Below are 230,686 nucleotides of genomic sequence, written 5' to 3'. Positions count from 1 at the left end.
TTATAAAAGCGAATATAAAAGAGTAAGTTCGACATTTAAATATAAACCTGTAAAGGAGAAGTGTTATGAAAAAGTTAATTCTTGTTACATCACCACCAGCTTGTGGAAAAACTTATGTTTCTAAACAATTAGCAAAGGCTTTAACTAATTGCGTTTATTTGGACAAGGATACTCTAATAGTTTTATCAAAGAAGATTTTTGAAGTTGCTAACCAAGAGTATAATAGAAGTTCAGATTTCTTTGAAGAAAATATCAGAAATCCTGAGTATGATGCTATTGTTGATCTAGCATTAGAAGCATTAGATTATAACGATACTGTTTTAATTAATGCTCCATTTACTAGAGAAATTAGAGACGAAGAGTATCTAAAAAATTTAAGAGAAAAATTAGCTGAAAAAGGTGCTGAACTTGCAGTTGTTTGGGTACATACTGATGTTGAAGTATGTCACCAAAGAATGATTGAAAGAAATTCAGACAGAGATACTTGGAAGCTTGAACACTGGGATGAATATGTGGCAACACAAAACTATAATCCACCAACAAATATTAAAGAATTAATAATATTTAACAATTCTTCACAAGAAGAGTTTGAAGCTTCAATTAAGAAGATGGTAGCAATTTTCAGAGATGAAAGTATAGCTTAATTTTTATAGCCAGAAAAGATTCTGGCTATTTTTTTATTTTGCAAATATTGACTAATTATTTTAATAGTAGTATATTAAGGTAAAACGCATAGGGGGCATCATTTATGGAACAATCATACGTATTTTATAATGGAGATATTATTGAAGAAGAGAAGGTAAGCATCGATATCAGAAGTAAGGCCTTTAATTATGGATTAGCCTGCTTTGAGGGGATAAGAGCTTATTGGGATGAAGAAAATCAACAATTAAGTCTTTTTAGAGTAAGAGAACACTATGAAAGACTCCTACAATCTTGCAGAGCGTTATATATTAAATTACCATATACAGTTGATGATTTAGTTAATGCTACAATAGAATTGTTGAAAAAAAATAATTTTAAGACAACAACTTATATAAGACCAATTGCTTATAAGGGGTCAACAAATATAGGACCTACATTATTAGATGACGACGATAGAATTCTTATATATTGTTCACCACTTGGAAGTTACACTGGAAAAGATGAATTAAAAGTAAAAGTTACTTCTTGGACAAGACTTTCTGATAATATGTTACCTCCAAGAACTAAGGCTTCAGCTGCTTACTTAAATTCAGCATTAGCATCTTTAGATGTTAAGATTAATGGATATGATGAAGCTATTTTCTTAACTGACACTGGCTCAGTTTGTGAAGGACCTGGAGAAAATATATTTATTGTTAGAAAAGGAAAACTTATAACTCCACCACCAAGTGATAATATTCTAGAGGGAATTACTAGAGAAACTGTTATGGAATTAGCAAGAGATGTCCTTGGTATGGAAGTAGTTGAAAGAAGTGTTAAGAGAACAGAACTATATGCTTGCGATGAAGCATTCTTCTCAGGAACAGCTATGGAAATTACACCAATTTGTGAAATTGACGATAGACCAGTTCCAGGTGGAATTAATGGTGAAGTTTATAAGAAAATAAAAGCTTTATTTGATAAGATTACATTAGGAAAATTGGAAGGATATGAACATTATTCTACACCAGTGTATGACAAATAGGTTATGAATACAGAGATTACTAACTAGTTTTAGTTTGTAATCTCTTTTTATTTTTTATTAATAAGTGGGAGTATATATGTATTAGCACATATACTAAGCTGTTATACTTAAGTGTTGTTTGTATATATTATACAAATAATATAAGGTATATATTTAAAAATATTAACTTCATATGCATTATACTGTAATAAAATTCAATATAATTCAATAAAATGGAATGGGGTGTATAATAATATTATATATAACCGATAATACTCTTGATAAATTGAAACAATTGGAATACAATTTTCTTATACAGAGTTAAGTTAGGAGTGAAAAGTATATGTCTTTAAAATTAGACTTAAGCAAAACTCTTCCATATTTAAAAGAGGAAGAAGTATTGAGTATGCAACCAATGGTTGACGTTGCTCATAAAATGTTACATGAAAAAAGTGGTTTAGGAAGTGACTTCTTAGGATGGGTTGACCTACCAACAAACTATGATAAGGATGAGTTTGCTAGAATTAAAGCTGCGGCTAAAAAAATTCAAGATACTTGTGATGTTCTTATTGTAATTGGAATTGGTGGATCATATTTAGGAGCAAGAGCTGCTATTGAAATGCTTTCTCATACTTTCCACAATAGTTTAAGCAAAGAAAAAAGAAAATTACCAGAAGTTTATTTTGTAGGTAATAACATTTCATCTACATATATGGCTGATCTTTTAGATTTAGTTGAAGGAAAAGATATTTGTGTAAATGTAATTTCAAAATCTGGAACAACTACAGAACCTGCAATTGCATTTAGAATATTCAAAGACTTACTAGAAAAGAAATATGGTAAGGATGAAGCTAAGAATAGAATTTTTGCTACTACAGATAAAGCAAAGGGTGCATTAAAGACTTTAAGTGATAACGAAGGTTATGAAACTTTTGTAGTACCTGATGATGTTGGAGGAAGATTCTCAGTATTAACAGCAGTTGGATTACTTCCAATAGCAGCAGTTGGTATTGACATAGACGAAATGATGAAGGGTGCAAAAGATGCACAAGATGCGTATGCAAACCCTTGCATCAAAGAAAATGATGCTTATAAGTATGCAGCAGCTAGAAATGCTTTATACAGAAAAGGTAAGACTATTGAAATGGTAGTTAACTACGAACCATCTCTTCATTATTTTGGTGAATGGTGGAAGCAATTATACGGAGAAAGTGAAGGAAAAGATAACAAAGGTATCTTCCCAGCAGCAGCAGATTTTTCTACTGACCTTCACTCAATGGGACAATATATCCAAGAAGGTCTTAGAGGATTATTTGAAACATTAATTTCTGTTGAAAAGCCAAGACATTCTATCTTAATCAATGAAGATAAAGAAGATTTAGATGGATTAAACTTCTTAGCAGGAAAAGAAATGGATTATGTAAATAAAATGGCTTCTCAAGGAACTGTTTTAGCTCATAATGATGGTGGAGTTCCAAATATGGTTGTTACAGTACCAGAATTATCAGCATATTATTTCGGATACATGGTATACTTCTTTGAAAAAGCTTGTGGTATCAGTGGTTACTTATTAGGAGTTAATCCATTTGATCAACCAGGTGTTGAAGCTTACAAGAAAAACATGTTTGCATTACTTGGTAAGCCAGGTTATGAAGATATGAGAGAAGAATTATTAAAGAGATTATAATTTAAATTAGGGTTGTAGCATTTATATGCACAACCCTATTGTATTTTTTATGGTAATTGAATTATATTGATTCTATAAAAACAACACTTAAGTATAACAGCTCCCTATATATAAAATATCTATACTACAAACTATGGACTACTTAGTAAATCGACAAATACTGCAACTTTTATTTATAAAGAAGGACAAAAGAAAATTTATCTATTTCAATCACATTATTTATAGCTTTTGTAGATTTTTCATCTACAAAATTTTTATTTGCAACTAAAATCCAGGGACCAGAAGAGATAGGTAGTCTTATTGTGGTATCATTACTATTGAAGATAGCTAGTATCTCAGACCAAGTATCACCGTTGCCATTACCATAGATTTTATATCCTATAACGTTATGTGGAAGATTTTTTAAAATGTATAGATGGTTTCTTAAATTTTCGAATGAAGAAAATCTGAAGGCTTTGTGATTACGTCTAAGTCTTATTAAATTTCTAGTGTATAAATATATATTATAGTATTTATACTTTCTATCCCAATCTATCCAATTTATATAGTCAGGAGAATTATAAGTATTTCCTAGTGAATCTTTAGTTCTTAGAAATTCAAGACCACTTTGAATAAAGGGGATACCTTGAGATAGTAGTAATATTCCTATTCCTAATTTAAACATATCTATTCGTGTTTCCTCATCAACAAACTTAGCAGATAAAGAAAGCTTATCCCAGAAAGTATGATTATCATGACAGCACAAATAATTTATATTTTGACAGGGGGAAGAAAAAATGTGATCAGATCCTGTTATAGCTTTTATAGCTAAATGATCTATATGATTTTTTCCAGCAATAAATCCTATATCATCGCTAAAAAATACGTTACCTCTAAAAGTATCTCTAAAGAAGTCATTAAAATAACTAATAGATGGCGTTTTATAATTGTTTCTAAGAATAGTTTTGTTATCTTCAGATAAATTGGTGGATAAGTTCCATCCTTCACCATAAATAAATACATTTTCATTTAATTCTTTCAGGTTTTTATATATTTCATTCATTGTGGCTACATCAATTAATCCCATTAAGTCAAATCTGAAGCCATCAATATGATATTCATTAACCCAATATTTTAATGAATCTATTATAAATTTTCTTACCATAGGTTTTTCTGTAGCCAGGTCATTACCACATCCCGATCCATTACAAATAAAACCATTATCGTATCTTCTAAAATAAAACCCTGGAAAGGATAATTCTAAGTTGGAGGTCTCATAGTTAGAAATATGGTTATAAACGACGTCCATAATTACATATAAATTGTGATTGTGTAATGTTTGAATAAGAGTTTTTAATTCTTTTATTCTACAAAGTGGATCTTTAGGATTAGTAGCATAACTTCCTTCAGGAACATTGTAATTTTGAGGATCATAACCCCAATTATATTTTTTTCTTGGCATTAGCTCATCTACACTTGAAAATGAAAAATCAAATATGGGCATCAGTTGAACATGAGTTACCCCTAAATTTATTATATGGGATATGCCACAATCTAGATCATATCCGTGACTATCTTTGAGTTGGCATAAACCTAAATATTTACCTTTGTTAATGATATCTGTTTTAGGATAAATAGTCATATCTCGGATGCTAATTTCGTATATTATGGCATCAGTAGGATTATAATGTTCTTTGATAGGGGAATCATCTAAAAAATCTGTAGGATTAGAGTCTTTGATATCAACTATTGCGCCATAATGGCCATTGACAGAGACAGCTTTTGCATAAGGGTCAACTATTTCATTACATCTATCAGCGTGAGTTACTTCATAAGTATATAGATAGCCTTTTAGATCTCCATAATATTTAATATACCAAATATTATCATTTTCTTCTAAGTCATTAGATGATAATATTATAGGTACATTGTTAGATGTTTCTTTATAAATTTTTAATGACACTTTTAACGCTGATGGAGACCAAAAAGTGAATTCGGAATAAGTAGTTTCATAGTGTACACCTAAGTCGCCAGTATAATAATATTTTTTATTAAAATCTTCAGTTGTATAAAGTGAATAGTATGGAACATCGATATTTATATTATTAGTATTTAGATAAAGGGGATATTTTATATTTATTTCATTATCAAAATATATTAATACACGATTTTCTTCATATGTAATATTGATTATTTTTAGTTTTATTTTATTATTGATAAAATAAATATTGGAAATATCTATATTTTCTTCAAAGTAAGATATTTCTAATTTTTTAAAAGAATAAAATTTAAAATTCATACTAGAAAAAATAACCTCCGATGTATAATTTTTACTTTTATTATATCTTATCATATTATACGGAGAAAGTTAAAAAAATATGAAATTATCTTGTAGTAAATTTTTCCATATACTATAATATTAATAATAATATGTCAGTAAGGATGAAGTGGAATATGAATAAAATAGAAGTAATTTTAGAAAAGGATAATATTGATTACGAAAATAGTCCAGTAAATATTATTGTTAAAAATAATGAAGATGAAGAGTTGTTATATAAATTTCTTTGTGGCCATGGAGGAAAGTGGACAACAATAAAAGAATATGGAAAAGAAAGTTGTTGTATATGGTCTCCTAAGGTTAGCGGAGAATACACTATAATGGTCTATGGAAAGTCACCATCTTCATCAAAAAGTTTTGATTATTGTTGCCGAGCTGAGTATATAACAAAGGATCTTAGTAAAGTAGTAAGGATAAAAGATATATCATTAAATAGAGATAAGGTTATAATAGATGAACCTTTGGCTATAACCGTAGATTGTACAGGTGAAGAAATATTATATAGATTTTTAAAAGTAAAAGATGGGGAAGAAACTTTACTTAAAGATTATTCAAGTGAAAATTATTTGAATTTGATACCTAAAGATGTTGGGGATATTAAGATAGTTGTACAAGTAAAAAATAAAGGTTCTATTAGTATGTATGATTCTGAGGAATCAATAGAATTCTATGTCTGGAGAAGAGAGGCAGTAAAAATACAAAATCTTATGTTTATCACAAAAGATTTAATAGTAGATGAAGAAATGATTATCGATGTAGATGTTCAATATTCAGAGAAGAAGAATGTTTTATACAAATGTATAAAGATAGATGAAGAAAATAAACTAGAAGTTATTCAAGAATTTTCATCTAAGAATGTAATATCATTTAAGGAAAGTAAGGCAGGAAAATATAAGTTATTAGTGGCTGTAAAAGATATGTATTCAGGAAATGAATATGATGATAGAGCAATAATAAATTATGAAGTAAAAAATTATAAAACTGTTAGGATAGAAAGTTTTATAGCTGATGTTATTTCTCCTAAGGCGGTAGAATCAGATATAAACTTTAGAGTTATATGTGAAGGTGGAAAATCTCTTACATATAATTATAAAATTTTCAAAGATGGATATGAATACGAAACAGGATTCATAAAAGAAGATACATATCGTTGGAAGCCTACAGAGATAGGTGAATATAAGATAAGAGTATATGTTAAAGATCAATCATATTCAGGAGAATATGAAGATTATAAGGAAATGGAATTTGTCATTGAAGAACATGAGAAAAGAGAAGCTAAAATATTAGATATACTTAAAACCGGTGGTAAAGAAATAAAAGTTGGAAACTATATACAATACAAAGTTATGTCTGATAATAATAAAGGAAATTTATTTGCTTATAGAGTATTATGTAACAATGAAGTGATTTTTGAAAAGCCTTATAGAAATGATACTATTTTTAGGTATTCACCAGAGAAGGTAGGAAGATATTCTGTTGAAATAATGGTTAAAAATAAATTTTCAGATAATGAATATGATGCTCATGATTTTTGCTATTTTGATGCGTATTTATTTGTTCCATGTAAAATAGATAAAATTATAAGTTATTGTAATGAAACTCCTGTGCCGGGAGATAAAATAGTTTTTGAAACTATTGTTTTTAATTCTAAAGAAGCGGTAATAAAATATGATATAAGAATAAATGGATTTTTAGTAGAGGAGTCAGAATATACTTCAAATAAAAAATTCTCTATAACTCCAAAGTGTGGAGGAATATACAATATAGATGTATATAGTAAAAATGAAAATAGTAATGAACGATTTGAAAGTAAAAAAAGCGTTTATTTTAAGGTAAGAGATGTTTCACCGGTGTATAATGTAGAGGTACAGTGTGATGTAGAAGAAAAAAGAGTTAACTGTCCAATAACATTTAATGCAAGTTGTGAAGGTGGTAAATCTGTTAATTATCAATTTTATATTGATGAGGGTGGAGAATGGAAGTTAGTACAAGAATATTGTAGAAAGAGTTACTATACTTTTATTCCATTTAAGAGGGGACAATATAGACTTATGGTATTATGTAGAAGTGCCAATGAGGTTAAAGCATATGAGGATTACAGGATAATTGAATTCGAGGTGAAATAAAAATGGATGTAAGTTCAATACTTAATTCCTATAGTACAGAATTACAAAAGACACAATTAGAACAATTAAGTAGTTTAAGCAGTAGTAGCAGTAGCGAAGAAACCACAGAAAATGCATTTAAAATGCAATTGATGTTATCAATGATACAACAAATGTTTAAAGATTCTGATGCATATTCTATAGTTATGGAGGCATTTACTAGTGCGATGAAGTCATCAAATTTTTCTTTTGATGGATTATTTAATACAAGTACATCAACAACAACATCATCATATAATAATGTTGCAAGTTCATCATTAACATCTAGTAGTGATTCTATAACTTCTAATAGTATTTATGAAGGTGTAGATGAAAAAGTAGCTAATGCTATAGACAAGGCTTGTAAAAAGTATAATATGGATCCAAGTTTTATAATGGCTGTTATAAAACAAGAGTCTAATTTTGATAGCAATGCTGTATCAAGTGCTGGGGCTACTGGAATAATGCAAATTATGCCATTTAATTTTGCGGGACTAGGGATAACAGATCCTTATGATGTTGAACAAAATATCGATGGTGGTACTAAGATGCTTAGTAATTTACTAGATGTTTATCAAGATAAGAAAATGGCATTAGCGGCATATAATGCAGGATCAGGAACATTGGCTAATAGAAATATTAATGGTGAAGAAGATTTTGATAGATTGCCTTCAGAAACACAAAATTACATAAAAAAAGTAAGTGCATATGAAGAAATGTACAATAATAAATATGTATAAATGTCTAATAGAAAAGAATTTCGTTCTAAAGCGGAATTCTTTTTTGTTAGTTTATAAAAGAATATAATAGTAATTGTATGGTTAGGAAATATGGATTTTATTTCAGTGGGATATATATGTTTTATTCATATATGAAGCTGTTATACTTAAGTGTTGTTTTTATAAAATCTATTGAAAATTTATTTAAATTATTTATTAAACAGCCTCAAAAATAATTGTAAATTAACAATAGTATGATATAGTAAAGATTATTGCATGGGAAAGTTCAAAAGGTTATAATTTTCCTGTGCCCTGTGCCCTGTGCCCTGTGCCCTGTGCCCTGTGCCCTGTGCCCTGTGCCCTGTGCCCTGATTTACATGAAAAGGAGATTAATAATGGCTATAGAAAGATTAGATAAAGTTTTAGCTAATTTAGGTTATGGAACAAGAAAAGAAGTTAAAGCATTAGTGAAATCAAAGGTAGTAGAAGTTGATGGTGTTGTTGCAAAAAGTTCAGATATGAAGTTAGATCCTGAAGTTTCAGTTATAACAGTTGATGGTGAAGAGGTAAGATATAGAAAGTACATATATCTTATGATGAATAAACCAGATGGAGTTGTTTCTGCAACTTATGATAAGTTTGATGAGACAGTTGTAGATTTACTTTATGATGAAGATGCAGTTTTTTCACCATTTCCAGTAGGAAGATTAGATAAGGATACTGTAGGATTATTACTATTAACTAATGATGGAGATTTAAATCATAGATTAATATCTCCAAAGTATAAAGTTGATAAGGTTTATTATGCTGAAATAGATAAGCCTGTTGATGAAAAAGATGTTGCTGCTTTTGAAAGAGGGATAACACTTCAAGACGATGGATATAAGTGTTTGCCTGCAAAGCTTGAAATTTTAAAAGCTACAGAAGATGGTTCCGAAGTAAAAGTTACTATAGTAGAAGGAAAGTTCCATCAAGTAAAGAGAATGTTTGAAGCAAGGGGAAAGAAAGTAGTTTATTTAAGAAGAATTGAGTTTGGTGGATTACATTTAGATGAAGAATTGGAAGAGGGCGAATATAGAGAATTAACAGATGAAGAATTGAAAGTTTTAAGAGGTGAAAAGTTACAAAATGAAAGTTTATAGGTAAAAAAACTTTTAATTTATAATAAAATGAAATATTTCCATTAAAAAAATAAAATAATGACAGAAAAATTTTCAAAAAACATTGAAATTTATCAAGTTATATCATATAATCAATATTGCAAGATAAATAAAAAGAATGAATAGCCCCCTTTTTATTTATTATTTTTTAAGACAGCTCAACCCCAAGAGCTGTCTTTTGCTATTTTATAAAGCATAAAGGCTACAATATAGGTAGCTTTTATGCTTTATCTTTTTAAAGTGTGAAATTAAAACCATTGATTAATGGTTCCAACTAAAATATAATTTTAATTATAACTAAAGGTTAAGGGGGAAGAATAGTGGAAGAGTATCATTCAATTTTAGAAAGTAAAGAGATGGATTTTCTATGTGATATGATTTTGACACTTAAAGATAGAGAAGATTGTTATAGATTTTTTGAAGATATATTCACTATAACAGAGATAAAATCTGCAGAGCAAAGATTACATGTGGCAAAAATGTTATATGAAAAGAAAACTTATCAAGAGATTGCTCATGAGACAGGTGCTAGTACAGCAACTATAAGTAGAGTGAATAGATGTTTGAATTATGGTAGTGATGGATATAGAAGAGTGTTAGAGAGATCAAAAAAATGAAGGGAGGAACCTAGTTATACTAGGAAATAATAGATGGATTTAAAAAAGTTACTTAATGAAAAACAATATGAGGCTGTTGAGACCATTAATGGACCAGTTTTAGTTCTAGCGGGTGCAGGATCTGGAAAGACTAGAGTTTTAACATATAGAATTGCAAATATGATTCAAAATTACAACATATATCCTTCTAATATATTAGCAATTACTTTTACTAATAAAGCAGCACAAGAAATGAGGGAGAGAGTAAAAAATCTTATAGGTGATGAGATTGAAGTTGGTTCTATGTGGATTTCTACATTCCATTCAACTTGTGTAAGAATTTTAAGAAGAGAAATAGATAAGCTTGGATATAATAAAAACTTTACTATTTATGATAGTTACGATTCTAAAACATTAATTAAGCAATGTATGAAAGAATTAAATATAAATGATAAGGATATAACTGATAGGGAAATAGCGTCTAAGATAGGAAGTTGTAAAGATGCTTTTATTTCAGCTAGACAATATAAGTTAGAAAATGAAAAGAACTTTAGAGAAAATAAAATTGCTGATGTTTATGAATTATATCAAAGAAAGTTAAAAGAAAATAATGCTTTAGATTTTGATGATCTTATATATAAAACTGTAGAGCTATTTAAGAAAAATGAAGATGTTCTTGGTTTTTATCAAAGAAAATTTAAGTACATAATGGTGGATGAGTATCAAGATACTAATGGATCACAATATTTACTTACAAAATTATTAGCTAGTGAACATAAAAATTTATTTGTAGTTGGAGATGATGATCAATCCATATATGGTTGGAGAGGTGCTGATATCAAAAATATTCTTGATTTTGAAAAGGATTATGAGGATGCGAAGATAATAAAATTAGAAGAAAATTATCGTTCAAAAGCAAATATATTAGATGCGGCTAATTCAGTTATTGGAAATAATCCACACAAACATTTAAAGACTCTTAGGACTAATAATGAGTCTGGTGAAAAGATAAAAATTTATAGAGCTCATTCTGATAAAGATGAGGCTGATTTTGTATGTAATGAAATGGATAATATTATAAAAGATAAGAATAAAAAATATAATGATTTTGCTATACTGTATAGAACTAATGCACAATCACGTTTATTTGAAGAAAAATTCTTATCAAGAGGGATTCCGTATAGATTAATTGGTGGATTAAAGTTCTACGATAGAAAAGAAATAAAAGATATAATGAGTTATTTAAAGGTTATTAATAATTCATTAGACTCTGTTGCATTAGAGAGAATTATAAATGTTCCGAAGAGAAATATAGGTGATACTACTGTAAATAAGCTTAAGGAATATGCTGAATACACGGAATTACCGTTATTTAGTGCTGTTCTAGATTGTGAAACGATACCTACTTTGACACCTAGGGCTACAACATCAATAAATAAGTTTGCTTCACTTATGAGTTCGTTTATGAGAAAGAAAGATGAAATTAAGGTATCAGAACTTATTGATGAAGTAATAAAAGAGACAGGATATGTTGAAGAGCTTAAGAAGTCTAATGCACCTGAGGATGTAAGTAGAATAGAGAACCTTAAGGAATTAGTTTCTGCTGCCGTTGAATTTGAAAAAAATAATGAAGATAAATCTTTAGCGGCATTTTTAGAATTAAATACATTAAATAGTGATGTAGATAATTATGATGAGGATGCAGATGCAGTAGTTCTTATGACAGTTCATTCAGCTAAAGGTCTTGAGTTCCCTGTAGTTTATATGGTAGGGATGGAAAATGGAATATTCCCAGGAACAGCTTCTTTTGATTCTCAAACAGAAATGGAAGAGTCAAGAAGATTATGTTATGTCGGTATAACAAGAGCTAAGGAAATGTTATATATGACTCATGCTGATTATAGAATGGTATATGGTAAAACAGTATCTTATGCTCCATCAGATTTTATATCAGAAATTAATAAAGACTTAAAAGAATATATAGGTGTTGAAAAGAAAAAATTTGTTGGTGAAACTGGGAATAGTAAATTTAAAGGCTTTTCTGGATTTAACACTAGAAGTAATGGATCTTTTGGTATAGCAAGTAGTAAACCTAAAGCAAATAGCGGCGAAAAGTCTGTATTAGATCCAGATACAGCTACTATAGGACTTAAAGTTAGACATCAAAAATTTGGAGAAGGAACAATAGTTTCTTTATCTAAAAAAGAGGAAGGAACATATGCAACTATTGCATTTATGTCAAATGGAGTAAAAGTTTTGAGATTAGATATAGCACCACTTCAATTAGCGTAAAAGGAAGGTTATTATGGATATAAAAGAGAGAATATCAGAATTAGTAGAAACATTAAATAAACATTCACATAATTACTATGTTTTAGATAATCCAACTATATCAGATAAGGAATATGATAAGCTTTATGATGAACTTAGAGAATTAGAAAAGTCTAGCGGTATAGTATTGCCTTATTCACCTACATTAAGAGTAGGTGATGGGGTACTTCCTGGTTTTAATAAGTATACCCATAAAGGCAAGTTGTGGAGTTTAGATAAGGCACAAACATCAGAAGAACTTATTGAATGGGATAAGAAAAATAGAAAGCTTATAAGTGAGTATAATAGCACTCATGAAGATAAGTTACCAGAGATATCTTATATTGTTACTAAAAAATTTGATGGCTTAACAGTGAATTTAACATATGATAATAATGGAATATTATCTGTAGCAGCTACAAGAGGAACTGGAGAAGTAGGAGAAGAGGTTACTGGTAATGTAAAAACTATTAAGTCAATTCCTCTTAAAATTGATACTAATGATGTTTTCGAAATTCATGGTGAAGCAATTATGACTAAGGAAGCTTTTGAAAACTATAATAAAGATGCTGACGTGCCATTAAAAAATCTTAGAAATGGTGCTGCTGGTGCTTTAAGAAATTTAAATTTAAGAGAAACTGCTAAAAGAAATTTATCAGCATTTTTTTATGATATCGGATATAATGAGGGAACTCCATTTAAAAGTTATATGGAGATGATGGATTTCATCAAAGAAAAAGGTTTTCCAGTAGATGATTATATCGTTAAGTGTAATACTATAGAAGAAGTTATAGAACAAGGTAAATATATTAGTGATATAAGAAGTGATCTAAATTACGATATAGATGGAATTGTTATAGCTATAGATGATATACAAACTAGAGAGGTTTTTGGGTATACAGTAAAGTTTCCTAAATGGGCTATAGCTTTAAAATTTGAAGCTGAAGAAGCTACTACAGAAGTTTTAGATGTAGAGTGGAATGTAGGAAGAAGTGGAAGAGTGGCACCAACAGCCATATTATCACCAGTAGAATTAGCAGGTGTTACAGTAAAACGTGCAACTCTAAATAATATGGATGATATTATGAGAAAAGGTGTAAAAATAGGTTCAAGAGTTTTTGTTAGAAGATCTAATGATGTTATTCCTGAAATTATGGGAGTAGCAGAAGAAGGAGAAAACGCTAAAGAAATTACACCACCAGAAAAGTGTCCATATTGTGGTAGTGATATTGTTTTAGAAGGAGCACATTATTTCTGTGAAAACTCATTATCTTGTAAGCCTCAATTAGTAAAGAGTATAGTTCATTATGGTAGTAGGGAAGCAATGAATATACCTGGATTTAGTGAAAAAACAGCAGAGGCATTATTTGAAAAGTTAGATATAAAAGCTTTAAGTGACCTGTACTCCATAAAGAAAGAGGAATTATTAACTTTAGATAAGTTTGGAGAGAAAAAAGCAGACAACTTATTAAATGCCATAGAAGGAAGTAAAAAGGCTCCATTATATTCTTTTATATATGCTTTAGGAATACCTAATGTAGGTCTTAAGACATCAAAAGATTTATGTAAGAGATTTAAATCACTAGACAACATAATGAATGCTACAGCAGAAGAGCTTATTTCAGTAGAAGATGTTGGAGATATTGTAGCAGAGTCAATATTAGAATTCTTTAGTGATGAAAATATAAAAAAATCTATTAATGATCTTTTAGAGGCCGGAGTATCACCTATATATGAAGAAAGTAATACTGAAGAAAGTGTATTTACAGGAAAATCTGTAGTGGTAACAGGATCGTTAGAGAATTTTACTAGAACTACAATTAAAGAAAAGTTAGAAGAGTTAGGAGCTAAGGTTGCTTCTTCTGTATCTAAGAAGACTGATTATGTTTTAGCTGGAGAAAAAGCTGGATCAAAATATGATAAAGCTATTGCTTTAGGAGTTAAGATTTTAACTGAGGAAGAATTCTTAGAAATGATAAAGTAAATAGGGGGAAGAGTTAGCTTTGGACGAAAATAAAAATGAAAAGTTTAATTATACTTCTAGACAAAAAAAGATTCATAAAATTATAGATGTTTTATCATGGATATTAATTTGTATTACGATATTTATACTTATAGTTACGATGTTATTAAGTTATGATTATATAAGTATGAAATATGAAATAGGATATGAAGTATTTCAAATTATGTTAGCTATAACAATGATAGTTGGAAGTGTATCATTATATGATTTTAAGAGTAAAAATAAGATGCCTATCGAATCTATTGGGTGCGTTATTATAGCATTTATATCGTTAGTATTTATGTTTTTAAATGTTAATTAAATATATAAAAAAGGATGTTGTAACTTATATCTACTATACAACATCCTTTTTATTATTGGTCTTCATCTTTTTTGTTTTTAATTAGTAATGAAATATTTTGATTCAATTTTTCTAGAAGATAATTTTTGTATTTAATTTGATTGTAGAATTTATTAAAAAGTACAAAACTCCAAATTGATATTATGCAAAATGTCAATAGTGAAATTACTATTAAAATGTAAAACAATACTGTTAACATAAATCGAATCTCCTTTATAATTTATAAAATATATTATATCATATCAACAAATATTATAAAGAAGACGTTACTAATTAATCATCATTATTATCAAAAATTGGAGGCATATATTTTAATATTAAATAGAATATAAACATGTTTCTACTAGAGTAAAAATTATCTTTAGATATCTTAATTTTATTTTTCTTTCTGCTAAGTTCTAAACGCTTTAAAAATATAGGGGCATATCCTTTAGTTATATAAGATGAATCATGGGAAGGAGAGAAATTGTTTTCTTCTAATAAATCTTCAGATTTTAGAGTTTGGTTTCTATATCTCTCCTCATTATCCATTTCAGGTGCATCTATAAAAGATAAAATAAGACCATTGTCACAAAGAGCGGTTTTATAAACTTTTGATATTATATCAGATGAATCTTCTATATCTCTTTCTAATAGGTTTATTATATAAAGTATAATATCTTCTGAATATACTTTGTCTTCAGAATCATCTCTGAAAATAAGGTATGTTTCATCGTCAAAATATCTTATAAGAGTTTCTTTTATTATTTCTTCTTTTTCTTTAAACTTATCAAGATTAAATAAATCAAACATTAATTTATTACATAATGACATTAACAATTCTGTTGTAAATGAAGTTTTATGTGCTCCACAGGTGTTTTCGGTATAATAATCTTCTAAATCAAGTATAAGAGACATTGCATCTACATTTTTTGATGTTTCATAGAAAATACATAATTGAAATAAAAATTCTACATATTCGTCATTATTCATTGAATATAAGTTATCTCTATCTACTATAAAAGCATTTAATATATCTAGAGAAAATGTCTTATATGCATCGCTAGATTCTGTATCATCGATTAAAGAATATAAATAAAAACAATTCATCATTAAAGCTTGATTACAAAATGATATTTTTTGTGATTTATCTAAAAATTTCACTTCGCTTAATATATTGTCAGAAAGATCTTTTTTATCAACAAAAAAACCTTGGGCATTTCTAAGATGAGCTACACAAAAATCTAGCTGAGATTTAGCAACTCCTTTAAATAATATACAATATTCCTTAGAATAATCCGTAGTAAAGTTTTTATAATACTTATATAGATTTAATAAAGATAGTATCATATAACCATTAGAACGTATTTCTACTTCTTTTTTTAAAGAATGAGATGGAAAAGTGAAATTTTTATTTTTTAAAGATATTTTTGAATCAGCTTTTTTATATATGCATAATAGTGGAGAAATATTTTTGACTATGTTAATATCATTGTTAGGGAGAGTTTTTTCTAATGAAGAACCTTTTAATGTTATTCCACATTTGGAATATAAAACTATTTGTTTCAAAGATTCTTTTGCAAAGTAAAATAATTGATTATTAACTTTTGATTGATTAAGAGAGTTCATTCTTAAAAATGGACCTATATATTTCAAAATAGTCACCACCTAAATAGTAATTCATTTATTTATATGATATGGATATAATTAATATGAATTTGGTAAAATATCATTTTTATAGGAGGAGAAACAGTGAAAAAAATAATTGTGGCAAGTAATAATAAGCATAAAATACAAGAAATAAAAGAGATATTAAAAGAGTATAATGTTGTATCTCTTAAAGAAGAAGGTATTAATATAGATCCAGAAGAAAATGGGACAACTTTTATAGAAAACTCTTATATAAAAGCAAAGGCTATATTAGATTTTATAGAAAATAAAGAAAATGTATTAGTTTTAGCAGATGATTCAGGACTAGCTGTAGATTATCTTAATGGAGCGCCGGGAGTTTATTCAGCAAGATATGCTGGAGAACATGGAAATGATAAAAAAAATAATGAGAAGTTACTTAAAGAATTATTATCGGTTCCTATGGAAAGTAGGGGAGCTGCATTTAAATGTGCTTTAGTTTTATTAGGACAAGATGTAGATATTAGAGTTGAAGGTGAAGTAAGAGGATATATATTAGAGGAAGAAAAAGGAGAAAGTGGATTTGGATATGATCCTTTATTTTTCTATCCACCATTTAATAAAACATTTGGACAAACTACAGAGGATGAAAAAAATAGCGTTAGTCACAGAGGTGAGGCGTTAAAAAAACTAAGAGGAAAATTGAACAATATATAGATATATAGGAGAGAAAAGTATGAAGATAGTAGCATTAAGTGATACTCATGGAGATAACTATTGTATATACAAGTCTTTAGAATATATAAAAACTATAAATCCTGATATTGGTTTACATTTAGGAGATAATACTAAGGATGTAGAAATCTACAAAAGAAATTTAGATATACCAATAGAGTGTGTTAGAGGAAATTGTGATTTTTCATCTTCAGCAGAAGATGAAAAGATAATAGAACTTTGTGGTAAGAAGATTTTTATTACTCATGGACATTTTTATGGTGTTAAAGAAGGAATGCAGAGACTTCTTTACAGAGGATTAGAGTTAAAAGTTGATATAGTATTATATGGACATACTCATATCTCAAATATATTATTTGAAGAAGGGTTATGGATCATTAACCCTGGTTCTGTATCATTGCCGCGTAAGGGTCAAAACTCCCTTGCAATCATTGATATAGAAGGGAGTAAGGTGACTCCAAGTATAATGTTAATAGATTAATTTATAAAAAAACAAAAAAAGTGTTGACTATATTATATCTTTAGTGTAGAATAATTTTTGTCGCCGAAAGAAAGCGACAAACAATCGGGGTGTGGCTCAGATGGTAGAGTGCGTGGTTTGGGACCATGAGGTCGCAGGTTCGAGACCTGTCACCCCGACCATTTAATAACATTGTTGAAAAGTAGTAAGAGTATCTATTTTCGAGAAACCAGTAGTACGAGGAAATGATGACTGAGGAAGTGAATAATACTATGGTATATGAACGACCGAAGGAAGAAATTGACGAAGTAATGCGAGGTTTATGGGAAATAGCCTTATGGATGAAACAAGGTTAAAGAATGATATGCGGGCATTGCATAGTGGTAGTGCTTCAGCCTTCCAAGCTGATAGTGCGGGTTCGATTCCCGCTGCCCGCTCCATAACATCTTTTTATTGAAAGATTCAAAGGAAGAAAATTCCTAAAAAAGAATTTAAAAAAAGATGTTGACAAGCTCAAAAGTATTTAGTAAAATACAAAACGTGCTGTGAGAGAAACACAAAACAAACTAAATAAAAAAGTAATAATACAAAGCTTAAAGTAAACAAAGGTATTCACTAAAAACAAATAGTTTATAGTAGAATAGCAAGGTATTCGCTAGAAACGAGTAGTACGAGGAAACAAGGAACGAACAAGCGAGAAATACTCCATGTATTCGAGTGAAGTGAGTGACGCAGTTGACGAAGTAATACGAAGCTTATAGTAGAATAGAATATGCGTCTTTAGCTCAGCTGGATAGAGCAACGCCCTTCTAAGGCGTGGGCCTGGGGTTCGAATCCCTAAAGACGCACCATATGTGTATTATTACACTAACTGGTAGAACACCAGTTATCGGGGTGTGGCTCAGATGGTAGAGTGCGTGGTTTGGGACCATGAGGTCGCAGGTTCGAGACCTGTCACCCCGACCATTAAAAAATAAAAACTGTAGAACATCTATTTTCAAGAAACGAGCAGTACGAGGAAATGATGACTGAGGAAGTTAATAGGAAATAGACTGATGAATAGCAATTAAGCTTTGAAAATATTATGCGGGCATTGCATAGTGGTAGTGCTTCAGCCTTCCAAGCTGATAGTGCGGGTTCGATTCCCGCTGCCCGCTCCACAACATCTTTTAAGATGTATTAAAAGCTATATTAAATATATTCACTAGAAGTATATAAAGCTTATAGTAGAATAAGAATATGCGTCTTTAGCTCAGCTGGATAGAGCAACGCCCTTCTAAGGCGTGGGCCTGGGGTTCGAATCCCTAAAGACGCACCATATGTGTCATTAGCTCAGCTGGTAGAGCACCTGACTCTTAATCAGGGTGTCCAGGGTTCGACTCCCTGATGACGCACCAATTTAAGGTGGCCGTAGTTCAGTTGGTAGAGCGCCAGATTGTGATTCTGGTTGTCGTGGGTTCAAGTCCCATCGGTCACCCCATTGTAATGGGATATCGCCAAGCGGTAAGGCATCGCACTTTGACTGCGACACTCGTAGGTTCGAATCCTGCTATCCCAGCCATAAGGTTCACTAGCTCAGTTGGTAGAGCACATGACTTTTAATCATGTTGTCCGGGGTTCGATTCCCCGGTGAGCCACCATATAAGCAGGTGTGGCGGAACTGGCAGACGCACTAGACTTAGGATCTAGCGCCTTTGGCGTGGGGGTTCGACTCCCTTCACCTGCACCATTTATGGTATAGAAGAAATAAAAATACATTATGCGGGCATTGCATAGTGGTAGTGCTTCAGCCTTCCAAGCTGATAGTGCGGGTTCGATTCCCGCTGCCCGCTCCATTTTAAGTTATTTATTTCTTTAGCACATTAATAAAAAATACTATGCGGGCATTGCATAGTGGTAGTGCTTCAGCCTTCCAAGCTGATAGTGCGGGTTCGATTCCCGCTGCCCGCTCCAATTTTAAGTTATAATAAAAATCAATTAATTATGGGCAGTTAGCGCTCATAGCTCAGTTGGATAGAGCGTCAGACTCCGGATCTGAAGGCCGTGGGTTCAACTCCCGCTGGGCGCACCAAATAAGGCATTACGTAAAATTAACATAAATCACTAACTTTAGACCTTGAGTTCCCCTCAAGGTTTTTTTTATGCATTTATTGTAATTGTTTTCAAGCGTAGGAATATAAATATAATAATTAATAAAAAAAGTCACCTTTAAGAGAGTGGTACATATTATATTAGTAAAACAATAATGGGGGGACTCGTATGCTTGAACTTTTTGATAAAACTGACACATATATTATAGAAGGAGTAAGATTTAAAAGTTATCAATTATATAAGATGGTTTTAAAATCAATGAAAGAAAGTAATCAGAGTTTAAATAGATTAGAAAAGCTATATTTATATAATGCAAAAATAGAAGATTTTTATGAAGTATTGAAAATCCCAAATTTAAAAGCTTTGAGAATGAGAAAATGTAATATAGATAATATAGAATTCTTGGGATTAATGACAAAGTTAACTTATTTAGATTTGGGGGAAAATAACATTTCTGATTTAAAACCAATAGAGAAGTTATCAAAATTAGAAAGATTATTTTTAGATGATAATAATATAAAAGATATTACTCCATTGAGATCATTAACAGAATTATATGACTTAGATTTATCAATGAATTTTCTTAAAGGTGAAATCGATTTAAAAATGTTTACTAATATTGAATTTTTAAATCTTGGTGATAATCAAATATCTAAGTTATCAGGATTTGATAAGTTAGATTATATAGATGAGCTTGATATATCTAACAATTTTCTAGAAGAAATATTGTTTTTAAAAGATATACCGTCAATTACTTACTTATGTCTTTGTGGTAATCCTATTAAAGATTATTCTACTTTAGAGAATCTAGAAGTATATGATTTAGAAGTTTAATCTGTGAGATGTGTTATGTTTACTAATTAGCCTTTTATGATTTTCAAATATAGTTAAATATAATTAATTTATACATTATTGACAAAGCAACTTCAGTGTGTTAGTATTTTTTTAATAAACAGAATAACCTTTAAAGCTAGTCCAGAGAGGCTAGAAAGGGTAGGTAAATTGCAATAGGTATGCAGTGGTGCATACAATTTTAACAGGATAACTATGCCTTCCCTTAGGGAAGGCTTTTTTATTACACAATATTATAATTAAAATAATTACTTTTATTGATAAAAGGTGTCTCAAAAGGAGGAACATTATGTTAAAAGGTAAAGATTTAATTGACCCAAAAGATCTTTCACTAGAAGAATATGAAGAGATATTCAAATTAGCGGAAGATATGATGGAGAATCGTGAAAAGTATTCAGAGATAGCAAAAGGAAAAATTCTAGCGACGTTATTCTTTGAGCCAAGTACTAGAACGAGATTATCTTTTGAAAGTGCCATGCTTAGATTAGGGGGAGGCGTTTTAGGATTTTCAGAAGCAGCTTCATCATCAGCGGCAAAGGGAGAAAGCCTTGGGGATACTATAAAAGTAGTATCTGCTTATGGGGATATTATAGCAATGAGACATCCTAAAGAAGGATCTGCATATTTAGCATCAAAATTTTCAAAATATCCAGTTATTAATGCTGGTGATGGAGGACATCAACATCCAACTCAGACATTAACAGATTTACTTACAATAAAAAGAAAACTAGGAAGGCTTACAAATTTGAGAATAGGCATCTGTGGTGATCTTAAATTTGGAAGAACAGTACATTCATTAATAAAAGCGTTGGCAAGATATGAAGGTAATTCATTTGTAATGATATCGCCAAAAGAACTAGATATTCCAATGTATATAAAAGAAGAGTTAGATAGAATAGGTAATGTAGAATACATAGAAACAACATCATTAGAAGAACATATAGAGGATTTAGATATTCTTTATATGACTAGAATTCAAAGAGAGCGTTTTGCAGATAAAGAAGAATACGAAAGATTAAAAGATAGTTATATATTGACTGTAGATAAGTTAGAAAATGCAAAAGAAGATATGATAATACTGCATCCTCTTCCAAGAGTAAATGAAATAGATTATCATGTTGATGAGGATAAAAGAGCAGCATATTTTGATCAAGCAGAGTACGGAATATATGCTAGAATGGCATTAATTGCACTTATATTAGGATTAGTTTCAGATAATGGAGCAAAGTGTGAGAAAAGTAATAAGGAAGTAATAGTTAATAAAGAAGTAAAGTGCAACAATAAGAATTGTATAACTAATGCAGAGACACAACCATTCAAGAGAATCTATAAAATTGAGGGTGAAGAATTTTATAGATGTGGATATTGTGATAAGGCAATACTATAACAGTGCACAGTGAAGGGAGAAATTCCTGTGGAATTTCTTTAAAATAGGTTTTTCCGTGGGAAAAACTACAATAACTGTGCACTGAAGAAGGAGGATTTATGGATTTATTAATTAAGAATGTAAAGATAGTGGATTATAGTGGAGAATTCCATGGGGATGTTTATATAAAAGAAGGAAAAATAAGTGATGTAGGTTTAGGTTTAGAGAAGTCTTGTGATGTTATAGATGGGGAAGGAAAGACGTTGATGCCTGCTTTTGTAGATTTACATTGTCATTTTAGGGATCCTGGTCTTACTCATAAGGAAGATATTGAAACAGGTAGTAGAGCTGCGGTTAAGGGGGGATATACTACTGTAAATTTAATGGGTAATACTAAGCCGACTGCTTCTAGTATGGATGTTTATGATTATGTAGTTAATAAGGGAAAAGAAGTTGGTTTTTGTGATTTAAATCAATGTATAACAGTTACAGAAAATTTAGATGGAAAGACATTAAGCCACTTAGATAATGTAGATTCAAAGGTTAAATTCTTAACTGATGATGGTAGAGGGGTTCAAAATAATAAAGTAATGTATGAAGCTATGGTAAAGGCAAAGGAAATGGGAGTTGGAATTATGTCTCATGCTGAGGATGATGAGATATTACCAATAAGTCATACTTTAGCAGAAAATCTTATGACTATAAGAGATATAGAACTTGCTAAATATACTGGAGCACATTTGCATTTAAGTCATGTATCTACAAAGGAAGCATTAGATTATATAATGAATGCAAAAGATGAGGGGTATGAAAATATTACTTGTGAAGTTACACCTCATCATATAGCTTTAAATGATGAAATAAAATATAGAGTAAATCCTCCACTTAGAAGTGAGGAAGATAGAATGATGGTCATTGAAGCTATTAAAATGGGATATGTAGATGGAATAGGAACAGACCATGCACCTCATACAGCAGAAGATAAGGCTAATGGTGCACCAGGGATTTCATGTATAGAAGTAGCTTTTTCAATGTGTTATAGCGCTTTAGTAAAAGAAGGGCACATAACTCTTAGTGAGCTTTCAAATCTTATGTCAAAGAGACCTGCAGAGCTTATGAAAATCAATAAAGGAGCTATAAAACCAGGCATTGAAGGAGATTTAGTTCTTGTTGATGAGGATACAGAAATTATTATAGATAGTTCAAAATTTGAATCAAAAGGTAAAAATACGCCTCTTAATGGAAGCAAATATTTTGGTGAAGTATTAATGACAGTAAAAGGCGGAAAGATAGTATATAAAAAATAGACTAGTGAGGTGTTTAGTATGATAATTGATAAATTATATAAGAGAGTTGAAAAGCTAGGACATGTATGTTTAGGGTTAGATACAGATTTAAGCTATATACCAGAAGAAATTATAAAAGAATCTTCAAGTAATAGGGAAGCCATTGTTAAGTTTAATAAAGGAATAATTGATGCGACATTAGATGTAGTGTCAACATATAAGGTTCAAATAGCTTATTATGAAGCATTAGGAATAGAAGGCCTGTTAGCTTATAAGGAGACTTTAGAATACTTAAGAGAAAAAGATGCAATAATCATAGCGGACATAAAAAGAGGAGATATAGCTAAAACTGCAGAAATGTATGCTAAAGCACACTTCACAGGGGATTTTGAAGCGGATTTTATCACATTAAATCCATATATGGGAATGGATACAATAGAACCATTTATGGAATATCTAGAAAAGTATGATAAAGGTATATTTACATTAGTGAGAACATCAAACCCAGGGGCTAAAGATGTTGAGTATATAGAAACAGTAAAAGGCGAAAAGGTATATGAAGAAGTGGGAGAAATGGTTCAAGAGTTAGGTAAGAAGGTAACAGGAACTTGTGGATATTCTTCAATAGGAGCAGTTATGGGATGTACTCATGTTGATGAAGCTGTAAAAATGAGAGAAGCATTAGGAAACACCTTCTTTTTAATACCAGGATATGGAGCGCAAGGTGGAACTGCTAAAGAAGTTGCATTATACTTAAAGAATGGAAATGGTGGTGTAGTAAATTCATCAAGAGGAATTTTACTAGCATATAAAAAAGATAAATATAAAGGAATGTCATATGCAGAAGCTGCAAGAGCAGAATCAATTTCAATGAGAGATGATATTCTAGGGTGGTGTAAATAATGGATACGGGTTATTATGAAATATTAGAAAATAGTAAAGTAGCTGAAGGAATATTTAAGATGGTGGTTAAGGGGGACTTTAACTGCAAAGCAGGACAATTTTATATGTTAAAGAAAGATAACTCTTCAGTGTTATTACCGAGAGCTATATCAATTAATGATGTTACAGAAGAAGGTATAACATTTCTTTATCATGTAGCAGGAAAAGGAACAGAAGAGTTTTCTTACATGAGACCAAAAGAAAGAATACAACTAACAGGACCTCTTGGAAATGGATTTAACTTAGAAGAGTTAAAAGGTAAAAAAGTAGGAATTGTTACAGGTGGTATAGGTATAGCACCTATGTTATATGTATCAAAAAAAATAGAAGGTGCATCTAAAGTAGATTTCTTTGCTGGATTTAGAGATGAAGTTTATTATATAGATGAAATTAAAAAGTATGTTAATGAAGTTAAAGTATCTACAGAATCAGGATCACAAGGACATAAAGGTTTTGTAACAGAGATATTTAATCCAGAAGACTATGATGTTATCCTTTGCTGTGGACCAGAAGTAATGATGAGAGCTGTAATGGCTATTTGTAAAGAGAAGAATACAAAAATATACGTGTCATTAGAGAACAAGATGGCTTGTGGCGTTGGTGGATGCTTAGTATGTACTTGCAAGACTAAAGAAGGAAATAAGAGAACTTGTAAAGATGGTCCAGTATTCCTTGGGGAGGAGCTAGTGTAGTATGATGAATGTTAACATAAATGGAGTAGAATTTAAAAATCCTATAATAGCTGCATCAGGTACTTTTGGATTTGGAGAAGAATTTAGTAATTTCTATGATGTAGGAAAATTAGGTGGGATTTCTTCAAAAGGTTTAACTATAAATCCTAAAGAAGGAAATGACGGATTAAGAATGTGGGAAACACCAAGTGGTATGATGAATTCAGTAGGACTTCAAAACCCAGGGGTAGAAGCTTTTATAGAAAAAGAATTACCACATATGAAAAGTTACGGTAATGTAGTTATCGCTAATCTTGGTGGTGGAACTATTGATGATTATTTAAGAGGAACAGAGTTATTAACGAAAACAGATGTTGATATGATAGAATTAAATATATCATGTCCAAACGTAAAGCATGGAGGCATGGCATTTGGTACTAAATGCGAGGTAGCTTATGAAGTAGTTAAAGCTGTTAAAGAGGTATGCACAAAGCCATTAATGGTTAAGCTATCACCAAATGCTGAAAATATTCAAGATATGGCTATAAAGTGTGTAGAAGCAGGAGCTGACTCATTATCCTTAGTAAATACATTTAAAGCAATGGCTATAGATATATATAAAAGAAAGCCAGTATTCAATAATGTAACAGCAGGACTTTCAGGCCCAGCAATAAAGCCTATAGCACTTAGAATGGTTCATGAAGTATGCCAAGTTGTTGATGTACCAGTGGTAGGACTTGGTGGAATAAGTAATTGGATGGATGTTATAGAATTTATAATGGCAGGAGCTACTGCTGTTCAAATAGGTACAGCTAATTTCCTTAAGCCTGATATTGGTTTAGATATAATTGAAGGTGTAGAAAAATACATGAAAAATCAAGGAATTAAGGATTTAAATGAAATTAGAGGAATAATTAAATAACTCATATAAACTGTGCATAGAAGTTGAGATCTATGATAAAGATTAGTGTCTGCTTTGTAAAGCCAGGTAGTAGAAATATTAAATAAAATTAACAAAAATTAGATTGACACAAGCGCTCTAAGGTGATAAGATATAGTAAAAATTGCTTACCTTTAAGTACAGTCCAGAGAGGCTGAGAAGGTATTTGGGAAATACGGTAAACAATATAGACCTTCTGCGCCGGCAGAAGGTCTTTTTATAAGCTGTATGAATATTCCAAATACTCTAAAAATTCGATTTAAGAGGTGGATTAAATGAATGGAATATTATATTTAGAAGACGGAAGAAAATATGAAGGAACTGCATTTGGAGCAGTAGGTACTTTCGTAGGAGAAATAGTCTTTAACACATCCATGACTGGATATCAGGAAATTCTTACAGACCCTTCATATGCGGGACAAATAATAACAATGACCTATCCATTGATAGGAAACTACGGGGTTTCATCATTATTTCAAGAAAGTAGAGGAATCTTTGCAAAAGGATTCGTAGTAAAAAGTCTTTGCATGGAACCATCAAATTGGACTAATGAAAAAGATTTAGACCAATATTTAAAAGAGCAAGGAGTAATAGGGCTTTCTGGAATTGATACAAGAAGTATAACAAGAGAAATAAGAGATAAGGGTGCGATGAAAGCACTTATTACTTCAGAAAATTTAACTGATGAAGAGCTTAAAGATATATTAGAGAATACAGAAGTAGATACTAAAGTTGTAAAAGCAGTATCTAGAAAAGAAATTGAATATATTTATGGACCAGGAAAAACTGTTGCAGTTTTAGATTATGGTATAAAAAATAATATATTAGAAAACCTTAAAGCAAGAGGTTGTAACTTAAAAGTATATCCTTATAATACAACGGCAGAAGAAATATTAAAAGATAATCCAGACGGAATATTCTTATCAAATGGACCAGGGGACCCAGAGGAAGTTCCAGAAGCTATAGAGACAGTTAGAGAGCTTATTGGGAAAAAACCTATCTTTGGTATATGTTTAGGACATCAAATAATAGCATTAGCTATAGGAGCAAAGACATATAAGTTAAAGTATGGTCATAGGGGTGGTAACCATGGTGTATATGACATAGATAGAGATAGAGCTTATATAACTTCACAAAATCATGGTTATGCAGTACAGGATGAATCTCTTGAAGGTAAGGGTATGGTAATTACTCACAGAAATCTAAATGATAATACTGTAGAAGGAATGAGACACGAGACACTTCCATTATTCTCAGTACAATTCCATCCAGAAGGTGCTCCAGGACCAGAAGACTCAGAGTATCTTTTCGATAAATTTATAGCACTTATGAATGAATAGTTAGGTAGGGAGGATTATTATGCCAAGAAATCAAGAACTAAAAAAGGTTTTAATTTTAGGATCAGGACCAATAATTATAGGGCAAGCGGCTGAGTTTGATTACTCAGGTACTCAAGCTTGTAAAGCAATAAAAGAAGAGGGAATTGAAACAATTTTAGTAAATTCAAATCCCGCTACAATAATGACAGATTCAAACACTGCAGATAAAGTTTATATAGAGCCATTAAAAGAAGATGTAATAGAAGAGATTATAAAGAAGGAAAAACCTGATGGCATATTAGCAGGTTTTGGAGGCCAAACAGCATTAAACCTAGCTATGAATTTAAGAGATGATGGAATCCTAGATAAGTATGGTGTTAAACTTTTAGGTACAAATGCAGATGCCATAAAGAAAGCAGAAGATAGAGAAGCTTTCAAGGATCTAATGCTTGAAATTAATGAGCCGATTCCAGCAAGTATAATAGCTACTCACCTAAAAGAGTGTGAAGAATTTGTTGAAAATACAGGATTTCCAGTTATTATAAGACCGGCTTATACACTAGGAGGAACTGGTGGAGGTATAGCTAACAATAGTGCTGAACTTAAGGAAATATGTACTAGAGGACTAAAAATGAGTCCTATAGGGCAAATACTTTTAGAACAATCTGTAGCAGGTTGGAAAGAAGTTGAGTATGAAGTTATAAGAGATGGTAAGGATAACTGTATAATAGTATGTAACATGGAAAATTTTGATCCAGTAGGAGTTCATACAGGAGATTCTATAGTTGTAGCACCTTCTCAAACATTAACAGATAAAGAATATCATATGCTTAGAAGTGCCGCTACTAAGATTATAAGAAATTTAAAAATCGAAGGTGGATGTAATATTCAATATGCATTAAATCCTGAAAGTCAAGAATATGTTGTAATTGAAGTTAATCCAAGAGTTTCACGTTCATCTGCTCTTGCATCTAAAGCAGCGGGATATCCAATAGCAAAAATAGCTGCTAAGATAGCAATAGGGTATTCATTAGATGAGCTTAGAAACTATGTAACTAAAAATTCATCAGCTTGTTTTGAGCCAGCTCTTGATTATGTGGTAGTGAAAATACCAAAATGGCCTTTTGACAAGTTTGTTACAGCGGAAAGAAAGCTTGGAACACAAATGAAAGCTACAGGAGAAGTAATGAGTATTGATAGAAGCTTTGAAGCTGCACTATTAAAGGGAATTACATCTCTTGAAGGTGGTCTTACAGCGATAAGACTTGAAAAGTTTATTTATATGAGAAAAGATGAACTTATAGAAAAAATAAAAATGCAAGATGACGAAAGAATTTTTGCTATAGCTCAGGCGATGAGACAAGGAGCTACTGTAGACGAAATTCATGAAGTTACAAAGATAGATAAGTGGTTCTTAAATGGTCTTAAAAAGATAATTAAGATGGAAATGTCACTAAAAAATAATAACTTAGTAAAGAAACCTATAAGAGAAGCAAAAGAAATGGGCTTTACAAATAAAGAAATTGCTGCATTAACAGAGAAATCAGAAAAAGAAATTGAAAGAATTTTAGAAGAAGATAATGTTAAACCTGTATATAAGATAGTTGATACTTGTGCAGGAGAATTTGAAGCAGCTACACCTTACTATTATTCTTGCTATGATTCAGAAGATGAAAATAAAATTTCTGATAATAAAAAGATTATTGTTATTGGATCAGGACCAATAAGAATAGGTCAAGGAATTGAATTCGATTATTGTTGTGTTCATGGTGTTTGGGGAATAAGAGAGGCTGGATATAAATCCATAATTATCAATAACAACCCAGAGACAGTAAGTACAGATTTTGATACTTCAGATAAATTATATTTTGAATCTCTATATATAGATAGTGTTCTAGATATAATCAATAAAGAAAAACCATATGGAGTTGTAGTACAATTTGGTGGTCAAACAGCAATAAATCTTGCAGAAAAATTAGATGCTAAAGGTATAAATATATTGGGAACAGGATTTAATGCTATCGATCTTGCTGAAGATAGAGAAAAATTTGATGAATTTTTAGCTGGTATAGGAATAGAATCACCAAAGGGATATGCGGCAACATCTGTAGGAGAAGCTTACGATGCTGTTGATAAATTAGGATATCCGGTAGTAGTAAGACCATCATATGTTATCGGTGGTAGAGCAATGCAAGTTGTTTATGATAGACCTACACTTCAAAGATATATGAGTGAAGCTGTAACATTATCAACAGAACATCCAGTATTGATAGATAAGTATATTCAAGGAATAGAAATAGAAGTTGATGCACTTTGTGATGGAGATAATATATTAATTCCTGGAATAATGCAACATGTTGAAAGAACAGGTATACACTCAGGAGATTCAATAACTGTTTATCCAGAATATAGTCTTCCAGAAAATATTGTTGAAGATTTAATTAACTATACAGAGAAGATAGCAAAAGGATTAGATATTAAAGGGTTAGTAAATATTCAATATGTATATGATGGGGAAAAAGTTTTAGTTATTGAAGTTAATCCAAGAGCATCAAGAACGGTACCAATATTATCAAAGGTTACTAATATTCCAATGGTTAAAATAGCTGTTCAAATAATGCTTGGTAAGAAGCTTGCTAATATGGAATATGGTGTAGGATTAAATAGAGAAGCTAAATTACATGCTGTGAAAGTTCCAGTATTCTCTAATGAAAAATTAGTTAACGTTGATACTTATTTAGGACCTGAAATGAAATCTACTGGAGAGGTTTTAGGTGTTGATGAAGAATTAGACGTAGCTCTATATAAAGGTTTCGTTGCAAGTAATGTAAATATATGCACAGAAGGAAATTTATTTGTTTCTTTAAGAGACGTAGATAAAGAAGAAGGCATAGATCTTGTAAAAAAATATATGGAATTAGGATTTAAAGTTTATTCTAACGATGAAACATTAAATCATCTAAGAAATAAAGGTATTGAAGCAACTGAAATGTCATTAGATAAAATTATTGATACAATGCCTGAAGGAAAGATAAATATAATAATAAATACTCCAACTAAAGGGAATAATGTTGGAACAAAAGGATTTAAGATAAGAAGAAGAGCAGCAGAATATAAGATACCTCTATTCACTTGTATTGATACCGCTGAAAGCTATTTAAAAGCTATAAAGGTTAAGAAAGTAGGAAAAAAAGTAGAATATAGGGCGATGAATGAGTATTTTGCTAAATAAATTGCTTAAAGAAAATCCAGCTGTAGCTGGATTTTCTTTAACTTTTATTAAAAAATATTGTATAATCATAAAAGATAGTATCATTTATAACGATTTATAGTATAATTAATATAATTAACAATAATACTGGGGGAGGAAATCCGATGGCGAAACCAAGTATATTTAGTAGCAATTACAGACAAGAGGTAAAAAGAAAAAGAAATAGGAGAATTGCCTTAATTATAATTATTATTTTAATAGTTACTGGTGGGGGATTGTTCATTATTAAGAAATCTGATATAAAATCTATGATACAATCTTTCAAATCACATAAGAGTGAAGTGAAAGAAAGTAATGAGTCACCAAAAGAGGCTTCAAAAGATGAAAAATCAGAAGAAAAAGAAGAAGTTGCAGATGAAAAGGAAGAAAATAAAAAAGTAGATGTAACACTTCCAAGTAATGAACAAATAACATTAGAAATAGATAAAGATAATAAAATATTATCAATAGAAAGTAATAATTCTAATTTAGAAAGTATACTTAATAACAGTAGTGACAAAGCAGTTTTATATGATACAAATGAACAAACAATGGCTTTAGTTGACAATACAGGAAATGTTACAGATATAACATATAAACAATATAAATCAACTAAGGGAAGTATTACTACTAGAGAAGGAATGCTTTCTAGCGATAGTGATTTTAACTGGACTAGAGATCCTAAATTTGCAGGTGATAATATAATAATATATACTAGTTCAGTGCCTTGGTTTAAAGATGAATTATATTTATGGAAATATGATATAGCTACAGGAGAACATAATACATTAAGTGTTCAAGGCTCTTCTTTATTTGGAGGTAAAAATGTATCTATTGATGAATATGTAGAAGGAAAAGGCTTAAAAGTTACAGTTAACAATGTTACTTATTATGTAGATGATACAGGAAAAGTTAGTGGAGAATAAAGTTATGAAAATAGGTATGTCTAGTGCATGTTTTTATCCAAATCTGTTGCTAGAAGATCAGATAAAAAAAATATCTAATTTGTCTTTTGATATATGTGAAGTATTTATAAACACTTTATCTGAGACTAAAGAGGATTTTGTAAAAAGACTAAATGAAATAGCAATAGAAAACAATTTAAAAGTTAATTCTATTCATGGGTTTTCTTCATGGTTTGAACCATATCTTTTTGATCCTTATAAAAGAAGGAGAGAAGATATGCTAGACTACTTTAAAAGTTTATGCAAAGCAAGTAAAATATTAGGTAGCAATATATATACATTTCATGGTATGAGATTAACTGAGTTTGAAAATCTTAACATTAATCTTGTTATGGATGTTATGGAAGAGATGTACTATATAGCAGGAGAAAATGATGTTAAAATTGCTATGGAAAATGTATCATGGGCAATGAGTAGCAAAATTTCATATTTAGAGTATTTACTAGAAAATTCTAAAGTTCCGCTGTATTTTACTTTAGATGTAAAGCAGGCTTATAGAGCTAATGTAAATCCACTAGATTATATATCTATAATGAAAGATAGAATAATAAATCTTCATCTTAATGATAGAGATGATGAAAATTCATGTCTTTTACCTGGTGTAGGAAAGGTAGACTTTCATGAGATACTTAAGGAATTGAAGAAAGTTGGATATAAAGGTAATGGGATTATAGAGGTCTATAATGATAATTTTAAAACTGATGAAGAAGTGATAATAAGTAAAAAATATATGGAGTCAATTGTTAAGATGGTTAATAGACGAGTTATAGAATAACTACGTTGTAATAGATAAAAAAACTATGTTATAATAATATGGTTAATAGGTAATTAGGTTTAGGAGGAAGAAAATAATGAAAACAACTTTGGAAAAGATAGAAAATAATATAGTAAAGGTAACGGTAACTGTAGAAGCAGAACAATTAACTACAGCTGTTAACGAAGCTTACAAAAAAAATGTTAAGCAATTTAATATACCAGGATTCAGAAAAGGAAAAGCTCCATTAATGATAATAAAGAAGATGTATGGAGAAGATATCTTCAATGGAGAAGCTGGAGAAATCGTTGTTAACAAGACTTTACATAACGCTGTAATAGAAAATAATTTAAAAGTTGTAGAAATTACAAATGTTAACATAGAGCAATGCGAAACTGGAAAAGAGTTTATATATACTGCAGAAATAGTTACTCTACCAGAAGTAACTCTTGGTGAATACAAAGGTGTAGAAGTAGAAAAAGCTGTAGTAGAAGTTACAGATGAAGAAGTAGAAGCTGATATAAATGCAATGAGAGAACAAAATGCTAGAATAGAAGTTAAAGAAGGAGAAATTGCTGATGGCGATATCGCTGTAATTGACTTCGAAGGATTTGTTGATGGTGTTGCTTTTGAAGGTGGAAAAGGAGAAGACTATTCATTAACAATTGGATCACATACTTTCATTGACACTTTTGAAGAACAATTAATAGGATTAAAAGCTGGAGATTCAAAAGATGTTGTAGTTACATTCCCAGAACAATATGGAAAAGAAGAATTAAATGGAAAAGAAGCAACTTTCAAAGTTGTTGTTAAGGAAGTTAAAGTTAAAGAATTACCAGAAATCGACGATGAATTTGTAAAAGAAGTTTCTGAATTCAATACAGTTGCAGAATTAAAAGAAGATACAAAGAAGAAAATGTTAGAATATAAAGAACATACTGCTAAACATGAATTTGAAGAAAAAGTTTTATCAGCAGTAACTGAAAATGCAACAATTGATATTCCAGAAGTTATGATAAATAAAGAAATTGAAGCTATGATTAGAGATTTAGAACAAAGATTAAAGTATCAAGGATTAGATATGGAAGGATACTTAAAATACACTAATTCAACAATGGATAAAGTTAAGGATTACATGAAAGAAAGTGCTGAAAAGAGAGTAAGAACTGACTTAGTTATTGGTGAAATAGCAAAAGTAGAAGAGATTAAAGTAACTGATGAAGAATTAAAAGAAAAAGCTACAGAACTTGCAAAGCAATGGGGTGCAGGTGAAGTTGAAAAGAATGCTGAAATGCTAATGAATATGCAAAAAGAATACTTAACAGTTGATATCATCAACAAAAAGGTAATTGAATTATTAGTATCAAATGCAAAAGCTGTTTAATTTTTTAGTAAGTGATTAAAATACTACATTTTGTATAAAATATATAGTAGAGTTAAAATTGCTAGAGTTAATCTGGCAATTTTATTACCTATTTAAAAAATATATAGATTATTTTGACAATGTTGTTTAAAATATATATTAAGGAGGAGGGAAATATTATGAGTTTAGTTCCTATGGTAGTTGAACAAACAAGTAGAGGCGAAAGATCTTATGATATATATTCTAGATTATTAAAAGATAGAATTATTTTCTTAGGTGAAGAGGTAAATGACGTATCTGCAAACTTAGTAATTGCTCAATTATTATTTTTAGAAGCAGAAGATCCAGATAAGGATATATGTTTATATATTAATAGTCCCGGAGGATCAATAACAGCCGGTATGGGGATATATGACACTATGAATTATATAAAACCAGATGTATCAACAATTTGTGTTGGTATGGCTGCATCTATGGGTGCATTTTTATTAGCAGCTGGTGCTAAAGGAAAAAGATTTGCTTTGCCAAATAGTGAAATAATGATTCACCAACCATTAGGTGGTTTCCAAGGTCAGGCTACAGATATAGGTATTCACGCTGACAGAATACTAACAATAAAGAAAAATCTTAATAAAATATTAAGTGAAAGAACTGGTCAAAGTTTAGAAACAATAGAAAAAGATACAGAAAGAGATAACTTTATGAGTGCAATAGCGGCAAAGGAATATGGCCTTGTTGACGAAGTAATCTCAAGGTAATAACCTAGCGAGGTGTAAATATGGCTAAAGTTGACGAAAAGAAAAATTTAAAATGTTCCTTTTGTGGCAAAAATCAAGAGGCAGTAAGAAGATTAATCGCTGGACCGGGAGTTTATATTTGCGATGAGTGTATAGAGCTATGTTCAGAGATAATAAGTGATGAGTTAGAAGATGCAACTACTTCAGCAGACTTATCTTCTCTTCCAAAGCCTGTAGAAATAAAAAGCTATTTAGATCAATATGTGATTGGTCAAGAAGACGCTAAAAGATCTCTTGCTGTTGCAGTATATAATCACTATAAAAGAGTAAATTCAAATTTATCTACAGATGATGTTGAATTACAAAAAAGTAACATACTATTTTTAGGACCTACTGGAAGTGGTAAAACATATATGGCACAAACTCTTGCAAAGTTCCTAAATGTACCTTTTGCTATAGCTGATGCTACTACTCTTACTGAAGCAGGATATGTTGGAGAAGATGTAGAAAATATTCTTCTAAAACTTATTCAAAATGCTGATTATGATATAGAAAAAGCTGAAAAAGGTATCATATATATTGATGAAATAGATAAGATTGCTAGAAAATCTGAGAACCCTTCAATAACACGTGATGTATCTGGAGAAGGTGTTCAACAAGCATTACTTAAGATATTAGAAGGAACTACAGCATCAGTACCACCACAAGGAGGAAGAAAGCATCCTCATCAAGAATTCATACAAATAAATACTACTAATATATTATTTATTTGTAGTGGTGCTTTTGATGGTATAGAAAAGATAATAGAAAAGAGAAACAGTAAAAGCTCTTTAGGATTTGGTGCTGAAATAGCATCAAAAAAAGAGAAGGCTGTAGGAGAGATTTTAAAAGATGTTATGCCAGGTGATTTGCTTAAATTTGGTTTGATTCCAGAGTTTGTTGGAAGATTACCAATAGTAGTTACATTGGAATCATTAGATGAAAGTGCTCTAGTTAAAATACTTCATGAACCTAAAAACGCTTTGGTTAAGCAGTATAAGAAGCTACTTAAAATGGATGATGTTGAATTAGAATTTAAAGAAGATGCATTATATGATATAGCTAAAGAGGCAATTAGTAGAAATACTGGAGCTAGAGGTTTAAGAGCTATTATTGAAGATGTAATGAAGGAAATAATGTATGACATACCTTCTAGAGGAGATATAGCAAAGGTAGTTATTACAAAAGAAACAATTAAAAATAAAACACCAGAGCTTATTTTTAAGGATGGTACAGTTAAACTTAAAGAAGGCAATGACGATGGTACAGAGACAGCATAATAAGTATGATAAATGATATAAATTTTGTTAACACTGTGTATATAAATAAATACACAGTGTTATTTTGTTAAGTAAGATTTGAAATATTTTATATTTATATGTATAATTAATAACACTAATAATTATTAAAAATTTATTTAATTGTAAATTATTTATTGAGCATAAGATTAATAAAGACAGGAGTGAGATTATGGAAAGAGAAAAGAGGGTTCTCCCTTTAATCCCACTAAGAGGTTTAACTATTTTTCCTAATATGGTTATTCACTTTGATGTAGGTAGAGAGAAATCAATTGCAGCACTAGAAGAAGCGATGGTGAATGGACAATACATAGCTTTGTGCACACAAAAGGATGTTAGAACAGAAGATCCTAAAGATGATGAAATTTATGAAGTAGGAACTCTTGCATCAATTAAACAAATTCTAAAACTACCAGGTGAATCTGTTAGAGTTTTAGTTGAGGGTGAAAAGAGAGTTAAGATTTTAGAATATAAACAATATGATCCTTATATAACAGTTGAAGTAGAGATTGTGGAAGATGATGAATGTGAAATAACTGATGAACATGAAGCATTAATGAGAATGGCTAAAGATCTTTTCTCACAATATGTTAAAGTAAGCGGTGTACTGCCACCAGAGGTTATTGCAAATGTTGAAGATATAATAGAACCGGGTAGATTAGGAGATGTTATCTCTTCTTATATATCTCTAAATGGAGAAAAGAAACAAGAAATTTTGGAAAGTCTTGATGAAAAAGTAAGATTAGAAAATATAATTGAGATATTAAAAAAAGAAATAGATATAATAAGACTTGAAAAAAAGTTAAATCAAAAAGTTAAGAAAAATATAGATAAAGTTCAAAAAGAGTATTATTTAAAAGAACAATTAAAAGTAATACAAGAAGAATTAGGCGAAGACGATGAAGATAAAAAGGCTATAAAGTCATATAAAGCTAAAATTACTAAAGCAAAGATGCCTAAAGAAGTAAGAGAAAAAGCTTTAAGCGAGGTAAATAGGTTAAAAACTGTTGGTGGATATTCATCTGAAGGTGGAGTTATAAAGTCTTATTTAGACTGGCTAGTAGAATTACCATGGTCTAAAGAAACAAAGGATATTTTAGATGTAGAAAAAGCCAAAAAAGTTTTAGATGATGAACATTATGGATTAAAAGATGTAAAAGAAAGAATCCTAGAATATATAGCAGTAAAGAGTGTGTCTAAATCTCCAAAAGGACCTATTCTTTGTTTAGTTGGACCTCCAGGGGTTGGTAAGACATCTATTGCACGTTCTATTGCAAAAGCTGTTAATAGAAATTTTGTAAGAATGTCTTTAGGTGGAATTAATGATGAAGCAGATATAAGAGGACATAGAAAAACTTATATAGGAGCTATACCAGGAAGAATTATATATGGATTGAAACAAGCTGGAAGTAAAAATCCATTATTCTTATTAGATGAAATAGATAAGATTAGTAATAGCTATAAAGGAAATCCAGCAGATGCATTACTAGAAGTATTAGATTCAGAGCAAAATTCAACTTTCAGAGATCACTATTTAGAAGTAGACTTCGATTTATCAAAAATTATGTTTATAATAACAGCAAATACTTTAGAAACAATTCCAAGACCATTGTTAGATAGAATGGAAGTAATAGAGGTATCAGGATATACTACAGAGGAAAAATTTAATATAGCTAAAAAATATTTAGTTCCAAAAGAGTTAAAAGAGCATGATGTTGAAGAAAAGATACTATTTAGTGATAAAGCTTTATATAGCATAATTGAGAATTATACTAGAGAATCTGGTGTAAGAAATTTAGAAAGAAAAATTGCTAGAGTAATAAGAAGAGCTATTAAGGAAATTGTTGAAGGAAAGAAGAAAAAGATAAATATAACTGTAAATCATATAAAGAAATATTTAGGTGAAGAAGTTTATAGAATAGATGAAATTGAAAACAAAGATAAGGTTGGAGTAGTTAATGGAATGGCTTGGACTGCATATGGTGGAGATACTTTACCAGTAGAAGCTGTAGCTATGCCAGGGAATGGTAAGTTAATTCTTACTGGACAATTAGGAGATGTTATGCAAGAATCAGCTAAGGCAGCATTCTCATATGTGAGAGCAAATTGTGAGAAGTATGGAATAGATGTAGATTTCTATAAAAATAAAGATATACACATTCATGCACCGGAAGGGGCAGTTCCAAAAGATGGACCATCAGCAGGTGTGGCAATGATAACGTCGATGGTATCAGCTCTTAGTGGAAGACCAGTAAGACATAATGTTGCTATGACTGGAGAAATAACACTTACAGGAAAAGTTTTACCTATAGGTGGATTGAAAGAAAAAACATTAGCTTCATATAGAGCTGGAATAGATACAATCATTATTCCTAAAAAGAATAAAAAAGATTTAGATAAAGTACCGAAAAATGTATTAAATAATATTAAGGTAATAGCAGCGGAAGAAATAAGCACAGTGCTGGAAAATGCAATTATTGGAGGAAAATAAATATGGAGATAAAAAAAGCTGAATTTGTTATTTCAGCAGTAAAACCAACAGGGTATCCAGATACAGATATGAAAGAAGTAGCTTTTGTTGGAAGATCAAATGTAGGAAAATCATCACTTATAAATACTATTACCAATAGAAGAAAATTAGTAAAAGTATCACAAACACCAGGGAAAACTAAGCTTGTGAACTTCTTTATAATAAATGATGCAATGCATTTTGTGGATTTGCCAGGATATGGTTATGCTAAAGTATCTAAAAAGGAAAGAGAAAGTTGGGGTAAGACTATAGAAATGTATCTTCATAATAGACCTCAATTAAGTAAAGTAGTTCTTTTATTAGATTGCAGAAGAGTACCAAATGAAGATGATAAGTTAATGTATAAATGGATAAGACATTATAATTATGAGCCAGTTATAGTAATGACTAAAATAGATAAATTAAATAGATCAGAAATAGTTAAAGCAGAAAAAACAATAAGAACTACATTAAATATTCCTAAGGAAGTAAAGATATATAACTTTTCATCTCTTAAAAAATTAGGAAAAGAAGAGCTTACAGATAAATTATTAGAAGATATAGCAGAACCGCTAAATGATTAAAATTTTATAGAGACTTATCAAAAGGGAGCTGTTGCACGAGAGTGTGGCAGCTCCCTTTTGATAAGTGCACAGGTAAATTTATTTAAAAACACTTAACTATAATAGTTTTATATATGTATTTGATGTATAAATACATAGTCTATATAATAAAATTCCTCTCAAAGAGGAATTTTCACCTTAATTGTGAATTGCGCTTTGTGAATTATGAATTAGTATAAGCGCTATGTCACAATCTTTGAGATTATGACACGTTCTATGCAGGATTATAATGTTTTTCACCAAGAAAAATCGCCATAATTATTAAATGTGTATTAAGAAATTAAAAATCTAAATCTATTTTGTGTGTCAAAGTGAACTGCCAATCATACTATATACTATAGATTTAAATAAAACAAAGTATCTTAGGGAGGTTAAATAACATGAATGGATTTGGAAATTGTGGCGGTAACTGTGGAGGTAACATGAACAATTCTTGGTGGTGGATCATTTGGATCATATTAATATTTAGCTGTGGCGGATGTGGCAATGGCTTCGGAGGCTTCGGCGGAGGAGGATATAACAATATGGGATGCTGTGATTGTTGTTGCAGAAAGAAGAAAAACCGTGATTGCTGCTGTTGTTGCAACAACATGGGATATGGATCAGGATTTGGAAACGGATGTGGAGGCTTCGGCGGTAATGGCAGCTGGTGGTGGATCTGGATCTTATTAATATTCTTCTGTGGTTTTGGCAATAATTGTGGAAACAACTGTGGAAATAATTGCGCTCCTGTAGCTTATTATCCAGTATCTCCAGTATCAGATGATTGCTGCTGTTAAGATTAAATAGGAGGGATATCCCTCCTATTGAACATAAAAGTGTTATCACTTTATGTAAACATTAAGAAGTAATGTAAAGAACTTGGAGGTGACTTGTAATGGGTCTAGGATGCACAAATCAATGTTTTAGCAGTAATATAGTATGCTTAAATGGACAAAAGTACTATATAAATCCTTCATATCCTGTATATGTAGCTGCAAATAATAATTGTGGAGGAAATTGTGGTTGTTGTGGACAAAACAATGGTAATTTTGACTTATTTGCTTTATTACTATTGGGATTCCCTTTCTTTTTCTAATAAAAAATATGGGGGCTATGCCCCCAGAATTATAGAGGTGTGATATGGGAAGGCATAGAAGTAGACATAGTAGGCCTGGAAATGGACCTAATTTTATGGATTTTTTAGCTGGATTAACTGGAAATGGTGGAAACTCAAATGGTAATAATATGGGAGATATCATGAATATGATGCAGGGAAACAATGGTGGAAATGGTGGAAACGGTGGAAACAATGATATGATGAATATGCTATCAAGTATGATGGGGTCACAAGGGAATAACGGTGGAGGATCAGGTGATTTAATGAGTATGTTTTCTAACGTAATGAATCAAAATCCTATGCAAAATTTATCTGGAGGAGGCAATCCACTAGCATCAATGATGGGAGGAGGCAATCCATTAGCATCAATGATGGGAGGAGGCAATCCACTAGCATCAATGATGGGAGGAGGTAATCCGCTAGCATCAATGATGGGAGGAGGTAATCCATTGGCATCAATGATGGGAGGATTATTTAACAACAATTCATCACCGATGATGGGCCAAGGACCGATGCAACCACCAATGCAAGGATCAATGCAACCACCACCAATGGGTCAGCCACCAATGGGACAACCAATGTACAGACAACATATGCCCAATTATAGACAAAAGCCAACAAACAATAATACAAGAAAACCGGCACAATCTATGGCTGAGAATAAACAACCTAATAATAATGTTGCTGGGGAAGCTGTAGTAGAGAAATTTGAAGATGTAGAGATAAAAAATGTGAATAAGGGAGAAGATATCATATATTTATTAAAGATACTTTCCAGATTTGTTACTCCTGATAGAGGGAAGATTTTAAAAGAAATGATTTCATATTATGAAGAAAGTAAAAGATAATGTATAAAAACTTAAATAGTTGGCAATATTATAAATACATTGAAGTTTTATCAATGTGTAAGTAATAAATTACTTACTAAACCCCCCATCCCCCTTGGGACCATAATGGTCCCATTTTTATTTTTTGAGGTCAAATTTAGCTAAGAGATATAAGTTTAATTTTATAGCAATAAGGTGAAGTAAGTTTATCATCTAAGTCTAGAATTATATTAAAATTATATAAGGTATCATTAGTAGTATCTTCTTTAGTATGAAAAGATAAGCACCATTTTATAGACGATAATTGGCCATCCTTATTATACTTTAAATCAGAGAAAGAACCTTTATCAAATATAAGATGAGTATTACTGTCTAAAGATTCAAAGGCATTATAACTTTCACCTCTAAAATCATGAGATATAAGAGATAAATCCATAGGAGTATTCTCGTAATACATATTTTCTATGTAAGATATAAGAGCAGATATTGTGTCCTTTCCAAAAATGTAATCGGAATTTATATTTAATTTTTTTTCTTCTCCGTTAATTAATAAATATGTAGATAATATAAGATCATTTTCTTTTTTTTCACCGATAGTTAAAAGAGGAGTTCTATTATTAGTTGAATTTGATATACCAACGATAGTACCCTCTTTAGAAAATATTTTATTCATTTTTCCTTCTGAAGATGAAAAAATCTCTATTTTTGAATTTGATTTATTATGTACATTTACAATAACTTCTGGAATAGAATTTCTTGTTAAGTCACAAAAAAATAGATCCATAGACTTGAAATAAGAAGTTTTAGAAAGTTTGTTTAAACATTCTTCTTTGTTATCATATTTTATTAAGATTCCCACATCATCGCCATCATTTACCCTAGATAATTCTTCTTTTTTACCATCTCCATTTATATCTATAGTTGTAGAAGTAATTAAATTATCTACATAAGTAGAAGATTCTTCAGTTGGTTTGGTTATTATGTATATAGAGAATAAAATTGAAATAAGTATAGCAAAGGTGATTATAAATAATGTTTCTTTTTTTATAAATAAAATTCTAAATTTCATATGTATACCTCCTCGTATAATAAAGTTTATGAAGGAGACATAAAAAAAATAACCTCATTATTTAAATGAGGTTATTTACAGTCCTTACAAATTCCAAACATATATATTTTACTTCCTAAAATTTCATAGTCCGTATATTCATTTGCTTTAATCATTATATCATCAAGTGGCATTCCACAGATATCATCTACTTTACCACAGGTTAAACATTGAATATGTGGATGAGCATTTATAGTAGCATCATATCTAAAACTACCTTCTCCTACATTTAGTTCTTGGATAAGATTAACTTCAGTAAGAGTTTTTAAAGCTTTATATACAGTAGCAAGGCTCATAGTAGGATAATCTGGTTGTAGTGCTTTATAAATAGTTTCAGCTGATGGATGTTCGTTAGTAGAACATAAATATTTATATACGGCTATTCTTTGAGGAGTAAGTTTAAGTTTCTTTTCTTTAAATACGGCAGATATATTCTCCATAGTTAACACTCCTATTATCTAATTAATAATATTATACAATAATTATTATTATTCTATTTAATTAATAATATTATACAATAATAATTATCACTTGTAAACTTATTTAAAATCATATCTACACTAATATAACAAATTTACCTAAAAATATCTATAAAAAAATAGTAATCTACAAAGAGAAATGGTATATTTAAATTTATTCTTGAAATGGAATAAGATGTCTTATAAAATAAAATATAGTATATAAAATTATGGAAGAATATTTGGATATTTTTTTACGGGAAATATGGAGGGAAACATATGTATGAAATAGTTAAGAAAATAGAATTAGCACCAAAAATTTTTTTAATGGATGTAAAAGCTCCAAAGGTAGCAAAAGCTGCAAAGCCGGGGCAATTTATTATTCTTATTGTTGATGAGAAAGGTGAAAGAATACCGCTTACAATATGTGATTATGATTTAGATAAAGGTACAGTTACTATAGTTATTCAAGCTGTAGGATACTCAACTAATAAGATAGTATCTTTAAAAGAAGGGGATTTCATTAATGACTTTGCAGGTCCTTTGGGAAGACCATCTGAATTTATAAATGAAGAAATAAATAAGTTAAAAGATAAAAAGATTTTATTTGTAGCTGGTGGAGTTGGGGCTGCACCAGTATATCCTCAAGTAAAATGGTTAAGTGAAAGAGGCATAAAAACAGATGTAATAATTGGGGGTAGAAGTAAGGAGTTTGTAATACTAGAAGATGAAATGAAGAAGTTAGGTGCAAATGTATATCCTTGTACTGATGACGGAAGTTATGGCTTTAATGGAAGAGTTACAGATAAAATAAAAGATCTAGTGGATAATGGGAATAACTATGATGAAGTTATAGCTATTGGACCAATGATAATGATGAAATTTGTATGTAGCTTAACAAAAGAATTAGGTATATCAACTATAGTATCTTTAAATACTCTTATGGTAGATGGAACAGGAATGTGTGGTGCTTGTAGGGTAACTGTAGGAAATGAAACAAAATTTGCTTGTGTTGATGGTCCTGAATTTGATGGACATCTTGTGGATTTTGATGAAGCTATGAAAAGACAAGCTATATATAAAACAGAAGAAGGACAAAAATTAGCTAAGGCAGAAAAAGATCATACTTGTACTTGTAAGAAAAACATTTAGGGGGTATTTATATGAAGTTAAATAGGGTGCCAGTAAGAGAACAAGATCCAAAAGAAAGATCAACTAATTTTGAAGAAGTTTGCTTGGGATATAATGAAGAAGAGGCTATTGAAGAAGCAAATAGATGTTTAGGGTGTAAGAAACCTATGTGCGTAACAAAGTGTCCAGTATCAGTAGGAATTCCAGAATTTATTGCGCAAGTAAAAGAAGGAAAATTTGAAGAAGCATCTAAAATTTTAAATAAATACACTGCACTACCATCTGTATGTGGGAGAGTATGTCCACAAGAAGTTCAATGTGAATCTAAGTGTGTATTAGGAATTAAAGGTGAGGCAGTATCTATAGGTAAACTAGAAAGATTTGTTGGAGATTGGGCAAGAGAACATAGTGTAGAATTATCATCTAAGAAAGAATCTAACGGGAAAAAAGTAGCAATAATAGGTTCAGGGCCATCTGGATTAACATGTGCTGGGGATTTAGCAAAAGAAGGCTTTGATGTTACTATATTTGAAGCTCTTCATGAACCAGGAGGAGTTTTAGTATATGGTATTCCTGAATTTAGATTACCAAAAGATACAGTAGTAAAAAATGAAATTGAAAATTTAAAGAAAATTGGAGTAAAAATTGAGACTAATGTTTTAGTTGGAAGAACTATAACAATAGACGAGCTTATAGATCAAGGATTTGAAGCGGTATTTATAGGATCAGGAGCTGGACTACCAAGATTTATGGGGATACCAGGAGAAAATGCCAATGGTGTATTCTCAGCTAATGAATTTTTAACAAGAAATAATTTGATGAAAGCATTTAAAGAGGATTATGATACCCCGATAGTTAAAGGTGGAGTTGTAGCAGTTGTTGGTGGCGGAAATGTTGCAATGGATGCAGCGAGAACTGCTAAAAGACTTGGTGCTGAAGTTCATATTATATATAGAAGAGGTGAAGAAGAACTTCCAGCTAGAAAAGAAGAAGTTCATCATGCTAAAGAAGAAGGAATAATTTTTGATGTTTTAACAAACCCTGTAGAGATAATTCAAAATGAACAAGGTTGGGTTTCAGGGATAAAATGTGTAAAGATGGAATTGGGAGAACCAGATGAATCTGGAAGAAGATCACCAAAGCCAATTGAAGGATCAGAATTTGTAATGGATGTTAATACTGTAATAATGAGTTTAGGAACACTTCCAAGTTCATTAATTCCAAGTACTACAGAAGGTTTAGAAGTAAACAAGAGAAAATGTATAGTAGTCCATGAAGAAACAGGAGAAACAACAAGAGAAAATGTATATGCTGGAGGAGATGCTGTAACAGGAGCAGCAACTGTAATATTAGCAATGGGAGCAGGAAAAACTGCAGCAAAAGCAATAATAGAAAAACTAGGATAATAGTTCACAGTTGGGTAGGAAATTCCTACGGAATTTCTGAGATAATAGTTTTTATAATGAAAATGAAATCTAATAAAAAATGCTCATGATTATAAAGTAGTATGATCATGAGCATTTTTCATATACAATTTTAAATTTTCCTGCAAGGAAAATTCACAAAAGCTGTGCACTGTCTTATCTTATTAATGAAAACTTAGGCATTCCAAGCTCAGTATAAATACTTGGCTCTCCTTGAACTAAAGGTCTAACATATTCAATAGCATCTTCAGTAACATGATTATGAGCTTCATTTATCCAGTTAGTTGGGAAATATTTAATTTTATTAGCTATTTCGCATACTGGAACTGCAGATGTTGTGGAAACATAAGGAGCATTATTCACTCTTTTTATTGCTACCATTATTCCAGTTTCACCATCTATAGAATAATTAATGGCATCTCTTCCGACCATATGAGCTTCTTCTATATCTCTATCAGATGCACAGTGCATAGCACATCTTTGTATAACTCCAAGTTCTAAGGTTTTAACTCTAGATGTTATACCTGCATTTATGATTAGTTCTTTAAGGGTATTACATACACCACCTAATTGAGCATGGCCAAAATTATCATGAGATGAAGTTGGTTGTGTATCAGCTATAAATACTCCTTCAGAATTTTTAATACCTTCAGATGCAACAATATATACTTGATTTTGTTCTTCAAATTTAGCTCTAACGTCTTCTAGAAATTTATCAACGTCAAAAGCTACTTCTGGAAGATATATAAAGTCAGCTACAGGTTTACCTCCTATTTGAGCTAGAGCAGCAGAAGCAGCAAGCCAACCAGTATCTCTTCCCATAGTTTCTAAGATGAATATACCATTATTAGTATATACAGATGAGTCAAGATAAGTTTCAAGAGTAGTTGTTGCAATTATTTTTGCTGCAGATCCAAAACCAGGAGTATGATCAGTTATGTAAAGATCATTATCAATAGTTTTAGGAACACCAATAAATTTTATATCAGAATTAATAATTTCTGCATATTTAGAAAGCTTATCTACAGTGTCCATGGAGTCATTACCACCAACATAGAAAAATGTAGTAATATTCATAGAAGTTAATAAGTCAAATAATTTATTATATTCAGTAGGATTTTCTTCTGGGCTCTTTAGTTTATATCTACAAGACCCAAGTCCAGATGAAGGCGTATACTTTAGGTTATGTAATGTAGCATAATCCATCTCTGATAGATTCCTAATATCACCTCTTAAAATACCTTCAATACCATTTAAGCCGCAATAAACATTATTGTAATATTGAGTTTTTAAATTTTCGTCAAATATCCCGATAACTGAAGAATTAATAACAGCAGTTGGGCCACCTGATTGGGCAACGATGCAGTTTCTCATAGGAACACTTCTCCTTCTAACTATTTTATTCTTGAAATTTCGTGAAAAATCATATTAATTATACTATAATGCAATATTATATTAAAGGCTTTTGAAGATAGAATGATAAAGTATATTTATGTGAAATAAAAATATACTTGAAAATAGTTGTGTATTTTGTAATAATAAAAGAACTGATTTTGTAATAAATAAATCGTCGTAGTAGGGGAGCAAAATTATGAGATATAAAGAATATTTAAAAAAGATAGAGGGAAAGGAATCTTGGCCAATGATAGTAGTAGATGGAGTAGTTGGTGTTGGTAAAACTACACTTATGAATATTTTAGTAGAGGAACTGGGATATACAGCATTTTTGGAACCAGTGGTGGACAACCCTATATTAGATAAATTTTATTATGATAGAAAAAGATATTCATTTCCACTTCAAATATTTTTTCTAAATAATAGATTTAGAGCTATAAAAGAAGCTTCTTTAATAGATAAGGCGGTATTAGATAGAAGTATCTATGGAGATTTAATTTTTGCAAAGTTATTAATGGAAAATAATGAAATGGATGAAGAAGAATATAATATCTATACGGATTTATTTGAAAATATGGCAGAACATTTATGTCCTCCTAAACTTATGATTTATTTAGAAACTAGTGTTGATGATGCTATAAAAAAAATTAATAAAAGAGGTAGAGAGTACGAAAAGGTAGTAGAAAAAGATTATTGGTTAAGATTAAATGAGCAATATGCAGAATATTTTAGGGATTATAATATATCGCCTCTTTTAAAAATTAATGTAGATAATTTAGATTTTGAGAATAATCCTAAAGATAGAGAATATGTATTAAATTTAATAAGAGAAGCTTTAAAGTAATCATAGGATATGTAGAACTTTCTACATATCTTTTTTTATATCTTAGCTTAGAGAAGAAAGTTAAAATTAAGAGGAATTAGTTCACAAGAATTTATTCAAAATACTACCATATATGTATAAATAAAGGTAGAATATAATATAAAGGAGTGGAGTGAAATGAAAATAGAAATGTTTGATTTTGGTAAGTTAATGTTATTTATAGTATTAACTATATATTTCGGTTATAGGTTCAAAAAAGAAAGATTGGTATCAGATTTAATTTTGTCATTGATATTTCTATTAGGGGTAACAGCAGCTAAATTCATATTTCCAGAATATAGAACGGTTTTTCAAAGTAATATAATATATATTGTAGTTAATAACACTATATTAGTAATTGTAGTAGCATTAATAATTTATTATGGATATGTTAAGATAAAAAGCAGAAAGAATATGGGTTAAAAAAACAGAAACTTTTATGTTTCTGCTTTTTTAATATTATATTTAGGACAGTATAGTAAAGTAAAAGTAAATAGGCAACTATAATATTGATATGTAAATTAGCTAAGGTTTACTTTGTATTGTATTAGTCTATAATAGATATATAAATAGATTGTTTGGAGGATATAAATATGGAGGGAAAATGGAGTTTAAAAGAAATATATAATGGATTTGATGATGATAAATTTAAAGAAGATATAAATAAAGGGAAAACAATAATAGAAGAATTTAAGGTATTAGCTAATAGTTCTGAAACATTAAATGATAGGGAATTGTTAGAAAAATATATTAAGTTAACATTAAAGTGTAATGATGTTATAGGAAAAGCATATGAGTTTTGTAATTTAACTTATGCAGTGGATACAAAAGACATTAATGCTCAAAGATATATGGATGTTTTAGAAAATCAATTATCGAGCATTACTGAATATGATTCAAAGATAAAACTACAGGTAGGAAAAGTTAAAAATCTCGAGGCATTAGTAAAAGAAAGTGAAATTATTAAAGAACATAAATTTTTTATAGAAGAAATAATAAATGATGTAAAATACATACTATCACCTGAAGTTGAAAATGTTATTGCAAAAATGAAAAATACAGGTTCAGTGGCTTGGGCAAAACTTAGAGATGGAGAAACTTCTGTAGTAAAGGTTAAAGTAAATAAGAACGGAAAAGAAGAAGAAATACCTCTTACAGTAGCGAGAAATTTAGCTTATGATAAAAGTGAAGAAATTAGAAAAAAAGCTTATGAAGCTGAACTTCAAGCATATAAATCTATTGATGAATCTGTAGCGGCAGCATTAAATGGAATAAAAGGTGAAGTTATAACTGTAACAAGTCTTAGGGGATATGAATCTCCGCTTCAAGAAGCATTATTTTCATCAAGAATGAGTGAAAAAACATTAGATGCGCTTATATCTGCTATAGAAGAGTATTATCCTGTTTTTAGAAAATACTTAAAACGTAAAGGTGAGATTTTAGGACATAAAAATGGACTTCCTTTTTATGATTTATTTGCACCTATAGGAGAATTAACTAGGGAAATTCCTTTTGAGGAAGGAAAAAAGATTGTTTTAGATAATTTTTATAATTTCTCAACAAAGCTAGGTGATTTTGCAAAAAATGCTATGGAGAATCAGTGGATAGACGTTTATCCAAGAGATGGAAAGGTAGGAGGAGCATTCTGTTCTACTATAACATCTATAAAAGAAAGTAGAGTAATGTTAAATTACGGTGGGAATTTTACTGACGTAGTAACAATGGCCCATGAATTAGGTCATGGATACCATGGCTCAGTATTAAAAGATGAGACAGCTATAAATAATGAATATCCAATGCCATTGGCAGAAACAGCATCTACTTTTTGTGAGACGCTTTTAAAAACGAATATGATTAATACACTTCCAAAGGAAGAGGCATTAACAGTATTAGAAGGTGAAATTAGTGATGCTACACAAGTAATTCTTGATATAATGAGTAGGTTTATATTTGAAAAAGAAGTATTTGAGAAAAGAAAAGAGGCGGCTTTATCTGTGGAAGAATTGTGCAACATTATGATAGAGGCACAAAAAGCTACATATGGTGATGGACTAGATGAAAATTATCTTCATCCATATATGTGGATTTGTAAGCCACATTATTATGATGGAGACTATAATTTTTATAATTATCCTTATGCTTTTGGACAATTATTTGCAAAAGGACTTTATAAATTATATGAAGAAAAAGGTGAAGAGTTTATAGAAGAATATGATAAACTTTTAAAATCTACAGGTAAGATGAATATAGTAGATGTAGGGAAAACTATAGGAATAGATTTTGAAGATAAAAGTTTCTGGATAACTTCATTGAAGGCTATGGAAAAAGATATAGATAAATTCTTAGAGTTAACAGAGGATCTTATTAAGTAGATTTATATAACATATTATGTTAAAATTGAATAACTTTATTGGATAGGAGGGGTAAAATGAATTTTGATATTATAAAGTGTCATGGTGCATGTAATGACTTTGCACTTATTGATGAAATAAATAATAATTATAATTTTACTGAAGAGGATAGAAGAAAACTAGCTATTTTACTTTGTGACAGAAATGGTGCTGTTGGTGGCGATGGTATTGTATTCATGAGCAAAAGTCAAAACTGTGATGGTAAGATGAGAATATTTAATGCTGATGGTACAGAACCAGAAATGTGTGGAAATGTTCTAAGAAATGTTGGAAGATTTGTTATGGAAAACTTCAAAAAAGATGAAGTTACTATAGAAACAATGAAAGCTAATTATAAAGTTAGAAAGGTAAAGGATATTTTTAATGGAGTATATACTGATGAGATAGAACTTAAAGCTATTTCATTTAATCCAACTGATTTACCATTAATATCTGAAAAGGACAAAGTAATATTTCAACCTATACCAGAATTATCAGTTAAAGAAAAATTTACAGCAATAGCATGTCCAAATCCACACTTAGTAGTATTAACTGATGAAATTAAAGCAGATGAAATAGAAGAAGTAGGTATAAAAGCTAACTCTACAAAATCAGTATTACCACAAGGCTCTAACGTAAATTATTTAAAAGTATTAGATGAAAATACGGTATATGTAAAAACATATGAAAGAGGAGTAGGATTTACAAAAGCTTGTGGTACAGGAATGACGGCCTCTATAGTTGCTTGTACTATAGCACACCCTGAAATGAAAAATAAACCTATAAAAATATATAATGATGGTGGAATGATCATTAATACTGTAGTAGAAAATGAAGAAGAACTAAAAGTAATAATGGTAGGAAATGCAACATTTGTTTATACAGCTACAGTAAAATATGAAGATAATACTATATCAGTATCAAATAAAAAAGAATTTGTAGAAGAAAATGAAAGCTACGATAAATTTTTAGAGTTTACTAACGCTGTTGAGAAATAGATAAAAAAATATGATTTTAAGATATTAGTGCATTGAAAGGGACTATCGCATTGACAAATAAAAATTTGTGAGCGATAGTTCCTTTTATTATGGCACAGGTCAGAAGGCACAGGGCATAGGTAAGGTAAAAATTCCTATTTAGGAGGAATTTTATTATAGTCCTGTGGACAGCTAGTGTATTTTATGGGAGAGATACAGTTTTACCACTACTTAACTAGAACAGGTACTAATATAAACTTAACTCTCTATATATAATCCCATGCAAATATATATTCAAAGCTTCATGAAAGTGCAACTTTCATGAGCCTTCTGCATTTGCTTGTATATCAACTATAATCTAAATAAGAAACATAGTCTAACTTATAATATTTAGCTCAACACTCACAATCTAAGAAATTCCGCAGGAATTTCATCTATACTTGTGCTTTGTGCCATCATACTTGTGCCATGCATCTGTGCCCTGCTTTTGCGTTATTAAACTTACTCCAAGGGCTTTGTTTTTAGCTAGATAAAATTACTTTCTCTAGAAAGTCTAATTCTTTTCTTGGATAAATACTGCTAATGCTCCTTCACCTATGTGACATCCAACGGCTATTCCAACTTCTGATGTTATTATTTCAACATCAGGGAATTGTTCTTTAAGTGTTTCAAGTATTAAGTTACAGTGAGAAGTATTATTTGCATGAGCAATAATTATAGAATATTCTTTATTTATATTTGAAGTATTAATAGTTTTACAAATATTTTTTATAAGGGATTTCATACCACGAACTTTGGATACTGCTTCTAGATGGCCATCTTTTAAAGTTAATAGTGGTTTAATGTCTAAAAGGGTGCTAATAGTTGCTAGAGATTTAGGAATTCTTCCACCTCGTTTTAGCATTTCTATTGAATCAACGCCGATAATAGACTTTTGATTATTTATCAATTTATTTGAGTATTCTAATAACTCTTCTATATTTTTAGCTTTATTAATATACTTAGCTAACTCTACTACAATAAGTCCTTGTCCAACTGTAGCTGATAAAGAATCTATTATAAATATATCATCGCTTTCTAGATTGTTTTTAGCTATATGCGCAGAATTGTAAGTTCCACTTAAGTAAGAAGATACAGTTACGCAAATAACTTTATTACCTTTATTTAATTCATTAGAAAAAACCTCTTCAAATTCAGATGGAGATATTTGAGAAGTTTTAGGAAAAATATTTTTTTCTCTGATTATTTTATAAAACTCTTCATTAGAGATATCAATTTTATCTCTATATAAAGTTCCATCTATATCAATTTTAATTGGTAAAGAAATAATATTGTATTCATTTAAAATAGAAAAATTTAAGTCAGATATAGAATCTGTTATTATAGTAACATTATTCATAAGTCTTCCTCCAATAAGTTGTTTGAGTCATATTATATATAAAAATATTTTGATAGTCAAAGTATTTTTGTGATTTGACAGTAGTTAGCAAATTATTTTGCAAATTGATACCATAATAAGGCTAAAAATGGTATAATGGAAATGATGTGAAATTTACAGTTAATATTTTCAGAAAAACCCTTTAAATATATATAAAGTTATATTATAATTGAATTAACGAAGTATATATACGCGTCAATGGGGAATGTTCGTATATATACGTATGAAAGGGGAAAAATAAATGTCTTATATACGTACTGTGTATGTTGAAAAAAAGGAAGGATTCAATTCTGAAAATGAGCATTTATTAAAAGATTTCAAGATAAATCTTAATCTTGCAAATCTAGAAAAAGTTAGAATGGTTAACAGATATGACTTAGCAGGACTTTCAGATGATGCTTATTATAGGGCTAAGAAATTAATATTATCAGAAGTCAATGTTGATAATGTATATGATGAAGAGTTTCCATTAAATGAAGGGGAAAATTATTTTCTTGTACAATACCTACCAGGTCAATTCGATCAAAGAGCAGATTCAGCTCGCCAATGTATTCAAATTATCACTGAGGATGATAGTTGTGAAATTACTTCTTCAAAGGTTGTAATTTTAAAAGGAAGATTATCTATAGATGAAATAGAAAAAGTTAAAAACTATTTTATTAACTCAGTAGATTCTAGAGAAATTTCAATAGAAAAACCAGAAACATTAATGCCAAAGGTAGAAAAGCCAAGTGCAGTTAAAATAGTAGATGGATTTATAGATTTAGATAGAAGTGGCTTAGAAAATTTCTTAAATGAAAATGGACTAGCTATGACAATAGATGACTTAGCTTTCTGTCAACAGTACTTTAGAGATACAGAAAAAAGAAATCCAACTATAACAGAAATTAAAGTTATAGATACTTATTGGTCAGATCATTGTAGACATACTACTTTTGAAACAATAATTGATGAGGTTTCTTTTGAAGAAGGGAAGTATGCAAGTTTAGTTAAAGCTTCATATGAAAATTATTTAGCAGGAAGAGAATTTGCATACAAAGATAGAAAGAAAAAGAATATTTGTTTAATGGATCTTGCAACTATAGCTGTTAGGGAACTTAAGAAAAAAGGTGTATTAACAGATTTAGATGAAAGTGAAGAAATTAATGCTTGTTCAATAAATGTTAAAGTTGATGTAGATGGAAAAGATGAAGATTATTTATTAATGTTTAAAAATGAAACACATAACCATCCAACAGAAATTGAACCATTTGGTGGAGCAGCTACTTGTATTGGTGGAGCTATAAGAGATCCACTTTCAGGAAGAACATATGTATACCAAGCAATGAGAGTTTCAGGAGCAGCAGATCCAACAGTACCTGTAGAAGAAACTCTTCCAGGTAAGTTACCACAAAGAAAAATAACTCAAGGAGCAGCTCATGGATATTCTTCATATGGTAACCAAATTGGACTTGCAACAGGACAAGTTGCAGAAATATATCATCCAGGTTATGTAGCTAAGAGATTAGAACTTGGAGCGGTTGTTGCAGCAGCACCAAAAGATAATGTAGTTAGAAGAAGACCAGTGCCAGGAGATATCATTGTATTAATCGGTGGTAGAACAGGTAGAGATGGATGTGGTGGAGCAACAGGTTCTTCAAAGGAACACACAGAAACTTCTATTGATACATGTTCATCAGAAGTACAAAAAGGTAATGCACCAACAGAAAGAAAGATACAAAGATTATTTAGAAATCCAGAGGTATCAAGAAAAATTGTTAGATGTAACGACTTCGGAGCAGGGGGAGTATCAGTAGCAATTGGTGAGCTTGCAGATGGGTTAGACATAGATTTAGATTTAGTACCAAAGAAGTACGAAGGATTAGATGGTACAGAGCTTGCTATTTCTGAATCACAAGAAAGAATGGCAGTAGTTATAGAAGAAAAAGATAGAGAAGAATTCTTAAGATTATGTAATGAAGAAAACTTAGAAGCTGTAGTAGTTGCTAAAGTTACAGATGAAAACATAATGAGATTAAAATGGAGAGGCGACACAATTGTAGAGTTAAGTAGAGACTTTTTAAATACAAATGGTGTAACTTCTCATACAAAAGCAAAGGTTCTAGAACCTAAAGAAGAAAATTATTTTGAAACTTCTGTTAATAAGTATCAAGGAAAAGACTTTAAAACTGTAGCTGAAGAAATATTAACAGATTTAAACGTATGTTCTCAAAGAGGTTTAGTTGAAATGTTCGACTCTTCTATTGGAAGTAATACAGTACTTATGCCTTATGGAGGTAAGACACAAGGAACACCACAGGAAGGTATGGTAGGGAAAATTCCAGTTCTTGAAGGAGAGACAAATACAGTTTCATTAATGACTTTTGGCTATAATCCTTATCTTACAACATTCAGTCCATTCCATGGTGGTATGTACTCAGTAATTGAAGCATTAGCTAAGATTACAGCTCTTGGAGGGGACGCTAGTAAAGTAAGACTTTCAATGCAAGAATACTTTGAAAGAATGAATAGTGAAGAAGCATTTGGTAAACCACTAGCAGCATTACTTGGAGCATATGAAGTACAAAGAGCTTTTGAGATACCAGCTATCGGCGGTAAGGACTCAATGTCAGGAACATTTAAAGATTTAAAAGTTCCTCCAACAATAGTAACTTTTGCAGTAGTTGCAGATAAAGTACAAAATATTGTATCTTCTGAATTTAAGAAAGTAGGAAGTAAGTTAGTAGAAATTCTTCATAATAGAAAAGATGGAGATATGCCAAACTTAGAAGAACTTAAAACTAATTTCGCTAAAGTTAAAGAATTAATAAATAAAGGCTTAGTATTATCATCATCATCAGTAAGATTTGGTGGTGTAATAGAAAACTTAGCTAAAGGATCTTTTGGTAATGAAATTGGAGTTAAGATAAATAGCGAATTATCAATAAAAGATTTAGTAGAACCAAGCTATGGATCAATAGTTCTTGAAGTTGAAGAAGATACTATAAAAGAATTAGAAGGAGTTTCATATAGAGTAATTGGTGAAACTACAGAAGAATATTCATTAGTTTACGGTGATGAAAAAATCGATGTTAATGAATTAAGAAAATCATGGGATTCTAAACTTGAATCAGTATTTAGAACAGAAGCAAAAATAGAAGAAACTAAGATAGATATGCCATTATATGAAGCAAAAGAAAAAGTTTCTCCAGTTATTAAAATTGCAAAACCAAAAGTATTTATACCAGTGTTCCCAGGAACAAACTGTGAATACGATACTTCAAGGGAATTCAAGAAAGCAGGAGCAGAAACAGATGTATTTGTATTCAGAAATGGAAATGCTCATGAAGTAGAAGAATCAATTGAAGAAATGGTTAAGAGAATAAATACTTCACAAATGATTATGTTATCAGGTGGATTCTCAGCAGGGGATGAGCCAGATGGATCAGGTAAGTTTATATCAGCAGTATTTAGAAATGAAAAGATAAAAGAAGCTGTTCATGAAATGCTTAAGAATAGAGATGGTTTAATGTTAGGTATCTGTAACGGATTCCAAGCACTTATCAAATTAGGATTAGTTCCATACGGTGAAATAAGAGATTTAGATGAAAACTCACCAACACTTACATTTAATAAGATTGGTAGACACGTTTCAAGAATGGTTACAACTAAAGTTGTTTCAAATAAATCACCTTGGATATCTAATGATGATTTAGGAAAACTTCATAGCATAGCAGTTTCTCACGGAGAAGGAAGATTTGTAGCTAATGATGAAGTTATGAAGAAACTAATAGAAAACGGACAAATAGCAACACAATACGTTAACTTTGAAGGACAAGGAACTTACGATATAGAATTCAATCCAAACGGTTCTGTATGTGCAGTAGAAGGAATAACAAGTCCAGACGGAAGAGTCTTTGGTAAAATGGGACACTCTGAAAGAATCGGAAATGGTGTAGCTAAGAATATTTTAGGTGAGAAAGATCAACAATTATTTAAAAATGGGGTAAATTACTTTAGATAGGGTACAGATGTCATGGCACAGTGCACAGGCAGGGTTGTAATTCCTCCTCCGGTGGAGGAATTACATTGTAGTCCTGCGGACGGCTTTGATTGTTTACAGCTGTGCTGTAAAAGTGCTAAGTGTGTATAGGATATTTGTAATTGTGACACAAGTTGATTTAATATAAGAAGTTTTAAATAATTTATAATTACTGAATAAATGTTCGTATCTTTGGTAATTAATTACTCAGGGGTGTGATACTAAAATGACTAATAGTGTGATAGTTAATAAGTCTTTTAATTTTGCTTTAGATATTATAAGAACATATCACTTTATTAGATGTAAAAAGAGAGAGTTTATATTATCTAAACAATTGCTAAGAGCTGGTACTAGTATTAGGGCCAATGTTCGAGAGGATTTTGGTGGGGAGTTTAGGAAAGATTTTGGTCATAAAATGAATATAGCTTTGAAAGAGGCTAATGAAACTGAGTACTGGATAGAATTATTGATAGCTTCATCATACTTAGAAGATGAAGTAGCTAATGAAATGCTTAATAAATGTAAAGAGTTATGCAAAATATTGAATTCAATTGTAAGGAAGGTGCGAGAAACACAAGAAGTTCAGGACGCATAAATACTTGTGCCCTGTGCCTTGTGCCTTGTGCCATAAAAAACGGAGGTTTTTTTATGAAGGTAGCAATCATATTTGGAAGTAAATCCGATACAGAAGTGATGAGGGGGGCTGCAAATGCTTTAAGAGAATTTGATATTCCATTTGAAGCACATGTATTATCAGCTCATAGAGTACCGGAAAAGTTATCAGAGGTTATAAAAAATTTAGAGGAAACTGGATGTGAAGCAATTATTGCTGGTGCTGGGCTTGCAGCTCATCTTCCAGGTGTAATAGCATCTCAAACAACATTACCTGTAATAGGTGTTCCTATAAAGGGTGCAGTAGAAGGGATGGATGCATTATTCTCAATAGTTCAAATGCCAAAGGGTATTCCAGTTTCTACTGTAGGTATTAACAATTCTTATAATGCTGGTATGATAGCAGCTCAAATTTTAGGAGTTAAGTATCCGGAAATTAAGGACAAGTTAGAAAAGTATAGAAAAGATATGAAAGTTAATTTTATTAGGGATAATGAAGAAGGAGTGGAACTATAATGGAAAAGTTAGAAATGATGTATGAAGGTAAGGCAAAACAAATATTTAGAACTAATGATGATGATAAGGTAATAGTTCATTATAAAGATGATGCTACTGCTTTTAACGGAGAAAAGAAGGGACAAATTGATTCTAAGGGTGAATTGAACAATGCAATAACTTCAATGTTATTTGAGCTTTTAGCAAAGAAGGGTGTTAAAACTCACTTTATTGAAAAATTAAATGAAAGAGATCAACTTTGTAAGAAGGTAACAATAATACCTTTAGAAGTTATAGTAAGAAATGTTGCTGCTGGGTCAATGGCAAAGAGATTAGGTCTTGAAGAGGGAACTGAATTAAAAACTACAGTATTTGAACTTTCTTATAAAAATGATGATTTAGGAGATCCACTAATAAATGATTATCACGCTGTAGCAATTGGCGCTACTACTTTTGAAGAATTAAAAGTAATTTATGATATGACAGCAGTTATAAACGATACACTAAAAGAATTTTTCTTAAAACAAAATATAAATCTTATTGATTTCAAAATAGAGTTTGGTAAGACAGCTGACGGAGAGATTTTACTAGCTGATGAAATTTCACCAGATACATGCAGATTCTGGGATGCTACAACTGGTGAAAAACTTGATAAAGATAGATTTAGAAGAGACATGGGAAATGTTAAAGAAGCTTATGTAGAAATATTAAAGAGAATAAGTGAGGAAATCTAATATGACAATTAGAGAGTGTGATAAGTTCAAAGACGAGTGTGGTGTTTTCGGTATATACTCAAACAAAAAAACAACAATTGCCCATTATGTTTATTATGGATTATATGCACTTCAGCATAGAGGACAAGAAAGTTCAGGAATATGCGTTAATCAAGATGGAAATCTAATTCTTGAAAAAGGTATGGGGATTGTTCCAGATGTATTTGATGATGAAACATTAAATAATATGACCGGTAAAGCAGCTATAGGTCACGTAAGATATTCTACAACAGGTGATACTAGACTTATAAATGCACAACCATTACTTTCAAAATTCAAATTAGGACAAATGGCTATAGCTCATAACGGAAATTTAGTTAACACTGATGTTTTAAGAGAATTATTAGAAGAGTCAGGTTATAATTTCCAAACAACAATTGATACAGAAGTTATTTTAAATATGATAGCACGCAAAGCTTCTAAGGGGATAGAAAAAGCTTTAGTGGATACAGTTCAAGCGGTTAAGGGGTCATACGCTATAGTAATATTAACAGAGGACAAACTTATTGGGGTAAGAGATCCTCATGGAATAAGACCATTATGTATAGGTAAGATAGACGATGGTTATGTATTATCATCTGAAAGCTGTGCTCTTGATGTTATAGGAGCTGAACTTGTTAGAGATGTAGAGCCAGGTGAAATAGTAATTATAGATGATGAAGGATTAAGAAGTATAAAATTAAATGAAAAAGCAATAACTAAGGCTTGTGCTTTTGAATATATTTATTTTGCAAGACCAGATTCTATAATGAATGGAATAAATGTATATGAAGCAAGAGTAAAAGCAGGAGAGCTACTATACAAAGACGCTCCAGCAGATGCAGATTTAGTAATAGGTGTACCAGATTCCGGTATACCATCAGCAGTAGGATATTCAAAAGCTTCAGGAATACCTTATGCAATGGGTATTGTAAAAAATAAATATGTTGCAAGAACATTTATTGCACCAACACAAGAATTAAGAGAAAAGGCAGTATCAATAAAACTTAATGCACTTAGATGTTTAGTTGAAGGAAAGAGAGTAGTTCTTATTGACGATTCTATTGTAAGGGGAACAACTTCTAAGAAGTTAGTAGATATTATGAGAAGAGCTGGCGCAAAAGAAGTTCACTTTAGATCAGCTGCTCCAGCAGTTAAATATCCATGCTATTTTGGTATAGACACTCCATATAGAAGTGAACTTATTGCTGCTCAAAGAAGCTTAGATGAAATTAGTGATTTTATAGGAAGTGATTCTGTAGGATATTTATCAATTCCTTCATTAGTAGAAGCTTTAGGTGGAAAAAATGATTTTTGTTTAGGCTGTTTTGCTGGTGAATATCCAGTATCAGCACCAATGGAAATGAGCAAGGTTCGTTTAGAAGATTAAAATTATGAAAGCGGGGAAACTTAGATGAGTTTATATAAAGAAAGTGGCGTAAATATAGAAGAAGGCTACAAAAGTGTACAACTAATGAGACAATATACAGAAAAAACTTTCATACCAGGAGTTTTAAATGGTCTTGGATCATTTGCAGGAATGTTCGAACTTGGACAAGGATATAAAAATCCAGTTTTAGTTTCAGGAACAGACGGAGTTGGAACAAAGCTTGAAATAGCATTTAAGATGAATACTTATGATACAGTTGGAATAGATTGTACAGCAATGTGTGTAAATGACATACTTTGTCATGGAGCAAAACCAGTAGTATTTTTAGATTATATGGCTTGCGGTAAATTAGAAGCAGAAAAAGCAGCTGACATAGTTAAAGGTGTATCAGAAGGATGTCAACAAGCTGGATGTGCATTAATTGGCGGAGAAACTGCAGAAATGCCTGGTTTCTATAAAGAAGGTGAATATGATATAGCCGGTTTTGCTATTGGTGTTGTAGAGAAAGATGAAATTATTGATGGAAGTAATATAAAGTCTGGTGATGTTCTAATAGGATTAGAATCTTCAGGGATTCACTCAAATGGATATTCATTAGTAAGAAAACTTATTACTGATTTAGATGAAGAGTTTGAGGGAAAGAAAATGGGAGAAGTTTTATTAACTCCTACAAGAATATATGTTAAGCCAGTACTTGATTTATTATCAAAAGTAAATATCAATGGTATGGCTCATATAACTGGTGGTGGATTTATAGAAAATATTCCAAGAATGTTTAAGAATAAAAACCATAGAGCTGTAATAAACAAAAATTCTTATGAAATCCCATCAATATTTAAAGAACTTATGAGACGTGGTGTTAAAGAAGAAGAAATGTATAATACATTTAATATGGGTATAGGATTTGTTATTTGCGTTGCTAGGGAAGATGTAAACAAAATAATGGAAATTTTAGTTGGCCATGGAATAGTTGCCCATGAAATTGGATATGTTGATGAAAATGAAGGGGAAAATATATGCTTAAAATAGCAGTGTTAGTATCTGGTGGTGGAAGTAATCTTCAAACCATTATAGATAGAGTTAGTGATGGTTATTTAGACAAAGTGTCTATAGAATACGTAATTAGTGATACGAAAGGTGCATATGCTTTAGAAAGAGCAAAAAAAGCAGGCATAAGAACTTTAACATATGATAAAAAAGAATATGGAGATTCCTTAAGTGGAAAGATTCTTGAAACATTAAAAGGTAATGTAGATGTAATAGTTTTAGCAGGATTCTTTTCTATTATAAAAAAAGAATTAATAGATGAATTTAGAAATAGAATTATTAATATTCATCCATCTCTTATACCAAGCTTTTGTGGAAAAGGTGCTTACGGAATTCATGTCCACGAAAAAGCTATTGAATATGGTGTAAAGATATCAGGATGTACAGTACATTTTGTAGACGAAGGAACAGATACGGGGGCTATCATTCTTCAAAAATCAGTACCGGTATATGGAGAGGACACTCCAAAACAATTACAAGAAAGAATACTTGTGGAAGAACATAAAGCATTACCTGAAGCACTAAAGTTAATAAGTGAAGGAAAAGTGAGAGTAGAAGGAAGAAAAACCTACATCAGTGCACAGTAGGGCAGTGAACAGTATTGGTGCAAATGTTAGAGAAGCACTTAGGGGAGAGTCTAAAAGGGACTTTGGACATAAAATGAATATAGCATTAAAAGAAGCCGAGGAGACAGAGTACTGGATTGAATTACTTTTGGAATCGGGATATTTAAGTTTAAGTGATACTAAAGGTATACTTCAGGAGTGTAAGGAATTATGCAAAATGTTACATTCTATAGTAAGAAGTGTACGATTTAAAGAATAATTAATAAATAATTGCACAATTGCTAAGGTGTCAGTCACGGTATTAACTGTGCACTGTGCACTGTGCACTGTGCACTGGAGGGTGTAACATGAGAGCTTTAATTAGCGTTTTTTATAAAGATGGAATTTTAGAAATGGCACAATTTCTTGAAAATAGAGGCGTTGAAATAGTATCAACTGGTGGTACTTATAAATACTTAAAAGAAAATGGAGTTAAGGTAATAGATATTACTGAAGTAACTGGGTTCCCAGAGATTTTAGATGGAAGAGTTAAGACATTAAACCCATATATCCATGGTGGTATTTTAGCTATAAGAGATAACAAAGAACACATGGCTAAAATAGCTGAGAAAAATATTACACCAATAGATATAGTTATTGTAAATCTATATCCTTTCTTTGATAAAGTTAATGAAGATTTATCATTTGAAGAAAAGGTTGAGTTTATAGATATCGGTGGACCTACAATGCTTAGAGCAGCAGCTAAGAATTTCCAAGATGTTATCGTAATTTCAGATACTAAAGATTATGATGAAGTTAAGAGACAAATGGAGGCTGGAGAAGTATCATTAGCATTTAAGAAGAAGTTGGCTGGTAAGGTGTTTAACTTAATGAGTGCTTATGATGGTGCTATTGCAAACTTCTTATTAGAAGATGAATACAATGAGTATTACAATATTTCATATAAGAAGTCTATGGATTTAAGATATGGTGAAAATGGACATCAAACTGCAGCTTATTATGTTTCTACAACAGAAAAAGGTGCGATGAAAGATATAGAGCAATTAAATGGGAAGGAACTTTCATATAATAACTTCAAGGATATGGATATAGCTTGGAAGGTAGTTTGTGAATTTGAAGAAACTGCTTGTTGTGCATTAAAGCATAATACTCCATGTGGTGTTGCAGTTTCAGATACAACTTTAGATGCTTACAATAAAGCTTTTGAATGTGATCCAACTTCAATTTTTGGTGGTATTGTTGCTTTTAATAAGGAAGTAGATGCTGTTACAGCAGAAAAACTTGTAGAGATATTCCTTGAAATAGTTATTGCTCCAGGATTTACTGCAGAGGCTCTTGAAGTATTAAAGAAAAAGAAGAATTTAAGAGTTATTAAGTGTGAAACTAAAGCTTGTGATACTCATGAATTAGTTAAAGTTGATGGTGGACTTCTTGTTCAACAATCAGATAGAAAATTAGTTGATGAATACAAGGTTGTAACAGAAAAAGCTCCAACAGAAGCTCAACTTAAAGATATGGAATTTGGAATGAAGGTAGTTAAATATGTTAAGTCTAATGCTATCGTTGTAGTTAAGGATGGTAAGACTTTAGGAATAGGTGGAGGACAAGTTAATAGAATTTGGCCTGCAAAAGATGCTTTAGAGAGAGCAAACACAGAAGGAGCAATTCTTGCTTCAGATGCATTCTTCCCATTTGGAGATATTGTTGATGAATGTGCTAAATATAAAGTAGGTGCAATTGTACAACCAGGTGGATCTGTTAATGATAAATTATCGGTTGAAAATTGTAACAAGTATGGAATACCAATGGTCTTCACAGGAATAAGACACTTCAAACACTAATATAATAAGGAGCGTATTATTATGAAAGTTTTAGTTTTAGGTAGCGGTGGAAGAGAACATGCTATAGCATATAAATGTGCAGAAAGTTCAAAAGTGGAAAAGGTATATGTGGCACCAGGGAACGGTGGTACAGCTATAGAAAACAAATGTGAAAATGTTAATATATCTAAGATAGATGAATTTGTTGCTTTTGCTAAAAAAGAAGCTATTGATTTAACAATAGTAGGACCAGAAGTATATCTTGTAGAAGGTGTTGTAGATACATTTAAAAAAGAAGGTTTAAAGATTTTTGGACCAGGTAAAATTGGAGCACAGCTAGAAGGAAGTAAGTCTTTTTCAAAGGACTTCATGAAGAAATATAATGTTAAAACTGCTGCATATGAGGTATTTACAGAAGTTGAACCGGCTATAGAATATTTAAAGACTGTAGATTATCCAATAGTAATAAAAGCAGATGGACTAGCTGCAGGAAAAGGTGTTGTAATAAGTGAAACTTATGAAGATGCTGTTTCTACTGTAAAATCATTTATCGTTGATGATGTATTTAAAGGTGCGGGGCAAAAGATAGTAATAGAAGAATTTTTAACAGGACCTGAAGCATCAATTCTTGCCATTACTGATGGTAAGACTATGTTGCCATTTATATCTTCAAAAGATCATAAGAAAATTCATGAAGGTGAAACTGGACCAAATACAGGGGGAATGGGAGTTATAGCTCCAAATCCATACTTTACAAAAGAAGTAGAAGAAGATTTTATAAAGAACATAATGAATCCAACATTAGAAGGTATAAGAGAAGAAGGATTTGACTTTACAGGAATAGTATTCTTTGGTGTAATGATAACTCAAAAAGGTGTTTATGCTTTAGAGTATAATGTAAGAATGGGAGATCCTGAAACACAAGCAGTACTTCCACTTATGGATAGTGATCTTGTAGAAGTTATTGAAAAAGCTTTAGATGGTAAGTTATCAGAAGTAACATTAGAGTGGAAAAATGGACATTCTTGTTGTATAACAGGAGCATCAAAAGGATATCCAGCAAGTTATCCTACTGGTTTTAAAATTACTGTTAATGATAAATTTGCTTCAAAATTATTTATAGCAGGAGCAAAAGAAGAGGATGGAGAGCTTCTTACTACAGGAGGAAGAGTTCTAAATGTAGTAGCTATAGATAGTACATTAGAAGATGCTAGAGCTAAAGCTTATAATGATATGAAAAACGTAGATTTTGAAGGACTTTATTATAGAAAAGATATTGGTGAAATAAAATAAATATTATTAAAATGTAAAATACTGTTGCATAAAAACTTAACTTTATGCAACAGTATTTTTTTATATTAGAATCTGTTCTAGATAAGTAGTGGTGAATTATAATAAATTACTGTTAATAATTTCAAATAAAATGTTTACATATGGTAATGATAGATTTTTCTTGAATTTCCTATTAAAAAATAGTGATAAAATTATAAATTTTAATGAAAAAACTCCGATATAAAAAAATAGAAAAATAAAAAGGGGAGATTTTCATGAATGATAGTACTGCATCTATAATAAATTTTGCAAATAGAAAATCTATATTTATCAGTTGGATTATATGTATATTTATGGATATATCTTTGATTAGCAATTCTTTTGAAGAAGGATCACGCTGGTGGGTAAATGCCATTTATATTATCTTAATACAAATTCCTATAATATTGGCCACAATAGCTTATAAGAAGAATAATAAAAATTATTTTTCAGGTATATTAACTTTTTTATCATCATATTTAGCTTGGGGAATAATATTTTATAGAACAGAAAATATAGAAATATATGTTTTCGTATTAGTGATATCCGCAATATACTGTACTTATTCAGATAGGAGACTAGTAGTTATCCTTGGGGTGATGGCATTAGTTTTAGAAGTTGCAAAAAGTATATATGATTATAATAGATTAGATAATTTCAATTTTTCATTATATACTACTATGATTATAGCTTCAGTATCATTTTATATTATTATGTATATCGTAACTAATGTAATTGACAGTAATATTAGTAATTCTATAGAGAATTTAAGAAGAGTTGAAGAAGCGAAACAAAAACAAGATGAAATTGCAGCAGAAATAAAGAAGACTATAAAAGTTGTATCAGAAAATTCTAATGAGATAGATAGAATTGTTGAAGAGATATCTACTTCATCTGAATCAGTAGCTTTTGCAATAGAAGAAATATCAAAAGGGGCTACTACTACAGCGGAAGATATACAAATGCAATCTAGTCATTTAGATAAAATAAATTCAGATATAGAAGAATCATCAAAGGCATGTGATTTGATGGAAAAATCTTCAGAAAATGCTTACACAGTAATAAAGCAAGGAGAAGATATTTTAAAAGAGCTTATTGAAGAATCTAATATAGTTACTGATAATACAAAAGAAGTATATGGTATTATGAAGGAACTTTTAGAAGAATCAAAAGAAATAGCAGATATTACTGGTGTTATATCTGGAATAGCAGGTCAAACTAATCTTTTAGCATTAAATGCATCTATAGAAGCAGCTAGAGCTGGAGAAGCAGGAAAAGGATTTAGTGTCGTTGCAAATGAGGTAGGTTTACTTGCAGATCAATGTAAGGAAGCAACTAAGAATATTGATAGTATTGTAGTAAAGCTTCAAAACAAGTGTAATAAATCTAGTGAAGTAGTTGAAAGACTTACTATAAGTAATGGAAAACAAAATAGTTTAGTAGAAGAGACTGATACTGTTTTTGGTAAAATAAATAATGAAATTAGTGAAATAATGAACAAGAATAATTTAGTTAAAAACAGTATAGATGAGGTTGTGAAATCAAGTGATATAATCACTGCATCAATAACAAGTATATCTGCTGTATCAGAGGAAACTATGTCTAATTCAGAAGAAACTGCAGCAATGTCTAGTGAATATATAATTCATTCTAATCATGCAAGAAAATTAGTTGGAGAATTAGTGAAGGTTATAGAACAATTAGAAAAAATAAGCAATTAATATATAAGCACAAAAGAAGAGGAGAAAAATTAAGATGGATAATCAGAAAAAGTTTAATATGTATGCTAATAAGATGAATTTAATTGTTTCATGGATATTAGCAATTATAACAGACTTAGGCTTATTATTGTCTGTTTATATGGGGAGAATCAATCCAATAGTTGTTGTAGGAATACTTTCATATTTGCAGATAATGCTAATTGTAGCTACTGTTACTTACAGAAAAGATAAATCAGATAGTAAAGTAGGAATGCTTTCATTTTTTTCTCTATATATACCATGGGTACTAACTATATTTGCTAGTAAAGAACTAATAATGTACACATTTGCATTTCCGTTATTAACAATATCTGCTTTATATGCAAAAAAGAATAGAACTATTTTTTTCATCTCTCTAACTTCAGTTATAGAAGTTATTAAGATAATATTAGATGGTATTGTGAATATAAGGGAGAATTTGATAGCTTATATAATTATGTTAGCAGCTTCAGCAGCATTTTTTATAACTCTATATATAGTTGTTACAGTTATTGAAAAATATATGAGGGTATCTGGTGAAAACCTACATGAAATTATGAAAGCAAAAGCTAAACAAGAAGCTGATTTTGAAAGAAATATAAGAATAGCTCAATCTGTAAGTGAAAATTCCAATATAGTAAGTAATTTAGTAGAAGAAATAAAGAGTTCTACAGAGGCGGTTACTTGTGCTATAGAAGAAATAGCGCAAGGAGCTAGTACAACTGCTGAAGATATACAAAGTCAATCTGAAAGTGTAGAAGAGATACAATCAAAAATAGAAGGGGCAGTTGAAGAATGTAATATTATGGATGAAACTTCAAATAACGCTTCTGAAGTAATAAATGAAGGTACGGATATAGTTCAAAAACTTACATTAGAATCAAATATTGTTACAAGAAATACAGAAGAAGTAGCTAAGTTAATGGGTGAATTACAAGACGAGTGTGAAGAAATAGCTAGTATTATATCAGTGATTCAAGGTATAGCAAAACAAACTAATCTTTTAGCATTAAATGCATCGATAGAAGCAGCTAGAGCAGGAGAAATGGGGAAAGGTTTTAGTGTAGTAGCTAATGAAGTTGGAACTTTAGCTGGACAATGTAGTGAAGCAACAAAAAATATAAGTGACATTATTAATAATCTTCAACAAAAAGCTAACAAATCTACAGATGTAGTAAGTAAGTTAACTATTAGCAATAATGTACAAAATGAATTAGTTAATAGAACAGAAGAAGTATTTAATAAGATTGACAAGGATGTAGAAAGTATAATATTAGGAAATGAAAAAGTAAAAAGTAGAATTATAGATATATTAAAATCTAATGATGTTATTGTAAAATCTATAACAAATATATCAGCTATTTCTGAAGAAACTATGTCCAATACAGAAGAAACTTTAGCGATGTCAAATGAAAATATTACTCAAGCTAATGAGACAAATAGATTAATAAAAGAGTTAGTTTCTATCGTTAATGAGTTGATAAAATAATAATAAAGAAGCTATTATAAATTCAAATGAATTTTATAATAGCTTCTTTATTAAGAAATTTATATTAAATACGATAATAATAATGATAACTATATTCATCTAGGGGGGACATAAATTGGGAAATAACGAAAATAGAATAACCAGATTTGCCAATAGATTATCAATAACAGTAACTTGGATTATGGTGGTATTAATATCAATATTAATGACAATGTCATTTATGATGGGGAGACTTGGTAAAGGTATTTCTATATCAATTATAGTAGTAATTATATTAATGCATATTTGTTCTACAATAATTTATATTAGAGATAAAAGTAGTAATTATATAAAATATACTACTTTTGCTACTGTATTTTTACCTGTATGTGGGGCTTTAATGGGGACTGATGAACTTGTAGTCATTACTTGTTTATTTTGTGCAATAATTACATATGTTAGTTATGCTGATAGAAAATTAGTATTTTCCTTTATGACAATAGGAGCTATATTAGAAATTATTAAGATAATATATGATATATATACTGGGAATTTAGCAGAATTTATGTCATATATAATAATGGTAGCTACAACAATTGTTTTTTATATTGTAGTTTATTTTATAGTAACCTTAAACTGTTTATATATAAAAAAAGTGGATGATAATTTAAGCGAGATTTTAGCTGCTAAAGAAAAACAAGAAAAAACAACAAATAAGATTTTAGAGAGTAGCAATGTAGTTGTAGAAAATTCAAGTAAAATTAATAATATTATAAATGAAATAGCACAGTCTTCTAGATTAGTATCTACAGCTATTGAAGAGATAGCACAGGGGACCAGTGGATTAGCAGAAGATATTGAAAGTCAATCTGAAAATATAATTAAGATACAAAGGGAAATAGAGGAATCGGTAAAAGCTTGTGAAGATATGAATAATGCATCGATTACCACCTCTAATGTTGTAGATAAGGGATCAGATATAGTAAACAAGCTATTTGATGAATCAAGAGTCGTTACAGAAAATACAAATGAGGTATATAAATTAGTTAATGAATTTAGAGAGGAATCTAATGAAATAGCTAATATAACGTCAACTATTACAGCAATAGCTAATCAAACTAACCTTTTAGCATTAAATGCATCAATAGAAGCTGCAAGAGCAGGTGAACTTGGAAAAGGATTCAGTGTTGTTGCTGAAGAAGTTGGAAGTTTGGCATATCAATCTAAAGAAGCTACAAAGAATATTAATATGATAATAAAAAGATTACAAGATAAAAGCAATAAATCTAATAAGATGGTAGAAGTGCTAAGGGAAAGTAATGGTGTTCAAAATTTATTAGTTGAAGAGACTAAAATAATTTTTGAAGATATAAATGCTAACGTTAATTCTATAATTGAAAAAAATGATTTTGTAAAAGATAGTGTCAATGAAGTTATGAATTCTAATGAAGCAATAAGTAAAGCAATCGCTAATATATCAACAGTTTCAGAGGAAACTATGGCAAACACAGAACAAACTTTTGCTATGTCTAATGAACATATAGAGCAAGCTAAAAAAGGGGAATCAATTATATCAGAATTAGTAGGAGCAATTAACGAATTGAAAGATATAGATAAAGAATAATGGATAATTAAATTCTATGCACTTGAATAAATTAACTTGTTATGAAAGAATAATATATATGAAGTTAATTATATGAGGAGTGTAGCTATGGTTGAATTTAATAATAAATGGGATGATATATTATCAGGGGAATTTTCTAAGGATTATTATATAAATCTTAGAAAATTTCTTATTGATGAATATAAAAATAAAAAGATATATCCTAGTATGTATGATATATTTAATGCTTTAAAATTAACATCATATGAAGATGTTAAAATAGTTATATTAGGTCAAGATCCTTATCATGGAGAGAATCAAGCTCATGGCTTAGCTTTTTCTGTAAATAAAGGAATTAAGATTCCACCATCTTTATTAAATATGTATAAGGAATTGCAAAATGATTTAGGATGTTTCATCCCTAATAATGGATATCTAGTACCTTGGGCAGAACAAGGAGTTTTGCTTTTAAATACAGTATTAACAGTTAGAGAAGGGGAACCAAATTCTCATAAAAACAAAGGTTGGGAGATATTTACTGATAAAGTTATCTCAAAATTAAACGAAAGAGAAGATCCTATAATATTTATATTATGGGGAAATAATGCTAAAGAAAAACTAAAACTTATAACAAATAAGAGCCATTTTATTTTAACAGCACCACATCCTAGTCCGTTATCAGCTTCAAGAGGATTTTTTGGATGTAAACATTTTTCAAAAGCAAATGATATTTTAAAATCACTACATAAAAAAGAAATAGACTGGCAAATAAATAATATATAAATAAGAATAAAAAAGTAGTATTAAGAATATAATAACATTATACGTAAGGTTTTTTTTAAGTGTTGTAAGATATATAATTATTTTGCAACACTTTTTTTTAGAAAGATAAATAAAAAAAGAGGTGCCTAAGGCACCTATTTGGAAATTCGTGGGGTAGAAATTAACTAAAGCTAGAATTTTCATTACATAGAATTTTGTTTTTAAGATGATTAATGGCATCTTCTCTTCTTGCTTGAATATCCTTAGCTTCTGCTATTTTATTAGGAGAAGAAATATTACTATGGGTTTCAAGGTGTTTAGCTGTTCGAGTATAATTTTCTACCAAATTAATTATTTCATTCAATCGTAATTCTTGATTATTTAATTTAGTATTTTTATTATTCAATTTAAACACCTCCCTAGTACAATAATATTATTTGAGAGTGGAGAATAAATAATACTATAATAATAATGGTATATTAACCAAAATTAAAAATTTATTATATACAAAATAAGGAGTATGATAAAATTATATAGATATTAATTTTATTAAATGGGGGCTATAATGATAAAAGATTATTTAAAAGATAAAATATTAGTAACTGATGGAGCTATGGGGACTTATTATATGAGGGACAAGGTAAATGCTGTGCCTTGTTGTGAGTTAGCTAATATACTTAATCCAGAAGAAATAAAGAAAATTCATATGGAATACATAGAAGCAGGAGCAAAACTTATAAGAACAAATACTTTTGCTGCTAATAGAGAAGCTTTAGATGTTACCGATGAGGAATTGAAAAAGATAATAGTTAATGGATATAAAATAGCAAAAGATGCTGCAAAAGGAAAAGAAGTATTTGTAGCAGCTTCTATAGGTCCAATTAGAACAAATGTTGAAAAAGATGTGGATATATTTTCCGAATACAAATATATTGTGGATAATTTTCTAGAAGTTGGAGCTGATATATTTGTTTTTGAAACATTTAGTAAATTAGATTACTTAGATAAAATATCTACGTATATAAAAGGTAAAAATAAAGATGCTTTTATAATAACTAATTTTGCAATCATGGGTGATGGCTTCACTAGAGATGGAGTTAGCTTAAACAAAATTATAAGTGAAATAAAAACATATAAATCTGTAGATATATATGGATTCAATTGTGGATCTGGTCCAACACATTTATATAAATTGTTAAAAGAGATAGATATAAAAGATGATATAGTAGCAGTATTACCGAATACTGGATATCCTGAAGTTATAAATGAAAGAACTATATATCCTAATAATCCAGAGTATTTCGGATATAAGATGATGGATTTTAAGAGATTAGGATTTAGAATTCTTGGTGGGTGTTGTGGTACAAGCCCAGAACATATTAAGAAAATAGTTGAAGCATTAAATAGAAATGATAAATTAGAAATAAAAAGATATAAACAAGAAGAAGGTAATAACAATATCACTTTAAAGAAAGAAAATAAATTTTTAGGAAAGTTAAAAGAAAATAAATTTGTTTTAGCTGTTGAATTGGCACCTCCTTTTGATACGTCTATAGATAAGATGATGCATTGTGCCAAGGTATGCAAAGATAATAATATTGATTTAGTTACAATACCAGACTCGCCAATGTCTAAAGTAAGAGTTGATTCAATTATCCTAGCTACAAAGATAAAAAGAGAAATTGGTATAGATGCAATGCCTCATATATGTTGTAGAGATAAAAATACTAATGCAATAAGATCTGGTCTTATGGGAGCTCATATTGAGGATATAAGAAATGTATTAGCACTTACAGGAGATCCAATGTCTGATATTAATAAGTTAGAAACAAAGAGTGTATTTAATCTTAATTCATTTAAACTTATTAATTTAATTTCTGAGATGAATGAAGAAGTTTTCACTGATGATAATATAGCTATTGGTGGTGCATTAAATTTAAATGTTAGAAACAAAGATATTGAAGTTTCAAGAATGAAGAAAAAGATAGAAAGAGGAGCAAACTTTTTTTTAACACAACCTATTTATGATGATGAAACTTTTGAATATCTTAAGAAGGTGAAAGAGGAAAATAACGTAAAAATATTAGGAGGCATCTTACCAATAGTAAGTTATAAAAATGCTCAATTCTTAAATAATGAATTGCCAGGAGTGCATATACCTGAGAAATATCTAAATAGATTTACACTAGATATGGACAAAGAGGAAGCGGAAAAAGTAGGAATAGAGATTGCGGTAGAGTTAGGCAATAAGATGAAAGATATTGTAGATGGATTTTATTTTATAACACCATTTAAAAGAGTGGAAATGATAATAAAAATCATAGATAGAATTATATAAATAATGTACGCCACAAAAAAAGTCCACAACTTCAACATGAAGTCGTGGACTTTTTTAGTTATTAGATAATTTAATTTCACTAATTTTATCAGAGGTATCTAAATTAAAACTTTGAATTCCTTCGCCTAATGAAACAATATATAATGTATTTCCTATATATAATCCTCTAGTATCATTATTAGACTCTAGATTCAAATCTGTACTTATTTTACTAATAAATCCTTTTTCTTTATCATAGGAGTAAGTTAAATATTTATGAAATGAATTGTTATAATTAGAATATCCAGTAGCCTCAAAGCCAAATATATTTTTAGTTGTATCTATGAAAACAGTCTTATGATTATAAAGGGCATCAGAGTAGCAAAATTTATCTAATACTAATTTATTTACTTCTTTAACATTGCTAGGATCTGATATATCAAACATTGATAATTTTATGCCTATCTCTTCATTAGTATTCTCGTCAATTTCCATACCAATACCTAATAGTAAGTTATTATCGTAAGGATGAAGATATGATGAGAATCCTGGTATTTTTAGTTCACCTAAAATTTTAGGTTCTTTTGGATTAGACAAATCTACAGAAAATAGAGGGTCCGTTTCTCTAAAGGTAACAAAATATCCTGTATCCCCTAAAAATCTTGCAGAATAAATACGTTCATTAGGGGCTAAGTCCTCTATAGAACCTATAAGTTCTAAATTTTCATCTAATATATATAATGAATTTTTCCTAGAAAAATTTGAAGATGAAGTAGCGAAAGATTCAATTGTAGATACTAATCTTAAATTATCATTATATTCATCCATAGAGAAGGAATTATTTAATATTCCCTTTATGATATTAGAAGCTTTAGCAGTTATAATACCATTATCATAACTAAATTTAATAATCTCTGTTTCCGTTGAAAAATTTTCTTTTCTGTTCCATAGGCTAGAATAAATATAAATATTTTTTTCACTAACATAAAAGTCATTACCAGAAGCGACTATTGCTTTTTTATCAGTAAAATCTTTTGGATCAGATATTTTTAAAGATGTAATTACAACATAAGATGCATTGTCAGGTGATGATGGTATTAGTATGCAATCAGAAGGCATAGCTTTATTATTTAAGTAAGGAATATAATCTTCTGTAGTATCTTTGTCTTCTATATCATTAATATAGAAATTTGAAAACATATATAAATAGTCATCAACTAACCTTGAACTACTATAATTACCAGTAGAAGTTACAGTGTTTATTAAAGAAATTTTATTTTTATTAGATATATCATATATAGATGTGGAAATAACGGTATTACAATGAAGACCACATATAGCTTTTTTATTAGAGGTAGTGCTTTTTGAAGTATTAGATTTATTACCTATTACTACAAGAATATTTCCACTAATATATATTTCATCTATATAGTTATTATCTGTACTAATTGTAGAAATTAACTTCATGTTGCCGTTATTTGTTTCTACTATATTTATCTTATTTCCATTAGTAGAATAGATGTATTTTTCATCATTTTTAATAATATCCCCTTCGTCGACGCCATCAACTTGTGTATTGGTTGTGGAAAAATCTTCAGTTTTTGATGTATCACAACTTCCCATAGAGGTATCATCAGATTCTTTTATACTATCATAAGTATCAGTGGAGCTTTTTATACCTGGAATTTTAGAGTTGTTACGTTTCTCTATAGCTTTAAAAAGGGAAAAAATTTCGTTGTAATTCTCTGATGAGTTAATAATATCAGAAGTGGTTTTTATTTCATTATTGTTAGCTTTTATGATAAAACTGCAAATAACAATAAATGCTAATGTAGCAGCTATAGTAGCGAATTTTAAGTAATTATTCTTATTGAAGCTTTTTTTAGATTTAAGTTTTTTTTCAATTATATCTGGTGATAATGTGTCAGGAATTTTTAAATTATCAGATTCTTTTTTTATTTTATCTATAATTTCCTTATCATTCATAAAGTATTACCTCCATAATTATTTTAAAAGTGGTTCCATTTTCTTAAGACCACGACTTATTTTAGATCTTACAGTGTTAGCATTAACTTTTAATAGTTTTGAAATTTCTATGCTAGTGTATCCAGCAAAAATAGAAAGTGAAATCATTAGACGTTCCTCAGAAGATAGGGTAGAAAAAGCATTTTTTAGATCGTTGCTTTCAGATAAATCCTTATGTAAAAATTCAATATTATTATCTAAAGGCAATAATTTTTCCTTGCTATATTCTTTAAGCTTTGATTTGCATTTGTTTGTTAATATTTTAAAAATCCAATACTTAAATGAAGAATTCTTTCTCAGTTTATTTATATTATTAAATGCAGAAAGAACAGTATCGCTAACTATATCTTCAGCATCCTCTTTACTCTTTAGTGTATAAAAAGCAAATTTATATAAATCCATATAAACTAATTTATATAATTTTGAAAAAGCAGTAGTATCTTTTTTCTTAGCAGCTGCCACTAATATATCATACTGATCAGTATTCATTGCGCCCCTCCTTACAATAAATTGTTTCATATATATAGTGTATTAAATGATATGAAGTGTTGCAAAAAAGTTTTATATTTATGATGAGATTTATGGTGTGTTGTATCAAAATGTATACTAATATATAATATTGGTAATGATTATACTAAAGATAAAGTTATAATGTGGAGGAAAAATGGGTAATAACAACTTTTATATGAAACCTAAAAATGATTATGTATTTAAGAAGATTTTTGGGGATGAAAGAAATTCGGATATTTTAAAGTCACTTTTAGAATCCATATTAGATAAAAACATACAGTCTGTAGAAGTAATTAATGGAGAAATACCAAAGGGAAATATAGAAGATAAAAAGAGTATTTTAGATATTAGAGCTACTATAGATGATAATATTCAGGTAGATATAGAGATGCAAGTTTCAAGAACTATTTATATGCCAGCTAGAAGTTTATATTATTGGGCAAAGATGTATTCAGAGCAACTAAATATAGGCGAAAAATATAATGGATTAAAAAAGACTATATGTATTAACTTCGTGGATTTTGAAGCAACAAAAAGTAAAAACTATCATAGTGTGTATAAGATAATAGAAAAAGATCAGGGATATATTTTAACGGATGTCATGGAATTGCATTTTATTGAAATGAATAAATTAGATAATGATTATGATGATGACAAATTATCTCAGTGGGTGAGATTTATAAAAGGTGACTCAAGAGAGGAGATGGAGAAGATGGCTATTGCAAATAAAGATATTGATAGAGCTTTAGAAGTATTAAACACTATGACTATGAGCAAAAAGGAAAGAGCAGCATACTTATCAAGAGAAATGGCTCTTCATGATGAAGCTACTAGAATTGCAGAAGCTACTGAAGAGGGAATGAAGATAGGCATAGAAAAGGGAATAGAGAAAGGTATAGAACAAGGTATAGAACAAGGTATAGAACAAGGTATCGAGAAGGGCGAAAGATTAGCGCAAGTAAGAACTGCAAAAAACTTAAGAAGTTTAGGTGTTGATGTAGAAGTTATTGCAAAGAGTACAGGATTATCTGTAGAAGAGGTAGAAAAACTATAATAATTAACATATAATAAAGGACTGTTGAATTAATAAGTAGAAACTTGTTAGCAACAGTTCATTTTATTGTGTCGCAAAAAAGAGTACAAATATTTTAGTGTTGTTTTTAGATAACATAATATAAAAATACTTGTCCTATGCAATTAAATAATTTAAATTACCACCACTTAACTATAACAGGTACTAATATCAACATAACTATGTATATCTCAAATATTAATTTATAAAGCTATATGAAGGTGAAACCTTCATTAGCACCTGTAATTACTTCCATATCAAATGTAACTAACTTAAGAAAACCAGTCTACTCTATACCCCAAAACTCAAACACTTATATTCTAAGAAATTCTGCAGGAATTTCATCCATACCTGTGCCTTGTACCCTCATACTTGTGCCTTGATAAAAAAAGCTGCCACACTTTTCTTCGTGTAACAGCTTCTTATAAATTTAATAACTATATTTAATTTAACTATTTAAAACATCATCCATATTATAAAGTCCAGTTTCTTTACCAGCCATAAATAAAACAGCTTTCATTGTACCTACAGCAAAAACTTCTCTTGAAGTAGCTGTATGTTTAAGTTCAATTGTTTCACTAGCACCGGCAAAGATAACTTCATGTTCACCAACGATAGATCCGCCTCTTATAGCGTGAACACCGATTTCTTTCTTTTGTCTCTTACAGTCGTTACCACTTCTTCCGAATACATATTCAGTTTCACCTTTTATTGCTTCTCTTATTGTATCACCAAGAAGAAGAGCAGTACCACTTGGAGCATCAACCTTTTGATTGTGGTGCTTTTCTATTATTTCTATATCATAATTTTCAAATAATGTATTTGAAATTTGTTTTAATATGTTGTTTAAAACATTTATACCTATAGACATGTTACCAGATCTAAATAATGCTACAGTTTTTGAAGCTTCTTTAATTTGTGCTACTTGATCATCAGAAAAACCAGTAGTACAAATTATTGCAGGAACTTTTTTGCTAGTAGAAAAATCTAATAAGTCACTTAAAGTTTCAGGTCTAGAATAGTCTACTATTACATCAACATCAACATTAACATCTTTTAAAGAATCGAAAAGTGGATATGTGATTTCAGGGTCCTTATATTTATCTACACCACCTACAACTTCGATGTTGTCATATTTTTTTGATTCTGCATAAACAGCTTTACCCATTTTGCCGCTAGCACCAATTATTAATAATTTTATCATATATATACCCCCTTAAATTAATCCATAAGATTTTAATGAAGCTTCAAGTGATCTTAAATTACTTTCTTCCATATCAACAAGAGGAAGTCTTAATGGACCTACGTTGAAATTCATTAAATTTAATGCAGTTTTCACTGGAATTGGATTCGTTTCAATAAATAAATTTTTACATAAATCTAAAGTATCTATTTGAATTTGTAATGCTTCTTTAGTTTTGCCTTCCATATAAAGAGCACACATATTATGAACTTCTTTTGGTACTATATTAGCAAGAACAGATATAACACCAGCACCACCTAAAGAAAGTATAGGAATTATTTGATCATCATTTCCACTATATATTAAGAAATCTTCTCCACATAAAGCTCTGATTTCAAGTACTTGAGATAAATCCCCAGATGCTTCTTTAACACCTACTATATTAGGAAGCTTTGATAATTCTTTTACTATAGAAGGTTTAAGATTTAGACCAGTTCTACTAGGAACGTTATATAGTATTATTGGAATATTAATATTAGAACTTATAGCTTTAAAATGTTCTATAACACCTTTATCAGAGGATTTATTATAGTAAGGAGTTATTACAAGTACTCCATCTACCCCTATTTCTTCACACCAAACACTCATAGATATCGCTGCTGATGTATTATTACTACCGCTACCAGCAATTACAGGAATTCTACCATTAACTTTTTCTACTGTAAATTTAATAGTAGATTTTTTTTCTTCTTCTGTCATGGTAGTTGCTTCACCAGTTGTTCCACATATTATTATGGCATCAGTATCATTTTTTATATGATATTCGATTAATTCTTCTAATTTTTCAAAATCAACACCATTATCATTAAAAGGGGTTACTAGTGCAACTCCACTACCTTTAAATAATTTCATATATCATTCTCCTTTGAGATAAAATACTTAATTCAACTATTATATTATATAACGTTATTAAAAAGAATTGTAGGACTTTTTAATAAAGAGATAATTAAAAAGTAATAATTAAAAAGTAATAATTAACAGATGAAATATATTATTACTGGTTAATGTCAATAATATTATAAAAATAGATATATTATAGCAATTAATATTTTATTAATAAAAATCCTTCATAATTATATATTTTTTAAATATAAACATGCAATATTGAGATTATTAGTTGACAAATTGCTAAAATTTAATATAATAATTCATATACCAAAAAAAGATAAAAACACTTGTTTTTTTACGTAAAACAAATAGAACGTGGGGGAAAGGATATGGCAAAATATATTTTAAAAAGATTTTTTAGTAGTATTTTCACTATATTTGTAGTAATTACTCTAACATTTTTCTTGATGAGACTAATGCCTGGTGGACCATTTGATGGTGAAAAGATGACACCAGAGATAAAAGCAAACTTAGAAGCTAAGTATGGATTGGACAAGCCACTTGGTGAACAATATCTGATGTATATGAAAGACTTGGCAAAAGGTGACCTTGGAGAATCAATGACATTTAAAGGAAGAAAAGTTACCGACACAATTACTAATTCTTTCCCAAATTCAGCAAAAGTAGGATTAGTTGCAGTTGTATTTTCAGTAACGATGGGAATATGTCTTGGAATTATAGCGGCACTTAATAAAGGGAAATGGCCTGATTCATTATGTATGGTTATTGCAACTTTAGGTATAACAATACCAAGTTTCGTAATAGGTACAGGTATGATATATATATTTGGGGTTCAATTAAAGTTGCTACCTCCAACAGGATTTAGTTCTTGGAAACATTATATAATGCCAGTTATTGCACTTGCAGGAAGCTCAATGGCATTTATAACAAGACTTACAAGAAGTAGATTATTAGATGTTATGAAATCTGATTATATAAGAACAGCAAAAGCAAAAGGTCTTGGACAAGGGAAAATTATTTTTAAACATGCATTAAGAAATTCATTAATACCAATAATTACTTATTTAGGACCATTAGTAGCAAGTATTCTTACAGGAAGTTTCGTAGTAGAAAAGATATTTGCTATTCCAGGGCTTGGAAATGAATTTGTTCAATCAGTTACAAATAGAGATTACTCAATGTTATTAGGGGTTACAGTATTCTTCTGTACACTAATTATAGTATTTAACTTTATAGTAGATGTTCTTTATGTGGTAATTGATCCAAGAATCAAATTAGAAAATACTGAAGGATAGTTAGGAGAAAAATAATGGAAGAAAATATTAAAATTGATAAAGAATTATTTACTCCGCTCACAGCAGAAGAAAAGAAAGTTGATTCTGTAGTAAGACCTAGTGTGGGATATTGGAAAGATGCATGGAGTAGATTAATAAGTAATAGAATGGCATTAGTATCATTAATAATAATAATTGTTATTATGTTAGCAGCATTTATTCTACCGTATTTTTTACCATTTACTTATGATGGTACAGATCTAGCAATAGCAAACCAAACACCATCAAAAACACATTGGTTTGGTACAGATCAATTAGGAAGAGATATTTTTGTAAGAGTATTATTTGGAGCAAAATATTCATTAATTATAGGTATAGCAGCAGCAATAATAAATTTATTTATTGGTGTACTATATGGAGGAATAGCAGGGTTTATAGGTGGAAAAGTAGATAGTATCATGATGAGAATAGTAGATATTTTATATTCAATTCCACTTACTATATATGTAATAATTCTTATGGCGATATTATATGATCCAAATTCAGGGAATAGTGGACTTGGAACAATAATTTTAGCACTTTCAATATCTTATTGGATAGGAATGGCTAGAATTGTAAGAGGGGAAGTCCTTCAATTGAAACAACAAGAATTTGTACTGGCAGCTAGAGCTCTTGGAGCATCAAAGGCTAGAATTCTTTTGAGACATTTAATACCAAACTGTATTGGTTCAATTATAGTAACTATGACGTTACTTATACCAGAAGCTATATTTACTGAAGCATTTTTAGGATTTATAGGTATAGGTCTTGTACCACCATTAGCATCATTAGGAACATTAGCTAATGAAGCACAAAAAACAATTTACACTTATCCATATCAATTATTATTCCCATCAATTATGATTTGTTTAATAATTTTAGCATTTAACTTATTTGGTGATGGATTAAGTGAAGCACTAGATCCTAAAAATAAGAAGTAGGAGGAAATAATAATGGAAAGATTATTAGAAGTTAAAGATTTAAAAACCTCCTTTAGCACAAAGTTTGGAGATGTACAATCTGTAAGGGGAGTATCTTTTCACTTAGATAAAGGGGAAGCACTTGGAATAGTTGGAGAATCTGGCTGTGGTAAAAGTGTAACTATGATGACACTGATGAGATTACTTGCCGACAATGGAAAAGTTGAAGGGGGAGAAATACTTTTCAATGGCAAGAATTTAACTAAGATACCGGAAAAAGAAATGCAAAAAGTTAGAGGAAATGAAATTGGAATGATATTTCAAGATCCGATGACTTCATTAAATCCTTTATATACAATAGGAAATCAGCTTATAGAACCTTTAATGACACATAAGGATATGTCTAAAAAGGAAGCTAAAGAAGCTGCTATTAAAATGCTAGAAATGGTTGGAATTCCTAGTCCAGAGAGCAGAATGAAACAATATCCACATGAATTTTCAGGTGGTATGAGACAAAGAGCTATGATTGCTATGAGTCTTATTTGTCAGCCAACTATGATAATAGCTGATGAGCCTACAACTGCTCTAGATGTTACAATACAAGCTCAAATCCTTGATTTAATGAAGGATTTAAGAGAAAAATTAGGGACAGCTATAATTCTAATTACTCATGATCTTGGAGTTGTGGCAGATGTTTGCTCTAGAATAAATGTTATGTATGGTGGAAAAATAGTAGAAACAGGAACAACAGAAGATATATTTTATAGAGCAAAACACCCATACACTTGGGGACTTTTAAATAGTATTCCAAATCCAAAGAGTGAAGTAAGAGAAAAATTAAGACCTATTGAAGGTCAACCGCCAGATTTACTTAAGCCACCAACAGGATGTGCTTTCGCTGCAAGATGTGATTATGCTATGAAGGTATGTTTAGAAAAACAACCACCTGAATTCAATGTAGGTGAAGGTCATAAGTCAGCTTGTTGGTTATGTCATGAAAATGCACCAAAGGTAGAAAGTCCTATAAAGAGATATGACTTCAGTAGAGAAAAAGCTACCGATATAAGGAGTGAAAAATAATGGCGAAGATGGATAAAGAAAATAAGAACGATATAGTATTAGAGATACAAGACTTATGCAAATACTTTCCTGTAAAGAAGGGGATATTTGAAAAGAAAAGTTATGTAAAAGCAGTAGATAAAGTTTCATTTACTCTTAAAAGAGGAGAAACTTTAGGATTAGTTGGAGAATCAGGTTGTGGAAAAACTACAACGGGAAGAACAATATTGAAATTATATAACCCAACATCAGGAAAGATAATTTTTAATGGACAAGATATAACAAATTTAAGTGAAAAACAAATGGTACCACTTAGAAGAAAAATGCAAATGATATTCCAAGATCCATATGCATCTCTTGATCCGAGAATGACAGTAGGAGATATTATTGGAGAAGCTATTGATATTCATGGACTTTATAAAGGTGAAGAGAGAACAAAAAGAATAAGAGAACTTTTAGAAAGAGTTGGTCTTGTAGGAGATCATATCAATAGATATGCCCATGAATTTTCAGGTGGACAAAGACAAAGAATAGGTATTGCAAGAGCTCTAGCAGTAGAACCAGACTTTATAGTTTGTGATGAACCAATATCAGCATTAGATGTGTCAATACAAGCGCAAGTTATAAATATGTTAGAAGAACTACAAGAGGAATTAGGATTGACATATCTATTTATAGCTCACGATTTATCAATGGTAAAACATATTTCTACTCATATTGGAGTAATGTATTTAGGAAGATTAGTTGAAAAAGGAACTAGTGAAGAAGTGTATTCGAAACCACTACATCCATATACTAAGGCTCTTTTATCAGCAGTTCCGGTACCAGATCCTGAGCAAGCTAAGGCTAACAAGAGAATTGTCTTAGAAGGAGATATACCATCACCAATAGATCCACCACCAGGATGTAGATTTAAAGGTAGATGTAAATTTGCAAAACCAGAATGCGGAAAAGTAGATCCAGAATTAAAAGAAGTAGAACCAGGACACTTTGTTGCCTGTCATCTATACTAAAATCAGTGCACATATATCATGGCACAAGGCACAGGTATGGATGAAATTCCTGGGGAATTTCTGAAATTTTAAGTGCTTAGTTGAATAATATAAGTTAGGCTATGTCTCTTGCTTATATCACAGTTGATATAAAAGTTATTATAGGAGGTTAGTGAAGGGTTTAACTTCATATAGCTTGGTGAATCGTTAGATTTATAGTAAAGATGCGAACACCTTGCTGTCCGCAGGACTATGATATTTTCCCCACAGGGGAAAATTAACCTTACTTGTGCCTTCTAACCTGTGCCATAATAAATAAAGTTATCGCTAATAAATTTTTATTTATTAATGCGACATCTCGCACATTCACTGTGCACTGAAATTTTACATAAGAGGAGAAGGGAAAATGAAGATGAGTAAACTAAAGAAAGCGCTTGCTTTAGTTGTTGCAGCTACTATTAGTGCTACATTATTAGTAGGTTGTGGCGATGATAGCAAGTCAGGGAGTAATGAACAAGTATTAACTTATAATTTAGGAGCAGATTCAAAGACTTTAGATCCAGCATTAAATACAGCTGTAGATGGCGGTATTGTAATAGTTAATGCTTTTGAAGGATTATGTAGAACTGATGAAAAGGATAAAGCCATTGAAGGTGGAGCTAAATCATGGACTATATCAGATGACGGATTAACATATACTTTTAATCTAAGAGAAGATGCTAAATGGTCAAATGGTGATGCAGTAACAGCTCATGATTATGAATATGCTTGGAAAAGAGTATTAAATCCAGAAACAGGTGCAGAATATGCATATCAAATGTATTATATAGAAGGTGCAGAAGCATACAACACTGGTGAAGGATCAGTTGATGCTGTAGGAGTAAAAGCTATTGATGATTATACTTTAGAAGTAAAATTACATTCACCAACTAGTTATTTCTTAGAATTAACAGCATTCCCATGCTATTTCCCAGTAAACAAGAAAGTTGTTGAAGCAGATTCAGAATGGGCAACTAAAGTTGATACATATGTATCTAATGGTCCATTCAAGATGAGTGAATGGAATATGAAAGATTCTTTAGTGTTTGTTAAAAATGATAATTATTATAACAAAGAAGAAGTTAAGTTAGATAAGTTAGTTATGAAAATGGTTCTTGATGAAACATCAGCATATGCATCATTCCAATCTGGGGATTTTGACATGATAGAATCAGTACCATCATCTCAAATTGAAGCAGGTTTAGCAGATGGAACTTTTGTTAAGTATCCTAATTTAGGAACTTACTTTTTAGTAGTTAATGTAAATGGTGATAATGCTAGTGATGATGTAAAGAAAGTACTGTCAGATAGTAAAGTTAGAAAAGCGTTAAATTTAGCTATAGATAGAGAATCTATTGTTAAGAACATAACTAAAGGTGGCCAAATTCCGGCTCATAGCTATGTACCAGAAGGAATTCCATCTAATGATGGTGAAGATTTTGCATCAAAAGAATACTTTAATCCATCTGGTGATGTGAAAGAAGCACAAGCTCTTTTAGCTGAAGCAGGATATGAAAACGGTCAAGGATTCCCAACAATTACTTTACTTTATAATCAAGAAGGGGATCATGGAAGTGTAATGCAAGCCATCGCAGATATGTGGAAGAAGAATTTAGGAATTAATGTTTCTTTATCACAACAAGAATGGAAAGTATTCCAAACTACGAGAACTCAAAAGAAATATCAAATTGCAAGACATGGATGGTCTGGAGACTATGTAGATCCAATGACATTCTTAGAAATGTGGACTTCATCTTCAGCATTGAATGATGCTGGATTCTCTAATGCGGAGTATGATGAGCTAATCAGTGAAGCAATATCAGAAATGGATGCTACAAAGAGAGAAGAACTTTTACACAAGGCAGAAGATATTTTAATGGATGAGATGCCAGCAATTCCACTTTATTATTATACTAAGGTAAAAGGAATTAAGCCTTATGTTAAGGATGTTCAAGTATCACAACTTGGTTTTGTTTATTTTGATAAAGCATATATAGATGGCAAATAATCTATTGAGGGTATCGTATTAATTGCGATATCCTTAACTTTAAGTCGATATAAATAGAAAAATGATAAATTAATGCAAAAATAATGACGAATTTTCCAAATGCGTCTTGCAAAAGATAGTAATTTGCATTAATATATTCATATAAAGTATAAATTTGCAATTTAATGTGTTAAATTGCAAAAACTAATACAAGTATAATTTTTTTAGTTAAGCTTATGGGGAGCTTATTGGTATTAGTAATCCGATTCACTTGGTGAATTAGATATAAAAAATAAATAGGGGGATAAAATATGAAACAAAACAAACTGAAGAGAATTTTTGCTTTAGTAGTTGCAGCCACTATTAGTGCTACAGTTTTAGTTGGATGTGGCGATGATAGCAAAAAGTCAGAAACTGATGAACAAGTATTAACTTACAATTTGGGAGCTGATTCAAAAACTTTAGACCCAGCTTTAAATGCTGCCGTTGATGGTGGTATAGTTCTATCAAATGCTTTTGAAGGATTATGTAGAACTGATGAAAATGATAAAGCTATTGCAGGTGGAGCTGAATCATGGACAATCTCTGATGATCAATTGACTTATACTTTTAAATTAAGAGAAGATGCTAAATGGTCAAATGGTGATGCAGTAACAGCTCATGACTATGAATATGCTTGGAAAAGAGTATTAAATCCAGCTACAGGTGCAGAATATGCATATCAAATGTATTATATAGAAGGTGCAGAAGCTTACAACACTGGATCAGGTTCAGAAGATGCAGTAGGAGTTAAAGCGCTTGATGATTATACTTTAGAAGTTAAATTACATGCTCCAACTAGTTATTTCTTAGAACTAACAGCATTCCCATGTTATTTCCCAGTAAATAAGAAAGTTGTCGAAGCAGATTCAGAATGGGCAACTAAAGTAGATACATATGTATCAAATGGTCCTTTCAAGATGACTGAATGGAATTTAAAAGATTCCTTAGTATTTGTTAGAAATGATAATTATTATAATAAAGACGAAGTTAAATTAGATAAGTTAGTAATGAAGATGGTTACAGATGAAACATCAGCTTTTGCAACATTCAAAGCTGGAGATTTCGATATGATAGATGTGGTTCCAACTTCTGAAATAGAAGCAGGATTAAAAGATGGTACTTTTGTTACATATCCTAACTTAGGAACATATTTCTTAGTAGTAAATACAACTGGTGAAAATGCTAGTGATGATGTGAAGAAAGCACTTTCAGATAAGAAAGTAAGACAAGCATTAAATTTAGCTATAGATAGAGATTCTATCGTTAAAAATGTTACTAAAGGTGGACAAATTCCAGCATACAGCTATGTTCCAGAAGGAATTCCAGGAGCAGATGATAAAGATTTTGCATCAAAAGAATACTTTAAATCATCAGGTGATGTAGATGCAGCTAAAAAGCTTTTAGAAGAAGCTGGTTATAAAGATGGAGAAGGATTCCCTACAATCACTTTACTTTATAATCAAGAAGGTGCACATGGAGATGTAATGCAAGCTATCGCAGATATGTGGAAGAAAAACTTAGGAATTAACGTATCATTATCACAACAAGAATGGAAAGTATTCCAACAAACAAGAGAAGATAAGAATTACCAAATTGCTAGACATGGATGGGTTGGAGATTATGTAGATCCAATGACATTCTTAGATATGTGGACTTCAACATCTTCATTAAACTATTCAGGATTTGCTAGTGAAGAATATGATAACTTAATTGAATCTGCTATTAAAGAAACTGATGCAACTAAGAGAGATGAATTAATGCATCAAGCAGAAGATATTTTAATGGATGAAATGCCAGCAATTCCAATTTACTACTACACTCAAACTAAAGGAATTCAACCATATGTTAAAGATGTTAGAGTTTCACCATTAGGATTTATCTATTTTGATAAAGCTTATATTGATGGTAAATAAAATATAATTTTTAATTTCATGTACAAATTACTCAAGACATAAAATAAGAACGTAGGCTGTTGCATAATTAAATGCACAGTTAAAGGAGCTGTTACAGAAGAGTTATCTAAAATCTTTTGTTATGGCTCCTTTATATTTTTATTGTATTAAATATACAATACTATCATAATTATTATTAACTATTTATAAATTGAAGAAAAACGTAGAAAATTAAAGTGTAAACCTATAAAAATACATCAAATTATAAAAAAGACTATATTTTGAGAATTGAATTAAAGCAAAATTTGAAGTAATATATTCACATAAATTAGAAGGTGAAGGAAAAATTCTTAAATTATAAAAATTATTCTAAATTATAGAGACAATGGAGTCTATAACTTACTAAGTTTTTAGTAGGTTATAGGCTCCTTTTTTTCTTATCCAGTCTCAGCTAAGATAGGAATTCATATTGGTGTAAAGTTATTATCAAATCTATAAAGGTTGATTATATATATTTTTATAATGAAAAGGGGGAAAATTATGAAAAGAAAAAGATTAAAAAAGATTATTTCTTTAGTTATTGTAGCAACGTTAAGTGCAATGATTTTTGTTGGTTGTGGTGATAGCAAAAAGGAATCTGGGGAGGATGAGCAAGTACTTACTTACAATTTAGGAGCAGATTCAAAAACATTAGATCCAGCTTTAAATTCTTCTGTTGATGGAGGAATAGTGCTTTCAAATGCTTTTGAAGGATTATGTAGAACTGATGAAAATGATAAAGCTATTGAAGGTGGAGCTGAATCATGGACAATCTCTGATGACCAATTGACTTATACTTTTAAGCTAAGAGAAGATGCTAAATGGTCAAATGGAGATTCTGTAACTGCCGAAGATTATGAATATGCATGGAAGAGGGTATTAAATCCTGAAACTGCAGCTGAATATGCATATCAAATGTATTATATTAAAGGAGCAGAGGCATATAATACTGGTTCAGGTAGTGTTGATGATGTTGGAGTTAAAGCTATTGATGATTATACTCTAGAAGTTCAATTAGAATCACCAACTACCTATTTCTTAGAATTAACAGCATTTCCGTGCTATTTTCCTGTAAACAAGAAGGTCGTTGAAGCTGATCCAGATTGGGCCACAAAAGTTGATACATATGTATCAAATGGACCTTTTGAATTAACAGATTGGAAATTAAAAGATTCTTTAGTGTTCGAAAAAAATCAAGATTATTATGATAAGGATAAAGTTAAGCTAGATAAATTAATAATGAAGATGGTAACAGATGAAACATCAGCATCAGCAAGTTATAAATCTGGAGATTTTGATATGATAGACGTAGTTCCAATTTCAGAGATAGAAACTGGATTAGCAGATGGAAGTTATACGAAGTTTCCTAATCTTGGAACCTATTATTTATCTATTAATGTAACTGGTGAAAATGAAAGTGATGATGTTAATAAAGCACTTCAAAATGAAAAGGTAAGAAAAGCATTAAGTTTAGCTATTGATAGAGATTCTATCGTTAAAAATATTACTAAAGGTGGGGAGATTCCGGCATATAGTTTTGTGCCAGAAGGAATTCCTGGAGCTGATGGAAATGATTTTGCAAGTAAGGAATACTTTAAAACATCTGGTAATATAGATGAAGCTAAAAAGCTTCTAGAAGAAGCTGGTTATAAAGATGGAGAAGGATTTCCTACGATTACCTTACTTTATAATCAAGAAGGTGCACATGGAGATATAATGCAAGCTATTGCAGATATGTGGAAGAAAAATTTAGGAATTAATGTTTCTTTAGCGCAACAAGAATGGAAAGTATTCCAAACAACAAGAACAGATAAAAATTATAATATTGCTAGAGATGGATGGTTAGGTGATTATGTTGATCCTATGACATTTTTAGATTTATTTACATCTACTTCATCATTAAATAACTCAGGTTTTAGTAATAGTGAATATGATTCATTAATATCAGAAGCAAAGGCTGAAACAGATTCTGCAAAGAGAGATGAGATACTTCATAAGGCAGAAGATATATTAATGGATGATATGTCTATAATTCCGATTTACTATTATAGCCAAGTTAAAGGAATTAAATCATATGTTAAAGATGTAAGAGTTTCAGCACTTGGATTTGTTTATTTCGATAGAGCTTATATTGATGGTAAATAACTAATAAATATAAGAAAAAGCTACTCAATTATTCCTTATACAGTTATTGGGTAGCTTTTTTTTATTTAAAAATTAGGAATAATTATTCAAGAATATACTAATAAATCTATAAAAATTGATATATAAATAATATATGATGAATAAATATGCATATCTGTTTTTTATTACATAAATTCAAGAAAAACGTAGCAAATCAAAGTGTAAACCTATTAAAATACATTATCTGATAAAAAATTCTATTTTTTAGGTGTTGAATTACAAAAAAATCTGAAGTAATATATTCACATAAATTGAAAGATGAAGGAGAAATGATTAAATAACAAAAAATTACAATATATCGTGAAGACAATGAAGTCTATAATTTACTAGTTATTTAGAAATTATTGACCTTTTTTTGTGTCTTTAAATTCTTTGTATCGTTACATAAAGATATGTTTTTTATTAAAAAAATTGATGATTTGGTTCACTTAAATTAAAGGTAAATGCTTAAAATTAAAGTGACTGAATATATATACTAAAAAGGGGGAAAAAATATGAAAAGTAAATTTATCAAAGCATTATCTGCATTAACTACAGTAGCATTACTTAGTTCTTGTGGTGGAGGAAGTGGAACAGAAACTTCTAGTGAAAAGAAGGAATTAACAGGAACAAAGAATACAATATATGAAGCAAAGGATATGAGCAAAAATCCAGAAGTAGCTACAAAGAGAAAAGACACATTAATTATTGGTACTGAAGCTCCAGATGGTGTTTTTAATCCAGTACTTATGGAAAGTGCTTATGATGCGTATATAACAGAAGCTATGTTTGATTATTTATTAAAGAATAATGCAGAGGGTGAAATAGTTGAAGGATTAGCAAAAATGCCAGAAGCCTCTGATGATGGATTAACATATACAATAAAATTACAAGATAATTTAAAATGGTCAGATGGATCAAAATTAACTACAAAAGATGTAGCATTTACTATAAAACTTATTTGTGATGGTGGATATGATGGACCTTTAGATTTGGTTAATGGTAAAACTAAGATAAAAGGTGCTAAGGAATATCAAGAAGGAACAGCAACTGATATTTCAGGAATAGAAATTGTAGATGATCAAACTATGAAAATTACTCTTTTAGAAAAAACATCATCAGCAATTTATGATTTTGCAACTATTATGCCAATGCCAGAAAGTTATTACGGTAAAGATTACAAACAAGGAAGTATAGATTCTATTAAGACATTAAATGAAAAACCAGAAGTTAGCTCTGGAGCTTATAAGTTTGTAAGTTATGCTGCTGGTGAAGAAGTTAAATTAGTAGCTAATGAAAATTATTATGATGGAAAAGCTAAAATTAAAAATATTATTTATAAAGTTACTACTGAAGATACAAGACTTCAAATGTTACAAACAGGGGAAATCGATATGGACGAGCTTACTATCGGTCAAGATAATGTAGAATCTACAGAAGCAGCTGGATTCTTAAGTTATCAATATTTCCCAACAAATGGATATGGATATATGGCATTCAATCATGCAAAGCCAGCTCTTAGTGATAAAGTTGTAAGACAAGCTTTAGCTACTGCATTAAATAGAGAAAAAATTGTTGACTCTGTATATGATCATTATGCATCTGTTGTTAATGTAAATCAATCTAAAGTATCATGGGCATTTTATGAAGGTAAAAATAAATATGAATATGACTTAGAAAAAGCTAAAAAAATGTTAGACGATGCTGGATGGAAAGAAGGCAGTGATGGTATAAGAGAAAAAGATGGTGTAAAACTTTCTATTCATTTTGTAGGTACTTCAAATAACCCAGTAGTAGATTCTATTCTTTCAGTAGCTACAGATGATTGGAAAGAATTGGGTGTAGATTTTACTTCTGAAAAAGTTGACTTTAACCAAATGCTAGCTAAACAAAAAGCTGGAGAATTTGATATGTTATTTATGGCTTGGGGATTAACTGCAAATCCTAATGATGCTGATATATATACTAGCAATGGTTCATATAATCGAATTAATTACTCTAATTCAAAAGTTGATGAGTTATATAGTAAGATAAATTCAGAATTAGACCAAGAAAAACAAAAAGAATTATACAAAGAATTATATACAGAAATTAATGAAGACCTACCTTGTATCTTTATGTATCAAAGAAGTGATATGTGGGTAATGAACGGAAGAGTAAAAGGTTTTGATATCTCTCCATATGTTCACTATACTCAAATGTTAAATAAGATAACTTTAGAAAATTAGTTTTATAGAAGGCAATATAAAACGTCCTTGGGAAACTCTAAGGACGTTTTTTAGAAAGGAGTATATAAAAATGAGACAGTTTATTACTCGAAGATTACTTCAAATGATACCGATGGTTATAGGAATATCTATAATATTGTTTACGCTTATAGCATTTATTCCTGGTGACTTTGTTGATGCTAAGGCTAATCCTAATATGTCAGAAGAAAAGGTTCAACAATTAAAAGAAATATATGGACTTGATAAATCTATACCTGAGAGATATATTACTTGGGCAAAGCACGCAGTAGTAGGAGATTTTGGAGATTCTCTTAGATTTAAAAAACCAGTATCAGAAGTTATAAATACTTATGTATGGAATTCTTTTAAACTTGCATTGACATCTTTTATATTAAGTCTTCTGATAGCGGTACCTATAGGAATTATATCTGCCACAAGGCAATATTCATTTTTTGATAAGTTCTTTACAGTGTTTGCACTAATTGGATTATCAATACCATCATTTTTCTTTGCATTATTACTTATAAAATTTTTCTCTATAGATTTAGGAATACTGCCAGTATCCGGGATGACTACTGCAGGAGCTGACCATACTGGTTTTAAACATATATTAGATGTGGTGAAACATGGAATACTTCCAGTAGCAGTATTAACCCTTATGCAAGTAGGAAGTTTAATGAGATATACAAGAACTGCCATGCTTGAAGTTATAAATCAAGATTATATAAGAACAGCTAGAGCAAAAGGGTTAAAAGAAAAAGTTGTTATATATAAACATGCATTAAGAAATGGACTTATACCAATTGTAACTTTACTTGGAATGTCACTTCCAGATTTATTTGCAGGAGCTATTATAACAGAAAGTGTTTTCGGATGGCCGGGAATAGGAAAAATTGCTTTAGAATCTGTTAATTTGAGAGATTATACATTCCTTATGGGATTCAATATGCTAATTGTGGTATTAGTTTTAATCGGAAATTTAATTTCAGATATATCATATGCACTTGTTGATCCAAGAGTTAGACTAAAGTAAGGAGGAAAACTTTATGGCAGATAAAAAAGAAAAATTAGAGTCACCATGGAGAATAGTATTTAGAAGATTAAAGAAAAATAAGTTAGCTTTATTTGGACTAGGACTTATAGTTCTTATGTTTTTATTTTCTTTTATAGGACCGTTATTTTCTCCTTATGGATACAATACACAGGATGCAGCTAAAAAACTTGCACCAAGTTTTGCACATTGGTTAGGTACAGATAATTTAGGAAGAGATGTACTTACTAGACTTATGTATGCTGGTAGAATTTCTCTTATAGTTGGACTAGTAGCTATGATTATACAAGTAGTATTAGGAGCATCTATAGGAGCTATTGCAGGATATTATGGAGGATGGATAGATACAGTAATAATGAGAATTATCGATATATTTATGTCATTACCATTTTTACCTGTAGTTATTATGGTTGGGGCAATATTGTCAGATTTAAAAGTACCGTCTACCCTTAGAATATTTGCCGTTATGTTTGTATTAGGATTTTTATCATGGCCTTATCTTGCAAGACTTGTTCGTGGGGAGATTTTATCATTAAGAGAACAAGAATTTATGCAAGCTACAGAGGCATTAGGTCTTACAGATATGAGAAAAATATTTGCACATTTATTGCCAAACACTGTGCCTATAATTATAGTTAATGCTACATTAGCAATAGGTAATGCAATTCTTACAGAATCAACATTAAGTTATTTAGGAATAGGTGTTACACCACCAACTCCATCATGGGGAAATATGATTACAGCAGCTAGTAATCTTTTTGATTTCCAAAATAGACCATGGCTTTGGATACCACCTGGATTATGCATTTTTGTAACAGTTATGGCTATAAACCTATTAGGTGATGGTTTAAGAGATGCATTAGATCCTAAGATGAAGAAGTAAGGGAGGAAATATTATGGCAAAGACATTAGTTGAATTTAAGAATTTAAAGACATATTTCCACACAGAAGCTGGAGTAGTTAAAGCTGTAAATGATGTATCTTTTAAGATAAAAGAAGGAGAAACAGTTTGCGTTGTTGGAGAATCAGGTTGTGGTAAGTCTGTAACTTCAATGAGTTTAATGAGACTTGTACAAGGTCCTATAGGAAAAATTGAAGGTGGAGAAATTCTTTATAAAGGTAAAGACATATTAAAGTTTACTGATGAAGAGATGAGAAAAATCAGAGGTAACGAAATCGCTATGATATTTCAAGAGCCTATGTCTTCATTAAACCCAGTGTTTACAGTAGGATCACAAATCATGGAAGCTATTATGTTACATCAACAATGTGATAAAAAAATAGCTAGAGAAAGAGCTATTGAAATGATTAAATTAGTAGGAATTCCTAGAGCTGATGAAATTGTAGATTCTTATCCTCATGAGTTATCAGGAGGAATGAGACAAAGAATAATGATAGCTATGGCATTATCTTGTAATCCTAATGTTTTGATAGCAGATGAACCTACTACTGCTTTAGATGTAACAATACAAGCACAAATACTAGACCTTATGAGAAAAATAAAAAAAGAGTTAAATACAGCAATATTATTAATAACTCATGATTTAGGTGTAGTAGCAGAAATGGCAGACTATGTTGTTGTTATGTATGCCGGCAAAGTTATTGAAGAGGGACCAGTATTAGATATATTTAAAAATCCAACTCATCCATATACTAAGGGTCTTCTAAAATCTAAACCTGTACTAGGTAGTGGTGAAGAAAGATTATACTCAATACCTGGACAAGTTCCAAATCCAATAGGAATGAAGGATTCGTGTTATTTTAATGATAGATGTGAATATTGTATGGAAAAATGTAAAAGTGAAATACCACACTTAAGAAAGATAAGTGAAAACCATAAGGTAGCATGTTGGTTACATAATGATGAAGGGGAGGCGAAGTAGATGGCTGAAGAAGTATTATTAAAAGTAGAAAATGTTAAAAAATATTTCCCTATTAAAGGGGGAGTAATGCAAAGAACTGTTGGATATGTAAAAGCTGTAGACGGAGTTTCCTTTGAAATAAAGAAAGGTGAGACATTAGGACTTGTAGGAGAATCAGGGTGTGGAAAATCAACTACTGGTAGAACAATACTAAATTTATTAGAAAAGACAGAGGGGAAAATTTATTTTAAGGGACAAGACCTTGATGAATTAAGTAAAAGTCAATTAAGAAAAATGAGACCTAAAATGCAATTAATATTTCAGGACCCATATTCATCATTAAATCCAAGAATGACAGTTGGGAAAATTATTGGAGAAGCACTTTTAAATCACAAAATGGTTTCAAAAGAAGATTTAAGAGAAAAAGTTCTTGAAACAATGAAAATTTGTGGACTTGCACCTTATCAAATAGATAGATATCCACATGAATTCTCTGGTGGGCAAAGACAAAGAATCGGGATAGCAAGAGCACTTATATTAAATCCAGATTTTATAGTGGCAGATGAACCAGTATCTGCATTAGATGTTTCAATACAAGCACAAATAATTAATCTATTGCAAGATTTGCAAAGAGAAAAGAATTTTTCGTACCTTTTTATTTCTCATGATCTTTCAGTTGTTGAACATATATGTGATAAGGTAGGAGTAATGTATTTAGGATCACTAGTAGAACTTGCATCATCAGATGAGATATTTAAAAATCCACTTCATCCATATACAAAAGCATTAATGTCAGCTATTCCTATACCTGATCCAACAGTAAAAAGAGAAAGAATAATTCTTACTGGGGATATACCATCACCGGCAAATCCACCAAAAGGATGTAAATTCCATACTAGATGCCCATATGCCACAGATAAATGTAAGGAAGTAAATCCAGAATACAGAGAGGTTACTAAGGATCATTTTGTAGCTTGTCATATGGTTTAGGAGGATTTGAAAATGTTCGGAAGAAATAAACTAAAGGAAAAAAGATTAGATAAAGAAACAGAAGAAAGATTATTGAAAGAACTAAGAGCAGAGAATTTATCAAAGAATGATATATTAGCAATAATTATTGCAACATTTCAGGTATTAATGCCGTTTATTTTAGTATTAATAGCGGCGCTATTTTTAGTGATTTTTTTATTTAGTAGATAATTAATAGAGAGGTTTCACCTTAGGGTGGAATCTTTTTTTGTTGCACTTTCATGTAGAGGGTAAGAGGTAAGAGAAAATAGTTTTGATGGTGGAGTGGGATGTTGTAAAAGTTCATATTAGTATCTGTTCTAGTTAAGTGGTGGTGGAATTCAAAGCACAAGTATGATGGCCCATGGCACAGGTATAGATGAAATTCTTGCAGAATTTCTTAAATTTTAATAACAACACTTAAGTATAATAGTTTTGTATATAAAAATACTCAATATATAATAAAGTACTATATTATACAAAGAATTTTATACAACATATTTTCACCATAGGTGAAAATTAACCTTACCTGTGCCTTGTGCCTTATTATAACAACCTTCATCTAAATTGTTTATTGTGAATAAACTTTAACTTTTAATTGTGTATAAGAGGGTATTTATGTGGGCAACCTATAACTGCATAAATAATTTTGCTTGAGGAGGAGAATGATATGAGCAAAACTCCCTTAAAAAAGATTATTAAATCAAAGATAAAATCTAATAGAGAGTTAACAGACCTTGAAAAAATAAGAGAAAATTTAAAATATGAAATAGCTTCAGAATTGGGGCTTAGCGATAAGGTAGATAAGTTAGGATGGGGTGGACTTACAGCAGAAGAGACAGGTAGAATTGGTGGAATAATGACAAAAAGAAAAAAAGAGTTAAAAATACCTAAAAATGCAGAGATAATTAGCAGAGAAAAAGGGGAATAGTTGAATTAACTTCTCAATTGTTTATAATTATATATAGTATGAAAATTGAGGAGAAAAATGATGGAAGCTTATGGAGATTTTGCATTAATTTATGATCAGCTTATAAATGAAGATATAGATTACAAAGAATATGCTAAGTTTATTTTAGAGAAATGTAAAAACTATAATATAAACTTTAATAATTATTTAGATTTAGCTTGCGGTAGTGGAAATTTAACCTTTGAAATTTATAAAAATTTTAAACATAGTTATGGTATTGATTTATCAGAGGAAATGCTTTGTATCGCACAAGATAAAATAGTAAATATGAACTTTAGGCCTAAGTTTTTAAATCAAGATATAACTGAGTTTAAAGTAAATGAAACTTTCGATCTTATAACTTGTTGTTTAGATTCTATTAACTATATAATTGAAGAAGACGGATTAAGATCTATGTTTAGAAGGGTTTACGAATCATTAAATGATAATGGGATATTTATATTTGATATAAACTCTTATTACAAAATAACAGAGATTTTAGGTAATAATATATATAGTTTTGATAATGATGACGTATTTTACTGTTGGAATAATACACTAAATGATGATATAGTAACTATGGAACTAACTTTTTTTATTAAAGAAGAAGAGGATATCTATACAAGAGTAGATGAAGTGCATATGGAAAGAGGATATTCTGAAGAAAAAATCGAATCTTTAATAAAAGAATGTAATTTTAGCATCATGGGAAAAAGTGAAAATTATACAGATAATGATGTTACTGAAAAAAGTGAAAGAATTGTATACATCATAAAAAAAATACAACAGGGATAAGGAGAGAAATACATGGAAGATAGAATCATAAGGGCAACAGCGAAAGATGGAGCTATTAGAATCATTGGAGCTACTACTACAAATTTATTAAATGAAGCTATTAGAATACATAAAACAACACCAACAGCATCTTGTGCCATGGGAAGAATGCTTACAGCAGGAGTTCTTATGGGTGCTATGCTAAAAAATGATAAAGATGTTTTAACATTAAAAATAGATGGTGGTGGACCTATAAAAGGTATCACTGTTACAGCATATGCTGATGGAAGAATAAAAGGAATTGTTGGAAATCCTAATGTACAGTTGCCACCAAGACAAAATGGTACAATAGATGTATCAGGAGCTATTGGAAAGAATGGTATGCTTACTGTAATCAAGGATCTTGGATTAAAGAATCCATATGTAGGTCAAGTTAAAATCTATACAGGGGAAGTTGGAGAAGATGTAGCTTATTATTATACAACTTCAGAACAAACACCTTCAGCAGTAGCTGTTGGAGTAATGTTTAATAAAGATTTAGAAGCTAGTGCCGCTGGTGGATTTATTATTCAAATGATGCCAGATGCAGATCCACTTCTAGCAGATTTAGTTCAATATAGATTAGAAGAAATGCCATCAACAACAGAAATGATAAATAATGGTAAAACTATTGACGAAATAATATCAAACATTTTTGAAGATATGGATTTAAAAATTCATGATGATGGTAAACCTTACTATGGATGTGACTGTTCAAGAGAAAAGATTGAAACAGCATTAATTTCATTAGGTAAAAAAGAATTATCTAATATAATAGCAGATAGAAAAGATGAAGAAATAGGATGTTCATTCTGTGGAAGTAGATATATATTTACTCCAGAAGAAATGGAACAATTAATGGAAAAAGCAAAATAAAGTATAATTATAAGAGCTGTTGTAAGACTAATTTCTTAGTTAGGTTTGCAATAGCTCTATTTATTATTTATAAAAGATTTTCTCATAAAGTATATAAGTTTTCTTAACAAAAAAAGTAAATAGCTATAATTTTATAAGTTATAAATTATAGAAATATAGAAATATAGAAATGATAATAATATATCGAAAGTAAAAAGTTAAGGAGTGATATAAATGAGAAAATTAATAGTATATATATTATCTTTAATAATTGTCTTTACAGGATATTTTTCGCAAGTTACTAAAAATTCAGATGAGAATGATACAAAAGTAGTTGAAACATATATAGAAGTGTATAGTAATGATTCAAAAGATATTGAAGCAAGAGTTAAAAACTACATTATTAATTCTCAAGGAAATAAATCAGAAGCAGAAAAAATAAAATGGAGTAAAACATTTTTAGATAAAGTGGATATTGAAAGTTTGTATAATCAATATATATCAAATGGAGGAGAGGCTGATGATTTAAATAAATTTGCTAATTATATAACTTTAAATGCACCAATTCGTGATGATTGGGAAGATTTATTTAAAAAGGAAGTATACGATACATATGGAGAAAAGATAACTAAATTAGAGTATTTAGGTAAAGATTTATATCAAGCATATATCAAAAAAAATAATGTAGAGATTCCCTATGTAGTAGTTTCATCAAGAACAGGTTATTTCCATGGTTGATATTTCTTAATATATTTAAAAAAGTGAAGGTTCCTTGTATAAAGAACCTTCACTTTTTATATAATTTTATTTTATAATAACATTTATTAGTATTTATTAGCATTTAATTATAAGAACTTGACCAATATTAATGACATTAGCATTTCTAATATCATTCCAAGTTTGAATATTTGCTACAGTAACATTAAATTTCTTAGCAATTGCACTTAAAGTATCACCGGATTTAACAGTATATGTTGTGTATCCTTTTATAATAAGAGATTGTCCAACTGTAATTAAATTAGGATTACTTATATTATTCCAACTTTGAATATTTGCTATAGTAACATCAAACTTTTTAGCAATAGAAGTTAGAGTGTCACCAGATTTAACAGTGTATGTTGCACTTTTTGTATTATTAGATAATCCTTTAGCAAGAGTATCATACCATTTTTCAGCATAAGCCCATCTTTTAGGTTGATTATAATTAGCAGGTCTTTCATAATTTGCAAGAAATGCTTTAGCTAAGTAAGTTGGTGATTTTGTACTTTGAGTAAAAGCTTTGAAGGTAAGAGGATAATCGCTTGTTTTAATATATTGTTTATTATTTTCAAGTTCCCATTGGATTCTTCTACATTGTGTATCAACAGTTTTATAATTTAAGCTTTTTTCTTTTGCCCAAGAAGTAAGTTTAGATTTAGGTGTCCATTGAACTAAACCATATCCGCCACCACCGCTTATTTCATCTATATCTGCAATTATACCAGACTCAACTTGCATGTTACCTAACATTCCACAAATAGAGTTACTTGTCCAACCTTTCTTTATAAAATAAGAATATATATATTTTGCATTTTCATTCATATTTTCTGACATTTTAAATACCTCCAATTTCCAAAATGTTAATAAAATAATTCAATTTAATCAAGCTTGATTTTGATTTTCACTTATTATAAAGTAAATAAATGATACTTTGTAAACTGGTAAGCAGAAATTTTTATTTGAACTGTTGTAAACAATCTCTTTTAGCATTTTTAAGTTATGAATTATATTGCATTTCATTTTAAATTATTTTATAATAAAAAAGTACTAAAATTAGAAAAACGACATATACTATTAAAGTAATATGAAATTTAATATGGCGCTATAGCCAAGCGGTAAGGCCAAGGTCTGCAAAACCTTTATTCCCCGGTTCAAATCCGGGTGGCGCCTCCATAAAAGCAAGTAATTAAAAAATAATTACTTGCTTTTTTATTTTTTAGAAAAGAATAAATGAAAATTTTGAATATGAAATATCATAGCGTTTTGAAAAATAATCAAGATACCATTGTTTAAAATGCACAAAAATATGATGTATAGTACAGGGATTTTCAACAAATTAAACAAAAAGTATATTTTTTTTACTTACGAAGAAAAAAAAGAATATGATAAAATAATAATGTAATATTTGTAAACTATAAAACATGTAAGAAAAGGATGGTAAATAATGAAAAGGATTAAAGCAGCATGTATTAAGCAAACATTACATTTTATGCTAAAAGAAGACTTAGGGCATGATTATGCAGTGAAAATGGTAGATGAAGAGGTGAAGAAATATAAGTCTCAACTTGATAGAAGCAAGACACAGTATAAAATAATTGCTGAAGAAAGACAGGCTGATGGTTCAGTTATCATTGAGATTATTAAGCAATATAACACATCTCCAGTAGGTGATTATTTAAAATAACAAATTAAAATAATATAAGTCCATATAAATGTAAGTTTAGCAAAATTAATATGCGTGTAATCTATATAGGTTACATGCATATTTTTTTTAAAAAGAATAGATTTTATTCAGTGATAAGTTATCTTTTTAAAGAAAAAGGTAGAAGGTAATTAAAAAAAAAGAATAAAAGTATTCAGAAGTATTTTATCTATGACAGAAAAATGTCTTTTTAATACAAAATTTAAATTGTAACAAAAACTACTTTAATATATTAAGTAAAACTGATAAGAAAAACGTTTAATCTAATAAAAAAGTTTTACAAAAATAATAAAATTAAAAGAATAGTTGTAATATATTTACACTAAGTAAAATAAAAATTAAAATTAGCAACAAATATGAAATAAATCAAAAGGAAGGTGACTTAATGAAAAAATTAAAATCAAAAAAAGCTATATCACTTTTAACTACAATTACGTTGTTTGTCACTATGGTAGTTGGAAGTGATATATATGAAGTAAAAGGGGAGGAAATATCAAAAGATGCTTTAAAGAATCTTATAAGTGAAAAGTCTTTAGAGTATTCTAAGGAAAGTTCTAATTACATAAAAGGAAATGAACTTTTAAAAGAAAATTTATCAGAAAATAAAAGCAGTGAAAATCTTGAGGAAGAGATTAGAGTAATAGTTCAACTTAAAGAATCACCAGCTATAAAAAGTGAAAAGGATAAGTATACATCATCAGTTAAAAAGAAAGAGGATAAATTAATAAAGTCTCAAGAGAATATTATAGATGAAGTTGAAAAAATTACTGGAACAAAGGTAAAAAGAACTTTTGGATATCTAGTTAATGGATTTTCTATAAATACTAAAAGAAAAAATATCGATAAGATTAGATCTATAGAAGGTGTAAAATCTGTATCAGAGGTAAGAGTATCATATCCAGATATGGAGTTTGCAAAGAAAATAACTGATACTGCAAGTGTATGGAATGACTTAGGCTATAAAGGTGAAGGAATGGTAGTGTCTATTATAGATACTGGTATTGATTACACTCATAAGGACTTAAAAATTACAGATGAAAGTAAAGTAAAATTAGATAAGGATGAAATAAAAAAAGATGTAGAGGATCTTTCATATGGAAAGTACTTTACAAGCAAGGTTCCATATGGATATAACTATGCTGATGACAATGAAAATATAATTGATGATGGAAGTCAACATGGTATGCATGTAGCTGGTATAGTAGCAGCTAATGGATTAGAAGAAGAATGTAGTACTCTAGAAGCTGTTAGAGGTGTAGCACCAGAAGCTCAATTATTAGCAATGAAGGTATTCTCTAACAATACTAATGTTTCTGGGGCTTATGATGATGACATAATTAAGGCTATAGAAGATTCCGTTAAGTTAGGCGCCGATGTTATAAATATGAGTCTTGGCTCAGATTCAGGCTTTAGTAATCCTGATGATCCTCAACAAGTTGCTATAAAGAATGCTACTGATGCAGGAACAATTTGTGTAATATCAGCAGGAAATTCACAAACTTGTACAACAACTAGTGGATGGAATCAACCTGAGAATATATTAGGATTAAAAGATACTGCTACTATAGGGGCTCCATCAACAGCAGAATATTCTTTATCTGTAGCTTCTATGGAGAATACAACTTTAACAGAAAAGAACTTGAACTTTGAAACTGAAAAAGGAGAAAAGGGAGAATGTGCTTTTTCTTTAGTGTCAGGTAGCGATTTATCATCTTTAAAGGAATACCACGGTATTGTAGATTGTGGCTTAGGAGATATAAGTGATTTTGAAGGTAAAGATGTAGAGGGGAAAATAGCATTAATAAAGAGAGGTAATATTACATTCAATGAGAAATATGTTAATGCTGTAGCAAATAAGGCAGCAGCAGTTATTATATATAACCATGAAGCTGGCGGAGATGAGCTTATTTCGATGTCTATAACTTCAGAGATAACTATACCAGTATTTTCTGTAGGATGTACATCAGGAAAAACTTTAATAGAGAAAACTACCAATGGCGCTGATAAAATTAAGTTTGATGGGACAAGCATTTCTACAGCTGAAAATAATGATGAATATGATATGTCACAATACTCATCATGGGGTGCAACACCAAGTCTAGAGTTTAAGCCAGAAATAACAGCACCAGGTGGAGATATATATTCTTTAGCTAATGAAAATTCATACCAAACTATGAGTGGTACCTCTATGTCATCTCCTTTTGTAGCAGGTTCTGAGGCTCTTATAATTCAAGGGATTAAAGAAAAGAATTGGAATGTAAAAGAGAAAGACCTTGTATTACTTGCTAAAAATTCTGCAATGAATACAGCGACAGAGCTTATAGATAAGTATGATGAAAGTGGAAAAATACCATATTCACCAAGAAGACAAGGTGCAGGGCTTATAAATCCTAAGAATGCTATAAATAATAATGTTATTATAACTGGAGAAGATGGAAAAGCTTCATTAGCATTAAAAGAAGTTGATAATAGCAGTAAATTCTCATTAACATTAAAAAATTATGGTGATGAAGATGTAACTTATAATTTATCAGAAGAAAAAGTATATAGTGAAGTAACTGATGACAATGGCAATGTTCACGAAATTATTTTAGATGATTCAGTAGTTACTTTTGATAAGGAATCAGTAACAGTAAAGGCAAATAGTACAGCTAAAGTAACAGGAACATTAAAAATATCAAAAGATGCTGATAAAGATAATTTTGTAGAAGGATATATACATTTCACTTCTAGTGATGAAAATGTGCCATCACTTTCAGTACCATTTATGGGATTCTACGGTGATTGGTCTGCAGAGTCAATAGTAGATGCCCCAGATTATACAGATACTACAGATAGCCTTTTAGGTACAACAGGACTTGGAGGAATAACTTCAGAAGGATTCATTTACTATGGAACTACTATAGAAAATGGATATATGCGTTTAGATGAAGAAAAAACTGCATTCTCACCAAACGGTGATGACTCTAAAGATACTGTAACACCATATTTATATATGCTAAGAAATTCAAAAGAAAGAAAAGTAGAAGTAGTCGATGAAAATAATAATGTTATTAGAGATCTATCAAAAGATCCTTATGTAAGAAAAAATACTATTGAAGATTATATATCAGGTATCTCAGGAACATTAGTTTACAGTGCGACTTGGGATGGAACAGTGTATAACAAGTCAACAGGAAAATATGAAAAAGTTAAAGATGGTAAATATTATATAAGAGTTACAAATTCAGTAGAATTAGAAAATGCTAAGGAGCAAACTTTAGATATGCCTATTAAAGTTGATACTGTAGCTCCAACAGTTAAAATCCAAGGAATAGAACAATATAAGGACAGTGAAGGTAATAATCATTATAGACTTAGCTGGACAGAAGAAGATAAAAATGGTTCAGGGGTTATGCCTATAGCTGTAGTAATAGCAGGAGATAAAACTACTTCAATTAATGAAAGTGATATAACAAAAGTTAATGGACAATGTTATGCAGACATAGATATCACAGAAGGTGAAGTAAATGATGTATCAATGGCTATTATCGATAATGCAGGAAATATAGGTATAGATAGTGGAAAGTTTAAAGCTGGAGAGCTTAAGACAATTGCATTATCAAGTTTAAAAGAAGATACAACAATAGTAGGACAAGACTCTTTAACTGATGGTAAGTTTGTAGTAAAAGGAACTGCATCAGATAATGTGGCAAAAATTCTTATTAATGAAGAAAAAGTTTCAGTAAAAGATAATTATTTTAGTTACCCAGTTTCAGTTAATGAAGGAGAAAATTCTATAAAGGTTTATGCAGAAGATAAAAATGGTGATGTTATTTTAGATAAAACTTATAAAGTTATTTTAGATACAAAGTCACCAGTAATAACTACTACACCTGAAGTAGGAAGCGATACACCTTATTACACTACAGATAAAGAAAAACTAAGCCTTAAAGTGAAAATATCTGATGATACTAATATTAAAGCAATGATATCTAATTCAGAAGAATCAAAATTATTAAATTTAGATAAAAATGGCGAAGCGGATATAGACTTAGATTTGACTAATGGAATGAATGTATTTAACATAGTGGCAGTAGATGCAGGTAATAACTCTACAGTTAAAGAAATAGTTATTGTAAAAACTGGAGATGAGTCTAAGTTAAAAGTAGAAGTTGATAATCTAGACTCAGTTTCTATTCTTAATGGTGACTATACAGAAAATGATGTTTATACAATAGAAGGACATGTTAATAAGAAGGCAAAAGAATTTAAAATCAATGGACAAGATGTAAAAATAAATGACGATTTAACTTTCAATTATGATGTAACTTTCAATCAAGGAACTAACAGAATTAAATTCTATGCTGTAGATGATGATGATACTGTAGTTATGAATTATGCATATAGAGTTTTATATGATTCAAAAGCACCTAATGTAACTTTGGATTTACCATTAGCAAAAGAAGATGACAATATTTATACAAATAATAAAGATTTTAATGTAAGTGGTAAAGTAAATGATAATTTATATGGATATTCTTTATCTATAAATGGAGACACAATTGTAACTATAGATAAATTCCCATTACAAGATTCATCATTATTAGAAAAAGAGTTTTCAAAGGTTATTAGCTTAGAGGAAGGTAAAAACTCTATTATTATAGAAGCTGTGGATCAATTTAGTAATAAAGTTTCTGATACAATATCAGTAGTACTTGATACAGTGGCCCCAGAAAAACCATCTATCAATGTTAAAGAAAATAAGAAATCATCAAGTGTAACAATAGATACTAATGAAAAACAAGTAGAAAAGATAGAATATAGTTTTGATGGTGTAAATTACTACGAATATAATGGAGAATTCTCAGTAGAAAAAACTAGCGACATATATGCTAGAGTTACAGATTATGCAGGTAATGTCAGTGAAGTGTCAAAAACACATGTGGACATTGATACAACAGCACCAGTAGTTACAGTAGCTGGAGTTTGCGATGGAGAAATATATTATTCATCAGTACAACCTAAGGTTAATGTAGATGATAAAGATGCAGAACTTCATGTTACATTAAACGGAAAAGAATATAAAGGCGAAAAAATAGATGTAGCTGGTAACTATACATTAGAAGCATATGCTGTAGATAATGCTGATAATAAATCAGAAGTAGCAAAAGTTCAGTTTACATTAGTTCAAAAATCAACAGAATCAAAAGATGGAGACAAAACTATTGTTAACGGAAATGGTGTAAAACAACCTGAACCATATGTTATATTTAACGCTAGTTCTGGAGAAAATCTAGAAGCTAATTTATATACTGCTGTTTTAACTGATAATAATGAAGGTATATTTATAGATTCTAACGATACTAGAATAACTATTCCAAAGAAAATACTACAAGACAATGACGCAGAAGAATTAATCTTTAAACAAAAGATTTATGAAGATAAAGATCTTTTAGCTAATATAAAATCTATAGGAAAAATCTTTGACTTATCTTTAGTATCAAAAGACGGAAAAACTATCACTGATTTTGGAGATAGTAAAGTAAAAGTGTCAATAACACTTACAGAAGATCAATTAAAGAATTTAAATACAAACAAACTAGCAGCTTATTATTATAATGAAAATAAAAATACTTGGGAGAAAATTGATGGTGGAATATTTAATAATGGATCATCAAGATTCGAATTTGAAACAAATCATTTTACTAAATTCACAATACTAGATGAAAGCAAAGATGAAGATAAGCTTGTTAACACAAATAATAGTAATAAAGGTACAACTTCTAGTAAGACTATTATAGGCAAAATTTTAACTAAAACAGGAACTGCAGCATCAAAAGAAGTTATGTTGACATTATCAACAATACTAGCAACAGTAGGAATAGTTTTAATGAGAAAAAATAAATAGAAAATAAGAAAAGGGGGAGCTGTTGCACGAATAGTGTGGCAGCTTTTTAAATCAGTGCACAGTTGTCAGTTCACAGTGATGGAGGAAATTCCTGCGGAATTTCTTAAATTATAAGTATTGAGTTGAATGTTATAAGTTAGACTATATTTCTTATTTAGATTATAGTTGATATACAAGTCATTACAGAAGGCTCATGAAAGTTGCACTTTCATGAAGCTATGGTTACAAATTATATTTTATATTAAACATGAAAATACTTTTGTTAATGTGACAGTCATTATTTCAATTATTTACTAGATTCTTGATGACGTGGAGTTGTTTTTATTTTCAATATGCATCTGTTGCAGTTAAGTGGTGGTAATGGTTATTTATTTTCTATTTTATCTATAAATATACATTTACCACTACTTATCTTGAACAGTTTATTATGTTGATTCAATATATATAAGAACTAATTGATATAGCTTGTCGCCACCACTTAAGTAGAACAGGTGCTAATATCAATTTTAAGTATATAGATATATCAATAAAGGCTTGTCACCACTACTTAATTAGAACAGATACATATATGAGAAAAAACATATAACACACCTCTATTAATGATTGTCATCACAGTGGTGAATTGACTCGGTATCAATAACTAAAATACTACCTCTATCAACAAGCTTTCCATTACTTAAATAAACTGGTTTAACATTATGTTTTTTTAAGAAATCTATAACATCATTACCGTATTTATACTTTTCTAAATTTCCATAGAAGCACATGGTTTTATCATCTATAAGTCCACAAGTACCACCAATGAAACCATAATCTAACCCAGGAAGAAGAATATCCCCCGGAGGTAACAACAAAACGTCCATTCCTAATTTTTTCATAGAATCTGCGATGATAGTGTCAGAAGTCATTATAGCTTTATTAGAAACTACAGCAGTAGAACATTTTGTATATCCTTGAGGTACATTAACAATTTGCTTATTACCTATTAATGTTAATAACTTTTCATCAGTGTATTTAGCATTGTGGATAAAAAATTCAGAGGTAGAAACACAATTTAAGATTATATTATTAGGATATTTGTATCCTATTGATTTTTTTGATAATAGTACATTTAAATTGAGAGATTTTAAATATTGTAGAAAAGTTTTATCAATATCTTTATGAAGTATTACTTTGTCATCACATATATGAATAAGGATATCAGGATGACCAGATACAGCTTCATAAGTGAGATTTGTTTTAGGAACTTTAATTACTTTAATAGTAAACTGTTGCAAATTTTCCATTTCTTCCATTTCAATTCGTTCGTCAACAAATGCTACTTTCATATTATATCTCCTTTTAAAATCCTAAAATTTAATGAATATATAATTAGTATAAGATACATACTAACTTTGATAAAGCTATAATTTTATAAAGATTATAGTGAAATTTGCTATAAGGTGGGAGATATATGTTGCTATTAACATTATCATGTAGGGAAAATAAAGAGAAAATTTTCAGGAGAATGGTAGATGTAAAAGATAAAACTTACAATAGTAGTGGAGTAAATATAGGAATATATGAGCATATTTATGATGGGGAAGATTATTTATCATTATATTGCAATGATGAATATGTTGATGAAAAGTTTATGAATAAGATTTATTATGAAATCGGGGAATGTATTTACGATATAATGTCTCAGGAGTATTGTAAAAATAAAATAAGTAAATACTTAAATAAAAATTATTCTTATGTTGATAAAGAAGAAAACGATATCATATCAAAGAAGACTTTAGAGATATTATTGAAAAAAGAATATAAAGAAGGAGAAAATGGTAGAGTACTATTTTTAAATAGAAAAAATATAGCAATAAAGAATATAGTAAATATTTTAAGAGAAAATAAAGAAGTTAGTTTAGAAGGAATATTAACATTTAGAATAAATGAATTTGCAAATATAATAGAACCTATAGTAGATAAAGTATTTGAAATTCATGCTATCGAGAAGGAATATGATGAATTTATAGGATTGTTAAAACATTTTATAAAAGGTGTAGATAGCAAAGTATATATGATAAATATAGAAATTGATGAAAATGGTAAGTATAAGGTTCTAGATGAAAATGGCATTGATTTGTTATGTGAAGTTGAAGGTAGCGTAATGGCAGATCTTTTAGTCGGTGTATGTAATATAGAAGATGTAATTTTATCAGTACTAATAAGTAATGTACCTAAAAGAGTTATGATTACTGGAGAAGAAAATTCAAAGAATAAAGAATTTATAAGGACGATAAAGACAGTATTTGAAGGTAGAGTAATTTCTTTAGGAGAAATCAAAGTAAATATTGACAGCTTAAATTGATAGCATTATAATAGCGATATAATAAAAAACTATGATAAGGAAGAGTAAGTAAAAAACTGTTTATAAGAGATGAAAGTCCAATTAGGCTGCAAGACTTTCTTAAATAAGATTTGCTGAAAACCACCTTTGAGTTGCATGGGAAATAACCATTGCCGTTGGCTGCGTTAAGGCTTTCGAGTGAATAGTATTAAAAGTATTATATTTTAGTACTATTAATTTGGGTGGAATCGCGATATCCTCGTCCCATATAGGGGCGAGTTTTTTATTTTTTGTAGTTTAAAATAGAAATAGGAGGAAAGATAATGGAAAACATTAAAATTACTTTAAAAGATGGCAGTGTTAAAGAAGCACCAAAAGGAAGCACTGTTTTAGAAGTAGCTAAATTAATTTCAATGGGATTAGCTAAAAAAGCATTAGGAGCAACAGTAAATGGCGAAGAGGCAGAACTTATGACAGTATTAAATGATGACTGCACTCTTGAAATCTTAACTTTTGATGATGAAGGTGGACGTCACACATTAAGACATACTGCTTCTCATATATTAGCACAAGCAGTAAAGAGATTATATCCAGATGTAAAACTTGCTATAGGGCCATCAATAGACACAGGATTCTATTATGATTTTGATGCAGATTTTCCAATAACTCCAGAAGTTCTAGTTAAAATAGAAAAGGAAATGGAAAAGATAATAAAAGAAGACTTAAAGCTTGAAAAATTCACACTTCCAAGAGAAGAAGCTATAAAATATATGGAAGAAAAAAATGAGCCATACAAAGTAGAACTTATAAAGGATCTTCCAGAAGGAGAAACAATTTCTTTCTATACTCAAGGAGAATTTACTGATCTTTGTGCAGGACCTCACGTGCCAAGTACTAAAAATGTAAAGGCTATAAAGCTTTTATCAACAGCTGGTGCTTATTGGAGAGGAAATGAAAAAAATAAGATGCTTCAAAGAATTTACGGAACTGCATTCTTAAAGAAATCAGAAGTAGAAGCATATATAAATATGCTTGAAGAAGCAAAGAAAAGAGACCATAGAAAATTAGGAAAAGAATTAGAATTATTTGCTTTATTAGAAGAAGGTCCAGGATTCCCATTCTTCTTACCAAAAGGTATGGTAGTTAGAAATGAACTTGAAAACTATTGGAGAGAAGTTCACTCAAAAGCTGGATACCAAGAAATAAAAACTCCAATAATATTAAACGAAGAGTTATGGCATAGAAGTGGTCACTGGGATCATTATAAAGAAAATATGTACTTCACAACTATAGATGAAGGTGCATATGCTATTAAGCCAATGAACTGTCCAGGATCATTACTTGCTTATAAAACTGCATTACATTCATATAAAGAACTTCCACTTAGATTTGGTGAACTAGGATTAGTTCATAGACATGAATTATCAGGAGCATTACATGGTTTAATGAGAGTTAGATGCTTTACTCAAGATGATGCTCATATATTTATGACAAGAGATCAAATAAAAGATGAAATATTAAATGTAATTAAGCTTATTGATTCATTCTATAAAGTTTTTGGTTTTGAATATTTTGTAGAGTTATCTACTAGACCAGAAGATTCTATGGGATCAGATGAAGATTGGGAAGCAGCTACAAATGGATTAAGAGATGCATTAGAAGAAAGAGGATTAGCATACAAAGTTAATGAAGGTGATGGTGCATTCTACGGACCTAAGATTGACTTCCATTTAAGAGATTGTATCGGAAGAACATGGCAATGTGGAACTATTCAATTAGATTTCCAATTACCAGAAAGATTTGATATAAGCTACATTGGACCAGATGGAGAAAAACATAGACCAGTAATGATCCATAGAGTTGTATTTGGTTCTATTGAAAGATTTATAGGAATATTAATAGAACAGTATGCAGGAGCATTCCCAACATGGCTTGCACCAGTACAAGTAAGAATAATGAATATAACAGACTCTTCAGCAGAATATGTTAAATCATTAGAAGAAAAATTAAAAGATGCAAATATAAGAGTTGAAACTGATTTAAGAAATGAAAAAATAGGTTATAAAATCAGAGAAGCACAACTTCAAAAGGTTCCTTATATGATAGTAATTGGTGAAAAGGAAATGAATGAAGGTAAGATTGCTGTTAGAAGCAGAATTGATGGAGATCTAGGTGTTATGGATTTAGAAGACTTCATAGGAAAAATTAAAGAAGAAATTAATACAAAGAAAAATAATTTAAAATAAAAGTTGACAACAAGGTACAAATGATATATAATCTATCTTGTTTGAAGTAGAAACGAGGCCGTTTCTCACCTTATGATACTGTCAATAAGGTAATCTGGATGTATTTAAAAGTGTTAACTTTGGTATATTAAGAGGGAACGGCTATTAGTCGTTCCCTTTGTTTTTAATTATTACCGGAGGTGAATTAATATTAAAAATAAATATGCAATTAATGAAGAAATCAAGGCAAAAGAATTAAGAGTTGTTGACGCAAATGGTGAGGCATTAGGTATCATAACCTTAAACGAAGCGCTAAAAAAGGCGGAAGAGGAAGAGTTAGATTTAGTACTTATAGCTCCAAATGGAAATCCACCAGTTGCTAGAGTAATGGACTACAACAAGTTCTTATATGAGCAATCAAGAAAAGAAAAGCTAGCTAAGAAAAATCAAAAGACTTTTGATATTAAAGAAGTTAGACTTAGCGCAACAATTGAAGAACATGATATAACTATCAAAGCAAAGAGAGCTGAAAAGTTCTTAAATGCTGGTGATAAAGTAAAAGTTACCATAAGATTTAGAGGTAGAGAAGCAGACTATGCTTTCAAAGGCAATAAGGTCCTAGACCTATTTGTTTCTAAAATCAACGAAGAAGTTTTTATCGTTGAAAAGAAGGCCAAATTAGAAGGAAGAAACATGACAATGGTTCTAGCTCCTAAGAAGGCATAATTGAGAGGAGGAAGTCAACATGCCAAAAATGAAGACGCACAGAGGTGCAGCAAAGAGATTTAGAAAAACAGGAACAGGAAAGTTAAAGAGAGCAAAGGCTTTCAAGAGCCATATCTTAACTAAAAAGAGCGCTAAGAGAAAGAGAAATCTTAGAAAAGCTGGATATGTTTCAGTTGCACAAGAAAAAGTAATGAAGAAGTTATTACCATACTTATAATAGGTAGTTAAGAAGGAGGTTTACTAAATGGCTAGAGTTAAGAGAGCTATGAACGCTCGTAAAAAGCATAAAAAAGTATTAAAACTTGCTAAAGGTTACTACGGTGGTAAGAGCAAGTTATATAGAACAGCTAATGAAACAGTTATCAGAGCATTAAGAAATGCTTACGTTGGAAGAAAGTTAAAGAAGAGAGATTTCAGAAAACTATGGATAGCTAGAATTAATGCAGCTGCAAGAATGAATGATATGTCATATTCAAAATTCATGAATGGATTAAAGAAAGCTGGTATCGAAATTAACAGAAAGATGTTATCAGAAATCGCTATCCACGATCCAAAAGCATTTGCTGAATTAGTAGAAACTGCTAAGAAGAGCTTAGCTTAATATATCAAGCCCACGAAAGTGGGTTTTTTTATTATATATACACTACCATATTTTGAAAGATATACATATGCAACTATATTAATAAAATAGGGAACTATAATATATTGGGAAGTGTTTGTGTTAGGAGTTGGACATATGTCAAAGCATATCTTAGGTCGTATAAAAATAAAACCAGTTCAGGTGTTAGCATTAGGTTTTATGGCAGTTTTACTTATTGGAGCGGGAATACTTATGCTACCGATATCAACAGCTACTGGAGAAAAAACATCTTTTATAGATGCGTTGTTTACATCAACTTCAGCAGTATGTGTTACAGGACTTGTAACAGTTGATACAGCTAGTCATTGGAGTTACTTCGGAAAAACAGTAATTATATTTTTAATACAGATAGGTGGATTAGGATTTATGTCCTTTGCAACTTTATTTGCATTAATATTAGGAAAAAGGGTTTCTCTTAAAGAAAGATTAATACTTCAAGAAGCAGTAAACGCTACATATATATCAGGGATTGTTAAGTTAGTAAAATACATATTATCCTTCACATTTGCAATAGAAGGAATAGGTGCAGCAATATTGGCCACACAGTTTATTCCTGAACATGGATTATTAAAAGGAATATATTTTTCTATATTCCATGCCATTTCAGCTTTTTGTAATGCAGGGTTTGATTTAATTGGCGATTCTCTATTTCCATATCAAAACAATGCAGTGGTAATATTGACTATATCCGCATTAATTATAATAGGTGGTATTGGATTTGCAGTATTATTAGATTTATTTAATGCTAGTCAGTCTACAAGGTTATATACTCATACGAAGTTTGTATTAGTTCTTACAGCAATATTATTAGTTACAGGTACAGTTTTTATTTTTATAATGGAATATAATAATCCAGAAACAATAGGTAACATGGGCTTTGGAGGAAAACTATTAAATTCTTTCTTTGCTTCAGTTTCATCTAGAACAGCAGGATTTTATTCAATACCGTTAGAATATTTAACAACGGGGTCGATTTTTTTATACTTCATTTTGATGTTTATTGGTGGGTCACCAGGATCTACTGCCGGGGGAGTAAAAACTACGACTATAGGACTTATATGTCTTACAGTTGTATCTGGACTTAGAGGTAAAGAAGATACTGAATTATTTAAAAGAAGGATATCTAAGGATGTTATCTATAAAGCATTTTCTATACTGTTTTTATCATTAATGATAGTAGTTGCAATAACTATGTTATTAAGTAATACGGAAGCAGATACATTGGTAAATGGTGAATTAGTTCCACTAGAAGGAATAATTTTTGAAGCAATATCAGCTTTTGGAACTGTAGGGGTAACATTAGGTATAACACCGTATCTTTCATTTGTTGGAAAATTATTAATAATTTTAACTATGTATATTGGTAGAGTAGGACCTATCACCCTTGTTATGGCAATAACAAGACAGAAAAAGAAAAATGCAGGTAATATAAAATATCCAGAAGCTAAGATATTAATAGGGTAGGTGTAAATATGAGAAAAAAGGTTAAAGAAAAACAATATATTGTTATAGGTATGGGTAGATTTGGAACATCTGTAGCTTTAACATTGGCAGAGTTAGGGCGTGAAGTTTTAGCTATAGATAAAGATGTAGATAGAATACAAGATATATCAGATAAAGTTACACATGCCGTTACATTAGATTCTACTGATGAAAATGATCTAAAAGCTGTAGGAATAGGAAATTTTGATGTTGCTATTGTAGCTATTGGTAAGGATATTCAAGCATCTATTATGACTACATTATTGTTAAAGGAACTAGGGGTAAAATATATTGCTGTAAAAGCTAATAATGATTTACAAGAAAAAGTTCTTATAAAAATTGGTGCTGATAAGGTAATATCTCCTGAAAAAGAAATGGGAATTAGAGTAGCTAATAATTTAGTATCATCTAACATATTAGATTATATAGAAGTATCACCAGATTATTCTTTAACAGAATTTCTTGTTCCGAAGAGTTGGGTAAACAAAACAATAAAAGAATTAAACTTAAGAGTAGAGTATGGAATAAATGTAATGGCAATAAAAAGAGATGGTGTAATAGAAGTAAGTCCATCTCCAGATTTAGCGTTACTATCAGGAGATATAATTGTAGCTATTGGTAGTAATGATATTGAAGAATTAAGAGATTTTGTAGCAACAGAAGAGGAATAATATGAACGTTATTACTAGTAAAGATAATAATATAATAAAAGAAATAAAAAAATTAAAGGATAGAAAAACAAGATCTGCAAAAGGTGAATTTTTAGTAGAAGGTTTTAGGTTTGTAGAGGAAGCTCTAAAATCTGATTTTGAAATAAAAACTCTTATAATAGAAGAATCCGTAGAAGACAAATTATCTAATTATAATATTGATAAATATTTAGATAAAGTGGAAACAATCTATGTTACAAAATCTATTATGAAGATATTGGCTTCCACAGAAACACCGCAAGGAATATTGGCAGTGGTAAAAAATAAAGATATAAAATTAAAAGATAATGAAGGGTTTTATATCTTTTGTGACAAAGTTCAAGATCCCGGAAATCTAGGGACTATAATAAGAACTGCCCATGCCAGTGGTGCTTTAGGGGTAATTTTAAGAAAAGGAACCGTAGACTTATATAATGATAAAACATTAAGAAGTACAATGGGTTCAGTTTTTAATGTTCCTGTAGTTTATGATAATGATGATTTAGATATAATTATGTCATTAAAAAATAAAGGATTTAAGGTAGTTTCTTCATCATTAGACACAGATTATAATTTTTATGATATAGACTTAACAGGAAAATGTATTATAGTAGTAGGTAATGAGGGAAACGGTATTTCCTCGGAAATATTTGCGATTTCAGATGAAAAATTTAAAATTCCTATGCCAGGCGGAGCAGAGTCACTGAATGTTGGTATTGCAACATCAGTAATAGCTTTTGAGGCAGTAAGACAAAGAAATTTTAAAATAAAATGTTGAAATTTATAACAGTTATATATATAATAGAAAAAGAATTTAAAATAATAAGCTATGAAAAAGAAAGTAGATTTAAGGAATAAAGTAGGGAGAAAAAGCCAAAGACTGAAAGCTTTTTTATTAGGAATTAAATCGAAGTTCACTTTGGAGCTCTCTAGGGGAAGTTATAGTAGTCTAGAGCGGTATTATAAAAGCCGATATTTTTTAATGAAGTGGATAAGGGTATGGATTATGCTCTTATCAACTAGGGTGGTAACGCGGATATACTCCGTCCCTTTTTATAGGGACGGAGTTTTTATTTTCCCTAAATATAAAAAGTCTCAAATAACAACAATAATAACTGTGCACTGAAAGCTGTGCTCTTAAAAGAAGGAGGATATTTAATATGCAAGAAAAATTAAAGCTTATTGAAACAACTGCAATAGATGAGTTAAATAAAGCTGTTACTAAAGAAGATATTGAAGCTGTTAGAGTTAAGTATCTTGGTAAAAAAGGTGAAGTAACATTAATTCTTAGAGGAATGGGTGGATTATCACCAGAGGAAAGACCTATAGTTGGTAAGTTAGTAAATGACGTTAGAGGAAATCTTGAAGGAAGAATAGAAAACGCATTAACTGATATTAAGAAGAAGGAAAAAGAAGAAAGATTAAAAAATGAAGTAATTGATATTTCTATGCCAGGGGATAAGAGTCCACTTGGAGGAAAGAATCCATTAACAATTACAATGGAAGAAATTCAAGATATCTTCTTATCAATGGGATTCTCAATAGAAGAAGGGCCAGAGGTAGAGCTTGATTACTATAACTTCGAGGCATTAAATATTCCAAAGAATCACCCAGCTAGAGGAGAACAAGATACATTCTATATTAATGATAATGTTGTTCTTAGAACACAAACATCTCCTGTACAAATAAGAGTAATGGAAAATCAAAAACCTCCAATAAAGATGATATCTCCAGGTAAGGTTTATCGTTCAGATGCAGTAGATGCTACACATTCACCAATATTCTACCAAGTAGAAGGATTAGTTATCGATAAGGGAATAACTTTTGCAGACCTTAAAGGAATGCTTGAAACTTTTGTTAAGAAGATGTTTGGAGATAAGATGGTAACAAAGTTCAGACCACATCATTTCCCATTCACTGAACCATCTGCTGAAATGGATGCAACTTGTTTCGTTTGTGGTGGAGAAGGTTGTAAGGTATGTAAAGGTGAAGGATTCATCGAAATATTAGGATGTGGTATGGTTCATCCTAAAGTATTAGAAAACTGTGGAATAGATCCAAATGAATATAGCGGATTTGCTTTTGGATTTGGTCTTGATAGAATGGTAATGCAAAAGTTCGGAATAGATGATATCAGATTATTATATGAAGCTGATATGAGATTCTTAAAACAATTCAAATAATAGGTAGGAGGTATAAGGAATGTTAGTACCAATAGATTGGCTTAAAGATTATGTTGAGATAAAAGAAGATGCAAAAGATTTAGGTGATGCTTTAACTTTATCAGGATCAAAGGTAGAAAAAGTTGAAGTGTATGGTGAAGAAATACAAAATGTTGTAACAGGTAAAATTGTTAAAATAACAAAGCATCCAGAAGCAGATAAGCTTTCTATCTGCCAAGTTGATATTGGAGCAGAAGAACCAATACAAATTGTTACAGCAGCTACAAATATGAAGGAACAAGATGTAGTGCCAGTTGCACTTCATGGATCAACACTTCATGGTGGATTAAAGATTAAAAAAGGTAAACTAAGAGGAGAAGTTTCTAACGGAATGTTCTGTTCTTTAGAAGAATTAGGATTAGCTGAAGAAGGAACTTGTCATGGACTACACATCATGGATACTAATACTCCATTAGGTGTAGACATTAAAGAAGCAGTAGACTTTGGTGGTGGTGTAATCGAGTTTGAAATTACATCAAATAGACAAGATTGCTTCAGTGTATATGGAATAGCTAGAGAAGTAGCTGCAACTTATGGAAGAGAACTTAAGGGATTAAATACTTCATATAAAACTAGTGGTGGTAATGTTAATGATATCGTAAAAGCAGAAATTAAAGATAGCTTATGTAGAAGATATATGGCTAGAGCTATTAAGAATGTTAAAATAGGACCATCACCATCATGGATGCAAAATAGATTAAATGAAGCTGGTATTAGACCAATAAACAATATCGTTGATATTACAAACTACGTAATGGTAGAATTAGGTCAACCAATGCATGCTTACGATAGAAGAGATATTGCAGAAGGCACTATTATTGTAGAAAGAGCTAAGGATAATGAAAAGTTCACTACATTAGATGAAGTGGAAAGAACATTAACATCAGAAATGCTTACAATAAGAGATGGAAAAGGTACTATCGGTCTTGCTGGAATCATGGGTGGATTAAACTCAGAAGTTAAAGAGGATACTACTGAAATTATCTTCGAAGCTGCAAATTTCGAAGGTGTTAATATAAGATTAACATCAAAGGAATTAAATCTTAGAACAGATGCTTCTGGTAAATTTGAAAAAGATCTTGATCCAAACTTACCTGCATTAGCATTAGATAGAGCTTGTGCATTAGTTGAAGAACTTGGCTGTGGAGAAATTGTTAATGGTACTATCGATATCTACAATGAGAAGAAAGAAGAAGGTCACTTAACAGTTTCAATAAGTTGGATTAATAAATTCTTAGGAACTGAAATTCATGGAATCGAGATGAAGAGAATTTTAGAATCATTAGGAATGGCAACTGAAATTAATGGAGACAATTTAGAAATAACAACTCCAACATTTAGAAGTGATATGAATATAAGAGAAGATGTAGCAGAGGAAGTTGTAAGAATTTATGGTTACAATAAAGTTGAAGCTACAATGCCTTCAATTCATGCAACTAAGAGTGGTAAGAGTGAAAAAATGCAATTAAATGATGAATTAGCAAAGGTATTAATAGGTTCAGGATTATATGAATCAATTGCATATTCATTTGTTAGTCCAAAGGTATTTGATAAAATATTATTACCAGCGGATTCAGAGCTACGTAATGTTGTAGAAATCAAAAATCCATTAGGTGAAGATTACTCAATAATGAGAACAACAACAATCCCATCAATGATGGAATCACTTGCTAGAAACTACTCAAGAAATAATAAGGAATGTAGATTATTCGAAAACGGAAAAATCTATATTAAAGAAGAAGGTAAAGAATTACCAAACGAAATAAATATATTAACAATAGGTTTATATGGTGGAGTAGACTACCTAAACTTAAAGGGTGTAGTTGAAAATATACTAGATCACTTCAAAGTTAAGAGTGCTAAATTTGAAAGAGAATCTGAAAATCCATCATTCCACCCAGGAAAAACTGCTAAGGTTGTAATTGGAAGAGAAGTTATTGCAACTGTAGGTGAAGTTCATCCTGATGTTGCTGAAAATTACGGAATTGACGAAAGAGCATTTATTGCAGTAATTAATTTAGATAAATTATATAGCTTCATTAAGAAAAACAATAAATATACTCCACTTCCAAAGTTCCCATCAGTAACAAGAGATTTAGCTGTATTAATAGATGACGAAGTATTAGTAGCTGATATTGAAGAAGTTATCAAAAAACAAGGTGGAAACTTAGTAGAAGAATACAGCTTATTTGATGTATACAAGGGAGCTCAAGTTCCAGAAGGAAAGAAATCTGTAGCTTATTCAATAGTATACAGAGATCCTAATAAGACATTAAAAGACAGTGATGTAAATAAAGTTCATGACAAGATTGTTAGGACATTAGAGCACAAGCTAGGTGCAACATTAAGATAATAAAAAAGCCGCAAAGGTAGATATACCTTTGTGGCTTTCTTTTATATAGTGCATATCTCATGATGGACGAGCACTAGAAGTGGTATTATATGTTGTTAATCTGGATATATGAATCTGTTCTAAGTAAGTAGTGTTTTGGATATATATGTTTTAGAGTTAATATTGATATCTGTTCTAATTAAGTAGTGGTAAATGCCTATATGTGTATTAAATAGTAAATGGATAATCATTACCACTACTTAACTGCAACAGATATTCCTATAATAAAAAACATATAAAGTGTAATCATACATTGTCAACTGTAATGAAAATTGAGTTGACAATACAAATGCATTTGGTATAATAAAATAAAAAATACAAAAAAAGGAGGGGTATTTAATGAAGATTAAGGATATTACATTAATAGCGTTGTTTACAGCATTAATTTCTGTATGTGCGCAAATCACTATACCTATACAACCAGTTCCAATTACCGGTGCAATTATAGGAATTTTTATAACAGGGGCTGTATTAGAAAAGAAGCAAGGACTTATAGTTGGAATAGTTTATCTTTTATTGGGAGCAGTTGGAATACCTGTGTTTACTGGATTTGGTGCTGGAATATCATCAATAATAGGACCTACAGGAGGATATCTTATTACATATCCTATAATGATATATTTAATAGCTTGGTGTATTGAGAAATTTAAAAAAGAGAATATCGTATTTTTATCAATATATATGATATTCTCTTTAGTACCTTGCTATTTAGTAGGAACAATATGGCTTGCAATTTCATGTAAATTAGGTATTTATGAAGCAATACTTTCTGGAGTTGCACCGTTTGTAATTTTTGATGTTATGAAGGGGATTCTTGGAGCTGTTGTAGCAGTAGCCATTAATAGGGCATTAGTGAAAGGGCATATATATGAAAGAAATTAAGTTAAGATATCATCATATTATGTGTATTCATACTTATTCTGGGCATGGTTATGATGAAAAATTTGCTGAAAATATTGAAAAAATTATTAAGATTTTCAAAGAGGAACCGAATATTAATATTAGATTTATAGATAATTGTGATGATGTATGCAAATCGTGTCCTAATAGAAATGGAGAATATTGTTTAGGTGAGGATTCTATTAGGGAAAAAGATAATAGAGTAAAAAAGTATTTTGAGTTGGATAGAAAATCTATAGATACATATAAGGATTTAGTGGGAGAGATAAAGCCCACATTCAGTGAATTACAGGATATTTCAGAAGTTTGTGGACGATGCGATTTTAAAAAACTTTGCAATAAAGTATTACCTAAAAATATTTAAAGTGGAGTATATTGGATATTATTACTAAATTTTTAATTAATATCTAATATACTTCTTTGTTTTTACTTATATTGTAAAAATATTTATAAAAATATTTATAAGTTAGGTCTAGATAATTGTGGTTTAGCTATATAATATGATAGAATATAAGCATAAACAATACTTAAGAGGTGTTTTGAGATGAATAAGGTAGTTGTAAAAGTAAATGGGGTAGAATATACATTAAAAGGTGAAGAAAAAGAAGAATATTTACAAAGTGTAGCTGCATATGTGGACAAGAAAGTACAGATGATCTTAGACAAAAATTCTAAACTTTCATCTACCGATGCATCTGTATTAGCTTCTATGAATATAGCTGATGAATTATTTAAATGGGACAAGTACATAGCGGAGTTAGAGGATAAGAACTCTATTTTAAAATCTTCACAAAAAAGCTATAATGATAAGATAAATGAGTTACAATCAAAAATAAATGAATTAGAAGAAAATGCTAAAAAAGCAGCTTCAGAAGATACTGAAGAAATAAAAAAAGAATTAGATGATTTAAGAAATAATTACATAGAATTAGATAAAAAATATGCTACACTAAAAGAAAAATATAATGGCGTAAAAAATTACAATAATAAAGTAAAAGAAGAAAAAACAAATGTAATAAAAGAAAAAGAAGCAAAAATTAAGGAATTAGAAGTAGCAAATAAGGAAATAGTAGAATTAAAGAAAGTAAATACAGAATTAGAATCTTCACAAAAAGATTTTGAAAAAATAAGAAACAGATCTTCAGAGATAGAAAATGAATTAAAAACTTGTATGGGGCAATTAGAAGATACAAAGAGCAAGTTAGAGGAAACAACTAGACAGCTTGAAGCAGCTGATAGAAAAGTTCAATATTCAAACCAAACTGTTGAAGATACAAGTAAAAACCTAAGAGAATGTAATAAGAAGCTTAATGAAACTAAGGAAAAGCTAAGAGAAGCAGAGGTTAAGATAGAGAACGATACTAAGATGATAAATAATTTAAATATGAAAATTTCTAGAATGGAAAAGGATTCAAAACAAGAACCTTCAGATCAAGCTAATGCATTAAGAGAAGCAGTAGAAAAGGAAGCAGCTAATGTAAAGGCTCAGTTTGAAATCTTAGAAGAAGAAAGTAAAAAGCTAAAAGGTGAAAATGAAAAATTACTTTCTAGAAATAAAGAATTGAAATTTTCATTACAATCTGCAAAATATAAAGTTATGGATCTAGAAAAAAAATTTTTAGATTCTCAAATAACTATTGCAACTTTGAAGAAAAATAGCAATAAGATGTTTAAATAATAAAAAGAAACGTAGCAATTTATTGCTACGTTTTTAAATAGGAGAAAGAAAGATGGAAAAGATAGAATTATTAGCACCAGCAGGAAGTTTAGAAAGTCTTTATGCAGCAGTTAACAGTGGATGTGATGCTGTTTATTTAGGAGGAAGTAAATTTTCAGCTAGAGCGTATGCTTCAAATTTTGGAGAAGAAGAGATGAAAGAGGCAGTTTTATATTGCCATTTGAATAGTGTAAAAATATATGTAACAATAAATACTTTAATTAAAGATAAAGAAGTGAGAGAAGCTATAGAATATGTTAATTTTCTTCAATCTATAGGTGTTGATGGTGTTATAGTACAAGATTTAGGATTAGCTTATTTAATAAGAAAAAACTTTAAAGATATCGAATTACATGGATCAACACAAATATCAATCCATAATGGAGAAGGGGCCAAAGCATTAAATGACTTGGGATTTAAGAGAATAGTTCTTGCAAGAGAATGTACCTTAAAGGAGATAGAGTACATATCTAAGGATCTTGGCATAGAAACTGAAATATTTGTTCATGGCGCTTTATGTGTATCATATTCAGGACAATGCCTTATGAGTTCAATGATTGGAGGCCGCTCTGGTAATAGAGGGAAATGTGCTCAAAGCTGCAGACAGAATTATAAGCTTATAAACGAAAAAACTGGTGAGGAGACAGAAGGATATTTATTGTCACCAAAAGATCTAGCTTTTATTGAAAATATAGGTGAAATTATTGAAAGTGGTACTGCATCTTTAAAAATAGAAGGTAGAATGAAAAGACCAGAGTATGTTGCTGGTGTAGTATCTATGTATAGAAAAGCTATTGATGCTTACTATGCAGGTGAGCCTTTTGATTATGATACTGCTATGAAGAATTTAGCTAAACTTTTCAATAGAGAAGGTTTCTCTAAGGGATATTTATTTAAAAATACAGGATCAGATATGATGAGTTTTAAGTTCCCTCGTAATACTGGTGTTGTAATAGGAGAAGCAGTAAGTAGTAATGAAGTATTACTAAAAGAGAATATAGTAATTGGTGATGGAATACGTTTTGGTGAAGAAGGTTTCACTATTTCATCTATAAGTGTAAAAGGTAAGTCAGTAGAAGAAGCATATATGGGAGATGTGGCTAAATTAAAAGAAGGTAAATTTAAAGAAGGTGAAAAAATTTACAAAACTTCAGATGTTAAGCTATTAAAATCTTATGAAAATACTTTCAAGACGCAATACTTAAAAAAGAACCCATTAGATATAGAAGTTTATTTTAAAATTGGCGATAAAATGAAGCTAACTACTTCATTTAAGGGCAAAGTTTTTGAAGTTTATGGTGAAGAAGTGCAAACACCATTAAAAAGACCGCTATTCAAAGAAAATATAGAAGAAAATTTAAAGAAAACAGGAAATACTCCATTTGAAGTGAATTCTATAACTTTTTCAGAATATGAAGAAGGTTTTATGGCAATATCAGCATTAAATAATTTAAGAAGAACATTAATAGAAAAAATAATAAATTGGGTTAAGATAGATAGAGGATTAGTAGAAAAGTTAGACTTAAATAGAGAAACTAAAAATATTAAAGAATTACCATCATTATTAGTAATAGTTCAAAATCTTAAGCAACTTAAAGGTGCCTACGAAGGTGGTGCGAGAGATATTGCTATTAATCCTTTTATGAGAGGAACAAATATTGACTTTTCTCAAATTCCAGAAGACTTAAATTTATATTTAAGACTTCCTACTATAATAAAGGAAGAATACAGAATGGTATCAGCATATATTGAGCAAAATATTGATAAAATTAAAGGATTAATAACATCAAACTTTGGAATTACTAGTGAGTTTCATAACAGGACATCTATAATTTTTGACTATAAGGGTAATTTGTTTAATAAATATTCTATAGACTTTTTAGAATCTATGGTTGATGGTGTAACATTATCATTAGAATTAAATAAAAGTGAATTAAAAGATGTATCAAAAGGCACACCATTAACACCATACGTGTATATATATGGTAAAGTTGAAAGTATGATCTCGGAATATTGTCCAATTGGAGCTACTTTCGGTGGAAAATGTGAAGTTAAAGGATGTAATATAGCCTGTGAAAAAGGTGATTTTGTTCTAAGAGATAGATTGAAAGAAGACTTTAGAGTTAAAACAGATAAGTTCTGTAGAAGTCATATATACAACAGTCATCCATTGAATTTAATTGATAATATTAAAGAGCTTAAAGGAATTAATATTTCTAATTTCAGAGTAGACTTTGTTGATGAAGATGAAGATAGAGTTCATCATATAGTAGAGGCAATATTATCAGGAGATAATATTGAAGGTGAAGGAAAGTTTACAAAAGGACAGTACAAAAGAGGGGTTGAGTAGTATTAGTGCACAATATTAGTGCACTGTGGGGGCTTGTCGCCACTACTTAACTAGAACAGGTGTTAATATGACAATTAGACATATATAGATGCAGTGGAGGCTTGTCACCACTACTTAACTACAACAGGTTCTAATATGAGTTTTACACATAGTAAGGTACATTTAATAATTTTAATCATGAGATTGATAAAATATTACTTGTACCATCGCACCTGTTGTTTACAAAACTAAATATTTACAAGATGCAAACTAATAATGTATTGTATTTATAGGGAGTTGATGCAAAAATGGAAGAAAGAACCTTTAAAATACTTGAAGTTCAGAAAGTGCTAGATAAATTAGTATCATATTCAAATACTGAAAAGGGTAAGGAAATGTCAGCTACATTAATGCCTTTTAATAATGAATATGAAGTTAATAGAGCATTAAAAGAAACAAAGGAAGCATATACATATGTTATAAAAAAAGGTAGAGCTCCAATATATTCAGATAAAGGGCTAAAAGAAGTATTAAGCAGAGCGGAAAAAGGTGGAGAGCTTAATGCAAAGGAAATTTTAATAGTAGGAAGATCACTTAGAACAGCAAGGGAGATAACAGTTTACTTAGATAGTGATGATATAGATGAAAATTCATTAAGAGACAGTGCTGTAAATATAACTACAATTAAGTGGTTAGAAGATAAGATAGAGCAATGCATTATTGATGAGGATGAAATTTCTGATAATGCATCAAGGGCATTAGGTGCAATAAGAAGAAATCTTAGAGAAAAAGGTATAGAAATAAAGGAAAGAGTAGGTTCTATGGTTAGAAACTATTCAAAATATTTAATGGAAAACATATATACAGTAAGAGGGGATAGATATGTTTTACCAGTAAAAGTAGAATACAAGAGTACTGTAAAAGGATTAGTTCATGATGTATCATCAACAGGCTCTACAGTATTTATTGAACCGATGGAGTTAGTTACATTAAATAATGAAATAAAAGAATTAAAGCTTAAGGAAATGGCTGAGATAGAAAGAATCTTAAATGAGATATCTAGAGATATTAATAAAAATGTAAAAGCTCTTAAAATGAATAGAGAAATAATTTCAGATTTAGACTTTATATTTGCTAAGGGTGCATATGGATTAGAGATAGAAGGTATAGTACCTGAAATCAATTCTAACGGTATATATAATATAGTTCAAGGAAGACATCCGTTAATTCCTAGTGATAAAGTTGTACCATTGGATATTAATTCTGGAGAAGACTTTACTACAATAGTTATTACGGGTCCAAACACAGGTGGTAAAACTGTAACATTAAAAACTGTGGGACTACTTCATGTAATGGCCCTTAGTGGAATGATGATTCCAGCATATCAAGGTAGTGTTATTAATGTTTTTGAAGGTATTTATGCAGATATTGGTGATGAGCAAAGTATAGAACAAAGTTTATCAACATTCTCATCTCATATGACGAATATAATTTCAATTTTAGGTAAAGCTAAGTCAAATTCTTTAGTGTTATTTGATGAGTTAGGATCAGGAACAGATCCAACAGAGGGGTCAGCTCTTGCTATATCTATATTAGAAGAATTAAGAAGTAGAGGTTGTAGTATAATATCTACAACACATTATTCTGAGCTTAAGAGATATGGTTTAAATACAGCAGGTGTAGAAAATGCTTCAGTAGAATTTGATGTGGCAACACTTAGACCAACTTATAGATTATTAATGGGTATACCGGGTAAATCTAATGCTTTTGAGATTTCAAGAAAGCTTGGTTTATCTGATGATATTATAAAGTTTGCTAGAGAAAATATAGCTAAGGATACATTAGAATTTGAGGATCTTATAAGAAGTCTTAGTGAGAAAACTATGGAGGCAGAAAAGCTTTCAAGGGAAAATGAGACTTTAAGAAATGAAGCTAAGGATTTATATGAAAAGTATAAGACTAAGTTAGATAGAATAGATGAGGTAAGAGAAAAATCTGTTGAGGCAGGAAAAGAAAAAGCTAAGAAAATCATAGAAGAGGCTAAAGAAGAGGCAGATAAAATTCTTAAAGAAATGAGAGAGATGGAACGTCATGGTATTACCTCAAATATGAGACATGAGATGGAAAAGAAACGTAAGGCTCTTAAAGATAAAGCAGAAAAGATGGAAAGCGCTAAAAAGGCACAAGGTGGCGGATTAACAAAAGTATCAGAGGGTCAAGAAGTTAAGATAATATCATTAAATGCAAAAGGTGTCGTGTTAAGTTTTGATGATAAAAAACAAGAAGCTGTGGTTCAAGCTGGTATTATGAAAATAACATCTAAATATAGTGATCTTCAGGGCGCAACTGTTACTAAATCTGAGAAGAAGGCTACAAAAAGAGAAGTTAAACTTAACTTAAAATCTGTTAGCACAAGCCTTGATATAAGAGGATTAGATGGAGAAGAGGGTAAATATAGAACAGATATATATCTTGATGAAGCTTTTGTAGCTGGTCTTGAAGAAGTAACAATCATCCATGGAAAAGGAACAGGAGCTTTAAAAACTGCTATATTATCGATGCTTAGAAATCATCCACATGTTAAAAAATTCCGTGATGGAGAATATTCTGAAGGGGGAAATGGTGTTACAGTAGTAACACTAAAGTAGGTATATGAAGTTAGTGAGTATGTGTCTTTGTGGTGTAAACTGCAAGTATAGTGGTGGAAATAATTTTGATGAAGGAGTATTAGAAATTATTAATTGTGGAGAAGCTATCCCAGTCTGCCCAGAAGTTATGGGTGGATTAGGAACTCCTCGTATACCACATGAGATTGTTGGCGGCGATGGTTTTGATGTGTTAGAGGGAAGAGCTAGAGTAATTTCTAAAGATGGTGAAGACAATACCGCTGCCTTTATAGCAGGTGCAGAGAAGGTATTGGAAATTGCTAAGAAATTGGATATTAAAGAAGTAATTCTTAAAAGTAAGAGCCCTTCTTGTGGTAATGGAAAGATTTATGATGGAAGTTTTTCAGGAATTTTAATAGATGGAGTTGGCGTTACTACAGCGTTGCTTATAAAAAATGGTATAAGTGTAAGTAGTATATAAAAAAGTTCATATAGGAATCTGTTGCAGTTAAGTAGTGGTAATAGTTATCCATTTACTATTTAATACATATATAGACATTCGCCACTACTTAATTAGAACAGCTAGATATATTGCGCTAACAAGTATATCAGAGTACATATTTATGGGGGACTACCACCACTTAATTAGAACAGGTTCTAATATGAGAAAAACAACTATCAAGATACATATATTTTTTAGTTTATAACAAAAAAAATAAAATAATATCCAAAATTTTTCCTAAATAGTGGAAATTACTTTGTATTATAGTTACAATAATAAAAGAATATTAATTTTATTAATAAGAAAAACTAAGTAATAGGACATATACATAAAAGAAAACATTAAAGTGGAGGAGAAATGATGGTGAATAATTTAAATCCTAATTATACAATAGTTGAAGAAACAAAAGTAGAAGAGATAAATAGTGAAGCTTATTCATTAGAGCATAATGGAACTGGTGCGAAAATATTAATATTAAAAAATGAGGATGATAATAAGACATTTTCAATAACATTTAGAACAACACCAGAAAACTCAACAGGAGTTGCGCATATATTAGAACACTCTGTTTTATGTGGATCAGAAAAATATCCTGTTAAAGAGCCATTTGTAGAGATGGCAAAGGGGTCTTTAAATACATTTTTAAATGCTATGACATATCCAGATAAGACTATGTATCCTATTGCAAGTAGAAATAATAAAGATTTTAAAAACTTAATGTCTGTTTACTTAGATGCAGTATTTTTCCCTAATATTTATAAAGATGAAACTATACTTATGCAAGAAGGATGGCATTATGAATTAGAAAATCCAGAAGATGAACTTAAGTATAAAGGTGTTGTTTATAATGAAATGAAAGGTGTGTATTCATCACCAGATTCAATGGTATATAGAAAGATATATAGAGGGCTATTACCAGATACTACTTATGGTGTAGATTCTGGAGGAAATCCTAAAGATATACCAAACCTTACGCAAGAAGAATTTATTAATTTTCATAAGAAATATTATCATCCAAGTAATGCTTATATAGTTTTATATGGTGATATAGATGTTAATGAAAGACTTGAATTTCTTCATAATGAATATTTAAGTAAATTTAGTAAAGAAAAGATAGATTCAAAAATAAAGTTGCAAAAACCGTTTAAAGAGACTAAAGAAATACAAGAGTATTATTCCATTTCTAAAGATGATGATGATAAAAATAAGAGTTTCTTCACATATAATTTTGCAGTATCAAGTACATCGGATGTTACAAAGAATTTAGCTTATGAAGTATTAGAATATGTACTTATAGATGCACAAGGAGCACCACTTAAAAAAGCATTGTTGGAAAAAGGATTATGTGAAGATGTATATGGATCTTTTGATAAAGGAATAGCACAACCGGTATTTTCAATAATAGCTAAGAACGTTGATGAAAATAAAAAAGACGAAATAAAAAATGTTATTATGGACGTTTTGAAAAATGTAATTGATGAAGGGGTAGACAAAAAATTTCTTGAAGCAGCATTAAATAAAAAGGAATTTTATTTAAGAGAAGGAGATTTTGATCGTTATCCAAAGGGAGTAATATACTCAATGGTTGTCAACGATTCATGGATATACGATGGAGACCCTTTAAGATATTTAGTTTATGAAGATGATCTTAAAGAATTAAGAGAAAAAATAAATACAAATTATTATGAGGAATTAGTTAAAGAAGCCTTTATTGATAATAAATTTGCAACATTAATGATGGTTAGTCCTAAAAAAGGATTAGAAGAAGAAGAAACTAAAGCACTTCATGATAAGCTTCAAAAAATAAAAGCATCAATGGATAAAGATACTATTGATACTATTGTTAAAAATACAGAATTATTAAAGAAGAAACAAGAAACACCAGATTCACCAGAGGCACTAAAAGTTATACCAACATTAGAACTTAGCGATATAGATAAAGAAGCGGAAAAGCTACCACTAACAGTAGGTAAATACAATAATAATACTTATCTATATTCAAATATATTTACAAATAAGATATTATATCCAACATTCTTATTTAATACTAAGTCAGTAGCTGAAGAGGATATTAGTTATATTCCTATATTGGCGAGACTTTTAACTAGAGTTAATACAAAAAATTATACTTATGAAGAATTGGCGAAGGAAATAGATTTTTATACCGGTGGAATAGATTGTGGTTCATCTGCATTTTTCTATAATGACACGGATACTGACTTTTTCCCATATATGTCAGTGAAGGGTAAAACTACTGAAGCTAATACAAAGAAGCTTTTAGAGTTAATGGATGAAGTTATATTAAATTCATCTTTTGAAGATAAAAATAGAGTTAAAGAAATTATTTTCGAGTTAAAATCAAGAATAGAATCTAGTTTGAACTCAAGAAGCCATGTTATTGCTGCTACGAGAGCATTATCTTATGTGAACAAAAATCATAGATATCTTGAAAGAAATAGTGGATATTCATTCTATTTATTCTTATGCAAGCTGTGTGAAGATATAGATAATGATTTCGATGGATTCAAAAATAAAATGGAACAATTAAGAAGTGAAATATTCAACAAAGATAATTTATATATATTATTAACTTGTGGTGAAGAAGAAGAAAAGATATTCAAAAATGAAATAGATATTTTCTATAATTCACTAGGGGATAAAAAGTTTGAACCTAAAGATTACAAGTTAGAATTAGAAGCAGACAATGAAGGATTTACAACATCAGGAACAGTTCAATATGTAGCTAAGGCTGGTAAAATTGATAATTACAATGGTTCTGCTGCAGTATTAAAATCAATACTTTCATTAGATTATCTATGGAATAAGGTAAGAGTAATGGGTGGAGCTTATGGATGTTTTGCATCTATAGGAAGAAGCGGAAACTTATTCTTTACATCTTATAGAGATCCAAATTTAAATAATACTATAGATGTATATAATAATGCTTATGAATATATTAAGAACTTTGATGCTACAAAGGATGAAATGAAAAAATATATTATAGGTACTATTGCTGAAATAGATGCACCATTAACACCAGCGGCTATGGGAGAAAAAGCACAGGCGAATTACTTAAAGAGACTTACTTATGAAGAAGTTCAAAAGGAAAGAGAAGAGATATTATCTACAACAGTAGAAGATATTAGAGCTCATAGCGAAGATATTAAAAAAGTTATGGAAGATAACAATCTTTGTGTTATTGGTAATGAGAAAAAGATTAAAGAAAATTGTGATGAGTTCCATTCTATAGAACCGTTAGTTAAATAGTTTATAAAAAGGCATTAATGATTAGTCATTGATGCCTTTTTTATATGAGGGGACATGCTATGTTAAAGGGAAAGGTGAAGTAAGAAGATATAGGTGCCGGCGTTGGATGTGTTTTTAGTATTTTTGTTATTGTGTCGAAAGGTCTTTATGTTGATAAAGTGAATATATGTAGCTGTTCTAGTTAAGTGGTGGTAACTTTAAAAATATGGATATAACAGCAAAAAATACAATGTATATTTTAAATCTAATATGTTAAGAATTTAGAAAACATATTTCGGAGGTAAAATTATGCATCGCAAATCTATCTTTTTAACAGAAAAATCAAAATACTACACTATATTAAAGTGTATTAATGATATGAATAGAGATATTACAATAAATAGGGCATGTCCACATTGTTGTGGAGATAACATTATAAAATATGGCAAAGTTAAAAGCAATAAAGCTCAAATTTTTTATTGTAAGACTTGTGAAAGAAGAGTTGTAGAAACTATTGGGACACCTTTTTATAGAAGCAGAAAGAATAATGAAATATGGGATAAATATTTTGAAAATATGTGGAATGGATATAACATTAGAGAATGTGCCAAGAAAATAGATATTTCTCAAAATACGTCTTTTTCTTGGAGACATAAAATTCTTAGTTATTATCTTAAATTTTTTAAAAGAAAACCTCTCAATGATGAAGTTGATGTTATGGTGAGAACTTATGTACAAAATTCTAAAAAAGAGAAGGAATCTGCAATAGAAAATGTGGAGAAAGAAGCTCTTACTTTGAAGTTAGGTGAAAAATGCTATTTTTTCTTTACTAAAAATAATGATGGTACTATAGAATTTTTGCCATTTGATAAGTATCCACTAGCAAGACTATCTTTAAAAAGAAAGTTAGATATAATTTTCAGTAATGTTAAGAAAGTTGGAATTTATGGTAATAATGTTATTAAATCTTATGCGAAAAAATGTGTTAAGGAAGTTACCAAGGTGATGGTGGACTCAGAACTTTTTCTTTATGAAAGGGATATGAGATCTTGGATAAGTGGATTTTGGGGTGTTTCTTTTAGGTATATTTCTAATTATTTTAATTGGTTCCGAATTTATTATATTAATAATAAAAGATACAAGGAAACAAGACAATATATTTATGGGGCAGAAAAAATTATTTAAGGTAAAAAATGCATAATAGTAAATGGATAATAAATGCAAAAAACACTACTTAATTAGAACAGAATGATATATGCAAAAAAACAATATCACCACAGCCTGCCGGCATAAAAAAGGAAGGGTAAAAGTACCTTCCTAAAAATATTTTTATTCATTTCTTTATAAAGAATCAGTGACTATTTTTATAAATTCTACTTCAGGGTCTTCGGTACCTTGAACATAAAGTCCTGCAGATTTTAATTGATTAACATAACTAATAATTTTACTAGTTATTATTTCACCTGGACAAAGTATTGGTATTCCAGGTGGATATGCCATTAAAAATTCACCACTAATTTTCCCAATAGAATCTTCTAATCTTACAGAAACTTTTGAACTATAGAAAGCTTGTCGTGGTGTTAATTTACTTTCAGGTATATCTGGAATATCTAAAAAGTCTTGTAGTGGAGTTTTTTTGCCGTAGAATTCTTCACTGATTTTCTTTAGTGCAGATATTAATAAATCTATATTTTCTTTAGTATCACCAAAAGATCCAACAGCAAGAACATTATAGAAATCAGAAAGTTCCATTTGTATATGATATTTTGTAGCTAATATTTTTTCTAATTCATCGCCGGTTATACCTAATTCTCTGCAAGATATAGTTAGCTTTGTTGGGTCCAAGGCGAATACTCCTGGCTTTCCTAATATTTCATTACCGAAAGAATAGAAACCAGGGATTTTATTAATTTCTTCTCTTGCATAAGTATATAATTCTATTGTATCTTTTAACAATTCTTTTCCGTGAAGTGCTATTTGACGTCTAGAAGTATCAAGGGATGCCATCAATATATAAGATGGAGATGTAGTTTGTAATAAAGATAACATTTGTTTTACTTTATTAGTATCTACAAGTTTAGATTTTACGTGAAGTAGTGATACTTGTGTCATAGCACCTATTATTTTATGAGTAGATTGAGCACATATATCGGCACCGGCTTCTAAGGCACTAATTGGAAGTTTTTCTGAGAATGCTAAGTGCGGTCCATGAGCTTCATCAACTATTAATGGAATATTATAAGAGTGAACTAAATTAGCTATAGCTTTAATCTCAGTAGCTACTCCATAATATGTTGGATTTATTATTAACACAGCTTTTGCATCTGGATTATTTTTTAGAGCTTCTTCTACAGTAGCTTTAGTAACTCCGTGGGCAATTCCTAAATTTTTGTCAAATTCAGGAGTCATATAAACAGGGATAGCCCCTGCTAAGATTATTCCTGTTGTTATAGATTTATGAACATTTCTTGGAATAATTATTTTATCTCCATCAGATACTACAGACATTATCATAGCTTGTATAGCCCCAGATGTACCGTGAACTGAAAAGAATGTTGCATCAGCACCATATGCATCAGCTGCAAGAATTTGTGCTTCTTTTATTGCGCCTTTCGGGTGATGAAGAGAATCTACACTTTTAAAAACAGTAACATCTATTTTAAAAGGGTTTTCTCCTATGAAATTTTTGAAATCTTCATCTACACCTAGGCCTTTTTTATGACCAGGCACATGAAATGGTATAGTTTCATTATTAACATAAGATATTAATGCATCGAATAAAGGAGTTTTATTTTGCTCCAGTTTATACATATCCTCCACCTTCCTTTAACAATATTTGTTTTATTAAAATAGCATATTAATTATAAGTTATTAGTATGCTAATTACAATAATTTTCAAAGTAATAAAATGTAATATGAATAAAATAATTTATTAATGTTAAAAATACATTAATAGGAGGGGATAATGATGAAAAATTTAAATATAAATAATAGAGAAGGTAGTAACAATTCATTAAGACGTAAGGGGTTACTACCAGGGGTATTATATGGAGAAAAAATAAAAAATACCTTATTTGAAATTTCAGAGATGGAGTTAGCTTCAGAGTTAGCAAGAGAAGGTTCGTCTGGTATGTGTAATGTACATTATGGTAATGAAGATTTCACAGCTATAGTAAGGGAAGTTCAAAAAGACCCTGTAACAAGAAAAATTATACATATTGATTTAGAGAAAATTTCTGCTAGTGATAAAGTAACTAGTGAAGTGCCATTAAACTTTATTGGTGAGGGAGCAGTAGAATCTATTGGTGGTGTTGTTATAAAAGAGAAGGAAAAATTAAAAGTTAAAGGACCTGCTAGTGAAATTCCATCATCAATTAATATTGATGTATCAAAATTAAAATATGGTGAGACTATAACTGGTAGTGATGTAGAGTTTGGTAGTGAAATTTCTTTAGCTGAAGATGGAAACTCTGTTTTAGCGGTTGTATTATCTAAAGGAAATCAAGTTGAAGAAGAAAATGTAGAATAAATAACATACTATTTTTAAACTCATAAAAATGATAGAAGTCATTTATGAATTTTATTAGAGTATTGTGAATTATAAGAATGTTGTCTTAATAGACAACATTTTTTTTATCGACATCTAGGATATAAAATCTTATTGATAATGACAAAAAAATAAAGTTTGTATTATATTCTTTTGGAAAAGTTTTTTAATAAAACTAAAATAAGCAAAATAAAAGTAAAAATAAAAAATACATAATTTAGTAAAATATACATAAAACAGAATTTATAATAAAGATAATTGAATAAAAATTACAAAAAATCATAAAAACGTGATATAATAAAAAAGAAATATATGTAAATATATAGAAAAGTAAGTATGGGATGTGAAGATATGGAAGAAGTTAAAGTTGTTGAAGAGTTTTCGAACGAAATTAGTTTTTCTCAAATAATTTTTGCGTTGAAAAAGAGATGGAAAATTATATTTGCAACCACAATATTTTTTACGGCACTTGTTGCTTTAATTACATTTTTCTTTATAGATCCTGTATATGAAGTGCATACTAAGGTATTTATTGGTAAAGATGCAGAAGTCAATTATGATAATAATGATGTTCAAATGTATCAAAAATTGTTACTTACTTATGCACAGATTTTGAAGACAGAAGATTTAATAGGAACTGCGTTGAATAATGTAGATTCTGATATGACTATGGAGGAGGTGATGAAAGATATTACTGTTGAACCTATAACAGATACGCAAATTTTACAAATAAAACTAACGGGAAAAAATAAGGATGATTTAGCAGTTGTTCTAGAGAGTATAACAGAAGAGTTTATTAAAGAATCAAAAGAAATAGTGCCAAATGGTAATGTAAAAATTATTAGGCATGTAAAAGAAGCAGAAGCTCCTATTTCACCTAATAAGAAAATGAATATTATTCTAGGGTTTTTAATAGGATTAGTAAGTGGAATGGCAATAGTTTTTCTTATAGAGTATATGAACAATACTTATAAAAGTAAAGAAGAGGTAGAAAGAAATCTTAAACTGCCTGTTCTTGGAGTGATTCCGAAGTTTGGAAGAAAAAGGGAAAAGTTAGTGATGGAAGAAGAGCCGAGGTCTTTGGAAGCTGAATGTTACAGGACTATGGTTACAAATATTCAGTATTCTTCAATTGATAGTAGGTGTAAGACTATAGTAGTGACAAGTTCTCAGAAAGGTGAGGGAAAAACGACGATTTCTGGAAATTTAGCTTTGTCTTTAGCTGGATGGGGAAATAGAGTTGTGTTAATTGATTGTGACATAAGGAGAGCAGCTTTGCATAAAGCATTTAATATTAGCAATTCGAAAGGCCTTACTGATGTTTTAGTAAATCAAGCTAGTCTTAAAGATGTAGCGGTAGGAATTAAAGAAACTTTGCTTTTAATTCCAGCAGGAAGAGTATCACCGAATCCTACAGAACTTTTAAATTCGAAAGCTATGGAATTATTATTAGAGGAATTAAAAGAAACTTGTGATTATGTTATTTTAGATACCGCGCCAGTGGAAGCTGTGGCTGATGCTCAAATTTTAAGTGCTAAAGCTGATGGAACTTTAGTAGTTATTAAATCTGGAGACACAAGAATAAATGTGATTCAGGATGCTTTAAATCTATTAAATAAGGTCAGAGGAAAGATACTAGGTGTTGTGTTAAATGCAACAGAAGATGGAAGGTTATCAAAGATGTATCAGTATTATGGTGAAGAACATAAGAAAAAAGGGGATAAAGTTAGTTAGTAAAAAGATATATAAGGAGATGAGGGGGAATGGAAAGGTTAGTATTAGAAAATGTTGAGTCTGATGCTATAGAAGTTAAAACCTCTAAAATATATTTATTTATTAAAAGAATTATAGATATAATGGGAGCTTTGATAGGGTTGATTCTTTTGAGTCCTCTATTGGTGATTGTAGGAGTTTTAATAAAGATAGAGTCGAAAGGACCTATTATCTTTTCGCAAGATAGGATAGGAAAGAATGGAAAAATATTTAGAATGTACAAGCTTCGGAGTATGGTTGCAAATGCTGAAGAATTAAAGGAAAAACTAATAAAGGAAAATGAAATGTCTGGACCTATGTTTAAAATCAAAGATGATCCAAGGGTTACAAAGATAGGGAGATTTATAAGAAAAACGAGTATTGATGAATTACCGCAATTATTAAATGTTTTAAAGGGAAATATGAGTTTAGTAGGTCCAAGACCTAGTTTGCCTAATGAAGTTTTAGAGTTTGAACCGTGGATGAATAAAAGATTAATGGTAAAACCAGGGCTTACATGTTATTGGCAAGTAATGGGAAGAAATAATATAGATTTTGAGCAATGGATGTTATTAGATATAAAGTATGTTGAAACAAGAAGTATTATAGTTGACATTAAATTAATAATTAAAACATTTTTTGTTTTATTTGGTGATAAAAATGCATCGTAAAGAGGGGATTATATGGAAATTGTAGTAGCGGGAACTGGGTATGTTGGTTTGGTGACAGGAGCTTGTCTTGCGGAGGTTGGTCATAAAGTAACTTGCGTTGATATTGATGAGAAAAAGATAGAAATAATGAAAAAAGGAATATCTCCAATATATGAACCAGGCCTTGATGAAATATTAGATAAAAATTATAAAAAGGGAAAATTAGATTTTACAACAGACTATAAAGAAGCTTATAGAAAAGCAGATGTAGTTTTTATTGGAGTTGGTACTCCGGAGAGAGTTGATGGATCTGCAAATTTAGATTATGTTTTTTCAGTATGTAGACAAATTGCAAAAAATGTAACAAAAGATTGTTTAGTAGTTGTTAAATCAACAGTGCCTATAGGTACTAATGATAAAGTTGAGGAATTTTTACGAGAAAATGTAGAAAATAATATTCATATTGAAGTTGCTTCTAATCCGGAGTTTTTAGCTCAAGGTACAGCAGTTAGAGATACTCTTTTTGCTAGTAGGATAGTGATTGGGGTGGAGTCGGAAAAAGCAAGAGATATATTAATGAATATATATGAAAGATTTAATCAACCTATAGTAGTTACTAATAGAAGAAGTGCTGAGATGATAAAATATGCTTCTAATGATTTTTTAGCTCTTAAGATTTCTTTTATTAATGAAATGGCTAATGTTTGTGAAATAGTGGGTGCTGATATAGAGGATGTTGCAAAAGGTATGAGTTATGATTCTAGAATAGGAAATAAGTTTCTGAGTGCCGGCATTGGATATGGAGGTTCATGTTTTCCTAAGGATACAAAAGCATTACATTGGTTAGCTAATGATCATGGTTATGAAGTGAAAACTATAAAAGCGACTATAGAAGTTAATGAAAATCAAAAGTATAAATTATTTAGAAAAGCAAAAGAAGTTTTTGGAAGTTTGAAGAATAAGAGAGTTGCAATACTAGGATTAACTTTTAAACCAGGGACAGATGACTTAAGAGAGGCCCCTTCTATTGAAAATGTAAGAAGACTATTAGATGAAGGTGCCAAAGTTATTGCTTATGATCCTGTGGGGGAAAATAATTTTAAAAAAATATATCCAACTGAAATAATTTATGCAGAGTCTATGGAAGAAGCAATTAATGATTCAGATATGGCATTTATATTTACTGAGTGGGATGAAATTAAGAGTATTGGTATTGATGTTTTTATAGAAAAAATGAAGACGCCGATTATCTTCGATGGAAGGAATTGTTTTAACTTAGATAATATATATGAAAAAGAAGTATATTATTATTCGATAGGTAGAAAAACAATTAAAAATTTTTCTAAAAAGAAATTAAATGAAAAAATTTTTTTAAAATAATAAACTGATATTTTCATAACTTCTATTAAATACAGTAAATAAAACTATTAATGAGAAGTGAAAAAAGAAAGAAAATTCCATATAAATACAATTATTTAAATATAGTACAGCGGTTATGTTTAAAAAAAGAGAAAAAATGGAAAAGAACACCAATAAAGGAGAAGTTGTACAAATATATACAAATTACCAATAAGGTGCTATAATATCTATAAATTTCAAAATATACAAATATTAAGAGATTGGGAGGGTGTGATGAGTGAAGCTTTGGTAGAGAAACCAGTAAATATAATTCGGTTAGTAAGAATTATAAGAACCCGATGGAAAATTGTGATTTTTGTGACGAGTTTCCTTACTTTGTTGACAATTATTTTGAATTTGTTTGTTTTACAGCCGGTTTATCAATGTAATGTGAAGATGTTTATAGGAAAGTCAATAGATGAAGATGGAAACTATAGTAATAATGATATAGTAATGTATCAAAGTTTAATGAAAACTTATGTTGAAATAATAAAGACAGAAGATTTAGTAGAAAGATCTTTATCCAAGATAGATAGCAAGATAGAGCCAGCAGAAGTTCTTTCAAATTTATCAGTAGATGCAATAAATGATACGCAAATATTACAGGTTACTCTAGAAGGTGAAGACAAAAGGGAAATATATGAGATATTAGCATCTATTACAGAAGAATTTGTAGCTACAGCGAAAACTGTAGTTCCTAATGGAAATGTGCAAGTTATTAGAAATGCTAAAGAACCACAAAATCAGATAAGTCCTAATATAGAGATTAATATTGTTATTGGTATTTTATCAGGAGTACTTTTATCAGGCATTATTGTATTTATAAAAGAATTTAAAGGCAGTTGTATAGAGACAAAAGAAGAAGTTGAAGGAAAATTAGGTATACCTGTATTAGGAATGATACCTAAAAATTATAAAGATACTGATATATTCGAAGTGGATAAAAATCCAAAATCGGTTATATCAGAAGAATATAGGAGATTGAGAACAAACTTAAAATATACTTCTTTTGAGAAATATCATAGAGTATTCCAAGTTACAAGTGCTGTTTCAGGAGAAGGAAAATCTACAGTGTCTATAAACTTAGCATTAGCTTTGGCGGAGGAAGCAAAAGTAGTACTTATTGATTGTGATATGAGGAAACCAAGTATTCATAAGAAACTTAATATATCTAGAAAAGGTGGTTTGTCAGATATATTAATAGGAAAATGCGATATTATGGATGTAGCATACAGATACAATAAAAATCTTCTTATAATAACATCAGGAAATTCCATAGAGAATCCATCGGAGATGTTATCATCGAGAGCTATGGAAAGAATGGTAAGGAGACTTAAAGATGTAGTAGATTATGTTATCATTGATTCACCGCCAGTACAAGCGGTTACAGATGCACAAATTTTAAGTACTCGGTGTGATGGAACGATTTTAGTTGTTAAATCAGGAGAAACAAAGGCTAAAGAAGTACTAAATACTATAGATCTTTTAAATAAGGTAAAGGGGAATATCCTAGGTATAGTATTAAAGTATGTAGAAGTAAATAATAAAAAATATGTACAATAAGTAAAATATGTATATAAAATTACATTATTAATTTTATATAAGATAGTATTATTAATATTTTATAGAAAAAATATCGACAATAAAAGATAAAAAGTTATTGCTATAAAAAAATTTTTTTGAATTTAATATAAATAAAAATATAATTGTAAAAATATATTACAAAATTAAAATAAAATAGAATTAATTATTATATTATTTTAATACAATAATTAAAAAGCAAATAATAATGTAAACAAGAAAATCCAAGGATAATTTTCCAAGTCGAAAAACTCTTTGTGATTATGCTATAATGTCATTGTCGTAAAAAAGGTAAAAAACTTAATAGTACCGATAAAAATACTTTTAAGTAAAAAGATGGTCAGAGGAGTGAAAAATTTGGAACAAGAAATACTAGAGAAGGAAATTAGCATTTCTGAAATAATGGAAGCTCTACAAAAGAGATGGAAAATGATAGCTTTAATAACTTTAATATTTTCAGTAGTAGCAGGGGTTTTAAGCTTTTTTGTTATAAAACCAACTTATGAAGCTGGAACAAAATTATTTATAGGAAAAGAAGAATCACAAAATTCAACTTATGATAATAATGATATTCAGATGTATCAAAAATTATTAAAAACATATGCAGAGATGATTAAAAATGATGAACTTATTGAAAAAGCAATAAGAGAAGTAAATACTACAATGACAGCAGAAGAGATTTTAGATTCTTTAACAGTAAATCCTTTAACAGATACTCAAATTTTAGAGATAAAGCTTCAAGGAAAAAAGCCTAAGGAAATAGCTGAAATTTTAAATGGAATAAATAATGAGTTTATTTTTCAAGCTAATGAACTAGTGCCTAATGGAAATGTAAAAGTTATAAGAGAGGTAAGAGTACCGAAGGATCCTGTAGCACCTAATAAGGTTATGAATATTGCAATCGCTTTTCTTTTAGGGCTTATGGTAGGGGTAGGATTAACTTTCTTATTAGAATATCTTGATAATACTTTTAAAACTAAGGAATCTGTAGAAGGAGCTTTAAATATTCCAGTTATGGGTGTTATACCACAGATGAGCAATAGTTCTAAACCAGGAAAGAAGTATTTTGTAGTAGAAGATGATCCTAAGGCTGTTGCATCAGAAAGCTATAGAACGCTTAAGACAAATATTCAATATTCGTCTTTTGATGAAAAACATAGAGTTATGGTAGTAACTAGTTCAACTCCTGGAGAAGGAAAATCTACTACTACTGGAAATCTAGCGCTTGCTTTGGCAGAGGGTGAAGCAAAGGTTATTCTTATTGACTGTGATATGAGAAAGCCTACAGTTCATAAGAAATTCCATATTTCAAATGACAAGGGACTTTCCGATGTACTTATTGGAAAGGTGGATATAATGGAAGCTGCTCATAAATATAATAAGAATCTTCTTATATTAACAGCAGGAAAAATACCACCAAACCCTTCAGAGATGCTTGGATCAAAGACTATGAAGGAATTATTAGATAGATTAAAAGAAGTTGTAGATTATATTATTTTAGATACTCCTCCTGTACAAGCTGTTGCTGATGCTCAGATTTTAAGTACTAGAGCAGATGGAACATTACTGGTAATAAAGGCAGGAGAAACTAAAAAGGAAGCTACAGAAAATGCAATTAATCTTTTAAATAAGGTAAATGCCAATGTTATTGGTGGAATTTTAAATGGAGCAGAAGATAGAAAAAATAAAACATATTATTATTATGGTGAATAATTAATAGTGGATAAGTGAGAGGGTATTGAGAAGAGGTTTTTATTAAGTTAACAAAAGTAAAAAAATGGGGGGCGTAAAGCAGATGGATATGGTAAATAGCAACTTGAAAGAAGAAAAGAAAAAAGTTAGTATATTCTACATATTCTCTAAAAGAGCTATAGACATTTTGGGGTCTACTGTAGGATTAGTATTATTATGCCCTATTTTATTAATAGTGGCTATAGCGATAAAAATAGAGTCAAAGGGGCCTGTTATTTTTTCGCAGAAGAGAATAGGACTCAAGGGTAGAGAGTTTAAAATGTACAAGTTTCGAAGCATGGTAGAAGATGCAGAGGAGTTAAAAAAAGATCTTATGAAAAAGAATGAGATGTCTGGTCCCATGTTTAAGATGAAAGATGATCCTAGGGTAACGAGAGTTGGGCGTTTTATAAGAAAAACAAGTATTGATGAGTTGCCACAACTTATCAATGTTATAAAGGGCGATATGTCTCTTGTGGGGCCAAGACCAAGTCTCCCAAAGGAAGTAAAAAAGTTTAAACCATGGATGAAAAAGCGTCTTGATGTAAAGCCGGGACTTACTTGTTTTTGGCAGGTGTCAGGAAGAAATAGTATAGATTTTGAAGAGTGGATGAAACTAGACATAAAGTATGTAGAAGAGAGAAGCTTTTGGGTAGATATAAATCTTATATTTAAGACGTTTTTTGTATTATTTGGTGATGAGAATGCATCATGAATTTTTATTAATGAAAATTTATAATTCGAAGTTATAAAGGGGTTTATTTCATGAAAAATGTATTTATTATAGGATCAAAAGGTATACCAGCAAAATATGGTGGGTTTGAGACCTTTGTAGATAAGTTAACAGAAAAACAACAAAGTAAAGAAATTAAATATCATGTTGCATGCATGGCGAAGGATACAAAAGAATTTTCTCATAATGGTGCAAGATGTTTTAATATAAATGTACCTAATATTGGTCCGGCAAAAGCTGTTTATTATGATATAAAAGCAATGAAGGAATGTATTAGATATATAAAAGAAAATAATATAGAAAATCCAATTATCTACATATTAGCTTGCAGGATTGGCCCATTTATAGGACAGTACAAAAAAAGGTTAAAAAAATTAGGAGGAACATTATTTGTTAATCCTGATGGACATGAATGGAAACGTGGGAAGTGGAATTGGGCAATAAAAAAATATTGGAAATTATCTGAAAGATTAATGGTAAAGCATGCTGATTTATTAGTATGTGATTCTAAAAATATTGAAAAATATATTAAAGAAGATTATAAAAAATATAATCCTAAAACTACTTTTATAGCGTATGGTGCAGATACGAAAAAATCTATTTTAGAAGATAATGATTCTAAACTGTTAAAATGGTATAAAGAAAAAGGAATAAGAGCAAAGGAATATTATCTTGTAGTAGGTAGATTTGTACCAGAAAATAATTACGAAATAATGATAACAGAATTTATGAAGTCGAATACCAAAAAAGACTTTGTATTAATAACAAATGTGGAGAAAAACAAATTCTATGAAAAGCTTAAAGAGAAAACAGGATTTGAAAAAGATAGAAGAATTAAATTTGTAGGAACAGTATATGATCAAGAATTACTTAAAAAGATTAGAGAAAATGCATATGGATATTTTCATGGACATGAAGTTGGAGGTACTAATCCTTCTTTATTGGAAGCGCTTGCTACAACTGATTTAAATATTTTACTTGATGTTGGGTTTAATAGGGAAGTTGGAGAAGATGGAGCAGCGTATTTCAGTAAGAAAAGTGGAGATTTATGTAATAAAATTAATGAATTAGAGTTTTTAGATTATGTAAGTTTAAAAAAAATAGGTGAGAAAGCAAAACTTATTATAGAAACAAGGTACGAATGGGAATTAATAATTCATGATTATGAAAAAGTGTTTATGGAATGATTTTTGAAATTTTAGCACACTAGATAGGAGATTAATATGAGAATACTACATTATTCATTAGGATTACCTCCATATAGAACAGGAGGATTAACAAAATATTCATATGATTTAATGCTAGAACAAACAAATCAAGGAGATCAAGTATATTTATTATTTCCAGGCGAGATTAAAATGATAGATAATGAACCGAAGATAAGGTATTATTCTAGACACAAAAATATAAATGTTTATGAAATAATTAATCCTCTATCAGTTCCTTTAATGAAAGGAACTAAAGATTTAGATATGTTTATGAAAAAAAGCAATAAAGAGGTTTTTGTAAAATTTCTACAAAATACAAAAATAGAAATAGTACATATTCATACAATAATGGGTTTATTTGTAGAGTTCTTGGAAGCATGTAAAGAATTAAATTTAAAAATAGTATACACAACACATGATTATTTTGGATTATGTACAAAAGTTAGTTTCATTGATTATAACGGTAAATTGTGCGAAAGAAGAGAATTAGATAAGTGTAGAATATGTAATGCTCATGGAAGCAGCACGAAAGTTATAAAAATTTTACAATCACCTTTATATAGATTTGCAAAGAATAAAGGAATTATTACTTTTTTTAATAGGAAACTATCCTTAATAAAATCTCACGAAAAAAATACCGAGATTGATGATACGAATAATATATATAAATTGAATGATGAAAAGTATAAGAGGCTCATAGAATATTATAATTCAATATTTAGTCTAGTAGATTGGTTTTTATTTAATAGTAGCGTTGCTAGAGAAATATATAAAAGTTATATAGAGTGTAATGGAGAAGTAGTTACTATAACACATAGTGATATAAAGGATAATAGAAAAAAAAGAAATTATAGTGGTAAGAAATTAAAGCTTACATATTTAGGACCATGTAAAGAATATAAAGGATTTTATCTTTTGGAAGATGTTATGAAAGAACTTGAGAAAGAGTTATATAGTGACATAGAATTGAATGTTTATGGTGATGAAAAAAGAAGTTGGAATGAAGTAAAAAATATAAATATAAATGGTAAGTATGAATATAAGGATTTAAAATATATATTTGATAATACAGATATTTTATTAGTACCGAGTATATGGAATGAAACTTTTGGTTTTGTAACATTAGAAGCATTAAGTTATGGTATACCAGTAATAGTTACTAATAAAGTAGGAAGTAAAGATTTATTAGGTAAAAGTGCAACAAGTAAGGGGATAATAGTATCGCCTTTAAGAGATGAACTTAAAGATACTATTATAAATGTTTTTAAAGATAGGAATATATTAAGGAATATGAACAATAATATTTTGAAAGATGAATTTACATGGAGTATAGAGTCACATTGTTTAAGAATAAAAAATATTTATGAAAATATTATAGGTGATAAAATATGAAATTAATAGAGTATTTTATAAAACAAATAAAGGGAGAGGATTTCTCTTTAGATAAGGATATTGATTTAATATATTTACTCGAATTAATCATGGATATGTCAAAAAATCTAATTAGAGGAAATATAAAAGGTATATCAATAAAAAAGAGAAGCCATTTCATTTTTATTGGATCGAAAGTCAAGTTGAAGATGAAAAGAAAGATGAACTTTGGGAAAGGCGTAAATATTGGAAATAATGTTGTGATTGATGCATTTTCAAAGGAGGGAGTTATATTGGGGAATAATGTTAGAATAGGCGATAATAGCAGAATTCTATGTACAGGCTCAATAAAAAAAATTGGTAAGGGTTTGAAGATTGGTAACAATTGTGGTTTTGGAGAAAATTGTTTTTTTGGTGCAGCTGGAGGAATTGAAATAGGAAATGACGTAATAATGGGACAAAATGTTCGATTTCATTCAGAAAATCATAATTTTAATGATTCAAATAAATTGATTAGAGAACAAGGGGTAACAAATAAAGGTATTAAGATAGGTAGTAATTGTTGGATTGGTTCAGGTGTTGTATTTTTGGATGGAGTCACAGTTGGAGATGGGTGTGTAATTGGAGCAAATACACTTGTAAATAAAGATATACCTGACAATACAATATCAGTAGGAAATCCAGTGAGAATCATAAAGAGTAGAATAGGAAGTTTGGAGGACTAATAGAATGTATATTAGTGTAGTTGTGTGCACTTATAATAGAAGTGAAGTATTGAATAAGTGTATAGAGAGCATAATTAGAAATAACTATCCGAAGGAAAAATATGAAGTAATTATTATAGACAATAATTCCAAGGATAATACAAAAGATACTGTTTATAACTATATTAATAAAGGACTAAATATTAAATATTTCCTTGAGGAAAATATAGGATTATCTTTTGCGCGTAATAAAGGAATAGATGTATCAAAAGGAAATATAATTATTTTTTTAGATGATGATACTCAAATATCTAAAGGATATTTGCAAGCTATTAAAGAATTCTATAGTGTTAATCCAGAAGTTGTTTTTGCTGCAGGAAAAATTAATCCTATTTGGACTATTGAGAAGCCAAAATGGTTTTCAAAAGCTTTTTCATCTATAGTAGGTGAAACATTATATGGGGATGAAGATAGAGTACTAAAAAGAGGAGAAATGCCAATAGGTGCAAATATGATTTTTAAACGAGAAGTTTTTGATGAGGTTGGTAAATTTAATATTAACTTAGGTATACAGGGTGATAAATTATACTTAGGGGAAGAAAGTGATTTATATAATAGAATAGTTAAAAAAGGATATGAAGTATATTATATTGCTAATGCTAGTGTGGATCATACAGTACATAATAATAAAGTTAATAAAGAATACGTAATGAATAGATTGATATTAGAAGGAGTAAGTTCTGCAGAATATAGTCTTAACGAAGGAAGTAAGATGCAATGCATCTATTTAATGTTTAGGAGAGGTTTAATATTATTACTAAGAGATACTCCAATGGTCATTATTAGTAAACTTACTAAAAAAGATGAGTTTGAAAAGATATGTAAATATAAAAGAAGTTTGAATTTTATTAAGACTATAATAGATGGTATAGGGAGAAAACAATAATAATATAAAGCATTGTAATGGAGGAGATTTTATGAAACGTGTTATTACATATGGAACATTTGATTTATTGCATTATGGACATATAAATTTATTACGTAGAGCAAAATCATTAGGTGATTATCTAGTTGTAGCTTTATCAACGGATGAATTTAATTGGAATGAGAAAAGTAAAAAGTGCTATTTTAATTACGAGCAACGCAAGAATTTGCTTGAAGCAATTAGATATGTTGATTTAGTGATTCCAGAAACAGGTTGGGGGCAAAAAAGAACTGATATTCATAAATATGATATTGATACTTTTGTAATGGGAGATGATTGGAAAGGTCATTTTGATTTTTTGAAAGATGAGGGCGCTAATGTAGTATACTTACCAAGGACTAAAGAGATATCTACAACAAAGATAAAAAAGGATTTAGAAATAAGTTCTGAAGTAAAAAAATAAGTTAAATATTATTACTTTGTATGACTATAAGTAATAATGATGATATGTTTAAGTGAGATGATTATTGTATGAATGAGCAGTATTTAAAGAAAATAGAACAATCTATGAAAAATAAAATATTATTGCCTACAATTGTGCATGCATTGAGGAATCGTTGGCCATTATGGTGGATAAGAAATAAGGAATTAATAAGTTTGCAATTAGAAGATCGTGCATATAGAAAGTTAAAAAAGAAGTATAAATATGTTATTGATAGAGCGACTGAAAATTATTTTTTAGAAGGTAAAAGTTCAAAAATAGTATGGGTTTGTTGGTTGCAGGGTATGGATAATGCACCATTATTAGTAAGGAGATGCTATGAGTCATTAGTATCTAATATAAGTGATTATGATATTAAGGTAATAACTGAAAAGAATATGTTTAACTACATTGAGATCCCTTCATATATAACCGATAAATGGAGAAGAGGTATTATTTCTTCTGCTCACTTTTCAGATGTTATAAGGACTAATTTGCTAGTGAAATATGGAGGGATTTGGGTTGATTCAACGGTTCTTTGTACGTCTAATAATTTACCTGAATATATAACAGATGCGCCTATGTTTGTATATAGGACTATTATGCGAGGAGTAAATACTGTTTCGGCATCCAACTGGTTAATTTCATCGCAAGCCAATAATCCTATCTTAATATTAATGAAGGATTTATTATATGAATATTGGAAAAATGAGAATGTAGTAGAACATTATTATTTATTTCATTTATTTTTTACTATGGCAATAGAAAAGTATCATGACATATGGGATAATATACCAAGATACAATAATATTAATCCACATATATTAAGTGGAGAATTAAATAGCAAATTTTCACAAGATAGATATGAAGAAATTAAACATATGTCCGCATTTCATAAATTAAATTATAAGTTGAATTATATTGATAAAGAGGACACTTTTTATAATTATGTAATTGTAAAAGGGTTGTTTTGAAGGGAGTATTTATATGGCAAGTATTAAAAAAAATCTCTTATACAACATATTATATCAAGTTCTTATAGTTATTGTTCCATTTATTACTTCGCCATATTTAGCTAGAACTTTAGGTGCAGAACAAATAGGTGTATATTCATATACATATTCTATTGTATTCTATTTTATGATACTTGCAGTTCTAGGTGTGAATAACTATGGAAATCGAAGTATTGCTAAGGTGAGAGATAATAAGGAAAAGTTGAATATTGAATTTTGGAGTATATACTTTATCCAAATTACTATGTCTACTTTAGTAATTATAGCATATATAATTTATTTAGTAGTAATTGTGAGTGAATACCGCGTAATTGCAATAATCCAAGGATTATATATTTTGTCTAATGCTATTGATATTACATGGTTTTTTCAGGGAATAGAAGAATTTAAGATTGTTGTTTTAAGAAATTCTGTAGTAAAAATAATAAGTTTAGTATTAATTTTATTGTTAGTAAAATCTCCAATGGATTTATGGATATATACTATTATAATGGCAGGCAGTACATTTTTAGGTCAGGTTATAACATGGCCATTATTATTAAAAAAAGTAATATTCAAAAAACCGGTATTATCCAATATAGTTCCACATATAAAACCTATTTTTATTTTATTTTTGCCAGTATTAGCTATAAGTATCTTTTCATATATGGATAAAATAATGTTAGGAGTCATGAAGGGAATGAAGGAAACTGGATTTTATGAAAATACTGATAAAATAATTAGTATTCCTAAATCTATCATTACAGCATTAGGAGCGGTCATGTTACCAAGGACAGCTAATCTAATTGCAAATGGAAAGTATGAGAAAAGTAAAGAGTATATTGAAAACACGATGTTTTATGTGATGCTAATATCATCTGCATGTGCATTTGGTTTGGCAGGAATTTCTAATAACTTTGCTATAATATTTTGGGGAAAAGAATTTTCAGAATGTGGTAGGCTGATTGCATATATGGTACCAACGCTTATTTTCTCTGTTTTTGGAAATGTTATAAGAACTCAGTATTTAATTCCACGGTCAATGGATAAAGAATATATAATTTCGTTAATCATGGGAGCAATTGTGAATTTTATAGTAAATATGTCATTAATACCGTCTTTAGGTGCATTAGGTGCAGTAATTGGTACAATATGTTCAGAATTTGTTTTATGTTCATATCAAATTTATTCAGTACATAAAGATTTAGATATAAAAGGATATGTGAAAAGTGGAATTGCATTTTTTCCAATTGGATTTATGATGTTTCTTATCTTAAAGTATATTGAGTGTATTTTAAAGAATAGTATTAGTGCATTAGTTATTCAAATATTAATAGGAGCAAGTGTATACTTATTATTGGCTTCTATATATATTATAAAATCGAAAAATTTAGTAGTAATGAGAATGAGAGAAGCATTAAAGTTAAAGTTTAAGGGTGGTAAGTAAAAAGAATGAAAGAAGTATTAAGAAAGGTATTACCTCAGAATATATTTCGTTTATTAAAAAATACAAAAATATGTATATTACGATGTGTGATGTTTATTATGAGGATTTTTCCAATTAATAAGTTTAAGATAGTTGCGAGCAACTTTAATGGAAAAGGATATGGAGATAATCCTAAATATCTTGTAGAAGCATTAAAAGATGAACAATTTAAGATAGTCTGGTTAGTTAAATATGAAGATTATAATATGCCGGACTATATAGTACAAGTGAAGTATTCAAGCTTAAAGGCATTATATCATTTAGCAACAGCAAAGCTTTGGATTGATAATAGTAGAAAAGAGTCATATGTAATTAAAAGAAAAAATCAATATTATATACAAATGTGGCATGGAAGTATTGCATTAAAAAGAATAGAAAATGATGTAGAAGATATTTTGAATGAAGATTATGTAAAGAGAGCAAAGCATGATTCTAATATGATTGACTTAATGATATCAAATAGTAATTTTTCAGATAAATTATTTTCAGAATCATTTTGGTATAAGGGAGAAATTTTAAAATCGGGTACACCAAGAATAGATGCATTGTTTGATAGTAATAAGGAGGAGTTTAAAAAGAGATTTATTAATGATAAGAAAATAAGTGAAGAGTGTGGATTTATACTATATGCTCCTACTTTTAGGGATAATGCTAATTTAGATGTATATGATTTTAATAGACAAGAAGTTTTAAAAGTTTTTGAGCAAAAATTTGGAAAGAAGTTCTATTTATTATTAAGGTTACATCCTAATTTAAGAGATGTAATTAAGTTTAAAAGTGATGAAGTAGAAAATATTATAGATGTATCGGAGTATTCAGATATATACGAATTGATGAAGATATCTGATTTCTTAATAACAGATTATTCAAGTTTGATGTTTGAATTTTCTATTGCAGAAAGAAAAGGTGTATTTTTATTTGCAAAAGATGTCGAGGAATATAATAGAGGATTTTATTTTGATATAAAAGGATTACCATTTGAATTATCGACTAATTCAGATGAACTAATAGAAATAATATCTAAATTTGACACTTATAATTATAAAGTAAGAGTAAATGAATTTTATAAGAGACTAGATATTTTTGAAAATGGAAATGCATCTTACTATATTTCTGATTATATAAAAAATAGAATATTTTAATTATGTAGTATAAGTTATATTGCATAGGATTATTTATATGAATGTTATTAAAAATGTTTTTTTATATATGAATTAGAAAAATTAAATCATTTCATAAAGTGTAAGTAGAAGATGGTTAAAAATACTAACAATTTTGTAGGAGAATATATTGATGAAAAGAAAAGTGAATTTATTAGCAGGTATATATATTTTTCTTGTATATTTAGCTTTGGCCACAGAGAGACAAGGAATATATAATGTTCAATATATGTCTAAGTATTACATTGGAATAATTATATGTTTGATTTTAAGTGTATGTTTATTAATTAAGCGAAGTAATATAATAGTTATAAATAAAAAACAATTATATGTTGCTAAGATAATGTTTTTACCAACACTATTCGCATTTATATATACGTTATTTGTAAATGCGCTTAAACCTGTTCCTTATAATGGTTTTTTAATGCGTTCTTTCGGATTAGTTGCATATTGTTTATTGGCAGTTATACAAGCTTATATTATATATTCTTATTTTAAAGAAAATGCATTAAAATATACATTTATTGCAGTTACGTTAAGTTATTTAACAAGTATTATAGTAGCATTTAGAGAAGGTGGTATTTCACAATTTGTTAACATGATTACAAATAGTAGTTATAATGGATCGGTATTAGAAATGCATGAAGTAGCGCCCATTGTATCCATATTTGTTTTTTATTATATATATTTAGTATATTTTAAGAAGATTAATAGACGAAAAGGTATATTAAATTTAATAATTTGTTTAGTTATTATATTATTAAGTATGAAACGTATAGTAATTTTGACTTGTGCAATTGTAATATTTTTATTTTTTATATTATGTAAGAAAAATAAAAATTTGCTAAAGTGGATGGCTTTATTTTCTATTTTAATAATAACCGTTGGATATATATATATATATATTATTAAAAGTGGATATTTCTATGCGTTTTTGGAAAGATATAACATAAATGCTATGGCAAGAAGTGAATTATGGCAAGGTATAAGTGAACAATATGATTTTTCTATTTTTTACTCAGGGAGAGGATTAGGGTTTGTTTCAATATGGATGGATAATAACTGGCAATATTTAAATATAAATGGACTAACTCAAAGTACAGGTTTACATAATGATTTGTTAAAATTTTATATTGATTTAGGTTTTTTCGGGAATTTATTATTTTTATTTAATTTATTATATATGAACGCAAAAAGAATAAGTAAGAAGATTAGCATAAATGCAAGTTTATTATATTTCACATTAATTTCCCTGCAAATTTTGACTTGGTTCACGGATGTTGTTTCTTTATATCATAATTTTCAATGGATATTCTATTTAATAGTATTTTCTTTATTATCTCAATTAAAAGAAAAATAATTATTAATTATGGAGTGATTATAGAATTATGAAGATTTAAGACTATAACTTTTTGATAACAACACATTTTAGATGGAGTGATAAATATGAAGAAGATAAAAATTAAGATTGAAAATATGATAAGCAACTATAGAAGAAATGAAATTGTAAAGGGATATAAAGAAAAATTAATAAATAAGGATTTTACTATACTATCCTCAAATTGTAATGGTGGATTTATAATGCATGATTTAGGTGTTAGATTCAATACTCCGACTATAAATTTATTTTTTTTACCAAAAGACTTCATTAAATTTGTTAAAGATTTTGATAAATACATAAACTTGGAATTGATTGAGGTAGAAGATTGTAAAGAGACTTATCCAGTAGGTAAAATAGAAGATATAAAGATTTATTTTCAACATTATCATACGTTTAAAGAAGCAAAAGAAAAATGGGATGAGAGAAAAAGAAGAATAAATAAAGAAAACTTATTTATAATGGCAACAGATAGAGATGGTTGTACAGAAAATGATATTAGGGAATTTGATAGAATTCCCTATAAAAATAAAGTTATCTTTACACATAAACATTATGAAGATATAGAATCAGCATATCAAATAAAAGGATTTGAAAATGATAATCAAGTTGGAATTCTATCATGTTTTGAAGGTGCAACTGGAAAAAGATATATAGATCAATTTGATTATGTGAGTTGGCTAAACTCTAATATTAAATAGGTGTTATTCTTGATATAAGAAGACTGTTAAAATATATTTTTATAACAGTTATTTAGAGGGATAAGCATAACCATTGAAATTAAGTAATATTAACAATTACATAATATAAACTTAAAGTATGATTATTACAATTAATTTATAATAATAAATGAGGTGATTAAATTGAGTATTATCTTAATTATATTATATATAGTAGTAATTATATTTAATTTGAGTTTATGTAAGGCGTGTGCAAAAGAAAATGAGTAAGCGTCATCTTAAGATATATACGAAACTTCTTTAGGAGTTAGAAGATAAAATCAATAGAAACAGTTTAATCTCAAAGAAAATATTAAATGAAATAAGCCAGGAACGCTAAAATTTCTGGCTTTAAATATTTAAGTAAGTAGTAATAATTGATATTAGATATTTGTATTTTATGTAGCAAATACCCCTAAATAAAATATACTAAATATAGAGCAATAATTGTGAGAACTATATGTATCCAATTAAATTTGAAAATCTATATTACAAGAAGATATGGGGAGGACGAGATCTAGAATCTTTTAGAGCAAACTTACCAGAAGGGAACATTGGAGAAAGTTGGGATGTTGCTTGTCATGAAAATGGTACAAGCATTGTTGCTAATGGAAGATTTAAAGGAACTAGTTTTGATAAATTAATTGCAAGTAATGGTGAAGAGATCTTAGGCAAAAAATATGAAGATAGAAAATTTCCACTGTTAGTTAAGCTTATAAATTCCAATGATAATCTTTCTGTACAAGTCCATCCAAGAGATGAATATGCAAGAGTAAAAGAAAATTCTTTTGGTAAAACAGAAGCTTGGTATGTTGTAGATGTCAAAGAAGGAGCAGAGCTTATTGTTGGTACAAATGGTTGTACCAAAGAAGAATTTATAGCAGCAATAAAAAGTAACACTGTAGAGGACTGTTTAAATAGAATTAAAGTAAAAAAAGGTGATGGATTTATAATAAATAGCGGTCTTGTTCATGCTATAGGTGCTGGACTTATAATAGCTGAAATTCAACAAAATAGTGATATCACCTATAGAGTATATGATTATGGAAGACCAAGAGAAATACATGTAGAGAAATCATTAGATGTTATTGACTTTTCTCTAAAACCAGAGAAATTAGCTGAAGATTATAAAGAAGGACAAGGATATAAATTTACAGCACTATGCAAAAATCAATATTTTTCTATTGATAAGTGTGTAGTTGACACTAGTTATAGTAATAGTACTAATGGTGATAACTTTGTTATTTTAACCGTCGTAGAGGGTAGTGGTAAGGTAACAGGAAATAGTTATACAGAAACTATTGAAAAAGGTGATAGTATATTACTACCAGCTTCGTTAGGAAATTATACTATAGAAGGAAAATTAGAAGTATTAATAACTAATCCATTATAATATAAAAAAGCCAGGGACGAATAAGTTCTCTGGCTTTTAGTATTTATTATCGTATAATGTTATTATTTAAAGTTTATTGCTACAGATATTATAGAATGATACAATGAATGGAAGAGCAGTAAATAGTTCTAAAAATATCGGCTTTATAAATTTGTAAGGGGATATATCTGAAAGGGGTTTATTAATGAAGAAAATAATTTTATGGATTTTAGGAATATTATTATCACTTACAGTTATAACTGTTGGTGGAGCATTTTTTTATGCTAAACATATGATAGGAAAAGTGGAGCAGGTGGAAATTAACAAAGAAGATCTAAGTGTTAATGAGGAAACTGAAGAAAAATATGGAGATATAAGAAATATTGCTTTGTATGGTATTGATGCAGAGGATGGAAAAACTGGTAGATCTGATTCTATAATGATATTAACAGTAGATACAAAAAATAAAAAATTAAAATTAACTTCTATAATGAGAGATTCTTATGTTAATATACCAGGACATGGTTATGATAAGATTAATCATGCATATTCCTTTGGGGGACCTGAGCTTGCTATAAGAACATTAAATGAAAACTTTGATTTAAATATAAAAGAATTTATGGCAGTAAATTTTACATCTATGCCTGCTATTATTGATAAATTAGGTGGTATAAATATTGACATAACTAGTGAGGAGATTCAATATATACCGGGAATAACTTCTACAGGGACTCAAAAATTAACAGGTGAACAAGCTTTGGCTTATGCAAGAATAAGATATGCTACTGGTGGAGATTATAAAAGAACTGAAAGACATAGAACAGTTTTAAATGCCATTTTTAATGAAATGAAATCAAAATCTATATCAGAATATCCATCATTAGCATCAGAATTTTTACCATATATAAGAACTAATATATCTAGTAATGAAATGTTATCTTTAATTGGTGACATAGGAACTCTAATGTCAGGGAACTTAGAACAAAATAGATTTCCAACTGATGAACAAGGACAAGGTAAAATGATAGATGGAGTTTATTACATGACTTTTGATATAGAAGAAGTTAAAAATAGCTTACATCAATATATTTTCCAATAATAAAAAATGAGGCTGAAGATTTTCAGCCTCATTTTTTATGTTTTATAAAGTAATATCAGTAGTTGTAGTCTCAGTTAAGCTAGCACTATCAATAGCAATTATGTCTCCACCTTTAAAAGTGAATACAGCTTTTTCCTTAACTAGTTCCATAAATTCTTTTACTTTTGTGTCATCTACAGTATCTTTAACATTAGATACATTTAAAGATACCTTTGTGCCAGTTTCAGTAATAAATTTCATAACTAAAGTTTTCATATTCTATTCCTCCTTACTATTTAACTAATAAACTTTCATCTACAATGGCAGTTTTGGAAAGAGATCCTTCCTTTAACTCAGCGTAGCTATCTACTATAGTAGCCACATCATCTAAGTTAGCATCTAACTTAAGATTAGGTAGGCTCACCTTACTTGTTGCTTCATTACCATTTTCATCTGTAGTTATAAAAGATAATTGAATAGTTTTATTTGTTTGTATTGTTGATGCCATTTCACATCACTCCTTTCACTTCTTAAATATGAGATAGTAATAAAAAGTTGACATAGAAACTTTATGAAAATTAATGTATATAGATTTTTTAGGATAAAAAGTTAGTTTTGTATATATAAAATAAAAATAAGAAATTAATAACTAATCGATTACAGTACGAAATATACAAGGAACCCATAGTTTTCTGAATTTTTTATATTTTAATTAAAATGATAAAAAATTTCATTTATGTATTAAGAAATTTACGATAAAATTCGATATTATTACTGAAAATAATAATAGACATTTTAGGGGGACTTATGGACAACAAGAGAAAAAGGACAGAAACAAAATACTTATGCATATTTATAGTAATGGTATCAATAATAGTAGCAACAAGTAATTGTATGGTATTTATTAAAATCTTTAAGGATGTTGAAGCAAATTATAAAAGTGCAGAATTAAATAAAACAATGATGTATTCTGAACAATTAAATAATTATATGATAGAATACGAAACGTTGATAAAAGAAGGGGCAAAGAACATATTAAGTATCGAGGATAGGGATACAAATAAGATTTTAGATATGTTTGATTTATTAGTTAAAGATAATGAAGATATATTATTTACTTATGTAGTTTATACAGATACAAAACAATCTGTTTTTAGTGATAGATGGGATCCAGGTGAAGGATATAATTTTGAAGAAAGAGCTTTTTACATGGCTCCATTAGAAGAAGAAAAATTAACGTATATAGAGCCACAGTATGATATATATACAGAGCAATATGTAATAACAATAGGAGAGCCTATTTACAACAATAATAATGAGATAATAGCTGTAACAGGTGCTACTATTAACTTATCAAAAATAATATCAAAAATTAATAATTTAAATAAAAATAGTGATGACAGCAATTATTTAATGTTAGTAGATGATAATGGTAATATTGTTTCTCATAGAAATGAGGATTATATAAATGGGGAAGAGTTAATAAATTTAGAAGAAGTAGAAGAATTAGGTTATGATAATATTTATAGCAATTATGTAAAAGGAAATAAAACTTCAGGAAAGCTAAAAATGAAAAACGGAACAAGCTATTGTTTTACTGATAAAGTAGGTGATACAGGTTGGAGTCTTATACAAGTAACAGATGATAGTGCAATTACTAGCATAAGAAAAACCGCAATCATTTATGTTATATCGATTGTAATTGTCATGACTGGTATTTGTTCTATTATACTTATGTATCTTGTAAGAAGTATTGTTTCTAGATTAAAAATTATATCTAAAGAACTTGAGAATATATCAAGAGGAGATATAAAAAGTTATAATACCTTTGTTAAATATAGAAATGATGAGATCGGAGATATATGTGAATCTATAAATAATGTTGCCATATCACTAAAGAATATGGTTGGGGATATAAGTGATAGTGAAGCTACATTAGCTGATACTACAGCAATATTATCAGATAATATTGAAAACTTTAATAATGGATTTACAAATATTCTTGATGCTTCTAAGTCTATAAAAATATCCGTAGAGAATTTAGAAAGTGATATAGAAAATGTTCGTGAAGAAGTAAATGAATTATCAACTGATATTGAATTTATAAATAAAGAAATTGGTGTTACTTCACAGGATATGAAAAAAACAAGTGATATAAGTAAAGATAGCTTAATAGTTATTAATGATTTAGATATTATAGAAGAAAAGACTAATACGCAAATTTCAGAGATTGAAGCTATAGTAAATAATTTCAAAGGAAGCGTAAAATCTATAGAGGATATAACAAGTAACATATCTAGTATTTCTGAGCAGACAGAACTTCTGGCTTTAAATGCAAGTATTGAAGCAGTGAGAGCTGGTGAAGAAGGAAAAGGATTTATGGTAGTAGCTAATGAAGTTAAAAATCTATCCTTACAAACACAAGTCTGTGTAAATGAAATAAAAAAATTACTTAAATATTTAATTAATGAAAATGAAAAGTTTAATGTAATTGAATCCGAGATACAAAGTTTATCAGATGAAAGAATGCAAATAAGTAATAATACAAAGACTGCTTATAGAAAAATTCATGATTATGTATTAGAAAATCAAAATAAGGTTAGTAATATACAAAATCAAATGAGTTCAATAGAAAGTAAGAAAGAATTTTTAGAAGAAATAATAGAGAAGTTAGAACTTTTATCTAAAAAAGTTTCTGGAGATATAAAGGGAATTTCAGAAACAATAGATGTACAAAATAATATAATAGAAGATATTAAAGATATAAATGTATCCCTACAAGAAAATAAAGAAAAGTTAAGTGAAAATGTAAATAAGTTTAGCATATAGGGATTTATAAATAATAAGTTAATAAGGAACTGTAAAAGGATTATTAAATTTCTTTTACAGTTCCTTATTTTATTTTTCAATATTATCAAGAATTAATTCATCTAAGCATATATTTACTTATAAAAAGAAATATTGGATGGAGAAAGAAATATGAAAATTGCTATGGTTATAAATAATACAGATACATATAGAACAAAGGAAATAGAAGAGTTATGTAAATGTAATAAAGATGAGACTATAAAAGTTTATTATACTGATGGTGTGCCATCGAAAAATAAGGAGACGAATTTATTTGAAGAAACGTATCTTAAAAAAGGTAGATTTTTTGGAAGAGTTTTAAATAATCATAGAGGACTAATTAATATTGTAAGAAGTAATGACGTAATTTTTATTGGAGGATATGAAGAATCAAGCTATATAATTCTTGGTATATTGTGTAAATTATTTAAAAAGCCTTATGTAATTATTGCTGATGGCATTAGTAAAAGTAGAGAGGATGAAAAAGAATCTACTTTTAGTTTGCTTTTTAAAAATTATATTGTAAGTGAGTCAAGCTATATTTGGGCTAGTGGGAAAATGGTTTATAAAGACTTAATAGAATTTTTTCAATACCCCATTAAAAAAATATTTCCTAAATATTTAACAGTAGATGGAGAAAAAATTATTAAATTGTATCCTGAAAGAAAAAATATAAGAGAAGAAATAAGAAGAAAATACGGAATAAGCAATGAAGCGAAGGTAATAAACTATGCTGGAAATCTTACTACATCAAATAACGTAAAAGTAATAATTAAAGCAATAGCAACTCTTAAGCGTGATGATATAGTATTATTGATTACTGGAGATGGTACCGAAAAATTATCACTTTTGTATTTGGCAAAGAAGAAGAATGTGAAAATAATAATTACTGGATCTATTGAAAAAAAGGAAGAATTGTTCAAGTATTATTATGCCTCAGATTTGTTTGTATTACCATCAATGTTTGAACCGTGGGGATTAGTAGTAAATGAGGCAATGTATGCAAGGTTACCTATTATCGTATCGGAACATTGTGGATGTGCATTAGATTTAGTAGATGGAAATGGATATGTATTTAATCCTAGGAACTCTACGGATTTGGCATCTAAAATAGACAAAATATTTTATAATGATAGTTCAAAAGATAGAGGAGAAGTGTCTTATGATAAAATACTTCATTGGAACTTTGAAAAATCAGCTAAGAGTTTTAAAAATTTAATATTTAATATAAGAAAACTTCAAGAAGAGAATAGCTAAGTATTAAAAACATTAATAGAAATGCATATAACAATATATGTCAAAAAATTCATTGATTTTATGATATCATTAATTCAATATAAAAATAAAGGGGATAATATTATGGCTTTGAAAAAGGAAATATTAATTTATATTCCATGGTTTTATCCTAAATCATCATTTGAATATAATGATTTACGTGACATATTTAATGAAATGAAAAGATATTTTAACATAACAATTATAACTATAGATGGTGAAGGAAAACTACTGGGCAATAAAAAACAGAGATATTACGAAGAGAAAAAAGATAAGATAAATTTTATTAGAATTACTATATCTAAAAAGAAGATTATTTATGATGCAAGAAGTATAAAAAATTTTATAGTATATTTTATAAATGCTATGAAGATAACGAAATCTTTAGTTAAGGTAGATTATGTTTTTGCAGTATCAAATCCGCCAATACTTGGTGGAATTTTAGGGGTTGTGGGAAAGTTTATAAAGAAAACAAAAATGATTTATAATGTAGAAGAGTTTATTCCTGAGGAGAGGGAAGTTTCTGGAGCAGTAGAAAATAAGCTTCTGTTAAGATTACAAATGTTTATAGATACATATAGTTGTAGAGTTTCTGATAAGGTGATTTTAAGGTCTAAGGACATGAGGGTGATTTTGCAAAATAGATTTAAAGATACTAGTAATATGCCAAGTAATGTATTTATAAATAAATATATAGATATTGATAATATATATCCATTAGATAAATATGATGAAAATATTTATCAGTTTAAGAAAAAATATGATTTAGAAAATAAATTAGTAGTAATGTATTTAGGAGATATGGAACTTTATAATGATCTCAATAGCATTGTAGAGACTATATCAAGGTTTAGGGATAGAGAAGATGTAATTTTTGTTTTTTCAGGAAATGGTGTTGGAAGAAAGATAGCAGAAGAAAGTGCCCTGCGATATAGATTAGATAATGTAAAATTTATATCTATTTTAAAAGAAGAATTTTTATATGCAGCTAATGCAGCAGATATAATATTAGTTCCTTATATGAAAGGAATGAGAGGTATATTGTTTCCAGAAGAAATCTATATACCTATGGCTGTTGGCAAACCTATTATTGCATTATTAGAAGAGAACAGTGAAGCAAGAAATATCATTGAAAATATAAAATGCGGTATCGTTATAGATTCAGGAGATTATGCTTCATTATATAAGGAAATTAGAGCAGTACTAGAGGAACCAAATATAATTGATGGAATGGGCAGGCGAGGAAGAGAGTTTATAGAAAATATCGATAGAGATTCAATTATAGAAAAATATAAAAAAGTAATATTAGAAACATAGAAAAATTTATTATCTATGAGGAGAATATACTTTTGGCGGATATATCTATCTGTTGCAGTTAAGTAGTGGTAATGGTTATACAATTTCTATTTAAACCATAATTAGTTATATACCACTACTTAAGTAGAACAGATTTATATATTAGGAAATGCATATTAAAATAAATATTGTTAAAACATCTTAGAAATTTTTCTAAGATGTTTTTTTACTTCATATAAGAAGAAATAATTTTTAAAATTTATTTTTTGTAACTGCAAAAATAATGAGGATAGAACTATAATTATCACCGGAAAAACTATAATAAAAAGTAAAAAATACATTAATATTCCAGTTGCGAAAGAATCAATAATGTACATATAAAAAGTAAGGAACGGTGATTTTTTTGTGTAAAAATATAGGGAACACTCTTTCTTATAATTGTCAAAAAATACGGTATAATGATGTTAAGTTTATGTTAATATACAAAAAAATCAAAATAGGTGACTAGTTCTATGAAAAGTATTATTTATGTAGTAAATGAGAATATAAGGAATGTCTATAGAATATTATCTATTTCCAAGTATGAATTATTGTCAGATATGAGGGATTCAAAGTTAGGTATTATTTGGAATATACTTAATCCACTAATTCAAGTATCTACTTATTGGTTTGTCTTTGGAATAGGGATAAGAGGAGGGGAAGCAGTAAGTGGTGTAGAGTTTTTGGATTGGATGATGGCTGGACTTTTAGTATGGTTTTTTATTAGTCCATGTATAACTAAAGGGGTAAATGCCATAAGTTCTAAAATTAATGTAATAACTAAAATGAAATTTCCTATCAGTATACTTCCAGCAACAGTGGTTTTAAAGGAGTTATTTAATCATTGTTTTATGTTAGTTATCGTTTATTTTCTATTCTTAATTCGAGGCATGAGACCGAGCGTATATAATCTTCAAGTATTTTATTACATAATATGTATTGTAACATTAACAACATCATTGTCCATGATAACAGCTTCACTAAATGTATTTACTAAAGATGTTAGAAAGATGGTAAATGCATCTATGAGAATACTTATGTATTTAACACCTATATTATGGACCATGGATAAGCTTCCTGTATCTATTAAGATGATAATGAAGTGTAATCCTATATTTTATATTGTTGAAGGATATAGGGATTGTTTCTTTTATCATAAAGGTATTTTAGCTACACCGAGGGAAATGGCTATATTTTGGCTGACTGTAGCAGTGTTATTTATTATAGGGAGCAATCTTATATATAAGTTTAAACATAAGTTTATAGATTTATTATAGTTGGAGTGAAAAGATGGACAATAAATATTCAGTGAGCTTTAAAGAGGTTTCAAAGGTTTTTAAGTTAAAGGGTAAAAATAAATCAAAAAAGAAGATAGAAAAGAAAAGTTTTTATGCACTACAAGACATAACTTTCAATGTTAAAAAAGGTGATGTTGTAGGTATTCTTGGAACTAATGGATCTGGAAAATCTACATTATCTAGAATTTTGGCAGGAATATCAGTGGAGGACTCTGGAGAAGTAAAGATAAATGGAGAACAGGCCCTTATTGCCATTAATACTGGTCTTAATAATCAACTTACAGGATTAGAAAATATAAGAGTAAAAGGTGCATTATTAGGACTATCTAGAAGTAGAATAAATGAAATCACCGAAGATGTTGCAGAGTTTTCGGAATTAGGAGATTTTTTATATCAACCTGTTAAAAAATATTCTAGTGGTATGAAATCTAGGCTTGGGTTTTCTATATCAATATTCTTAAATCCAGACATAATCATTATAGATGAAGCATTATCTGTAGGAGATAGTGGATTTTCAGCAAAATGTATGAATAAGATGAATGAGTTTAAGGAAAAAGGAAAGACGATATTTTTTGTAAGTCATTCATTAAATCAGGTTAAGAGTTTTTGCAATAAAGGTTTATGGATTGAAGGTGGAAAGCTTAAAGAATATGGTGATATAGATGTTGTATCTAAACATTATTCAGATTATATAAAAGAATATAATCTGAAAAGCGATGAAGAAAAGAAAAAGCAAAGAGAATTAGTTTTTAATGAAAGAATAATTGAAGATAAGACAAAAATCATTAGTACTAGAACTATGTCTTTTGTAATGGCTATCATTATTACATTAATTCTAGTGCCATTATCAGTAGTGGGATATAGCGCTTTTAAGGAAGATGATCTTAATAATAGATTAGTTAAAGATATGAACTATACATTTTTAATAGAAGGAAATGATGTATCTAATTATTTAGATAGTGATAGAGAATATCTTAAAAACTCTAAAGGAAATACCATTGATAAAATTTTAAGCTTTAATATAAAGAAAAATGGAAAGATTAATATATCAGTATTACCTATAAACACTGAGTTCTATTATGAAAAAGTTGGAGTTAGTGATGAGATAAGATTTTTAACAGTAATGGGGTACAAGGGACAGGAAATTGCATCAATAGTTTCAAAAGAGATGTCTATAGAAAATGATGGAGTATTTATTATTAGCAAAGGTAATTTAAAAGATGCTTTAAATAGAATAAATTCACCTTATGAATATGATGAATTTAATGTAGAAGATAAAAAAGATTTTGTAGACAAAAATAAATATGTATTTAAGCAACTTGCTTCTGGTGGAAAATATAAAATAAATGAGTTTTTATCATTATTATTAGAAGGATGCAGTGATAAAACTGTACTGAAAATAGAAAAGACAATTAATATACTTACTAATAAAAGATTGTATGAAGAGATACAGTTTAGTGCATCTGATTTTAACGTTAATAGAACTGCAATTAGAGATTTAATTCCGGAAGATAGAAGAGATAAATTAGATGATAATGAAGTATTACTAAATAAAACTCTTATTTATCTTAATGGTACTAATATAAAAGAAAATATATATTATAAATCTATTAACAAAAAAATAGATGAAGTTATTAAGAAGGAAGAAGAAGAGAAAAGGAAGCAACAAAATATAAAGAAATATAATGAGAACAATAACACAGGAGGAAATATAGTACCAGAGCAGCAGATAATTAAAGAAGAGGTAAAAGAAGAACAAGAGAAAAAAGATGATACTAGCGATAAAAATCCAGTTGTAACACCAACGGAGCCAATAAAACCAGATGAAGATGTGGAAGATTCTAAAGATACTGTAGAAGATAAGGAAAACACAGATGATGGAACTTCAGATAAACCATCAACAGATGACGATACTAACACAGATAGTGGAACAGAAGATGAATCAAATAAAGGGACGGAGACAACGCCACCTAGTAGTGACGAAGGGGAATAGAAATCATATTGAATTTGGGAAAGGTGATGAAAATGAAAAAAGTAATTACATATGGTACTTTTGATTTATTTCATGTGGGACATTTAAATTTACTTAGAAGAGCTAAAGAACTTGGAGATTATTTAATAGTTGCTGTATCTAGTGATGCTTTTAATGCATCAAAAGGGAAGAAAGCGTATCACTCAATAGAAGATAGGGTGAAGATATTAGAGGCAATAGAATATGTAGACGAAGTTATATTAGAAGAGTCATGGAATCAAAAAATAGATGATATATTAAGTAATAATGTTGATATTTTTGTAATGGGTGATGACTGGAAGGGAGAATTTGATTATTTAAAAGACTATTGTGAGGTAGTATATTTGCCAAGAACTGAAGGAATTTCTACTACTAAGATTAAGCGGGATTTAAAAGTTGGATAGCTGTTATGAGAGGAGCTTAGATATTGATGTTTAATGGGCAAATAAGAATACTAACAGTTTTTGTTTTAGGGAACAGAGTATCAATAAAATATAGAACTACTATAAATGTAGAGAAGTTATTAGATGAAGGAAATATAAATGTTACATTATTTAATGATGCCGGAAGTTTGATTGGAAGAAAGGTTAAAAAAATAGGTAAGAAGACATTTAAGGTAACGTATTATAATGATATGTCTAAGAAAATAATTGATTTAGCTATAGAAAAGGGAGCAAATCTAAGTGTAATTTCTAGTAAAGAAGAAAGTCAATTTAAAATAAATAAAATAGATGAAAGTATGGTTTCCTATACGTGTATTGAAAGAATACAAAAATCAAAGAAATACAGTAAATTTTGTGTATATATTTATGATAGATTTTTAAAAAAATCTATAGGAGAAGAGAATTGTTATTTAATAAAGAGTGAAGGAAATCAAGAATTAAATGTATCAAAAGATACAAGGTTAAAGTATAAGAATGATAAGAATTTTAAAAGAGAAGTTGATTATGCTACTTTATATGAAAATGAAGATTTACTTCAGAATGTAATACTATATGAAAGTTTCCATGGAAAATCTATGAGTGATAGCCCGTATGCAATTTTTAAGATGTTAATTGATGATCCTGAATATAAAGATTTTACACATGTTTGGGCATTAAATAATGATGAAAATTGTAAAGGAAAATATAGATTAGCTCAAAATGTAGAAATTGTTAAAGTTGGAAGTGAGGAATATATAAATTATTTAGCGAAGAGTAAGTATTTAATTAATAATACAACATTTCCTCCATATTTTATAAGAAAAAAGGATCAAATATACTTAAATACATGGCATGGAACCCCCTTGAAAACCTTAGGAAAGTACATGAAAGGAACAAGAGGACAGTACAAAAATATTCAGAGAAATTTACTACAAGCGACTCATTTATTAAATCCAAATAAGTTTACTGCAGATGTAATGATTGATAGTCATGATATAAGAGGAATATATAACGGATATATAGCTGATATAGGTTATCCTAGAATAGATCTAACTATAAATTCTGATAAAGATGAAATAAAAAAAGAATTGAATATAGATGATAATAAGAAAGTCATATTGTATGCTCCTACTTGGAGAGGTGAGGTAGGAGATGTTAACAAAGAAATAGATAGGTTCATAAATGATTACAAGACTTTAAAGAATTTATATAGTGATAAATACATAATTTTATTAAGGGTACATTCTTTAATGGAAAGAGCATTAAAGGAAAGGAAAATGGAAAAGTTTGTGGTGCCTAGTTATATAGATACAAATGAATTGTTAGCTATAGTGGATATATTAATTACGGATTATTCAAGTATAATGTTTGATTACATGGTTACTAAAAATCCAATTATCTTATATTGTTACGATAGAGAAGAATATGAGAAAGATAGAGGATTTTTATTAAGTCTTGAAGAAATGCCAGCAGCAATTTGTGGAGATATAAATGAAGTAATAAGTTCTATAAATAATATTGATATTGTGGAAAAAGAAAATAGGGAAAAATATAAGAAGTGTATCGAAAAGTATAATTATAATGATGATGGTAAAGCAACGTGTAGAACTATAGACTATATTTTTAATAATAACTTAAATAATGCATATAAGGTTATTGATGATAAGGATAATATATTAATATATTGTGGAGGATTTTTAAATAATGGAGTTACCACATCAGCAATAAATTTATTAGATAATATTAATTACAATAAATATAATGTCGTAGTAATAGATAAAGGGAATTACAATGAGGAATGTGATTATAACATATCAAAACTAAATTCTAATGTTAAAGTATTATACAGAGTAGGTAATATGATACATTTACTAGATGAGATAGATAAAGAAAAAGCAGTGTTAAATAAGGGGCTAAAGAAACAGTTAAATGAAGAAAAAGAAATACTAAGTTTATATAGAAGAGAAGGAAGAAGACTTCTAGGAAATAGTAAAATTGATGTTGTAATTGATTTTTCAGGATATGTTCCATTTTGGTCTTTTATTTTTGCAGCGTCCAATGTAAAAAGAAAAGTTATCTATCAACATAATGAAATGTTACCAGAGTACAATAAAAAGATTGATGGGAAATATAAGCATAGAAAAAATTTAGATGTTATATTTCATTTATATAATAATTTTGATGTTGTTGTATCTGTAGCTGAAGGTACATGTAATAGTAATAAAAAGAATTTATCTTATGCTGTGGAAAACATAGAAAAAAAGTTCGTATATGTTAATAACTCTATAAATTATAAAAATATATTAAAACTAGCAGATGAAGAAGATGTAGTGGAAATATGCGAAAATAAATACTATGTAAAAGAAGAGAAAATTAATGAAAATGGAATAATCAATATAGAATGTTTCAGAAAACCGGATAAAAAGGATATAGTATTTATTAATATAGGTAGAATGTCTCCAGAAAAGGATCAATATAAGTTATTGAAAGCATTTAAATTATTATGCGATAAGTACAATAATGTGAAGCTATACATTGTAGGAGACGGAATATTAAGAGACGATTTAGAATCTAGTGCAATGGAATTAAAAATTAAAGATAAAGTGATATTTACAGGACAAATTAAAAATCCATTTGCACTATTAAAAAATAGTGATTGCTTTGTATTATCATCTAATCATGAAGGACAACCAATGGTATTGTTAGAAAATTTAATTTTAGACAAAGCTATAATAGCTACCGATATTCCAGGAAATAGGAGCGTCTTAGAAAATGGATATGGATTACTTTGTGATAATAGTGAAGAGGGATTATTTGAGGCAATGGATAGGTTTGTAACAAGTGGAATAGAACATAGGAAATTTGATTATATACAATATAATACTGAAGCTATGAATATGTTTTACTCAAAGGTTTTAAATGAAGAGGTAAGATAGTTATGAAATTGAAATCAAAGATAAAGAAATTTTTAGGAAGGATTATAAAAGCTACTTATAATATATGGTATAAATTTGTACCAGTAGATGAAAAAACTATTTTATTTATATCTTTTCATGGAAGAGGATATAGTTGCAATCCAAAGTATCTTCATAAATATTTATTAACCAATGAAAAATATAAAGACTATAAATTTATATGGGCAGTAAAAAAAGGAAAAGGAAAAGATATTTCTGGTGCTGAAGTTATACGATATAACAGTGTTAAGTATTTTTATTATCTTGCTAAAAGTAAATATTGGATAGTAAATTGTAAGCTGCCAAGGCATATCCTAAAAAAAGATGATCAAGTTTATTTGCAAACATGGCATGGTACACCTCTAAAAAGGTTAGCTCATGATATTGAAATTGGTGCAGATGCAAAATTTTATAGAACAGGTATTTCTAAAAAGGAAATGACTGAAACCTATGATATAGATGTTAATAGATACGATTATCTTATTTCACCGAATAAGTTTTCTACAGAAAAATTTCAAAGTGCTTTTGATATAGAAAGAAATAGAATAATAGAAACAGGATATCCTAGAAATGATTATTTAACTAATATATCAGATTTAGAAATAAAAAAACTTAAAGAAAAATACAAAATTCCAGAAGACAAAACAGTAATACTTTATGCACCAACTTGGAGAGATAATTCTTTCAATGTTAAAGGATATACATTTAAGTTAGAGGTTGATTTTATAAAATGGAAAGAAATTTTAGGTGAAGAATATGTTGTACTTTTTAAACCTCATTATCTTATTACAAATAAATTTAGCAATAAAGGGTTAGAAAAATTTTTATATACAATAAGTGAAGATAAAGATATTAATGAATTATATGTAATTAGTGATATTTTAATAACGGATTATTCTAGTGTATTTTTTGATTATGCAATTTTACAAAGACCGATATTATTTTACATGTATGATTTAAAAGAATACGAAGAGGAAATAAGAGGATTCTATTTAGACATAAAGAAAGATTTACCGGGTAATATATTTACAAAAGAAGAAGAACTATTAAAAGAGATATTAAGTATAGAAAAATATAAGAAAAATACTTCTAAATTATTAGATGACTTTAATAATACTTATAATTATTTACAGGACGGACATGCTTCTGACAGAGTAATTAAAATTTTATTTGAATAATTATAAATTGTGAGGGAGCACAAAGTTATGATTAAAAATATTGTTCTTTATTTTTTGTTATTGCCAGTATATTTATTTACTTGTTTTTTAAAAATAGATAAATATAAGATAACATTTATATCTTATAAAGAAGATACACTTAAAGGTAATTTTCTAAAGGTTTCTAAAGCTTTAGAGAGTTATAAAAAATATAATTTAAATTATATTTTAATGAAATATGAAAATAGTATCATATGTAATATAAAATATTTTTTTAATTGTATCAAACAAGTATATTGTATTAATACATCACATGTTGTAATTTTAGATTACAACAATTACGTTGTTTCTCATTTTAAGAGAAATGGAGTAAAGGTATTGCAAATATGGCATGCAAGTGGAGCTATTAAAAAGTTTGGTAATGATATAAAGAGAGATTATAAAATAAGAGATTATGATTATGTTATAGCTTCTTCGGAAAAATGGAAGGAGCATTATAGTACAGCTTTTAACATTGATAAGAGCAATATTCTAATAACAGGTATTCCAAAGAATGATAATTTATTTTCTAAAAAAATTATTTGTGCTAATAGAAGAAAAATGATGGAGAAATATCCTATCATTAAAAATAAGAAAGTAGTTCTTTTTGCTCCTACTTTTAGGGGGGATCCTATAAAAGATATAAAGTATCAGCCTATTAATTTAGAGTACATAAAAAATAAATTAGGTAAGGAATATGTGATAATTTACAAGATGCATCCTTGGTTTGGTAATAAAATAATTTCTTATGATGAAGAAATTATAAATGGAAATAATGAAAGCATCAGAGAATTGTTTTCAATAACAGATTATCTTATAACAGATTATTCTGCTATATTATTTGATTTTACAATTATGAATAAGCCTATCGTATTATATGCGCCAGATTTAGAGGAATATAAAGCCACTAGAGGTATGTATATAGATTATGAAAATACAGTTCCAGCTCCTATATGTAGTACAGAAGATGAGGTAATTGAAGCAATAAGAAATCATATTTTTGATATAAAGAAAATAACAAGTTTTAGAGATATGTATTTTAAATATCAAGATACTAATTCTACTGAACGAGTATGTAAAGTAATTAGAGGTATTATTGAGTATGAATAATGATTTTATTATAAATGCAGAATATCAATAAGAAGTCGTTATAATTCACAATGTGAAATTAAAGTGTAGGGCTGTCGCACAAAGGAGTGTGGCAGCTTTTTTTATCAGTGCACAATGTTGGAGGAAATTATTACAGAATTTCTGAAATTTTAAGTGTTTAGTTGAATGTTATAAATCAGACTATGATTCTTACTTAGATTATAGTTGGTATACAAGTCAATACAGAGGGCTCATGAAAGTTGCACTTTCATGAAGCTTTGCTATATATTTGCATAGGATTATATATAGAGAGTTAAGTTTATATTAGTACCTGTTCTAGTTAAGTAGTGGTAAAACTATATCTATCCCATAAAATACACTAGCTATCCGCAGGATTATAATAAAATTCCTCTCAAAGAGGAATTTTTACCTTACTTGTGCCCTGTGCCTTCAAACCTGTGACTTAATTTTTTATCCCTTTTACATGACAAAATAAAAATAAATATGAAATTTAATTATAAGAACTTATAGATTATATCAATAATAAGGAAATAATACTTATATAAGTAAGTTTCCAATTTTAATAAATATTTTCCACTAATAAAGTAAAAATTGACTTAGATAAATGTAAAAATAGGGCGACTTAATAATGAACTAATGCAATAAAAAATGTGCTATAATCAGCTTGATTCAAGAAAGTTGCGTAAAATATTGCAGTATTATATGTAAGAGTTTTAAGGGGGATATTATGTATGAATAAGGTAAAGGTTAGTATAATTGTTACTATATATAATGCAGCAGATTATTTGAGAGAATGTTTAGACTCCTTGGCTAATCAAACATTAAAAGAAATAGAAGTTTTTATGATTAATGATGGTTCTACTGATGAAAGTGAAAAGATAGCAGAAGAATATGCAATTAATTATGAAAATTTTTATATAGTAAATAAAGAGCATGGTGGTAATGGTCAGTCAAAAAATTATGGAGTATCTTTTGCTAAAGGTGAGTATATAGCATTCTTAAGCTGTAATGATTATGTTTCTAATGAAACTTATGAAAAATTATATGCTATGTCAAAGGACGGTACAGTAGATATAGTTACAGGAAATGTAGTAAGAATTAATGAAAATGAAGAAGGTGCTTCATTTCTTCATGAAAAAGTTTTTAAAGAAACATTAGATGATACACACATAACGAAAAATACGGCTCTTATATATGATACTTTTATTGGAAATAAAATTTTTAGAAAAGAATTTTGGGACAAAAATGACATTAAGTTTATAGAGCATATTGTAGATGAAGATATTCCTGTTGTAATTCCTGCATTTTTTAATGCTAATTCTACAGCAATATTATCAGATAATGTTTACTATTGGAGAGCTGAAAAGAATTCAATAATAGGGGAGAAAATGAATATAAGTGAATTTATTGATAGACTTTATGCTATAGAAGCTGTAGATAAATTTGTAAAAGATAATGTAAAAGATGGAACATGTACTTATATTAAAAATAATAGATGGATTAATGTAGACTTTATGTCTTATATTAATAGATTAGATGAAGTTAGACCAAAAAATAGAGGAATGTTTGTTAATATAATAAAAGAGTATATCAAAGAAATGCCAGATAGTCTTTTTGATGATCTAAAAGCTATAGATAGAATTAAATATTATTGTATAAAAAATGATCAAGTAGATATTCTTATGGAAGCTATAGATTTTGAAAAAACTAATATGGATTATCTTGAAGTAGTAAGAAAAGGCAATAAATATATAGGGAAATTTCCATTCAAAGGTGTTCCTAAGGAATATTTTGATATGACTATTGAATTAAATAAGTCAGAGGAAGTTAAAAAGATAAGTAAAATAACTTATGAAGAAGGAGTTATGAACTTAAAAGGATATGCTTATATTCCAAGAGTAAATTTAGATAAAAGTGAAATTGTAAAAATGTCAGCATATTTAGTTAACATTAAAAACGGGAAAAAGGTAGAAGTTAATATAGTTAATGAAAAGAAACCTATTATAACACAGAATTATGGTGTGAGAGCAAAGGACTATAAACTAAATAATCGTTTATTTAACTATGATTGGTGTGGATACAATATTACTATCGATTTTAATGATAAAGATATTGTGGAATTAGGTTCTGGTAAGTACAATATTATTCTTAACTTAAGAGTGCCAGGTATTGATAAAGATATTGTCTTAGGATATCCAGGTAAAGGCAAAGGGGCTAATCCAAAACCTTATTTATGGAATTTAAATAAGCTATTAGTCAAATATGATGAAGAAGAAAATTTAATTATTGAATCTACTGAACAATTATCAGGGATAACAGCATGTTCATTTAAAGATGAGTCTGTAATTTTAGAAGGATGGTTTAGTGATAAAGATTATGATAGGAAATTATTAATAATTGATTGGAAGACAAAAGTTAAGTTCTCTATTTTTGCTGAGGAAAATAAAGAATATATTATCAGTCCTATGATTCTTAAAAAATATCCAAATGCAGAAGGATTTAAAGTAGTTATAGATAAAGAAATGATTATGAATACTTGGGGCGTTGGTAGCTGGTTCTTCTATTATTATAAAAATGGAAAGAGAGAACCTTTAACTGGTGTAAATATTCTAAATAAGAGAAGAGCAATTGATGATATAAATTTAGTAAGATTAGATATATCTTTATCAGGAGCTACTATATTAAGAAATACTAAATTATCTACTTATTTAGATAATATCAATATTAAAGATGGAAATATAAGATTTGCAACAGTATTGAATAAAAACGAACTAGATATAAAAGGAAGTATATCTAAAGTAGCAATAAGATGTGTTACAAAAAAATCTGATAAGGATGTTGTTGTTCCAGGAGAGATAATTTTCAATGGTAAAGATATTTTAAAGGCTATATTTAACTTGAAATTAGCTGATGAAAAAGGAAAAAATCTACTAACTGCCAACAATTGGAGCTTCTATATAGATTATGAGAGTAATGAAGAAAAAGTATCTGATGAATTATATACTTTAGAAAATCAAGAATATGAAGTTATTAATACTAATAATCATAAATATACTTTAAATATTACCAATAAAGGTGTGCTAGGAGTAAAAGTGAAACTTGTATGGAGTTGGATAGATAAGGGGCCAAGAAGAAGAGAAGCTTTAGAGAGATATATTTATCCTGCATTTAGATTATTGCCAATAAACAAAAAGACAGTGTTATTTGCAGAACAATCTATATCTAATGATGATAATTCACCGAAATCTTTATATGAGTATATAGATAAATATTGTCCACAATATAAGTGTGTATGGACAGTAAAAGATGAAAGTAAAAAGGTAAGTGGAGGGGCAGAAAAAGTTAGAATTGGTAGCGTTAAATATCTATATTATATGGCTACTTCTAAATTTATGGTAAATAACTTAAGTCTCCCAGAGTTTTACGAGAAGAGAAAGCATACTGTTGAGATTAATACAGTAGATAGAAGCAATATTTCTTTAGAAAATAAATCAAGAGAATATAATAAATCTACAGAAATGTTTTTTATTAATGAAACTTTAAATAAAGCTATTAGATAGAAAATTGTTATCCAGGGATGAAGTCTCATTTCTCTTGTGGCAAGAAGAGAATATGTTAAGAGATAGATCATCGGATAAATCCCTTTCAATATATTTTAGGGACTGTTGCACTTAGTGCTACAGTCCCACTTTAAATCTTGTCCTAAAATGGCGACAGTGATAAAATAATGTTTAATATAAAAATAATGGGGGTAGATATATGAAGAAGGGGATAATGATTATAATATGTATAACAATTGTAGGTTTTATTTTTTATAATTCTAGCCAAACTGGAGATAGCTCTAACGATAGAAGTAGGGGAGTAATGCAAAAAATAATTGAAAGTGATTATATAAGTTCATCTTTTGATGGAGTTAATAAGGATAAATTAAATAAATTATTTAGAAAGTGTGCTCATGTCGCAGAATATTGTTTATTAGCTTTTGTTTTAGGAATAGTTTTTCAAGTACTTAAAGTTAATAATGGGAAATATATAATTCATATATTATTTGCTATATTACTTATAGCAGTGTTAGATGAATTTTATCAAATGTATATTCCAGGAAGAAATTCTAATGTATTAGATGTTTTAATTGATTTTTCTGGAGGGGTAATAGGTATAACTATATTTAGTATTATTAAAAAAATTATATTTTTACTATGCAGAGGATTTAGAAGAAATGGTAATAAGAAAATACGTTCTTTGCGTAAATAGAACGACGTTTTTTCAGGAATATTCAGCCAATAAAAAATTTTCAAATAATATCGATTTCATTTTACAATTTAGTGTTTTGTTAGTATAATACAATTTAGAGATGATTTAATGTAACGTAGGAGGGAACATATGGATTATAGAGCTAAATATGATGAATGGATTAATTCATCAATTATTGATGAGGATACTAAAAGTGAATTAAAAGCAATAACAGATGAAAAAGAAATAGAAGATAGATTTTATAAAGATTTAGAGTTTGGTACTGGTGGATTAAGAGGGGTTATCGGTGCTGGAAGTAATAGAATGAATATTTATACAGTAGGATTAGCAACACAAGGTTTTGCTAACTATTTAAATAATAAGTTTACTGGAGAAATATCAGTTAGTATTGCACATGATTCAAGAATTAAAAGTGATGTTTTTGCAAAGAGAGCTGCTACAATCTTAGCTGCAAATGGAATTAAAGTTAATTTATTTGATTCTTTAAGACCAGTACCAGAACTTTCATTCTCAGTTAGAGAATTAAAATGTAATGGTGGTATAGCTATAACTGCTTCTCACAATCCAAAGCAATATAACGGATACAAAGTATATGGACCAGATGGATGCCAAGTTACAGATGCTGATGCAACCGCTATAATAGGTTGTGTTAGTAAAGTTACTTCATTTGAAGATATAAAAACTGTAGACTTTGATGAAGCAATTAAAAACGGAATGATAAAAATTGTTTCAGAAGAAGTTGATAAGCCATATATAGAAGCTGTAAAGAGTGCAACAATAAGAAAAGAATTAATAAAAGAAAAAGCAAAAGATTTAAAAATTATATATACTCCAATCCATGGAACTGGAAATGTACCTGTAAGAAGAGTATTAACTGAACTTGGATATACAGGATTACATGTAGTTAAGGAACAAGAATTACCAGATGGTAACTTCCCAACAGCTCCATATCCAAATCCAGAGGATCCGAAGGTATTTAAATTAGCGTTAGATATGGCTAAAGAAATATCACCAGATATTATATTTGGTACAGACCCAGATGCTGATAGAATTGGTGTTGTTGTAAAAGATTCTAAAGGTGAATATCAAATTCTTTCAGGAAATCAAACAGGGGTTTTATTAACTCACTATATCTTAAGTTCTCTTAAGGAATTAAATGAATTAAAAGATAATTCAGTAGTAATTAAGACAATAGTTACTTCTGAAATGGCTAGAAAAGTTTGTGAAGACTTTAATGTTGAAATCATGGATGTTTTAACTGGATTTAAATATATCGGTGAAAAAATTGGTCAATTTGAAAAAGATGGTTCACACACTTATGTATTTGGATTTGAAGAAAGTTATGGTTCATTAATAGGAACTCATGCTAGAGATAAAGATGCTGTTGTTACAGCTGCATTAGTATGTGAAATGACTTTATATTATAAAGATAAGGGATTAAGCCTTTATGATGCATTTATAGAATTAGGTAAGAAGTATGGATTCTATCAAGAAAGCTTAGTTTCTATAGAGCTTCAAGGAAAAGAAGGTCAAGAGAAGATTTCTAAGTGTTTAGATGAATTAAGAAAAAATCCTGTTACAGAAGTAAATGGAGTTAAAGTAGCTACTGCTTATGATTACAAGGAATCTGTAGAAAAGGATGTAGCTTCAGGAAAAACTAGTGCTATAGATTTACCAAAATCAAATGTATTAAAATATGTTTTAGAAGATGGTTCTTGGTTTGTAGTAAGACCTTCTGGTACTGAACCAAAAATGAAGGCTTATATTGCAGTAGTAGGAAACAGTGTTGAAGATGCAAAGAATAAGGTAGAAGTATTTAAAGAAAAGGTTATGGCAATAATAAATAAAGCTATGGCTTAGTAAATAAATATTATTTTAAATTAAAACTATAGCGGAGGTCTAAGTATTTAGGCTTTGCTATAGTTTTTTAACCTATAGGAGGCAATATGGATATAAAAGCTAAATTTAGAGATAAAGTTTCGAAGTTACTATTTTTAGAAATGGATAGAGATAGATTAAAAAGATTCTTTAATATAGACTTACAAGAAGAGGTATATATGCCACTTAAGAGTAGTAGTTTATATGAAAGGATTGAAAAGAATCAGTCTTTAGAAGAGGTTAATTTAGGATTCTTTATAGAAGGAATGTTTTATGTTTTAGGTGGAGATCCTTCATTTAGATTTAATGGGGTTTATAAAGAAATACTATTTGAAGATAACTATATAAAATATATAAAAGGTATAATAGCTAAATATGTTAAGGAAAATAATTTAGAAGATGCTTATATATTAATTAAGGGACTTTTAATAGTGGAACCATCTAAAGATAACTACGATAAGTATTTTTATCTTGCTAAAGAATTATATTTTTTAGATAAAGAGTATAAAGATGATATATTAGAAGTTGTAGAAAAAACAAAAGAAATAGATGAATATGCTACAGGATATCTTATAGAAGGAATTATAAAGAGAGAAGAAGATGATTTCCAAGGGGCATTATTTTCTTTAAACACATATATTTCTAAAGGTGGAGAAGAAACTGAAGAAGTAAAAGAACTTATGGATGGATTATCAAAAGTAAGAGCTTATGAAAAAGGTAAGGAACTTTTACATGCATCTCCAATAGAAGCTCTTAATTACTTAGTTCCTCTTGTAGAAGATTTTAAAGATGATGCAATATTATATTACTATATAGGAAAAGGGTATAGATTAGCTGAGAGATATGATTTAGCTATAGAAGCTCTTAATATGGCATTGGCACTAGACAATGACTTAGTAGATGTAGTTTATGAAATGGGACTATCATATGCTTGTTTAGGAGATTATAAAACAGCAATAGAGTATTTTAGGAAGACTTTTGCTTCATTGAAGACAATAGAAGTTTGCACGAACCTCATAATGTGTTATTATTATTTAGGAGATATAAAAAATGCAAAATTACATGTTGAAATTGCAGAAAAAATTGATTCAAATGATGAAGTGTTGAAACAGATAAAAGATATGTTACATTAGGAGGAGTATTGAAAATGAAAGTAAAAAAGGCTATTATACCAGCTGCAGGATTGGGTACTAGGTTCTTGCCAGCTACAAAAGCACAACCAAAGGAGATGCTACCGATAGTAGATAAGCCTACAATTCAATACATAATTGAAGAGGCTGTAGCATCAGGAATAGAAGAGATTCTTATAATAACAGGAAAAAGTAAACGAGCTATAGAGGATCATTTTGATAAATCTATAGAATTAGAAATGCAATTAAAAGAATCAGGTAAAGATGATTTACTTAAGGTCGTTGAAGACATTACAAACTTAGTAGATATACATTATATAAGACAAAAAGAGCCAAAGGGACTTGGACATGCAATTCATTGTGCAAAAACTTTTGTAGGTAATGAACCATTTGCAGTTATGCTTGGTGATGATGTGGTAGATAGTGAAGTGCCATGTTTAAAACAATTAATCGACTGCTTTAATGAATATAAGACATCTGTATTAGGGGTACAAAAGGTAGCAGAAGATCAAGTGTCAAAATATGGTATCGTAGAGGGAATAGAAATAGAAGATAGAGTATACAAGGTTAAGAATCTTGTTGAAAAGCCTAAAGAAGGGGAAACTAATTCTAATACAGCTATATTAGGAAGATACATAATAACTCCAAGAATTTTTGATATTTTAGAGCATACTGAGCCAGGAAAAGGTGGAGAAATTCAACTTACAGATGCACTTCAAACTCTAATGGGGGAAGAAGCAATGTATGCTTACAATTTTGAAGGTAGAAGATATGATGTAGGAGATAAATTAGGATTCTTACAAGCTACTGTGGAGTATGCATTAAAAAGAGAAGAATTAAAAGATGATTTTAGAGAATATTTAAAATCATTAGATTTATAATATTTATATAGAAATCTCTTTGATTTTCAGAGAGATTTCTATTAATATTTGAGATAAATGTAATGTTGCTATAGCAATATTCATTAGGAGGATTAATGTTTAGTAAAATAAGAGGCTTTAAGGTTTTTAATAAAGATTTTGATAGTTTTATATCATACATATTAGAAAGAACTAAAAAGGAAAAGGTACATATAGTTTCAGGAAATCCTGAAGTTTTAACTTTCGGGGAAAAAGATGGAGAACTTAATAATGAGTTTAAAAAAGATACTACAGTAATTATCCCTGATGGTATTGGAATAGTTATTGCTTCAAAAGTTATCGGAAATGCTGTTAATGAAAAAATTGCAGGGATTGAAGTTCTAGAAAAATTACTATCTATTTATGAAGAAGAAAATAAAGGTGTATTCTTACTAGGTGCAAAGGAAGAAATTATAGTAGACACTTATAAAAGTATACAAATTAAGTATCCTAAATTAAATATTACTGGATATAACAATGGATATTTTGATATAGACAATTGTGATGATCTTATAGAGAAAATAAATAAAGGAAATCCTGAAGCTATTTTTGTTGCTATGGGATGTCCAAGACAAGAGAAGTTTATTAGAAAATATTTTGATAAGATAAATTGTAAGGTATTCATGGGTGTCGGTGGGGCCTTTGATGTAATCAGTGGTAAGAGTAATAGAGCACCAAGATGGATGATAAACTGTGGTCTTGAATGGCTATATAGAGTGATAAAAGAACCATTTAGAATAAAAAGATTAACTGTAATTCCTAAATATCTTTTAAAAGTTATTTTTAATAATAAGGGGGAGAAATAATGGCAAGATCTGATAGATATAAAGAAAAAGTAAAGAAGAAGATGTCTACAGGTAAAAAAGTAGCTATTTCTATAGGAAGTATAGTTTTAGTGATGGTATTGTTATGTGGTGGTATTTTTGCATATGGATATAACAAGTTTTCGAAAATGAAGCAAGTAAAGCTTAGTGATAAGGCAGAAGATATTGGAATAAGCAAAGAAACAGAAGATATGATAAAAGATAAAAATGAGGTTAGAAATATACTTATAACGGGAATTGATCATGACGAAGATGCTACAGATACTATGATGATTGTTACTATTGATAATAGTGAGCAAAAGATAAAGTTAGCATCTATTTATAGAGATACATATATAAAGGATACACCAGAAGGACAAGTACCAAAGCTTAATTATGCTCATAAATATGGTGGAATTCAAAATACAGTTAAAGTAATTAATGAAAGTTTCAAGATAGATATAAGAGATTACGTTAATGTTGATTATGAAGGATTTTTTAAGATAGTTGACATTGTTGGTGGTGTTGAATTAGATGTTCCAGCAGAAGATATATATGCTATTAATAATAAAATAGATTATATATGTAGCAAAGATTTCAAAGATGTTACACCATCTAAAAATTACTTAAAAAAAGGTGGAAAACAACAGTTAAATACTATTCAAACAATGGCATTTTTAAGATATAGAACTAGTTCAGGAGATTATGCTAGAACTGATAGAAATAGAGAATTTATCGATTCTATGTTAAAGAAACTTAGCAGTGCTGGTTTAAATAAGATGTTGGAAGTTTATGATACTGTTGCACCTTATGTTGAAACAACTTTATCAATGAAAGATTTAATTAGTATTGGTACATCAGTTGCGTCTTTTGGAGGCAAAGAGATTGAACAAGCTGCATTTCCATATGATGCAGAAACAATATTTGTTGATGGTTGGAATTATTTCGGATGGGATGAAGAGAGCAATATAGAGAAAATTCATCAATTTATCTATGAATAGTGATAAAATTTGGGTATACTAGTATATAAGCAATCTTAAAAAGAATAGAAAGTTTGGTGAAATTATGATTATGAAGATTTTTAAGATATTATTTCCTATATATCTTATTATCTTTCCATTGTTTCCAGCAGAAGTAAATAGAAAAACTTTATTTACAGAATTTTTTCTACTGGGAATTTTAATAATATATGTTATAGGGAAATTTGTAAAAGACAGCGAAGAGTTTGTTAATGAAATAAGAAGCTTTCTTAAGAGTTATCTTGTTAGGGTTTTGCTTATAATAACTATATTTATGGGGATTTCTGTTCTATATAGCCCGGATAAATTATTAGCATTAAGAGATACATTAAGGTTTTTAGTTGCAACGGGGCTTATTTTTATTGTTAAGAATGAATATAGTGATGAATTTAAATTAAGTAATCTAATAAAGTTAATATATATTCCAGCATTTCTTGAGATGATTTATGGTATATATGAAAAGCTTAGTGGAAAAATAGACTTTTTTACCGGTGATATTGGAAGAATACAAGGGACGATGGGACATCCTACAATTTTAGCAGGTTATGCAACGATATTATTTTTCCCATTATTTTTTGTAATGGTTAATGAGAAAAATAAGAAGTGGAAAACATTTTACATAATCGAGTTACTTTCTTTTGTGGTAGTCATATTCCTTACTCAATCTAGATCGAGTTGGCTAGCTTTTGGTATAGGAGCTTTAGTACTTTGTATATACTACAGTTATAAATTGATTATTTTATTTATAATTGGTGGTGGAATTGCATTATTAAGTTCAGATGTAAGAGAAAGACTTTTAGGATTTACTAATGATGCCGGAAGGTTTAACATATGGAAACTTGCTGTTAAGTGTTATAAAGATCATCCTATAATAGGAGTAGGTGCAGGAAATTATGAAGCGGTACATCCAGATTATGTTGCAAAATACCCAGAGCTTAATCCTGGTGAATATATATACCATACTCATAATGTATATTTAAAAATGGCAACAGAGCTTGGGACTATAGGCTTAGGTCTATTTATTACTGCAATAGGTTTTATTTATGGAAAGTTAGTAAAAGTTTATAAGATAGCAGAAGAATATAAAAATTTAGTGGTTGGAATAATAATTTCAATATCAGTTTTTGTATTTGTAGTAAGTATTTTTGATAATCTTATTTTATCGCCTAAGATAATGAATTATTTCTTTATTTTCATAGGAGTTTTATTTGCTATTGAGGAAATAAAAGAGAATTAATAAGATAATTTTACATATTGACAAATTTTAAAGGAGAGAAAATTAATATGAAAATTTTAATAACAGGGGCAAATGGACAATTAGGAAGAGAATTAACAAAGCAATATAATGAAAAAGGTAATGTTGAGCTTATATTAACTGATGTTGATACATTAGATATCACTAATGTTAATGATGTATATAAAATGGTAAATGAAACAAGACCAGATGTAATAATAAACTGTGCTGCACATACTGCAGTAGACAAATGCGAAGATGATGTTGATAATGCATATAAAATAAATGCAGTAGGTCCTAAAAATTTAGCAGCAGCAATGAATGCTATTGGTGGAGAAATAGTTCAAGTTTCTACTGATTATGTTTTTGATGGAACATCTGAAAAACCATATTTAGAGTTTGATAAGCCATGTCCAGCTTCAGTTTATGGTCAAACAAAATATGATGGTGAAGAATTTGTTAAAACTTTAAATCCAAAACACTATATTGTAAGAACTGCATGGCTTTATGGAGATGGAAATAACTTTGTTAAAACAATGATCAGACTTGGTGAAAATAATCCAGAAGTTAAGGTAGTAAATGATCAATTTGGTAGCCCAACATCTACTGTAGATTTAGCAAAAGTGATAATTTCACTTGTTGAAAATAAGAATTATGGAATTTTCCATGGTACTTGTAAGGGACAATGTTCATGGTATGATTTTGCAAAAGAAATTTTTGCCCTTAAGGGAATGGATGTTAACTTAGTTCCATGTACTTCTGAAGAGTTTAAGAGTAGAGCAAAGAGACCAAAATATTCTGTACTTAGAAACTATATGTTAGAGCTTACAACTGGTGATATAACAAGAGATTGGAAGGAGTCTCTAAAGGAATATTTAGAGAACTTAAAATAATAATATGAATATTAAGAAATTAGCTAATAGTTCATTAATAGTAATGATAATTTTAGTAGTTTCTAAATTTCTGGGTCTCATTAGAGATTCTTTAATGGCAAAAAGCTTTGGACTAAATGATGTCCAAAGCTTTGCTTTAGGAACTACAATGTTATTTATAAGTATAAGCTATGGTATAACAGCAGTTTTAATACCAATACATTCAAAAATTAAGGAAGTAAAAGATCAAAATGAGAAAAATATTTTTATAAGTAATGTAATAAATGTTGTTATGATCTTTACAATAATTATTGTAATTGGATGTATAGCCGGGGCAAAATACATAGTGCTTATTTTTGGATCTTCATTAGCAAGAGATGCGGCAGTTTATGCCGAAGCAGTATATCTTCTAAGGGGAATGCTTTTATCTCTTTTATTTGTAAGTGTACAGAGTATATTAACAGCAGTATTACAATGTTACAATAAATTCTTAATAACATCATCAGCACCGATATTTTCAAATATAATATACATATTATATTTAATGATTTTTGTAGATAAATTTGGACTAAAAGGTTTTGGGTTTGCTACAGTACTAGGTTTCTTTACAATGATGGCAATTAATATTCCTACTTTTATAAAGCTTGGATATAGATATAAATTTGTTATTAATTTTCGTGATGAAAATATAAAACAAATGGGAAAACAGTTTGTTCCTATAGTATTATGTTCATCATTAGTACAAATAAATATATTTATTGTAAGAGGATTTGCAGGATCGTTAGCACCGGGTTATATGGCAGCAATAGATTATGCCAATCGTTTAGATATGCTAGTCTATGAAGTCTTTGCACAAGCTATAACAATTGTAATTTATCCGACACTATCTTTATATATATCAAAGAAAGATTCTAAAGGTTTTAGTAAAGAATTAGTAAAAGGTATAAATCTTGTAATGATGCTTATGATTCCAGCATCTATAGGACTTCTTGTTTTAAGAGAACCATTACTTGCCGTATATCTTAAAAGAGGAGAATTTACAGAATCTAGTGTAATATTAACCAGTAATGCATTAATGTATTATATACCAACAATGATAGGCTATGGTGTTAGAGATGTCGTAAATAGAGGATTCTTTTCAATAAATAATGTGAAAACTCCGATGATGAATTCCATATTAAATGTTATATTAAATATTTTAGCTTGTGCCGTTGCAGTAAATACTGGTTCTATTAAAGCAATTGCATTAGCTAGCTCAATAGCTACTATAGTATCTACAGTAATTTTATTTATATCCCTTAAAAAGAGAATAAAAGATATGGATATGGGTAAGATAATTAAATCAATAATTAAGGTATCAATAGCTAGTATAGTAATGGGGTGTGTAGTATACTTTACTAACAATATTTTAGTCGGCATAACTAATATTGAAATGCTAAATTATTTAATTACATTAGCAGTATCAACGGTAGTAGGTATAATAATATATTTTGTTCTATTATTAGTTTTGAAGTTAGAAGATTTAAAATACTATATTAAGGTGGGAAAGAACAATGAAAAATGTTAAAATAGGAGATTTTATTGAAGATTTATATTCTGATAAGCCAGCACCAGGAGGCGGTGGTGCAGCAGCTTTAGCAGGGGCATTAAGTGCAGCACTTTGTGGAATGGTATATAATTTAAGTGTACATAAAAAATTCTTTGAAGAATATGATGAAGATATTAAAAGTCAATTTTTTAATGGATTAGAAAAGCTAGATAAACTTAAAGATAAAATGGTAGATTACATCGCTAAAGATGCAGAAGCGTTCAATGGATTAATGGACACTTTTAAGCTACCTAAAGATACAGAAGAAGAGAAACAAGCAAGAACAGCAGCTATTCAACAAGCATATAAAAATTCATTAAGTTCTCCACTTGCTATGACAGAAGAAGCATTAGAGGTATATGAATTATTAATAGTAGGCGCAAACTACGGAAATCCAAATTTAGTATCTGATATATCAGTAGGTGCTTTGATGTTAAATAGCACTATAAGAAGTGGTATAGTGAATGTAAATGTAAATCTTACAGGAATTAAAGATTTAGACTATAAAGCTTCGATAGAAACAAAATGTGATGAAATATTAAAAGTAAATGAAGAAAATACAAAAAAAGTTGAAGAAATATGTATGAAGAAATTAGGATTTAAATATTAATAATAAAATTAAGGAGTCTTTCAATAGGCTCTTTTTTTTATGGGCGGAGCCCTTTGCTGTAGTAAAACCTAGATGGACAAGCATCTTTAAATAATATTATGTCGCATATTGTAACAAGTAATATATGTTAAAAATCAAGAAATGCATTAACTAGATTAATGATATAGCATTAATATAAAAGTGTAGATCATAAATCTTATTAATAAGTTGTAGTAATTAATTAATGAAATTGAGATACTACAAAGCACAGATGACAACTCACTTATAATGAAATTAGCATAATTGAATTTATACCGGTAGCATTTAATTAATGAAGTTAAGTTGATAAAAGGGCGTAGCCCTTGATACGTAAGGGTAAAGAAGGATAGAAAATTATTTATTTAGTATTAATAAAGTTAACAGTTACATTAAGCATGTTTAAGTACCACATAAAAATAAATAAGTTACGTAGAAATACATTTAATGAATATGGGGATTTTTTGCACTAAAGCTGTATAGTAATAACTGGTATTGTCAAAAATCAAAATATCAAAAGTAAATTGTAGGATGGTATAAATAAAATGGAAAAACAGGTATTTGATGTGATGATGAAGCTAAGTTCACCGAATAAATTTACTACTAAAAATTTAGACTTTAGAGAAAAGTATAGTGATATTTTTGCTGCTATGGAGTATTTTAATTATAGATGTGCAAATAAAAAAGTTAGAATTTTAGATGTAAAAGTGGACTATATACAGGTTAGATTAGATATAGTTTCTAAAGATGGTGATGTGACTCCGATACGTCAATTGTCAGCAATGAGCAGATATTTATATAGTCAATGTGGATGGAGTAAGTACAGTAATTTAAAGCATAGGTTATTTTATATTTACATGTGGCAAGAAAGAGAATATGATCAGTATAGCATTGATGCAGTGATAAATGAGAAACAGAGGGCATCAAAGGCAATTAGTGATGAGGAAATGCTCAATTTTCTTGGATTAATAGTAAAAAATCAAGAAATGGGAGATAAGGAAAGAAAGAAAAAAATTCTTGGTGAAGTGAAATCTATTTTGTTAAGATATATTTGATAAAGCGGTTGTCGCATTAATAAATGAAAATTTGTGAGCGAAAGTTCCTTTTATCATAGCACAGGTTAGAAGGCACAGGGCACAAGTAAGGTGAAAATTCCTCTTTGAGAGGAATTTCCTCCATCTCTGTGCCTTGTGCCCTCATACTTGTGCTTTACTTTTGCTCTATCAAATTTACTGAAAAAACTGCTACACTCTTCGTGTAAAAGTTCCTTTGTTTACATCTCATCAAGAGTATGGAAGGTATAACCTTCAGATTTTAAATCTTTTAGTACGGAATCTAATATTTCTGCATTAGTTTTTGACACAGAATGAAGTAAAAATACTTCACCGTTATGTAAGCATTCTTTTATAGTTTTCTTTGCTACTGACGGATCCATTTGTTTATTATTATCCCAGTCTTTATAAGCAAAACTCCAAAGCATACTTTTATAACCTAATTTAGTTGTATAGTATAATGATAGTTCAGAGAATTCTCCCATTGGCGGTCTGAAGTATTTAGGCATTTCTTGTCCTGTTATTTCTTTAAAGGTTTCTGAATTTGTAACTAATTCTTTTTCGAATTTAGAAAAGTCAGTTACAGTAGGCATAGAGGGGTGAGTTGTAGTGTGATTACCAACAATATGACCTTCTTCTACCATCCTTTTTATTATGTTAGGATTTTCTTTCATGTATGGTGTAGTAACAAAAAATGCTGCCTTTACATTATTATTTTTTAAAGCATCTAGTATTTTTTCTGTATAACCATTTTCATAGCCACTATCGAAAGTTAAATATAAATTTTTGCCGTCGGTTTTTCCGAGATAATGACCATCATATTTATTAAGAAGATTGTCTATTTCACTTCCAGCACAAGGGATTTCACCATTTTTACAATGTTTTATACCGAATCCAATTTTTTTTCTACTTAAAGAATTACAATCTACAGAAGGAGATTCTGTAGTAGAAGTTGTTTCTGCATTGCATATGTAAGGGTGAAAGCTACATAACATTGAAGTTACAGTAGTTGTTGCAATGAGAAGAGATATAAGTGATTTTTTCATAATAACACTCCATTCTTTATTTTTCATAATATTTAAGTTATAATATTTTGTATTGCGTAGGTATTTCATCACTAAGGAGGAGTAATGGATAACTATATTGTTGAACTTAAAAATTTATTTGATATTATTATTAACAAAGATATTCATAATTATTACAAGGACATAGCTATAGAGAATTTTAGGCGAAAATTTAATCTAGATGATATGACTTTTTCAGATAACTATTATACAAGTTATGTGAGAGGTGAAAAAACTAGAGGAGTAGTATATACACCAGAAGAGATAGCTGACTATATAGTTAAAGAGACATTAAGGGATGATGAAATATTAAAAAATCCATTTGTGAAGATAGTAGATCCTTCTTGTGGCGGTGGAAGCATAGTTATCTCTACATACAAATATTTAAGAAAATTATTTCTTAATAATAATGAAGTATTAGAGAAGTTTAATATTAAAAATATAGATGAGCATATAGTTACTAACAATTTATATGGATATGATATAGATGACATAGCTATAAAATCATTAATTATTGATTTATTCACAATTTCTGGATTTATCAACAGGGAAAATTTTAAAGCTGTGGATTATTTATTCTCTGAGGAAAAAAAGTTTCATTATGTATTAGGAAATCCTCCATATGTAGGTATTAAATCTATTGATAAAGAATATTCTAAAAAACTAAAGGAAGCTTATAAAAATGTATATATAGACAAAGGTGATTTATCCTATTGTTTTTTTCATAAGGGAATTGAATCATTAAATACTAATGGTAGATTGACGTTTATAACGTCGAGATATTTTTTAGAATCACCATCAGGTGAAGAATTGCGTAAGACATTAAAGGAATTTTGCAAAATATATAAGATAATAGATTATTATGGTGTAAGACCTTTTAAGGGGATTGGCGTTGATCCTGTTATCATATTTTTAGAGAATTCTAAAGAGAGAGTTTATGAAATAGATGTATTTAAGCCTAAGAGCATATCTAAAAATATAAGCTTTATAAGAAACTTATTTGATGAGGATAAAGTTAAAAATTTTAAGGTTAATAGTTTATGGCTTAATGATAAAAGCTGGATTTTAAGAAGCAAAGAAGAAATGAATATAATTAATAAGATAGAAAATAAATCTTTTTGTTCATTAGGTAATATATGCAATTCATATCAAGGTATAATTACAGGTTGTGATAAATCTTTTGTAATTACAGATAGTGATATAGAAGAGTATTCTATTGAAAAGGAATTAATTCACCCATGGATAAAGAGTTCAGATATAAATAAATATTCTTTAAAGGAAACGAAGAAATATATAATTTATGGAGACGATATAGATGATGTAGAGAAATATAAAGGTGCTATATCGTTTATAGAAAAAAATAAAGATAAGCTTTTAAATAGAAGAGAAACAAAAAAGGGGATGAGACACTGGTATCATCTTCAATGGGGGAGAAATAAAAGTATTTTTGAAAGTAAAAAAATAGTATTACCATATAAGAGTCCTTCTAATAGATTTGCCCTAGATAAGGGAAGTTTCTTCTCTGCTGATGTATATGCATTGATTTTAAATACAGATAGACCTTTTTCTTATGATTACTTACTAAAGGTTCTAAATTCTGATGTATATGAATTTTATTTTAAATCTTTCGGAAAGAAATTAGGAGAAAATTTATATGAATACTATCCTAATAATCTTATGAAACTTTGCATTCCTACAGAGTTTGATATTAAAAAAGAAGAAGATTTATATAAGTTTTTTAATTTTACAGATAGAGAAGTGAATATAATTAAAGAAAATGTTATTATATAATAAAGGAGATGACAGATATGTATAAAGTAGAAAGTTTTTCATTAGATCATACAAAAGTTAGAGCACCGTTTGTAAGAAGATGTTGTGTACTTAAAGGAAGCAAAGGTGATGTAGTTTCTAAATTTGATTTAAGATTCGTACAACCAAATAAAGAGTTAATGGACATGAGAGCTGTTCATACTATGGAACATTTATTAGCTGAAAATATGAGAGACAAGATGGAGAATATTATTGATTTATCTCCAATGGGATGTAGAACAGGATTTTATTTAACTGTATGGGGAGAGGTAGAACCTGAAGAAGTTCTAGAAGCTTTAAAATATGGATTAAATAAAGTTTTAGAAGCAGAAGAAATACCAGCAGCTAATGAAGTGCAATGTGGTAGTTATAAAGAACATTCATTAGAAGGGGCTAAAGAACTTTCAAGAAAAGTTTTAGATGGTGGTCTTTCAACTAAATTTATGATAGATTAATAAGAAGATTTTAAGAGGTTGCTTTAGGGTGACCTTTTTTTATTCACAATCAAGGTGGAAATTTATGAGATTATAAGTATGGTGTCATTAGTTTGTTATAAAGGTTTATTTCATAAATGCATAGTCTTACGGTAGGCTAATGAAAGTTGCACTTTTATATAGTTTGGTTTAGATTTGTGTGGTATGAGAAAGTATAGTTAAAGTTCATATTAGTATCTGTTCTAATTAAGTAGTGGTGAGCTTCATGGCACAGGAAAATTAGAGAATAAGTAAGATTGAATAGTGAATAGATATGTATAAAATCTCACTCTTTTGGTAATACTAAAAGCAAAGATAAAATATTTATTGGAAATAAAAGGAAAATATATTATAATAAAGAATATACTAATTCATAATTATTAATTTACAGGTGAAAATGATGTATATAGTCTTACAACTAGAATACATAATACTTAATTATGGATATATATGGATAGATAGTTGCAATTTTACCTTTTAGGTAAAAAGCATACTCTCACAAAAATCAAAGTACTAAATTATACAATTAGAGAAATTCGAAAGAAATTTCAACCAAAATTGTGAATTGCAAATTATGAATTGTGAATTATATTATTAGGGGTGGGATGAGATGGATGTAGGATTCAAAAGAAGTGGTCATACACTTATTGTAAGTCTAAGTGGTGAATTGGATCATCATAGTGCAGAGAAAATAAGAGAAGAAATAGATGTAACTATGGAAAAGGGGTTTAAAAATCTTATTTTTAATTTTAGCAATGTATCTTTTATGGATAGTTCAGGGATAGGAGTTATTATTGGAAGATATAAAAAGGTTCAAAGAAAAGGTGGTATTGTTTGTATAACATGTCTTAGTGATAAAATAAAAAGGATTTTTGAGATATCTGGATTATTTAAGATAATACCGTATTATCCAAATGATGAAGATGCTTTAGAGAAAATAGTTTAGGGGGGTAAAAAATGAAAAATACAATGAAAATTCAGTTTCTTAGTAAGTCTGAAAATGAGGCTTTTGCTAGGGTAGCAGTGGCAGCTTTTGTTTCTCAGTTAGATCCAACTCTAGATGTAATAAGTGATATAAAAACAGCAGTATCAGAAGGTGTAACTAATGCTATCATTCATGGATATGAAGGACGAGACGATGAGGAAGTCTATATTGAATGTGAACTAGAAGATGATAGATTAACTATAAAAATAATAGATAATGGAGTAGGTATAAAAAATATAGAGGAAGCTAAGGAGCCTTTATATACATCAAGGCCAGATCTTGAGAGATCAGGAATGGGATTCACCCTTATGGAAACTTTTATGGATGAGATGGAGGTTTCATCTAGAGAAGGACAAGGGACAGTAATAACACTTAGGAAAACTATATAGTTTTTATTAAGCTAGAAGGGAGGGAGTATTACGGAAAAGGGAGCAACCTCTAAGGAGTTAAAAGATAATAATTATGAGATGAATGTTGAACTTATAAGGAAGGTTCAAGAAGGAGATAGCGATGCTTTAAATATAATAATAGAAAAAAATTTGCCACTAGTAAATGCTATCTCTAAGAAATTTCTTAATAGAGGATATGAATATGATGATATTTTTCAGATTGGTTCTTTAGGACTAGTTAAGGCTGTACAAAATTTTAATCCGGATTTTAATGTAAAATTTTCTACATATGCTGTCCCTATGATTATGGGGGAAATTAAAAGATTTTTAAGAGATGACGGAATGATTAAGGTCAGCAGAAATTTAAAGACAATAGGAAAGAAAATTCACTTTTCTAGAGAAGAGTTAGTGAAAGAACTAAAAAGAGATCCTACAATTGAAGAAATAGCAGAAAGATGCGATATAGAAGTGGATGAAGTTATTATGGCTACAGAATCAATGAATAATATCAATTATTTATATGACGTAATTCATCATGATGATGGTTCTCCTGTGTTACTTATAGATAAATTAAGTGAAAGTGGTTCAGAAGATGAGGAACTAACAGATAAAATAGCATTAAAAGAAGCACTTAGAAATCTTGATGAGAAATCAAGACAGATAATAATACTAAGATATTTTAAAGATAGAACTCAAAGTGAAGTAGCAAAATTACTTGGAATAAGTCAAGTTCAAGTATCAAGAATAGAAAAAAAGGTCCTTAAAATTATGAGAGATGATTTTGATGAAGAAGTTTATAAAGAAAAAAAGAAGAAAAAGAAATGATATGGAATAAAGAACTATACCAACATATACTGTGAACTGTGCACTGGAAGAGTCCTCGCTAACAAATTATTATTTGTTAATGCGATGGTCTCTTTTTTTGTATCAGTGATATTGTGGATAAGAAAAACTGTGTATTAAAAATGTTCTTTTGAAAATACTAAAATAGGAGGTGATTTTATGAAGGCTAAAGAGGAGCAAATAAAACAGGTTTTTAAGGATTTGAGCGAAAGTGATAAACCAAAGCCACATTTACTTAAAAATTGTATATTTGCTTTTATAGTTGGAGGAATTATTTGTGTTATTGCTCAAGGGATTATGAATTTTTTAGAGTATCTAAAGTTTTCTACTGAGGATATAGCCAGTATTACACCTATGGTTATGGTATTTTTAGGTGCACTTCTTACTGGAATAGGAATATACGATAAAATTGCAACTTTTGGAGGTGCAGGTACTGTAGTTCCTATAACAGGGTTCGCCAATGCTATAGTTTCTCCAGCTATAGAATTTAAAAAAGAAGGATATGTATTTGGTGTAGCAGCTAAAATGTTTACCATTGCTGGTCCTGTTTTAGTTTATGGAATAAGTGCATCAGTAATAGTAGGAATAATTTATTACTTTATTGGAGGCTAAAGAATGGGAAAAAGAATAGGAAATCAAACTATACAAATGGATTTGAAGCCTTCTATAGAATTTACAACATCTGTTGTAGGACCTAAGGAAGGTGCCGGTCCATTATCAGAGTATTTTGACATAATTTTAACTGATGATACTAATGGGCAAGATAGCTTTGAAAAAGCTGAATCTTCTATGATGAATAGAGCTATTGTAGAAACAATAAGTAAAGCTCAATTAGAAGATAAAGAAGTAAATTATATTTTTGGTGGTGATTTATTAAATCAGCTTACAGCATCACATTTTGCCATAAGAGACATAGATATTCCCTTTTTCGGTTTATATGGGGCATGCTCTACAATGACGGAATCTTTATCTTTAGCAAGTTTAATGGTAGAGGCGGGTTTTGCTGTTAATGCTATTGCTACAACATCATCTCATTTTTCTTCATCAGAAAGACAATTTAGATTTCCGCTAGAATATGGAGCTCAAAGAAAGGTTACTTCTCAGTGGACAGTAACAGGATCTGGGGCCATGTTAGTTAGTAATAAAAAAACTAAAGGAAAGCCTGTAGTTACTTTTATTACTACTGGGAAAGTAAAAGATTATGATATAACAGATGTTAATAATATGGGAGCAGCTATGGTTCCAGCAGCAGTAGATACGTTAAAGGCTCACTTTGAGGATACAGGTAAAAATCCTAGTGATTATGATTTAATTGCTACAGGAGATTTAGGTTCTGTAGGTGGAGATTTAATGGTAAAACTTATGAAGGAATATGGATATGATATATCTAAAAACTATATTGATTGTGGAGATCAGATTTTTATTAAGGATAATACTGTTTGTGCTGGAGGTAGTGGATGTGGATGTTCAGCTGTAGTTGATTGCGGATATATATATAAAGAAATGCTTAAAAAGAAATTTAAGAAAGTATTACTTATGTCAACAGGAGCACTTATGAGTACTACATCTAGTTTACAAGGTGAATCAATACCTGGAATAGCTCATGCAGTTGCTTTAGAAATGGAGTGATAAAGATGGAATATTTATGGGCTTTTATAATAGGAGGACTTATTTGCGTAATAGGTCAAATATTAATGGACGTGGCAAATTTGACTCCTGGGGTAATTCTTGTTGTATTTGTAACAGCAGGAGTATTTTTAGGTGCATTAAATATATACGATTATATTATTGATATTGGAGGAGCAGGAGCTACAATTCCACTACCTGGGTTTGGTTATTCACTAGCAAAATCCGCTATAAAAGCTGTAAATGAAAACGGATTGATTGGAGCTTTTACAGGTGGAATAACCGGAACAGCAGGAGGAATAACAGCTGCTATAGTATTTGGTTATCTTATGGCATTGATTTTTAATGCTAAAACAAAGCAGTAATTTTATGAAGAAGGTAATTATTATAACCGATGGAGATAATGTAGCAAGACGTTCTGTTGAGTATTGTGCAAGAGAAATCGGAGGTAGATGTATTTCTTTATCAGCAGGGAATCCCTCTAATATAGATAGTGATACTTTGATAAGTTATATAAAAGAAGCACCTTTGGAACCTGTACTTGTAATGGTAGATGATAAAGGTTCTAGAGACTATGGAAGAGGAGAGGAAAATCTTATTCACCTATTATTAAGTGGAGATATAGAGGTGTTAGGAATAGTTGCAGTTGCATCAAATACCTTTAGTGGCTCACCAATAGAGGTAGATATATCTGTAACAAAAAACTTAAAAATTAGTGATAAGGCTGTTGATAAATACGGTAACGAACAAAAAGATAAGAATTTTTATGGTGATACTATAAATGTTATAGAACAATTTAAAGTTAGACCAATTATAGTTGGTATTGGAGATGTAGGAAAGATGCACGGAAAAGATGATATTTCATTAGGATCACCAGTACTTATGAAAGCATTAAAGTATATATTAGATAGAAGTAAAAAAGTGTTGTAGAATAGCTTAGCTACTCTGCAACACTTTTTTAATTAGTTTGTAGTTTGTTGACTAGTATCAGTGGTATTTGAAGTGCCACCACTGGTATTAGTAGAACCGTTAGAGTTATCAGTAGTATCAGTGGTATCAGTACTACCATTAGTAGTGTCAGTGGTACCAGTATCAGTTTTATCAGTATCAGTTTTATCAGTATCGGTTTTATCAGTATCAGTTTTATCAGTAGTATTAGTATTAGTTTTATTGTTGTTTTTATCTTTATTTGTTTCTTCAACTTTTGTTTTATGTGAAGTACAATATTTTGTTGGTTGTGTTCCTTTTACAAAATATTCGGTATATCCGTAGCTACAGTTTTTACTTGCCAATAATCCACTTTCTTCACAAATATACGCTGAAACTATATTTGAAGGTTGAGCTATTGATTTTCCAGGTAAGTTTTCATGAGCTTTTTCCATTATAAGTCCCCAAGCATTGGAGATTGAACTTGAACTAGCACTATTAAAGTTGTTTCCACTTTGATCATCATAATATAAGAATAATGATCCACTATAATAAGGACTTAATCCAGCAAAAGTAAGTACCTTAGAACTTTCAGAAGTACCAGTTTTACCAGCAAGATTTAAATCATTTCTGAAGTTTGCTGCTGTACCAGTAGGAGTAACTTTACCTCCAGAAGTTAATGGTGCCTTTAGTAAGTCATAAGTTATAAAAGCAGTTTCAGGTGAAAATACTTTATGTGAAGTAGTTGTGGATTCTAATATAGTAGCTCCATTTCTATCTACTACCTTTGTGTATAATCTTGGTTCTGTATACATACCTTGATTTCCAAAAGTACCAAATGCAGCAGCCATTTTTAATGGTGTAGTACCATATGTTTGTTCACCTAGAGCTAATGCAGCGACTCCTTTATCACTTTCACTTAAACCAAGACCAAGTTTTTGACCGTATTCAAATGATTTTTCAACACCTAGTTCATTTACAGCCCTTATGACAGTTAAGTTGGAAGATGTTCTAATTGCCTGCCTTACTGTTAATTGACCATAATCCCCCTTGCTCTTTGTATACCAGTTCGCAGGAGTTTCTGAATATCCAGTAGATTTTAATTCCTCGTTAGTTAGAGAAGTATCTTTTAGTGTTGAACCAGCAGTTATAATTCCTTCTTCTATAGCAGGAGCATATCCTGTTAGTGGTTTAGCAGAAGAACCTGTTTGCATATTTGTCATAGCCCTATTAATACTTAAAGGTGGCATATCTTCTATATTTCTTCCACCAATAATAACTTTTACTTCTCCAGTTGTATAATCTACAATGCTACCACCAATTTGAGGTTGGGAGATACCATTATCATCTACATAGAAGTCTATACCTCTAAGAGGAGAATAGCTACTAGGATTATCAACTATATCTTGTGCATAGTCTTGTAAATCCTTATCCATAGTTGTATATATTTCTAGAGAACCAGTAGTTAAAAGATTTTCTATATAATCATCATCATAGTCATATTTTTTCTTTAAGTCATTTTTTACTTGTTCTTCAACAGGACGAATGAAAAACTCATATTGTTGTCTATTATTACTTGTACTAGCGCTTTGATTAAAAGGAACACCTTCAGTAGTTAATTGATTCATTGCAGTATTATATTCTTCTTCACTTATCTTATTAAGTTCTTTCATTTTCATAAGAACTAATTTAGTTCTTTGTATATAAGGTCTATCATTGATAGCCATATCTTCAAAGCCTTCATTAAATGGATAATTTGAACCAGGACTTTGTGGCATACCTGCTAGAAAAGCACATTCTAATAATGAAAGGTCTTTTACTTCTTTTGTAAAATAACTTTCAGCGGCAATACCAACCCCTACATTTTGGCCTCCAAAATTTACTGTATTTAAGTAAGCTTCAAGAATTTCATCTTTGCTTAATGTATCTTCTAGTTTAATAGAATAATATATTTCTAAAACTTTTCTTGTAATTTCATTTCTATTATTTAATGCATCATCCATAAATAATTTATTCTTTATAAGCTGTTGTGTAAGAGTAGATCCACCTTGTCTACCACCACTACCTGTTAATTTTGCTTTAAGGTTGTTAACAGCAGCACCTGCTAATCTCTTTATGTCAATACCATTATGTTTATTAAAACGTTCATCTTCAATTGAAATAATGGCATCTATAAGATTTTGAGGCATATCATCATAAGCTACCAATTTTGTTTTTGTCATGGTAGCTACACTACCTATTTCAGTATTATTATCAGAATAATAAGTTGATGGTTCTCCAATAGTTACAATTTCATCAACATTTAGAGGAGCAGCAGAACTTATTATTGAACTAGCATATAATGAAAATGTTATTGCGCTAATTGAACCAATAATAAATATTGATATAAGAGCAATTTTTAAGAAGGTAATGAATTTATTTGATTTCTTAGGACTACTCTTTTTTGATGTAGACTTAGAAGTTGATTTACCTGTATTGCTATTTTTAGATGCATTTTTTACAGTTGAGTTTTTTGCATTTGTATTTTTATTCGATTTTGTATCGTTTTTTTTGTTAGGTTTTGTCGATACGTTCTTTTTTGATTTATCAGTATTTTTTTCACTTTTGCTCATTATTTATCCTCCTCAAAAGAACAATATAAAGAAATTATATCATATTTCTAAAATTATAAAAACATATCTTGAGAATGCACTAGTAGAAATTAGTAAAATTTCAAAATTTAATTACATAATTTTACTATAAAATTTCGTAAAATATAACTGTTTTTAATATTATAAATGATTTAATCTTTTTAAAGAAATTCATTTATTTACAATAGTATTCTTATAGTATAGAATTATATTTAAAATGTTAAAACTACCTTATAGGAGGTGAATTTCTTATGATATATGGAAATCTAGAAGGAATTAAAAATTCCTATATTAATGAATTAGAAGAATTATATAACATAAAAGTTCCTAAGAAAGAATTTATTACAGAAGAAATTATAAGTGTTATGTGTAAAATAACAGAATTAATAAATAGAGAAGTATCTATTTCTATTAATAGAAAAGGCGATATTTTAGGTATATCAGTGGGAAATGCTGAAAGTGTTGAACTTCCAGTTATAGATATAAAAGAAAAATCACTTAGTGGTGTTAGAGTTGTTCATACTCATCCAAGCGGTAATTCACATTTATCTGTTATAGATATTTCTGCATTACTTAAGTTGAAGCTAGATGTAATGGCAGCTATTGGTGTTAAAGATGGAAAAGCTAAGGATATTTCCTTAGGATTTTGTGGTGTTTATGAGAATAATTTAGTTGTAGAGAAAAAGTATAATAATACAATAGAAGAAATTTTAAGATTTGATTATTTAGACAAAGTACATTATATTGAAGAAACGTTGAAATCTAGTGAGATAAAAGAAGTTGAAGAGGAAAAGGCCATATTAGTATCAACAGATAGTGAAGAAATGCTAGATGAATTAGAAGAACTTGCTTTTGCTTGTAATGTTACAGTAGTTTATAAGGTATTACAAAAGAAAAGTAAAATAGAGGCAGCTACATTTATAGGTAGTGGTAAGGCTGAAGAAATATCACTACTAAGACAAGTTTATGATGCCAACGTTATAATATTTGATGATGAGCTTTCTGGGGCTCAAGTAAAAAACTTAGAATCTATTATCGGAGCAAAGGTAATAGATAGAACAACTTTGATTTTAGATATATTTGCAAGAAGAGCAAAGACAAGAGAAGCTAAAATACAAGTTGAGTTAGCTCAGTTAAAATACAGATCAGCTAGACTTTTAGGTTTAGGTGTAGTTATGTCTAGAACTGGAGCAGGTATAGGAACTAGAGGTCCGGGAGAAAAGAAGCTTGAGATAGATAAGAGAAAAATAAGAGAAAATATACATGATTTAAACAAAGAATTAGAGAAGATTAGAAAAAATAGATCTGTTCAAAGAGAAAAAAGAAATAAGGCTAATATGCCCAAAATATCATTAGTAGGATATACTAATGCCGGTAAGTCAACTTTAAGAAATTTATTAGCTATAAAATATGCGAAAGATAGTACTTTAAATAAAGAAAATGTATTTGCAGAAAATATGCTTTTTGCTACATTAGATGTTACTACTAGAGCTATAGAACTTAAGGATAGAAGGATAGCAGCTCTTACTGATACTGTTGGATTTGTAAGAAAGCTTCCGCATGATTTAGTGGCGGCTTTTAAATCTACTTTAGAAGAAGTAACTTATTCAGATTTATTACTTCATGTTGTAGATGGATCTTCTGATGCTGTTTTTGAACAAATAAAGGCAGTAGAAGAGGTATTGGTAGAATTAAATGCTAATGATAAGCCACAAATATTAGTTATTAATAAAATAGATATAATAGATGAAGATCAAGTTTCTAAGTTGGAAGAAAAATTTAATTATTTACCTATAGTAAAAATTAGTGCTAAAAATGAAATTAATATAGAAAATCTTATGGAAAAAATAACTGAAGTTATACCATCTACTATGAGAAAAGTAGAATATTTGATTCCATATACTGATTCTAGTGCAGTTTCATACATTCATAGAACGTCTATTGTTGAAGAAGAAGAATATTTAGAAGACGGTACAAGAATTGTAGCAACAGTGGATGAGGAAGTTTTTAATAAAACAACAAATTATATTAAAAAATGATTAAATATGTATTATAATAAGATTATGTGAATTTTTATTTATTTGATTTTAAGGGGGGTCCGTTGTGGAAAGAACTATATTACAATATCAAAAAGCATATAATTCTATAATAGATAAGCTTAAAAATAAAAAAAATATTATAGGTGTTATGGTCTTTGGTTCAATGGTGTCTGGGGATCTCTGGGAAGAGTCTGATATAGATTTGTTTGTTATAACTAAAGATGGACCTGATGACATTGAGAATGTTCATTTGGATGAGAAAGGTGTTCCGGTTCACATAAAACTAATGGGGAAAAAAAAGTTTATAAATTTACATGAAAAAGATTTAAAAGGTGGATTTATTCATAGAATTTTTGCATCATCGAAATTAGTTTTCTCAAAAGATAAGGAAATCACTCAAAGATATGATGACGGAAGATATTATCCAGACTTGGATAGAGAAAGATGGAATATTGTGTACTTGGGAGAATTTTTAAAAAGCATGGGGAATTGCAAAAAACAATTAGGAAATGGTTCAGTATATCTTGCCAATGTATCTATGAACAAATGTCTAGAGAGTTTTGCTAAATTATATGTAAATTATTCTGGATATATGATAAGTAAAGATGCATTAACAATGGCTATAAATTTGGATGATGAATTTAAGATGTATGTAGACAAGTTTGTATATGGAAAAGAAGATATTAAAAAGAGTATAAATCAGTGTTTAGATTATTTATGGGATTATGTAGATTTAAACTTAAAATCTATGTGTAGATTATTATTAGGATATATAAAGGAGCAAGATAGATTTTTATCTTCTTCAGAGATAAAAAAAGATCCTCTTTTTGTAGATTTTAATATTGAGGTAGAAGAGATATTAGATAAGTTATGGAATAAAAATATAGTAAAAAGAGATTTTAGAGAATATAAATTTGATGATGAAGTTTTATTCAAGGAAAATGTTTATTATATATAGAAGGAAATAACAATCTTTGCTATTAGTAATAGGGACTTGCAAATTATAAGTTTTAATTTGTTTAGTCCCTAGAGTTTTATATAGGGAGTTTTATATATGAATAAATATATTTTTAAGTTTAATGAGAAAGACGAAAAACCTAAGTATATACAATTATCAGAATATATAATTAGTCTTATTGAAAATAAGAAAATAGGTGAAGGTGAAAAATTACCACCAATAAGAAAATATGCTAAGGAATTAGGAGTAAATAATGATACTATTGTAGCTGCATATAAGAAATTAGTTTTACTTGGATATGCATACCAAAAGATGGGGTCAGGTACTTATTGTAAGAGAAGAGGGAAAACTAAAAATTTCAAAAGTGATTATTCAAGAATAATTAAGGATAGGCTCAATAATAAAGATAAAAAAGTATATATAGATTTTGTAGGAGAAGGATTTAATAATGAATATTTTCCTGTGGAAAAGTTTAAAAAGTGTATAAATGAGGTTATAGATAGAGATGGTATAAATGCGTTAACTTCTTATGATACTACAGGGTATTCTGGACTTAGAAGTAATATTTCTAAAGTGTTTTGGAATGGAGAAGTTAAAGAAGAGGATATCCTTATTCTATCTGGAGCTCAACAAGGTATTGATGTTATAGCAAAGGTACTTTTAAATCCAGGAGATAAAGTGGTAGTTGAGAAGCCTACATATGGTGGTGCACTTTATGCATTTACATCTAGAAGAAGTAGTATTTTAGAGATAGATATGGAATCTGATGGAGGAAATCTTGTAGAGCTTGAAAAGATTTTAAAAGGAAATAAAATTAAGGCTATGTATCTTATGAGTTATTTTCAAAATCCTACTGGGGTTTCATATTCTAAAGAAAAGAAGGAAAAATTATTGGAATTAGCTGAAAAATATGATTTTTATATTATAGAAGATGATTATTTATCAGAACTTATTTATGATAAAAAAGAGTATATAACAATAAAGAAATTGGATGTTTATGATAGAGTTATATATATAAAATCATTTTCAAAAATATTTGCACCAGGTATAAGATTAGGATATATGATATTACCTAAAGGAATAAAGGATTCTGTGGAAAGTTCAAAAATTTCTACTGATGTTTTAACATCATCTCTTATGCAAAGAACACTTGATAATTATATTAGTAAGGGGTATTGGATAGGATATATTGAGGAACTTAGGAATCATTATAAAGATATGTATTATATGATGATAAATCTTTTAGAAGAAAATTTATCAAAGTATATAAAATTTCATAAACCTAATGGAGGTTTAGTTATATATTGCGAAATACTAGATAGTAGAATATCATCTAGAAAGCTGTTTAATTATTGCTTAAATAAAGAGATACTTATAACACCAGCAGTACTTTTTTATAATAACTATAGGATTGGTGATAAGTATTTTAGATTATCGTTTTCTAGTGTGAAGGAAGATGAAATGAAAAAAGGAATTATTTGTTTAAGGGAGGCTTTTGAGGAATTATATGAAGAACTTGGGGTTTATTAATATAAATTTAGATAATCTTCATGAAGCTACAGAAGAAGAAATAACATATTATCTTTTTCTTAATGGGTATAGTGTAAAAAACCTTATGGCAATAAGAAGACTTCCTAAAGAAGAAATACAGAGGCATATTGTAGAAGGTAAAATGAAGTATAAAGTAATAGAAAAAGCCAGCAATCCAAAAGAATTATTAGATAAGCTTTGTAAGACACCAAAAGATGATAAAATACATACTTTAAATATGTTAGATAAGGATATTAAAGATCAATTAATAGATTATATAAGAAAAAAATATGTTAATCTCTATTCAAAAGAGAAAGAGACAGCATTATGGATAATTGGAGAGTTAAAAGCAGAAGAAGCTATGGATGTTCTTATTAAAGGTGCTGTACATAAATTTGTTAATGTAAAAAGAATGGCTCTTTCTGCAATGGCTAAGATAGGGAGTAAAAAAGGTGAAGCGGCAGTAATTAGAGCATTGGAAGATGAGAATCCACAAGTAGTTGCCTATGCTGTTAAGGCTTTAATTACCATAAATCCTGATGGCCATAAAGATAAGGTTCAGGAGATAAGAAGGAATAGTAGAAATAAAGGAATTTCTATGGCGTGTGATAAGTACTTAAACAGTGCACAGTGATGGTGGAAATTCCTGCGGAATTTCTTGCATTATGAGTGTGGTGTCGTTAATTTGTTATTGAGACTTATTTTATAATTAGAAATGATATTATAATGTTGTCTTACAGGGAGCTAATGAAAGTTGCGATTTCATGTAGCATGATATATATGTGACGAAGATATAGTCAAAGTTGATATTAGCATCTGTTCTAGTTAAGTAGTGGTGAGGTAGTGAATAATGTTTGGAAATTCTGCTGTTTGCAGGACTTATAATATTTTCCCTCTAAGGGGAAAATTAACTTTCACTATTCACTAGTATATTGCGCTTTGTGAATTGCGAATTATAAAATTGCATTATAGTTTAATAACAACACTTAAGTATAATAGCTTTATATATAAAAAATTAATAAATATTTAGGCGTCAAAAAATAACAATATTTAGATATAGAGTTTATATTCAAGTAAGGGACTGTATGTTAAAATATAGTAAAAAAGTAAAAGGAATTGAGGGGTTTTTAATGAATATTGAGAGGGATGTAGCGATTTCGATAAAAGATTTAAGGATGAGTTATGGTAGTAAGGCGGTTCTTAAGGGGATTAATTTAGAAATCGGTAAGGGTCAGATTATTGGATACATTGGTCCTAATGGTGCTGGAAAGAGCACTACTGTTAAGATAATGCTTGGTCTTATAGAGGGATATAGTGGTGAGGTTAGTATTTTAGGTACTGATATATCTACAGATAAGATTAATTACAAGAGAAGAATAGGTTATGTTCCTGAGGTTGCAGATATTTATGATAATCTTACTGCTAGAGAATATTTAACTTTTATTGGAGAGTTATATGGAATGGAGTATGATAAGGCTGACAAAAAAGCTAAAAGTCTTATGGATATATTAGATATTGGAAATGTTTATGATAAAAGAATATCTTCTTTTTCAAAGGGAATGAAGCAGAAGGTATTAATTATTTCTAGTTTACTTCATAATCCAGATGTTTTATTCTTAGATGAACCATTAAGTGGTTTAGATGCTAATAGTGTAATGGTAGTTAAAGAGATGTTATCAGTACTAGCTAGAGAGGGCAAGACAATATTTTATTCTTCACATATTATGGATGTGGTAGAGAAAATAAGTGATAGAATAATTCTTATAAAAGATGGCATAGTAGTGGCTAATGGAGCTTTTGATGAGTTAAAGAATAAGTCAGAGGAAGGTTCCCTTGAGGGAGTATTTAATAAACTTACTGGATTTAATAATCATGAAGCAATAGCAGAAGAATTTGTTTCTGTAATAAAAGAGGTGTAAGTTTATGAAAGAATTTATGTCACTTAAAATTCTAGATAAGTTTAAAGGGGTAATTAGCAAATTCGGATTCAATTATGAAATTGTAAGAAAAATACTACAGATTAAGTTAACTTTAGATTGTAGGAAAACACCTACTCTTTTTAATAATAAAGCTAAAAAAGAGGGAAAAAACTATTCATTATTAAGTATGGGTATAAATATTTTTATAGGAGCATGTTGTTCCCTAGTATTTTTGTTTGGTAATAATATTATGTTTCAAATGTCATTATTATTTGCAATGATGATGTTTATGATAATTACCGATCTTATTTCAAATTTTTCAGATGTAATTCTTGATATTAGAGATAAAATGATTATTGGTACAAAACCTGTTGAAACGAAGAATGTTACATTAGCAAAAACTATACATATCATAACATATATGGTTAGGATAGTTTTATCGTTAATGTTAGTACCGTCAATAGTTATAGTGATGAAATATGGCGTAATAGATTTATTGCTATTTATATTTGAAATGATTTTAATAAGTATAATGATGATAGTAATTACTACATTAGTTTATTTGCTTATTTTGAAATTCTTTGATGGTGAAAAGTTAAAAGATATAATAAATTATGTTCAAATAGTCCTTATATTAGTTATTACTGTAGGATATCAATTAGTATGCAGAGTTTTTGATTTTACAGATTTAAATATTGAATTTGTACCTAAACTTTGGCATTATTTTATGATTCCTATATGGTTTGCAGCACCTTTTAATTTAATATCTGGACATTTAGAGGTACAATATATTATTTTATCATTACTAGCAGTATTCATCCCTATAATATTAGCATTAGTTTATATTAGGACATCTAATAAGATGGAAGAGTATGTGCAAAAACTTGATAATAATACTGATGAAGTTAAGATTAAGAAAAGAAGATTAAGTAAGGTGTTAGAAAATATTTGTTGCAGAGATAAAGAAGAAAAAATATTTTTCAGATTTTCACAAGATATGATACGAAATGAGAGAGAATTTAAATTAAAAGTGTATCCTTCCTTAGGATTTTCTATAATATTTCCATTTATAATGATGATTCAACAATTTCAAGATCGTAGTTTTAGTGCTATAAGAAGTGGAAAAATGTATCTCTTTATGTATTTTTCACTTATAATGCTACCAACAATAATTATGATGATAAAATATTCAGGGAAATATAAAGGTGCTTGGATTTTTAAACTTATCACTACAGATGATTTAACACCTCTCTTTAAAGGTGTTTTAAAAGGTACTATAGTAAGATTATATTTACCTATATTTTTAGTTGAGGCTATTATTTTTATTATTATATTTGGGATAAGAATAATTCCAGATATAATAATTATGCTTTTAGTGAGTTTAATAATTTCTGTATTAACATTTAATTTTATAAATAAAGCTATTCCATTTTCAAAGCCTTTTAATGAAGTAAAACAAAGTTCTGATGATGGCATATCATTTGCATTAATTTTTATTATAGGGTTTATTGCGTTAATTCATGTAGCTATTGTTATAATAGGTATACCGATATTAAAATATATTTATATGTTATTATTGATTTTAGTAACATGGTTAAGTTGGAAATTTGGATTTAAAGTAGGAATAAATAAACTTGAAAAATAATTGAATGTGCACTGACAAAGGAGGTCTAGTTTTGTATAAAACGATATTGAAGTACGGTGAGGATAGATTTGAAGAAAAGCGTTCTGAGTTTATTGGTTATGCGCAGAGGGTTGAGTCTGAGGAGGAGGCTAGGGCTTTTGTTGATAAGATAAAGGCTATGCATAAGCAGGCTACTCACAATGTATATGCTTATATAATTGGTGAGAATATGGGCATTCAAAGATATAGTGATGATGGAGAACCACAAGGTACAGCAGGGGTTCCAGTTCTTGATTGTATAAAGAAAAAAGGTCTTACTAATGTAGCCGTTGTAGTAACAAGATATTTTGGTGGTGTGTTATTAGGAACAGGTGGTTTAGTTAGAGCTTATTCTCATGGAGCAGCTATAGCTCTTGAAGCTGGAGAACCTGTAGAGAAGGTTTTAGGTAGGGCTGTTTATTTCAAGTTGAGTTATGATTTATATGGTAAGATACAGTATCTTTGTGGTACTAATAATTGGTATATTGAGGATTCGGTATTTACTGATGAAGTAGAGGTTAAAATATATTTTGAAAGTGCTATAATAGAAGATGTTAAGAAAAGTGTCATTGAAGCAACTAATGGTAAAGTTGTTATAAGAGAAGATGATGAAATTTATTACTATAAGATGGAAAATAGGTTATATCCAGAGGTATAATAATATTTCCCTTGTAATTGGTATATAAATAAGTTTAAAATAATATATAGATTTAAAGTTAAGAGTTAAAATAGGAGGGTTAATATGTCAGGACATTCAAAGTGGCATAATATAGCGGCTAAAAAAGGAAAGAATGATGCTGCAAGAGGTAAGATTTTTACTAAATTGGGTAAGGAGATAGCCATGGCAGCTAAGGATGGATCTAATCCAGACCTTAATGTTAAACTTGCTAATGTAATTGCAAAGGCAAAGGCAGCTAATATGCCTAATGATACAATAAACAGAGCTATAAAAAAAGGTTCTGGTGAATTAGAAAATGTTAATTATGAAGAAATTACATATGAAGGATATGGTGCAAGCGGAGTTGCTTTTGTAGTAGAAGCATTAACTGATAATAAAAATAGATCTGCAGGTAATGTAAGATCACATTTCACAAAATGTGATGGTAATTTAGGAGCTACAGGATGCGTATCATGGATGTTCCAAAAGAAAGGTGAAATAGTTATTGAAAAAAATGATCTTGATGAAGATGAAATTATGATGCTTGCATTAGATGCAGGTGCAGAAGATTTTTCTTCAGAAGGAGATGTTTTCGAAATAACAACTGCTGTTGAGGATTTTGGAGCTGTTAGAACAGCATTAGAAGCAGAAGGATTAGAATTTTTATCAGCTGAAATTACTATGATTCCAGATAATTATACAGCTGTAGATATGGAAACGGCAGCTAAAATACAAAAGTTAGTTGATAGATTAGAAGATGATGATGATGTATCTAACGTTTATCATAATGCTGAATTCCCAGAAGGATTTGAAGGTTAAGGTATTGTGTTAAAAAAGCTATTTAAAAATTAAGATATATACACAAGGATTAAGGTATATATACACCTCCTTAATTATGCTATATGTTAGTTAATACTAGCAATAGTGTGATTGAGGAGGTGTTTTTGTTAGTTAAAGACGTATTAAGAGAATATATATACGACATTACTATGCGGAATTATACAGCTAGAACTATAAAGGGATATATTCATTAAGCAGGTTGTTGGGACAAGATAATATGGAGATTACTAAGCGATAATTACAAGATTGAAAGAATAAGTAAGTTGTATAGAATAAGCTTTTATATGGCTATATATCCTTTATTAGTATATAATTGGAGTAAAGGAGGGATAAGTTTGAGATGTTTTAAATTAAACTATCTAACATAGAATGAAATTTGTTACCAAAGCAAAACACAAGTTGTTTTTTAATGCTTATAGTGGTAATGAAAAAGTTCATGTGGAGAGAAACATTGAGCTTATAAGTAGTAAAGTTATTTCTCTAAAATGTTGATATTTCATAACAATAAATATCCAAAGAGGAGAAAATGATACTGGAAAATTTAAGTGATACATAAAGATTAAGAAATATGATTAACCCTATATAAATGTTTTAAAGAGGTGATATATAAATGAAAAAGAAATATTTAATATTAATTTTTGCTTTATTATTGTTATTAGTAGGTCTTTTCTTTGTTGTAAAGCCAATTATTTTTAAACAACAGAATAAGTTAGATACTTATGAAGAAGTTGTATCTAACTTTGAAAAATTAGATATTTATACTTGGAACGGAGATTTATCTCAAGTGGACAAATCATATGTTTATTTTGGAAGATCAACATGTCCTGATTGCCAAGATTTCGTTCCAAAGTTAAAAGAAGTTGCAGCAAATAAAAAATTAAAAATATTTTATATAGATACAGAAGACAACGATGATGAAACGTTGAAAAAGATTAGGGAAGATTTATCAATTGATTGGGTTCCTACATTTGGATATGTGGCTGATAATAAATTAGATAGATTAGATAAAGAAAAAGATATTTCAGTAGAAGATATAGAAAATTTTATATCTAAATATGATAACGAATAAAAGTTTTAGATACATTGGATCTAGAATTTAAATAGTACAAGTAAAGAAATATTTATCATAATGCTGAATTTCCAGAATGATTTGAAGGTTAATAAATTTGTAAAAATATGATTAAAAAGTGAAGAATCGTCCATAATATCTAAAAAGAGGAGGGATATTATGGACGATAATTCTTTAAATAAATATCCAAAGATAAGGTTTAATAAGACAAATATAAGAGACATTATAATAGGAACATTGTTATTAGTTATAGTAATTTTAGGCGGTATTATAGTATATCTTGTTAATAACAATAATAATGATGAAGTTTTACAAACTGTAAGTCAGTTTTCAGATACTTTAGTTAAAGCAAACGAAGAAATAACATTAAGAACTGTAATGATAAGAGCAATTGATAATTTTGAAGAAAAAGAACCTTCTAGTGTATTAGAAGAGGAAAAATTAGAATATTTGAATAAGATAAAAGTATTTAATGAGAGTGGTAATGCTGAAGATTTAAATATGAGGAGTAAAGAAAATTTAATTGATAGAGAATTTGTTATAAATAAGAAATTGTATGTAACATCTCTGGAAGATGGTAAAATAATATTTACTCATTATGAATATGAGAGACCATATATACTTAAGACTGAAAATAATTTAGTTAATGTATATAAGGTAGATGGTAGTGGTCAGTTAAAGCTTGTAAGAAATACAGATATCAAATTGCAAATAAGGGAAAGCTCAGATCTTAGACCTATACAGGAAGGAAAAGCTCAAATTAAAGAAGATAGTGATGACAATATTAAAAATTATCTTCATTTATTTATTTCATAATTATTATTTAGTAGGAAAGGGTGATGCCATATTAATAATTAAATTTTGTGGCGTACACCCTTTTTTGTATTAGGGCACAAGTATGATGGCACAGGTGTGGAGGAAATTCCTTTGGGGAATTTCTTAGAATTTAAGTGCTTAAGTTAGGGGATAGAATAGATTAGTTTTATTGAGTTAATTTTATTTGATACGAAGTTATTACAGGAGGCTAATGAAGGTTGCACCTTAATATAGCTTGGACTAAAACAGTAAGTATAAAAACAACACTTAAGTATAATAGTTTTGTATATAAATAATACATATACTATTCACCATTCACTTTTCCTTAAAAATCATTCTCTTGATAAAAAACTATTTCAATGTTAAAGTATAAAATGACTAAGTATGTGAGAGGGGGAAGTCAAAGGAGTCTTTGGCGAAAAGTTTGTACGAATATATAAAAGGAATATATAAAGGATTCAAAAAAGATTACATTATTATAGAGAACCAAGGTATCGGTTATAAAATATTTACTTCGGGAAGTACAATGGCTGCTCTTCCAGACTTAGATCAAGAAGTATTTGTTTATTTAAAGCAAGTGGTTAGAGAAGATTTTATTGGATTATATGGATTTATAACAGAAGAAGAGTTAGAATTATTTAATAACCTTACAAATATAAATGGTGTAGGTGCTAAAGCGGCATTATCTATTTTATCTATTGGTAATGTAGCTAATATAAAATATGCTATAGTGTCAAATGATGAGAAGTTTATAATTAAGGCGCAAGGAATAGGGAAAAAGATAGCACAAAGAATTATATTAGAACTTAAGGATAAGTTATATAAAGAACAAATAAGTGATGGTATGACTATAGATGATATTTCAATTTTAGATAATATCGATAATAATAAGATTATAGAAGTAAGAGAAGCTTTATTAGCATTAGGATATGGAGAAAAAGAAATAGAAAAAGCTCTTAAAAAGGCTACTCTTACTGATACTATAGAAAATATTATTAAAGAAGCGTTAAGACTTCTTATGAATTGAAGGTGATTAGATGGATGATAGATTGATCTCACCAGATAGAAAAATTGGGGAAGAGGTAGAATATTCTCTAAGACCGGAAAATTTGGCAGAATACATTGGTCAAGAAAAGGTAAAAGAGAAATTGTCTATTTTTATAAAGGCAGCAAAAAAGAGAAATGAAGCTCTAGATCATGTTTTATTATATGGTCCTCCAGGGCTTGGTAAGACTACTTTAGCTAATATTATTGCTAAGGAAATGGGAGGGAATCTGAAGGTTACTTCAGGACCAGCTATTGAGAGAGCTGGCGACTTAGCAGCGATATTAACTACATTATCTCCTTTTGACGTACTTTTTATAGATGAGATTCACAGATTAAATAGATCTGTAGAAGAAATTTTATATCCTGCTATGGAAGATTATGCATTAGATATAGTTATAGGTAAAGGTGCAGCGGCAAAATCTATAAGAATAGATTTACCTAAGTTTACTTTAATTGGTGCAACTACTAGAGTAGGGCTTTTAACAGCACCACTTAGGGACAGATTTGGAGTAATGTGTTCTATGGAATTTTATAATGATAATGAACTTAAAGAAATTATAATGAGGTCTGGAGAAATCCTAGATGTTGATATGGATAGTGCTGCAGCTATGGAGATAGGTAAGAGAAGTAGAGGAACACCAAGAATAGCTAATAGATTATTAAAAAGAGTTAGAGATTATGCAGAAGTAAAATGTGATGGTGTTATTGATATAGGTAGTGCTAGAGAGGCATTAAATCTGATGGAAGTAGACAGTGAGGGCTTTGATAAGGTTGATAATAAAATTCTTAAAGCTATTATAGAATCCTTTAATGGTGGGCCAGTGGGTGTAGAAACATTATCTTATTTTATAAGTGAAGAACTAGGTACCATTGAAGATGTATATGAACCGTATCTTCTTCAAAAAGGGTTTATTGTTAGAACACCAAGGGGAAGAGTAGCAACAGATAAGGCTTATGAACATTTAGGTTATAAGAAAAATAAAAAAGATAATTCTAGTCAAATTAACTTTTTAGATAAGGAGTAATGAGTATGAAGGTTTCAGATTTCGACTTTCACCTTCCAGAAGAACTTATAGGTCAAACACCATATAAAGATAGAGATCAGTGTAGACTATTAGTTATGGATAAAGAAACAGGAGAAATTGAACATAAACATTTTTATGATATATATGATCAGTTAGAAAAAGGGGATACTTTAGTATTAAATGATACTAGAGTAATTCCTGCAAGACTTATAGGTGAAAAAGAAGATACTAAAGGAAAAATGGAGTTTCTTCTTTTAAAAAGAATAGATAAGGATAAATGGCAAACTTTAGTTAAACCTGGTAAGAGAGCAAAAATAGGTGCAACATTTGTTTTCGGTGATGGACTACTTAAGGCTAAGGTTATTGATATATCTGATGAAGGAAGTAGAATAGTAGAGTTTTACTATGAAGGTATATTTGAAGAAGTGTTAGATAAACTAGGAGAAATGCCACTTCCTCCATATATAACTGAAAAATTAGAAGATAAGGAAGCGTATCAAACAGTTTATTCTAAAAATTCAGGATCAGCTGCTGCACCAACAGCAGGACTTCATTTTACTGAAGAATTACTTGAAAGAATAAAAGAAAAAGGAATAAATATTGTTTATGTTACACTTCATGTAGGTCTTGGAACTTTTAGACCGGTAAAAGTAGAGGATATTGAAAATCACTTTATGCATTCAGAGTATTTTGAAATAAGCGAAGAAAGTGCTAAAGTGATCAATGAAACTAAAGAAAATGGTGGAAGAGTAATTTGTGTAGGTACAACGTCTATAAGAACGGTAGAATCTTCTTCTGAAAAAGGAAAGGTTATACCAGGAAGCGGATGGACAAATATCTTCATATACCCAGGTTATGAATTCAAGGTAGTAGATGCACTTATAACTAATTTCCATTTACCAGAATCTACATTACTTATGTTGGTATCAGCATTAAGTGATAGAGAGAAAATATTAAATGCGTATAATATAGCAGTAGAAGAGAGATATAAGTTCTTTTCTTTTGGAGATGCTATGTTTATAAAATAGTGCACAGTAAGGCAGTGCACAGTGCACAGTGAATGTGGTTTTTCCCCTGTGGGGAAAAACAATGTAGTCCTGCGGACGGCGAGAGTAGTTTGGGGGAGTGCAATGAAAATTGGCATTTTCATATGGCAGATATGTTGTTGTGCAGTGTGTAGGATATGTAAGATTGCAAAGTTCATTATATTATAAAAGAGCAAATGCTAGGAATCAGTGGACAGTGAAGGTGGGGTTGTCGCATTTATTGTGCAGTGACATATACTTGTGCCTATAGAACCTATAATTTAAGTCCACCACTACTTAACTAGAACAGGTACTAATATGAGCTCAATCATATATATAGTTCTATTCAAATATATAAATCTAGAAATAATAAAAAAACATAGGTATAATACTTAAAGTTGAAGAAATTCCGGAGGAATTTCAACCACAACTGTGCACTGACATGCACTGATAAGAAAGGAACGTTATTATAGATGGCAAAATATACTTTGTTAAAAAAAGATGGAAATGCTAAAAGAGGAAGATTTGAAACAGTACATGGTGTAATTGAAACTCCAGTTTTTATGAATGTTGGAACTTTAGCAGCTATAAAAGGTGCTGTTTCCTCCATGGATCTTAAGGATATAGGTTGTCAGGTAGAGTTATCTAATACTTATCATCTTCACTTAAGACCTGGTGATAAGGTTGTTAAGGCTATGGGTGGTCTTCATAAGTTTATGAATTGGGATAGACCAATTCTTACTGATTCAGGTGGATTCCAAGTTTTCTCCTTAGCATCAATGAGAAAAATTAAAGAAGAGGGTGTATATTTCTCATCTCATATTGATGGAAAGAAGATTTTTATGGGACCAGAGGAATCTATGCAGATACAATCAAACTTAGCATCTACAATTGCTATGGCTTTTGATGAATGTATACCTAATCCTTCAGAAAGGCCATATGTACTAGATTCTGTTGCTAGAACTACAAGATGGCTTGAAAGATGTAAAAATGAAATGGATAGATTAAATTCTCTTGAAGATACAATAAATAAAGATCAGCTTTTATTTGGTATAAATCAAGGTGGAATTTATGAGGATATAAGAATAGCCCATGCTAAGGAAATTGTTAAGATGGACTTAGATGGTTATGCTATAGGTGGTTTGGCAGTAGGAGAGACTCATGAAGAGATGTATAGAACCATTGATGCGGTAGCACCTCATATGCCAGAAAATAAACCACTATACTTGATGGGGGTAGGTCTTCCAAGTAACATATTAGAGGCGGTAGATAGAGGTGTAGATTTCTTTGATTGTGTTTTACCTGCTAGAAATGGTAGACATGGTCATGTATTTACAGCTCATGGTAAGATAAATCTTAAGAATGCTAAGTATGAGTTAGATTCTACACCAATAGATGAAGGCTGTCAGTGTCCAGCATGTAAGCATTATAGTAAGGCTTATATAAGACACTTATTTAAGGCTAAAGAATTATTAGCTATGAGACTTTGTGTTCTTCATAATCTTTATTTCTATAATAAACTTATGGAAGATATCAGAGCTGCAATAGATGGCGGCTACTTTAAGTCGTTCAAAGAAGAAAAACTTGCTAGTTGGCAAGGGAAAGCGTAGGAGGATGAAACCATGCAATGGATGCAATTACTTTTCCCAATAGTATTATTAGGGTTAATGTATTTAATGATTTTTTTACCGGAGTCAAAGAGAAGAAAGAAATTTGCTAAGATGTTAAGTGATATTAAGGTCAATGATAAGATAATGACTAAAGGCGGTATAATTGGTAAAATAGTAAAGATTCAAGATGATACTATTGTAATAGTGTCAGGTCCAGATAAGGTTAAAATTGAATTTACTAAAGAGGCTATAGGTACAGTTCTTACTGATGAAGTAGCTAAATAAAAAATTATAGTATAAAACATCCCTCTTTTTCATAGATATTTAATATGTATGAAAAAGGGGGGTGTTCTTTTTGGAGGTAAAAGTGGGATACGGAAATTGTTTTAAAGGGGTTTTTAGAGCATTTGTTGTTACGGTGATAGCATTATTTGTACTTGCTATAATTACTAATTTTTTAGACGTATCAGATGGGGTTAAATCAAGTTCATTGCTTATTATATCTTTACTATCAGTTGTGTATGGTTCTATATATTCAGCAAGAAAGAATGGAAAAAATGGTTGGATTAATGGTATGATAGTAGCACTATTTTATATGATGATTTTTTATGTATTAGCAGGTATAGCAGGGAGAGGTTTTGCTTTTAATTATAGAGATGCTTTGAGGGTAATTATTGCATTAGTATCTGGTACTTTATCAGGAATGCTTGGCATAAATACAAGAGATTAACAGAATCACATTCTATGTAATATGTCAAGGTACTATAGTGTTTATTTTGCAAGAATATTGTGGTATAATTACCATGGTAATGTTCAGAATGGAGGAATATATATGAAACATATAAAGACTATCAATAAGACTAACATTAAAAATAGCTTAAAGAAACCAGGATGCAAAGAATGTGCTAACTCATGCCAATCAGCATGTAAAACTTCTTGTACAGTTGCAAACTTAGCTTGCGAAAATTAATTCTAAGGCAGTAACTAAGGTTACTGCTTTAAGTTTTTATATAGATATATTTATAGCTAAATTGAGGAGGATGGAATATGGCTTTAGTTCATAAGTTTAAACAAGGAGAAGAGTATATAGTATTAGATGTAAATTCAGGAGCAGTACATGCAGTAGACGAATTAGTTTACGACATAATAGAAGATGAAGGATTAGAAGAAAAAGAAGTAGTTTTAAAGAAGCTAGAAGGAAAATATCCTGCAGAAGCTATTTCAGAAGCTTATGATGAAATAGAAGAGCTTGTTAAAGAGGATATGTTGTATTCAAAAGATCAATATGAAGATATAGCTCATAATTCTATGGATGATGAAGATTATATAAAAGCTGTATGTTTAAACATAATTCATGACTGTAACTTAAGATGTAAGTATTGTTTCGCAGATGAAGGTGAATATCATGGGCATAAAGGAAGAATGTCTTTAGATGTTGCAAAGAAGGCAATTGATTATGTTATAAAGAAGAGTGGGCCAAGAAGAAATATAGAGATAGATTTATTTGGTGGAGAGCCATTAATGGCATTAGATGTTATAAAGCCACTTATAGCTTACGCTAGGGAAGAAGAAAAGAAATATAATAAAAATATAAGATTTACAATGACTACTAATGGTACTTTATTAAATGAAGAAACTATGAAGTTTTTAGATAAAGAAATGGGTAACATAATTTTATCTATCGATGGTAGAAAATGTGTAAATGATTCTGTAAGAGTTAGAGCTGATGAAAGCGGATGTTATGATAATATCTTACCTAAAATAAAAGAGATGGTTAAGAATAGAGATAATAGCAAACAATATTATGTAAGAGGTACTTTTACTAGAAATAATACTGATTTCTATGAAGATGTTATGCACTTAGCTAATGAAGGATTTGATGAGATATCAATAGAACCAGTTGTTTTAGAAGATAGTCATGAATTATCATTAAGAGAAGAAGATTTGGATACAATTTTTAAATCTTATGATGATTTATACAATGAAATGAGAAGAAGAAAAGAAGAGAATGATGAAGAATTCAAATTCTATCATTTCAACATAGATCTTCAAGGAGGTCCTTGTGTTTATAAGAGAATATCTGGTTGTGGTGCAGGATATGAATATATAGCAATAACTCCAGAAGGAGATATATACCCATGTCATCAATTTGTTGGTAAAGAAGAGTTTAAATTAGGGGATATATATGATACTGATAAATTTGATGCTAAGATGTCAAAGGAATTTAAGAAAGCTCACATATATAATAAACCAAAATGCAGAGAGTGTTGGGCTAAATTCTATTGTTCAGGGGGATGTCAAGCAAATAACTTTAACTTTAATGGGGATATGAAGATTCCGTATGATTTAGGTTGCAAAATGCAAAAAAAGAGAATAGAATGTGCGATTGCTTTAAAAGTAATTTAAAAATGTAAACTTTATCATATTGAATAAGTTATCAAGAAAGTTTATAATTACCATATAAGCATAAAAGGCTACAAAAGGAGGAACAAAATGGAACACTTGACTAAAAAAGGTAAAAAAACAGTGAAAAAAGAGCCTAATCGAAAAAGAAGAAGTCTAATTAAATTGTTAATTATAGTAATTGTTACAGCTATTTTAGGCTATTCAGCTTCTTTTGGGTTGACATTTGGCTTTGGAACTCAACAGTATAGGATAAAACCTATGGATGAGATTCTTGGAAAAGGATTAGATTTGGTTGGTGGTGTATCTATCTTAGAGGAGATAGAAGGAGAATCAACTAATGACCAAGTTAATCAAACTATAGAAATGTTGAACTTAAGATTAAATAAATTTGGAGTTTCAGAAACTTCTGTAACTAAAGAAGGGGATAACAGAATCAGAATTGAAGTTCCAGGAAAGTATGATGCAAATGAAATATTAGAGTCAGTGGCGAAAACAGGGAAATTAACTTTTAATAGTCCTGATGGTGAAGAATTATTAACGGGGTCAGATGTTAAAAAAGCAGAGGCTGGGTATGATAGTAGTAATCAACCAATTATCCAATTAACTTTGACTAAAGAAGGGACTACTAAGTTTGCAGAAGCAACAAAAACATATTTAAATCAACAAATATCAATAAAAATGGATGATGATGTTTTAACATCGCCAACAGTTCAAGCAGAAATAACTGATGGAAAAGCTCAAATTACAGGAAGTTCTACTTTAAAAGAGGCTACTCAAACAGCAGATCTTATAAATGCAGGGGCATTGCCTGTAACACTAAAGGTGGTAGAAAGTAAAACTGTAAGTGGCTCATTAGGAGTAGGGATTTTAGGTAAAACTGTAAAAGCTGGTGCTGTAGCATTAGCACTTGTATTTATTTTTATGATTACTGCCTATAGAAGACCAGGGGTTTTAGCATCAATTTCACTTATATTATTTATAGTACTTTTACTTGGTGTTTTTGCTATATCAAATGTAACATTAACATTAGCTGGAATAGCTGGTGTGCTACTAACGATAGGTATGGCACTAGATGCAAACGTACTTATTTTTGAAAGAATAAAAGAAGAGTTAAAGTCAGGTAAGGCAATTAGAGTAGCAGTGGACAATGGGTTTAAGAAAGCGTTATCTTCAATTTTAGACTCAAATGTTACAACCTTAATTTCAGGTTTTGTTCTTTACTTTGTAGGAACAGGAAGTGTTAAAGGATTTGCAATGACACTTATTTTAGGTATTTTAGTAAGTATTTTTACAGCAATTACAGTAACTCAAACATTATTAAAATGGAGTGTTACAGCTGGACTTATAAAAAAAGTATCACACTTTGGACTTAAGGGGGAGTAGTCATATGAAGATAATCGAAAGAACAAAAATTTGGTTTACTATTTCCTTAGTAGTTATTCTAATTGGAATTGGAAGTATGATATTTAAAGGGTTCAATTTAGGAATTGACTTTAAGGGAGGAACTCTTGTAGAAATTTCCATAGGTAAAGAATTTAGTAGCGATGAAGAAAAGGAAATAACAGATATAATTAAAAAGCAAGATAGTTCAGCTATAGTAACTACTGCTAATAATAACACTCAAATTGATATAAAAGCCGCAGAAGATGTATTAACTGAGGATAAGGTATCAATTATAGTTAAAGAAGTACAAGAAAAGTTTAAGGATGCTACGTTAAAATCACATGATAGAATAGGATCTTCAGTAGGTAAAGAGTTAACAAATAAAGCTCTTTTATCATCTTTAATTTCAATAGTTCTTATACTTGTATATGTTGGATTTAGATTTGAGTTTAAGTTTGGTGCTGCTGCTATTATAGCATTAGTTCATGATATACTTATTACATTAACAGTGTATTCATTATTCTCAATATCAGTAGATTCTCCATTTATAGCAGCTATGCTTACTGTACTTGGATATTCTATAAATGATACTATTGTTGTTTTTGATAGAATAAGAGAAAACTTAAAGAGAATGAGAAAGAAGACTATCGAAGAAATTGCAGATGAATCTATAAATCAAACAATTAGAAGATCACTATACACCAGTCTTACAACATTAATAACTATCACTACTATTACAGTAATGGTACCAGAAATAAGAAACTTTGGTACTCCATTAATAATAGGTATAGCTTCTGGTGCATATTCTTCAATATTTATAGCATCACCACTTTGGGTAATATTTAAGAAACATGGCAAGAAAAAAGTTAAAATTTAGATGACATTGAGACTGTGCATACAAATATTGTTATGCACAGTCTTTTTTTAGGACACAAGTGGCAGGGCACAGGTGTGAAGGCACAAGGCACAGGTATGGAAGAAATTCTGTAAGAATTTCTTGAATTGTAAGTGCATAAGTTATGGGTATAGAGTTGGATTAGTTTTCTTAAGGTAGTTATATTTAATACAAAACTATTACAGGGAGGGCTAATGAAAGCTGTGCTTTCATGTAGCTTGGACTAAAGCTTATGGAGTTATAGTAAGTATAAAAACAACACTTAAGTATAATAGATTTATATATGCGCTAAATATATAAATATAATTAAGAAATGTGAATTGCGAATTATATTTGCTGTCAGTAGGACTATAATATTTTCCTTCTTCGGAGGAAAATTAACATTACTTGTGCCTTCTAACTTGTGCCATAAATGTGAATTGTTAATTATATAAGAAAGTACAAAATTTGTACTAGTATTTTATAAAATATATAAATGATAAGGCTTAATTATAAAAAATATTTGTCAAAACATTCTTTTAAAGCTATAATATATTTGCTTTGACTATTTTGGAGGTTAACAGTATGGAGTATGTTTTGAGAAAACAACAAGGAATGAATGAAATAGGCCAAATTGAATATAATCCATATTTGATGAAAAATATGAGTGAGTCTGTAGAACGACTATCTAGAGCTATAAACAATAGGGAAAAGATAGTTATTTATGGATATTATGATGTAGATGGAATAACAGCAGTTTCTTTATTATTGCTTTTACTTAAATATCTTAATGCAGATGTAGAATATTTTATTCCAGAGAATATTATGGATGAGAGAGAATTGTCCTATGAAGTTGTAAAAAATCATATAAAGTTTTTAGGGGCCAATCTCATTATAACAGTAGGTTGTGGAATAAATTCATATTCAGCAATAGAACATTGCAAAGAGTTAGGGATTGATGTTATAGTCACAGATCATAGAAAATGCCAAGGGTTAATTCCTGATACATATGTACTAAATCCTAAACAAAGTAGTTGTGGTTATCCATTTAAAGAATTAAGTGGTGCAGGGATAGCATATAAGCTTGCTATGGCAATATCTATGGAGTATAAGGCAAAATGTGCTTATAAATACTTAGATTTATGTATGCTTGGAACTATTTCTTCAGATACTCCAATAATAAATGAAAATAAGACTATAGTAGAGCGTGGTATACAACATTTATGTAATACAAAGAATCATGGAATAAAAGCTCTTATTAAAGAGAATAATGTATTTGACATAAATGAAGCTGCAGCATATAAATTAGCTTTTACTGTAATTCCGAGAATTAATGCAATAGGAAGAATGGATGATGCGCGTATAGCTGTGGAGCTGTTTACTACGGAGGATCAAGATAGAGCTAGTCAAATTGCTAAATATCTTATTAAAGAAGTTAGAATAAATAAAAATTATTGTAGGTAAGGAGAATCAATATGGATTTAAAAAGCAAAATCAGGGTTATAGAAGATTTCCCAAAAGAAGGAATATCGTTTAAAGATATAACTACTTTGTTGCAAGATGGAGAGGCATTAAAATATTCTATTGATAAAATGGCTGAAAGTCTAAGAGAAAAAAATGTGGATATTGTAGTAGGACCTGAAGCTAGAGGATTCATTTTTGGAGTTCCAGTAGCGTATGCTTTAGGAGCAGGCTTTGTTCCTGTAAGAAAACCTGGTAAATTACCGGCAGAAACAATAGAAACATCATATAGTTTAGAATATGGCAGTGATACATTAGCTATACATAAAGATTCAATAAAGCCAGGTCAAAAAGTTGCAATTGTTGATGACTTATTAGCAACAGGGGGAACATTATCATCTGTAGTTAAATTAGTAGAAGAGTTAGGTGGAGAAGTAGTATCAATTAACTTTACTATAGAACTTACTGGATTAAAAGGAAGAGAAAAGTTTAAAGAGTATAATGTAGAGTCATTAATAAAATATGAATTTTAATTATTTTTGATAGAAAAAATCAGTTTTAATTTATATGTTAATATATACAAAATAAAAATTGCAAAAATATATATACTATTATATAATGATAATAAAAATATTTGGCTGGTTTTAAAAGACCAGCCTTTGATTTTAGGAGAATGATGATATGTTGGATAAGTTGCTAGAGAAAATAGATGAAAACAATACATCTATTGATAAGAAAATGGTTGAAAAAGCTTTTTATTTTGCAGAAACTGCTCACTCAGGTCAAAAAAGGGAATCCGGAGAAGACTATATAATTCATCCAGTTGAAGTAGCATGTATTCTTACAGAAATGGGCCTTGATACGTCAACTATTATTGCGGGACTTATTCATGATGTTATAGAAGATACTAAATATACATATGATGATGTGGCAGAAAAGTTTTCTATAGAAGTTGCTAATTTAGTAGATGGAGTAACTAAGCTTGGAAAAATAAAATTCCAAACTAAAGAGGAAGAACAGGCTAATAATGTAAGAAAAATGTTACTTGCTATGACAAAAGATATAAGAGTAATATTAATCAAGTTAGCAGATAGATTGCATAATATGAGAACGCTAAAATATATGCCAGAAAAGAAGCAAAAAGAGAAAGCTAAGGAAACATTAGATATCTATGCACCTCTAGCACATAGATTAGGTATATCAAAGATAAAGTGGGAATTGGAAGATTTATCATTTAGATATTTAAATCCAGAAGAATATTATGACTTAGTAGATAAAATTGCTGCTAAAAGGACAGAAAGAGAAGCGGATATAAAAGAGATTTTAAAAGAAGTATCAGAAATACTTGATAATGCAGGAATTAATGCAGAGATTGATGGAAGACCGAAACATTTCTATTCAATTTATAAAAAAATGGTCACTAAGGGTAAAAATATTGATGAAGTATTTGATTTAATGGCTTTTAGAATTATTGTCAATAGTATAAAAGATTGTTATGCTGTTTTAGGTATGGTTCATACACTATATAAACCTATTCCAGGTAGATTTAAAGATTATATAGCTATGCCTAAACCAAATATGTATCAATCATTGCATACAACAGTACTAGCTAAAGACGGTAAGCCTTTTGAAATACAAATAAGAACATTTGAAATGCATAAAACTGCTGAATATGGTATTGCAGCTCATTGGCAATATAAAGAAGGTACTACTAATATTAAAGAATCAGATCTTCAATCAAAACTTGCATGGATAAGGGAAGTTATTGAGTGGCAAAGAGAAGAAGAAAATCCAAAAGAGTTTATGGAGAATTTTAAAATAGATTTATTTTCTGATGAAGTGTTTGTATTTACACCTAGAGGAAAGGTTATAAATCTTCCACATGGAGCTACTCCAATTGATTTAGCTTATAGAATACATACTGATGTAGGTAATAGGTGTATAGGGGCTAAGGTTAATGGAAGAATTGTTTCTTTAGATTATGAACTTAAGACTGGGGAAATAGTAGAAATATTAACATCGTCTATAGAGAAAGGCCCTAACATTGATTGGCTTAGTACTGTAAAGTCAAATCAAGCAAAAACTAAGATAAGGGCTTGGTTTAAGAAACAAAAAAGAGAAGAAAATATATTAAAAGGTAAAGAACTTTTAGAAAGAGAAGCGAAAAGACAAGGCCATAATTTTGGTGAAGTTGCTAAAAGTGATATATTAGAAAAATTATTTAGAAAATATAATTTTAACAATATAGAAGACTTAGAAGTAGCAGTTGGAATTGGAAATATAATTGCAGCAAATGTAATAACGAAGCTTATAGAAGTTAGAAAACCGGAAACTAATCTTACAGTAGATGAAGTAAAAGAATCTATAACAAAAAATAAGAATAAGACTAAAAAATCTTCTAGCTATGGAATTGTGGTTAAAGGAGAAACTGATATTTATGTAAGGTATGCAAAATGTTGCAATCCTGTACCGGGTGATGAAGTTCTGGGATATATAACAAAGGGTAGAGGGGTATCAGTTCATAGAAAAGATTGCAGAAATCTATTTTCTCTTATTAATACTGATCCATCCAGAGTTGTAGAAGTAGAGTGGAGTGGAACTATTTCTGAAGAATTTGTTGCAGAAATAGATATAAGGGGAGACGATAGATTTGGTTTATTGAATGATGTTATGAAAGTAATATCAGAGACCAAAACTTCTGTAGAAGGTATTAATGCAAAAACTTCTAAGGAAGATGAAGCTCAGATTAATTTAAAGATAAGAGTAGCAGATGTTAAAACATTAAATGATCTTATCAAAAAGATAAAGAATATTAGAGGAATATATAAAGTATTTAGAACTAATAATTAAGGTGATAATATGAGAGCAGTAGTACAAAGGGTTACTTCTTCAAAAGTCACGGTAAATGGTGAAGTGGTTGGATCCATTGAAAGAGGATTTAATGTACTTTTAGGCATTAGTAAAGATGATGGAGAAGAAGATATAAAATATATAAAAGATAAAATTATTAACTTAAGAGTTTTTCAAGATGAAAATGATAAAATGAATTTATCTTTAAAAGATGTAGGTGGAGAATTATTAATTATTTCTCAATTCACTTTATATGGAGATTGTAGAAAAGGAAGAAGACCTAATTTTATGGCAGCTCTTGGTGGTAATGAAGCAGAAATATTATATAATAAATTTTTAGAAGAAATAAAAAAAGAGGGTATTAAGGTTGAGGCAGGGATATTCGGGGCAGATATGAAAGTTTCTATAGAGAATGATGGTCCTGTCACACTTATTCTAGAATCGAAGAAAGATTTTTAGGAGTGAGGATTAATGGAAATTAAATTTAGCGCTTTAGGGGCATATCAGACTAATTGCTATGTTGTTTATGATAGTGAATCATTAAATGGAATTATTATAGATCCAGGAGAATCTGCTGAGGGAGTTAATAAACTTTTGAAAGATACAAATGTAAAATTAAAAGGGATTTTGCTTACTCATGGACATGTAGATCATAGTGCTAGTGTTAATTATTTAATAAGCTTATTTCCAGAAGTTGATGTATATATAAGTTCTATTGATAATAAAAGAATGGAAAATAGAGATTTCATCTTCGGCGAAGCACCGATGGGAGATAATGTAGTACATGTAAAGGAAAATGATGAATTAGTATTTGATAGTTTAAAATTTAGAGTTATAGAAACACCAGGACATTCTGATGGAAGTGTGTGCTACTTAATAGATAATGTACTGTTTAGTGGTGATACAATTTTTAAAGGCTCATATGGAAGATTTGATTTGCCAGGTGGCGATGGAAGAGTGCTTATGAAATCTATAACAGAAAAATTATTAAAATTAGATGGAAAAACTTTAGTATATCCAGGTCATGGCCCAAGTACTACAATTGAAAAGGAAAAAATCCATTATAGTTATAATTATTAGGAGTGTAAAATGAAAATAAAATTATCAGATGAGACATATAGGTATGAGATTTATCATACAGTAGCTATATTTTATGGATATAACGAAGTAGAAGTAGTAGATAGTAATGAAAATTTTTATATAAAGGTTAATCCCTTCTCCATAGAAATAGTAGGAGAGGGGAAGAATTTTGTCTATAACTTTTTAGAAGATTTACCTGTTAAAACTAATATAAGAAATGGTATTTTTAAGTTCTTTTCAGAGATTACAGGAGTAGAAATACCATGGGGAACAATTGTAGGTATTAGACCAACGAAAAAGGTTATAATTTTAAAAGAACAAGGTCTTTCCGATGAAGAAATAGTAGACTATATGAAAAAATATCATTTTACTAGAGAAGATAAAACTAGACTTTGCTTAGATGTAGTAAATAAAGAAATCAAATTTGTTAATAAAGATAAGAATACAATTTCAATATATGTAGGTATGGCATTTTGTCCAACTAAATGTTTATACTGTTCTTTTACGTCAAATCCTATAGGAAGTAATAAGAAACTTGTATCTCCTTATTTAGAGGCATTAATGAAGGAGATAGATTTTGTAAGAGAATATGTTAAGAAAAAATCTCTTAATATAGAGACAGTGTACTTTGGTGGAGGTACTCCAACATCTGTTGATGAAAAAGAATTTGAACTAGTGATGAATAATATATACAATAGTTTTATAAAGGATTATTCTATAAAAGAGTTTACTGTAGAATGTGGAAGGCCGGACTCTATAACTAGAGGAAAACTAGAAACTATGAAGAAGTTTAATGTATCAAGAATATCAATAAATCCTCAGACTATGAATGATGATACATTAAAAGCTATAGGCAGAGGGCATACTGCCAAGGATGTTGTAGATAAGTTTAATTTAGCTAGAGAGCTAGGTTTTAATAATATAAATATGGACTTAATTGTTGGGCTTCCTGGTGAAGGTTGCAGTCATATAGATAATACAGTAAAAGCAATAGAAGATCTTAAGCCAGAAGGTATAACAGTTCATGGCCTTTCAATTAAGAAAGGATCCAATTTGGAGAGACTTATTCTTCAAGGTAAGTTATCAGCGGAACCTAATTTGGAAGAAGTTTTATATAGTTATAAAAAGATAAATGAATTAGCAACAAAGCTAAATATGAAACCATATTATATGTATAGACAAAAAAATATGGTTGGAAATATGGAGAATGTAGGATTTTCAATAGAAGGACATGAGGGCATATACAATATAGAAATGATTGAGGAAAAACAAAATATCATTGCTATAGGTAGTGATGCTGTATCAAAAATAATATTTAATGATGAAAATAGATTAGAGAGATTTCCTAATCTTAAAGATGTTAGAGAATATGTAAATAGAATAGATGAGCTTATTTTAAGAAAAGAAAAGTTTTTAAATGAGCGATGGTGATAGGAGGAAAATTTATGGCAATACAAGCACCTAAGGGTACTAAAGATTTATTACCTACAGAATCTTATAAGTGGCAATATTTAGAGGAGAACTTAAGAAAAATTGCCCATACTTATGGTTGTAGAGAGATAAGAACTCCAATTTTTGAATCTACAGAGTTATTTTTAAGAGGTGTTGGTGAAACAACAGATGTAGTTCAAAAAGAAATGTATACTTTTGAAGACAAAGGTGGAAGAAGTGTAACGTTAAAACCTGAAGGTACATCACCAGCAGTAAGAGCGTTTATAGAAAGTTCTTTATTTAATGAAGCACAGCCAACTAAGATGTACTATTTTACACCAGTGTTTAGATACGAAAATGTACAAAAAGGTAGACTTAGACAACATCATCAATTTGGTGTAGAAGTTTTTGGAGCAAAAGATGCAGCTCAGGATGCTGAAATAATTTCTCTTGCAATGTCAGTATTTAAAAATCTAGGCATTAAGGGATTAAAGCTTAATATAAACAACATAGGTTGCGAAAAATGTAGACCAAAATATAATAAAGCACTTATAGAATATTTAAATTCTTCTAAAGATGATTTATGTGGTACTTGTTTAACAAGACTTGAAAAGAATCCTCTTAGAATCTTAGATTGTAAAGTTGATAAGTGTAAAGAGATTACTAAAAATGCACCACTTATAATTGATCATGTTTGTGATGAATGTAAAGAGCATTTTGAAGAACTAAAAGGATATTTAGAAGCTCTAGGAATGGAATATACAGTAAATCCATTTATAGTTAGAGGATTAGATTATTATACAAAAACAGTTTTTGAAATAATTAATAAAGATATAACTGTTTGTGGTGGGGGAAGATATGATAGACTAATAGGAGAAGTAGGAGGACCGACTATGCCAGCAGTAGGGTTTGGTATGGGTATAGAAAGATTACTTCTTACTTTATCAGAAGAAGGAATAGAAATTCCTGAGCCTGTTCACATTCATTTATATGTAGGATCTATGGATTTAGAAAGTAAAAAGGAAGCTTTAAAATTAGCTAACAAATTAAGAGGAGAGGGTATTGCTTGTGAAATTGATGTTACAGGTAGAAATTTAAAGCCTCAAATGAAATATGCTAATAAGATAAAGGCTGCTTTCACAGTAATTCTAGGTAGTACTGAAATAGAGGAAAGAAAAGCTAATTTCAAGAGAATGAGTGATGGTGAAATAACTAATATATCTTTAGATGATATAGAAGCAATTGCAAAGTTAATAAAGGAAAGTTTATAGCAGAGGAGATATTATAATGGCAGTGAGTATTAATGGGTTAAAAAGAACCGTAATGTGCGGGGAAGTAACAGAAGAGTATATTGGAAAAAGAATAACAGTAATGGGCTGGGTTCAAAGAAAAAGAAATCTAGGTTCATTAGTATTTATTGATTTAAGAGATATCAAAGGAATACTTCAAGCTGTTTTTGGTGAAGAAATAAATAAGGAAGCTTTTGCTATAGCAGATACATTAAAAAGTGAGTATTGTGTTGCTATAACAGGAGAAGTTGTTAGAAGAGAGTCACCAAACAATTCAATGGTTACAGGGCAAGTAGAACTTAAGGGGGAAGAAGTTGTTATTTTCTCTGAAAGTGAAACACCTCCTATTTATATAAAAGAAGATTTAGATGCGGCAGAAAATATAAGATTAAAATATAGATATCTAGATCTTAGAAGACCAGATATGCAAAAGTTATTTGTGATAAGACATAAAACTACTTCAATCATTAGAAATTATCTTAGTGACCATGGGTTCTTAGAAATGGAAACACCAATATTAACAAAATCTACTCCAGAAGGAGCTAGAGATTATCTTGTTCCAAGTAGAAATTATAATGGACAGTTTTATGCATTACCACAATCACCACAATTATTTAAGCAATTATTAATGGTATCTGGCTTTGATAGATATTATCAAATTGCTAAATGTTTCAGAGATGAGGATTTAAGAGCAAATAGACAACCAGAATTTACTCAAGTAGATATGGAGTTATCTTTTGTAGATATGGATGATGTTATGACTTTAAATGAAGGATTAATATCAAAAGTGTTTAAGGAAGTATTAAATGTTGATGTTAAGACACCATTTATGAGAATGCCTTATAAAGAAGCAATGGATAAGTACGGAAGTGATAAGCCAGATATAAGATTTGGTATGGAGATAAATGATATCACAAATATAGTTTCAGATATGGATTTTGTTGTATTTAAGAGCAATATAGAAGAAGGTGGTTTTGTAAAAGCTATTAACTTTGAAGGTGGAGCAGCTCTTGGAAGAAAGCAAATTGATAAGTTGGTTGATTTTGCCAAGGATCATAAAGCAAAAGGTCTTATTTGGATTGCATATAAAGAAGATGGGGTTAAGTCATCTATAGCTAAATTCTTAAGTGAGGAAAAAGCAAATGAAATAAAAGAAGCTATGGGAGCTAAAGATGGAGATCTTGTTCTTATTGTTTCAGATGCATATAAAAATGCTGTTGAATCATTAGGTGCACTTAGACTTCATATTGCTAAGGAATTTGACTTAATTAAGAATAAAGATGAATTCAAATTCTTATGGGTTACAGAATTCCCACTATTATCTTATGATGAAGAAGAAAAGAGATATGTAGCAGAACATCATCCATTCACAATGCCAATGGATGAAGATTTAGAACTTTTAACTACTGATCCATTAAAAGTAAGAGCGAAAGCTTACGATATGGTTCTTAATGGTGAAGAGCTTGGTGGAGGATCTATAAGAATTCATGATTCAAAGCTACAAGAAAAGTTATTTAATACAATAGGCTTTAGTGATGAAGAAGCAGAAGAAAAGTTCGGTTTCTTATTACAAGCATTTAAGTTTGGACCACCACCACATGGAGGATTAGCTTTTGGTTTAGATAGAATGATTATGTTCTTAGGTGGAACAGATAACATAAAAGATGTTATAACATTCCCTAAAAATCAAAACGCTGCATGTCCTATGACAGAGGCACCAGGTATGGTAGATGAAAAACAATTAAAAGAATTAGGAATTAAAGTAATAGAAAAAGAAGATAAGTAATATAAATAGTGTTGTGGAAGAATATTTCACAACACTATTTATATTTAAAAAGAAAAATTGTAGTGATAAAGAAGTCCTTATGTTAATTTTGCAATGTGTATAAATAAAGTTTTCAGAAAGAAAGGAAATTACAATTCCACATTTTTAGTTTAAGTATATAAAAAAGTATTATTATTTCTAATAAAATATGTTATATCTCATATATTTTTATGTAAACGATAATAGGATTATCATATTAAGAAAATATTATAAAAATGACTTAAATTGTATAATACAAAGGTTTTCAATGTAAAAAATTGAAATAAATAAATTGAAAAAGTGGATAAAAACTTTAAAAATTGTAGGTAAATACAAAAATAACCTGCCAATATTGTGCAAAATACCAATAGATGAAAACGTTTATGAGTTTTATAATGAAAGTGTAAGGAAAACAAGTTATAATATAAGGAGGAGGACAAATGGCAAATTTATCATTGAAGAATATATACAAGATATATCCAGGAGATGTAGTTGCAGTAAAAGACTTTAATCTTGAAATAGAAGATAAAGAATTTGTTATTTTCGTAGGTCCATCTGGTTGTGGTAAATCTACAACATTAAGAATGATTGCTGGATTAGAAGATATCTCTAAAGGTGAGTTATATATCGGCGATAAATTAATGAACGATGTAGCACCTAAGGAAAGAGATATAGCAATGGTATTCCAAAGCTATGCATTATATCCACATATGTCAGTATATGACAATATGGCGTTCGCATTAAAGCTTAAAAAAGAACCTAAAGATGTAATCGATAAGAAGGTAAGAGAAGCAGCGAAAAGCCTAGATATTGAGCATTTGTTAGATAGAAAACCATCAGCATTATCAGGAGGTCAAAGACAAAGAGTTGCATTAGGAAGATCAATAGTAAGAGAACCTAAAGTATTCTTAATGGACGAGCCTCTATCAAACTTAGATGCAAAGTTAAGAGTTCAAATGAGAACTGTAATTAGTAAATTACATCACAAACTTCAAACAACATTTATATATGTTACTCATGACCAAGTAGAAGCTATGACAATGGGTACAAAAATAGTAGTTATGAAGGATGGAATAATACAACAAGTTGCATCTCCAACTGAACTATATGATCATCCAGTAAATAAATTTGTGGGAAGTTTCATAGGAAGTCCTCAAATGAATTTTGTAGATGTTACTGTAGTTGAAGAAAATGGTACATGCTATGCTAAGTTTGGTAAAGAGAAAGTAGCTGTATCTGATAAAATAGGAGAATCACTTAGAAATAAGGGATATATTAATAAAGAAGTTACAATGGGTATAAGACCAGAACATATAAATTATAATAAAGAACAATTACAAGCATATCCAAATTCTGTAGTTAAGGGAGAAATAGAAAACGTTGAGATAATGGGAGCAGAAAGTTACATACACTTCAATTTAGGAGGTAATACTATCGTATCAAGAGTAACTGGTAGTACATCACTACAAGTTGGTAACGTTACCGATTTTGCAATGTATGATACAAAGTTCCACTTCTTTGACAAGGAAACAGAATTAAGAATTGGATAAGTAGGGGGTAACATGTACAGTTTCAAAGGATCTTTTAAACACTTACTAGAAAACATAAATATACCATTTACAATTAAAACCTATGAAGGAGAAATTCTGGTAGATTCTATTAATAGTGAAAATGAAGAAAAAGTAGAGACTGTAGTAACCTTTAATGACAAAACATTGATCATTGAAACTCTATCGAAATATAGTATATGTTTAGATCTTCTAAAATATTGTATAGAGGTAAAGTTAAATGAACTACTAAAATCAAAAGAGGAAATTATATCAGAAATAATAAAAGGACAAGATGTTTCTGAAGAGGTTATTAAGGAAATAATACCTTTTGTATTAGATGAATTTAATCTCATTAATTTAAAACTAAATCAATATGATAACAATATAATAGAAAGACTTAATGAAATTTTTCAAAAAGAAAATGCAATAATAGATAAAATAGATAATTATATAGTTATAGTTTGTATATCTAATGATATAAATGAAACAATTAGTAAAATAATTAATTATATTAACGGAGATGAAAAATATTATTTAAGTTATGCTAATGTAAAGACAGTTTTTGAATTAAGAGATAAATTTAAAGTAACTAAAGGTAGAATAGAATTAGCTAAGAAATATCAATTGTCTTCTAAGGTATATAGTGAAAAAAGTTTGCTTTTCGAAGAAGTAATCGATTGTATAGATAAAAAAGAGAAAGAAAAAATTTATTATAATTTTTATGAGGCATTTTCAAAATTTGATGAAGAGCTTATAAGGACTATTGAAATTTTCTTTAATAGTGGTTTATGTGTTAGTGAAGCTTCAGAAAAGTTATATATACATAGAAATACTCTTTTATATCGAATAGAAAAGATTAAGAAGATATCTCATTATGATATTAGTAAATTTAATGAGGCAGCAGAATTTAAAATACCTTTTCTGATATGTAAATCTATGATGAATAATGATATCAAATAGAATTGCGTTAAACCTCTAAGGTTTATATAAAAATGTATTAAAAATTATAGGGTTAATAAAAATTAGGAGGAATTATTATGGGAAAACGTACTAAATTATTAGCAACATTAGTTGCAGGAGTTTTATTATCAACAACAGCTTTAGTTGGTTGTGAAAAGTCAGGGGATAGTGACGGAGATTCAAAAGAATTACTTATTTATGTAAATTCTGTAAAGAGTGAATATGATGCATTTAATAAAATAGCACAAGATTGGGCTAAAGAAAAAGGATATAAAGTAAAAGTTCAATTCAATGAAAGTACAAAATTCCAAGATTTAATGCCAGTAATGAAGAGTAAAAATGGTCCTGACATCATTTTAGGTGTTCCACATGATAACTTAGGAAACTTTGTTAAAGCTAACTTAGTAGCAGAAGTACCAGAAGGAACAATTGATACATCTGAAGTTACAACAGATGAAATCATTAATGCTGTATCTGTTGAAGGAAAACAATACGGAATACCAACTGGATCAGAAACAGTAGCATTATTCTATAATAAGGATAAAGTATCAGAAGTACCTGCAACTATGGAGGACTTAGTAAAGAAAGCTAAAGATGATAAGCTTGGTTTCCAATATGACTTAACAAACTTCTTCTATAGTGCTGGATTCATACTATCAGGAGATGGATATATATTCCAAAAAGATGCTGATGGTAAATACGATACTAGTGATATTGGTTTCGATAGCGAAAGTGATATTGAAGGATTTAAATTTATTAAGAGCTTAAAAGATGATGGATTAATGGATGAAGCAACTAACTATGATAGTGCAAAAAAAGCATTCTTAAATGGGGATTCAGCTTTCTATATCAGTGGTCCATGGGATGTTTCAGCTTTTGAAGAAGCTAATGTAAACTTTGGAGTTGCACCAATACCAACACTTAATGGTAAAACTGTTTCACCATTCTTAGGAGTTCAAATGGGATTTGTAAATAAAAATTCTAGTAATCAAGATTTAGCTTTTGAATTCTTTAAAGATAATTATGATGAATTATGTAATAAGTCTTGTGAAGTAGGTAATAGATTACCAGTATTAAAATCAATTGAATTAGAAAAAGATGCGTTAAATCAATTTACTAAAGCAACTGAAAATGCTAAGATGACTCCAAATATACCAGAAATATCAAGCGTATGGGATCCTGTAAAGAATAATGTAACTCTTATGCTTCAAGGACAACAAAGTGCTGAAGATGCTGGTAAAAATGCAGAAAAAGATTTAGCAAATGCTATAAAATAGTAAGAAAAAATCGGGGAGTTATCTCCCCAATTTTTATAATTAACTGAAAGGTGGTTATGTAAGTATGGTAAAAAAGAAAAAGGATGGAGTTAAAGCTGCAGTATATTTATTTCCAGCACTAATTTCTATTTTTATATTTGTTGTTTTACCTATGATATATACAATATATATGTCATTTACAAATTATGATCAGTTCACTCAAGGTAGTGCTGATTTAGTAGGATTTAGTAATTATATAGATGTATTAACTGGAGATTTTTCAAAAGTATTTATTCCAGTTTTTCTATGGACTTTAGTATTCGCTATAGCAATAACAGCAGGAAGTTTTATAGTAGGACTATTATTAGCAATGGTATTAAATAATCCGAATATTAAAGAAGCTGGAATATACAAGGCAATATTAATTTTACCATGGGCATTACCAGTAACAGTAGCTATATTATCATGGCAAGGGTTATTGAATGGTAACTCTGGAACTATAAATGTATTATTACAACAATTACATATTATAGAGGAACCAATAAAATTCTTAACAGATCCATTATTGGCAAGAATATCTGTAATACTTGTTAGTATATGGCTTGGATTCCCATATATGATGAATGTATGTCTTGGATCACTTGCAGCTATACCAGATACTTATTATGAAGCAGCAGAAATTGATGGAGCAAGTAAATTTACACAATTTATGAAGATTACATTACCATCATTAGCTCAAACTGCTTATCCATTATTAATAACTAGTTTTGCATTTAACTTTAATAATTTCTCATCTGCATATTTAATTACAGAAGGTAATCCACCAAAAGCAGGAAGTCCATATGCTGGTTATACAGATATTTTGGCTTCAACAAACTATAAGTTATCAACTGTTAATGGTAAATATGCAATCGGTGCCACATTAAGTATATTAGTTTTTATAGTATTAGCAACAATTTCATATGTTCAAATGAAGGCATCAGGACAATTTGAGGAGGTAAACTAATATGGCTGAGACTAACTTAAAATATAAAAAGAAATTAAGATCAGATCAAATTAGGTCTGCTTGGTTTGGAAGATTATTTATATGGATAATGATAGTAATTACCATGTTTCCAATATTAGCAGTAATTGCGGCTTCATTAAGTCCAGGACAAGCTTTCACAGCAAGTATTTGGCCTAAAAATCCAACATTAGAGAATTATAAAATAGTTCTACAAGAAACTGACTTTTTAATCTGGGTTAAGAACTCAATGATTATTTGTATTTCAGTAGCTTTACTTCAAACAACAACATCAGTGTTAGCAGCATTTGCTTTCGCAAGATTAAAGTTTACTGGTAGAAAATCAGGATTGATGGCATTATTAATTCTTCAAATGTTCCCAAATACTATGGCATTACCAGCAATTATAAAAATCGTCTTTGATTTAAATTTATCAAATAGTATGTTAGTCCTTATATTATTAGTAGGTGCAGGTAGTGCATATTATATATGGCTTATCAAAGGAACAATAGATGGTATCCCTATGGAGCTTTCAGAAGCAGCATATATTGATGGTGCAACTACATTCCAAATGTTTAGGAAAATAATATTCCCATTACTTAGAAATATGATGATTGTTATTTTCTTATTATCATTTATAGCAGCATATAGTGAATTTATATTTACATCATCAATTTTAAAAGATACTGAATTAAAAACTATATCAACTGGATTACAACAATTTATTACGAATAATTTCTCAGGAAAGTGGACACAATATTCAGCTGCCGCTGTTATGTCATCACTTCCAGTAGTAATATTATTCTTATGTTCACAAAAGTATATATCTAAGGGACTAGTTTCAGGAGCTGTTAAGGGTTGATAAAATTTTAAAATTTATTGACCAAAGCTTATATATAATTTTTAGGCTATCGTATTAAGTTATACGGTAGCCTAAAAATAAATTTTCATCATATAATCGGAGGCGATTTGATGAATATAAGGGATATTGCAAATCTTGCTGGAGTTGGTGTTAGCACTGTATCTAGAGTAATTAACAATAAACCAGATGTAAATAAAGAGACTAGAGAAAAAGTATTAGAGGTTATTAAGGAAACAAAATTTGTACCTAATAATAATGCAAGGAATCTAAAGAAGAATGAGACAAATAGTATAGGAGTTTTAGTAAAAGGAGTTTTTAATCCTTTTTTTACAGAAATGATAGATGTTATAAGTAAAGAAATTTCGAGATCATCTTATACAATGATACTTCAACATCATGATTATAGTAAGAAAAGTGAGATTGATAACTTAATATC

At 29.3% G+C, this 230,686-nt stretch carries 190 protein-coding genes, 15 tRNA genes, 2 pseudogenes and 2 other annotated features (1 of these 209 running past the window's edge); of the genes and pseudogenes, 189 read left to right on the top strand and 18 right to left on the bottom strand.

Annotated features, from left to right (window positions below):
- Positions 1-65 precede the first annotated feature (65 nt).
- From CM240_RS10895 to CM240_RS10885, 3 genes are all read left to right on the top strand, one after another.
- Positions 66-644 carry a P-loop nucleotide/nucleoside kinase family protein gene (locus tag CM240_RS10895; RefSeq protein WP_044039078.1) on the top strand — a complete coding sequence of 193 codons (579 nt, stop codon included), beginning with the start codon at positions 66-68 and terminating at the stop codon, positions 642-644.
- A 104-nt stretch (positions 645-748) separates the two neighbouring features.
- Complete coding sequence (locus CM240_RS10890) at positions 749-1,669, top strand: branched-chain amino acid transaminase (RefSeq protein ID WP_044039076.1); 921 nt, start codon at positions 749-751, stop codon at positions 1,667-1,669.
- A gap of 322 nt (positions 1,670-1,991) precedes the next feature.
- On the top strand, positions 1,992-3,335 hold the full coding sequence (locus tag CM240_RS10885; protein ID WP_044039074.1) for a glucose-6-phosphate isomerase: 1,344 nt from the start codon (positions 1,992-1,994) through the stop codon (positions 3,333-3,335).
- Between the two features lie 169 nt (positions 3,336-3,504).
- Here CM240_RS10885 and pulA read toward each other — a convergent pair whose 3' ends face one another.
- Positions 3,505-5,613, bottom strand: coding sequence for a type I pullulanase (gene pulA, locus CM240_RS10880; RefSeq protein ID WP_044039072.1), 2,109 nt, complete (start codon positions 5,611-5,613; stop codon positions 3,505-3,507).
- Positions 5,614-5,768: 155 nt separating this feature from the next.
- On the opposite strand from pulA, the gene CM240_RS10875 reads away from it, so the two are divergent.
- The 7 genes from CM240_RS10875 to CM240_RS10845 all read left to right on the top strand — a co-directional run bounded on the left by CM240_RS10875 (position 5,769) and on the right by CM240_RS10845 (position 14,905).
- Complete coding sequence (locus CM240_RS10875; RefSeq protein WP_044039070.1) at positions 5,769-7,778, top strand: triple tyrosine motif-containing protein; 2,010 nt, start codon at positions 5,769-5,771, stop codon at positions 7,776-7,778.
- Positions 7,779-7,780: 2 nt separating this feature from the next.
- Positions 7,781-8,536, top strand: coding sequence for a lytic transglycosylase domain-containing protein (locus CM240_RS10870; RefSeq protein ID WP_044039064.1), 756 nt, complete (start codon positions 7,781-7,783; stop codon positions 8,534-8,536).
- Positions 8,537-8,916: 380 nt separating this feature from the next.
- A complete protein-coding gene (locus tag CM240_RS10865) occupies positions 8,917-9,657 on the top strand; it encodes a pseudouridine synthase (protein WP_044039914.1) in 741 nt (246 codons plus the stop codon).
- Between the two features lie 338 nt (positions 9,658-9,995).
- Positions 9,996-10,292 carry a YerC/YecD family TrpR-related protein gene (locus CM240_RS10860; RefSeq protein ID WP_044039062.1) on the top strand — a complete coding sequence of 99 codons (297 nt, stop codon included), beginning with the start codon at positions 9,996-9,998 and terminating at the stop codon, positions 10,290-10,292.
- Positions 10,293-10,325: 33 nt separating this feature from the next.
- Positions 10,326-12,563, top strand: coding sequence for a DNA helicase PcrA (gene pcrA / locus CM240_RS10855; RefSeq protein WP_044039060.1), 2,238 nt, complete (start codon positions 10,326-10,328; stop codon positions 12,561-12,563).
- A 10-nt stretch (positions 12,564-12,573) separates the two neighbouring features.
- Positions 12,574-14,565 (top strand): NAD-dependent DNA ligase LigA, encoded by a 1,992-nt coding sequence (gene ligA, locus CM240_RS10850; RefSeq protein WP_173400242.1) that lies wholly within the window; start codon positions 12,574-12,576, stop codon positions 14,563-14,565.
- A 19-nt stretch (positions 14,566-14,584) separates the two neighbouring features.
- The gene (locus tag CM240_RS10845; RefSeq protein WP_044039056.1) at positions 14,585-14,905 is read left to right on the top strand and encodes a hypothetical protein; all 321 of its coding nucleotides are present in this window, start codon (positions 14,585-14,587) and stop codon (positions 14,903-14,905) included.
- A 312-nt stretch (positions 14,906-15,217) separates the two neighbouring features.
- Here CM240_RS10845 and CM240_RS10835 read toward each other — a convergent pair whose 3' ends face one another.
- Positions 15,218-16,579, bottom strand: a complete 1,362-nt coding sequence (locus CM240_RS10835; protein ID WP_044039052.1) for a hypothetical protein — start codon at positions 16,577-16,579, stop codon at positions 15,218-15,220.
- Positions 16,580-16,675: 96 nt separating this feature from the next.
- Between CM240_RS10835 and rdgB the strand changes: the two genes are divergently transcribed.
- The 35 genes and pseudogenes from rdgB (at position 16,676) to CM240_RS16930 (ending at position 40,699) form a co-directional block, all read left to right on the top strand.
- The gene (gene rdgB, locus CM240_RS10830; protein ID WP_044039050.1) at positions 16,676-17,269 is read left to right on the top strand and encodes an RdgB/HAM1 family non-canonical purine NTP pyrophosphatase; all 594 of its coding nucleotides are present in this window, start codon (positions 16,676-16,678) and stop codon (positions 17,267-17,269) included.
- Positions 17,270-17,288: 19 nt separating this feature from the next.
- Positions 17,289-17,768 carry a metallophosphoesterase gene (locus CM240_RS10825; protein ID WP_044039048.1) on the top strand — a complete coding sequence of 160 codons (480 nt, stop codon included), beginning with the start codon at positions 17,289-17,291 and terminating at the stop codon, positions 17,766-17,768.
- 85 nt (positions 17,769-17,853) lie between these two features.
- Positions 17,854-17,929, top strand: a tRNA-Pro gene (locus CM240_RS10820).
- Between the two features lie 184 nt (positions 17,930-18,113).
- Positions 18,114-18,187 (top strand) — tRNA-Gly (locus CM240_RS10815).
- A gap of 334 nt (positions 18,188-18,521) precedes the next feature.
- A tRNA-Arg gene (locus CM240_RS10810) sits at positions 18,522-18,598 on the top strand.
- A gap of 39 nt (positions 18,599-18,637) precedes the next feature.
- Positions 18,638-18,713, top strand: a tRNA-Pro gene (locus CM240_RS10805).
- A gap of 120 nt (positions 18,714-18,833) precedes the next feature.
- Positions 18,834-18,907 (top strand) — tRNA-Gly (locus CM240_RS10800).
- Between the two features lie 81 nt (positions 18,908-18,988).
- A tRNA-Arg gene (locus CM240_RS10795) sits at positions 18,989-19,065 on the top strand.
- Positions 19,066-19,068: 3 nt separating this feature from the next.
- Positions 19,069-19,144: transfer RNA gene (locus tag CM240_RS10790), tRNA-Lys, on the top strand.
- Between the two features lie 7 nt (positions 19,145-19,151).
- Positions 19,152-19,227, top strand: a tRNA-His gene (locus CM240_RS10785).
- A 6-nt stretch (positions 19,228-19,233) separates the two neighbouring features.
- Positions 19,234-19,308 (top strand) — tRNA-Gln (locus tag CM240_RS10780).
- Positions 19,309-19,311: 3 nt separating this feature from the next.
- Positions 19,312-19,387: transfer RNA gene (locus tag CM240_RS10775), tRNA-Lys, on the top strand.
- Between the two features lie 5 nt (positions 19,388-19,392).
- A tRNA-Leu gene (locus CM240_RS10770) sits at positions 19,393-19,476 on the top strand.
- A gap of 32 nt (positions 19,477-19,508) precedes the next feature.
- Positions 19,509-19,582: transfer RNA gene (locus CM240_RS10765), tRNA-Gly, on the top strand.
- A gap of 44 nt (positions 19,583-19,626) precedes the next feature.
- Positions 19,627-19,700: transfer RNA gene (locus CM240_RS10760), tRNA-Gly, on the top strand.
- Positions 19,701-19,741: 41 nt separating this feature from the next.
- Positions 19,742-19,818: transfer RNA gene (locus CM240_RS10755), tRNA-Arg, on the top strand.
- A gap of 188 nt (positions 19,819-20,006) precedes the next feature.
- Positions 20,007-20,672: a leucine-rich repeat domain-containing protein gene (locus CM240_RS10750; protein ID WP_044039046.1), complete on the top strand. Its 666-nt coding sequence runs from the start codon at positions 20,007-20,009 to the stop codon at positions 20,670-20,672.
- A gap of 307 nt (positions 20,673-20,979) precedes the next feature.
- Positions 20,980-21,897, top strand: a pseudogene (gene pyrB / locus CM240_RS10745) (aspartate carbamoyltransferase); the annotation flags it as partial.
- Positions 21,877-22,077 (top strand): hypothetical protein, encoded by a 201-nt coding sequence (locus CM240_RS18010; RefSeq protein ID WP_242838504.1) that lies wholly within the window; start codon positions 21,877-21,879, stop codon positions 22,075-22,077. The pseudogene pyrB and the gene CM240_RS18010, both read left to right, overlap by 21 nt.
- A 98-nt stretch (positions 22,078-22,175) precedes the next feature.
- The gene (locus tag CM240_RS10740; RefSeq protein WP_044039044.1) at positions 22,176-23,363 is read left to right on the top strand and encodes a dihydroorotase; all 1,188 of its coding nucleotides are present in this window, start codon (positions 22,176-22,178) and stop codon (positions 23,361-23,363) included.
- An 18-nt stretch (positions 23,364-23,381) separates the two neighbouring features.
- Positions 23,382-24,245 carry an orotidine-5'-phosphate decarboxylase gene (gene pyrF / locus CM240_RS10735; protein WP_044039043.1) on the top strand — a complete coding sequence of 288 codons (864 nt, stop codon included), beginning with the start codon at positions 23,382-23,384 and terminating at the stop codon, positions 24,243-24,245.
- A complete protein-coding gene (locus CM240_RS10730; protein WP_044039042.1) occupies positions 24,245-24,976 on the top strand; it encodes a dihydroorotate dehydrogenase electron transfer subunit in 732 nt (243 codons plus the stop codon). Before pyrF ends, CM240_RS10730 begins: the two co-directional genes overlap by 1 nt.
- 1 nt (position 24,977) lies before the next feature.
- The gene (locus tag CM240_RS10725) at positions 24,978-25,877 is read left to right on the top strand and encodes a dihydroorotate dehydrogenase (protein WP_044039041.1); all 900 of its coding nucleotides are present in this window, start codon (positions 24,978-24,980) and stop codon (positions 25,875-25,877) included.
- A 293-nt stretch (positions 25,878-26,170) separates the two neighbouring features.
- Positions 26,171-27,235 carry a glutamine-hydrolyzing carbamoyl-phosphate synthase small subunit gene (gene carA, locus CM240_RS10720; protein ID WP_044039040.1) on the top strand — a complete coding sequence of 355 codons (1,065 nt, stop codon included), beginning with the start codon at positions 26,171-26,173 and terminating at the stop codon, positions 27,233-27,235.
- Positions 27,236-27,254: 19 nt separating this feature from the next.
- On the top strand, positions 27,255-30,446 hold the full coding sequence (carB, locus tag CM240_RS10715) for a carbamoyl-phosphate synthase (glutamine-hydrolyzing) large subunit (protein WP_044039039.1): 3,192 nt from the start codon (positions 27,255-27,257) through the stop codon (positions 30,444-30,446).
- Positions 30,447-30,589: 143 nt separating this feature from the next.
- Positions 30,590-31,390, top strand: a complete 801-nt coding sequence (locus CM240_RS10710; protein WP_044039038.1) for a hypothetical protein — start codon at positions 30,590-30,592, stop codon at positions 31,388-31,390.
- Positions 31,391-31,394: 4 nt separating this feature from the next.
- On the top strand, positions 31,395-32,204 hold the full coding sequence (locus tag CM240_RS10705; protein WP_044039037.1) for a sugar phosphate isomerase/epimerase family protein: 810 nt from the start codon (positions 31,395-31,397) through the stop codon (positions 32,202-32,204).
- Between the two features lie 76 nt (positions 32,205-32,280).
- Positions 32,281-33,567: a trigger factor gene (gene tig / locus CM240_RS10700; RefSeq protein ID WP_044039036.1), complete on the top strand. Its 1,287-nt coding sequence runs from the start codon at positions 32,281-32,283 to the stop codon at positions 33,565-33,567.
- Positions 33,568-33,725: 158 nt separating this feature from the next.
- Positions 33,726-34,304, top strand: coding sequence for an ATP-dependent Clp endopeptidase proteolytic subunit ClpP (gene clpP, locus CM240_RS10695; protein WP_044039035.1), 579 nt, complete (start codon positions 33,726-33,728; stop codon positions 34,302-34,304).
- 20 nt (positions 34,305-34,324) lie between these two features.
- The gene (gene clpX / locus CM240_RS10690) at positions 34,325-35,602 is read left to right on the top strand and encodes an ATP-dependent Clp protease ATP-binding subunit ClpX (RefSeq protein WP_044039034.1); all 1,278 of its coding nucleotides are present in this window, start codon (positions 34,325-34,327) and stop codon (positions 35,600-35,602) included.
- Positions 35,603-35,792: 190 nt separating this feature from the next.
- Positions 35,793-38,111, top strand: a complete 2,319-nt coding sequence (gene lon, locus CM240_RS10685) for an endopeptidase La (protein ID WP_044039033.1) — start codon at positions 35,793-35,795, stop codon at positions 38,109-38,111.
- Between the two features lie 2 nt (positions 38,112-38,113).
- Complete coding sequence (gene yihA, locus CM240_RS10680; protein ID WP_044039032.1) at positions 38,114-38,713, top strand: ribosome biogenesis GTP-binding protein YihA/YsxC; 600 nt, start codon at positions 38,114-38,116, stop codon at positions 38,711-38,713.
- 419 nt (positions 38,714-39,132) lie between these two features.
- Positions 39,133-39,531: a hypothetical protein gene (locus CM240_RS17510; protein ID WP_156930540.1), complete on the top strand. Its 399-nt coding sequence runs from the start codon at positions 39,133-39,135 to the stop codon at positions 39,529-39,531.
- A gap of 98 nt (positions 39,532-39,629) precedes the next feature.
- Positions 39,630-39,830 carry a hypothetical protein gene (locus CM240_RS10670; protein WP_044039030.1) on the top strand — a complete coding sequence of 67 codons (201 nt, stop codon included), beginning with the start codon at positions 39,630-39,632 and terminating at the stop codon, positions 39,828-39,830.
- A gap of 44 nt (positions 39,831-39,874) precedes the next feature.
- Positions 39,875-40,699, top strand: coding sequence for a hypothetical protein (locus CM240_RS16930; protein ID WP_051483811.1), 825 nt, complete (start codon positions 39,875-39,877; stop codon positions 40,697-40,699).
- A 136-nt stretch (positions 40,700-40,835) separates the two neighbouring features.
- Here the strand turns inward: CM240_RS16930 and CM240_RS10660 are convergent, their stop codons facing one another.
- Complete coding sequence (locus CM240_RS10660) at positions 40,836-41,747, bottom strand: hypothetical protein (RefSeq protein ID WP_044039029.1); 912 nt, start codon at positions 41,745-41,747, stop codon at positions 40,836-40,838.
- A 71-nt stretch (positions 41,748-41,818) separates the two neighbouring features.
- Entirely contained in the window at positions 41,819-42,226 is a 408-nt protein-coding gene (perR, locus tag CM240_RS10655; RefSeq protein WP_044039028.1) for a transcriptional regulator PerR, read from the bottom strand.
- Positions 42,227-42,523: 297 nt separating this feature from the next.
- Between perR and CM240_RS10650 the strand changes: the two genes are divergently transcribed.
- The gene (locus CM240_RS10650) at positions 42,524-43,396 is read left to right on the top strand and encodes a sulfide/dihydroorotate dehydrogenase-like FAD/NAD-binding protein (RefSeq protein WP_044039027.1); all 873 of its coding nucleotides are present in this window, start codon (positions 42,524-42,526) and stop codon (positions 43,394-43,396) included.
- A gap of 11 nt (positions 43,397-43,407) precedes the next feature.
- Positions 43,408-44,781 carry an NADPH-dependent glutamate synthase gene (gltA, locus tag CM240_RS10645; RefSeq protein ID WP_044039026.1) on the top strand — a complete coding sequence of 458 codons (1,374 nt, stop codon included), beginning with the start codon at positions 43,408-43,410 and terminating at the stop codon, positions 44,779-44,781.
- A 174-nt stretch (positions 44,782-44,955) separates the two neighbouring features.
- On the opposite strand, the gene CM240_RS10640 is transcribed toward gltA, so the two are convergent.
- Positions 44,956-46,173, bottom strand: coding sequence for a 6-phosphofructokinase (locus CM240_RS10640; RefSeq protein ID WP_044039025.1), 1,218 nt, complete (start codon positions 46,171-46,173; stop codon positions 44,956-44,958).
- 217 nt (positions 46,174-46,390) lie between these two features.
- Here CM240_RS10640 and CM240_RS10635 point away from each other — a divergent pair, with 217 nt between their 5' ends.
- The 4 genes from CM240_RS10635 to dapF all read left to right on the top strand — a co-directional run bounded on the left by CM240_RS10635 (position 46,391) and on the right by dapF (position 50,444).
- On the top strand, positions 46,391-47,038 hold the full coding sequence (locus CM240_RS10635; protein WP_044039024.1) for a deoxynucleoside kinase: 648 nt from the start codon (positions 46,391-46,393) through the stop codon (positions 47,036-47,038).
- A 156-nt stretch (positions 47,039-47,194) separates the two neighbouring features.
- Positions 47,195-47,479, top strand: a complete 285-nt coding sequence (locus CM240_RS10630; protein WP_044039023.1) for a hypothetical protein — start codon at positions 47,195-47,197, stop codon at positions 47,477-47,479.
- A gap of 170 nt (positions 47,480-47,649) precedes the next feature.
- The gene (locus tag CM240_RS10625) at positions 47,650-49,428 is read left to right on the top strand and encodes a M3 family oligoendopeptidase (RefSeq protein WP_044039022.1); all 1,779 of its coding nucleotides are present in this window, start codon (positions 47,650-47,652) and stop codon (positions 49,426-49,428) included.
- A 56-nt stretch (positions 49,429-49,484) separates the two neighbouring features.
- Positions 49,485-50,444 (top strand): diaminopimelate epimerase, encoded by a 960-nt coding sequence (gene dapF, locus CM240_RS10620; RefSeq protein ID WP_044039021.1) that lies wholly within the window; start codon positions 49,485-49,487, stop codon positions 50,442-50,444.
- 532 nt (positions 50,445-50,976) lie between these two features.
- Here the strand turns inward: dapF and CM240_RS10615 are convergent.
- Positions 50,977-51,822 (bottom strand): DegV family protein, encoded by an 846-nt coding sequence (locus tag CM240_RS10615; protein ID WP_051483810.1) that lies wholly within the window; start codon positions 51,820-51,822, stop codon positions 50,977-50,979.
- A 280-nt stretch (positions 51,823-52,102) separates the two neighbouring features.
- Here CM240_RS10615 and CM240_RS10610 point away from each other — a divergent pair, with 280 nt between their 5' ends.
- The 14 genes from CM240_RS10610 to CM240_RS10545 all read left to right on the top strand — a co-directional run bounded on the left by CM240_RS10610 (position 52,103) and on the right by CM240_RS10545 (position 69,468).
- The gene (locus CM240_RS10610) at positions 52,103-55,864 is read left to right on the top strand and encodes a phosphoribosylformylglycinamidine synthase (RefSeq protein ID WP_044039020.1); all 3,762 of its coding nucleotides are present in this window, start codon (positions 52,103-52,105) and stop codon (positions 55,862-55,864) included.
- Positions 55,865-56,108: 244 nt separating this feature from the next.
- Entirely contained in the window at positions 56,109-56,477 is a 369-nt protein-coding gene (locus tag CM240_RS10605) for a four helix bundle protein (protein WP_044039019.1), read from the top strand.
- A 53-nt stretch (positions 56,478-56,530) separates the two neighbouring features.
- Positions 56,531-57,010 carry a 5-(carboxyamino)imidazole ribonucleotide mutase gene (purE, locus tag CM240_RS10600; RefSeq protein ID WP_044039018.1) on the top strand — a complete coding sequence of 160 codons (480 nt, stop codon included), beginning with the start codon at positions 56,531-56,533 and terminating at the stop codon, positions 57,008-57,010.
- Positions 57,010-57,723: a phosphoribosylaminoimidazolesuccinocarboxamide synthase gene (gene purC, locus CM240_RS10595; protein WP_044039017.1), complete on the top strand. Its 714-nt coding sequence runs from the start codon at positions 57,010-57,012 to the stop codon at positions 57,721-57,723. Before purE ends, purC begins: the two co-directional genes overlap by 1 nt.
- A gap of 1 nt (position 57,724) precedes the next feature.
- Entirely contained in the window at positions 57,725-59,131 is a 1,407-nt protein-coding gene (purF, locus tag CM240_RS10590; protein WP_044039016.1) for an amidophosphoribosyltransferase, read from the top strand.
- Positions 59,132-59,155: 24 nt separating this feature from the next.
- Positions 59,156-60,160: a phosphoribosylformylglycinamidine cyclo-ligase gene (gene purM, locus CM240_RS10585; protein WP_044039015.1), complete on the top strand. Its 1,005-nt coding sequence runs from the start codon at positions 59,156-59,158 to the stop codon at positions 60,158-60,160.
- Positions 60,148-60,765, top strand: a complete 618-nt coding sequence (purN, locus tag CM240_RS10580) for a phosphoribosylglycinamide formyltransferase (protein ID WP_044039014.1) — start codon at positions 60,148-60,150, stop codon at positions 60,763-60,765. The genes purM and purN overlap by 13 nt, the downstream gene beginning before the upstream one ends.
- A 4-nt stretch (positions 60,766-60,769) precedes the next feature.
- Positions 60,770-61,003, top strand: coding sequence for a four helix bundle protein (locus CM240_RS10575; RefSeq protein ID WP_051483809.1), 234 nt, complete (start codon positions 60,770-60,772; stop codon positions 61,001-61,003).
- An 88-nt stretch (positions 61,004-61,091) separates the two neighbouring features.
- Positions 61,092-62,585 (top strand): bifunctional phosphoribosylaminoimidazolecarboxamide formyltransferase/IMP cyclohydrolase, encoded by a 1,494-nt coding sequence (purH, locus tag CM240_RS10570; protein WP_044039013.1) that lies wholly within the window; start codon positions 61,092-61,094, stop codon positions 62,583-62,585.
- A 21-nt stretch (positions 62,586-62,606) separates the two neighbouring features.
- Positions 62,607-63,857 (top strand): phosphoribosylamine--glycine ligase, encoded by a 1,251-nt coding sequence (gene purD / locus CM240_RS10565; protein ID WP_044039012.1) that lies wholly within the window; start codon positions 62,607-62,609, stop codon positions 63,855-63,857.
- A 254-nt stretch (positions 63,858-64,111) separates the two neighbouring features.
- Positions 64,112-65,596, top strand: a complete 1,485-nt coding sequence (locus CM240_RS10560; RefSeq protein ID WP_044039011.1) for a methyl-accepting chemotaxis protein — start codon at positions 64,112-64,114, stop codon at positions 65,594-65,596.
- A 34-nt stretch (positions 65,597-65,630) separates the two neighbouring features.
- Entirely contained in the window at positions 65,631-67,103 is a 1,473-nt protein-coding gene (locus tag CM240_RS10555; RefSeq protein ID WP_051483808.1) for a methyl-accepting chemotaxis protein, read from the top strand.
- Between the two features lie 115 nt (positions 67,104-67,218).
- Complete coding sequence (locus tag CM240_RS10550; RefSeq protein ID WP_051483807.1) at positions 67,219-68,706, top strand: methyl-accepting chemotaxis protein; 1,488 nt, start codon at positions 67,219-67,221, stop codon at positions 68,704-68,706.
- An 87-nt stretch (positions 68,707-68,793) separates the two neighbouring features.
- Positions 68,794-69,468 (top strand): uracil-DNA glycosylase, encoded by a 675-nt coding sequence (locus CM240_RS10545; RefSeq protein ID WP_044039010.1) that lies wholly within the window; start codon positions 68,794-68,796, stop codon positions 69,466-69,468.
- 160 nt (positions 69,469-69,628) lie between these two features.
- Here the strand turns inward: CM240_RS10545 and CM240_RS10540 are convergent, their stop codons facing one another.
- Entirely contained in the window at positions 69,629-69,853 is a 225-nt protein-coding gene (locus tag CM240_RS10540; protein WP_051483806.1) for a hypothetical protein, read from the bottom strand.
- 159 nt (positions 69,854-70,012) lie between these two features.
- Between CM240_RS10540 and CM240_RS10535 the strand changes: the two genes are divergently transcribed.
- Entirely contained in the window at positions 70,013-71,785 is a 1,773-nt protein-coding gene (locus tag CM240_RS10535) for a bifunctional homocysteine S-methyltransferase/methylenetetrahydrofolate reductase (protein ID WP_044039009.1), read from the top strand.
- Positions 71,786-71,839: 54 nt separating this feature from the next.
- Here the strand turns inward: CM240_RS10535 and CM240_RS10530 are convergent, their stop codons facing one another.
- Both CM240_RS10530 and CM240_RS10525 read right to left on the bottom strand, forming a co-directional pair.
- A complete protein-coding gene (locus tag CM240_RS10530) occupies positions 71,840-73,750 on the bottom strand; it encodes a beta-propeller domain-containing protein (protein WP_044039008.1) in 1,911 nt (636 codons plus the stop codon).
- 18 nt (positions 73,751-73,768) lie between these two features.
- Positions 73,769-74,278, bottom strand: coding sequence for an RNA polymerase sigma factor (locus CM240_RS10525; protein WP_044039007.1), 510 nt, complete (start codon positions 74,276-74,278; stop codon positions 73,769-73,771).
- A 175-nt stretch (positions 74,279-74,453) separates the two neighbouring features.
- Between CM240_RS10525 and CM240_RS10520 the strand changes: the two genes are divergently transcribed.
- Entirely contained in the window at positions 74,454-75,353 is a 900-nt protein-coding gene (locus tag CM240_RS10520) for an Rpn family recombination-promoting nuclease/putative transposase (protein WP_044039006.1), read from the top strand.
- A 466-nt stretch (positions 75,354-75,819) separates the two neighbouring features.
- On the opposite strand, the gene dapB is transcribed toward CM240_RS10520, so the two are convergent.
- A complete protein-coding gene (gene dapB, locus CM240_RS10515) occupies positions 75,820-76,575 on the bottom strand; it encodes a 4-hydroxy-tetrahydrodipicolinate reductase (RefSeq protein ID WP_044039005.1) in 756 nt (251 codons plus the stop codon).
- A gap of 12 nt (positions 76,576-76,587) precedes the next feature.
- Positions 76,588-77,466: a 4-hydroxy-tetrahydrodipicolinate synthase gene (gene dapA, locus CM240_RS10510; RefSeq protein ID WP_044039004.1), complete on the bottom strand. Its 879-nt coding sequence runs from the start codon at positions 77,464-77,466 to the stop codon at positions 76,588-76,590.
- Positions 77,467-77,831: 365 nt separating this feature from the next.
- Here dapA and CM240_RS10505 point away from each other — a divergent pair, with 365 nt between their 5' ends.
- From CM240_RS10505 to CM240_RS10425, 17 genes are all read left to right on the top strand, one after another.
- Entirely contained in the window at positions 77,832-78,758 is a 927-nt protein-coding gene (locus CM240_RS10505; protein WP_044039003.1) for an ABC transporter permease, read from the top strand.
- A 14-nt stretch (positions 78,759-78,772) separates the two neighbouring features.
- The gene (locus tag CM240_RS10500) at positions 78,773-79,717 is read left to right on the top strand and encodes an ABC transporter permease (protein WP_044039002.1); all 945 of its coding nucleotides are present in this window, start codon (positions 78,773-78,775) and stop codon (positions 79,715-79,717) included.
- A 12-nt stretch (positions 79,718-79,729) separates the two neighbouring features.
- Positions 79,730-80,776 (top strand): ABC transporter ATP-binding protein, encoded by a 1,047-nt coding sequence (locus CM240_RS10495; RefSeq protein WP_044039001.1) that lies wholly within the window; start codon positions 79,730-79,732, stop codon positions 80,774-80,776.
- A gap of 8 nt (positions 80,777-80,784) precedes the next feature.
- Entirely contained in the window at positions 80,785-81,768 is a 984-nt protein-coding gene (locus CM240_RS10490; protein WP_044039904.1) for an ABC transporter ATP-binding protein, read from the top strand.
- 385 nt (positions 81,769-82,153) lie between these two features.
- Entirely contained in the window at positions 82,154-83,794 is a 1,641-nt protein-coding gene (locus tag CM240_RS10485; RefSeq protein ID WP_044039000.1) for a peptide ABC transporter substrate-binding protein, read from the top strand.
- A gap of 290 nt (positions 83,795-84,084) precedes the next feature.
- A complete protein-coding gene (locus tag CM240_RS10480; RefSeq protein ID WP_044038999.1) occupies positions 84,085-85,728 on the top strand; it encodes a peptide ABC transporter substrate-binding protein in 1,644 nt (547 codons plus the stop codon).
- Positions 85,729-86,247: 519 nt separating this feature from the next.
- The gene (locus tag CM240_RS10475) at positions 86,248-87,891 is read left to right on the top strand and encodes a peptide ABC transporter substrate-binding protein (RefSeq protein ID WP_044038998.1); all 1,644 of its coding nucleotides are present in this window, start codon (positions 86,248-86,250) and stop codon (positions 87,889-87,891) included.
- 533 nt (positions 87,892-88,424) lie between these two features.
- A complete protein-coding gene (locus CM240_RS10470) occupies positions 88,425-90,137 on the top strand; it encodes an ABC transporter substrate-binding protein (protein WP_044038997.1) in 1,713 nt (570 codons plus the stop codon).
- A 70-nt stretch (positions 90,138-90,207) separates the two neighbouring features.
- Complete coding sequence (locus CM240_RS10465) at positions 90,208-91,170, top strand: ABC transporter permease (RefSeq protein WP_044038996.1); 963 nt, start codon at positions 90,208-90,210, stop codon at positions 91,168-91,170.
- A gap of 13 nt (positions 91,171-91,183) precedes the next feature.
- Positions 91,184-92,071 (top strand): oligopeptide ABC transporter permease, encoded by an 888-nt coding sequence (gene opp4C, locus CM240_RS10460; RefSeq protein ID WP_044038995.1) that lies wholly within the window; start codon positions 91,184-91,186, stop codon positions 92,069-92,071.
- Between the two features lie 13 nt (positions 92,072-92,084).
- The gene (locus CM240_RS10455; protein ID WP_044038994.1) at positions 92,085-93,071 is read left to right on the top strand and encodes an ABC transporter ATP-binding protein; all 987 of its coding nucleotides are present in this window, start codon (positions 92,085-92,087) and stop codon (positions 93,069-93,071) included.
- A complete protein-coding gene (locus tag CM240_RS10450) occupies positions 93,072-94,040 on the top strand; it encodes an ABC transporter ATP-binding protein (protein ID WP_044038993.1) in 969 nt (322 codons plus the stop codon).
- A 12-nt stretch (positions 94,041-94,052) separates the two neighbouring features.
- On the top strand, positions 94,053-94,250 hold the full coding sequence (locus CM240_RS10445) for a hypothetical protein (protein WP_044038992.1): 198 nt from the start codon (positions 94,053-94,055) through the stop codon (positions 94,248-94,250).
- A 478-nt stretch (positions 94,251-94,728) separates the two neighbouring features.
- On the top strand, positions 94,729-94,989 hold the full coding sequence (locus tag CM240_RS10440) for an alpha/beta-type small acid-soluble spore protein (RefSeq protein WP_044038991.1): 261 nt from the start codon (positions 94,729-94,731) through the stop codon (positions 94,987-94,989).
- Between the two features lie 60 nt (positions 94,990-95,049).
- Positions 95,050-95,802, top strand: coding sequence for a class I SAM-dependent DNA methyltransferase (locus CM240_RS10435; RefSeq protein ID WP_044038990.1), 753 nt, complete (start codon positions 95,050-95,052; stop codon positions 95,800-95,802).
- 12 nt (positions 95,803-95,814) lie between these two features.
- Positions 95,815-96,696 carry an Hsp33 family molecular chaperone HslO gene (hslO, locus tag CM240_RS10430; protein WP_044038989.1) on the top strand — a complete coding sequence of 294 codons (882 nt, stop codon included), beginning with the start codon at positions 95,815-95,817 and terminating at the stop codon, positions 96,694-96,696.
- 213 nt (positions 96,697-96,909) lie between these two features.
- Positions 96,910-97,413, top strand: a complete 504-nt coding sequence (locus CM240_RS10425; RefSeq protein ID WP_051483805.1) for a hypothetical protein — start codon at positions 96,910-96,912, stop codon at positions 97,411-97,413.
- A 96-nt stretch (positions 97,414-97,509) separates the two neighbouring features.
- Here CM240_RS10425 and CM240_RS10420 read toward each other — a convergent pair whose 3' ends face one another.
- Positions 97,510-98,268, bottom strand: a complete 759-nt coding sequence (locus CM240_RS10420; protein WP_044038988.1) for a phage tail tip lysozyme — start codon at positions 98,266-98,268, stop codon at positions 97,510-97,512.
- A gap of 264 nt (positions 98,269-98,532) precedes the next feature.
- Here CM240_RS10420 and CM240_RS10415 point away from each other — a divergent pair.
- From CM240_RS10415 to CM240_RS10405, 3 genes are all read left to right on the top strand, one after another.
- Positions 98,533-98,607: transfer RNA gene (locus CM240_RS10415), tRNA-Cys, on the top strand.
- Positions 98,608-98,878: 271 nt separating this feature from the next.
- Positions 98,879-99,118, top strand: a complete 240-nt coding sequence (locus CM240_RS10410; protein WP_044038987.1) for a hypothetical protein — start codon at positions 98,879-98,881, stop codon at positions 99,116-99,118.
- 403 nt (positions 99,119-99,521) lie between these two features.
- Positions 99,522-105,026, top strand: a complete 5,505-nt coding sequence (locus tag CM240_RS10405) for a S8 family serine peptidase (RefSeq protein WP_044038986.1) — start codon at positions 99,522-99,524, stop codon at positions 105,024-105,026.
- A gap of 596 nt (positions 105,027-105,622) precedes the next feature.
- On the opposite strand, the gene CM240_RS10400 is transcribed toward CM240_RS10405, so the two are convergent.
- Positions 105,623-106,354, bottom strand: a complete 732-nt coding sequence (locus CM240_RS10400) for a DUF6873 family GME fold protein (protein ID WP_044038985.1) — start codon at positions 106,352-106,354, stop codon at positions 105,623-105,625.
- 125 nt (positions 106,355-106,479) lie between these two features.
- Between CM240_RS10400 and CM240_RS10395 the strand changes: the two genes are divergently transcribed.
- From CM240_RS10395 to CM240_RS16920, 18 genes are all read left to right on the top strand, one after another.
- Complete coding sequence (locus CM240_RS10395; protein ID WP_044038984.1) at positions 106,480-107,373, top strand: putative sporulation protein YtxC; 894 nt, start codon at positions 106,480-106,482, stop codon at positions 107,371-107,373.
- Between the two features lie 22 nt (positions 107,374-107,395).
- Positions 107,396-107,622: a binding site (T-box leader), on the top strand.
- Between the two features lie 53 nt (positions 107,623-107,675).
- Entirely contained in the window at positions 107,676-109,598 is a 1,923-nt protein-coding gene (thrS, locus tag CM240_RS10390) for a threonine--tRNA ligase (protein WP_044038983.1), read from the top strand.
- Between the two features lie 183 nt (positions 109,599-109,781).
- Complete coding sequence (gene infC, locus CM240_RS10385) at positions 109,782-110,303, top strand: translation initiation factor IF-3 (protein WP_044038982.1); 522 nt, start codon at positions 109,782-109,784, stop codon at positions 110,301-110,303.
- Positions 110,304-110,322: 19 nt separating this feature from the next.
- Positions 110,323-110,520 carry a 50S ribosomal protein L35 gene (rpmI, locus tag CM240_RS10380; protein ID WP_044038981.1) on the top strand — a complete coding sequence of 66 codons (198 nt, stop codon included), beginning with the start codon at positions 110,323-110,325 and terminating at the stop codon, positions 110,518-110,520.
- Positions 110,521-110,547: 27 nt separating this feature from the next.
- Entirely contained in the window at positions 110,548-110,904 is a 357-nt protein-coding gene (gene rplT, locus CM240_RS10375) for a 50S ribosomal protein L20 (RefSeq protein WP_044038980.1), read from the top strand.
- Positions 110,905-111,039: 135 nt separating this feature from the next.
- Positions 111,040-112,407, top strand: coding sequence for a TrkH family potassium uptake protein (locus CM240_RS10370; RefSeq protein WP_044038979.1), 1,368 nt, complete (start codon positions 111,040-111,042; stop codon positions 112,405-112,407).
- An 8-nt stretch (positions 112,408-112,415) separates the two neighbouring features.
- Positions 112,416-113,096 carry a potassium channel family protein gene (locus CM240_RS10365; RefSeq protein ID WP_044038978.1) on the top strand — a complete coding sequence of 227 codons (681 nt, stop codon included), beginning with the start codon at positions 112,416-112,418 and terminating at the stop codon, positions 113,094-113,096.
- 1 nt (position 113,097) lies between these two features.
- Positions 113,098-113,892 carry a TrmH family RNA methyltransferase gene (locus CM240_RS10360; RefSeq protein WP_044038977.1) on the top strand — a complete coding sequence of 265 codons (795 nt, stop codon included), beginning with the start codon at positions 113,098-113,100 and terminating at the stop codon, positions 113,890-113,892.
- A gap of 42 nt (positions 113,893-113,934) precedes the next feature.
- Positions 113,935-114,168, top strand: a binding site (T-box leader).
- A gap of 106 nt (positions 114,169-114,274) precedes the next feature.
- Positions 114,275-115,297 carry a phenylalanine--tRNA ligase subunit alpha gene (pheS, locus tag CM240_RS10355; protein WP_044038976.1) on the top strand — a complete coding sequence of 341 codons (1,023 nt, stop codon included), beginning with the start codon at positions 114,275-114,277 and terminating at the stop codon, positions 115,295-115,297.
- 19 nt (positions 115,298-115,316) lie between these two features.
- Entirely contained in the window at positions 115,317-117,689 is a 2,373-nt protein-coding gene (pheT, locus tag CM240_RS10350; RefSeq protein WP_044038975.1) for a phenylalanine--tRNA ligase subunit beta, read from the top strand.
- Positions 117,690-118,067: 378 nt separating this feature from the next.
- Positions 118,068-118,610 (top strand): biotin transporter BioY, encoded by a 543-nt coding sequence (locus CM240_RS10345; RefSeq protein ID WP_044038974.1) that lies wholly within the window; start codon positions 118,068-118,070, stop codon positions 118,608-118,610.
- On the top strand, positions 118,597-118,992 hold the full coding sequence (locus tag CM240_RS10340) for a DUF1284 domain-containing protein (RefSeq protein ID WP_044038973.1): 396 nt from the start codon (positions 118,597-118,599) through the stop codon (positions 118,990-118,992). Before CM240_RS10345 ends, CM240_RS10340 begins: the two co-directional genes overlap by 14 nt.
- A gap of 180 nt (positions 118,993-119,172) precedes the next feature.
- Positions 119,173-120,306, top strand: a complete 1,134-nt coding sequence (locus tag CM240_RS16925; RefSeq protein ID WP_051483804.1) for a cell division protein ZapA — start codon at positions 119,173-119,175, stop codon at positions 120,304-120,306.
- Between the two features lie 52 nt (positions 120,307-120,358).
- A complete protein-coding gene (locus tag CM240_RS10330) occupies positions 120,359-122,695 on the top strand; it encodes a U32 family peptidase (RefSeq protein ID WP_044038972.1) in 2,337 nt (778 codons plus the stop codon).
- 287 nt (positions 122,696-122,982) lie between these two features.
- Positions 122,983-125,322 (top strand): endonuclease MutS2, encoded by a 2,340-nt coding sequence (locus CM240_RS10325; RefSeq protein ID WP_044038971.1) that lies wholly within the window; start codon positions 122,983-122,985, stop codon positions 125,320-125,322.
- A 4-nt stretch (positions 125,323-125,326) separates the two neighbouring features.
- Entirely contained in the window at positions 125,327-125,761 is a 435-nt protein-coding gene (locus CM240_RS10320; RefSeq protein WP_044038970.1) for a 2-thiouracil desulfurase family protein, read from the top strand.
- A 381-nt stretch (positions 125,762-126,142) separates the two neighbouring features.
- A complete protein-coding gene (locus CM240_RS10315; RefSeq protein WP_044038969.1) occupies positions 126,143-129,049 on the top strand; it encodes an insulinase family protein in 2,907 nt (968 codons plus the stop codon).
- A gap of 288 nt (positions 129,050-129,337) precedes the next feature.
- A complete protein-coding gene (locus tag CM240_RS16920) occupies positions 129,338-130,213 on the top strand; it encodes a hypothetical protein (RefSeq protein WP_051483802.1) in 876 nt (291 codons plus the stop codon).
- A 156-nt stretch (positions 130,214-130,369) separates the two neighbouring features.
- Here the strand turns inward: CM240_RS16920 and CM240_RS10305 are convergent, their stop codons facing one another.
- Entirely contained in the window at positions 130,370-131,839 is a 1,470-nt protein-coding gene (locus CM240_RS10305; protein WP_044038968.1) for an aminotransferase class I/II-fold pyridoxal phosphate-dependent enzyme, read from the bottom strand.
- A 154-nt stretch (positions 131,840-131,993) separates the two neighbouring features.
- On the opposite strand from CM240_RS10305, the gene CM240_RS10300 reads away from it, so the two are divergent.
- From CM240_RS10300 to CM240_RS10200, 20 genes and pseudogenes are all read left to right on the top strand, one after another.
- Positions 131,994-132,557: a 50S ribosomal protein L25 gene (locus tag CM240_RS10300; RefSeq protein ID WP_084485416.1), complete on the top strand. Its 564-nt coding sequence runs from the start codon at positions 131,994-131,996 to the stop codon at positions 132,555-132,557.
- A gap of 369 nt (positions 132,558-132,926) precedes the next feature.
- Complete coding sequence (locus tag CM240_RS16915) at positions 132,927-134,309, top strand: tyrosine-protein kinase domain-containing protein (RefSeq protein WP_051483801.1); 1,383 nt, start codon at positions 132,927-132,929, stop codon at positions 134,307-134,309.
- A gap of 29 nt (positions 134,310-134,338) precedes the next feature.
- The gene (locus CM240_RS10285) at positions 134,339-134,998 is read left to right on the top strand and encodes a sugar transferase (RefSeq protein ID WP_044038966.1); all 660 of its coding nucleotides are present in this window, start codon (positions 134,339-134,341) and stop codon (positions 134,996-134,998) included.
- A gap of 12 nt (positions 134,999-135,010) precedes the next feature.
- Entirely contained in the window at positions 135,011-136,357 is a 1,347-nt protein-coding gene (locus CM240_RS10280) for a UDP-glucose dehydrogenase family protein (protein ID WP_044038965.1), read from the top strand.
- A gap of 252 nt (positions 136,358-136,609) precedes the next feature.
- Positions 136,610-137,938: a tyrosine-protein kinase domain-containing protein gene (locus tag CM240_RS17245; RefSeq protein ID WP_084485414.1), complete on the top strand. Its 1,329-nt coding sequence runs from the start codon at positions 136,610-136,612 to the stop codon at positions 137,936-137,938.
- 354 nt (positions 137,939-138,292) lie between these two features.
- Positions 138,293-138,892, top strand: a pseudogene (locus tag CM240_RS18260) (YveK family protein); the annotation flags it as partial.
- 96 nt (positions 138,893-138,988) lie between these two features.
- Complete coding sequence (locus tag CM240_RS18255) at positions 138,989-139,669, top strand: CpsD/CapB family tyrosine-protein kinase (RefSeq protein ID WP_044039895.1); 681 nt, start codon at positions 138,989-138,991, stop codon at positions 139,667-139,669.
- A gap of 82 nt (positions 139,670-139,751) precedes the next feature.
- Positions 139,752-140,402, top strand: a complete 651-nt coding sequence (locus CM240_RS10260) for a sugar transferase (protein WP_173400236.1) — start codon at positions 139,752-139,754, stop codon at positions 140,400-140,402.
- A gap of 50 nt (positions 140,403-140,452) precedes the next feature.
- Positions 140,453-141,607, top strand: coding sequence for a beta 1-4 rhamnosyltransferase Cps2T (gene cps2T / locus CM240_RS10255; protein WP_044038964.1), 1,155 nt, complete (start codon positions 140,453-140,455; stop codon positions 141,605-141,607).
- A 36-nt stretch (positions 141,608-141,643) separates the two neighbouring features.
- Positions 141,644-143,020 (top strand): glycosyltransferase, encoded by a 1,377-nt coding sequence (locus tag CM240_RS10250; RefSeq protein ID WP_044038963.1) that lies wholly within the window; start codon positions 141,644-141,646, stop codon positions 143,018-143,020.
- Positions 143,017-143,724 carry an acyltransferase gene (locus CM240_RS10245; protein ID WP_044038962.1) on the top strand — a complete coding sequence of 236 codons (708 nt, stop codon included), beginning with the start codon at positions 143,017-143,019 and terminating at the stop codon, positions 143,722-143,724. Before CM240_RS10250 ends, CM240_RS10245 begins: the two co-directional genes overlap by 4 nt.
- Positions 143,725-143,728: 4 nt before the next feature.
- Positions 143,729-144,649: a glycosyltransferase family 2 protein gene (locus CM240_RS10240; RefSeq protein ID WP_051483800.1), complete on the top strand. Its 921-nt coding sequence runs from the start codon at positions 143,729-143,731 to the stop codon at positions 144,647-144,649.
- A 31-nt stretch (positions 144,650-144,680) separates the two neighbouring features.
- On the top strand, positions 144,681-145,091 hold the full coding sequence (tagD, locus tag CM240_RS10235; RefSeq protein ID WP_044038961.1) for a glycerol-3-phosphate cytidylyltransferase: 411 nt from the start codon (positions 144,681-144,683) through the stop codon (positions 145,089-145,091).
- A 68-nt stretch (positions 145,092-145,159) separates the two neighbouring features.
- Positions 145,160-146,083: a capsular polysaccharide synthesis protein gene (locus CM240_RS10230; protein WP_044038960.1), complete on the top strand. Its 924-nt coding sequence runs from the start codon at positions 145,160-145,162 to the stop codon at positions 146,081-146,083.
- Between the two features lie 13 nt (positions 146,084-146,096).
- The gene (locus tag CM240_RS10225) at positions 146,097-147,548 is read left to right on the top strand and encodes an oligosaccharide flippase family protein (protein ID WP_044038959.1); all 1,452 of its coding nucleotides are present in this window, start codon (positions 146,097-146,099) and stop codon (positions 147,546-147,548) included.
- A gap of 98 nt (positions 147,549-147,646) precedes the next feature.
- Complete coding sequence (locus tag CM240_RS10220) at positions 147,647-148,729, top strand: CDP-glycerol glycerophosphotransferase family protein (protein WP_044039891.1); 1,083 nt, start codon at positions 147,647-147,649, stop codon at positions 148,727-148,729.
- A gap of 151 nt (positions 148,730-148,880) precedes the next feature.
- A complete protein-coding gene (locus tag CM240_RS10215) occupies positions 148,881-150,107 on the top strand; it encodes an O-antigen ligase family protein (protein WP_044038958.1) in 1,227 nt (408 codons plus the stop codon).
- Between the two features lie 86 nt (positions 150,108-150,193).
- Positions 150,194-150,826, top strand: coding sequence for a DUF1919 domain-containing protein (locus tag CM240_RS10210; protein WP_044038957.1), 633 nt, complete (start codon positions 150,194-150,196; stop codon positions 150,824-150,826).
- A 478-nt stretch (positions 150,827-151,304) separates the two neighbouring features.
- Positions 151,305-152,237 (top strand): mannose-6-phosphate isomerase, class I, encoded by a 933-nt coding sequence (manA, locus tag CM240_RS10205; RefSeq protein ID WP_044038956.1) that lies wholly within the window; start codon positions 151,305-151,307, stop codon positions 152,235-152,237.
- A 184-nt stretch (positions 152,238-152,421) separates the two neighbouring features.
- Entirely contained in the window at positions 152,422-153,315 is an 894-nt protein-coding gene (locus tag CM240_RS10200) for an LCP family protein (RefSeq protein ID WP_044038955.1), read from the top strand.
- A gap of 42 nt (positions 153,316-153,357) precedes the next feature.
- On the opposite strand, the gene CM240_RS10195 is transcribed toward CM240_RS10200, so the two are convergent.
- Both CM240_RS10195 and CM240_RS10190 read right to left on the bottom strand, forming a co-directional pair.
- Complete coding sequence (locus CM240_RS10195) at positions 153,358-153,570, bottom strand: DUF2922 domain-containing protein (protein ID WP_044038954.1); 213 nt, start codon at positions 153,568-153,570, stop codon at positions 153,358-153,360.
- Positions 153,571-153,586: 16 nt separating this feature from the next.
- Positions 153,587-153,802 carry a DUF1659 domain-containing protein gene (locus CM240_RS10190; protein WP_044038953.1) on the bottom strand — a complete coding sequence of 72 codons (216 nt, stop codon included), beginning with the start codon at positions 153,800-153,802 and terminating at the stop codon, positions 153,587-153,589.
- 299 nt (positions 153,803-154,101) lie between these two features.
- On the opposite strand from CM240_RS10190, the gene CM240_RS10185 reads away from it, so the two are divergent.
- The 21 genes from CM240_RS10185 to CM240_RS10085 all read left to right on the top strand — a co-directional run bounded on the left by CM240_RS10185 (position 154,102) and on the right by CM240_RS10085 (position 183,099).
- Positions 154,102-156,123, top strand: a complete 2,022-nt coding sequence (locus tag CM240_RS10185; RefSeq protein ID WP_044038952.1) for a methyl-accepting chemotaxis protein — start codon at positions 154,102-154,104, stop codon at positions 156,121-156,123.
- 150 nt (positions 156,124-156,273) lie between these two features.
- Positions 156,274-157,398 carry a glycosyltransferase family 4 protein gene (locus CM240_RS10180; protein WP_044038951.1) on the top strand — a complete coding sequence of 375 codons (1,125 nt, stop codon included), beginning with the start codon at positions 156,274-156,276 and terminating at the stop codon, positions 157,396-157,398.
- Between the two features lie 102 nt (positions 157,399-157,500).
- On the top strand, positions 157,501-158,733 hold the full coding sequence (locus tag CM240_RS10175; protein ID WP_044038950.1) for a glycosyltransferase family 4 protein: 1,233 nt from the start codon (positions 157,501-157,503) through the stop codon (positions 158,731-158,733).
- Positions 158,734-159,224: 491 nt separating this feature from the next.
- On the top strand, positions 159,225-160,028 hold the full coding sequence (locus CM240_RS10170) for an ABC transporter permease (protein ID WP_044038949.1): 804 nt from the start codon (positions 159,225-159,227) through the stop codon (positions 160,026-160,028).
- Positions 160,029-160,041: 13 nt separating this feature from the next.
- Positions 160,042-162,042: an ABC transporter ATP-binding protein gene (locus CM240_RS17505; RefSeq protein ID WP_156930538.1), complete on the top strand. Its 2,001-nt coding sequence runs from the start codon at positions 160,042-160,044 to the stop codon at positions 162,040-162,042.
- A gap of 32 nt (positions 162,043-162,074) precedes the next feature.
- The gene (gene tagD, locus CM240_RS10160) at positions 162,075-162,464 is read left to right on the top strand and encodes a glycerol-3-phosphate cytidylyltransferase (protein ID WP_044038948.1); all 390 of its coding nucleotides are present in this window, start codon (positions 162,075-162,077) and stop codon (positions 162,462-162,464) included.
- Between the two features lie 26 nt (positions 162,465-162,490).
- Positions 162,491-165,418, top strand: a complete 2,928-nt coding sequence (locus CM240_RS10155; RefSeq protein ID WP_197537936.1) for a glycosyltransferase — start codon at positions 162,491-162,493, stop codon at positions 165,416-165,418.
- 2 nt (positions 165,419-165,420) lie between these two features.
- Positions 165,421-166,614 carry a CDP-glycerol glycerophosphotransferase family protein gene (locus CM240_RS10150; protein ID WP_044038947.1) on the top strand — a complete coding sequence of 398 codons (1,194 nt, stop codon included), beginning with the start codon at positions 165,421-165,423 and terminating at the stop codon, positions 166,612-166,614.
- Positions 166,615-166,641: 27 nt separating this feature from the next.
- Positions 166,642-167,742: a CDP-glycerol glycerophosphotransferase family protein gene (locus CM240_RS10145; protein WP_044038946.1), complete on the top strand. Its 1,101-nt coding sequence runs from the start codon at positions 166,642-166,644 to the stop codon at positions 167,740-167,742.
- A gap of 731 nt (positions 167,743-168,473) precedes the next feature.
- Entirely contained in the window at positions 168,474-171,302 is a 2,829-nt protein-coding gene (locus tag CM240_RS10140) for a bifunctional glycosyltransferase/CDP-glycerol:glycerophosphate glycerophosphotransferase (RefSeq protein ID WP_044038945.1), read from the top strand.
- A gap of 199 nt (positions 171,303-171,501) precedes the next feature.
- Positions 171,502-171,996: a VanZ family protein gene (locus tag CM240_RS10135; protein WP_051483798.1), complete on the top strand. Its 495-nt coding sequence runs from the start codon at positions 171,502-171,504 to the stop codon at positions 171,994-171,996.
- Between the two features lie 129 nt (positions 171,997-172,125).
- Positions 172,126-173,856 (top strand): phospho-sugar mutase, encoded by a 1,731-nt coding sequence (locus CM240_RS10130; protein WP_044038944.1) that lies wholly within the window; start codon positions 172,126-172,128, stop codon positions 173,854-173,856.
- Between the two features lie 86 nt (positions 173,857-173,942).
- Positions 173,943-175,007 carry a tetratricopeptide repeat protein gene (locus CM240_RS10125; protein WP_044038943.1) on the top strand — a complete coding sequence of 355 codons (1,065 nt, stop codon included), beginning with the start codon at positions 173,943-173,945 and terminating at the stop codon, positions 175,005-175,007.
- A 14-nt stretch (positions 175,008-175,021) separates the two neighbouring features.
- On the top strand, positions 175,022-175,885 hold the full coding sequence (galU, locus tag CM240_RS10120; RefSeq protein WP_044038942.1) for a UTP--glucose-1-phosphate uridylyltransferase GalU: 864 nt from the start codon (positions 175,022-175,024) through the stop codon (positions 175,883-175,885).
- Positions 175,886-175,980: 95 nt separating this feature from the next.
- Positions 175,981-176,709: a WecB/TagA/CpsF family glycosyltransferase gene (locus CM240_RS10115; RefSeq protein ID WP_044038941.1), complete on the top strand. Its 729-nt coding sequence runs from the start codon at positions 175,981-175,983 to the stop codon at positions 176,707-176,709.
- Positions 176,709-177,707, top strand: a complete 999-nt coding sequence (locus tag CM240_RS10110) for an LCP family protein (RefSeq protein WP_242838475.1) — start codon at positions 176,709-176,711, stop codon at positions 177,705-177,707. Before CM240_RS10115 ends, CM240_RS10110 begins: the two co-directional genes overlap by 1 nt.
- A 70-nt stretch (positions 177,708-177,777) precedes the next feature.
- Complete coding sequence (locus CM240_RS10105; protein WP_242838474.1) at positions 177,778-178,962, top strand: O-antigen ligase family protein; 1,185 nt, start codon at positions 177,778-177,780, stop codon at positions 178,960-178,962.
- 47 nt (positions 178,963-179,009) lie between these two features.
- Positions 179,010-179,852 (top strand): dTDP-4-dehydrorhamnose reductase, encoded by an 843-nt coding sequence (gene rfbD, locus CM240_RS10100; protein ID WP_044038938.1) that lies wholly within the window; start codon positions 179,010-179,012, stop codon positions 179,850-179,852.
- Positions 179,853-179,856: 4 nt separating this feature from the next.
- Positions 179,857-181,398: a murein biosynthesis integral membrane protein MurJ gene (gene murJ / locus CM240_RS10095; RefSeq protein ID WP_044038937.1), complete on the top strand. Its 1,542-nt coding sequence runs from the start codon at positions 179,857-179,859 to the stop codon at positions 181,396-181,398.
- Positions 181,385-182,029 (top strand): cyclodeaminase/cyclohydrolase family protein, encoded by a 645-nt coding sequence (locus tag CM240_RS10090; protein WP_044038936.1) that lies wholly within the window; start codon positions 181,385-181,387, stop codon positions 182,027-182,029. The genes murJ and CM240_RS10090 overlap by 14 nt, the downstream gene beginning before the upstream one ends.
- A 560-nt stretch (positions 182,030-182,589) precedes the next feature.
- Positions 182,590-183,099 carry a hypothetical protein gene (locus CM240_RS10085; RefSeq protein ID WP_044038935.1) on the top strand — a complete coding sequence of 170 codons (510 nt, stop codon included), beginning with the start codon at positions 182,590-182,592 and terminating at the stop codon, positions 183,097-183,099.
- Positions 183,100-183,317: 218 nt separating this feature from the next.
- On the opposite strand, the gene pdaA is transcribed toward CM240_RS10085, so the two are convergent.
- Positions 183,318-184,142, bottom strand: coding sequence for a delta-lactam-biosynthetic de-N-acetylase (pdaA, locus tag CM240_RS10080; RefSeq protein WP_044038934.1), 825 nt, complete (start codon positions 184,140-184,142; stop codon positions 183,318-183,320).
- A gap of 84 nt (positions 184,143-184,226) precedes the next feature.
- Here pdaA and CM240_RS10075 point away from each other — a divergent pair, with 84 nt between their 5' ends.
- The 9 genes from CM240_RS10075 to CM240_RS10035 all read left to right on the top strand — a co-directional run bounded on the left by CM240_RS10075 (position 184,227) and on the right by CM240_RS10035 (position 191,215).
- Positions 184,227-185,951 (top strand): Eco57I restriction-modification methylase domain-containing protein, encoded by a 1,725-nt coding sequence (locus CM240_RS10075; RefSeq protein WP_044038933.1) that lies wholly within the window; start codon positions 184,227-184,229, stop codon positions 185,949-185,951.
- Positions 185,952-185,968: 17 nt separating this feature from the next.
- Positions 185,969-186,424, top strand: coding sequence for an S-ribosylhomocysteine lyase (locus tag CM240_RS10070; protein ID WP_044038932.1), 456 nt, complete (start codon positions 185,969-185,971; stop codon positions 186,422-186,424).
- A gap of 628 nt (positions 186,425-187,052) precedes the next feature.
- A complete protein-coding gene (gene spoIIAA / locus CM240_RS10065) occupies positions 187,053-187,388 on the top strand; it encodes an anti-sigma F factor antagonist (RefSeq protein ID WP_044038931.1) in 336 nt (111 codons plus the stop codon).
- An 11-nt stretch (positions 187,389-187,399) separates the two neighbouring features.
- Positions 187,400-187,816: an anti-sigma F factor gene (spoIIAB, locus tag CM240_RS10060; RefSeq protein ID WP_044038930.1), complete on the top strand. Its 417-nt coding sequence runs from the start codon at positions 187,400-187,402 to the stop codon at positions 187,814-187,816.
- 27 nt (positions 187,817-187,843) lie between these two features.
- On the top strand, positions 187,844-188,641 hold the full coding sequence (sigF, locus tag CM240_RS10055; protein ID WP_084485412.1) for an RNA polymerase sporulation sigma factor SigF: 798 nt from the start codon (positions 187,844-187,846) through the stop codon (positions 188,639-188,641).
- 177 nt (positions 188,642-188,818) lie between these two features.
- Positions 188,819-189,271 carry a stage V sporulation protein AC gene (gene spoVAC / locus CM240_RS10050; protein WP_044038929.1) on the top strand — a complete coding sequence of 151 codons (453 nt, stop codon included), beginning with the start codon at positions 188,819-188,821 and terminating at the stop codon, positions 189,269-189,271.
- A 3-nt stretch (positions 189,272-189,274) separates the two neighbouring features.
- Positions 189,275-190,288, top strand: coding sequence for a stage V sporulation protein AD (spoVAD, locus tag CM240_RS10045; protein ID WP_044038928.1), 1,014 nt, complete (start codon positions 189,275-189,277; stop codon positions 190,286-190,288).
- Positions 190,289-190,293: 5 nt separating this feature from the next.
- Positions 190,294-190,650 (top strand): stage V sporulation protein AE, encoded by a 357-nt coding sequence (spoVAE, locus tag CM240_RS10040; RefSeq protein ID WP_044038927.1) that lies wholly within the window; start codon positions 190,294-190,296, stop codon positions 190,648-190,650.
- A gap of 4 nt (positions 190,651-190,654) precedes the next feature.
- Positions 190,655-191,215: a stage V sporulation protein AE gene (locus tag CM240_RS10035; protein WP_044038926.1), complete on the top strand. Its 561-nt coding sequence runs from the start codon at positions 190,655-190,657 to the stop codon at positions 191,213-191,215.
- Positions 191,216-191,247: 32 nt separating this feature from the next.
- Here the strand turns inward: CM240_RS10035 and CM240_RS10030 are convergent, their stop codons facing one another.
- Positions 191,248-193,824 carry a transglycosylase domain-containing protein gene (locus CM240_RS10030; RefSeq protein ID WP_051483796.1) on the bottom strand — a complete coding sequence of 859 codons (2,577 nt, stop codon included), beginning with the start codon at positions 193,822-193,824 and terminating at the stop codon, positions 191,248-191,250.
- A 269-nt stretch (positions 193,825-194,093) separates the two neighbouring features.
- On the opposite strand from CM240_RS10030, the gene hflX reads away from it, so the two are divergent.
- The 34 genes from hflX to CM240_RS09860 all read left to right on the top strand — a co-directional run.
- Positions 194,094-195,881 carry a GTPase HflX gene (hflX, locus tag CM240_RS10025; RefSeq protein WP_044038925.1) on the top strand — a complete coding sequence of 596 codons (1,788 nt, stop codon included), beginning with the start codon at positions 194,094-194,096 and terminating at the stop codon, positions 195,879-195,881.
- 64 nt (positions 195,882-195,945) lie between these two features.
- The gene (locus CM240_RS10020; protein ID WP_044038924.1) at positions 195,946-196,839 is read left to right on the top strand and encodes a nucleotidyltransferase domain-containing protein; all 894 of its coding nucleotides are present in this window, start codon (positions 195,946-195,948) and stop codon (positions 196,837-196,839) included.
- 96 nt (positions 196,840-196,935) lie between these two features.
- Positions 196,936-198,369: a MocR-like pyridoxine biosynthesis transcription factor PdxR gene (gene pdxR, locus CM240_RS10015; RefSeq protein ID WP_044038923.1), complete on the top strand. Its 1,434-nt coding sequence runs from the start codon at positions 196,936-196,938 to the stop codon at positions 198,367-198,369.
- Positions 198,347-199,003 carry a HEAT repeat domain-containing protein gene (locus CM240_RS10010; protein ID WP_044038922.1) on the top strand — a complete coding sequence of 219 codons (657 nt, stop codon included), beginning with the start codon at positions 198,347-198,349 and terminating at the stop codon, positions 199,001-199,003. Before pdxR ends, CM240_RS10010 begins: the two co-directional genes overlap by 23 nt.
- A gap of 496 nt (positions 199,004-199,499) precedes the next feature.
- Positions 199,500-200,288: an ABC transporter ATP-binding protein gene (locus tag CM240_RS10005; protein WP_044039885.1), complete on the top strand. Its 789-nt coding sequence runs from the start codon at positions 199,500-199,502 to the stop codon at positions 200,286-200,288.
- A gap of 4 nt (positions 200,289-200,292) precedes the next feature.
- Positions 200,293-201,933, top strand: a complete 1,641-nt coding sequence (locus CM240_RS10000; RefSeq protein WP_044038921.1) for a hypothetical protein — start codon at positions 200,293-200,295, stop codon at positions 201,931-201,933.
- A gap of 31 nt (positions 201,934-201,964) precedes the next feature.
- A complete protein-coding gene (locus CM240_RS09995; RefSeq protein WP_084485411.1) occupies positions 201,965-202,609 on the top strand; it encodes a YigZ family protein in 645 nt (214 codons plus the stop codon).
- A gap of 84 nt (positions 202,610-202,693) precedes the next feature.
- Positions 202,694-203,428, top strand: a complete 735-nt coding sequence (locus CM240_RS09990) for a YebC/PmpR family DNA-binding transcriptional regulator (protein WP_044038919.1) — start codon at positions 202,694-202,696, stop codon at positions 203,426-203,428.
- Between the two features lie 631 nt (positions 203,429-204,059).
- Positions 204,060-204,518 (top strand): thioredoxin family protein, encoded by a 459-nt coding sequence (locus CM240_RS16910; protein WP_051483795.1) that lies wholly within the window; start codon positions 204,060-204,062, stop codon positions 204,516-204,518.
- Between the two features lie 159 nt (positions 204,519-204,677).
- A complete protein-coding gene (locus CM240_RS09980; RefSeq protein ID WP_044038918.1) occupies positions 204,678-205,334 on the top strand; it encodes a hypothetical protein in 657 nt (218 codons plus the stop codon).
- A 424-nt stretch (positions 205,335-205,758) separates the two neighbouring features.
- A complete protein-coding gene (ruvA, locus tag CM240_RS09975; protein WP_044038917.1) occupies positions 205,759-206,361 on the top strand; it encodes a Holliday junction branch migration protein RuvA in 603 nt (200 codons plus the stop codon).
- Between the two features lie 10 nt (positions 206,362-206,371).
- Entirely contained in the window at positions 206,372-207,406 is a 1,035-nt protein-coding gene (gene ruvB, locus CM240_RS09970) for a Holliday junction branch migration DNA helicase RuvB (RefSeq protein ID WP_044038916.1), read from the top strand.
- Positions 207,407-207,411: 5 nt separating this feature from the next.
- Positions 207,412-208,434, top strand: coding sequence for a tRNA preQ1(34) S-adenosylmethionine ribosyltransferase-isomerase QueA (gene queA, locus CM240_RS09965; RefSeq protein ID WP_044038915.1), 1,023 nt, complete (start codon positions 207,412-207,414; stop codon positions 208,432-208,434).
- 470 nt (positions 208,435-208,904) lie between these two features.
- Positions 208,905-210,041 carry a tRNA guanosine(34) transglycosylase Tgt gene (gene tgt / locus CM240_RS09960; RefSeq protein ID WP_044038914.1) on the top strand — a complete coding sequence of 379 codons (1,137 nt, stop codon included), beginning with the start codon at positions 208,905-208,907 and terminating at the stop codon, positions 210,039-210,041.
- A 12-nt stretch (positions 210,042-210,053) separates the two neighbouring features.
- A complete protein-coding gene (yajC, locus tag CM240_RS09955) occupies positions 210,054-210,326 on the top strand; it encodes a preprotein translocase subunit YajC (RefSeq protein ID WP_044038913.1) in 273 nt (90 codons plus the stop codon).
- Between the two features lie 70 nt (positions 210,327-210,396).
- Positions 210,397-210,771: a TIGR04086 family membrane protein gene (locus tag CM240_RS09950; RefSeq protein WP_051483794.1), complete on the top strand. Its 375-nt coding sequence runs from the start codon at positions 210,397-210,399 to the stop codon at positions 210,769-210,771.
- Positions 210,772-210,873: 102 nt separating this feature from the next.
- Positions 210,874-211,011 carry a six-cysteine ranthipeptide SCIFF gene (gene scfA / locus CM240_RS09945; RefSeq protein ID WP_010076961.1) on the top strand — a complete coding sequence of 46 codons (138 nt, stop codon included), beginning with the start codon at positions 210,874-210,876 and terminating at the stop codon, positions 211,009-211,011.
- Positions 211,012-211,088: 77 nt separating this feature from the next.
- A complete protein-coding gene (gene scfB, locus CM240_RS09940) occupies positions 211,089-212,447 on the top strand; it encodes a thioether cross-link-forming SCIFF peptide maturase (RefSeq protein ID WP_044038912.1) in 1,359 nt (452 codons plus the stop codon).
- Between the two features lie 87 nt (positions 212,448-212,534).
- Positions 212,535-213,830, top strand: coding sequence for a protein translocase subunit SecD (gene secD / locus CM240_RS09935; protein WP_051483793.1), 1,296 nt, complete (start codon positions 212,535-212,537; stop codon positions 213,828-213,830).
- A gap of 4 nt (positions 213,831-213,834) precedes the next feature.
- Positions 213,835-214,707: a protein translocase subunit SecF gene (secF, locus tag CM240_RS09930; protein ID WP_044038911.1), complete on the top strand. Its 873-nt coding sequence runs from the start codon at positions 213,835-213,837 to the stop codon at positions 214,705-214,707.
- Positions 214,708-215,289: 582 nt separating this feature from the next.
- On the top strand, positions 215,290-216,168 hold the full coding sequence (locus CM240_RS09925) for a DHH family phosphoesterase (protein WP_044038910.1): 879 nt from the start codon (positions 215,290-215,292) through the stop codon (positions 216,166-216,168).
- 11 nt (positions 216,169-216,179) lie between these two features.
- A complete protein-coding gene (locus CM240_RS09920) occupies positions 216,180-216,698 on the top strand; it encodes an adenine phosphoribosyltransferase (RefSeq protein ID WP_044038909.1) in 519 nt (172 codons plus the stop codon).
- 148 nt (positions 216,699-216,846) lie between these two features.
- The gene (locus CM240_RS09915; RefSeq protein ID WP_044038908.1) at positions 216,847-219,015 is read left to right on the top strand and encodes a RelA/SpoT family protein; all 2,169 of its coding nucleotides are present in this window, start codon (positions 216,847-216,849) and stop codon (positions 219,013-219,015) included.
- Between the two features lie 9 nt (positions 219,016-219,024).
- Entirely contained in the window at positions 219,025-219,474 is a 450-nt protein-coding gene (dtd, locus tag CM240_RS09910; RefSeq protein WP_044038907.1) for a D-aminoacyl-tRNA deacylase, read from the top strand.
- Positions 219,475-219,486: 12 nt separating this feature from the next.
- Positions 219,487-220,095, top strand: coding sequence for an MBL fold metallo-hydrolase (locus CM240_RS09905; protein ID WP_044038906.1), 609 nt, complete (start codon positions 219,487-219,489; stop codon positions 220,093-220,095).
- Between the two features lie 9 nt (positions 220,096-220,104).
- The gene (locus CM240_RS09900; RefSeq protein ID WP_044038905.1) at positions 220,105-221,526 is read left to right on the top strand and encodes a coproporphyrinogen III oxidase; all 1,422 of its coding nucleotides are present in this window, start codon (positions 220,105-220,107) and stop codon (positions 221,524-221,526) included.
- A gap of 14 nt (positions 221,527-221,540) precedes the next feature.
- A complete protein-coding gene (hisS, locus tag CM240_RS09895; RefSeq protein ID WP_044038904.1) occupies positions 221,541-222,797 on the top strand; it encodes a histidine--tRNA ligase in 1,257 nt (418 codons plus the stop codon).
- 16 nt (positions 222,798-222,813) lie between these two features.
- Positions 222,814-224,601, top strand: a complete 1,788-nt coding sequence (aspS, locus tag CM240_RS09890; protein WP_044038903.1) for an aspartate--tRNA ligase — start codon at positions 222,814-222,816, stop codon at positions 224,599-224,601.
- Between the two features lie 458 nt (positions 224,602-225,059).
- Entirely contained in the window at positions 225,060-226,169 is a 1,110-nt protein-coding gene (locus CM240_RS09885) for an ABC transporter ATP-binding protein (RefSeq protein WP_044038902.1), read from the top strand.
- A 12-nt stretch (positions 226,170-226,181) separates the two neighbouring features.
- Entirely contained in the window at positions 226,182-227,129 is a 948-nt protein-coding gene (locus tag CM240_RS09880) for a PucR family transcriptional regulator (RefSeq protein ID WP_044038901.1), read from the top strand.
- A gap of 77 nt (positions 227,130-227,206) precedes the next feature.
- Positions 227,207-228,406 carry a sugar ABC transporter substrate-binding protein gene (locus tag CM240_RS09875; RefSeq protein WP_044038900.1) on the top strand — a complete coding sequence of 400 codons (1,200 nt, stop codon included), beginning with the start codon at positions 227,207-227,209 and terminating at the stop codon, positions 228,404-228,406.
- A 64-nt stretch (positions 228,407-228,470) separates the two neighbouring features.
- Positions 228,471-229,391, top strand: coding sequence for a carbohydrate ABC transporter permease (locus tag CM240_RS09870; protein ID WP_044038899.1), 921 nt, complete (start codon positions 228,471-228,473; stop codon positions 229,389-229,391).
- Between the two features lies 1 nt (position 229,392).
- Positions 229,393-230,250, top strand: a complete 858-nt coding sequence (locus CM240_RS09865) for a sugar ABC transporter permease (protein WP_044038898.1) — start codon at positions 229,393-229,395, stop codon at positions 230,248-230,250.
- Between the two features lie 110 nt (positions 230,251-230,360).
- Positions 230,361-230,686 carry the beginning of a LacI family DNA-binding transcriptional regulator gene (locus CM240_RS09860; RefSeq protein ID WP_044038897.1) on the top strand. The gene runs 706 nt beyond the window's last position, so the window shows 326 of its 1,032 coding nt (coding positions 1-326); it begins with the start codon at positions 230,361-230,363; the stop codon falls past the right edge of the window.

The organism is Clostridium bornimense, assembly GCF_000577895.1.
Lineage (GTDB): Bacteria > Bacillota > Clostridia > Clostridiales > Clostridiaceae > Clostridium_AN > Clostridium_AN bornimense.
Note: the sequence above shows the minus strand (reverse complement) of the source record. Positions and strands in the feature narration are given on the sequence as shown.

Excerpts from the sequence above, each read along its gene's own strand:
- CM240_RS10895 (WP_044039078.1), top strand. The coding sequence starts at position 66 with ATGAAAAAGTTAATTCTTGTTACATCACCACCAGCTTGTGGAAAAACT.
- CM240_RS10890 (WP_044039076.1), top strand. The coding sequence starts at position 749 with ATGGAACAATCATACGTATTTTATAATGGAGATATTATTGAAGAAGAG.
- CM240_RS10885 (WP_044039074.1), top strand. The coding sequence starts at position 1,992 with ATGTCTTTAAAATTAGACTTAAGCAAAACTCTTCCATATTTAAAAGAG.
- pulA (WP_044039072.1), bottom strand. The coding sequence starts at position 5,613 with ATGAATTTTAAATTTTATTCTTTTAAAAAATTAGAAATATCTTACTTT.
- CM240_RS10875 (WP_044039070.1), top strand. The coding sequence starts at position 5,769 with ATGAATAAAATAGAAGTAATTTTAGAAAAGGATAATATTGATTACGAA.
- CM240_RS10870 (WP_044039064.1), top strand. The coding sequence starts at position 7,781 with ATGGATGTAAGTTCAATACTTAATTCCTATAGTACAGAATTACAAAAG.
- pcrA (WP_044039060.1), top strand. The coding sequence starts at position 10,326 with ATGGATTTAAAAAAGTTACTTAATGAAAAACAATATGAGGCTGTTGAG.
- CM240_RS10825 (WP_044039048.1), top strand. The coding sequence starts at position 17,289 with ATGAAGATAGTAGCATTAAGTGATACTCATGGAGATAACTATTGTATA.
- CM240_RS10750 (WP_044039046.1), top strand. The coding sequence starts at position 20,007 with ATGCTTGAACTTTTTGATAAAACTGACACATATATTATAGAAGGAGTA.
- CM240_RS10740 (WP_044039044.1), top strand. The coding sequence starts at position 22,176 with ATGGATTTATTAATTAAGAATGTAAAGATAGTGGATTATAGTGGAGAA.
- pyrF (WP_044039043.1), top strand. The coding sequence starts at position 23,382 with ATGATAATTGATAAATTATATAAGAGAGTTGAAAAGCTAGGACATGTA.
- CM240_RS10730 (WP_044039042.1), top strand. The coding sequence starts at position 24,245 with ATGGATACGGGTTATTATGAAATATTAGAAAATAGTAAAGTAGCTGAA.
- CM240_RS10725 (WP_044039041.1), top strand. The coding sequence starts at position 24,978 with ATGATGAATGTTAACATAAATGGAGTAGAATTTAAAAATCCTATAATA.
- carA (WP_044039040.1), top strand. The coding sequence starts at position 26,171 with ATGAATGGAATATTATATTTAGAAGACGGAAGAAAATATGAAGGAACT.
- carB (WP_044039039.1), top strand. The coding sequence starts at position 27,255 with ATGCCAAGAAATCAAGAACTAAAAAAGGTTTTAATTTTAGGATCAGGA.
- CM240_RS10710 (WP_044039038.1), top strand. The coding sequence starts at position 30,590 with ATGGCGAAACCAAGTATATTTAGTAGCAATTACAGACAAGAGGTAAAA.
- CM240_RS10705 (WP_044039037.1), top strand. The coding sequence starts at position 31,395 with ATGAAAATAGGTATGTCTAGTGCATGTTTTTATCCAAATCTGTTGCTA.
- tig (WP_044039036.1), top strand. The coding sequence starts at position 32,281 with ATGAAAACAACTTTGGAAAAGATAGAAAATAATATAGTAAAGGTAACG.
- clpP (WP_044039035.1), top strand. The coding sequence starts at position 33,726 with ATGAGTTTAGTTCCTATGGTAGTTGAACAAACAAGTAGAGGCGAAAGA.
- clpX (WP_044039034.1), top strand. The coding sequence starts at position 34,325 with ATGGCTAAAGTTGACGAAAAGAAAAATTTAAAATGTTCCTTTTGTGGC.
- lon (WP_044039033.1), top strand. The coding sequence starts at position 35,793 with ATGGAAAGAGAAAAGAGGGTTCTCCCTTTAATCCCACTAAGAGGTTTA.
- yihA (WP_044039032.1), top strand. The coding sequence starts at position 38,114 with ATGGAGATAAAAAAAGCTGAATTTGTTATTTCAGCAGTAAAACCAACA.
- CM240_RS17510 (WP_156930540.1), top strand. The coding sequence starts at position 39,133 with ATGAATGGATTTGGAAATTGTGGCGGTAACTGTGGAGGTAACATGAAC.
- CM240_RS10670 (WP_044039030.1), top strand. The coding sequence starts at position 39,630 with ATGGGTCTAGGATGCACAAATCAATGTTTTAGCAGTAATATAGTATGC.
- CM240_RS16930 (WP_051483811.1), top strand. The coding sequence starts at position 39,875 with ATGGGAAGGCATAGAAGTAGACATAGTAGGCCTGGAAATGGACCTAAT.
- CM240_RS10660 (WP_044039029.1), bottom strand. The coding sequence starts at position 41,747 with ATGAAATTTAGAATTTTATTTATAAAAAAAGAAACATTATTTATAATC.
- perR (WP_044039028.1), bottom strand. The coding sequence starts at position 42,226 with ATGGAGAATATATCTGCCGTATTTAAAGAAAAGAAACTTAAACTTACT.
- CM240_RS10650 (WP_044039027.1), top strand. The coding sequence starts at position 42,524 with ATGTATGAAATAGTTAAGAAAATAGAATTAGCACCAAAAATTTTTTTA.
- gltA (WP_044039026.1), top strand. The coding sequence starts at position 43,408 with ATGAAGTTAAATAGGGTGCCAGTAAGAGAACAAGATCCAAAAGAAAGA.
- CM240_RS10640 (WP_044039025.1), bottom strand. The coding sequence starts at position 46,173 with ATGAGAAACTGCATCGTTGCCCAATCAGGTGGCCCAACTGCTGTTATT.
- CM240_RS10635 (WP_044039024.1), top strand. The coding sequence starts at position 46,391 with ATGAGATATAAAGAATATTTAAAAAAGATAGAGGGAAAGGAATCTTGG.
- CM240_RS10630 (WP_044039023.1), top strand. The coding sequence starts at position 47,195 with ATGAAAATAGAAATGTTTGATTTTGGTAAGTTAATGTTATTTATAGTA.
- CM240_RS10625 (WP_044039022.1), top strand. The coding sequence starts at position 47,650 with ATGGAGGGAAAATGGAGTTTAAAAGAAATATATAATGGATTTGATGAT.
- dapF (WP_044039021.1), top strand. The coding sequence starts at position 49,485 with ATGAATTTTGATATTATAAAGTGTCATGGTGCATGTAATGACTTTGCA.
- CM240_RS10615 (WP_051483810.1), bottom strand. The coding sequence starts at position 51,822 with ATGAATAATGTTACTATAATAACAGATTCTATATCTGACTTAAATTTT.
- CM240_RS10610 (WP_044039020.1), top strand. The coding sequence starts at position 52,103 with ATGTCTTATATACGTACTGTGTATGTTGAAAAAAAGGAAGGATTCAAT.
- CM240_RS10605 (WP_044039019.1), top strand. The coding sequence starts at position 56,109 with ATGACTAATAGTGTGATAGTTAATAAGTCTTTTAATTTTGCTTTAGAT.
- purE (WP_044039018.1), top strand. The coding sequence starts at position 56,531 with ATGAAGGTAGCAATCATATTTGGAAGTAAATCCGATACAGAAGTGATG.
- purC (WP_044039017.1), top strand. The coding sequence starts at position 57,010 with ATGGAAAAGTTAGAAATGATGTATGAAGGTAAGGCAAAACAAATATTT.
- purF (WP_044039016.1), top strand. The coding sequence starts at position 57,725 with ATGACAATTAGAGAGTGTGATAAGTTCAAAGACGAGTGTGGTGTTTTC.
- purM (WP_044039015.1), top strand. The coding sequence starts at position 59,156 with ATGAGTTTATATAAAGAAAGTGGCGTAAATATAGAAGAAGGCTACAAA.
- purN (WP_044039014.1), top strand. The coding sequence starts at position 60,148 with ATGCTTAAAATAGCAGTGTTAGTATCTGGTGGTGGAAGTAATCTTCAA.
- purH (WP_044039013.1), top strand. The coding sequence starts at position 61,092 with ATGAGAGCTTTAATTAGCGTTTTTTATAAAGATGGAATTTTAGAAATG.
- purD (WP_044039012.1), top strand. The coding sequence starts at position 62,607 with ATGAAAGTTTTAGTTTTAGGTAGCGGTGGAAGAGAACATGCTATAGCA.
- CM240_RS10560 (WP_044039011.1), top strand. The coding sequence starts at position 64,112 with ATGAATGATAGTACTGCATCTATAATAAATTTTGCAAATAGAAAATCT.
- CM240_RS10555 (WP_051483808.1), top strand. The coding sequence starts at position 65,631 with ATGGATAATCAGAAAAAGTTTAATATGTATGCTAATAAGATGAATTTA.
- CM240_RS10545 (WP_044039010.1), top strand. The coding sequence starts at position 68,794 with ATGGTTGAATTTAATAATAAATGGGATGATATATTATCAGGGGAATTT.
- CM240_RS10535 (WP_044039009.1), top strand. The coding sequence starts at position 70,013 with ATGATAAAAGATTATTTAAAAGATAAAATATTAGTAACTGATGGAGCT.
- CM240_RS10530 (WP_044039008.1), bottom strand. The coding sequence starts at position 73,750 with ATGAATGATAAGGAAATTATAGATAAAATAAAAAAAGAATCTGATAAT.
- CM240_RS10525 (WP_044039007.1), bottom strand. The coding sequence starts at position 74,278 with ATGAATACTGATCAGTATGATATATTAGTGGCAGCTGCTAAGAAAAAA.
- CM240_RS10520 (WP_044039006.1), top strand. The coding sequence starts at position 74,454 with ATGGGTAATAACAACTTTTATATGAAACCTAAAAATGATTATGTATTT.
- dapB (WP_044039005.1), bottom strand. The coding sequence starts at position 76,575 with ATGATAAAATTATTAATAATTGGTGCTAGCGGCAAAATGGGTAAAGCT.
- dapA (WP_044039004.1), bottom strand. The coding sequence starts at position 77,466 with ATGAAATTATTTAAAGGTAGTGGAGTTGCACTAGTAACCCCTTTTAAT.
- CM240_RS10505 (WP_044039003.1), top strand. The coding sequence starts at position 77,832 with ATGGCAAAATATATTTTAAAAAGATTTTTTAGTAGTATTTTCACTATA.
- CM240_RS10500 (WP_044039002.1), top strand. The coding sequence starts at position 78,773 with ATGGAAGAAAATATTAAAATTGATAAAGAATTATTTACTCCGCTCACA.
- CM240_RS10495 (WP_044039001.1), top strand. The coding sequence starts at position 79,730 with ATGGAAAGATTATTAGAAGTTAAAGATTTAAAAACCTCCTTTAGCACA.
- CM240_RS10490 (WP_044039904.1), top strand. The coding sequence starts at position 80,785 with ATGGATAAAGAAAATAAGAACGATATAGTATTAGAGATACAAGACTTA.
- CM240_RS10485 (WP_044039000.1), top strand. The coding sequence starts at position 82,154 with ATGAAGATGAGTAAACTAAAGAAAGCGCTTGCTTTAGTTGTTGCAGCT.
- CM240_RS10480 (WP_044038999.1), top strand. The coding sequence starts at position 84,085 with ATGAAACAAAACAAACTGAAGAGAATTTTTGCTTTAGTAGTTGCAGCC.
- CM240_RS10475 (WP_044038998.1), top strand. The coding sequence starts at position 86,248 with ATGAAAAGAAAAAGATTAAAAAAGATTATTTCTTTAGTTATTGTAGCA.
- CM240_RS10470 (WP_044038997.1), top strand. The coding sequence starts at position 88,425 with ATGAAAAGTAAATTTATCAAAGCATTATCTGCATTAACTACAGTAGCA.
- CM240_RS10465 (WP_044038996.1), top strand. The coding sequence starts at position 90,208 with ATGAGACAGTTTATTACTCGAAGATTACTTCAAATGATACCGATGGTT.
- opp4C (WP_044038995.1), top strand. The coding sequence starts at position 91,184 with ATGGCAGATAAAAAAGAAAAATTAGAGTCACCATGGAGAATAGTATTT.
- CM240_RS10455 (WP_044038994.1), top strand. The coding sequence starts at position 92,085 with ATGGCAAAGACATTAGTTGAATTTAAGAATTTAAAGACATATTTCCAC.
- CM240_RS10450 (WP_044038993.1), top strand. The coding sequence starts at position 93,072 with ATGGCTGAAGAAGTATTATTAAAAGTAGAAAATGTTAAAAAATATTTC.
- CM240_RS10445 (WP_044038992.1), top strand. The coding sequence starts at position 94,053 with ATGTTCGGAAGAAATAAACTAAAGGAAAAAAGATTAGATAAAGAAACA.
- CM240_RS10440 (WP_044038991.1), top strand. The coding sequence starts at position 94,729 with ATGAGCAAAACTCCCTTAAAAAAGATTATTAAATCAAAGATAAAATCT.
- CM240_RS10435 (WP_044038990.1), top strand. The coding sequence starts at position 95,050 with ATGGAAGCTTATGGAGATTTTGCATTAATTTATGATCAGCTTATAAAT.
- hslO (WP_044038989.1), top strand. The coding sequence starts at position 95,815 with ATGGAAGATAGAATCATAAGGGCAACAGCGAAAGATGGAGCTATTAGA.
- CM240_RS10425 (WP_051483805.1), top strand. The coding sequence starts at position 96,910 with ATGAGAAAATTAATAGTATATATATTATCTTTAATAATTGTCTTTACA.
- CM240_RS10420 (WP_044038988.1), bottom strand. The coding sequence starts at position 98,268 with ATGTCAGAAAATATGAATGAAAATGCAAAATATATATATTCTTATTTT.
- CM240_RS10410 (WP_044038987.1), top strand. The coding sequence starts at position 98,879 with ATGAAAAGGATTAAAGCAGCATGTATTAAGCAAACATTACATTTTATG.
- CM240_RS10405 (WP_044038986.1), top strand. The coding sequence starts at position 99,522 with ATGAAAAAATTAAAATCAAAAAAAGCTATATCACTTTTAACTACAATT.
- CM240_RS10400 (WP_044038985.1), bottom strand. The coding sequence starts at position 106,354 with ATGAAAGTAGCATTTGTTGACGAACGAATTGAAATGGAAGAAATGGAA.
- CM240_RS10395 (WP_044038984.1), top strand. The coding sequence starts at position 106,480 with ATGTTGCTATTAACATTATCATGTAGGGAAAATAAAGAGAAAATTTTC.
- thrS (WP_044038983.1), top strand. The coding sequence starts at position 107,676 with ATGGAAAACATTAAAATTACTTTAAAAGATGGCAGTGTTAAAGAAGCA.
- rpmI (WP_044038981.1), top strand. The coding sequence starts at position 110,323 with ATGCCAAAAATGAAGACGCACAGAGGTGCAGCAAAGAGATTTAGAAAA.
- rplT (WP_044038980.1), top strand. The coding sequence starts at position 110,548 with ATGGCTAGAGTTAAGAGAGCTATGAACGCTCGTAAAAAGCATAAAAAA.
- CM240_RS10370 (WP_044038979.1), top strand. The coding sequence starts at position 111,040 with ATGTCAAAGCATATCTTAGGTCGTATAAAAATAAAACCAGTTCAGGTG.
- CM240_RS10365 (WP_044038978.1), top strand. The coding sequence starts at position 112,416 with ATGAGAAAAAAGGTTAAAGAAAAACAATATATTGTTATAGGTATGGGT.
- CM240_RS10360 (WP_044038977.1), top strand. The coding sequence starts at position 113,098 with ATGAACGTTATTACTAGTAAAGATAATAATATAATAAAAGAAATAAAA.
- pheS (WP_044038976.1), top strand. The coding sequence starts at position 114,275 with ATGCAAGAAAAATTAAAGCTTATTGAAACAACTGCAATAGATGAGTTA.
- pheT (WP_044038975.1), top strand. The coding sequence starts at position 115,317 with ATGTTAGTACCAATAGATTGGCTTAAAGATTATGTTGAGATAAAAGAA.
- CM240_RS10345 (WP_044038974.1), top strand. The coding sequence starts at position 118,068 with ATGAAGATTAAGGATATTACATTAATAGCGTTGTTTACAGCATTAATT.
- CM240_RS10340 (WP_044038973.1), top strand. The coding sequence starts at position 118,597 with ATGAAAGAAATTAAGTTAAGATATCATCATATTATGTGTATTCATACT.
- CM240_RS16925 (WP_051483804.1), top strand. The coding sequence starts at position 119,173 with ATGAATAAGGTAGTTGTAAAAGTAAATGGGGTAGAATATACATTAAAA.
- CM240_RS10330 (WP_044038972.1), top strand. The coding sequence starts at position 120,359 with ATGGAAAAGATAGAATTATTAGCACCAGCAGGAAGTTTAGAAAGTCTT.
- CM240_RS10325 (WP_044038971.1), top strand. The coding sequence starts at position 122,983 with ATGGAAGAAAGAACCTTTAAAATACTTGAAGTTCAGAAAGTGCTAGAT.
- CM240_RS10320 (WP_044038970.1), top strand. The coding sequence starts at position 125,327 with ATGAAGTTAGTGAGTATGTGTCTTTGTGGTGTAAACTGCAAGTATAGT.
- CM240_RS10315 (WP_044038969.1), top strand. The coding sequence starts at position 126,143 with ATGGTGAATAATTTAAATCCTAATTATACAATAGTTGAAGAAACAAAA.
- CM240_RS16920 (WP_051483802.1), top strand. The coding sequence starts at position 129,338 with ATGCATCGCAAATCTATCTTTTTAACAGAAAAATCAAAATACTACACT.
- CM240_RS10305 (WP_044038968.1), bottom strand. The coding sequence starts at position 131,839 with ATGTATAAACTGGAGCAAAATAAAACTCCTTTATTCGATGCATTAATA.
- CM240_RS10300 (WP_084485416.1), top strand. The coding sequence starts at position 131,994 with ATGATGAAAAATTTAAATATAAATAATAGAGAAGGTAGTAACAATTCA.
- CM240_RS16915 (WP_051483801.1), top strand. The coding sequence starts at position 132,927 with ATGGAAGAAGTTAAAGTTGTTGAAGAGTTTTCGAACGAAATTAGTTTT.
- CM240_RS10285 (WP_044038966.1), top strand. The coding sequence starts at position 134,339 with ATGGAAAGGTTAGTATTAGAAAATGTTGAGTCTGATGCTATAGAAGTT.
- CM240_RS10280 (WP_044038965.1), top strand. The coding sequence starts at position 135,011 with ATGGAAATTGTAGTAGCGGGAACTGGGTATGTTGGTTTGGTGACAGGA.
- CM240_RS17245 (WP_084485414.1), top strand. The coding sequence starts at position 136,610 with ATGAGTGAAGCTTTGGTAGAGAAACCAGTAAATATAATTCGGTTAGTA.
- CM240_RS18255 (WP_044039895.1), top strand. The coding sequence starts at position 138,989 with ATGAGCAATAGTTCTAAACCAGGAAAGAAGTATTTTGTAGTAGAAGAT.
- CM240_RS10260 (WP_173400236.1), top strand. The coding sequence starts at position 139,752 with ATGGATATGGTAAATAGCAACTTGAAAGAAGAAAAGAAAAAAGTTAGT.
- cps2T (WP_044038964.1), top strand. The coding sequence starts at position 140,453 with ATGAAAAATGTATTTATTATAGGATCAAAAGGTATACCAGCAAAATAT.
- CM240_RS10250 (WP_044038963.1), top strand. The coding sequence starts at position 141,644 with ATGAGAATACTACATTATTCATTAGGATTACCTCCATATAGAACAGGA.
- CM240_RS10245 (WP_044038962.1), top strand. The coding sequence starts at position 143,017 with ATGAAATTAATAGAGTATTTTATAAAACAAATAAAGGGAGAGGATTTC.
- CM240_RS10240 (WP_051483800.1), top strand. The coding sequence starts at position 143,729 with ATGTATATTAGTGTAGTTGTGTGCACTTATAATAGAAGTGAAGTATTG.
- tagD (WP_044038961.1), top strand. The coding sequence starts at position 144,681 with ATGAAACGTGTTATTACATATGGAACATTTGATTTATTGCATTATGGA.
- CM240_RS10230 (WP_044038960.1), top strand. The coding sequence starts at position 145,160 with ATGAATGAGCAGTATTTAAAGAAAATAGAACAATCTATGAAAAATAAA.
- CM240_RS10225 (WP_044038959.1), top strand. The coding sequence starts at position 146,097 with ATGGCAAGTATTAAAAAAAATCTCTTATACAACATATTATATCAAGTT.
- CM240_RS10220 (WP_044039891.1), top strand. The coding sequence starts at position 147,647 with ATGAGGATTTTTCCAATTAATAAGTTTAAGATAGTTGCGAGCAACTTT.
- CM240_RS10215 (WP_044038958.1), top strand. The coding sequence starts at position 148,881 with ATGAAAAGAAAAGTGAATTTATTAGCAGGTATATATATTTTTCTTGTA.
- CM240_RS10210 (WP_044038957.1), top strand. The coding sequence starts at position 150,194 with ATGAAGAAGATAAAAATTAAGATTGAAAATATGATAAGCAACTATAGA.
- manA (WP_044038956.1), top strand. The coding sequence starts at position 151,305 with ATGTATCCAATTAAATTTGAAAATCTATATTACAAGAAGATATGGGGA.
- CM240_RS10200 (WP_044038955.1), top strand. The coding sequence starts at position 152,422 with ATGAAGAAAATAATTTTATGGATTTTAGGAATATTATTATCACTTACA.
- CM240_RS10195 (WP_044038954.1), bottom strand. The coding sequence starts at position 153,570 with ATGAAAACTTTAGTTATGAAATTTATTACTGAAACTGGCACAAAGGTA.
- CM240_RS10190 (WP_044038953.1), bottom strand. The coding sequence starts at position 153,802 with ATGGCATCAACAATACAAACAAATAAAACTATTCAATTATCTTTTATA.
- CM240_RS10185 (WP_044038952.1), top strand. The coding sequence starts at position 154,102 with ATGGACAACAAGAGAAAAAGGACAGAAACAAAATACTTATGCATATTT.
- CM240_RS10180 (WP_044038951.1), top strand. The coding sequence starts at position 156,274 with ATGAAAATTGCTATGGTTATAAATAATACAGATACATATAGAACAAAG.
- CM240_RS10175 (WP_044038950.1), top strand. The coding sequence starts at position 157,501 with ATGGCTTTGAAAAAGGAAATATTAATTTATATTCCATGGTTTTATCCT.
- CM240_RS10170 (WP_044038949.1), top strand. The coding sequence starts at position 159,225 with ATGAAAAGTATTATTTATGTAGTAAATGAGAATATAAGGAATGTCTAT.
- CM240_RS17505 (WP_156930538.1), top strand. The coding sequence starts at position 160,042 with ATGGACAATAAATATTCAGTGAGCTTTAAAGAGGTTTCAAAGGTTTTT.
- tagD (WP_044038948.1), top strand. The coding sequence starts at position 162,075 with ATGAAAAAAGTAATTACATATGGTACTTTTGATTTATTTCATGTGGGA.
- CM240_RS10155 (WP_197537936.1), top strand. The coding sequence starts at position 162,491 with ATGTTTAATGGGCAAATAAGAATACTAACAGTTTTTGTTTTAGGGAAC.
- CM240_RS10150 (WP_044038947.1), top strand. The coding sequence starts at position 165,421 with ATGAAATTGAAATCAAAGATAAAGAAATTTTTAGGAAGGATTATAAAA.
- CM240_RS10145 (WP_044038946.1), top strand. The coding sequence starts at position 166,642 with ATGATTAAAAATATTGTTCTTTATTTTTTGTTATTGCCAGTATATTTA.
- CM240_RS10140 (WP_044038945.1), top strand. The coding sequence starts at position 168,474 with ATGAATAAGGTAAAGGTTAGTATAATTGTTACTATATATAATGCAGCA.
- CM240_RS10135 (WP_051483798.1), top strand. The coding sequence starts at position 171,502 with ATGAAGAAGGGGATAATGATTATAATATGTATAACAATTGTAGGTTTT.
- CM240_RS10130 (WP_044038944.1), top strand. The coding sequence starts at position 172,126 with ATGGATTATAGAGCTAAATATGATGAATGGATTAATTCATCAATTATT.
- CM240_RS10125 (WP_044038943.1), top strand. The coding sequence starts at position 173,943 with ATGGATATAAAAGCTAAATTTAGAGATAAAGTTTCGAAGTTACTATTT.
- galU (WP_044038942.1), top strand. The coding sequence starts at position 175,022 with ATGAAAGTAAAAAAGGCTATTATACCAGCTGCAGGATTGGGTACTAGG.
- CM240_RS10115 (WP_044038941.1), top strand. The coding sequence starts at position 175,981 with ATGTTTAGTAAAATAAGAGGCTTTAAGGTTTTTAATAAAGATTTTGAT.
- CM240_RS10110 (WP_242838475.1), top strand. The coding sequence starts at position 176,709 with ATGGCAAGATCTGATAGATATAAAGAAAAAGTAAAGAAGAAGATGTCT.
- CM240_RS10105 (WP_242838474.1), top strand. The coding sequence starts at position 177,778 with ATGAAGATTTTTAAGATATTATTTCCTATATATCTTATTATCTTTCCA.
- rfbD (WP_044038938.1), top strand. The coding sequence starts at position 179,010 with ATGAAAATTTTAATAACAGGGGCAAATGGACAATTAGGAAGAGAATTA.
- murJ (WP_044038937.1), top strand. The coding sequence starts at position 179,857 with ATGAATATTAAGAAATTAGCTAATAGTTCATTAATAGTAATGATAATT.
- CM240_RS10090 (WP_044038936.1), top strand. The coding sequence starts at position 181,385 with ATGAAAAATGTTAAAATAGGAGATTTTATTGAAGATTTATATTCTGAT.
- CM240_RS10085 (WP_044038935.1), top strand. The coding sequence starts at position 182,590 with ATGGAAAAACAGGTATTTGATGTGATGATGAAGCTAAGTTCACCGAAT.
- pdaA (WP_044038934.1), bottom strand. The coding sequence starts at position 184,142 with ATGAAAAAATCACTTATATCTCTTCTCATTGCAACAACTACTGTAACT.
- CM240_RS10075 (WP_044038933.1), top strand. The coding sequence starts at position 184,227 with ATGGATAACTATATTGTTGAACTTAAAAATTTATTTGATATTATTATT.
- CM240_RS10070 (WP_044038932.1), top strand. The coding sequence starts at position 185,969 with ATGTATAAAGTAGAAAGTTTTTCATTAGATCATACAAAAGTTAGAGCA.
- spoIIAA (WP_044038931.1), top strand. The coding sequence starts at position 187,053 with ATGGATGTAGGATTCAAAAGAAGTGGTCATACACTTATTGTAAGTCTA.
- spoIIAB (WP_044038930.1), top strand. The coding sequence starts at position 187,400 with ATGAAAAATACAATGAAAATTCAGTTTCTTAGTAAGTCTGAAAATGAG.
- spoVAC (WP_044038929.1), top strand. The coding sequence starts at position 188,819 with ATGAAGGCTAAAGAGGAGCAAATAAAACAGGTTTTTAAGGATTTGAGC.
- spoVAD (WP_044038928.1), top strand. The coding sequence starts at position 189,275 with ATGGGAAAAAGAATAGGAAATCAAACTATACAAATGGATTTGAAGCCT.
- spoVAE (WP_044038927.1), top strand. The coding sequence starts at position 190,294 with ATGGAATATTTATGGGCTTTTATAATAGGAGGACTTATTTGCGTAATA.
- CM240_RS10035 (WP_044038926.1), top strand. The coding sequence starts at position 190,655 with ATGAAGAAGGTAATTATTATAACCGATGGAGATAATGTAGCAAGACGT.
- CM240_RS10030 (WP_051483796.1), bottom strand. The coding sequence starts at position 193,824 with ATGAGCAAAAGTGAAAAAAATACTGATAAATCAAAAAAGAACGTATCG.
- hflX (WP_044038925.1), top strand. The coding sequence starts at position 194,094 with ATGATATATGGAAATCTAGAAGGAATTAAAAATTCCTATATTAATGAA.
- pdxR (WP_044038923.1), top strand. The coding sequence starts at position 196,936 with ATGAATAAATATATTTTTAAGTTTAATGAGAAAGACGAAAAACCTAAG.
- CM240_RS10010 (WP_044038922.1), top strand. The coding sequence starts at position 198,347 with ATGAAGAACTTGGGGTTTATTAATATAAATTTAGATAATCTTCATGAA.
- CM240_RS10005 (WP_044039885.1), top strand. The coding sequence starts at position 199,500 with ATGAATATTGAGAGGGATGTAGCGATTTCGATAAAAGATTTAAGGATG.
- CM240_RS10000 (WP_044038921.1), top strand. The coding sequence starts at position 200,293 with ATGAAAGAATTTATGTCACTTAAAATTCTAGATAAGTTTAAAGGGGTA.
- CM240_RS09990 (WP_044038919.1), top strand. The coding sequence starts at position 202,694 with ATGTCAGGACATTCAAAGTGGCATAATATAGCGGCTAAAAAAGGAAAG.
- CM240_RS16910 (WP_051483795.1), top strand. The coding sequence starts at position 204,060 with ATGAAAAAGAAATATTTAATATTAATTTTTGCTTTATTATTGTTATTA.
- CM240_RS09980 (WP_044038918.1), top strand. The coding sequence starts at position 204,678 with ATGGACGATAATTCTTTAAATAAATATCCAAAGATAAGGTTTAATAAG.
- ruvB (WP_044038916.1), top strand. The coding sequence starts at position 206,372 with ATGGATGATAGATTGATCTCACCAGATAGAAAAATTGGGGAAGAGGTA.
- queA (WP_044038915.1), top strand. The coding sequence starts at position 207,412 with ATGAAGGTTTCAGATTTCGACTTTCACCTTCCAGAAGAACTTATAGGT.
- tgt (WP_044038914.1), top strand. The coding sequence starts at position 208,905 with ATGGCAAAATATACTTTGTTAAAAAAAGATGGAAATGCTAAAAGAGGA.
- yajC (WP_044038913.1), top strand. The coding sequence starts at position 210,054 with ATGCAATGGATGCAATTACTTTTCCCAATAGTATTATTAGGGTTAATG.
- scfA (WP_010076961.1), top strand. The coding sequence starts at position 210,874 with ATGAAACATATAAAGACTATCAATAAGACTAACATTAAAAATAGCTTA.
- scfB (WP_044038912.1), top strand. The coding sequence starts at position 211,089 with ATGGCTTTAGTTCATAAGTTTAAACAAGGAGAAGAGTATATAGTATTA.
- secD (WP_051483793.1), top strand. The coding sequence starts at position 212,535 with ATGGAACACTTGACTAAAAAAGGTAAAAAAACAGTGAAAAAAGAGCCT.
- secF (WP_044038911.1), top strand. The coding sequence starts at position 213,835 with ATGAAGATAATCGAAAGAACAAAAATTTGGTTTACTATTTCCTTAGTA.
- CM240_RS09925 (WP_044038910.1), top strand. The coding sequence starts at position 215,290 with ATGGAGTATGTTTTGAGAAAACAACAAGGAATGAATGAAATAGGCCAA.
- CM240_RS09920 (WP_044038909.1), top strand. The coding sequence starts at position 216,180 with ATGGATTTAAAAAGCAAAATCAGGGTTATAGAAGATTTCCCAAAAGAA.
- CM240_RS09915 (WP_044038908.1), top strand. The coding sequence starts at position 216,847 with ATGTTGGATAAGTTGCTAGAGAAAATAGATGAAAACAATACATCTATT.
- dtd (WP_044038907.1), top strand. The coding sequence starts at position 219,025 with ATGAGAGCAGTAGTACAAAGGGTTACTTCTTCAAAAGTCACGGTAAAT.
- CM240_RS09905 (WP_044038906.1), top strand. The coding sequence starts at position 219,487 with ATGGAAATTAAATTTAGCGCTTTAGGGGCATATCAGACTAATTGCTAT.
- CM240_RS09900 (WP_044038905.1), top strand. The coding sequence starts at position 220,105 with ATGAAAATAAAATTATCAGATGAGACATATAGGTATGAGATTTATCAT.
- hisS (WP_044038904.1), top strand. The coding sequence starts at position 221,541 with ATGGCAATACAAGCACCTAAGGGTACTAAAGATTTATTACCTACAGAA.
- aspS (WP_044038903.1), top strand. The coding sequence starts at position 222,814 with ATGGCAGTGAGTATTAATGGGTTAAAAAGAACCGTAATGTGCGGGGAA.
- CM240_RS09885 (WP_044038902.1), top strand. The coding sequence starts at position 225,060 with ATGGCAAATTTATCATTGAAGAATATATACAAGATATATCCAGGAGAT.
- CM240_RS09880 (WP_044038901.1), top strand. The coding sequence starts at position 226,182 with ATGTACAGTTTCAAAGGATCTTTTAAACACTTACTAGAAAACATAAAT.
- CM240_RS09875 (WP_044038900.1), top strand. The coding sequence starts at position 227,207 with ATGGGAAAACGTACTAAATTATTAGCAACATTAGTTGCAGGAGTTTTA.
- CM240_RS09870 (WP_044038899.1), top strand. The coding sequence starts at position 228,471 with ATGGTAAAAAAGAAAAAGGATGGAGTTAAAGCTGCAGTATATTTATTT.
- CM240_RS09865 (WP_044038898.1), top strand. The coding sequence starts at position 229,393 with ATGGCTGAGACTAACTTAAAATATAAAAAGAAATTAAGATCAGATCAA.